The organism is Paenibacillus sp. cl130 (assembly GCF_900116035.1).
GTDB lineage: Bacteria > Bacillota > Bacilli > Paenibacillales > Paenibacillaceae > Paenibacillus > Paenibacillus polymyxa_B.
This window is the reverse complement of record NZ_FOYG01000006.1, coordinates 1-180,752: the sequence shown is the minus strand read 5'-3', so window position 1 is coordinate 180,752 and position 180,752 is coordinate 1. Positions and strand designations below refer to the sequence as shown.

The window sequence follows — 180,752 nt, the reverse complement described above, 5'->3', positions numbered from 1 at the left end:
CCCGTGGCACCAGTAGGTCCGACAGGTCCAGTAACACCAGTGTCGCCCGTAGCGCCCGTAGGCCCGACAGGTCCGGCTGGTCCTACAGCTCCAGCTGCACTTGCTTTAACAAGAGCAATAGAATCAATGGCTACATCAGCAGTGTTAGCCAAGGCATTTTTACTAATAACCAAAAAGGCATAGGCTGCGTTGGCTGGAACAGGAGCTGTTACTTCATATAGGCTTTGCCATGTTCCGTTCACAGCGTCTGGCAATGTGCCTGAGCTCAAATAGGTAGTTAGCCCCGTGCCAAGGAAGCTAAAGGCTGCGTCATAGTAATACAGAAATATGTTAACTTGAGGACTGGACAGGCTTCCTACTTTTGCAGCTGAAAGGCTTAATGTATAGCTTTCGCCTGGTGCAGCAAAAACGACCTGGGAAAGAGATGCATCTACTGCGCCTCCTGCCAGGATCGCACTATAAAAGTTTGTCTTTTTTACAGATAAGTTAGTGACAGTCACATTGACAGAGCTCCAAAAAAGGGTTGATCCGATCTCGAAGTCGCCGTTAGAAACTAGATTGGTAAACAATACACTCATCGCTTTTATACACTCCCTTCACACGTTGTAATGATAGTAGATGCGAATCCATATCCTAGCGAACCGTACAAGTTTCCGAGGGCAGATGTGTATTTTTGTGTTCACATTTCAGACACATTATTTTAAGCTTCTATTTAAGTGACGTTAAGCTGGAGTTATATGTGGGGGATTATCATTAGAATTTAAAAGTGTAGCATAAGGTGCGAGGAGACCGCTCCGCGAAGGCTTTGGGCTTCCGATCGCTGTTGCCGTGGGATTTTTTGTGATTAAGTAAGACATGTAAAGGTAAGAATCCTACAGCAAAGGCGAACGCTGGCGCTTCTCCAGCTTCAAATCCTCCGCTTCGCTGCTACCCGCTACTCATGCAACATTTTAGGTGGGAGGGAAGTAGGGGAGCAGCAGGGAGAAGATTACGATAAAAGAAAGGGTGGAACATGTGCTCAAAGTGCAGCAGGTGAGCAAGTGGTATGAGGGCAACCGGGGGGTACATAAGCTGGATTTTGAAATGCAGCGCGGTGAAATTGTTGGTTTCCTGGGGCCGAATGGTGCGGGTAAAACGACGACGATGCGCATGATTACAGGGTATCTTCAACCCAACGAGGGAGTGATTACGATTGACGGTATCCCGATTCAGGATAAGGGCAGACAGGCCCGTTCCAAAATCGGTTATCTGCCGGAGACTCCCCCTTTGTATGAGGATATGTCCGTAAGATCCTATTTAAAGTTTGTAGCTAGTATTCGGGACGTGCCTGCGAGAGAGCAGAAGCTGCGTATTTCGGAGATGATTTCCAGGCTAGGACTGAATGGGCGGGAAAAACAATTAGTCCGCAGTTTGTCCAAAGGGTATAAACAGCGCTTGGGACTGGCAGGTGCGATTATTCATAACCCGGATTTATTGGTACTGGATGAACCGACCTCAGGTTTGGACCCCAATCAGATTTTGGAGATTCGTCAGCTCATTCAGGAGATTGGCGAAAATCATACGGTATTGCTAAGTACGCATATATTGCCTGAGGTGGATGCTTTGTGCAATCGTGTTCTCATCATCCATGAAGGGAAACTGGTCATGGATGGGCGCCCTGACGCGCTCGGCGGTTCGATGGAAGATGGATTCAAGGTGAAGGTGGAGGTCAGAGGGAAGCGTGAACAGGTGCTGGATGTCCTGCGTACTTGGGGAAAAGTAGAGGTTGAATCTATGGCGACCACGCTGCCTCCAGCGAACACGAATCTGACTGCCGCAGAGCCAGATATGACCGGATTGCTACTCACAGGAGCCTCCGGTGAGGATTTTCGCGAAGAACTATTTTATGTGCTGTCTGATGCGAAACTTCCGATTTTGGAGATGAAAAAAGAAAGTCTTAGCTTGGAAAATATCTTCCAGCAGTTAACGACCCGCGAGACGGAAGAAGGTCAGGTCAGCGATCCAGCAGTACAAGACCTACATTCCTCGGATACTGCAGCACCTACGGCCATCACGGTGGAGCATGGAGAAGCTGCGTCCAGCGACGATAAGGCTGAAAAAGATAAGGATACAGGAGGTAATCGGTCATGAGGCGTTTGTTCGCGGTCTGTCAAAAAGAGCTGCAAGCCTATCTGTGGACACCAACGACGTATTTTGCGCTTGCAGTGTACATGCTGCTGACGGGGTTACTTTTTTACACAAATTTTGTTATGTATCAGCCTAGCATTCTGGACTATCGGCTGGTACTCGGTGACACCTTGTCCATGCTGGTGTTCGTCGTCCCATTGCTCACGATGAGGCTGGTTGCGGAGGAATTCAGACAAGGTACGGATGAACTGCTGCTTACCTCACCTGTGAGTGTGACGGAAATGATCGTGGGTAAATTTTTGGCGTCGCTGGGCATGTTGCTCATATTGGTGCTGTGCAGTCTAGCGTATCCGGTCGTGATGTCCTTTTATGGGAAGCTGGATTGGACGCTGGTATTAACATCTGTGATCGGTCTGTTCATGCTTGGCGCAGCCATGATGGCGATCGGCTTATTCGCTTCGACGCTTTCACAGCATCAGATGATGTCGGCGGTCGTCAGTTTTATTATTTTACTTGTGTTCTGGATGCTGGATTCGTTTGGTGGACAGACGGGTGCATCTGCGGCGGTACAGCAATGGCTGGAACCTTTTTCACTAACCGCACGGTTTGACAGTTTCACCAAAGGATTGCTGAATGGAGCCGATGTGATGTACTACGTGACGGTGGCGGTGCTCTTTTTGCTATTCAGCATCCAAGTGGTTGAACGGAAACGGTGGAGGTAATGAATATGAAAAAATGGCTGGGTCATACCAATAGTGTGGTACTATCGATTGCTGCTGTAGGGATTTTTATTTTATTGACGTTATTTCTGCGGTCGTTAGGTGGCTTTCAACTGGATCTGACGGCAGGCAAGCAGTATACGCTGTCTGACCAAACGTTGACGACCATCCAGGGTGTAAAGGAAGACGTACGGCTCATTGCTTTTACCGTATCCACTTCACAAAATCAGAAGCTGAACCGGGATGTTACGGATATGCTGAATGAATACGCCAAGCGTAACAACAAGCTCAAGGTCGAGCAATACGATCTGAATCAGGAACCGATACTGGCCAAGCAATATGGTGTTACTGCAGCGTCTATTGTGTTGGTGCAGGGGGAGAAGAAGCGGGTTATAGATATTGGGAGTCTATTTACGCAAGCTCAGGGGAGTGGCGAAGGGGCATACCAATTTACCGGGGAAGAAAAGCTGACTAGTGGACTGTTGGGATTATCATCTACCCGTCAAGGGAAAGTAGCCTTTCTAACTGGACATGAGGAAATCCCGTTGTCCCAAATGACTGAATTAAGTAGCTCACTGTCACAAGATAATGTGAAAACAGAGGAAGTTCAGCTCAATCAGGCGGGGAGCGTGCCCAAAGATGCGTCTGTATTGGCTATTGTCGGACCAGAACGTGATATCAGTGCAACGGAACTGAAGAGTATTCGTACGTATCTGAATGATGGCGGAAAGCTTTTTATGGCACTAGGCTTTCACCCGAACATGGGGTCCGATTGGAAAAACCTTGATGCATTAGCCGCTGATTATGGAGTGAAGGACACTCATGCCATCGTGGTGGATCAGGAACAGACGAATACACTTGGACCTCTATGGACGGTTCCTACCTTCGGCAGTCATGCGATCACCGACAAGTTGGCGGCTTCCAATCTGTACCCGGTTCTTTCACTGTCTATTGCTTTGCAGGCAGGAGAGCAGAAGGATTGGAAGACGACGCTTTTGATGAAATCTTCTGCAGCCAGCTATGGCGAAACGAATATCCAAGGGCTGCTGAACAACGAAACGCAGAAGGATGACAAGGACCCGCAGGGGCCGCTGAATCTCGGTTATGCGGTAGAAGGGAAAGACGGCAAGCCCAAAGCCGTTATTCTCGGAACGTCTGCCCTTTTAAGCGACACTGAGATCAACACAGGAGGCAATCGAGACTTTGTGCTGAACAGTCTGAATTATGTGCAGGAACATTCTGATGGGCTTACCATTCGTCCTCGTCAGGAGCAGGATTATAAGGTAGCTTACTTGACTCCTGCACAAGCAAAAACGATATTGACCATATCTGTCATCGGATTGCCGTTGCTATTCGCGGTCATCGGAATCTTATTATGGTGGAGGCGAAGAAGAGCATGAGAAAATGGATACCCACAGTGCTACTGTTAGTTGTATTGGGAGCGGGTATAATCTATGCAAAGAGCCAAAACTTCTTTCGTGAACAAGCGCCGGCGGCTCGCCAGCTGGTTCAGCTTACGCAAGAGAATATTACGTCTTTCGCGATCACAGGAAAGGACGGCAAGTCGTTGGAACTTGAACAACATGATGGTCAATGGAGTATGAGCAAGCCACGGACTTACCCGCTAAACCAATATACAATAGACAATTGGCTAGCAGCGATTCAAAATGTAAAGTTGGGTGAAGTGGTGGAATCTTCCCCTACAGACGTAGCCAAATATGGGATCAGCGCTACCCATGATCAGATTGAGATTAAGACCAAGAAGGGCGACGTTCGTACCTTTGCCTTCGGTGAAACGTTGCCTTCCGGAGATGCTGTTTATGTATTATCAGACAAAAAAGAGATAGCTTCTGTACCTATAGATACACTTTCAGGGTTGTTGCTGGGTGCTGATGATTTTATAGATACAACGCCGTTCGATTGGGACGATACCAAGCTGAGCGGAATAGAGTGGGAAGGCCAAAATTCTTCATGGATGCTCAAATCCTCCGGTAACAGCGGAACCGGAGACAGTGCTTCCACATCTTGGACGCTGAACGGAAAGTCAGTAGCCAATGACACGGCGACTTCCCTCTCGCAGCAAATCAAAAACCTGGCTAGCAGTCAGGCCTTGCGCAAAGCCTCCGAGCTGAGCAAGCCTGTTCACCGCTTTACGCTGAGTATATCGCTGGGTAAGGATGATTCCCAGCTGGTCTATCAGGGCTGGACGCTTAACGATGATCCAGATACCGTATGGGTTGTGCCGCCACAAAGTAACTGGGCTTATGGTCTGTCAGTATCTGACGTGAACCGTACTGAACAGAATGGCCACGACCAAGCTCAGACTGGAAAATAATCATTAGAAATTAAATTAGCGCACAAAGAGGCTCCAACGGCGGATGATCGTCGTCTGGAGCTTCTTTGTGTTCGTTATTCGTCAGGTTTGCTGCTTTTGGAAGAAGAGCTGTTATTGTCGTTTAAATCTTGGATAACCTGAATCAGCTCATGAAGTGAGAGATCCAGCTTATCCAGCTTTTCTTCCATCGTGTGCAGGATGTGCCGCAACAAAATAAAACAAAGTCCAGCCGGAAAGCCTACGTTGGTAACCAGAGAAAGAGCATCATCCATTTGCAATGTATTCCCTCCTTTTTAGCCATATATAAAGGAAGGTAAATTAAAAGAACCATATACAACTGCATGTAAAAATAGTATAATAAATAAGAACAAATGTTCTGTTTTGGTTGTAAAATAGGTTTGCAAATTACCCTATAGTATGAGGATTTAGAAAAAGTCAAATCCAAAGAGAAAGGGTGATTTACAATGGATAAGTCTCAGCTAACATTGGTGGAACAATATCGAAAGAAGCTGTACCGCATTGCCTGGAGAATCCAGTATCGTGCTCGGGTACAAACCAATCATGAATTTGTAATGGAAAAGAACGAAGCCGTCAGCGCCCCATCTTTTACAGAATCTTCAAACTCTAATATGTACACACTACAGCTTATCAACTCTCTATCTTCTGAGATCGGAAAAATGATCATCTTTGACCTTTACATACTAGACAAAACCGAAGCACAGATTGCAAAAGAGTTAAAGCTATCCCAACAGGCGGTGAATAAATGGAAAAAGAAAATGCTCAAAGAGTTATTTCGGATGCTGAGTTCGTCCAATTGCTAAAATTAGTACGAAGTGGAGATCAGGAGGCCATGTGTAGGATACTTCAATTGTTCGAGGAAGACATTCAAAAGACCAGTCGGTATATTCGTATGTCCCGTGAAGATGCTGTCCAAAGCATTGTGACTGATTTTATAGAAGAACTGCAACAAGAGTTAAAGACAGTAAAAAGTGGACAATGGATATAGCCTTGGCTATCCTTATCCGTAGATTTACTTATTTAACGGAGGGCTTATAAGTTTATGAGTGATAACAGGGCTTCTTTTGAAAAAAGTATGAAGATGTACCCAGTCAACAGTATTCGTTCCAATGTCATCATTCTTGTTTCATTACTGTTAGATCTGTTTCTAGTTATCCCCTTAGTGGGAAATCCATACATTGCAGTTTACGTTTATGTACTGTTGCCACCGATTGTTATGATAAACATTTGGGCCCTTGTACTGGTCATCATGCCACGCAAATTGCAGTTGAATTACATTTTATTCCGTGGTGTATTTGGTTTGGTTTGTTCTATTGGCTTCATGATCATGACACAAAAGTTTGCTTATGGCATGTTGGATCTGGATACTCCATGGTATTTTGTAGGTTCTTTTGCCCTTTATGGAGTGGCCTTGTATTACTTTATAAAATATAATTTAACGAAATTCAAAGATCCTTCAAATCATAAGAAGAAACCAAAGTTTAAGGAAAAAAACAAAAGAGCGCCTGTAGTAACTATCACCACATTTACTGGGGCTGGTTATCTGATAGCTAATGTTTCCCTCGGATTCGCTACACAACAATTAGTTGCCACAGTATTGATAAGTGTATACTCGATGCTGGCATGTGTTCTTTTTCATTTTATTATGGATTTACACCGCTACTATTGGCTTCATAAGCTGAGGAATCAGACAACGGATTGAACACAACGAATGCCTTACAAAGTATTATTTCTATCAAGATGTTTTGTAATGAAAAAAAGCCTGCAAACGCCCCAACTATAATGGGGGTTTGCAGGCTTTTTAGGTTGTAGATTTATTTAGTCAACATACTTGTTGCCGTCAGCATCAATATAAATGGATTGAACAGCTGTGCGGCGGTACGGATATCCAGCCTCTGTGGTGCCGCTAATTTCATAGGTTACAGAATAGATGCCGGGCTTGTCCGCTTTGGATAGCTCAATTTGTCCGGTAGGGTTAACGTTTTTTTGCTGTACGGTCAAACCTTTGGATGCAGAAGTGACTCCTTGCTGCGGATCACCATAATATTGAACTTGGTAGGTGACTTGTGTAACACTGTTCGGGGAATCCTGTGGTTTCAAATTTAGCTTCGGGCCCACTGCATTCAAATTATATTTCAGCTCAGGAACTTGAACAGCCTGGTAACGTGCAATCAGGAGATACGCTCCATTATCAGGAACCGTTACGTTCAGTTTATAGGTGCCCGGTTTTGGATTTTGAATGACGGCGTTATGATGCCAGGCACCAGCAAAAATATCGTCATCATAGCCTGCTTTCAGATTAATAATTTCACTAGTACCGTCAGGCTTGGTTAGTTCCAGTTTACTCACACGTTTATCGCTGATCCAGTCCAGATCAATGGATTTTACACCATTTTCAACAGTGAGGGTTTGTGAGGCTTTTCCATTATAATCGCCGCCTCGGATAAAATATGAATTATCGATCTCGCTATAGGTGGATTGTGAAGCAGAAGCAGTCAGGGAAGATGCTGAAAGTGCCTCAGTTTCCTGATTCAATGCTGGAGTGTTCGCTTGGAGGTAGGGTTGGATCAGGGAGAAGACGTAAGAACCGGTGCGAACCTTGGCATGATCCCAAGATCCGACTTTAACTACACGTCCGCCGGGAAGCTTAGCGTTGTCGACTGTGACCACTCCATCATTCTTACCAAAGGAGGAGAGGTAAAGTCCGCCCAGTATGTAGGAAGCAGTGCCGCCAGACCAGTTATCACCAGCAAACGTGAAGAATGGAACTGTAGTCGCATTACTAAGTGAATCGGTCTTGGTTCGGAAATACTTCATATAAGATGTTTGTAAAGTGGAGGTACCGGGATTTTGTGACCCGACGATATCTGCCAGCCATCCGGCCCAGCTACTGTAGGCGAGATCTGCAAGTTGTGAACCATGATGAGGACTGCTGAGGGTGATGACACGTTGTACATAAGGAGCGGCTCCGTTATATACGAGAGCGGTTTGAGTATCCACTCCACCTTTGCTGTGGGCGATGACGATAAGCTTTTTTCCAAAGTGATTGCTGATGACCTTAATTTTGTCGGCCAGAAGCTTACCATTGTCCCACATATCTTGGGATGTGCCAGTTGTATCGTACAGATTAATGGTGGCTGTCTGGTATCCGGCGTCACGTGCGCGCTGAAGCATATCGTTATCATTCTTGGTCCAGACTTCAGCGCTACTGTTCAAACCATGTACGAACAATAGTGCGGGCTTGGCTGGATCAACGCGATTAGGTGGTGGACCTTCTGCCCAGCTTCCGGCGGGATCTTTTGGGGGTTGGGGTGTAGTGGAGCCTGCAAAAGCGCCAACGGGGACAAGAGTAACTGATAACAAAAAAATGAGCATCAAAACGGTGATCTTTTTCAAACTGAAAATCCTCCTTTGTAAAATAAAGTATTTTTCAAGCTTATTATACATGCCATCTTGTGGTAAATCATCAATTGTATTTCATATTTACATTAAAATTTTATTTTTTTAGTCATTTTTTAGTCAGGATATCCCTATGATTCATAGCGCATGATAATCTCGTCACACATTTTATAATGTATGGAGGATGAGTTCATGCCAGGAACTAAGAAGGTCATCAGTTTTACGATTTCTGCTGCTTTACTCGCCAGTATGGCTGCTTTGACCGGGTGCGGAAATGCCGATCATAACGTTCGTACGAACAGTACACGCTATAACGCGCAAAGCACACATCATATGGATGGTGTGAACCGTTATGGTATGGATGGTGTCAATCGTTATGGGGTTAAGTCCAATGGTATGGACGGGATGGCATTGAATGAAAATGCCAACCGAACCGGACATCCAGTCCGTAATCTGCAAGTCGATCGCAATTTGTCCAAACGTATATCCGAGATGCCGGATGTAAAGTCTGCGACAGTGCTGGTCGGTGAACGGCATGCCTATGTAGCCGTTTCCTTGAAAGACCAAGCCAACGGAACAGGTGTTGGTGCTCCAAGTGTTGACGGTACTCCAAGTGCAAATAGTATTGGACGTAACGGGAATGTACCAAGTGTGAATGGCGTTAATGGTACTAGAGGAAACCGTACTACGGATACTACAACGCCTGGAATGACAGACAATGGAGTAACCGGGAATGGAACACCTGCGCGTCGTGATGACGGTTTATTCGGTACGATGGGTACAGGCTCGTACGGTATGTTGCGTGGCTTGACGGACAACAATCGCGCAAATACCGGAAACACCACCATCGAGGGAGCAAGAACTGCATATGAACCAAGTGATGCAGTCAAGAGCCGTATCGCTAATAAAGTGAAGCAATTTGCGCCTTCGATTGAACAGGTGTATGTATCCGCTAACCCGGACTTTGTTAAACAAGCCACTGACTTTACACACAGTGTGCAAAATGGTCATCCGATTAGAGGCTTGAGCAATGAAATGGTGGATGTGATTGAACGTGTATTCCCGACTCCGGCGGCTGGTACAAACCGTCCAATGGAAAATACAGCACCCACACGCCCACAAAATCATACGCCCGCGCCAATGAATCATCGCTAATTCAAACCCTATAAGTGTGTGCAATGCCAAAGAAAGAGCTATCCATCTCAGCGAATACGCTGGTGGATAGCTCTTTAGTTTTGGGGAATGATAACTATAACTGAATTATTTGCGCAATCCTTTAATCCATACGCCTTGCAGCCTTAAGTCTCCATCCAGTAACAGGATGTCTGCTTGTTTACCTGCTTCAAGCGAACCTGTACGATCAGCAATGTACAAGGATCGAGCCGGATTCAGGCTGGCCATTTGTGATGCCGCGGGAATACTTATACCCACATGTTGAACCAAATAGCGGAAGCCTTCAATCATCGTTAATGTGCTTCCTGCCAAAGTGACCCCATCCTCCAGTCGCGCTACACCGCCCTGCACGATCACCGGCAAATCGCCGAGCGTATAATGACCGTCTTCCAGACCAGTAGCAGACATGGCATCTGTGATGAGAATGAGATTATGATCCTGCTTTAACTTAGCGAGCAGGGAAATAGCGGCGGGATGGACATGAATGCCGTCCGCGATGATTTCTGCTTCAATGCGCGGATCAGCGAGTACGGCTCCGGCGGCTCCCGGCTTGCGATGATGCAGCGGAGTCATAGCATTAAATGCATGCACCGCATGATTCAGACCCGCCGTCGCTGCCTGTTCAACCTCTTCATACGTAGCATCCGTATGACCGAGAGCCGCGGTAATGCCATGGCTACGCAGCCATGCAATCAGTTCCAGCGCTCCTTCCCGTTCGGGCGCAAGCGTGAGCTGGCGAACAAGGCCTGGATAGCGCTGCTCCCATTCTGCCACCCATGAGAGATTCGGTGGCACGATATGTTCTGGGTTTTGCGCTCCAGGCCAGTTCGGACTGATGAACGGCCCTTCCAGATGTACGCCCTCCAACTGAGCATAGGGCATAGGTAGTGCCATGTATGCGTGAACTTCACTCAATACCCGGTCAATCTGTTCCTTGGGCGCGGTCATGGTGGTAGCCAGCATAGCCGTCGTTCCTTGTGAACCGTGAAAGGAGGTGATCGTATCCAGCACCCTTGAACTGGAGTCCATAAAGTCCTCACCGTTACCGCCGTGAACATGAATATCAATAAAGCCTGGTAGCAGATATCCTCCTTCCAAACGCACAATGTTTGCGGTTTTCGCTGCGGTTTCTTCCTGATTTGCCAAGACTACCGCTGTCCAATCGGCGGGTAAATGCTCTTCTGAACCAGCGTATACAATGGATTGCCCCTCAATGACGACAACCCCTTTTTCAATGATGTCATTTCCAACGACAACTTGCCCATACAGTAGCTGGGGTACGTTACCACTCATTTCATTTGACTTCAATTGAACCCTCCTCCCGCTTTCTGATCCAGTAAAATAAGTACGTTGGGGTGACATTGCAGCAGAGAAGCCGGACACTCAGTCGTGACAGGTCCAGTTAAAGCCTGCTTTATAATGTCGGCCTTATCCGCACCAAAAGCCACCAGTATAATTTGCTTCGCTTTAAGAATCGTGCCTACTCCCATCGTAACTGCTTGCCTGGGTACAGCATCTATATCGCCAAAAAATCGAGCATTCGCCGAGCGCGTACTTTCTTTCAAATCTACAACATGTGTGGCTCCAGTCAAGCGGTGACCAGGTTCGTTAAAGCCGATATGACCATTATGACCAATGCCAAGCAATTGCAGATCCACGGGTCCATGGTCCAAAATGGCCTGCTCGTGCGCTGCACATTCTGCTGCCAGATCCAGTGCATTCCCGTCAGGGACACGTGTATGGGATATCGGAATATCGATATGCTGGAACAAGTGCTCATTCATAAAGCTTCGATAGCTCTGCGGATGTTCTGGGGGAAGACCAACATACTCATCAAGATTCACGGAATAGGCTCGTGCAAAACTGACCTGTCCCTTGCGGTACATATCTGCAAGATGTTGGTAAATGCCAATCGGCGTACTACCGGTGGCCAGGCCAAGCATGGCCTGTGGTTTGGATAGCAGCAAGCTGGCGATCACAGCGGCGGCAGTAGCGTTCAGGTCCTCACGGCTGTTCAAAATGCGTATGTTCATCTTAGTGACCCCCTGGTTGTTTTTTGAGCTTGCTCACTTGTTGATACGAACCTTCCAACCTCGGAATATATTTGTCAAAATCTGCGCTCACCATACCTGTAAACAGAATATCTATGATATGAAGCTGGGCGATGCGGGAGGCCATATCCCCACGTCGCATTCCTTCCTCCAATGAGGAGGAAAATAGCGCAATATCCGCAAGGCCTGCCAGCGTATTGTTTCCGAAGGAGGTCAGGGATAATGTCTTGGCCCCCTGTTCCTTTGCACAACGTAGAGCCGCAATGGTCTCCTGGGTTTCCCCTGAATAAGAGACGGCGAAGGCGACATCTCCCGCTCCGAGCGAGGAGGCAGAGGTAATCTGCATATGCGAATCTGCAAAGGCAGTGCTGTTCTTGCCAATACGGATGAGCTTCTGGTAAAAATCCTGTGCCACAATCGACGATGTCGCCATCCCATAGAGATCAATGCGGCTCGTGGCTGACAGCCATGCAATGGCCTGCTCCAGCTTGTCGTAATCCAGCAGTCGGGTCGTGTCCGCAATGGATGCGGTATGGTTCGCCTGAATAGCCTGCACGATTCGGGAAAGTGAATTTCCGGCGACAATATCCTGATAGGATTCTTCACCATTACGGTTGGAGTGGGACAACTCGGCGGCCAGCTTCATTTTGAAATCGGGATAGCCTTTAAAATGTAGTGATTTGCAAAACCGCGTAACGGTCGCCGCGCTCACACCACAACGCTCTGACAGCTCCCGAATACCCAAATGCAGCACATCTTCCGGGGATTGCAGGATGGATTCCGCCAGCTTGCGCTCCTGTACGGGAAGCTGCTCCAGTCTATGGGCTAATGTATGAAGAATGGGGGACATGAGCTGTGCTCCTTTGGCTGTAGAATGTTTGTGTAAAAAAAAGTATCGTATACAAGAAGAATATAAGGAAAAATATTTTCATGTGTATTGTAAAATAATTCTGCCGCTCATGCAAGAGATGTGAGGAGAATTTTTATTAGATTTTGCGAAAAAATAGGCGGCGAAAATTGTAGAAGTTATCATACATTAATTTACATATTGCGAGTTTTACTTACAAAACAACCTATTGACTTGTCTCTTCATTGGAGGAGTATAATTGAATAAAGTTCCAGTGAAGGAATTTTTCTAGGAGCTTTCTTTGCAGAGGGCATCGTTGGGTGGAACGAACAGAATCTCATTCACAAGGAGGAGTTTGCTATGCAAAGCCAAGTGATTGAAATGATCAGCGCGGTTAAGGAAGATCCTGAACTGGTCGCTAAGCTGGATGGACATTCGGACATTATTCATGATGCCGGACTGGATTCGTTGCAGTTGGTTCATTTCATGCTGCAAGTGGAGGATGCGTTTGATGTGGAGATTGATTTTGATTCCTTTGAGCTAGAGCATTTGAGCTCGGTAGATGCGTTTTGCAGCTACATTCAGGGGATCAGCGATGCGGAACAAGCGCCGCACCTGGAGGGAATGGAGACGGTCTGACGTACAGCTTGGTACATGTGCCTGAAAATCCATTAAACGAGGTGTTAGCATGCAGCCCAAAAGCAATGTGCTGATTGATGAGAAAGCGTTCAAGCTCATCAAGCGTAACCTGAAAAACGCTTCTGTATCTTACCGTAACGCCACACAGGACCCTACTTTCAAAACGGACATGCCCCAGACGATCGGCATTAAGCTGACCAACCGCTGCAACCTGAGATGTACACACTGTTTTGAATGGAACGAGGAAGGCTACCATCACCAAATGGATAAAGAAGAACAAAACATGGATCTTGCTCCGGACATGCTCCGGCAGATTTTGAGCGAAACCAAGGAAGCCAAGTCCAGACTGTACATGTGGGGCGGCGAACCGATGTTTCACCGGCGTTTTGATGAAATTTTGGACGTGCTGGCGGAAGATCGGCGCGAAATGACCTTTTGTACAAATGGATTACTTATTGATAAATATTTGGACCGGATTTTGGATTTGTCCGAAAATCTGGAGTTATTAATAGCGATTGAAGGTTTTGAAAGAGAACACGATCTAATTCGCGGTAAAGGCACCTTTCAAAAAACAATGCGGCAGATGGATAAGCTGATTGAACTGCGCGACCAGGGATTGTACAAGGGACGGGTAACTGTCCATGCGGTCATTAACGATAACATGATCGGACGGATGTACGAATTTCTGCAAATGCTGGAGGACAAAAGGCTGGATCTGGTGCTGCTGACGTTCCCCTGGTACATTTCCAAAGAGACCTCCCTCAAAATGGATGAATATTTCACACATAATTTCTCCTGGCTCCGACAACTTGAAGAAAAAAATATTAGTAGCTGGCATGCTTTCAAATATAAAATCAACCCGGATAACATCGATCCTCTGATGCAGGAACTACAGCGGATCAATGAGCGAGTATGGAACATTCGCGTGCGCTATCAGCCCGGTTTGGATTATGAGGAAATTGATAAATTTATACATGGCGAGGAAATGGTTAGCCGTTGTTCCAATCATTGTTTGGCGCTCACCTCCAGAACAGATATTTTACCAGACGGGAAGGTCATGCCTTGCAAATTTTTCAGTGAGTTCACGATTGGAAGCATGCGTGAGCACAGTCTGAAGGAGATATGGAACTCAGATGCGTATGAGAAAACTCGTCAAAAGATTAATCATGAAGGATTGACTCCGGTGTGCTCCAAATGCAGCGTATTGTATCTGCACGGGGCAGGCTCTCTGAAATACATTTAGTTTTCTATGGATGTTGTTTGTTACTGGATGGAAGAGAGAGGGATGATGACAAGACGTGACGACTAAAACTATTAACCTTGTGGAAGCGCTTGCGCATGAACGGGATCATGGAGTCCTGATTTGGCTGTTTAATATCGGCGCAGAGCAAGTGTGGCATCCATCCCCCCGCAAGGGGGGCATGGTAGACCGGGATGAACAGCAAGTCGTAAACCGGATGGAGGAAATGAATCTCCTGCTATGTCGAAGTCAGGATGTCATTGTACTTCGGGAACAGCCGGATGAGGCGTTTCTGGACATGCTCCAACGGTTGGGCTTTAGCCTGCCGCGTATTGAGGTGCCGGAGCCTTCTGATCCGCTAACGCCGATTTCAGAGCTGGTGCTGGCGGATGAGGCGCTTTTGGCACGACTGCGCACGGTTGCAGATGCAGGCCACAGCAGCGGCGGAGCCAAAGCGTGGCTCGTCCCCTATGCGGTCACACCGCAGGAGGAAGCGATTGCGGAGCTTTGCGGGCTAGAGCTGATCGGTGCTCCATCCGCGGTCAGTGCTCAGGTGAATGATAAAATATTCAGCCGCCTGACCGCGCAAAAGCTTGGTTTTGCCGTCAGCGAAGGCGCTGTATGTGCAGACGAATCGGCGATCCGCAGGGAGTGTGCCAGACTGGCTGACTTATCGGATGGACCTGTGAAGCTGATTATCAAGCAACCGCACGGTGCCTCAGGACAAGGCATGTATATGCTGGACGAGCTGTCCAAGCTGGACACACTGCTGAGTGTGATGAAGCGTTTTGGCGGCTCGTCGCCATCTTCCGGCGGTTGGCTGGTGGAGCGCTGGCACAATAAGCAGATGGATCTGAACTACCAGCTCTGCATTGACGAGGGCGGTGGTGTGACGATGTTTTCGCTAAAAAGGCAAAACGTGGATGGCACCGTATATATCGGATCTCAAGTGCCGGCTGAGATTGGCGATGCGCTGGAGGAAGAAGTGAGACGCTGCGCTTATCAGCTGGGTACGCATCTCTATTCCATTGGGTATACGGGAATGGCCTCTATTGACGGTTTTGTTGACGAAGAAGGTTTGCTGGTTCCAGTCATTGAGATAAATGGTAGATTTACGTTGTCTACCTATATTTCGTTCCTGTCATCCGTCCTGGGAGAACAGCATAAAACATTATCCCGTTATTACCGCAACGTTACCGCTACACCTCTCACCTACAGCCGCTTGTGCGGGTTGCTCGCGGAGGAGGGCTTGCTCTATACGCCCGAACGTCCAGAAGGGGTGTTTGTGTATACGGCGGGTACATTGTCTGGTATTCCTGTGAAGCGGGGCTATGTGAACCGGATTTTCACACTTATTTTGGCAGACAGCTGGCAGGAAGCTGATGCTTATGCGCACAAATTGGAAGGTATTATTGCTGGATTAGGATGCTCATAAATTGGAGGGAATCAAGAATGAAAACAACAGATGTATACCATGTAGTACCCTTGCTGGAAAAGATTTTGAAGCTGGATTCGGGAGAGCTGGAACAGTTGACTCCGGATCAGGATCTGCGAACCTTGGGGCTGAATTCCTTATCCGCTGTGGAATTAATTGTAGAGTTGGAAAATGAGCTTGATATTACGATGGAGGACGACGATCTAGTGCTGGAGCATCTATCTACACTGCAAGGCATCGAGCGTCTGCTGGGCAAATATGCATAAGGGCGCTGAAAAGACAAGGTTGATGCAGGGATCCGATATGGAGACTCGTCATGATTCCGTTGTGGACTATGGTGCAGAAGAAGTCGCAAACGCTCTTCCAGGGAAACATTGTGTATATTCTTCCCTGCGTACCTCATTGCGGAGGTACGGGGTGAACATGGCCGAATCCGAGCTATTCATGCTGTGTGGAAGTATGTGCGCAGAGTACGGTGGAGATTTGAAGCGCTTCGGACCTGAGAAATATCCGGAGCAGCTTCAAGAAATGGCAGCCAGTGGTGGACCTGTTATTCGGGTGGAACCGTGGGTCGCTGGTGTCAGCGATGAAACCAACCTGTTGCAGGTACTCACATCGGGCTACGGTACCATGCTGCATACGTCGAGCACCGCTTTAACCTATCACGATGTATATGTGAAAAATTACCCAAGGGGCCACGTGATTGAGTTATGCGGGTTGGACTTGCAAGAACGGACAGCACAGGTGAATGACAGCTTCCTGCTCGATTCCTCGGGACATGCCATGACTTATGTGGGCTCAGCCCGGCTCGACGATCTGATGCAGGGCATTATTGAGTATGCATGGCTGGTGGAGCAGCCTGCCCCGCTTTCGCCAAGTGAGATGCATGCTGCGTGTGCTCATCATATTCGACAGTATTTGACTGGACACGAAGCCATCTGGAGAGGCGTACCTACGTCTAATGAGTCGGAAAGTCAAACGGGGAAAGCTGTGACAGGCAAGCAGGTCAAGCGGGGAGATGAGGGGTACCGGGCATTTGTCGGTGACTTCCGTCTGTTGGCAGACATGGAGGATCAGGATTTTCGGACGTACTGTCATGAAATCTATTACAATCTGCGATTGGGCAGTGCTCTTCATTTGACGGATTATACAGCTGATTATTGCCTGCTGCATCAAGCCACGCTGGGACCACAAACACAGCATGTAATTGAATTGGCACAGGCGCTGTACGCGGATTGGCACAAGCTTAATCTGCATATTTACAAAACAGGGCTTCAATTGCGCAAGCATCGGATGCCTGAAATTACGGAACGAGCTTTGCATTTAATTGAAAGACAGCGGCATATGCTGGAGGAACTGATGATTTTAGCAGAGAAAGCAGCCGAGTAGTCCAAGCATTCGGCCGTATAAGAAACGTTCATCAGGTGTCCTGCACAGAGGAAAGAGGAGGGGAATTGATTGCCGTCCATTACATTAAAGCAATTGTCGAAAACATTTACGTACTACAAAAAGGAGCCGGGCGTGCGCAAATCGTTACAAAACTTGTTCAGGCGTGAGCAGCTGACCAAAGAGGCTGTGCAAAATGTCAGCTTTAGCATTGAGGAAGGCGAAATTGTCGGATTTCTCGGTCCAAACGGGGCGGGCAAAACAACGACGCTCAAAATGCTGTCTGGCATTCTCCATCCCACGGACGGGGAGGCATCGGTACTTGGCTTTACCCCGTGGAAACGACAAAAAGAGTTTAAACGTCAGTTTTCCATTGTAATGGGACAGAAAAACCAGCTCTGGTGGGATTTGCCTGCAAGCGAGTCATTCGAGCTGAACAAGCTTATCTATGAAATCGATGAAAACCGTTATAAAGAGGCACTAGAAGAACTGGTCACCCTGCTTGGGGTGGAGGAGCAGCTTCATGTGCAGGTTCGGCGGCTGTCTCTCGGCGAGCGTATGAAAATGGAACTGATCGCCGCGCTGCTGCATCGTCCACGGGTCATTTTGCTGGATGAGCCGACCATCGGACTGGACCTTGTTTCTCAGCGGCGGATTCGAGAGTTTTTCAAAGCCTATAACCGCACGCACCGGACGACCATCCTGCTGACAAGCCATTACATGAAGGATATTGAGGATTTGTGCAGTAGATCCATCATTATCAGCGGGGGCAGATTGGTCTATGACGGAGACTTACACAAGGTGAATGAGGTCATCGGTGCCCGTAAATTACTCAAGGTTCGACTGGAGACTCCCATATCCAGCCTAACGTTGGCGAGCCTCGGCAAACTTCGCTCCAACTCGGAGCTGGAGGCGGTATTTGAGCTGGATGCAGAAGATACCTTGGCTTGGTCCAAAAAGATTTTGGACGCACTGCCTGTCGTTGATTTTACGATTGAGGACGTCCCGCTGGAAGAGGGGATAGCCAATTTGTACGATGGGGGCAGGCTGGCCGATGCGAAATAACAAATATGTGAAGGTACTCCAGCTTGGTATGCAAAACGAAATGGAGTATCGGGCTAATTATTGGCTCCAAATGGCGGGATTTATGTTGCCGATCATGACGCAAATTTTTCTCTGGCTAGCTGTATTCGGTTCTTCGGGACAAGCAAGAGTGCTGGGCTATTCTCTGCCAGAAATGCTGGTGTATGTGGTCATGGCGGGAGTAACTGGAAAACTGATTGCTACGGGCTTTGAATACGAAATTGCTACAGATATCAAGGAAGGTGGACTGGCAAAATTCATGGTACAGCCTGTGCATTATTTTGCTTACCGTTTTTGCCGGTTTATCGGAGGCAAAGTCATACAGTCTGCGGTCGTGCTGCTGGCGGCTGCTATTTTGCTGTTATGTCTTAGCCTGGAAGGACAAATCAGCTTCGGGCTATCGTACATCCTGCTTTACATATTGGCGTTGCCGGGAGCGCTTGTGCTTAATTTTGTGGTCTATTATGCGCTGAGCGGCATAGCCTTTTGGGTGACGGAATCGGCGGGACTATTTTATACGCTGTCGCTTGTCATTTACGTAGCTAGCGGTACCGTGTTTCCGCTGACGATTTTTGGAGATGTTTTGGCCCGTCTGTTCAGTCTGCTACCGTTCAGCTACACCGTATTTTTTCCGGTGAATGCGTTGACGGGCAAGCTGACTGTGCTGGAAGCCGCTAAAGGCATTGGCGTGCAATGGCTCTGGATTGTAGTGCTGGCGGCCCTATCACGCTGGGTGTGGCAAGCCGGGGTCAAACGCTTTGTCTCGGTGGGGGGTTAACATGAAAAATGTTTTCCGAAACGTTAGGCGCTACATCAGACTGTACTGGAAGTTTGTCCAGTTTTCTGTCATGTCGCAGATGGAATACCGCATTAATTTTATAACTGCATTTCTGGTTGAAACGGCTTATTTGCTCATCAAGCTGCTGTACGCATCGGTTCCATACCGCGCTGGGACGGATATTAATGGCTGGTCTCCTGACGCCATATTGTTATATATCGGCGTGTTTACGATGATGAGCGGATTTTATAGTGGATTGTTCTACAGTAATTTTACAAGCCTGCCTGACAAAATTCGTACCGGCTCACTGGACGTGCTCATGACTAAACCCGTATCGCTGCAATTTATGGTAACACTGCGTCAATTTGAATTGGGCTATACCGTGCCGAATGTAATTGGCGGCGGAATTATGACAGGGGTCGGCTGGCAACGACTCGGATTGCCGTTTAATTTTGAAACTGTAGGAGGGTTCTCTGTGCTGCTTGGATGCGGGGTGCTTACGGCATACTCCGTATTTTTGCTCCCTCAACTGCTAGCCTTCTGGATCATCCGCACGAACGGCGTTACGGAGCTGTCCAACAGCATTTTCGAGACAAACTATGTGCCGATGGCCGTGTACAGTAATCTGATTCAGCGTATCGGTTTGTTCGTGCTTCCGGTGTTTGTCATTTGTAATTTTCCGCCCATGTTCATTCTCGGCAAAATGGAAACCGGGTTAGTGGTATGGGCATTTCTCGCACCTCTCTGGCTGCTGGCGATCATCCGCCTGATATGGCAGTTTGCTCTACGTGATTATACGAGCGCGAGCCAGTAGCGCTACCGTGTAGTAGGCCAATAATGAAGCAGGAAAGGAAGCAAATCATATGAATGCGATACCGAATCAGCGTCATTTGTATATGGGAACGTTCGAAGCAGAGGTTTACTGGCGGGATGCCCAGTTAGCTTCCCTGCCAGCCCTGCCAGACCGGGCTTCTTCTGCGATTGTAGCAGCCATGGATGAACTGCTGTTCAGCTTTTGCCAGCCGGGAGATGCGTTATTGACCCGTTATGCCATTTCGCCCGTACAGCGTCAGTATATCGCGCAGTTGGGCTTTCATCCGGCTGTCAACGAACGGGACTTGACCGATGGCATGGAGCGTGCAGGCAATGTGTCGACCGCATCAGTATTTGAACTGCTGGGCAGTCGCAAGGCCGATGCCGGAGAGGGGTTTCCTCAACTGGAAGGCTGTGTGCTTAGCCCGTTTGCGGGTTTACCGCATGTGGAGGAGGCTGCACGTGCTTGGGGAATAACACTGCATCAGCCGCCGCTGGAAACGATTCGCAAGGTAAATGCGAAAACGTATTCCTCTGATCTGAAACGCAGTCTTGGTCTGCGCAACCCGGGCTATATTGTGACTTCGTTTGCAGATGTTGCTGAGGCGGGGCGTAAGCTGCTACGGGATGGAAGCTTTTTAATCAAGGATGATTTTGGCGTATCGGGCAAAGGAAACCTGCACATTACCTCGACACAAATGCTGGACCGGATCGTATCGTATTTGCGTGGACAGGAGCGTAAAGGCAAACAGGTGCTTTTCCTTTTGGAGCCTTTTCTGGAGAAAGAGCAGGATTTTTCATGCCAATTTACGATTGGTGATGATGGAAGTGTCGATATCTTATCTGTACAATGGCTGGCTAACACTCAATTCTCCTATCGGGAATCCTTGTCGCCGGACGGGGCATTTTTGGAGCGGCTGGAGCGCGAGGGCTATTTTAGCTTGATGCAGGATGTGGGACGGCAATTGTATCAAGACGGTTATTATGGCGATGTTTGCATTGATTCCATGACACTTCGTGGTGGGAAGCTGGAGCCAATTATCGAAATTAATGCTAGAAAGTCGATGAGTTTGATCAAACATCAGCTCGATACCTTTCTGGCCGGGAAAAATATGCGTGGCACGCTGACGAATTATTCGCTGTCCCATGATGGCAGTCTATCCTATGAAGAACTACTGGAAGGGCTGAAAGGTGAAGGATTGTTGTTCACAGGTGAACGTGAAGAAGGCGTCATGCCTCTGGGTGCCAATACGTTATATGTGAACACAGGTGGACGAGATGGCGAGAACAAGATTGTGGGCCACACAAGCACGCCAAGCAGAAATGCAACCGGACGCGGAGGCAGATCATCTGCTAAGCAGGTTCGTGTAAGCGGGATTGGGGCCAGCGATGGCGGATCAGAAGGGAACGGCTTGGGTAAGCCGGACTTGAATGGTAAAAAAGAAACCGCTGGAAGCGAACGGGCACGAGGCAAGGGTCGTCTTTATTTGGAACTGGTTGCTGCGAGCGATGAGGAAAAAATGCGATTGACTACAAAGCTGGAGCGTTTTTTGGCAGAGCATCATTTTACAGTGCTGAATTAAACGGGAGGCGTATGAGCATGCGTAAGAATACGGATAAGCTTATGAAGGTAACGATTTTGTGTTCCGGTTTCGGATTGGGCTTTTATACCCCTGGCTTGTTGTTGCAAGCGGGTCTTCGCAGGCTGGGCGTGGATACGGCGATTCATGTATTTGAAAATGTGCTGCCAGAATCGGCCCGTCTCAAGGTCGACAAAAGCCGCAAAGCTTACCATGACAATTTTGCGGTGGCCTTAATGTCACAAAAGGTTCCGCAGGATATGCGTAATTCACTGGATCTCGCAGCGATGGAAGTACTGCTGAACCAATGGATAGAGGAAGATCGGCGGTATTTTATATGCTTATCCGGTCATTGGATGTATGTACTGGAGGAGTATCGCAAGCGCAGAGAACCGGAGTCGGTGCATGTGGACATTGTGTATATGGATTCGACACTTTCTCCTTCCTGGAAAAATCTAGCCAAGCATAACCCGCGTTTTGCGGATGGCTGTGGAGAAACGACCTTTTTTGAAAATGATAACAATAGAGTCAGCCACTATATTGATGTCCCGGCTGTGGAGTATGTTCCGTTTGAAGAGCGGCAATCCCGCTTATTCGTACATGGCGGCGGCTGGGGCATGGGCACCTACCGTGACAAGGTTGGACGGTTGGAAGAAGCGGGCTGGGAGCTGGATCTGCTGCTGTATGATCAGGATCAACCGGATGAACAGCGGGACAGTATACGCTATTTTCAGATGGACCCGCAGTGGAGGACATGGCAGCGAAATGAAGCCAGGGAGCATACATTTCCGCCTTTCGGAGAGGTGAAAAAGGGCGAGAAGACAGTGTATCAGGTTGGACCGGATTACCATAGCATGCTGGACCAAGCATGTCGTGTCCAGGCCATTGTCAGCAAGCCAGGTGGTGGCAGCCTAACCGATTCGTTCGCTACAGCCACTCCACTCATTATGCTGGAGCCATTTGGTGTGCATGAAAAGCATAATGCGGATCTATGGGAACGGCTGGGGCTCGGTATGCGGTACGATACGTGGATACAAACCTATGACGGTAGTGCTCAGATACTGGAGGATATGCATCGTAGGATCGTAGAGCTGCGCAGTCGGACGCCGCGTTATATAGAGTGCTATGTGAATAGCATCCAAATGTCAGCAAGCTCACTGGGAATGGAGCAGGGGTCATGAACGCTGCCGCGGCTGCGCAAGAACCTGCGATGCGAGATATTCGCTTTGGGATCATTGGCTGTTCTGCTATTGCTCCGCGTGCCTTGCTGGAACCGATCCGACATGTAGCAGGGGCACGCGTGACCGCGCTTGCGAACCGCACGGTTGCCAAGGCAGGAGAAATGGCAGATCGTTTTGGCGTCAGTGTCATTTATCGGCATGCTGAGGATATGCTAAAGGACCCGGAGATCGACGCTGTATATATTGCGCTCAGCAACGACTTGCATGCCGAGTGGATTGGCAAAGCACTACGGGCTCATAAGCATGTGCTGGTGGAAAAACCGTTATGTCTGAATACGGCTGATCTGGCTCCCTTGGCAGCCACAGTCGAGCAGAGCAGCGCTTACCTGCTGGAGGGAGTCATGGTGCAGCACCATCCTTGGCAGCATGAGCTGCGGAGGATCGTAGAATCGGGGCGTTATGGTCGCTTATGCTCCATAGAGACGAGTCTATGCATTCCGGCAAAAGAAGGACATGCGGACAATTACAGATCTCGTCCTGAGCAGGGTGGGGGATGCTTTTGGGATCTGGGCGTGTACTGGCTACAGCTGCTTCAAGCCGTCGTTGGATTGGAGCAGGCTGAATTCCACAGTCAATCGGATTTTGATGGTCCTCATGGTTGTGACTGGACATTTCGTGCGCAAGCCCGTTATCCGAGCGGATTGAAGGCATCTGCCCTCTTTTCATTTGAGCGCCCTTATCACTGTGCTCATGTACTGACCTTTGATTCGGCAGTAGTCACTTTAAAGGACTGCTTTCGGGCAAATTTAGGTTTTTATAAAATGACACTCAAGACGGAAATAAAGAAGGATATCATGCCGAATATAACGGATGCGGACTCACTGCCTGTGTTATCACAGACATCTTCGCATACCAAAACGGTTTTCGAGCCTATGAACTATTATGTCAATCAGTTGAATACCTTTTGCAGCATCATCCGGGGAGAAGCGGAGCCCATTCCATTTCGCGAGGCTGCTGAACGCGTCAGACTGCTGGCAGCCATTCATGAAGCAGCACGCTCGGGCGAGACGATCTATGCAGTATGAGTATGATTGTGTTTTCGAGCGGTGGGGAGCGAATGATGCAAAATACTGAGTATCAAGGCAAAGAGAGGAGGGGAATTCAGTAGATGGATAAAAAGGACGAAGCCCTACTGGAGCGTTTCGGCGAGCATCCGACGCCATTTTACTATTATGACGGGGATGCGCTGCATGCCCATGTCAGCTCGTTACTATCCCGATTGCACCCGGCCGTGCGTGTACATTATGCGCTCAAGGCTAATGGTAACGTAGCCTTGGCTGGGCTGCTGCGCTCGTTAGGTTGTGGTGTTGAGATTGCTTCGGCTGGAGAAATGTTCGTCGCTATGGAGGCCGGGTACGCTGCGGAAGACGTGCTGTACGCCGGACCGGGAAAAACAGTAGCCGAGCTGAGCGAGGCGGTAGCCTGTGGAATCGGCTGTATTCATGTCGAATCGGTGAGGGAGCTGCGTCTGTTGGAGGACATTGCTGCCCAAGCGGGCCAGCTTGTCAGGGCAGCGGTTCGCATCAATCCCGATAACGACTTGTCTGGAGCAACGATTAAAATGGGCGGTGTTCCGCGCCCCTTTGGAGTGGATGAAGGGCAGCTGGATCACTTTTTTAAGGTGCTGGAAGATTGCCCGCACGTCAATTTTCAAGGTATTCAGGTATATACAGGTACGCAAATGTTGAAATCGGATCAGATTTTAGCTTCATTTGCGAATACGCTACAGTTGGCAGAACGGGTACAGGCTCAGTATGGTGTGGCAATGCATACGGTCAATTTGGGCGGCGGGTTTGGTGTACCTTATTTTGCTCATGAGCAACCGCTCGATATGGATCACGTCATTGACGGACTGAACGCACTCGCGGAGCAGACCCGAACCCGCATGCCCGGGGTTAAGCTAATCATCGAAAGCGGCAGGTATCTGGTCGCTCAATCGGGCATGTATGTCTGCCGAGCATTGTATACAAAGGAATCCAAGGGGGAGAAGTTTGTCGTGGCTGATGGTGGCATGAATCACTACGCCGCAGCTACTTTTCGAGGACGCCGAATTAGGGACAACTACCCGGTGCGAATTATGCGCAGGCAAGCGGGAGAATTGAAAGAGCCCAAAGAACGAGAAGTGGAAGCAACCCTATGGATGGGGCAAAGAGACGCTTCTGCTCAAACGGCTGTGGCTGTCGAACAATCATTAGAAGAGGTTGCAAACCGAATAGGAGGGCCTCTGGAAGAGGCATCCATGGAGCTTGAGACGGTAAGCATTGTCGGTCCGCTTTGTACACCCGAGGATTGTATTGTGAAAAAAGCGCAGCTTCCTCCGATTCACGAGGGCGATTATATTGCCTTTCCGAATGCAGGTGCCTATGGATTAAGCTATAGCCCACTACAATTTTTAGGACATGCTACCCCGACGGAGCTGCTCGATTTTCGTGGGGAGGTGCATGTCATTCGTGAACACGGTGACCGCACAGACCTGCTGCATCATCAGCGCATGATTCCGTTGCCTGAGGATGTGCAGTAAGTATGTAAAAAAACGCCAAACTCATGGGAACCGATATAAATCGAACCTGTGATTTGGCGTTTTTTACATGATCAGTAGGGTAGCATCGACTTATTGTTGCTTGGAGCTGCGCATTTCCTGACGCACAAGCTGCCATACCATAAAGATCAGTACAGCGATTTGTGGGACAAATGTTTCCCAAGTTGGATACATTCCCAGCCAGCTAATGGACGGAAGCGAGGAGGCAGTGTGCCCCGGAAGCTTACCGGCCACCTGAAGCGAATGAATACTTTCGCCCAGGAATCGGAATACGAGATAGTAAATCAGTACAGTGGCAGTCAGGAAAAAGGCGCGAATTGGCAATCGTACACTGAATTTAATGATCGCAAACGCCAGAATGACCAGAATAATTGTCGCTGAGCCAATGCCGATCAGCAATTGTGAGGTTTCGATGGCTGGAGCCATACCGACATAAAAGATAGCTGTCTCGGCTCCTTCACGCAGAATTGCGAGCGCAGAAACCGCAAATAACGACCACAGGCTTCCTCGTGCCAACGCGTTGCCTACGCTGTTTTCCACAAAGCGGTTCCATGCGGCAGCATTGGATTTGCTATGCAACCAGCTACCCACGGTCAGCATCAGCACGACCGCCACCAGCCCGGTGACACCCTCCAGCAGCTCACGCATGCTGCCTGATGCGGCAGCTGCCACCAGTGTGGTGAACAGCACTGCCAGAATTCCGCTCAGCACCAGCCCCGTTCCGGCTCCTGCCCATATCCAACGTCCAGCCACGGCTTCGCCGCTTTTTTTGGCATACGCCAGCAGAGCTGCGAGCACGAGGATAGCCTCCAGGCCCTCACGCAGCAAAATCAGCGCGGCATCCCACGCAGTGTAAGAACGTTCTTCCGTCAACGGACGGAGCCTGTCCAGCATCTGATCAAGAGTCCGAATGGCTTTGTCCGTATTCGGTGGAGAAGACAGCAGATATCCGGAAGTTTCGGTCATTTCATTTTCAATCGCAGTGTAAGACGTCGGATCGGAAATTTGTACATGTCCTTCGACGGAAGGCCACAGAGCGATAAACTGCACTACCTTATCAGCCGCTTGCTCTGATTGATTAGCTACAGCATCTTGGCGTGCGGATTCGAGCAAGGTGACTGCATCGGTCAGAGAAGCTGCCGAACCATTTGCCGTTCCCGTAGCCGTATTGCCTGCATCTGTTCCTTGGCCTGTGTTCACAGACTTGCCCTGACTATAATCAGACAGCAGAGTCGTTAATTCCTGCATTTCCTTAAGAGCCTGTTCTTGGCGAATAGGCTCAGCTTGCATGGAGATGCGAATGAGACTGATTTTAGTTTCGAGCGAACTGTATACCGGAAAATTGTCCAAACGAATCGGTGTTTCTACCTGATACCAGGCTTTGACGATTCGATCGTAATCCACCCGGGCAGCAGCCCAATCGCCTTTTTGCATGGCGGCCAGACTGCCCTTCGCCATGGGAAGTAGTTTTTCCGCTGCTTTGGCTCCAGCCGGGGCTGGTTTGTCCCCTTCGGCAGCAGTGACGTACTCATTGACCGAGCGCGCCAGCACGGATAAGGCAGCTTTCGCTGGTTCCCCGCCGCCACTGGCTAGTGTCTGCTCCGCATCGGTGAGTGCTTGATCTACAGCCGCGATGTGAGCTGAATCTCCGCCATTCGTTTTGGCGGCCTCCCACAGCGTGCGGAATTCTTTCAGATCCTTGGAGGCTTCCGTCCATTGAGCTTGTCCCGCCTCCACCAGCGCTCCGCCCACCACAGGCATCAGCTGATCATTGGTGACAGCTTTGGCATCCGTTTGTGCAAAAGCGACCGACCCGGAGCCGGACATGAACGGAGTGACGGTCAGCAGCAGAGCTGTCACCAGCACAAACACCCATCCCAAGCTTTTATTGCGCCGATTCATATAAATCCCCTTCCTTGCCTGCTGCTAAAATAACGTATCCCCGATGTAGCCGCCTTGCGATACACCCGGGAAGCAGGCGAACACCGCACTGCCTTTGTGTACAATGTATTCGTTCAGCTTGTCATTGCGTGCAAGCTTCTCCTGAATATGAACGAACTGCTTGAACAGATCACGCTGGTAGCTGATGAACAGCAGCCCGGCATCCAGCTGCCCTGTTTGCTTGTCCAATCCGCTTGAATACGAATAAGACCTCCGCAAAATATTAATGCTCCCGTCCCCATGAGCCAAAGCCACATGAGAGGTGGGAGGCGTAACTGGCTTGCCTTCCGGATTTTTGGCCGCCAGATCAAGCTTGTCGAACTCCTTGACCTTACCGAGTGGGGCCCCGCTGCTGCGATGGCGTCCAAAAGTATCCTCCTGGTCGCCCAATGTTGAGCGATCCCACACCTCTACCCGCATGCGTACACGGCGTACAGCCATATAGCTGCCGTCGTCCATCCATGCTGGTCCGTCACTGGTCTGTGTCCACACCAGCCGATTCATCTCGTCTGCCTTGGAGGTGTCCGGGTTCCCCGTACCGTCCTTGAAGCCCAGCAAATTGCGTGGTGTGCTTCCCGCAGGATCGGCCTGTGCTGTTCGCTGGAAGCCTTCCTGCGTCCAGCGAAGCACCGCCGTTCCTCTGGCAATACGCGCCAAATTACGCAGGGCATGGAAAGCTACCTGCAAGTCATTGGCACATACCTGCACTCCGATATCGCCGCCGCACCATTGCTCCTCCAGGGCATCCCCTTGAAAATGGGGCAGCTCACGGAACTCGGCAGGTTTAAGCCCTGCCAGGCCGTATCGTCCATCAAAAAAGGATGGGCCCACGCCAAAGGTGATCGTCGTGCGGGATGGCGACAATCCTGCCGCCTCGCCTGTATCGGAAGGAGGGAGGTTGAGATTTTCATTATCGTTGCCAAGCAGCACGCCAGAAGTCATTGTAGCACTTGCTTCCGTCCAGGCTTTGAAGAGGCTACGCACCTGTTCCTTGTCACTGGTTGTTAGATCGAAAGCGGCGAAGCAGATGAAATCCTGCGCCGGAGTCACAATACCTGCCTGATGCTTACCGTAAAAAGGGATTACATCTTTGGTATCCGCATCCGTCATCATGCTTTCGAGGCGTTGACCGGCTGACAGCACGGCTCCCACGCCCCCGCCGCCAAGCAGGAGGCCTAGTCCACCTACCCCGGCCAGCTTCAATAGGTCTCGGCGTGATACGGATTTGCTTTTTCCTGACGACTCATCTTCCACTAGCTTCGCATCCTTTTTTACCAGATCAGCCTGTTCATTATGGGATTCCGCATACTGCGGCTTTTCTTGCCCTTTTTGCCGCTTAAAGCCTTTCATATCATTACACTCCTAACAATTTCCCCATTTGGGACAACGGTTCTGCCAAGGCATCGAGGTTTTGGCTCAGCTTTTTAACTTCTTCCGGTTTCAGTTTTGTATACGATACATAGCCTTCTCCGTCTTTAAAAGGAGCCAACTCCTGCTGTAAGGCCGCAAAGCGCTCACCGATTTGTTTTTCCAATGCCGCATCTTTTTGGTTCAGATCTGTTTTCAAAATGTCATATATCTTTTGCGCGCCTTCTACATTGGCAGCAAAATCGTACAAATCCGTATGAGAATATCGCTCCTCTTCACCCGTCACCTTCGAGGTAGATACTTCATTCAACAACTCGACTGCACCCGTTACCATCAGGCTGGCGTCAATATTAACTGTTTCTACTTTGGCACGCAGCAGCTTGGCATCACTCAGCAGTCGGTCGGAAAACTCGTCCATTCCTTTGGTTGTGTTTTCTTCCCATAATGTTTTTTCAATACGGTGAAAGCCGCGCCAATCCGCTGCATCCACATCACCGTCACGTGCATCAATATTCGGGTCAAGATCACCCAGCGCTTCTGCAATCGGTTCAATCCGTTCATAGTACATACGTGCAGGGGCATACAGCGCCTTGGCTTTATCCAGTTCGCCAGCTTTGACCGCGTTCGTGAATTCTTCTGTCTTCTTCACAAACGTATCGCATTGCTCGATAGCATAGGTTCGGTAAGCGGCTACCGCTTGATCAAAATTGGGGGCAGAAGCGGCAGGAGTCGTTGTCTGTGTTGTGGCTCCTGCATCTTTGGTCGTTGCGGCAGGCTGCTGAGTAGCAGTTCCGGTTTGTCCGCAACCTGCGAACAGAATAGAAGAGACCAGCACTCCGGCCGGTACGGCATAACGTAGTTTCATAATCAATGAACACCCTTTCTGGCCAAACTGGCCCTGAACCATAGTCTGTTGCGCGATATCTATATCGAATTTTTATTTTGATAATGATTATCAGTCGCGGTTTTTCTTATCATAAGGCTGGCCCATATGCCTGTCAATACATAATTTAGACACAAAGTCCAACCCATCATTAAAGCAGCAAGTAAGGTGCCTATGCCCATTTTTATCCGCATATTGAACCATACCCGAGCACATGACATAAAATGTGTTGACTGTATCCCTTAACCTTGTTACACCACACAAAACCCGAGCAAGGAGGGGTGAAATTGACGAAGGGTAACGACCACAAAAACAAGTTTTTGTTAACTCACCGTGAACGTGAAGTATTTGAACTGCTCGTGCAGGACAAAACAACACGTGACATCGCCGGACAGCTATTTATTAGCGAAAAAACGGTCCGAAACCATATTTCCAATGTGATGCAAAAATTGAACGTAAAAGGTCGTTCACAGGCGGTCGTAGAATTAATCAGGCTTGGCGAATTAAAAATCTGACCTCTCGTTCCTTGCGGGGTACAAAGTCTTCTCGATGATCCTTCGACAGTGAAGGGTGGTCGGGAAGGCTTTTGTTTTGTGAGAATTTTGAAAAAATGCATTTTAGATTGAATAAAAAAGGTTTTATTTTAAGTGAAAAAATTTGAATATATGATCTCATTTCTTATTTCGATATAAAAAGACAAATTTCGACAAAAAATGCTATATCTTTTTTTTGTTATTTAAATGATAATAGTTTTCATTCTCACTTTTAATAATGCTTAAAACAAGGGGCTGTCAGTAAATGAAAAAGAATTTTATGTAAGTGGAAGGTTTATATGCCTCCGAGCGGCATTTATTATCACAGTTACAGAATGGAGTACGAAAATGAAGAAAGCATTTAACACAAAGATTTTCATGGTCAAGCTGTTTTTATTTTTTTTACTGTTTTTTTCAATGTGTTCTAGCCATTATATTTCTGCTGAAGCAGATTTCGAGAGACTTCCAACGAATGTATCAATAGGTGGAACACATGTTCTATTAGTGGATCATAAAGGAAAAGTGTGGGCGTGGGGGAAAAGTACCAAGGGACAGTTGGGATTGGGAAATACGTCTGACGCGTATGGGCCTACGTTGATTCCTACTTTATCCAATATTAACTCAGTGGTGGCTGGTAAAGAGTTCAGTTTGGCACTGGATCAAAATGGTGAGGTGTGGAGCTGGGGAGACAATGCTACTGGACAGTTGGGAATGAGCACTTATGCAAATCGAACGGTACCTGTAAAAATACCAGGTTTAAAGAATGTGGTTGAAATTGCTGCTGGAAATGAACATAGTATGGCTTTGAAATCCGATGGATCAGTGTGGGTGTGGGGGAGTAACGTCAGTGGACAGCTTGGTCTTCCCGCAGAATTGGATGAGACACCTACTCCCCTTAAGAATGATAACCTCATACTAATTAAAAAAATTGCGGCAAATGGAGATAATTCGCTAGCTTTACGGGACGATGATAAATTGTTTTCATGGGGAAGTAATGGGTTTGGTCAGTTGGGAGATGGGACTCAAAGTACAAGATATAGCCCCGTACAAGTAAAGGGTGTGAATCAAATTTCAAAAATTTATCAGGGGATGTATCATACAGCAGTTATAACTTCTGATGGATCGGTATGGACATGGGGAGCGGGTTTTACTGGGGCTCTTGGCCACAATAAAAATTTTCTATTACCTAACAAAGTAGATGATATAGGCCATGTTAAACAGCTTGCCTTAACTGGATTATCCACACTGGCCTTGAAAGAAGAAGGTACTGTTTGGGGATGGGGAGCAAGTGCGTTTGGAGAGTTAGCCAAAGAAAAGAATAGAACAGAAGATCAAATGGCAGCAATTACACAGATTAAAGAATTAGACAATATCCAATCTATTTATTCTCAAGAGTCAACAGCTATGGCGTTTAATAAGCAAGGAGAATTATATTCATGGGGTTCCAATAAAAATTTACGTTTAGGAATATATAGTTCTGAGCTTAAAACACCACAATTAATTAATCCTATTGAAATATTCTCAGCAAAAGAAATTCCGTTACCACCACAGAACTTTAGGTTAGAAAGAATTGATGAGCACAAGATTAGGGTTAAATGGGATGCTCCACAGAACGCCGAGCTTATCAGTGGATATGATATATTTGTCGATGATTTTTTTATAGATACCGAGAATAATACAACATTCACTAAAGAATTAAACATCGATAAAGTGTCAGGATACACAATTACGGTAAGCTCAAGAAATACTGCAGGAGAGCGATCAGAGCCTACTAAAGGTATAACAATACGCCCTTATAGTAGTTTGAAATATATTTACGATGCAGCCGGGCGATTAGAATATATCGAAAAAGGTGGCAAACAAATTCTACGATATGAATACGATAACAACGGTAATCTGCTTCGCTCTATAAAAATGAATCCTTAAATAAAGCAATGTAACTTATTTAATAGCAGACAGGAGTAATGAACTTGACAGCAAGACTGAAAAAAATCACATCCATTATTATCATTACAGCATTTATCTTCGGGTGGGTTGGAGAAGTGGTTCCGTCTACTATATTCGCTACCGAAGAATCAAGCAATCCAGTTGCTAGCGTAACATCAGAAGTGTATTCTGCTGGTTCTGAATTAGACAGGCCACTCCCTGTCAAAGCATCGGTATATGATGAAGTGTATGGTTGGCAGGTGAGACAAGGTACCTTCATTGAACTTAAGGGCGATGAAATGCCCAAAACCGTTATTGGAAGTGTATATAGCACAGAAAATTATGATAGCAGTGTCACCGATCAGGTATATGGCAATACGAATGAAATGCAAACTAATAGTGTGACAAATGATGTATATTGGGATGATTCAAAAAAAACACCCCCCTTCATACTAAGCCTTCTTTCTATGAAGATGGCGGCAGTTAAACCTCCTGTAGTTTCGGAGCAGGCACCTGTTTATGATAAAACAAAATTTAACGAAGCTCCATATAGTGTAGGAAATAATGGTGAATCCATATCTACACTTACGGGTAATCTTTCGCTGGAAAGCACAGATATGACGCTACCAGGTAGAAACGGCCTAGGTTTTTCATTGAGGAGACAATACAACACCTCTGATGCTCAATTTTATGAGATGGACGTGCTGGATAATTCCTATGATCAGAGCTTGTACAAATACTGGGTCAATTATAATGCGGTGAAAAGATTGATTATACCGCAATATGAAGTGAAGTTTACTCAAAAACGTTGGAAGCAATATGATTATGGTAATGATGGATCGGTCGATCAAGAGACAGATTATCAATACGTCAATCAAACGAAAGGACCATATAGCAACGAGGCTACGGCTAGAAACACTGCTGCTGAACTGAGGACTTACCAGATTCCAGATGATCAGAAGCGTGTCAACGATTATCGAACTCAGTCACGCTCATCTAACTTCACAGGCTCTATTTTTTACAGTAAGAATGGCTACTCAGGCACACTGTACACCAGTGGTTCTCCATACGTAATCTCTGGTTCTTATTCACAAGGTGGATCAAAGACGATCACAGATTCTTGTACTAATAGTATTCCTGGTAAATATGATTCAAAAGGGATTTGGCAAAGTACAGGAAGTGGTAGCTCTTGTCCAGCCTCTAAATCTTATAACAGCGATGGATATACAGGTACTTTAAACCGCTCAGGTGTAACTGATACTGTAAAAGAATGTTCTTCGCCAAATAAAAGTGTAGCTGGTTATGTATGTACCAAACAATTTAGAGCTAATTATTCTGGCACTGTAACCAAGCCTACTATAGATACTCGGACATGGAAGCAGGAATACAGCGGGACTATTGTCAAGCCGGGTTATACAAGCAACGTAGCATACAGCGCTTGGCAGCATGACGGAAATGGAAATGTTACCAGAGACGCTTTCACCCTGGAGGGAACAGCGGAGGTTCTAACCTATTACAATGAAGGACCTGTGGAAAGCGTAAGATTATCTGAGACCTTCGATGATATGGAAGAAGCCGAATCTTTTGCCGCCTATATAAATGGACAACCCAACGGTGCGCCTATTGGTCGCCAAAACGGATATAACTTCTATTTAAGCAACCCGGGCGCCTATGTCTACATTGAAACGATAGGTCAATATCGGGTACATATTTATCGTAACAAAGTCATTAAACCTGCAAGAGATACTCAATATCCACTTGGTAAAGGCTGGTCATGGAAGCTTCCCTATGTAGAGACTAAGGATCAGAAAACATATGTCCATCTCATGGAAGGTGGAAGTTACGAGATTCAGGGAACCACTTTGAAGGGATACCCGTGGAACGGTCTTAGTTATTCGCCTGATACATCTATATCCGTGAATGGAGAAGTGTCCAGTCATGTGCTAGCGACGATCACTGGAGCATGGAAGCAGTATTTTAGTGCTGATGGTCGATTGTTGCAGATTTCGGACAATCATAACAACCAGGTTCAATTTATGTATAGTAAGAATGAATCAGGTGTACCGCTGCTGACAGCCGTCCGGGATGCTGTGGGGAACACGATTCAGATCAGCTATTCACCAACTGATGTTACGATTAGCAAGGGAAATGAACGTGTCGTGTATCACAAACGTCAGGAGCAAAACGTAGAGTTGCTGGACAGTGTTACAGATGCAAAGGGACGTAATACCTCCTATTCATACCTGCTGGCAAATGCGAGTTTTAACCTGTTGTCCTTTGATGCGTCGCGAGGGGTATCTAATCCATATGCGTTAATGACACAGATTCAGCATCCGACAGGCGCGTCTACTGTATACACTTATGAGAACACACCTGTTAAAAGATACATGGGTGTAAGCTCTTTTAATGAAGCTTATCGAATGAAGTCGCGTAGAGACCAGATGGTTACCGAACAAGGAACGAATGAAGAATATAATCGTCAAACGGTATTTTACAATGGTGACATGGGTTCTTCTTATCAAAAGAATCTTCAATTCTCAGCAGCACTGGATGATGGGTTAACGGTATCTACCTATAATTATAAGAAGGCATTTGTTGACACGAACACAAGTGAGCAATATTATCTGGAGTCCTCGACAGTCAAGGCGGACCAGATTGAGAAAACGACGAATTACAGCTATGAAAAGTATGTTTCAGGACGTAGCTATGCAGCACCGGAACCTACTTCTATAAGAATGACCACCAATGTTAATGGCGATACACAATTCTCAAACACTCAATATGATGACTATGGTAGCGTTATTCAAAGTACAGATGACACAGGGGCTATGGTAACTAATACTTATGATGATAAGCAACGGTTACGAACGACTCGTGAATCCGCTGACACCAGTTCCTATCATTATACAGAGCTAGCACGTAACGGGCTTGGAGATGTCACGGAAATGACGATTCGTCGGGATAACGCATCGGGTGAGTTGCTGCAGCGTGTCAAATATGACGGAATAGATGACTACGGTAATGTAACGAGTCAGACGATACTCAACGGTAATCAGCAAATTACGACCCGAACGGAATATGGCGGACAGTATGGTGGTGCTTATCCGACAAGTCAGTCTGTTGGAACGACTGATGTGGATGGTAAAAAGTCTGTTATTCGTATGAATTCTGAATACGACCTCTCAACAGGTAGATTAACAGCATCCACAGACGGTAAAAACCAGCGAACGACATATCAATATGACGTGTTGGGCAGAGTCATGAAAGTCATTTATCCAGATGGAAAGACCCTGGAAGTGAGCTATGACGATCAAAATAACACCGTAACAGTAAAAAATGAATTGGGTATTCAAACACAAACTCGTTGGAACGCATTGGGATGGAAAACACGGGAAGGTTACTGGAGCGGACAAGGGTATCAATTGCAGTCGAAATCCAGCTATGACAGCTTTGGGCGTTTGGATTCCAACTCCGATGCTCTAGGCAATGCAACACGTTATTTTTATGATAACTGGAGCAGACCCACTCAAACTGGTTATGCGGACGGCTCTATTTCCAGAGTAGTGTACAATGATGCTAGTCGTACCGTTACCAGAATTGATGCAGAAAACTACCAGATCATTGAAAGTTATGATACTTGGGGACGTAAAAGCAAAACAGAGGAAAAGGTTCCTGGTGAGACCTCTCTCAAACTGTTAAGCAAGCAAAGCTACGACAAGATTAGCGGTAACATCTTGAACGCTTGGGATGGAAATAACAATAAGACTTCTTACACGTATGATGTGCTTGGTCAATTGAATTTGGTAACCAACGCTAAAGGAGAGACTACTCAATACAGTTATGATATGATGGGTCACCCCGTCTCCGTAACCTATGCGGACGGTAATCAAAAAAGTAAAGAGTTCAATGAACTGGGTCAGGTTATTAAAGTAACTGATGAAAAAAATCAGGTTAGCAAACAATACTATGATGAAAATGGGAATCTGATTCGACGTGTGGATCGTAATGGTCAGGCCACTCGTTATGATTATGATGTGCGTGACCGTCTGCAGCAGCGTGAGAGCAAAGATGAAACGGTTAGCTACACGTATGATGCGACAGGCAAGCGTACCAGCATGACAGATACAACAGGCAAGACGTCGTATCAATACGATCCATCCACTGAACAGCTAACAACGGTTACATTCCCAGATGGTTTGCAATTAAAGAACCAATACGATGCAAATGGTAATCGAACCAAGATGAAGGACCCCTTCGATGGTGATGTATTTTACACCTATGATGCACTTAATCGTTTAACATCAGCAGGAACAGATGCTTCTTCTCCAGACGCCAAGTATACGTACTATAAAAATGGTCTCTTAGAACAGACAATTTCATTAAACGGCTTAAAACACCAATTCCAGTACACTGGGCTAGATATGATTGGGTTGAGTGTGAAGCAAGGGGAACAATTTAAAGATACTTTTAAATATACAAGAGACGGAAACAAAAATATTATTAAACGGCAACAACAGGGAAAAGAAGATAGCTTCCAATACGATGCGTTAAACAGAATTAAAGAATCAAGCGAATTTAATACATCTTATGAGTACAATGTACGTGGTAATCGTCAAATTCTCATGACAGAGAAACTTCCTAAAATGGTTCCCTCTGAGCATACGTTTGATGCACAGGATCGTTTAACCCGGGTGGTGAAGAACGGGAAGACGATACAGTATACCTATAATGGGGATGGATTACTGGTAGGTCGGACTGAGGGACCAAACCAGACCCGCTATTACTATGACGGGGATCAAATCATTGCCGAAGCAAGTGTAGTAAACGGCACGCCTCAGCTCAAAGCTCGTTATATCCGTGGTCAAAAATTGGAAGCCATCCAATATACAGATGGTACTAAGGCCTATCCGTCATACAATGGACATGGTGATGTCATAGAGCTACGCGATCAGATTGGAAATGTTCTTAACACGTACGCTTATGATATTTGGGGAAATATGACCTCATCTCAGGAAAAAGTCCACAATCCATTCCGATATTCAGGTGAGCTGTGGGATGATGCGGCCGAGCTGCAATATCTACGTGCGAGATGGTACGATCCTTCTAACGGAAGGTTTATCAATGAGGATACGTATGAAGGAGATATTAGTGATCCGTTAAGTTTAAATTTGTACACGTATGTACAGAATAATCCACTAATATTTTCTGATCCTACTGGTCATGAAGCTTTACCTAATTTTGATTTTTACGAGATGAAACGAGAAGGACTAAAAGTAATAGAAGGTGGAAAAAAGGGAGCAATCCAAGGAGGTAAAAAAGGTGGGTGGTTTGGTATCGCAATAGGTGTCATCATGGGCTCTATTCTGATAGCAGACCATGATGGCGATACTCAAGCTAACATAAATGCTAATATCGCATCTAATTTTAATTTACCATTGATTAGTTCGGCCCAAGCTGAAAAATTCAAAAATGATAAAAAAAGACAAAAATATGTATACAGAGCTATAAATGATAAAGACGTTAAAAATCTAGTAGCTGGAAAAGATTTATCAGCTAAAAACCCATATGGCCTTTGGAATCTAACTTCACATATAGCATGGGGGTCCGTAAAAAGCCGTAGGCCTGAAACTAGCGATCCTTGGATATCTACATCTAGATTTTTAGCTATTGCAAGAACTAGATATGATAAAGGAAATGGTACTGTTGTAATTGATTTGGGAAAAGTTAATTCAAAATATGTGTGGGCTATGGATCATTTGGATCCAAAACATTCAGATTATCAAAAAGCCGTTGCTTTTGCACGAACTGATCAAGAATATTCAGTGTTTCAATATGTAAATAGGAGTGCGATAGTGGGATGGATTCCAAAATTCGAATGAAAAATGTAGAAGATAAATTATATACCTTACTGGTTGATATTGAGGTGACACTACGAAGCAAAATAAGAATAGATTTCCAAATCCTCTTTGAAGTAACTTCATCTTTAGATGAATTAATTAAACTCTCAGAAGATTATCACTTAAAGAAGAAAATAATATATTATCTTTTAGGGACCCATTCTTATATTATATCTGAGATTTCATATTCAGATAGCGAAAGGAGAACTAGACTAAAAAAATTCCTAGAAAAGTTTGAAGAAATTATTGAGTCATTCCTTAAAAGTCTAGTAGTTAAGAGTAATATAGGCCAAGGTTATGACAAAGCAAAATTAAATAAAATTCTTATACAACTAAATAATTATCAAGAAATAATTAAGAAAAATAATAAGTTCACTGATACTGAGTTTTTAAATTTATTTGATCTCTTAGAAATGGTGACCCATTTAAATATTAACAAAGACTCAATTGATATAGTTTTAGTGTATACATTGTTTTCTTTATGGAAGTTTATTATTAGAAAATCAGATTATTTAGAAAGACTAATAGCATATAATGAGAATGATTCAGAACTTTTTAATTATTTCAATATATTAAATTTAATCGAAAAAAATGTAGAAATTAGATGAGTTACAACTCCAACTCTATTCCTTAGCTTTTAATTGTTGTCTCAAGGCCTCCCTGTTGATTTCTTACTAGTAGGATAGTAAAGATTTGGATGAGGTTCCGAGGAGTTGGAATGGCTAAAAATCTGAGTACATTCTCAATATAATGAATTCTCCAAGCAACACAAACGAAAGCAGTCTATAATATAGACGGAGAGTATGTAGGTGATTTCTTTTATTTAGATAGTCCATAGAATTGGTTTTGTGAATGGTTTGGAGCTATTCAATCGTTCACCATCATTTTGGATAAAAAGCGTTTTTCTATTGGGAGATTAATAATTTTGTTGTTTGGAGATGCTATAGTGAATTTTTTTGAATTAATCTAACAGTGAGCATAAGGCGACGATTGAAAGCAATCGTCGCTGTTTTTTTACTGAACATTGTATAAGTTCAAGGTATTTTCTTTTTGGAGAATACCTTGGAAAATTTCACACTCTGTGGGTCGAAAGATGCTTTATGGTTTAAACAAATGATTATAGATTTAGATAAAATATATTTACGTCTTAAGGAATGTAAAAAACGATTAAGCCACTGAAATATGTGGGAATTTGCGTGTAAATGATGTACTATATATAGAAGGAAGAAACTACCATTAGAGATCATAGTGCAACTAACAGGAGTGATCAAAACATAAGACTGTACCACAAAGTTATACTAAGATAGAAATGCATCTGGTGATAGTCTAAGAATATAAATCCCTACAAAGCAGTATTCAGCATGACGACAGGATGGAAGATGGATCAGGTTTTGAGCTATACTTTTATATATAGGTGTTGAAGAAGAATCACAAGGCAGAAAAAGCTCATTGCTTCAGGTAGTAGGAAGTAGCTTTTGCCTAGAGCTACCTGTGGTATATTCTTGATCGGAGGTGAACGTTAAGACATATGACACCCAACCAACACTTGATGACTTATACGCTGAACAGCGGTATAAAGGGAACTGTCGACCTAACCAGTAAGCAGGTGCAGGAATGGATCAAAGCATATCGAATTGGCAGCAAGTTTGTAACGGTTGTGGGGAAACAGTATTTTGGTTTAAACCCTGAGTTGGTAGCAGATTTCAAGGTACATAATGAATACTCGGAGCAGAGAGAACACATATCCATAATACAGCCTGTAATGGAACGCAAAGCTGTAGAGCTGGACCCACTGGTAGAGGCGTACAGCCAGTATAAAACATTAATTCAGGTAGAATGTAAATGTGGTGCTTCCTATATAGAAGAGTCACCGCATAAAAGAACCAAGTGGTCATGCAAGGAGTGTAATAACATTGTGTTCCTAGATCGTAAAAAGGGCATGGTGGATACGGATAAAGGCAAGGCGTGGTACATGACCAACAAATACTATGTGGAAAGACAAAGCAACTGACAGATTGTCAGTTGCTTTCTAACCATACACTCACACCTCTTATGTGCTTACCGAGATATATTAAGTCTTTTGCCAAATAATAAAATTGATGTTTTTTGCGCTTTGTAGTACATTATCAAGTGTATTATAAGGAGGCTTCTCATGTACGGACATAGACAAGATGATACTTTATACATCATGACTTACACATTAAATAGTGGTATCAAGGGCACAGTGCCTTTGTCTAATCAACAGATACAGGAATGGCTTGAGTGTTACAGAATTGGCAAAAAATTCGTAACCGAGATCGGCAAAGAGTACTTTGGACTGCATGCGGAACTGGTGGCTGATTTTAAAGTTCATAATCAGTATTCAAGCTATCAGGAGGTTATTATCCCGATTCAACAGCCGGACACTGGCCTAAAAGAGTTGTCCCAGGCTTACAAATCAACAGAAACCTTAATTAAAGTAGATTGCAAATGTGGTACATCGTATGTAACAGAATCTCCCTTTAAGCGGACCAAGTGGTACTGCACCAAATGCCGGGAGATTGTTTTTCTCGACAACAAAAAGGGAATGGTGGATACTTCCAGAGGCAAGGCCCATTATATGACCAATAAGTATTTTGTGGAACGGGAAACAACTGGCGTATAAGCCGGTTGTTTTTTTGTTCGTAAGGTTTGTACATGTCCTGACTTTTCAAAGCCGATTGCGCTATAGTGAAAAAGGGGAAAGATAAATCTTAATATAACGATAGTCAGGTGGTGAACGTCATCCGGGAAGATCATACGAATGGTGCAAGAAACCGCATGAGCACGAACCATGTGTACATAAACGAAACGCTTCATTTGGAACAAATCATAAGTGACCTGCGGGTGATGGGCTATGTGGCTTTTCATCATCATCCGCAAATCACAGGTGAGATTGATGAGCTGGAGGCGTTAAAAAAGCAACTATTATCGTTTTTTCAACAGCATCATGTATTGTGGATTGAGCTTGATCCGCTAACGCAATATGTGGTGGTGAATAACATGGGGAAGGCAACGGTGCTCAAACTCATGGGTCGGAAATTGAACCCGCTACGGGATCTGAGAGCAAACGCTGCTTTGGCTGGACAGCCGCTGCATGAGTTGGATCGGGAGATAGAACGGCTCAATCGGCTAGCTCACCTGTTGCGCTACACCCGTTTTTCTTAAGCGACGGGACTAACGTAAAAAAAAGCATTCACGAAGCATGGATGGTTCCATGCTGTGAATGCTTTTTAGTATTCTATTTTTTACCGCATAAGATGAGCAAATCTACTGTGACATACGGTAAATTTATTTCCTGCACTTGCTGCCAGTCTGCTTCCGTAGCTCCCCACGATAAGGGAGTCATATGGAGCAAAGGTTTCATGAGGTCGGCATTTAACATAAAACGATAGGTTAACCGTTCGGCGGATAGAAGTTTAAAATGATCTTTAAATCGGCTTAATATATTGTCATTCGAATAAGCAGGCTTATTCTTTTTCTGTTCATACAAGCATCTCAATTCCCGAAGATAATATTGTTCGGGAATGACCTTCAGGACGCAGCCGTCCTCCGAAAGGATTCTTGTAAATTCAGCATAATTAGAAGGGGATAAAATATTGAATACACCGTCAAATTGTTGATTTGAAAACGGACAATGAGCCAGATCCGCAACACACCAGAGGGTATAAGGATATTCTTTGGCTGCGGCCACAATACCTTCTTTAGACAGATCCATACCTACGCTTGTAAGCTCAGTGATTCCCTTCCAGGTCAGCTTATCCTGAATGTGGCTCAAATGAGTGCCTTCCCCGCAACCTGCATCGAGCAAGTAAAGGTGTGATTTTTGATCAAACAGTGGCTTCATAAATTTCATTATAGTGCTGCTTATCGCTACATTTAAGGGATCGAAAAATCCGTTATTGCACATCATTCTTCTGGAGGAAAATAGTTGTTTATCATATTTAGTCTTATAGGACCGGGCGGCTAAATGTAAATACCCGTATTTTGAGAGATCATAGCAATGCTGATTCGTACATAGGAGGCTTTTACCTTCCACCATACGCATCGGTTGAGAGCATAGAGGACACCTAAAGAGATGTTGATGCTTTCCAATTAGGTCAGCCTTCATCTCGTGTTTATTCCATTTGGACACAGAAAAGCACCCCGTTCATTCGTATTTGGTGAATGAAAAAAGGCACAGCCAAATAGACCCAACCCATTTTCGGAAAAATGGTTGAGTTTTCATGAACTGTACCTCACATTACCGTAAACGAATAAACTGAATAATCATATTATGTAGCGCTCCTCAAAAAAAAATAGAAAGGGCTTTCGCCCTCTCTATTGTAACTTAGTCATAAGAAGTTGTCATGTGCTTACACTGATTTCAAAAACTCTACAATCGTCAGCAGACCCTTGTCAAAATTGTCCAAGTTAAAATGCTCGTTTGGCGCATGCAGGTTCTCATCTGGCAAGCCGAAGCCCATCAGCACGACTGGGGCAGTCAGCACACGGGAGAAGGTCTCCACGATTGGGATAGAGCCTCCATCCTTGGTAAAGAGGGCACGCACACCGTATACCTTCTCAAAAGCATCGGCCGCCGCTTGCAGAAACGCGTGTGACGGGTCGATGTTAAAGGCGTTCGCTTTTTCACCCTGTTGAATATCCAGGGTAGCTCCTGCCTGAACATGGGCGCGCAAATGGCGCTCGATTTTGTCCAGAATGTCTTGCGGATTCTGGTTAGCCACCAAGCGGCACGTGATTTTAGCATGAGCTTCTTTTGGAATGACCGTTTTCGTGCCTTCCCCTTGGAAGCCACCGTATACGCCGTTCAGCTCCAGTGTCGGACGTGCCCCAACACGCTCAACGAAGCTGAATCCTTCTTCGCCATAGAGAGAATCAAGTGCAAGATCTTGTTGCAGCTTGCTCTCATTGAAGCCTTGCTTCACGAATTCTTCTCTCATCTCTGCCGATAATGGAGCAACATCGTCGTAGAATCCTTCGACGCTTACGCCGCCTTTGTCGTCATGCAGGGTTGCCAGCAAGGAAACCAGAGCATGCAGGGCATTCGGCACGCCGCCACCGAAAGAGCCGGAATGTAGATCTGTGTTCGCCGTGTGAATGGCGACTTCCAGTGAACATAGTCCACGCAAACCTGTGCAAATGGCAGGCTTCCCTTTTTCGATCAAGGAAGTGTCGGACACCAGTACAGCATCCGCAGCCAGACGTTCAGCTCCAGTTTGCAAAAACTCAAGCAGGTTCGGACTGGACACTTCTTCCTCGCCTTCAATGCAGAATTTGATGTTCAGCGGCAATTTTCCTTCCTGCTTCAAAATGGCCTCAACTGCCTTAATGTGCAAGAAAACCTGCCCTTTATCATCTGTCGCTCCGCGCGCATACAATTTTCCATCACGGATGGATGGCTCAAACGGTGGCGTTTCCCACAGGTGAAGCGGATCTACGGGTTGTACATCATAGTGTCCATACACGAGGATCGTTGGTTTACCAGGTGCGTGCAAATGATCCGCATATACCAGCGGGTGCCCTTTGGTTGGAATGATTTCAACGTTTTCCAGACCGGCAGCAGTCAGTTTGGCAGCCAGCCAATCAGCTGCTTGGTTAATGTCTTTTTTGTGCTCCGATAATGCTGAGATACTCGGAATGGACAACCACTCCTGTAACTCGCCCAGTTGTTGCTCTCTGGCTTTTTCAAAATAATCAGAATAACTCATAAACTATGTATCCTCCTTTTTCAATGTAAATCGTGTGAATGTTGCGCTATCCTCCGAACCGAGGTCGTGGACGATATTTCTAGTTTACTACGTTTTGTGCTGAACGAAAAATAGGGAGATAAAAAAACGATTCTACCCGGGTCTGTCCAGACCTGAGCAGAATCGCCCTTAACCAAGCATATGGATGTACTTATGCGCGAATGTCCAGTTGACCGCCAAGATGAGGCTGTACGCTTTTTTCCATCATCTGCACTAAAGCCTGTCCTTGTTCACTGGCCTGATCCTTAGCCATACTTAATACCTTCATACTTACGGCTTGAGCTAAGCTGGCCTGACTCATACCTGTTGATAATGCTGCGATATCCATGTTCCAACCCTCCCTCATTGTGAAGACTCTTTCTCTGTATTTATCGGTTGGAACGGTTATTTTGTTTCATCTAATTGGAATTGTGTCAGTAAATCTTGAAGCTGCTCCGCCAGACGGGTCAAATCTGCGGCAGACGAACCGATCTCTTCCATGGAGGCGAGCTGCTCCTCTGCGGCTGCGGACACGGTCTCCGTATGGGATGCCGCTTCTTCAGCGATGCGTGTAATTTCCTCCATGCTGCTGACGACTGAACTCGTTCCATCTGCGACTCCAGCGGTAGAAGCTGCGACGTTATCGAGCTGCTTCGCTGATTTGGCTACCGCTCTACGGATGCGAGAGAAGGAGCGACCGGATAGGTCAATGGAATTAATACCATCACTTACGCGTTCCTTGGCGGATTCCATAGCGATCAGGGCTTCAGATACACCGCTCTGTATCCCTTGAATCTGTTCACGAATTTGTTGTGCGGAATAAGCTGAGTTTTCAGCCAGCTTGCGGACCTCTGTCGCCACGACAGCAAAACCTTTGCCATGCTCCCCTGCGCGTGCTGCTTCAATAGAAGCGTTCAATGCGAGCAGATTAGTCTGGCTGGCGATTTCCGTAATGACGGTGACAATCGTTCCGATTCGTCCAGAGCGGTCACTCAAAGCACTGATGATGGTATCCAGTTCTTCCACGGTAGTGCGAATGCCATCAATGGAAACGACGCTGTTGCCGATATGCTCGCTGCCTGCATCCGACGCCTGAATGGCCTGTGCGGAGTAAGTGGTCATTTCAGCCATGGTTTCGGTCATAGCGGTAATGTCTGTTGCCATGCCGCTAACCCGTGTCTGATTAGCTTTAGCGCTGCCCACTTGGCGTTCGCTGCCTGCAGCCACATCTTGAATGGCTATGGTCACATGCTCAATGGCACGGGTCGTTTGTTCTGCACCTGCTGCAAGCTCTTGCGAGGATGCCGACAAATTGCCTGTCATCGCTTGAATTTCTTTAATCATGTTACGCAGGTTATCTACCATTTGTTGAAAATATCTTGATAATTCACCAATTTCATCTGTACTGGTCGTAGCCACGTTTATCGAAAGATTACCTTGGCTGATGGCATCCATAGAATTACGTAATCTTTGGATGGGCTTAAGTATACTGCTGATTAGCCACATTGCGAGCACACCAATGATGATGGCTGCAATCACCAACACGATGATCGTCGTGATAAGAATCGGTTGGGCGGAGGCACTGGTTTCTGCTTTGTCCATCGTTCCAGCAATTCTCCAGCCTGTCAGCGTATTGGTTTTGAAAATCAGGTGTTTATCTACGCCATTAATATCGTAACTAAAGCTACCTTCTTTGGAGGCAAATAATTCAGGTATCGTTTCCCCCATTTTGGTACTTCCGCTGACTTCTGTCGGGTGGGTAACGATACGTTTGGTACCATCTAATATCATAATATAGCCATTTTGTCCGATTTTTAAATTTGTGATTTCTTTTAAATTATTTAGGTTCAGCGAAAGACCGAGAACACCACTGTTGTCAGGAAGTGTACGTGAAATATATACAACGGGGACCTTAGCCGTATTGAGTCCGACAGGGCTGATTACGGTTTGTCCGGGTTTCTCCATGGCCTGTTTGTACCACGGACGTTCACGAGGGTCGTTTGTGGAGCCTACGGCTTTGCCAATAATGAGTTTTCCTTCGGGAGTTCCTACAAACATATCAACAGCTTCCGCATGCATTTTTAAATACACTTGTAACCTTTTCAGGATGTCTTCATCTGCTTCGGCACTGTTATCACTAGCCGTCATCGTCGTAGAGTAATATTCGAGATCAGCGATTTTGGCTTGAATCGTTTGAGTAACTGCACGATCGGATGCGGTAACGCTAGTTGTCGCACTATCGAGTAATTGGCGGTCCGTCTGTTTATATGCTGCTTGATAAGAAAAAGAACTTACAATAATGCTTGGAACAAGCATGACCAGTAGAAATGCTGCTGTCAATTTCTTGCGTAGTGTTAATGTTTTGAGTCGTCTCAGTTGTTTCATCAAACCCCTGCTTTCTATCTACATATTCATTTCTAATATTTATACCATATGTATTTACTATCGGTTATTTTGAGCTGAATTGATAGATTTATTACTAATTTGTCCAATACGCTAAAGAATTTCTTGCATAGCATGGAGTATCTTGCAATTTGGAGGGATAAGGTATGGGTTTTTTTCTGGATATGAGAAGCTCCACCAATTCATCAAAAACAGGTGAGGGTCCCGATATACAGCTGGGTCCTATACCGGAGCGGTTCGGTTTGATCACCCTGCGAACCTTTCTTGTGCCAGGTCCGATTGTGACTTTTAGCGGTTCCATTGGTCTGCTCGGTGAGCTTGGCGATACGTATGCGGTTGAAATCGTGCGTGGAGCCGACTATGATCCGAGTGAGGTAGTCTACCGCGCCGAGGGGGTACTGGGCGTGACTGGTTCTAATGAAACGCAAGCTTTTAATGCACAGGATCTGTCTGCTCCCTGGGCAATACAAACAGTATATTCTTCTTATATTTCTGGTGTATCGACCACTGTTCGTAATGGTCCAGAGGTATTCACGGGCATTGCTTCGACTCCGTTTTTGTAAATATATCAGGTGATTATTTCTATAGTAAATGCTCGCTGCCTGTTCGTGGTTCTCCTAGGATAGTCCGCTGCGCTAACTAGCCACGAGCATAGACAGACATCTGCTGCAGACTCGTGGCTATAATTCTCAACAACACCCAGAGCACAAATGACCTAGTTGTTGTAATTTCCTTTATGAGCGTGTTCTACAGAGTTGATTGTGCTTCTCGGATTCTATTTCTTTAGAATCTCTCGCAAATACACTGTCAACTCATCTGCTGCTTTGGCATGGGCGGAGAGCCCGGGATGGCTGCGAGATCCTATCGTTTCTTCCGTCGTGTTAGGCAGTTGGAATACAGACACATTCCGATCCCTCGTTTTTTTCTTGTACGCGTCTACCGCTCGGTAGATTGAGGGCATCATCGGAGTACCCAGCATCCCATAGGCCCACACAATATGGGCAGCAGGATTGCAGGTCCGAAGCTTGACAAGAAAACGTACGATAGCGCTTTCAAAAGATTGTAAATCTTCTTCATTGAATGTGCCGTCCTCGTTCAAGCGTTGCTTGTACACTTTCCCGCTTACTGGGTCCGTCCATGCAGGAGAATAAAAGGCTCCCCCGTCATTAGTCCCCAAATTCACTACGACCACGTCCGGCTGCCATGAGGTAAAATCATGATCTGAAAATGCCCCTAATGTTTCATTTCTCTCACCGGTCAGCACACCACATATCTGCTCATAATATGCCGGTATGTTCGCATGCGGATTATTATCCCAGCTTGTTAGGACACCCCATCCGCTTTGTGATAACACTCGGTAGTCCGCATTCAGTGCTTCGGCTGTTATGGCTGTATAATTGCGTAATGCTGTGAACAGCATGGGAACCCAGTCTGTCTCCTCCTTCGCTCCAATCGTTCCTTCTCCCGAGGTAATGCTGTCACCGATAAATTCCACCTTGAGGGGCTTATCAGTGACTGGCAGCAATTCCCCATCAACCTTCAGGGCATGAATTTGCAACAAGCAGCGCGAGTCCGAACTCATAGGCTGGACATCCTTGACCACACGGACATTTTTGACCGTGTCAGGGTTCAACCCTCTCAAAAGACAGATCCAATGCCGTCCTGCGGTCACCATCAGGCGACTCATCGGAACCCCATTGATGACAATACTGATCCAGGGTTCAAACACCTGGTAATCGGCCTCAATTTCAATCCACAGCTCTGAGCCTTTGATATTCAATTCAATGCCACTGCCTGTCCAAAACAGAGTAAGAGGTGTACGTGTTTGCGTAGTTCGACCATGAACCTTTACATGCTTTGCATTTGTAAGTGGATATGTCTTCAATCTCTTGTTATGTGACATTTCAACATCCTCCTCATAATTTCTAAATGAATGCTAGTTTCTGTAATATTGTAAAAGAAGTGACAGGAAATCTCAAATTCTATTTCTAAACAAGCAAGGGCCCAAGGCTTTATATGGATTATTCTTTTCGATCACGGACTTTAGGAAAATGTATGATAGCAAAAAGCACCAGCAAACTGAAATTTGCTAGTGCTTTTTTGATATACGGAGCAAAGATTACTTGTTAAGTGGATTTTTTCACAAATTATCTTTATTCATTAATTAGCTTTGCCGAACATGACGATATTAATCGCCTTGCCGAAGTCTATACCTACTTTGCCAGTTAGCTCTGCTGTTTTTTGTGCTAACACGACTGCATTGACACCACAAGAGAATAGCGCAATATCAAAGTCATCTTTGTGTGCTGCGATCCATTGGAGTGTTTCAGGCATTTGTTCATATTGATGAAATGCCAGCGTGTGCGCGATATTCAGCCTGTACGGATCGGCCTCAAGAACAGGCTTTACTTCAGCGGCCGTCCGGGTGACCAGCAGAATGCGTCGATTTTTCAGCATGTCCCAGAAAGCGGGTGTCTCAGCCAAATACCGATTCAGACAGGCGTGGCAGGTCAGCGCGGGGGAAAGAGCATAGTGAGCAAAGACCTGATCGGTCAGCTCCCGCTTCATATAGGATGGTGCTTTAATAGATTCGTCATCATATGGCAAAATGCCAGCAATGCTAGCTTTGCTCACTGCCTCAGCCACCGCGTCCCGTAGTTCCGTATTCGGTAGAAACAGTCCCTTTTGACCGAGATTGGCTTTGACCGCCCAACGTTCCTGTAATACCTTTTCCATCGGCCAGACGGTGTCCTGCGACAACACCAAATTTTCACCATCCCCAATACGAATGAGCGAAAAGGACTGGTGCTGATCGAGTGCCAGCTTCAATCGTTTCAGTACCTCGTCAATCTCCAGATACCTTGGATTCGTCATAACATGTTACCTCCCTGTCGTTCCTGCTTGTTCAACTTTTCAGATGGAGCAAAAAACTTTGTATTCTATCATATGTCGAAAGCAAAAAGGTTTTTGTATGAACGGCTATTATTTTTGGATTCTACCTATTTTTACAAGATTCGTTGCATCTGTACGTGCCGTTTCAGAGGCGTCTTCATAACTTGAGAGAAGACGGTTGAAAGGGAGGAAGATCAATGAATCGCAAGATTGTAATTGAAATTAATTTTAATAACTATGGGATGAATCCCAACCGCCTGACACGTGAGTGGATCAGCGAGCGACTGGATATATTCAGAACCTTTACGCTGCGTAGTTTACTCAGTCAGACAAATACGGATTTCTTATCTGTCGTCAAGCTGGCGGGCGGATGCAGTGACATTGTGGAAGAGGAACTAGCCCGACATGAGCCCATTCCCGACCACATCCGTTTTGGTACGAGCATCGAAAGTAAACGTCGAATTCATGCGTACATCGAAGGCGCGGACGAACTGCTCATTGCTCGAATAGATTCCGACGATTTATACCACCAGTCATTTGTACAACAGTTACATGATTACAAGTTTCAACCGGAGACGGTTGCGCTGGTGAACCAGATGGGTTACCTGTGGGATGCGGTTGAGGGGCAGATGGCACCGGTGTTTCACCGTTCGCCTTCTTTTTATGTGTTTCGCTATCAAGTGGAGGATTTTCTAAATGATTACCGTGTCGTCATTCCTGGGAAGGGTACGCACGGATATGTAACGGAGCTGCCGCATGAGGTCATTCCACTTCGCAACTATGTGAACGTCATTCATGCCGCAAATACTTCGGTAAAAAAAGTGCCGGCGAAGGATCGGCTATCAGAGATTGAAATGAATGCTGTGCTGGCTGAATTTCTGGGAACAGGCATTGCCAATTCGTAACGGTCAGGAGGAGATTATATTGTTTAAAGGAAAAAAACTGCTAGTGACCGGAGGCACGGGATCTTGGGGGCAACGCCTAACGGCTGAATTGCTGAAGGAGGGACCGGCGGAAATCCGGATATTCTCACGCGGTGAATTTGCACAGATTGCCATGCAGCGGCAATTTCAATCTGATCCTCGCCTGAATTTCATGATTGGAGATATTCGCGACCTTCAGGCATTGCAGGAGGCATGTCGCGGAGTGGACTATGTGTTCCATTTGGCGGCATTAAAGCATGTCCCTGTGTGTGAGAAACAGCCGGAAGAGGCCTTCAAGACGAACGTACACGGTACGGAAAATGTGATCCGGGCCAGCATTGAGCATGGAGTCGCCAAGGTAATTGATGTCTCTACAGACAAGGCGGTAGACCCGGTGAATGTATATGGCATGACGAAGGCGATCGGTGAAAGACTGATGATCCGCGCCAACACTTTAAGTGAGCGTACTCGCTTTGTGTGTATTCGCGGCGGCAACGTGTTGGGGACGAGTGGAAGTGTCGTGCCCCTGTTCAAGCGCCAGATCGCGGAAGGGCAGGAATTAACGCTGACGAGCCCAGATATGACACGCTTCTTCCTCACGCTCGGAGAGGCGATTGGCTTGCTGCTGAAGGCTTCTGTCACGGCAATTGGGGGAGAGACCCTTGTGATGAAAATGAAGGGCTGCAATATTGCAGATCTGGCAGAAGTGATGAAAGAACAGGCGGGACAGCCTGCGTTGAAAGTGAAGGAGATTGGTATACGTGGTGGGGAAAAGCTGCATGAGGTGCTGATTTCGCCCTATGAGGTGCCGCACACGTATCGCTATGATGACCGTTATTTTGTTATTCTTCCCCAGCAAGCAGACGAGCGCTTACTGAGCCAATATGGTGGATTGGAACGAGTGAGCTTCGATCAATATCGCTCGGACGATGAGTTAATGGATCGCGCTGGAATTGCTGAGCTACTGCGAGGCATGGAGTAACGATGAAAGAGGTGGGTATTTTGCAGCTTATGGAAAAAATAACTAAAGGAACTGTAAAGGTTGCGGTAATCGGCCTCGGTTATGTAGGGCTGCCCATGGCAGTGGAAATGGCACAGGCTGGTTATGATGTATATGGTGTAGATTCCGATCCTGTCAAAGTAGCCAAGCTGCTTCAAGGAAAGTCGTACATCATAGACATTGGCGATGATGCATTGGAAGGTCTGATCGGGCAGCAATTGCATCCAGTTACGGATATCAAGGTGCTGGAGCATGCGGATATCGTCGTGATTTGTGTGCCTACGCCGCTGACAGACGGACATCAGCCGGATACGTCCTATATTGAAACGGCTATTGATCAGGCCATACCTCATTTGCGTAGACAAACACTGTTGATTCTGGAAAGCACCACCTATCCGGGAACGACCGAGGAACTGATTCGGCCGGTGATAGAGCAGCGCAGGGGCTGGACGGTAGGTAAGGATTTCTATGTGTGCTTTTCACCAGAACGTGTTGATCCGGGCAGCGTTCATTTTAACATTCGCAACACACCCAAGGTGATCGGCGGTTGCACGCCGGATTGTCTGGCAGCGGGAGTGGGTTTTTATGGCTCCTTTTTGGACCAGATTGTTCCAGTCAGCTCGACAACCGTGGCGGAAGCCGCCAAGCTGTTCGAGAATACGTTCCGTAGTGTCAACATTGGAATGGTCAATGAGCTGACAGCCGCCTGTGAGAAAATTGGCATCAATATATGGGAGGTACTGGATGCAGCGGCAACCAAGCCATTCGGCTATATGCCTTTTTATCCGGGACCTGGCATCGGGGGGCACTGTATCCCGGTTGATCCGCTATACTTGTCATGGAAATCCGAGCAGCATGGTTTTCCACTGGAATTCGTGGACTTGGCAGATCGCATGAATCGGCGTATGCCGCTGTATATTGCGGAGCGAATTGAAGCCATGCTCGCTCATAAAGGTAAAGCCATAAACAAAGCCAAAATCATTCTGGCAGGTGTGGCCTACAAAAAGGACATTGATGATGTTCGGGAATCCCCAGCTCTTGTCCTGTTTGAACATCTAATAAAAATGGGAGCTTCGGTGAGCTTCACCGACCCATATGTATCGAGCTTTAAGCTGAACGGTGAAGCAATCCCATCTCGAACGGCAAATGCTCAGCTATGGGAAAGTGCAGATATCGTAGTCATCACGACAGACCATTCTGTGGTGGATTACCAACAGCTGGTCGACCATGCCCCGCTGGTCTTCGATACACGTAATGCGACCGCACATTGTACAGGTGGACATGTCGTGATCTTGGGGCATCCCGGTGATGGAGGGGGCGCCGCTGTTGGCTAACCGTGATCAGGTAAACGAACGTTATTACGGGCAGATCAATTCGGAGGAATCTCATGAAGCCACCCGCAATAGAATTCACTGGATTTGCCGCCATGTACAGGGGCGTACCGTGCTGGATGTTGGGTGCAGTCAGGGCATAACGTCCATTTTGCTTGGACGGGAAGGCTTTGAGGTAACGGCTATTGATTTGGAAGAGGGCAGCATTTCTTATGCAAAAAAAGAACTTCGTCAGGAATCCGCACCAGTCCGGGGAAGAGTCCACTTTCAGTTAAAGGACATTTCACAATTTGAGCGTCCTCCCGGTGGATTTGATACCATTATTTTAGGGGAGATTTTGGAACATTTTGCGCATCCCGACACCCTGCTGGCTCATGCTTACCGCTTGTTGAATAAAAAGGGAACGCTCGTCTTGTCTGTACCTTATGGATACCATCCTTTCCATGATCACAAGCGGACTTACTATGCTGGGAGCCTCTCCCGTGTGTTGTATCCTTATTTTGATGAAAAAGCGCTGGAGGTACATCACAAATATTTGTGCTTTGCAGGCCGCAAGAAGTCGAAAGAACTGCGTGAGGACAAACCAGAGGCAGCGCATCTGAATGAGTGGATGAAACTGGACGAGGAACAATTTCGATTGGTGGAGCAGCAGCATGTTCGCAAAATGAATCAGCGAAAGGCCGCACTCGACAAGGCGGTACAGCGAATCCGGCATATGGAGGAACAACTTTTGCCGTTGGAAAGGTATGCACGTGTCGAACAGACAGACAAGACGCAGGCTGAAAGGAGAGGTGCATATACTGATGGCGAGTCTACCGGAAAAACGAACGCAGATTCAGCCAAAGGTAAAGGGGATGACGTGAAGTCATGACTGAGCATCCAATGACGACCATCAGCTTGTGCATGATCGTAAAAAATGAGGAGCAGATACTTGCTCGCTGTCTGGATTCGGTCGCAGACCTAATGAATGAAATCATCATTGTGGACACGGGATCGACGGATCAGACGAAGACAATAGCAGCCCGCTATACGGATCGGCTATATACGTTTGAATGGAAGGATGATTTTGCAGCCGCCCGTAATGAATCGTTTGACAAGGCGACGTGTTCCTACATCATGTGGCTGGATGCGGACGATGTGCTGCTGGAGCCGGACCGCGAGCGCCTGCGTGCCTTGAAGCAGCGTTTGTCTATGGATATCGACGCAGTGGTAATGCCACTTCATTTGGCAGAGGGGGAGCAGGGTGAACTGTTGTTCACCTCACGCCGTATCCGTCTCGTGAAGCGTGAGCGACAATATCGCTGGGAGGGACGTCTGCATGAGGATTTGGTGATACCTCAAGGGCAAATCGTTCATTCGGATGTGGCAGTAACTCACCGCCGAATGCAAGACCACACGCTCCGTAACCAACGTATTCTCGCCAGGTGGATCAGCGAAAGCGGCAAGCTGGAGGGGCGTCTGCTGTATTTGCATGCCAATGAATGTTTTGACCGTAAAGAATATGCCGAGGCGGCAGAGGCGTTCAATCATCTGTTGGAGGAGCCGAGCGGCTACCGGGAGGAGCGGATTACCGCTTGTGCGCGCTCGGCGGAATGCTATTTTCACCTCGGGAAGCCGGAGCAACAGCTGGATAGTCTGTTAAGCTCCTTTCGATACGGTGTACCGCAATCAGACTTGTGTTGCATGATCGGTGACTGGTTTTTCACACGAAACGAATGGAGCACTGCCGCATACTGGTATGAAAAGGCATTGGAGCAACAGCATCACCTTCCGGGTATGCGACCTGTTCCGCTGCCATGCTACTCCTGGTTACCTCATGTGCGGCTCAGCCATTGCTATGCCCATGTAGGTAAGCTGGACGCTTCGTATGAGCATAACCAAACCGCTTTACGCTATTTACCTGACGACCCGTATTTACTGGATAATGCACGCAAGCTCAAAAAGGCTATTTCCAACTCCTCACCCTCAGCCCGTTCCTCAAAATAGTTCAAGCTGTTCCGGCCCGTTATCCTCTTCGGGTGGCTTGCGAGGTGGAAAAGGTTCAGGGTTCATGCCAAGCATGGTCATGAGCTGCTTGGCGTTAGCAGCTGCGTCTCCACCTGAGTTGTTGTTGAAAATAACGCACACCTCACGGCTTTGCTGCTCCAGCTCCAGCAATCTGTCTCTCCATTCGGTCAACTCTTGTTCATTGTACCGATACAGATAACGAACCTCCCGCCAATTAGGCGCGGAGCTTTGATTCCAGCCCGATATGTTCCGTCCGTGGAGACGTACGACTGTCAGATTACCATCTGTAGCCAACGGCACAATGGGAACCGACCCCGGTCCTGCCTGCGGCTCGTCGCATACGCTGTGTATCCAGCCTTCTTCACGCATGAATGCCAGCGTTTGTTTCCGAAAATCGGGTGTGAACCAGCTTTGATGTCTGAATTCAAGTACGGATGGGACCTCTCCCATCCTTTTTTTCGTGTCTCGCAGTACAGCGACATTCTCACGTGTACAGTCGAACCAGGGTGGGTACTGAAACAGTACGGCTTTAAGCTTGCCCGCTTCGCGTAGAGGCTGTATAGATGCATGCAGTGCTTCGTACATGGCATCTATTGTTTTGAAGTAAGGCTGCTTGCCGCGGGTATGTCCAGTCATGCCTTGATAGGCTTTGACGAGAAATGAAAAAGAGTCAGGGGTTTCCGCCGCCCAGCGTGCCATACGATCTGTGGGCTGCACCGCATAGAAAGAACTATCCATCTCTACTACCGGAAAATGGCTTCCATAGACGCTTAGTTTTTGGTTAGCTTTGGTGCCCGTTGGATACAAGTCATCGTGATCGCCCCAACCCGTAAGTCCAATTTGAATCATAACTTTGCTGCTCCTTTCTCTTATGAATACTTCTAAAGGCGTTCCCATGAATCATTTTAATGATAAAATGGGGTGGATCATGTACTCTTTATTAAAGCTACTGAAGGTATTATGAAATGGATTCAAATAACGATTATTGTAACATGTTTGTTGTTCAGGATTTTGTAAAACCCTTATTCGTAATGCTTTTGAGTTTCCAGTTTGAAAAAGCTAATATAGTATGTAATAGAGCGAAATGAGTTCATGGAGGAGAAACGATATGGCAGAATGGTACGAGCAAAGCTTTGGGGAAGATTATTTATTGGTATACAAGCATCGCGACTTTCAGGGGGCCTATCAGGAAGTACAAAAAATGATCTCCTGGCTCAAATTACCGCAAGGCTCCAGCGTATTGGATTTATGCTGTGGGATGGGACGTCATTCGCTTGCGCTCGCAGATGCAGGTTATAAGGTGACAGGTGTGGACCTTTCCAATGTGCTGCTGAGAGAGGCTCGTGCAGCTGATTCCGAAGGACGGGTAAGTTGGCATCAAGGGGATATGAGAGAGGTGCCGCTGGATGAAAGCTATGACGCGGTGATGAATTTGTTCACCTCCTTCGGTTATTTTGAAAAGGATGAGGAGCAGCTTAAAGTACTAAAGGAAATATATCGGTTGTTGAAGCCGGGAGGACGCTTTATCATAGATTATTTGAACCCTGCTTACGTAACCGCTCATTTGGTACCGCATTCGTCACGGGAGGATGAAGGAAATTGGATTGAGGAGCATCGGGTCATTGAAGATGGCTTTGTGAAAAAGCAAATTGCGATTCGGTCAGCCGCATCTGTTACGGCCACTGAGGCAGCCTCTGCTCTGGGTACGACTCCTACTGAGGGAGAACCCGCGCGCGTGTATCATGAACGAGTGAAGCTATATCCGTATGAAAAGTTCCGTGGATTGCTAGAGCAAGCCGGACTATCCGTAGAGCAGGTGCACGGAAGCTATAATGAAGATCAATATATCGAAGATGCTTCGCCTCGAATGATTTTTGTCGGCGTGCGGGCTTGAAACAGAAAGGCGGATGGGAAGCCATGAAAATGCCAGAGCTTACACCGTGTGAGCGAATAGACGGAGGCTTTCAGGTCAAAATATCCATGTCCTTTCCGCTGCGCTGGGTGAATAGCTATGTGCTCAAGGGACAGCACGGTTTTACGATTGTAGACCCGGGGCCGCGCAATATGGATACCGAGGCAGAATGGGCGCATGTCTTCCAACAGCTGGGGATGTCCTTTGAGGATATCTCTGACATTGTGGTAACTCATCATCACCCCGATCATTACGGATTGGCGGGCTGGATGCAGCAGCAAAGTCAGGCTCGTGTACATATGTCAGCTCGAAGCCATAAGGAAGCGATGATGATGTGGGACGCTCCAGAATCGACGGTCGCAATGGAGAACAGGCTTCCTAGCTTTTTTGTCCAGCATGGCTTTCCTTTGGAGCAAGTGTCGGCCTTGGAATTACATATACGGCAGGCTTATTTGCAAGTGAATCCACAGCCTGAGATTACCGTTATTCCTACCGGAATGGACGCTCGTCTGGAATGGGCTGGACGCAGTTGGCTGCCCGTCGAGACAGGAGGGCATGCGCCCGGACATGTGTCCTTATATGACCCGAATAGCGGCGTTATCCTCTGCGGTGACGCAGTTTTGCCGCAGATTTCTCCTAATATCAGTCTGCTGCCAGGCAACGATGCCCAGCCGTTGAGGTCTTATGTAGACGGCTTGCAGCGTCTAGGCGAGCTGGAGGTAGCGTGGGCATATCCGGGGCACCGCAATCCGTTTGGTTATTTTCGGGAGCGGACGCAAGCGTTGCTGGCGCATCATGAAGAACGGCTGGATAAATTCCAGCAGCTGATCCAACCGGAGGGCAGCACAGCCTATGAGCTGTGCATTGCCATGTTTGGTGGCAAACTGGGTATTCACCAGCTAAGGTTTGCCATGTCCGAGACGTTGGCTCATCTGGTGGAACTGGTGCGCCGTGAACGGGCCTCTATGTGCGAGACGGACTCAGTCACGCGCTTCCATCCCCTTTGCCGTCAATAGTCACGGAAAGTTACCCAACAAGTGACATGACGAAGCAACATGACAAGCGGCATGCATGCCGGAAAAGAGGATTTTATGAATTTGCTGCTGCTGGGAGCTACCGGACGCGTAGGACGGTATATATTAGAATATGCATTAGCGGACGGTCATGCCGTTACGGTCCTTGTTCGTTCGCCGGACAAGCTGGAGGATTACGCACCCGGATACGGGAACCAGCTGCAAATCGTACAAGGCGATGCCACTAATGCAGAGGACGTAGCACAAGCGCTGAAGGGTGGGGCGACGATTGTGATCAGTGCGCTGAATACGGATGGAACGACTACCTTATCCGCTAATATAGCCCTGCTGATCCGGCTCATGCAGGAGCAGTCCATTTCCCGGCTCATTACGGTAGGAACGGCAGGGATTTTACAAAGCCGGACCGAATCGGACCTGTATCGGTACGAGTCCTCCGAGACCCGGCGACGCAGCACTCGTGCGGCTGAGGAACATCGGCGAGTGTACGAATTGCTGCGTGAATCGGCACTAGACTGGACAATTGTATGTCCAACCTATCTGCCGGATGGAGCGCGGACAGGTATTTATCGCGTGGAAAAAGATTTTTTGCCTGAAGGTGGCTCACAAATTACCACCGCGGATACGGCTGATTTTACCTATCGTCAATGCAAGAGTTACGAATTTATCCGTACACGGGTAGGCATTGCCTACTGATCGTGGAACGCCAAACATAGCTTCATTTTTAAGCATTCAACCAGAGCGCGGTAAGTGTACCTACTCATTGCGTTCTTTTTTATTTGACAAACACTCAGGCTTAGAATACTATGGTTCTTAACAGAAACAATGTTTCCTGAGATCTTATGTAGATCTTAAATTTATTATAGTAGCATCAAGCAACAGTTTTTAATAAGCAAAAGGAAGTGTATTGAATCATGTCCGAGCCATCGCATCCCTATAAAACCTATTCGGAAGTGAAGCTACAGCAGCAGCAATTGCTACGTAAAAATGTCATTGATGCCGCATGTATCCTTCTTGCGGAAGAAGGGCCAGAGGCCGTGACCGTGCGACGAGTTGCCCAGAAATTAAGCTGTTCCACCAAGATCATTTACAGTATTTTTGGCAGTAAGGATGGTCTTGCCAATGCGATGTACTTGGATGGATGTCGGCTATTGGCTGAATCCTTCCAGCAAGTACCTGTTACCGAAAGCGTACTCGCTGATCTTGAAGCTCTATGCTGGGCGTACTGGGAATTTGCGCAGCTTCATTCAGCCTATTACAAAATGATGTTTGGCGGGGCATTATCTGATTTCAAGCCGGATGAACAGAGCTTGGAGGGTACCACAACGGCCCTGTCTCAAATCCTGCAAACCGTCATACACGCTATGGAGCAGGGAGCATTGAAAGAACATGATCCGCTGCTGGTTGTCCGGATGTTTTGGTCTGCTTTACATGGAGTCATACATCTTCAGTTTGCAGGTCATTTTTCAGATGTAGATATGGCTCAAGGAGTGTATGCATTTACACTGAAGAATGCGCTCGTAGCATTTAAAACATCCTCATCTCCATCGTAAATATGAAGTGTACTGAGGTCGTCATAGTAGATGACTTCAGTTCATTATAGAGTAGTGGTAACAATGTTTTTAAAATAAAACAACGATACTTTGGAGGTTGTCATCATGTTTATGTACGCAAATAAAATAGCTCTGATCACAGGGGCTTCATCCGGTATTGGCGAGGCCTTTGCCTATTCGCTCGCAGCTAAGAAATGTAATCTCATTTTGGTAGCACGCAATGAAACCAAATTAAAGTCACTGGCTAAAGAACTCTCAGCTAAATATAACGTAAAAGCAACGGTGATTGCGTTGGATCTTTCCACACCAGGAGCACCCCAAGCATTGCATCAGGAGGTTCAAAAGCAACAGCTAAAGGTAGATCTCTTGATTAACAACGCGGGTTTTGCCACCTATGGATACTTTGAGCAGGTTTCAGGAGAACGACAGCATGAAGAAGTGATGCTCAATGTGGCTGCTTTAGTCGACATCACACATGCATTTATGCCTGATTTATTGCGTAAGCGGGATGGTGGATTAATCAATGTTTCTTCCACAGCCGCATTTCAGCCTGATCCGTATATGGCCGTATATGGAGCAACCAAAGCATTTGTGCTTTCTTTCACTGAAGCTCTATGGGCCGAAAATCGGAAACGGGGGCTTAAAGTTCTGGCCCTTTGTCCAGGCTCAACGGAAACGCCGTTTTTTGATATTGTTGGCGCAAGTGAAGCGTCAATTGGAACTAGGGAAACTCCCCAAACCGTTGTGAAGAACGCGTTGAGAGCATTTGAAAAGGGGCGTAGTCACATCATTTCCGGTCGCCAGAACTATTGGGTAGCTCAGGTGTCCCGGTTCTTCTCTCGTCAATCCACGCTGGGAATTGTAGAACGTGCACTGCGTCCACAAAATGGATTGTAATTTATGAATAAAGGTAATCTGAGCTTGAAATGTTAGAATACCAATGAATAAGCTGTGAGTTTTATGCACCGGGTCTGATCGTTTATAGCTTGACTTGAATCAGACCCGGTGTTCCTATTTGTATAGATCAAGCGTTAGATCCTAGTTCTAGTCCTCGGGAATATAGTAAAATTCCATCCCGTTTCTCCCAGCCATTAGCTGACCAGAAGCGTTGACCCCCTGCGTTATGCTCCATCACAAACAGATGACATTTATCAATGCCTTCTCTCAGCAAAGCAGATAACGCTTTATCCACCAGTCTGGGCGCGATCCCTTGACCACGATGTGCTGTGGCTACACCCAGATGATACAGAAACCCCCTGCGACTATCGTGACCCGCCAAAATCGTGCCTATGATGCTTCCATCATGCTCACAGACAAAGCTAAGTCCTTCGTTCCGTTGTAAAAAGCGTGCAATCTGCTCCGGTGAGTCGGCCTCGCTTAATCCCAATCCGTCTAAGCCATTCCAAAGGTCAATGGCCTGATCATAATCGTCAGCCTGCATCGTACGGAATGTATATCCTTCAGTTACGTTTGCCATGTCTAGTTCTCCTCTAACCCTGTATATATCTGTTGTATTCCAAGCGTTGTTTGTTATTTAACGTGTTGTATTCGGTGCACTTTCTTCCCCAAGCTCCTGCTCGCGCTCTGCCTGTTTGCGATGGGCGATACGGCTGCTGGCCGAAGCTGCGATAGCGCCCACGATGTCGTCCAGGAACGTATGGATCGGCCCGAGGCTTTTATCATTTAGGCGTTCCAGCACACCGGGTTTGAGTTTATCAACATAACCGTAATTGGTAAATCCAATGCTACCGTACACATTTACGATGGAGAAGGCCAGAATCTCATCCACACCGTATAATCCCTCATCATTCTCAATCATGTCCTGCAATGGGGGAAGAAGAGCGCCTTGTTCAGCAAGGATATCCAGTTGGATGCCCGTGAGCACGGCATTTTGAACCTCGCGCTTCATCAGTACCTTGTCCACATTCTCCATACATTCTTCCATCGTTAGGGTCGGGTAATATTTTTTTTGTAAAAGCATGACCAGTTCTGCAATTTCAGTCAGGTTCACACCACGCTTGTGCAGCAACTCGCGGGTGGCATCGGCTACCTTTTTACTATTCAGGCTGTAAGGTGCTTTTTTCTTGTCCATAAAGTTGAAGTTCCCCTCCTCGTATAGATCCTGATTTCTACTGCAATTATGACCAGTGTGTCCAGTCTGCTGAAAAAGTAGTTATTTTTTACGCGAGGCTCGTATACATATTAGTACAATCTGTACAAAATTGTTAGGGAGGAACTTCACTTATGAATATAAAACACCCATGGCGTATGACCTCTGTAGCTGGACTGCTATCCCTACCCCTGTTGTTGTCGGGCTGCAGCCTTTTCGGCAACGAATCGGCATCCATTGACCCCCCGCCGTCCACGACAGAGCAGTCGATGATTAAGGCTGTAACGGGAAAAGCACCCGCCAGTACGGGGCAACTGAGGGCTGTTTTTTTGCAAGATCATAACGGTTTGCTGGCTCCGGTATCTTTACCGATTGCTACAGGTGATGTGCAGGCAGATGCCAAGTCAGCGCTGGAAACATTAGTTGAGGGCGGGCCATATGCTGGATTATTACCAGAGGGATTTAAAGGGGTAATACCCCAGGGTACAGAAGTGAAAAGTGTGACGGTGGACAAGAACAACAAGCTGGCTGTTGTCGAGTTCAATAAATCTTTCGCGAACTATAAGCCACAGGAAGAACGAAAATTAATGGAGAGTTTGACCTGGACCCTGACCGACCGTCCCGATATTGAGAGCGTACAGATCTGGGTGGATGGCAAAAAACTGAACGAAATGCCTGTTGGCGGCACACCGCTGGATCATCCGTTGACGCGTGCAGTAGGTATTAATTTGGAGATTGGTCATGGCGTAACACCCCTGGATTCCAGTCCAGTCACCGTGTATTTCTCTTCATCTTCTCCTGCTGGAGTTCAATACTACGTACCTGTAACACGGTTGGTCAGCCCTGAAAAAGATCGTGTCCAGTCAGCGCTGCATCAATTGATTCAAGGACCGCAGACCAAAGATGGGTTACAAGAAGTGATGACAGGGGAGACGGCGCTGAAATCGGTAGAACGCTCCAAAGACAACGTAATTACGGTATCTCTTTCAGATGATATGTTTGCTAAGGGAGAAGCCGTGCCTGCTGAATTTTTGGAATCGGTTGTGCTGACAGCGGCAGACAATTCAGATGATGCGGTCAAAACAAAAATTCGGATTGAACTAAATGGTGAAAAAAGCGTGATTGGACAAAATAATCAAAATTATGGAGAGCCTGTAGCCAAGCCGCAACATATTAACGAAATCCCTCTTTAAGGGCGGGAATCGTCCTTGGGGTGCTTTTGCCTGCACACTTTGGTAAAATAAACATATAAGAACAGGTTGCATACGACGTAGGAGGAAAAAGCATGAGTAGATCTAACGGACGAAACGGTGATGAGCTGCGCCCGATGAAATTGACAGCAGGAGTAAATAAATACGCGGAGGGCTCTGTTTTTATAGAGGTTGGCGAGACGAAAGTCATTTGCACGGCTACTGTAGAAGAACGCGTACCACCCTTTATGAAGGGACAAGGAAAAGGCTGGGTAACCGCAGAGTATTCCATGCTTCCGCGTGCGACTCATAGCCGTAATCAGCGTGAAGCAGCGCGTGGCAAGCTGACAGGCCGTACCATGGAAATTCAGCGTCTGATTGGAAGAGCGTTGCGTTCGGTGGTCAATTTGCAGGCGCTTGGTGAACGGACGATTACGTTGGATTGTGACGTCATTCAGGCGGACGGCGGAACACGCACAACCTCAATTACCGGTTCTTTCGTAGCGTTGGCGATTGCGGTCAATAAAATTGCCACCCAGCACAAGCTGCCTGTTTTTCCAATTACCGATTTCCTGGCTTCCGTCAGCGTAGGGGTTGTTGGTGAAAAAGCATTGCTGGATCTGAACTATGAAGAGGATTCCAAGGCCAAAGTGGACATGAATCTTGTCATGACTGGCAGCGGAAAATATGTTGAGCTGCAAGGTACAGGTGAAGAAAGCCCATTTGACCGTAACGAATTGGATCAACTGCTTAGCTTGGGCGAACAAGGGATTCTGCAAATGATTGAGCGCCAAAAAGAAGTGCTTGGACCGATTGCTGATAAGATCGGTGCTGGACGTACAGGAGCTGGCGCCTAATGCGGCTGGATGGCCCGGTCGTCATTGTCGCTACGAAAAATAAAGGAAAGGTGCGGGAATTTGCCCATGCTTTTGCGCCGTTTGGCAAGGAAGTCAGAAGCATGTACGATTATCCCGACATTCCTGATGTCGTTGAAGATGGAAAAACCTTTGCCGAAAATGCACTGAAAAAAGCTAAAGCGGTTGGAGATGTGCTCGGATTGCCCGTGCTGGCCGATGATTCCGGCCTCTGCGTGGACTTGCTGGACGGTGCGCCGGGGGTATACTCTGCCCGTTATGCTGGAGAAGGTGCCAGCGATCACGAAAACAATATTAAGCTGCTCGACGTTCTGGAATCGAAGCAGCTGGGTGATGATACGGGACAGCCTTTGCTAAGCCCGGCTCAATTCGTCTGTACCTTGATCCTATATAATCCGCAGACTGGCGAGACGTTGGAATCGACAGGCTCCGTGGAAGGCTGGATTACTACTGAAACCGCCGGCAGCGGCGGGTTTGGGTATGATCCGCTGTTTTATTTGCCAGAGTTTGAAAAGACAATGGCCGAGCTGACGTTGGAACAAAAGCAGGCTATCAGTCACCGAGGGATAGCTCTGCGTGATTTGGCAACAAAGCTGGGTAATCCACAGGCATAGCTTGGTAACAGGGGAGAAATCATCCCCCCATTCACATAACGAAAAAAAAGGCTATCCATCAGTCATGAGCTGCGGATAGCCTTTTTGGTACTTTCTGTTCCCCATATAGTACACAGCGAAAAATTGCCGCTGCCGCTTAGAAGCTCTATTGCTCCAACATTCAGTGTAGCTTATCGAATAGCTACCTTGTAAGTGCGCAACCAGTTATCCACTTGAGCCAAGTAGGCAAACAACTGGGGACCCGACATCAGCTGACCAAACCAAGGCAGATTGGTGGATGCCTCCGGTGAGGCGGCAATATCGCGTACCTTTTGCGCATCGATCAGCTTGAGCAGTGGGGAAGAGGAATCATCCAGCAGCTGCAACGCCTGCTTTTTCACAGCCTCAAGATAGGAAGGGTTATGCGTTTTGGGATATGGGCTTTTTTTGCGATACAGCACATCATCCGGCAATACGCCCTCCAGCGCCTTGCGCAAAATACCTTTTTCACGTCCGCCTGTCATCTTGATACTCCACGGAATGTTCCATACATATTGTACCAATCGATGATCGCAATACGGCACCCGCACTTCGAGTCCGGCTCCCATACTCATCCGATCCTTGCGATCCAGTAGAGTAGGCATAAAGCGGGTGATGTTCAAATAGGACATGACGCGCATTTGCGCAGCTTTTCCTGTTTCCCCCGGTAGCTTCGGCACTTCTCCTACCGCGTCTGAGTAGCGATCGTTCAAATACTCCAGCGGCTTGATCCAGTCCCGTACCTCGGGAGACAACAGACTGGCTCTCATATCGGGTGCAACTGCCCACGGGAATGTACCTGAATTCAGCATATCTTCCCGGTGGAACCAAGGATATCCGCCAAAAACTTCATCCGCAGCCTCGCCGGAAATAGCGACCGTGGCTCCTTTTTTAATCTCCCGGCAAAAGAGATACAGCGACGAATCCACGTCCGCCATGCCGGGTAAATCCCGCGTTAGTGTGGAGTTGTTCAGAGCTGCTACGACTTCTGGTGTATCGAATTCAATCCAGTGATGATTTGTCCCTAATTCATCCACCATCCGCTGAATCCAGGGGGCATCGGCTCCGGGTTGAAACGCATGGGCTTTAAAATGCTTGTCGTTATCCACATAATCCACCGAATACGTATGAACTTGTCCTTGCCCGGTACGGTTGTAATAATCGACAGCTAATGCGGATAGAGCGCTTGAATCCAGCCCGCCAGACAATAAGGTGCACACTGGAACATCCGAAATGAGCTGCCGCTCCACCGTATCCAGCAACAGTTCTCGTACCTTGAGCGCCGTTTCTTCGGTGTTATCCTCATGCGCAATGCTTTCCAACTTCCAGTAGGCTTGAATGCGCACGCCGTCGCGGGTGTAGGTTAGCGTATGCCCGGGACGTAGCTCCTTCATGGACGAATAGACGCCGTGTCCGGGGGTACGTGCAGGCCCAATGATAAAAATTTCGGCCAATCCCTCGGCGTCCACTGCTGCTTCTACTGCTGGATGCTGAAGCAGTGCTTTGGGTTCTGAGCCAAATACGAATACTTCTTCGGTCTGGCTATAAAATAACGGCTTCACTCCCAGCCGATCCCGTGCCAGAAATACCTGCTCCCGCTCGCTATCCCAGACCGCAAACGCAAAAATGCCGTTTAACCGATCCACACATTCAGGGCCCCATTCGATATAGGATTCGAGCAGCACCTCCGTGTCGCATTGTGTACGGAAAAAATGCCCGCGCTGTTGCAGCTCTTTTTTCAGCTCAGGCGCGTTATATATTTCCCCGTTATATACAATCGTATAAGTGATATCCTCCAGCTGCCGGATCATGGGCTGAGCGCCATTTTCCGGGTCCATTACGCTCAGTCTTCGGTGTCCGAAGGCACACGGGTTGGATATCCAGGTACCCGCAGCATCCGGTCCGCGATCGGAGAGCGTTTGTGTCATATTCAGCAGCAGCTCAGATTGATGCATTAAGTCTCCGTTCCACTGTATGAAACCTGTAATTCCGCACATGTCTGTTCATCCTCTCTTTGTCGTGTTCATCCAGTGTTGGAAAGAACCAAAAACTAAATCCCCAGTTCATCAGTATATATGCCGAAAAGAAGCATAAAATGTCTGTCCGTTCCGAAAACTACAGATGGGGAAACCCGTCTACTCGCAAGGAAGGAGGGAGACCATGTACTACATCAAGGATGCCAAAATACGCCGCTTCACTGAACTTGACGGAGTGCGCTGCGCTGAGGTAGAGGTGCGGCCCGGTGCCGCAGATGACCCGGAATTGCTGGTCTATATCACCGCCAGGGATCAGACGGATGGTCAGCATGACTATGACATGGTACGGATCATCCGCAATGACGCCGATCTGGAGCTGGATTGGTACGACAATAATCTGCATTCGGCATTTGAGGAAGTGACAGACAAGGCTTTTACCGACTCTACACACATTACTGCTGGTGAGGAGCGAGAGAAGTTTAAAAAAGAATTGCTCTCCTATGGGCAGCTCAGTACAGAGTTCGCCAAGGAGTTCGGGGCATGAGGATATGGTGTGCTATGCCTCGGCTTTTGTTGATTTGGGCTCCGGCGCCATCGCCGGATCAGCGTGAAAGGAGGGGGAAATCATAGACGGCAAAGCGAAGTATAAGAAAAACAAAGGCAGCAGTTATATTCATAACAATGAGTTCGCGGAAGAAGTGCTGGAGAAAAACGTAAGACATGAAGTACGGAAAAGTCCTAAACGCTTTGGGAATAAATAAGCAGCCATTGAACTAAATAGCAACAGCAACTCATCAAAAATGACCCTAAAGAAGCCTCCGTATCCCGCCAAATTTGCGGTATGCAGGAGGCTTCTTTTTGAACTAAGCCGCTTCACGCAGCGTCATAATCCCTTTGTAGATGTTATAAACAAAAACCCCGAGATAGACCACTACGAATAGCAGTACAAACCCGATCACTGAACCTGCATGATTCGCCGTAATAATAAAATACACTAGCGGAATTGCCGCAATAATGGGGAAAATATGCGATAAAATAGCCTTTTTTGCATGTCCCTGAACATATTCGTCCCGTACTGCAATCCACACAATGACAGGTACTAGAAAAGGTGCGAAGAAAATGCTGAAATAACAAAGTGACGACAAAAGACCTCTCACGGATTAACCCCTCCTTTATGCATGGTTCTTTGTACATAATACCCCGTTAGCGTCCAAATGATTCCTTTTGCAGCCAGCTTCCCTGTATCATAAAAAAATGCTTTTGACAGTTGGCCGAATTGTGATATAATAATCAATGCGCTGAATACATAAGGTTTTATTGATCACCATCTTGTCCCAGTAGCTCAGCTGGATAGAGCAACGGCCTTCTAAGCCGTCGGTCGGGGGTTCGAATCCCTCCTGGGACGTCGAAGCGTTCAGATATGTAAAGTTTGAACGAAATTAAAAATGCTTCAAATCCTTGATATATAAGGGTTTGGGGCGTTTTTTCTTTTATTGGGGTTACGATAGAAAACGTTAGAAAAAGGTGTGATTAATACACCTGTTTACTCAAATTATACACACGATTTTTACACGCTATATAAACGTTCAAAAATGTCTGTTGTTTGTTTTGAATCCTGTTCACGTAGCTCTTTCATAAGGTGGGCATATGTAGAGGTAGTGATATCTAATGAGGCGTGACCAAGCCGCTCCGAAACATACAGTAAACTAATACCTTTATATAGTAGCACGCCTGTTGAATAACCACAAAATGGTAGAAAAAAGATCGTCTTTTCTATAGAATCGTTGGTACCATCCAAACGAATCCGAAAGAAGACGATCTCATGAAAAATTCTATCACGATTACATCTATCCTTCAATCCATGCTGACTCCTGAAGAAGTTCAAGGGGTTGTGAAGTTAATAGGTTATGAAGACAAAGGTGATGGACCGTGCTTATGGGGAACTGGAGCGTCTGGATCACTTCAAAACCCATGGACAATCGTTTGTCATTCGGCTTCGCGACAACGTCCATTTGGAAAAGCCTCATGCGCTACGTCGCCTTACGAAGCCAGATTCATCCGTCATTCGGGATATCACTTGCCAGTTGGGAACCCCTCAGTGTCGTTCCAGACAACGTCATCGTGTGGTGATGTTTCGGGATTTTGAAGGTCGGGAAATTCGGGTGGTTACCGATTTAATGCAGGTGACCGCAGAACAAATCGCACAGATCTATAAGGCTCGATGGCAGATTGAAGTCTTCTTTCGTTGGATCAAGCAACATTTGAATATTCCAACGCTGTTTGGTACGACTGAAAATGCGGTCTATGGGCAATTATTCTGTGCTCTAATCGTCTATGTCCTACTCAATTGGCTATTTGTTGCTGCTCAGACCTCATGGCCCCAACATGCCGTTCTTTCCTTTGCGCGATTTTCTCGTCTATTTCTTCTTCAAAACTTACCTGTTGAATGGCTGATTCAGATTCAGCACGTTCTTCTTCAGTGCACCTCTTGTTTTATGAATTGAGTTACTCAACAGGCGTGGCAGAATCTAAAAGTATCTATAATCATAAAATATTTTTTCCGTTTTTAGATAAGGATTGAGAATACCATTTCAGCTAACTGCGGCTTTAGTTTAATAACAATCTTCCATAAAAGAGCGCGATTCTATAATAAGGATCAGTTCGTTTTCATTAAAGTGCCATATTATATCTTGTAATTTAAGTGAAACTGCCTAAAAAGTATGTTAATATCAGATTTAACAGACAGACAAACTAGTATTTATAGAGGCGAAATTATGAAAAAATATAGAATATATCAAGTAGACTCATTTACAAAAAATAGATTCCATGGCAACCCTGCTGGGGTTGTTCCAAATGCAAATGGACTTACAGATGAGCAGATGCAGAGAATTGCAAGAGAATTAAATAATTCGGAAACTGCATTTATTTTTGAAACAAATTCTTCAAATTATGATGTTGGAGTAAGATTTTTCACTCCAACAACAGAGGTTCCAATTTGTGGTCATGCAACAGTAGCAGCACATTATGTTTATGCAATTGAGAGAAAAGCTGAAACTGGAAGAATTATTCAAAAGACAAAAGCAGGTATATTGCCTGTTGATGTTATAAAGTATGAAGATGACTATTCTATTGTAATGACACAGGGAGAACCTTCTGTATCAGAGCCTTTAAATGATGAAATAAGAAGTCAGATTGCAAATGCGTTAGGTATTTCTTGTAAAGATATTTGCATGGAATATCCAGTTGCAATATCTTCAACAGGTCATTCTAAGGTAATGGTTCCGATTTACTCCAATGAAATACTACATAGTTTGAAACCTGATTTGCAGAAGCTTACAGAAATTAGCAAGCATATTGGATGTAATGGATATTATGTTTTTACATTAAATCCACAAGAGGATATATTGGTTCACGGAAGAATGTTTGCTCCTGCAATTGGAATAGCTGAAGACCCGGTGACAGGAAATGCAAACGGACCGCTTGGAGCCTATTTGGTACACTATAACATTTTGCAAAATGAGAATGAGCAGTCTTTTGATTTTGATATTTTACAAGGTGAGGCAATCAAAAGAGAGGGAACAATGCATGTTCATGTGAAAAAGGAACAGGGAAAACCCGTATTAGTTCAAATTACGGGGAAAGCGGTTATTGCTTTTTCAACGGAGATGATACTTTAAAAAAGTCTAACAAAATTATCAATAAGCTTAATGACGGATTGTCAAGCCAAGTACAAACCAATAACACCAATGTCCCAGCAAGTACTCCTGGGACGTATAGCAAAAAGCTTCCTACATGTAGGAAGCTTTTTTGTGTTCCAGCAGGATGATTGCTGCTAGCTTTATACCGTCGCCTTCTCCTTATGAGCAAAGAATTGAGGTAGATGCTCTTTGTGTGCTTCTAGCAATTCATCCAGTACGGTTTGAGCAATGTCCCCGCTTGGTACGAGCGGATTCAGGGTGAAGGCTTGCAGTGCTGTTGCATAGTCACCGGTGACCGCCGCTTCAATCGTCAGCTCTTCCATTGCCTTCATCACTTGCAGCAAGCCCCGCTGTGCAGGTGGGAATTTGCCAAAGTTGACAGGTTCGGCGCCATGGGCGCGAATGACACTGGTCACTTCGATGGCGCTATCATAAGGAACATCATCAATCGCACCATTGTTACGTGTACTAACCACCATCAATGTGCCTTTGTTGTTATAAATGGAATTAATGATCTCACAGGCTGCATCGCTGTAATGCGCACCGCCGCGTTTGGATAGTTCCTCTGGTTTGTAATCCAGATTCGGATCTTTATACAATTCAAACAGACTATCTTCCAGACGTTTGACGACTTGGCCCCGAGTTCCTTCGTTTTTGGCTTCCTCTAATTCTTCCTTGAGCATGTTATCCGTCATATAGTAATACCGATGGTAAGGACAAGGCAACATTTTCAATTGACGAACTTGATCATACAGGAAGCGCATGTTTCTAATATTTTCAACGACCTTCTCCGGTTTTGCGCCAGGAGCGTACAGTCCTTCAATGACTTGCTCTGTTAATTCGGCCCCTGTTTTGTCATAAACTTTGTGCCAATGAAGGTGGTTAATCCCTGCAAATTTAAAGAACAGCTCTTCTTCCGGTTTGTCCAGCACAGCTGATGCACTCTTGATCGCGCCGATTGGAACATTACATAATCCGATGACTTTATCCCACTGACCATAACGAAGCACAGCTTCGGTGACCATACCCGCAGGGTTGGTAAAATTAATCAACCATGCATTCGGACACAGTTCTTTCATATCTTCGACGATACTGAGGATAACGGGTATGGTGCGAAACGCTTTGAACATTCCTCCGGCACCATTGGTCTCCTGACCGATCATGCCATGTTTTAACGGGATACTTTCATCCTTAATCCGGGCTTCCAGCAAGCCTACCCGAAATTGGGTCGTTACAAAATCGGCGTCCTTCAACGCTTCCCGACGATCCAGTGTCAAATGTACCTCACAATCAATACCTGCGGCCTTCACCATCCGTTTGGCCATGGCACCTACAATCTCCAGTTTTTCACGTCCTGCCTCAATATCTACCAGCCACAATTCCCGAATGGGAAGCTCTGCATAACGTTTGATGAAGCCTTCTACTAATTCTGGTGTATAACTGGAACCTCCGCCAATGGTTGCAATCTTTATGCCTTTTTTCATGGTTAGTGCCTCCTAAGTATGTTTTTTTAACCGCTTTCTTAAGCACAAATTCACTGTAATCCCTGTAATGCATTACAGGTCAAGCGCTTTTAAAAAACTTATTTTGGGAAGGTGACAATTATAGGGCGGGCACTACGAACATGCTAAACACGAACATGCTAAAATAGAAAGAACGAGGTGAGAAAAATGGCGAATATTCATGAAATTGCAAAGCTGGCGGGCGTATCCTCGGCTACGGTGTCCCGTGTCATTAACAACCATCCGTATGTAAGTGAACCGACAAGACAGCGTGTGCAGGAGGTCATAGACCGACTGGATTATGTTCCTAATCTAAATGCGGTATCTTTAAAAAAAGGCATGACCAAGCTCATAGGGATTATTTCACTTTCTTTTAATGATTCATTGGGTTTATTTGTGCGTGGATTTACAATGTATGCCCAGGAGCATGGCTTTAATATAGCACTGTTTATTACGAATGGGGAGAAGGGGCGAGAACTTGAAGCGCTGGAAATGTTGCGGAGAAAGCAACTGGACGCCTTGGTCTGTATGATTCGTGTTAATGAGTGGAGTGTGATTGAGCACTATACAAAATATGGTCCGATTGTGACCTGGCAGCGTGTAAACATTGAGGCAATCCCGTCTGTATTTATGGATCAGTATCAGGGCTATACGATGGCGTTGGAACATTTGTACGCCCGAGGATATCGGAAAATTGTGAATGTGTACGGCAACATGCGGGGGTTGAACACAAAAGAACGCATTCGAGCTTATCATGACTTTTGCGAAAAATATGATTTGGATGCTGAGGCCTTCCCGCATTTTTATGATTTAAATTCAATAGAAGCTGGTGAACAAATAGCTCATTGGTGGGCAGAACGAGAACAAACAGATAGACCGGATGCCTTTGCCTGTTCTACTGATTATTTGGCAGCAGGTCTTTTGACTGAAGCACGGAGACTCGGTGTTTCTGTACCAAGGGATTTTGCAGTAGTAGGCTTTGATAACACCGAAATATCGCATTTGCTTGATTTAACAACGATTCATTACCCGATAGACAAACAAGCGGAGAATGCGTTCATTATGATTTGCAATGCCCTTGAAGGGCTGGATGAAACGATACATCATCTGGAATTCAAATTAGTAGAACGAGCGACCACCTAATTCCAAAAGGGACTTCATGTTAGTGGTTATTAATTACCATATTCAAGTTTATATAGTAGGGATAATGGAAGAAAAATGTTGACACATGTTAATAATTGGTGAATAATTTGAGGTGAAAGTATAAAATTTGGATTTTTTGTATGAAGGGTGGTTATGACTTGGGACATACACCTACGATTTTGGCGAAGTTAGAGGATTATTTAGGGGAAAATAATTTGACGCTGGCACAATTTGCCGAACATTCAGGTGTTCATCAAAGAACACTTAATAATTGGATTGCCAAGCATCGTCCTGTTGCGATACATCAGCTAGATCGAATCACTTGGGCTATGGGACTACCAGAGGGTTTTTTTTACGAACTATACATAGATAACTACATCATTGAGCGCTCCCCGGATTGGAGGCGAATTGAGCCGTTGTTGTTTCGCTGTGCGGAACTGGACAAGTTGGATGCTATCCAGCTTGTAGTGGGACATATTATGGACAATCTTCTATATTCCCCAAAGTTATTTGATGCAGCAGAAAAATTATTCGCACAAGGTCAGCACAATGCTGCATTGTTGCTCTACGAAGGGATTGCGGAAGGCGAGAAGTACCAGCATTCTGAACGTTTGGCTATCTGTCAGTATCGTCTGTTTACCATTCAGGTGGGTAACAATCAGATCCGAAATCTCAAGGCGGCTACACGATTTGAACCCTTTGTCGAACGTCTGAATGAAATAGATCAACTCGATGCGTTAAAAGATTTGGCGAATGTGTATCGTTCTCTGCGTGAATGGGACAAGCTCGATGCAACTGCTCGAAAAATGAGAGCCAAAGCGGAGATCCAATATTCTTTGAAACATCAACAGAAAAAGCGAGAGTGGGAGGAGTCTGAAAAGAGGCTGAGTCGCCCGATGTTTGTGTACATTACCTATGCTGATTTACTGTGTGCGAGTGTCTGTGAAGCCCAAGGCGATTATCAGCAAGCATTACAATTTACAAATGCCTACGCAGATTTAGATTGGGTGATCGAGACAGACCAGAAAACTCAACACTGGGTCAACTTGTTCAAGCATTGGGCAGAAGGTAATACTTATGTAAATAAACTCCTATCTGGAGATACGAATGTGCTTCCTCATTATGTTGAATATATTGCATCCACATCAATCACTACCGAGAATGAAAAGCTATCCAAGTTGCTGAACGTTATGATAGCTGCTAACCGATATGCAATAGATATTAATGATGTCCTTTCACGTTTTGAAGTGGAGATTAATTCTTTTGCTCTGCTATCACAATCTACTGATATGTACACCCAACAAGTGATGCCGGATTATTTTGCATGGTTTGGTTACGAACTGGCTTATTACTATTTAAGGCGGGGAATGTACAATGATGGCTTTAAACACTTAATATATGCACTGGTAAAAGCCCACCTACTAAACAATGAGACTTATTTTATAAACTGTACAGGGCTTTTTGCACATTTCCAAGCACATGCGCTTCCCGAAACAAGGGAAGAGTATTTCAAACTATTAGAAAAGGTGTGGTTAGACAATGTTGAAAAAAATGATTCTGCTGGTTATCGCAGCTAGCTTCTTGTTTATTTTAGCAATGCCTGTTCAGTCGCATAACCAAAATCAAAGAATAACGCCTCACGTACAAATTGGAGGTGCTTAAACGGCTAGAAACAAAGACAATTCTCACCGACTAGTTCAAGTTTGGGGAGTTCAGCGACTATTAGAGATCAAACCAAATAAGGTTAATCTCTAGGTCAGAATTGGCATGTATGCTCTATATTCATTGGATTTCTTTATGAAAAGGGCCTCTGTTCCACTTAATTAGTGGAAACGGAGGCTCTTTTAACGTGGATTTAGGGGCATCTTTGTTTATGCAAACTTTTGGGATGTTCTTTTTTTGTTAGGCGCATCATTCAAAAATCCAAAAAACGTCTTTTTGTCATAAAATATGACATATAGGAGGGATCATGCTGATGAACCAAGGTGTGACTTTACTTTGTGTCGAACGAGCTAGGAAGAAACTGTACCAGGTCCAGAAAAAGTATGGATTTTTAACACATCCTAAAGTAATAGAACAATCTAAAAAGCTGGATGATCTGTTGAATCATTATCAAACATGTAGATCGGATCATTGAGAAATGATACCATATTTTTCTTTAATTCCTTGACCGCACCTCTAACCTGCTCTGTCTGTGTCACGGCTGAAATCACCGCCACACCATCTGCACCTGCACGTGCGACTTCCTCAACACGGTCCACTGTAATACCTCCGATCCCAACAATCGGCACATCAATTCCCGCTTTACGCATCTCATATAAAATTGCCGGTCCCTGTACGGCATGGGCATCATCTTTCGAGATGGTGGGATAGATGGGTCCGACGCCGAGATAATCAGCACCTTGCAGGATGGCTCGACGTGCTTCCTCAATGGTATGGGCAGAGACGCCTAGAATTCGATTTCCGATTCGCTCGCGGACAGATTCGGCGGATTCATCGTCCTGACCGATGTGAACACCGTCGGCGTCGAGTTCAAGAGCCAGCTCCACATCGTCATTGATGATGAAGGGGACACCAGCGTGACGGCACAGTTCCTGTAGCTGGCGCGCAAGTTCGAACATAGGAACGCCCGTTAACGCGCCAAGACCCTTTTCCCGGAACTGGACCATGGTTGCGCCGCCAGCCAGAGCCTCTTGCACGACCCAGCCTGGTTCCGCGAAGCAATTCACGCTTCCAAGCACCAGGTACATCTGTAGCTGGCGGCGCACCACCTCTGACAACATTCTACCGCTCATAGCAGCACCTCCTGACGACGTCGGAAGGCCCAATGATTGGTGGGTCCATGTCCTTGTCCAAGCTGCAAAGGTTCCTCAATCGCTGCCTGGATGAAGGCTTTGCCATTCGAGATAGCCTCCGGTACAGACATCCCTTTCCCTAATTCCGCGGTAATCGCTGCTGAGAAGGTGCATCCTGTTCCGTGTGTATGAACAGTCCGTACTCGCTTGCCGCTCAGCTCTGTAAAGGCGGTTCCGTCAAAGAGTAGGTCCACAATCTGTTCGCTGCTCTCGCTCTCGTCAGCGTGGCCACCCTTGATCACAACGAATTTTGATCCCATACTGCTAATATGTCTCGCAGCCTCGCGGCGATCCTCCATCGTATGGATACTGATCCCTGTCAGGGCTTCCGCCTCCGGGATATTCGGTGTAACGATCAGGGCCAAGGGAAGCAGGTCGTCCTTCAGAGCCTGCATCGCTTCTGGCTGCAGCAGCTTTGCGCCTCCCTTGGCAATCATCACGGGATCGACGACAACCTTTTTCCAGCCGAACTTTCGAATCTGCTTGCTCACAAGACGGATGATGCCCGCATTAAACAGCATGCCAGTCTTCAGGGCATCCACTCCAAGGTCTAATCCTACAGCTTCGATCTGTTCCGCTGTTGCTTCCTGTGGCAGCGGATATACGCCGTGGACCCCTAAAGTATTCTGTACGGTAATGGCCGTAATAGCCGACATGCCGTAAACGCCAAGCTCCTGAAAGGTTTTGAGATCGGCTTGAATCCCGGCCCCGCCGCCACTGTCCGAACCGGCAATCGTCAGTGCTCTGGGTACACGAACGTCTGTCATCGCGCACCACCTGCTGTGGTTGTTCCGGCTTCACGGACAGTGACATGCCCCTCTAGCGAACCTGTATGTAGTTTGGCGAGCTCGTCGAGAAAGGCAATCTGGAAGCTGCCGGGCCCCAGCTCTGCGGTACGTGCTGCGGCTTGGGAAGCTGCTGCACCGTAAAATGCCAAGCCTGCTGTACCTGCGAGCAGCAGGTTGGGTTCAACAGCTGCAAAGGCACCTAACACAGAGGTCAGCAGGCAGCCTGCTCCGGTTACCTTCGTGAGCAGCGCGTCTCCAGCGCTTATCATTCGTGCTTCGGCCCCATCGGTGATGACGTCCTCTTTTCCAGTAATGACAACCATTGTATTGAGCGTTTGAGCAGCCCGAATTGCCAGATCGACATTTCCGCTGTCAGCACTGTCACCAGCATCTACGCCTTTAATCTCACGCGCTTCTCCAACAAGATGCGCGACTTCGGCTGCATTGCCCCGCACCAATGAGATTTTGACTTCTCTCAGGATTCGCAGTGCCGATTCGGTTCTAAAGCTCGTTGCTCCCGCACCGACCGGATCTAGCAGGACCGGAACACCGTGTGCATTCGCCGATTGTCCAGCAATGATCATGGCATCCACCAGTTCGCGGTTCAGCGTACCGATGTTTAACACGACGGCTCCCGCTATTTTTGCCATGTCTGCTACTTCCTCGGGTGCATAGGCCATCACCGGGGAGGCGCCCAATGCATACAGGCCGTTGGCCGTAAAGTTAGTGACTACCACATTGGTCATATTGTGAACGAGAGGTTTGCTGTTTTGTACCTTCGTCAGGAGATCCGAATAACTTTTTTCCCATGTACTCATAATGATTATCCTCTCTATAGTTGGTGGTTCAACAGGGCATTAACCGTACTTCACGCATCGAATCGCCAGGCTGACTATTCCAAGACCGCTGCCTGCATCTGGACCGGCCATTCTTCCTGGTTATAAGCCATGTCCCAGAACTTATATTCCAGCTGGCAGCTCAGTATAAAATGCTCAATCATCCGCTCTCGCTCAGCAGCCGTTGCGCCTTCCGCCCAAGCATCTACACGTTCTCGGAACTTGAGTGTTGTATCATCAAGCTGGTCTCCATAGAAGCCCATCCATTCATAGAACGGATGAGACTCATCCGGCTTTACTTCATCCAGCAGCCTGCGACCAATCTCGGCATACGTCCACATACATGGCAGCAGCACAGCCAAGATCTCGCCCAAGCTGCCCTCATGTGCGATCGTCAGCATGTGACGGATATAGTGATGGGCCGACGGAGCGAGTGGATATCCCTGCAACTCTTCATAGGTCACCCCTGCGACAGCACAGAAATTTTGATGCGGATGAACCTCGCTGTGGAGAATAAAAGAGATTTGTTCATTAAATACAGCCATGTCCTCCCGATTCGTGCATTTGGAGATTGCGATGCCGTATATCCGCATGTAGGCGTTCAAATATTCAAAGTCCTGTTTTACATAGTGAATCAGCTGTCCCCTTGTCAAACTTCCTTCAGCAATACCTCTCACAAAGGGATGCTCAAAAATCGCTTGAAAAATGCCGTCCGCCTGCCGACGGAGTTCTTGTGTAAAACTCAATTTCCCCACCTCCATTAAATTGAAGAGCAAGAAGTCCTGTAAGAATATAATTCCGGAACAACGCTAAAAAGCCGCCCCGGAAAAATGGAGCGGCTTCAACAATAGGCCCAATACGCAAAAAACGCTTGAAACCTTATATACGAAGGCCCCACTTTCCTACGCTAGTACGAACTAGATCAGGTTCAAAGGGTCCAAGATACGCTCTTGTCTCAGCCATAGTGGCTCCCCTAGTGGACTTCTATTCTTTTGACTATTACTGTACATTCGTTCATATGCTATGTCAAACATAGTGTACAAAATATTAAATTTCCTCTAGTTAGGTGTTTTGGGCTTAGTGAGGGTGATGAATTACACTTTCCACTGCTTTGACCTTGGCATATTTCGGTTTCCACATTGCATCTTGTATAGCTTGTTCCACATCTGAAATGTGCGCCTGCGCTACCTGATCCTGAATCGCGGCTTTTGCAACCGCAATCGCAACAGCGTACGAAACTTCGCGTAATTTTCGGATATGAGGGAGTAGCGCACCGCCAGGCGTATTCGAATCTACACCATTGGCAACAGCAACTGCTGCCGCTGTAAACATCGCAGGGGTAATCCTTTTGGCTTTAACCACAATCGCACCTAGACCCAGTCCCGGAAAAACAAAGGCATTGTTCGCCTGTCCAATCTCAAAATTTGTATCGTTATAGGTAACGGGCTCAAAAGGACTTCCGGTTGCGATCAGTGCTCTGCCATCTGTCCACCGGATCAAATCCTCGGGTACTGCTTCTGCAAGGTTTGTAGGATTGGACATGGGCATAATGATCGGGCGTTCTACATGCTTTGCCATCTCCTTGATGATCTCTTCTGAAAAGGCACCTGCTACACCGGAAGTTCCAATCAATATCGTAGGCTTCACCTGACGGATGACCTCCAGTAGCGGTATTTTGCCGTCACCCGACCGGGTCCATGAGCTGACTTCATCCTTTTTGCGCACATACGGTTTCTGATACTCCAATACGTCTTCCATATCTTCCGTTAACAGCCCGCGATAATCAAAGGCCCAAAAGGACTTGAATGAATCATCTACGGAAAGGCCATCCTCGATCATAGCGCCCCGAATTTGATCAGCGTTACCGATCCCTGCAGCCCCTGGGCCGAAAACAAGTATTTTTTGTTCACGCAGCGGAGTCTTGGTGACACCCACCGCCGAAAGAATCGCAGCCAGGGTCACTGCTCCTGTACCTTGTATATCATCGTTGAAGGTGAGTATGCTTTGACCGTATTTTCCTATAATATGGCGCGCATTAACGCTACCCACATCTTCCCAATGTAAAAGCGCCTTCGGGAATTGCGCTAACGTTTTGCTGATAAAAGTATCAATAAACTGGTTATAGGCTTCTCCGCGAACTCGTTTATGGCGGTTTCCGATGTACAGTGGATCATTCAGCAGCTTTTCATTATTCGTGCCTACATCCAGTACAATTGGCAGCACCCGCCCAGGATGAATGCCTGCCGCAGCCGTATATACTGCAAGCTTGCCAATAGCAATGTTAATCCCCCCGACGCCCCAGTCACCAATCCCCAAAATACTTTCGGAATCTGTCACGACGATCAGATCCACATCATGGCCGCTCAAACCGGAATTATGGAATGCTTGTCCAATACCATTCGGGTTATCTATCGACAAATATACGCCTCCAGGGCGGTTATACTCGTGACTATATTCTTGAATCGCGGTTCCTACGGTCGGCGTGTAGACTACGGGCAGCATTTCACTCAAATGATCGGTAAGCAGCCGGTAGTAGAGTACGACATTTCGGTTGTGAAGGTCGTTGAGAGAAGCATTTTTACGCAGCATGGTGGGTTGTGCGAGAAACTGCTGATATGCCCGTACGCTCTGTTTCTCCAATGAAAGGACGGTTGGAGGAAGGATTCCTTCCAAACCCAGCTCTTTGCGTTCTTCTTCTGTAAAAGCGACACCTTTGTTCAAAAGAGGATTTGCCAAAACATCCTTTCCCCGTAATGGAGTAGATAATGACCCATCGCGATTGACATAAAATGCTTCCATAGAAAGACCTTCCTTCTCTTCATTTACATATGGTAAGGATTTCACAAAATTCGATTTCAGTTGCTCCGAAGTGCAAGATATAGACGAACTAAACCATTTAGATCTATATCTTGTTCATTGAAAGTCGCTTATCGGATTTTTGCAAAATCCTCAAGATGACATGTTGTCCATAGTATGGACGTGCAAATCTGTTTTATTCTTCTATTTATCTATGACAAAATAACCATATATTCTTCCTTCTGTTGATCTAAAAGAACTAATTTTCGATATAGATGCGCTAACTAATTCTGATGGTTTTGGTTCTAATGAATCAGGTCTAAATACTCTATTTTTATCAAATATGAAAATCAGTTTTTCTTCTCTTATATCCTTATATATCATGGAGTGTCAGCTATTTTGTTAAGGAAATATGAAGTATTTGGACATTAATTTAACTCCTATAAGCAAACATTCTTAATTCTTTTTCAACAAAATAGAACTATTCGGAGGAAAAGGAGAGGTTTGTGTGCAGGGACCTATAGCCATTTTTAGCGATAACGACAGGGCTATTGATTATCCCAATGTGATTTGTTTTTACCAATATATACAGTGCGAGGACACGGAGGCAGCTTCAGTCTACGAGAACGCATGTTGTTGCCTGATTGATTATAGGGAGCCGGGGCAGGCGGTGCGGAAAGCCAATCAGATCCGTAGCCAATTTCCGCAAATGCCATTGTTACTGGTGACGGATGTAACAATTCCGTTCAGTGATCAGCATATGGTGCAAATCACCGGAGTAGGCCGTTTGCGCCTGCTATTTTGGCAAGCCAATGACACCGAAGAAATGCTTTCGGAAATACAAAGCTTGCTCTATCCCGAGTATTCGACCAAAAGCCAACATATTGCATTTATCTTGTCTGTATATAACGAAGAGCAACGTTTTGTTCATGTCAAAACCTTTGCTGAACGACTGCAAGCCTTTATCCGCAGCCATATTATTGAAGGTTCGATTTATCTCATTGATGATGGCAGCCACGATGGTACCAATGCCTTGATTAAAGCGCTGGAGGCAGCAACGGACTTGTCCGTAAACAGGATTAATCAGAATCTTAGCCCGCTGCTTCAAACAAGGGAATTGGGACGCAATACACGTAAGGCAGGGACGTATCTGGAAGGGATGCGGACCATAGGTGCGGATTACTACGTATTTGTGGATGCGGACGACTCCTTTTTTATTGAGGATATTGCCAGAATGATTAATGTTGTTCAGCAGGGCTATTATGATGTCGTGATCGGAACCAAGGATATGACCGCCGAGAATCGATCTTTATTGCGATCTGTTGTCAGCTTTGGTAAGCGGGTCATTTCCCGTCCTTTTTTACCAACAGGTGTGGTAGATTCGCAGACTGGGCTTAAAGTGATGAGTTCGGTTGCAGTGAAACGGATGTTTCCGCATTTAAAGGAACAGCTCGGACTGGCGCTGGATCTAGAAATGATGTTTATTGCCAAGCGACTCCAGCTTCGTGTGCTGCAATTACCCGTCAAATGTATTGACCGCGATGGCTCGCACATCCATGTCTGGAAGGATTCTATTCGTTTTTTACGCTCCATCATTGATATTTGGCGACTGGATCGGCGGGTGAGATAACAACGTGAACAACCGATTGCGATCGTTGATGTTCCCTCTCTTTAATGTGCTGCTTAACGGATTTAATTTTTTCTTCCACATTGCAGCGAGTTGGTATCTTACCGGACATGCTTATGGCCAGGCGAATGCGCTGCTGGCACTTTTTGCACTTTTATCCGTTTTGGGTTTATCCATCCAGCTATTAACCGCCAAACTGGTCTCTAAGGGAGACAAAAAGCTTGCGCTACGAAGCTTACCGCTCGGTTCTTTATTACTCAAAGCACCTCTGGTGCTAACCGTGCTTGCCATGATCATTTTACTCATCTTTCATCCGTTACTGCGTTCGCTATTAGGCGTCGAATCCGGCCCGCTGTTCATGCTGTATGGCTTGATCGGACTGCATATTCTTGTAAGTTCGTGCCGCGGAGATTTACAGGGCAGGGAACGCATGTTGGCGCTCAATGTGAACTATTACATTGAGGTATTAGGGAAGCTGAGCCTGTTTTTTGTTCTGGCTGCACTGGGGTTAAAGCTGGAAGCCCTACTGTTAGCAAGCTGTGGAGGAATGTTGCTGTCGCTGCTCCACGGCTGGATCGTTTCGGCTCGTGGCTTGTCCTTATTCACATACAGTGGAGAACATATCCCTTCTGGGTTATGGAAATCATTGGGTCAGGATTTCACCGATAGCCTTATGACGAATTTATTCATTTTGTTTTGTATCTCCATCGACATGTTGTATGTACAGCATTACTTTCCTGAGCAGGCCAGCAGCTATGCCATTGCGCTGAAGTACAGCCAGTTGGTCTATTACGTTTCGTATAGCCTAATTGCTGCTTTTATTCCAAAGATCGGTGCGCAGGGGCATGACCGCCAAGCTTTGGGCAAGTTGATTGCCGTCTATGCCGGTTTAATGGCTGTAGCTGCGATCTGTGTATATGTGGGCACGACCTTTGTGTTCCCTTCCTCTATTCCCATATTATTCGGAGCCTCTTACCAATCGGCCGAGGCCTATATTCCATGGGGAGGATGGGTGTACTGGCTATTTTCCATCGTGCTGTTTTTTGTGCATGTGCACGTATTGGTGGGCAGACGAAAATTTATGTTCAGTCTGATGGCAGGAGCCGCGGCTTTATTAGTAGCCTTTCATATTGCCCACACAGATCCGGTAGATTTTTTGCTATCTGAGTTCATAGTTTACGGGGTTATGGCTCTCTACTTTGTGATAGACGCCTATGTGCATTTGTTCAAAATAAAGATAAAGGGGGATTTACCCCATGAATACCATACATGAACAGGACGGTAAAACCGTAGTTCTATTGCTTTCCTGGCGTGACATTCGTTCACCTAAAAGCGGGGGGGCAGAAATTTTTACCCATGAAATGCTTAAACGCTCACAGCAAGGACGTTTCCAGTTCATTCATTTTTCACCCCAATTTGAGGGGATGCCTGAGCATGAAATTATTGACGGTATTACGTATATTCGAAAAGGGAACATATACAGTGTTATTTATTATGCGATGCGCTATTACCGTCGTCATCGAGGGAAGATCGACTATGTGATTAACCAGGCGAATACGCATCAATTCTTTACCCGATTTTGGGTGGAGGCATCCAAACGGATTTTTTTCATACATCAGCTAACAAGGGAAATATGGTTTGAGAACGCCAAATTCCCACTAAATGTTATTGGGTTTCATATGGAGCCCTTGATGCTTAAGCTGGCTCGTAAGGATCGGACGCTTACGGTATCTCCGTCTACTCGATATGATCTACTTAAGCTGGGCTTTCACCCGAATCGTGTCCATCTTTTACCGGAAGGCATTGAGTTTGATCATTGGCCGCGCGAACAATTTTTAACGAAGGAGCCTAATCCGACCTTCATGTATGCTGGGCGCTTCGTCAAATATAAAGGTATTGATCTGGTCGTTGAGGCCTTTGGGCAGCTCAAGGAAAAGTTCCCTCAGGCTATGTTATGGATTGCCGGAAAAACCGATAAAACCTATGTGGCAGAACAATTAGTGCCGATTATGAAACAGTATGGTTTGACATACGGAGAACCGGATGAACAGGGGCAATCGCAAGCCGATATTACCTTTTACGGATTTGTTTCAGCAGAGCATAAGCTGGAGCTGATGAGTCGTGCCCACGCGCTCGTATTTCCTTCCTTACGTGAAGGCTGGGGTTTGACGATTACCGAAGCGGCAGCCGTTGGAACCCCTAGCATTGTCAGCAATTCACCGGGTCTGGTGGATGCAACGGATTTTGGGAAGAGCGGGTACCTATGCTTTCACGGCGACATCCGAGGATTATCTGAACAAATGGAAAGAGCAGCAAAGGGCGGCGAAGATTACATGGCCATCCGTGAGCGGGCGTATCAATATGCGTTAAGATTCCATTTTGATCATACGGCTGCTGCGTTTGAGCAGTTGATGGAAGATTGGGTAGAGGAGGCGGAACAGAGTGGACAAAGTGGTCATTCTCTTCTCCACGTACAACAATGACCGGACGATAGAGCCTTGTTTGCGAAGCTGTATGGGGCAAAATTACAAGGATCTGCATATTGTAATTGCTGATGATGGCTCCAATGACCGGACCGTTGAGACGATTCGTATGCTGTCGGTAGGGAGTTCAGTACCCGTAACGGTATTGGAGCTTCCCCATGGGGAGCGGGGAGTCGCTAGGGTCAGGGCGGTTGAGGAAGCGAAACGCTTGGGTGCCGAATACATATTTGTATTGGATTCCGATATGATTTTAGCCGAACATCTGATTCAGCAGAGCATTGACTTTTTTGACGATCATCAGGATATTGGCGCCTTGGTCGTTCCGGAGGAGGCGTATTCGGAAGCAAATAATTTTTTTTCCAAAGTAAAGGTTTTTGAGCGAAATGTGATTAACAATGCGGGTGAAACCTTGGGAAAACGCTCCATTGAAGCCGCACGTTTCTGGCGAATGAGCGCTTACGAATCGACGGGTGGGTTTAATGCGGAGCAGATTGCTTTTGAAGAAATACAGCCAACCTTGCGTTATATAGAGTCTGGTGGAGTCATTCGCCGGGCGGTATTTACACGGGTATACCATGATGAAAAACAGGTGTATCTGCACGATGTATTACGTAAAAAAGCCTACTACTTTTCGGTGATGGATCGTACGATGTCATCTGAAGAGGGCGGATTGCGAAAAGCGCTGGAACGTTGGTACTTCTTCCGTCCGGTGCTGTATACATGGGGGAATTTGAAAAACTATATCCGTCACCCCTTGCTGACGATGGGGATGTTGTGGATGTATGTATGCCTGACTGTGATTGGGGTAGCCGCCGTGTTAAAGGGCGGCACCCGTCACTCAGGCGATCTCGCTAAGGCGGATAAGGCGTAACGATGAATGGCCGAGGGTCAGTGTATCCAGCGTGTATAAGTCGGGATCGGAAGATTCCGACTCCTCATACGGTATATATAATGAATGCGTGGTTAACTGAATACCTTCCCCGTCAGGATGACGTAGTGAGCAGCCGACAGGATACAGCTCAGCGAGTGCAATGTGTACAGCGGTTACGATATCTTGTTCATTCAGCAGCACATAGGGTCGGTACGGTGCATTCAAAATGCTGTCTATAAAAACTGACAGGTTGGAAGCTACGTTCTGGTCTGCATGTAGGCTGTTTCGGTTGAGTTTGGCCTGATCAAGCGCCTCATACAGTATTTTTTTTAGCGTATCATCATCCAGCTCCAGCGGTTTCGTCAAAAAACGGAACACACCGACTTGGTTAATCGCCGATAAAATGGACTGCGTATGCAGGTGACCAGACAAAATAATTCGTACGATATGTGGATAATCCTTCTTAATCATGCGAAGGAAGGTAATCCCATCCAGACCAGGCATGAGCAGATCGGAAACTACCACATCAATCGGGTGCTGTTCCAGCACTTGTAAGGCTTCTTTGGGCGTGTGAGCGGTATGTAAGGTGAATGCTTCTTGCGTCAAGGTCCGTTCAAGCAGGGACAGAACCATAGGGCTGTCGTCAACAAATAGAATGTTTTGGGGTGTCATAAGAACTGCGCAACTCCAATCAGGAAGTAAGAAATGAGGAACTACATGTATAATATCAGCGTTTTGGCATTTTTGAAAGATGTCAATACAGAACGGGCGTTGCGTCTTTTTTGTGAACGATTTGATTCGGCTGAACATGCCCTCTGGGAAAAAGGTATGCGTCTCCTTCATCAGTATCATGCTGCACGGCATACAGGAGTGACCCTGGCTGTCTCCAGCGCACTTCAGCATATGGACGATCGTCATGATATTTACGTTGTTGATCTGCGAGAATACGGTGAGGAAGAGCTGGATCGCTTATATATCGCAAAAACATGCGAGTTGATCCTACTGACGGACGGGGCAACGGAAACCGCTGCGAGGTTTGCTGCACTCCAGCGCCGTACTCCCCGGTTGCTGTGCGCACGGCTACCGCTGGTCAGCTACGAGCTGGAATGCCTGATGCAGGCTATTTTGAGCCGTCTTGAACAGAATGGGGGGGACAGGGGAGCATGAAGCAATGGGCTTTGTTGAAACCAGGTTGGCAAAAGCTGATCCTGTACCTGATCGTTCTGGGTGTGACATTGTTCTTGGCCGCTGTGCTTCAATGGTTTGTTGTGCGGCAATTCAGTGGTCACTTGGCGGAGATTCAGAACGAGCAGCTCCAGTATGAGGTACAGGAACTTTCCAGCAGCATAACCGAGCGTTATGCCGCATGGCAGACTGAACTGAAGGAGCTGTCGTCCAGTCTGGGCAGAGATATGCTGAATCAGGGAACACGCCAGTATCCTGAGGGGTTTAAGCGTGAAAGCGGCGGGGCCTTTTATGTGCTGGATGAGCAGTATCGTGTGATGGTCGGACGAGACAATCGTGAGATGAAAAGTGCGGTCCAGCAGATTAAATGGCTGCAAAATGGTTGTGCAGTAAGCTCTTTTGTGACAGAGGATCATCAGCCTGCCCAGTATATAGCATGCAGGATTCAAGGAGCGCAGATGGGCGGTTTTATGGTGCGCACGGTTGACGCTGATATGCTCAGCGGGATTATTAAAAGTAAACCAGTTAACCAGCATGAGACTTTATTTTATAACGGTCAATTTAAGGTCGTAGCTTCCCGAAGTACTCCGGATATTAACCGAACGGACATCACGGGCGTAACCCGTAGGCTGCTGGAGGGCAATACAGGTGTCATTGAAGATGACGGTGAGAAACACGGAATAGGATTCAGCCGCATTGGGGAAGAGGCCCTTTACATATCGGTTAAGGATGTCAGCGAGGATACAGCACAGCGAATCAGCTCCTTTCGCAAACAATTGTGGATGGTCATGGTTCTGATATTGTTCATTCTGTGGGCCATGCTCGTACAGTTCCGCAAAAGGATTGTAAAGGATGCCATCGTGAACAATCAGGTGCGTGACCAACGGCGCGATGAAGATATGCGACAGCAGCAGGACACCTATTATTTGCCGTTAATGCAGACGATTGAGCAGCAGCTACAAGAGCTGCAAGAGCAGACTAGCCGTCTCACAGGCGGTGATGATTTGAAGCTGCTGGGATTTTATCATGATCTAGCAAACCGTTTTGAAGCGGCTTCCAGTCAGGGAAAAGGAGCCTCTCATGAGGAACTGGAGTATTTTCGCGAGTTGAATGAAAATTTCATCCAGGGTCGTCTCAGACAGGAATCCTCACTGGGAGAGTTACTGACGGGAGTCCGTAGCTTGCGCGATGAGCTGGAAGAGAAGATGCATGATAATAGTGGAATTAGCTTTACAGATATGAATGAAGTATTGTCTGAGTCGCTGAAATGGGCGAACCGTTCATTGAACATGAAGAACATTCAAGTGATCTTGCGGCAAGAGCCTGTTCCATCGATTGCAGCACAAGCACCCATGCTGTACAAAACGATTCAGGGGCTGCTGGAAAATGCAGTTCAGGCCATGGGCCAAGGTGGAGAGCAGCCTGAGAATCAGGAAAAGGGCCGAACAGGTCTGCGGTCCAAGCGGCAATCTCAAGTGCTTAAGGTTAGTTCACGGCTGGAAGAAGGAGAAATTATTATTAACATTGAAGACACGGGCGGCGGGATTGATGATAAAATGCGTTGGAGCTATTTCCAGTCAGACTATTCCCAAAACTCCCAGGAGCATGCGTTCAGCCTGTATCATATGGATGCATACCTGAAGACCATAGGCGGTCGTTTAAAGCTGCGTAATACCGATCAGGGCTTGCAGGCAATCGTTCGTTTGAGGAGATAGCAAGATAACCGACAGATATACGAGAAGTTCAAGAGAGGGGGACAAGCATGAAAAAATGGATATTTCGCTACCGCTACGATATGGCGGCAATGATGTTGATGCTGATTGCGATTGTTGCATATCTTGCACCCATCTATGGACCAGGGCAAATTGTGTTTAGCGACATTGCTTTTGGAGCCACCTCTCATCGGTATCTGGAGGAAATAACCGGAGTATGGAACGAGCGATGGTCTACCTCGACCTTGTTCAATGCTCCACGTATCCTGTACATCTTGCCCTTCTATGGACTGTCACTCTTATTTGACGAAAGCGGCCCGGTCTTGCTCAAGTCGTTTATTACAGGCTTATTATTTGTTTCGGCATTTTCGATGTATGCCTTTGCCAAGCGACTGGTCAGCGTGTATTATTCACCAAGCTTTACGAAGACCCGTATTTTTGCCATCATGGTCGGCTCGTTGTTTTATGCGCTGAATCCGTGGGTTATTTTCCGCATTCAGCATATTTATTTGCTCTGTGGATATAGTTTGTTTCCGTTAATGCTGCGATTCTTTTTCAGTGCGGTGGACCCCAAGTTTCAAATTCAACAAATTAAAAACTATCATCCCCACAAGTTGTATCAGCGAAACTGGATCGACCTGTTCCTGTTGGCTGCGGTATTCACCGTTAGTGCTGCAGCAATTCATTATTTTTTCTTCGGCATGATTTATTTGGGATTGTTCACCATGTTGCTATTAATCAAGTTGACCTGGACCCACCGTAAGGCCGGTCGCACCTATTTGCAGCCGTTATACGGCAATTTTTTGCGTAAAGGGATCATTTTTGGCGTGTTTTTCGGTCTGCTCAGTTTTTATTGGTTGTCTCTATATGTCGGTAGCATGTTGATGGACGCTCAAGCGTCTCAGCATAATATCAACGTCGTGGATACGTTGTCTTTGTTCAGCCGTAACAGCAGCTTAGATAATGTGGGTTATTTACTGAGCTATTGGTGGCCCATGTTTTCCTTGTCCTCACTGCCTGGCATGTTTTATGTAGGAGGGGGATTTTTGTTGCTATTGATTGGGTATGCGATGGTGACACGTTCACATAAAAATCCGATCATTCTGATCTTCTCGCTACTTACGTTGCTGTTTCTGGTTGCAGCTACCGGGACGACGTTCCCATCCATTGCCAAGTGGTTTGTCATTTTGGTTACGAAAACCCCTGTGATTGGTTCGGTTTTCCGTGATCCTAACAAATTTATTGGACTGATTGCCCTTAATTTCGGGGTGTTGCTGACCTTCGGTGTTATTCAATTTATGGAATGGTTCGGATCATCCCCGTTGCAGCGTGTATATAAAAAGCTGGCAGTAGTTATCGTTGTCTTGTGCCTCGGGGTATATTTTGCTCCCTTGCGTACTCAGTTCATTGAGGGGTACTACAAGCCGGTACAAGTGCCGGAGGCTTATGGTCAAATGGCTGAAAAGCTGACTGACCCGGATCGTTTCGATAGCAAGGCATTATACTTTCCGATTGCTGATAATATGATTCAGAGCTATAACGGAGTAGCCACGCCCAAATGGAATAAAGGGAAGACCGCAAACGAAAAGGCAACCGGAGATTTTCAGGTATACTCTTCTCCTAAAAATACGATCTTTCATCATGAGGGGAATGATCCCGGCATTACATACTATATGAATTTTCTGCAGTATGTCATGGACAATGGATTAAGCTCCCGATTAGGCTGGCTGTTCTCTACCTTTGGGGTCAATCAGTTGGTCTACCATGATGAATATGTGGGGCAGGAGAAGCGGCAGGATTTCCACCTATCTCAGCTGGAAGGTCAGACCGGGCTGAAACGTACGTACCAGAACGGACTATTTTCCATATTCAATCTCGATCAGACACCGCCCTATATGAACATCCTTGCGAGTAAAATTGTAACACCTTACGGTTTTAGCCGACTGGAGAGCTACAGTCATCTGCCTGGTTTTGATTTTAGCCGCTTTGGGGTGCTGTTCAGTGCGTTAAAGCCTGAGCTAAAAACCATCCAGATGATTAACAAAGGGGATTATGTGGAAGCGGCGTCCTTTAATGACTTGTTGTTGTCACAGCTTCCAGCAGAGGATTACTTACGGCCTTTTGATGCCATTGAGGATGGTAATGCCTTTTTAAAATGGTCCAAAACCTTTGCCTCGACTAACGATTGGTTATGGTATTTATCCTCCCAAAATATACGGAACTTTCCGTTCGATATGGAAATGGATGCAGGGATTGCGGTCACCTTTGCCAGTAAGAAGCTGGATGTGGCCCCGTATCAGATGAGCAGTATCGAAGGGAAGACGGTCGTGGACTTTGATTCCATGTTGCGGACCGAAACCTTCTTCAAGCCGGATAATCCGCAGTTGTTCAGTGTGCAGGCTAATCCCCGTGAGGAATTGAATGATGTGCCAACTCTGCACGGCGAAATTATGAAGGGAGACCCGAGTAATATATGGCAGGTCGCTAGATCGGGTTTGCTGGAAGCCAAGGAAAATAATCCGTATCAGTTCCAAATTACTGTTTCCGGTCGCGGAACGAACAAAATGCATGTGAAAATGAGATTTTACGATAAGCAAATGCGTGAACTGGGGGTTAGCTATGTCGTGGCGCCTTCGGAGGGATATAATTTTGACAGTGTGAAATTTTACGGGGAATACGTGTCGCCGCCCGGTAGCTATTGGATGCGAATGGATTTGTTAACCCTACAGCGTCCACAGCAAAAAAATTACTGGTGGATTCATGATATCCAGCTGCGTGATTTGGGGCAATATAGCAAGCCTAATACGTTTACGATGCACAAAAAACTGGATCAACCTCAAACCTCGCATGTATATGCTAGAGTGTTTATGAATAAGGCAGGCGGAAAATTACAAGTCACACTGCCGGACAAAGTGGTTAGTATCAAGACTCAGGATGATGGTTTAAACCAATTTCAATGGGTGGATCTGGGAGAACATGTTTTTCCAAAAGGAGATACTCCAGTCACGGTTAATAACCTGCAAGGCTTTAATGCGATCAATCAATTTGCGATTGTCCCTGTGGATCAGCTAGATCAGCTATCTTTTCCAGTGGAGCAGGCATTGAAGCGGGGCAAGCTTTTTTTCACCTTGGAGGCAGAGAGCGATTTTAACGTACAAGGGAATGTACAGACGGAACGTGCTTTACCAAGACTTAGTATGGGGCGGGGGATCAGCTATCAGAAGGGGACGTTAAGCAGGGATGTGGAAGTCGCCAAAACGGGAACCTATGCCACAGCTATTTTGGCTAATCTCCCCGCTGGGTACCAGGGGTCATTAACGATGAAGTGGACGAATGAAGAGACGGGAAAGGTGCTGACCAGAACGATTCGTACGAAGGAGTCGTATAAGCGGCTACCCGCGACCTCTTTATCCGAAAAGCAGGTTATTGAAACGGTGCCCGATCAGGATGGTTTTTCCAAGAAAATCATACAAATTCCCGGTCTGCTGAATGACTACGGCCGAGTCGAATTTAAAAATCTGTTCCTAACCAAGGGGAAGTATCGCTTAACCCTTGTGCTGGATAGTCAGGTGCCGTCATTGAGCCGTTTTGGAGATATTCATCGAATGGCTGCGCAGGAAGTGACGGTGATGCCGGGGGAGGATACGAAGGAATCATTGAGCACGACGGATGTCGGATGTGTGGCGGATATTCGACCTGGGCAGACGAATCTGTCAATCAAGGACGAAGGACTCTCTATCCGTTACGCACCTAGCTATTCCTGTGACTGGAATATTTATGCGTCCAAGAAAATGAAGGCAGAGCCGCTGCAAGAGTATGCCGTTCAGTTGGATGCGCGATCAGAACAAATTGGAAGTCGGCATATGAAGGTCATTTTTTTGAATAAAGCGTCCCAGGTTCTCCAAACCTCCTATATTGATGAGGTGGAGGAGAGAGATAAGGAACAATGGAATCAATATGATCAAATTGTGAAGGCTCCGGCAGGAACTGCCTTGATGCAGTTTCAGATTTTGGCGCATGCGCACAAGAAGCAGTCAGGCTTATTTCAAATGAAGCAATATTCCATCATCCCTTATCAAGCCATGATTACAGTGGATCAGTTTACGTTGTTTGAGGGATCGGATATGGATACCTTTTTTATGGCTCCACATGCATCGGAGAGCATTCAGGCAACTCGTGAAAATTCCATGGAACGCAGTTTTACGCTATATAATCCAACGCATGAACAGGTGCTGATCCGGGAGACCGAATCACCCAATCCACTGTGGGAGTTCAGGCTAGGTAGCGAAAATCAGCGAGCCCGTCTGTCCGTCAATGGAGTGACTACCGGATTCATTACCAATGGTAACGGGAACGGGAAAGTCGTCGTTATTCTGGCTTCCGCCTACCGTTTCGGCTGGGTACTGTTCCTCATAGGGATACTGGGTGGAGCAGCTTGTTTTCTTCCTTATCGGCGATGGAAGAAGCGAAATCTTCCATAAAAAGCAAGCTGCTCAGTGGGGAAATGGGTAGCCATGATACGGCTACATCTCATATTTGTAGCCTCTGCCCCAGACGGTACGGATATGCTGAGGATTTTTAGGGTCACGTTCTATTTTTTTGCGAAGGCTGGAAATATGTACGTCGATGGTACGATCCAGATAAGCGCCATCTCCGCCTTTGATCCGATCCATCAGCTCGCTGCGGGTAAAGACTTTACCTGGATTGCAGGACATCTCTTTTATAATGGAAAATTCAATTTGAGTGACTTCTATTTCTTGGTCATCGACTAACAGGCTATGACGGTAATCATTCACCCAAACCCTTACCTTTTTAAGCTTTTGAGTTACCGTTTGCGATTCAATGGGCATGTTGGGGCCGCAGCGGCGCAGCAGGGCTTTGATGCGGGCATTTAACTCTATCAGGCTGAATGGTTTGCATAAGAAGTCATCTGCTCCGTCGTCCAGAGCCTTTATTCTTATATTCAGCAGGGTGTTATTAGAGATGACCAGCATAGGGACCGTAGTAAATTGACGGATTTGGCTGATCAGCGCACATTCGACTTTACCGGAAAACATTAGAGCGGTCACAATAATATCGGGCTTAAAACGCATAAGTGTAGGAATTGCAAGTTTAGAGTCATAGATAAGTTCGGTATGATAGCCTTCCTCCTGCAGATGAAGAGCAATCATATCTGCCAAACTTTTTTGATCTTCAATGATGAGTATTTTTATGGGCATGACTGACATCTCCTGTACGGATAAAGATACAATTACATTGCATAAGTATGTATTTTCCACGATAATACATACTTATGTATTCGGCAGAAATGCGAAAATCGAACAGTCCTATAATGAAAGAAAAATATTAATTTAGAGGAAGAAGGTTGCATCTTTGCGAATGATTTTATTATCTGGAGGTTCGGGTAAACGTCTATGGCCCTTATCCAATGTGAACCGCCCCAAGCAGTTTCTTTCTATTTTACGTCATGATGAACGTCCAGAAAGCATGCTGCAACGAATATGGAGGCAATTAGATGAGGCGAATTTGGCAGATGAGGCCTATTTTTCAACGAGTGGAACTCAGGCCGAGCTGATTCGGGGGCAAATTGGCGGAGATGCTATAGTGATTGAGGAGCCGACTCAACGGGATACCTTCCCGGCCATTTCTCTGGCTACGGCCTACTTGCATGACGTTGCAGGCGCATCACGCGATGAGATCGTAGGGGTCATGCCTGTGGACGGGTATGCGGGGGATGAATTTTTCGAGCATCTGCGTAGGCTTCCTTCGATATTAGAGCAATCAGGAAGCCATATCGCATTAATGGGGGCTGCCCCAACGGAACCCTCAGATAAATACGGATATATCGTGCCTTCAGCCTCTCCTTCACTTGACCAGCCATATTATAGGGTTAGTTCATTTGTAGAAAAGCCGGATCTGATCCGTTCAGAAGCGTTGATCCGTGAAGGGGCCTTATGGAATTGCGGGGTGTTTGCTTTTAGACTAGGCTTTTTGTTGGATATTCTGAAGCAAATGGGTATACCAGCCGACTATGAATCTCTTTCGACAAATTATGCAGACTTGCCTAAAACTAGCTTCGATATTGCGGTAGTAGAGCATACTCATAAGCTCTCTGTGCTCCCATATCATGGAGAATGGAGAGACTTGGGCACATGGGATTCTTTGGTACGGGAAGTAAGTTCGAAGCTGAGTGGCCCGGGATATATTTCAGAAGCTTCACATGACTCGCATATCATCAATGAACTGGAGATTCCGGTTAGCATCTGGAATGTTCCAGACATTATTGTCGTTGCTGGTCCAGATGGCGTGCTGGTTACGGATCGACAGTCGTCAACAGGAATTAAGGATATGGTGGCAGAAATTGAAATCGGCCCGCGTTTTGAGGAGCGCTTCTGGGGAAAGCAAACCGTATTATCCCATCAACAGGCGGCAAGTGGATTGCAGACAGTGACCAAACGCGTGGTCATTTCAAATGGGAGATTTATCAGCTATCATGAGCATCAGTTTCGTAAAGAAGTTTGGACTATAGTTTCTGGAACCGGGAGTGTCTCTATCAATGGCGTGACACAGACAGTCAGCCCTGGTGAGGTCATCGTCATAGAACCCGGTACAAAGCATTTTATAGGGGCAGTAGAGGGAGATTTAGAATTCATTGAGTCACAAATCGGACATATCGTATCCGAAACGGATATTATCCGATATGAATTTCCATGATTCGATTGACGATCATACTCTATGAAGTGTCTACAATATAGGGACTGATAGATACGAACGAGGTTTATCAGAAGGCAGTGAAGAGTAGTAGGAACTATTTTTTATTAGAGCTTAGATGACCTGTACATTCCTAAAAAAGGTATTCATGCGCTACACGAATGAATACCTTTTTTTGCATAAACAGTTCTTTGTGTGCGTAATGAAATGGATAGAAAAGTGACTTATAAAATAAGTTTCTTGGAGGTCAGCCACTCTTTTACAGCGTCTGTACTGAGGTCTCTTTTAGGCGTCCATTCTATTTTATCAACCAGCTTGCCGTTTCTGAATTCTGCAATGGTGGGGGTGTATTTAACGTTGTAATCCTCTTTGAATTTATTCCATTGGGGCTTGTCCTTATGGATTTTGTGAACGTTCAAAAAAGTAATTTTAGAGCCTAGATTATACTGTTCGATCATCTTGTTAAAGTTAGGCTCAAACCGATTGCAGTCGCCACAACTCGGTCTGCCGACATAGACAAATACACTTTGATCCTGTTGAATCAAACTCTTAAAACCATCAAATGTAACCGCATTCAAGTGGTCATATATTTCTGGGTAATTGCTTTTGCTCGCTTGGATTTCTTTGTCTTTTTGTTGAACAACCTGCTCTAGGTCTTGAAATTTAACTACAGCTGAAATAGCGATACCAATGACAAGCAACACAATGACACTTAACCCGGCGATATATCCTTTTTTCACAGAAATCCTCCTTTTTTTACATTCTTACACTTACAATAAATGATATTTCCATTTTTCGCTGTAACACTTGTCTCATTATGTATAAAAAAAGAAGCTTTCCATGGGGAAAGCTTCTTTAATCAGCATTTTGCATAATTCGATTCCCAACGCTTGTAAGTACAATATATAGACGAACTAAAGCGTTTCGATCTATATACTGCTGATTTGAAAACGCTCCTGGGATTTATGCAAAATGCTCTAGTCTGAAAGTTAAACGTTAGACCACAACAGTCAACAAGTAATCCTCACGCTTCACTTCAGTTTCCATTGTGTTCAACACATCCAGGTATTGAGCGGAATTTGTTACGATAATCGGCGTAGCCGTAGTATAGCCTGCCGCCTTAATTTGCTCGATATCAAATTCAAGCAACAGTTGTCCTTGCTTAACTATATCGCCTTCCTTGACGCGCTTGTCAAAGAATTGTCCTTTCAGCTTCACTGTATTAACACCCACGTGAATCAGAATTTCTGCTCCGTCATTGGAAGTAATACCGATGGCATGTCCGGTCGGGAATACTGTCGTAATCGTTCCATTGACAGGAGATGTCAGCACACCCTCTGTAGGATCAATTAGGATTCCTTTCCCCATAGCACCTGAAGCAAAAGCAACATCAGAAGATTGTTCCAAAGGCAATACTTTACCTTGCAGTGGGCTTACGAGAATTTCTTTCTCGATTGCCACTTCTTTCTTTACGGGTGCAGCTTCTGTTTTTGCAGTTTCTTCTTTTGGATCATCAAAGCCCAAAATCATAACCAATACAACTGCAAGTACAAAGGCAACAAGCAAACCGATGACTACCCACAAGAATCCAGGTCCGAAATAAGTCGGCAACGCCAGTAGACCCGGTAATGCAAAGGATTGTGCGTGCGCTCCGCCAGAAGCGATAATCGCCCCGCCGATTGCTCCGGAAATACAAGCATAAATGAACGGCTTTTTCAATTTCAAAGTTATTCCATAAATTGTTGGTTCTGTAATCCCAAAAATAGCGGCCAGCGTAGAGGAACCTGCCAAAGCCTTCATCTGAGTGTTCCGGGATTTCAGGAATACCCCCAATGTTGCACCAGCCTGAGAAAGTACGGCTGCTGTAAGCATCGGAAGCATCGTGTCATAGCCCAATGTTGCAATATTCGACAGCATGACTGGAACGAAGCCCCAGTGTACGCCGAAAATAACAAACACTTGCCAGAATGCCCCGGCAACAGCCCCGGCAATTAGTGGGCTTAAATTGTATACCCATGTAAAACCGTTTGCCAAGCCCTGACTGATCAGGTTACCTACTGGACCAAAGGCCAGAAATGTTAACGGAATAACGACCAGGAGCGAAAGCATCGGCACGATAATGTTTTTAACCGATTGATGGATAAAGGAATTGAACCAGCGCTCCACATAGGACTGAACCCAGACCGCGAGAATAATTGGAATGACACTGGAACTGTAATTAATCAGAATGATCGGAATACCTAAAAACGCCAATCTTTCTGGGTTGCTTACCGCCGTTATAACTGCTGGATAGACCAGAGCTCCAGCGATTGCCACCGATACAAAGGTGTTTGTCTTAAATTTACGGGACGATGTAATAGCCAAAAACACAGGTAGAAAATAGAAAACACTGTCGGAAGCTGCACTTAGGATCAGGTACGTACCGCTTTTATCATTAATCCATTGAAAAGATAAAATTAACGCCAGTAGCCCTTTAAGCAAACCTGCCCCGGCAAGAGCACCAAGAATGGGAGAAAAAATGCTGGAAATGATATCGACTGCTTTGCCAAGAAAATTCGTTTTTTCGGAAGATTCTTCTTTTTTGGCATTAGGATTGTCTGCATCCTGCAAATTCGTTTCTGCCATCATATGCTCAAACACTTGACCTACATTGTTACCGATGACCACTTGAAACTGGCCGCTGCTTTCCACTACTGTAATGACACCAGGGGTTGCTTCCAGTGCGGCTTTGTCTGCTTTTGTACGATCATTTAATTTAAATCTCAAGCGTGTAGCGCAATGGAATACCGAATTGACATTCTCTTCGCCACCAACGAGGGTCACTATTTTTTTAGATAGTTCTTTATCACTCATGTTCAGAACTCCTTATGGGTTATTCTTGCTACTGATAGGATTTACTGTTTACATCTGTTGCTAAGATGCGCCGGCGTGCACCTTTTTAAACTTGTAAACAAGAAAAACCTAAACTCGTGGTGAAAACTACGCACTCTCCTATAGAGGAACGTCGATTTCACCATCAGTTTAGGTTTTGCCTGCCTTACCAGTCACAATCCATGAACGATGAGGATATGAAGTTTTTAGTGTTATATGTTATTACGCTCAGTTACCCGATGAATATGGATAGTTAGATATACGTATTCATCCTTGCTTAAATATTGATCGTATGTTTTTTCCAGATACTCATTGATCTTTTGGGCACAAGCAAAAGCTTCGGTATACGTCTGCTTCACCTGGTTGTACAAAAATTCTTCACCACTGTGAATGACTTCTTTGCGAATCACTCGCATCGCAAAATATTGCAAATGTGTCAAAAATCTCGAATAGCTAAAAGAAGACTCATCCAGCACAATTCCGTAATGATACGTAATAATGTTCAATATATGTTGGACAATCTCAGTCATTTTCAGTGTAGATTTCATTTCGTTACCGTCGATCCGTGCATTCACCATATGCAATGCAATAAATCCTGCTTCATCTTCGCCCAATTTTACTCCGAGCGTATTTTCAATTTTTTGGAGAGCATCCAGTCCAACTGCAAATTCTTTTTTGTAAAAGCGTTTAATTTCATACAGCATCGCGTTTTGGAGTGCCAGTCCTTTTTCTTGCCGTTGTATGGCAAAATGAATATGGTCGGTCAACGTTAAATAAATATTATCGCTTAACTCCGTATCCAGTACTTCCGTTGCATGCTTTACGATTTCACTCACGACCTCCAGATGAGACACTGGAATATCGTTCAGCAGCTCAGTTAGTTTAGCCGTGAACTCGTTTTCATTTAACATGAAAATCTTATCTATTTTATCATCATCGACTTGATCGCCAGCCACCTTTTTGAAGGAAATACCTCTTCCCATCACGATGACCTCTTTGCCTTTATCGTTTTTAGTCAATAGGACGTTGTTATTGAGCACCTTCTCAATAATCATTGAAGTTCCCCCTCCCATCCTTTACCAATAAAAAATGCCTAAGCACAATTCAACACTATTGTTAGCAATAGCACTCAATTGAACTCAGGCATTGCCCGCATCACCGGTCACAATCCTTCGATATAGTGCTATTGTAGCACAAAAAAAAGCGATTTCAACATATTTTATTCTGATTCGACAAAAAATATTTCATATCAAGGCCCTTTTGCCTAATTTGCAAGTAAATCGTTACCTTACGTGGTCGTACGTTCAATGAGGCAGTACTCTAGCGAATGAAGCTCCATTTGGCGTCCAATCAGCTGAGGGGAAAGCATGAAAAAGGCATTTTGTGCTTGAGCCATGATGGGATTTTGAATCGTTGTAATCCCCATCGTATGCGCCAGCTCCGTGTTATCGAATCCGACAATCGCCAGATCTTCCGGTACGTTCAGCCGTTGTCTGCGTGCTTCGCAGAGAATGCCCACTGCTACATAATCGTTAGCACATAAAATAGCCTCTGGGAATTCTTCCCGACGCTGTAACAAATCCCGTACGACCTGTTCGCCATCACGGATATTATAAATAGAAGAGTGATTCCAGTGTTGCAACACTGGCAGATTGTGCTCACTCATGATCTGTTCGTAGGCTCGTTGTCTGCTATGGGTATTGATGCTGCTCGGACGACCAAAAGCATTGGCTATACGAGTATAGCCTTTTTGTATCAAATGTTTTAGCGCTAACATATATCCTTCATACTGATCCATAGCGACGGAGCGAATATCGGTATGCTCCATTCGTTGCCACGAAACGATCGGGCCATATTTGCAATAGGTACTCAAAAAATCAGTGTCATTCACGCAGGAAATGATGACCAGCGCATCGACTCTTTTTCTTTTTAAATCCTCAAAGGCTTGAAGCTCTTTCTTTTTGTCTTCTCCCGAAGTATAAATAATGGTTTGGAATTCATACTGGCCGGCTACTTCCACAAAGCTGTCCAGAAAAGCGAGAACAATTTCATTAATAGTTGAAGTAATGATACCGATCTGAAGCGTCTGACCCTTGGATAGAGAAATGGCATTCCGATTAGGAACATAATCCAATTCCTGCATGATTTTCAAAATCTTAGTTCTTGTTTCGTGACTGACATGGGGTGACTGATTTAATACTCTGGATACCGTAGCTTTGGAAAAGCCCGCCAGTTTTGCAATTTGATCAAGATTCGACATGGTGCTTCTCCTCACATAAGAAAAAATACTTGACATGAAACGCGTTACAACGATTAGGATGCTTATGAAGGCATTACGTCTATTTTAAAGCATCTGTCAATCCTTTTCAAAGGAAGAACGGTTACCGTTAGGTATTGATTCACATTTGCAGCACTTGACGGGATTACTTGACCAAAGTAAAAATCTTAAATACGGAAAGAGGTTTTTATACCATGACGAAGACGCTAAAAGGATTTCCGAAAAACTTCTTGTGGGGCGGGGCAACCGCAGCCAACCAATTGGAAGGTGCTTTTGACGTAGATGGAAAAGGATTGTCCAGTGCGGACATGGTTGCCTATGTACCCAAAGCAGAGCGCAAGAACGATCATGCTATGGAGATTTCGTCCGAGCGACTCGAAGACATTTTGGCAGGCAAAGTCAATGCCCGTTTTCCAAAACGTGAAGGTGTGGACTTCTTCCACCACTACAAAGAAGATATTGCATTGTTCGCGGAAATGGGCTTTAAGGTATTTCGTATGTCCATCAACTGGTCGCGGATTTTCCCGAATGGCTATGATGCCGAGCCGAATGAAGCGGGACTGCAATTCTACGACAATGTATTTGATGAGCTGCGCAAATATGGTATTGAACCGCTGGTAACATTGTCACATTATGAGACACCGCTGGGTTTGACTCAGAAGTATAATGGCTGGCTGGGGCGTGAAGTTATACAGCACTACGTAAATTATGCCGAAACTGTGTTCACGCGTTATAAGGATAAAGTAAAATACTGGCTGACCTTTAATGAAATCAATGTAATGACCATGAGTCCGTTTACCGGTGGCGGGGTGGTCATTGACCGCGTAGAAAACAAGCAGCAAGCGATATATCAAGCACTGCATCATCAATTTGTAGCTAGTGCACTGGCGACAAAACGAGGACATGAGATCATCCCGGGCTCTCAAATCGGCTGTATGCTGGCTCGTTTGGAAAGCTACCCACATACGTGTAATCCAGAGGATATACTGAAAGCCCAGCATGAAAATCAGATGAACCTGTTCTTTACGGATGTGCATGCCCGTGGGGAATATTCCAACTACATGAATCGTTATTTTGAAGAAAATAATGTTGTTATACACACAGAACCAGGCGATGCCGAAATTTTAAAAAATAACACGGTCGATTATATCTCATTCAGCTACTACATGACCTTGACCGTATCTGCAGGTCCAGAAGGCGAGAAAGCAGCAGGAAACCTGATTGGCGGCGTGAAAAATCCATATTTACAGTCCTCTGACTGGGGATGGCAAATTGATCCGATCGGTCTGCGTGTTACGCTGAATACGTTATATGACCGCTACCAAAAGCCACTGTTCATCGTGGAAAATGGCCTAGGTGCTTATGATAAGGTAGAGGAAGACGGTTCTGTGCATGACACATATCGTATTGATTACTTGCGTCAGCATATTGTTCAGATGAAGGAAGCGATTGCCGACGGTGTTGATCTGATTGGTTACACCAGCTGGGGTCCTATCGACCTTGTGAGCATGTCTACTTCCGAAATGTCCAAGCGCTACGGATTTATTTACGTCGATCTGGATGATGATGGTAACGGAACGCTCAAACGCTCCAAAAAGGACTCATTTAACTGGTATAAAAATGTGATAGCAACCAATGGTGAAGAATTGTAATTCCAAATTTTCTCGGGCGGGTATAGCAGAGGACATCCTAAGGATGCAATCTGCTGTACCCGCTTTTTTGATAGACATAATAATAATATATATTTCAGAGGGCTTCACAAACTTTTCACTTGTAATAAGCTGAAAGTTTTCTGTATAATAAATAAAAATTTCATATGTCTGGTTGATGTTTGCGGGAGATGGAACGAAAGTTCCGACCGAAGGGGCAAAACTCTCAGGTGCTTAGGCTGATTACAGCAACAAGCGGGGACCGTAAACGGACAGAACTCTGGAGAGACCCTTAATTGGGCGCCGAAGGTGCACCGCAGAGAACATCTGCTTAAACTCTCAGGCAAAAGGACAGAGACGCGAATAACCTGTGACAGGGAATGCCCTAGGCTTTTTTATAAGCTATTAGAGGCAGAAACCTGCGCAAGATGGTTGTATTTTTTCGTGCCTTTAACCTCTCCAGGAGTCGAATCAGCGGATTTGACTCTTTTTTGTTTTCTAATATGCTGGAGGAGCGGGTTGAAATGAATTTGGTACATGTGTTAGAAGCGATTAGCAGTTGGATATGGGGGGCGCCTCTCATCATTCTTGTCATGGGAACGGGGTTGTGGCTGACCATACGTTTGAAGATGCTGCAGGTATTCCGCCTGCCCCTGGCGATCAAGCTGATCGGTAAGGCCCCGAATGAAGGCAGCGGGGATGTAAGTAGTTTTGCGGCTTTGAGTACAGCGTTGGCGGCTACAGTTGGCACAGGAAGTATTGTCGGCGTAGCGACAGCCATTAAGCTGGGCGGGCCGGGTGCCTTGTTCTGGATGGTCGTTGCAGCCTTTTTTGGGATGGCGACGAAATATGCGGAAGGTGTACTTGCGGTAAAATACCGGGTGAAGGATCGGAATGGGCAATTTTCCGGCGGCCCGATGTATTATATTGAGAAAGGTCTGGGACGCCGTTTTAAACCGCTGGCGATGCTGTTTGCTTTTTCGGGCATGCTGGTAGCGTTGTTCGGGATTGGAACGTTTCCGCAGGTCAAAGCGATTGTATCTTCGACTGAAAATAGTTTTGGCGTTCCGCCCATTGTAACGGCACTGATTATTGCTATCCTTACAGGACTTGTTACTATTGGAGGACTCAAAAGCATTGCCAAGGTATCGACGAAGGTCGTTCCTTTTAAAACAGGCTTGTATGTACTGATCTGTCTCATCGTACTAATTCGGTTTGCTGACCAACTTCCTGCCGCAATTGCGCTGGTGCTCCATTCGGCATTTTCAACTACATCTGCAACGGGCGGATTTGCCGGAGCTACGATTATGCTGGCGATGCGAAGTGGGGTAGCCAGAGGTATTTTTGCCAATGAGGCCGGATTGGGAAGCGCACCGATTGCAGCCGCAGCTGCCAAAACCAAATGGCCTGCGGAGCAAGGGCTAATTTCCATGACAGGCGTGTTTATTGATACGATGGTTATTTGTGTGATGACCGGGTTGACGCTACTGGTTAGTGGTGTGTGGAGCGGGCCTACCGATGCGGGCCTGATGACTCAGCAAGCATTTTCCAGCGCATTCCCGCTGGGGGCAGAACTGCTCACAATCATTCTGATTATGTTTGCGTTCACCACCATGCTCGGCTGGAACTATTACGGGGAACGCTGTGTTGAATATTTGCTTGGGGTCAAGTGGATTAAGCCATACCGCTATCTGTTCATCCTACTGGTTGCCGGGGGCGCGTTCATTAAACTGGATGCGATTTGGCTGCTGGCAGATATCTTTAACGCAATGATGGCTTTCCCGAACCTGATTGCCCTGCTCGGGTTATCAGGAATTGTAGTCGCAGAAACCCGAACCTATATGGATTCTCTGAATTCTAGTAAGAAAAAGGGCATTCTTGCAGGTGCCAGTGTAGGGGCAGCTATCCAAGTAGAAGAAAAAGGACAAACGGTTAATTCATAAATTCCAAAAGGGAGTGCCCTCAGTCATCACAGGCTTGAGGACACTCCCTTTTGAATGTTATAACGATGCGTGCAAAATAGCTGAAATATCTTCTTGATTCAGCTTTTTATAATTACCGAAGCCTCCGTATTCCATTTCACGGGCTGCAATGTTTGCGACTTTTTCCAATTGCTCATCATTAATATTGTAATCGGCCAGGGTGGAAGGGGCACCGAGACTTGTCCAGAATGCACTCAGGCGATCAATCCCCTCCAAAGCAATTTCCTTATCCGTTTTACCAGTGGTATCTAAATCAAACATGCTGAGCATCAGCCGCTTCATGCGTGCAGCATCCTGATCCACCGTATGTCTCATCCAGTTGGGGAACAGGATCGCCAGACCGCCAGCATGAGGAATATCATATACAGCGGATAATGCATGTTCAATCGTATGCGAAGCCCAGTCCCCGAAGTAGCCCATTTGTAGTGTTCCGTTAAGGGCAATCGTTCCGGCATATAAAATCGTTTCACGATGCTCGTAGTTGTGCAAATCCTCCAGCAGCTTAGGTGCAGTTTCGATCACGGTTTGCAACACGGAAAAGCACATACGATCTTGCAACGGTGTATTTTTAACATTGTGAAAATATTGTTCAAACACATGGCTCATCATATCCACCATGCCATATACCGTCTGATCAAGTGGCACAGAGAAGGTGTTTTTTGGGTCCAGAATCGAGAATTTCGGATGCGTCACCGCGCTGCCCCATACGTATTTTTCGTTCGTTTCCCAGTTGGTGATAACAGAATCCGGATTCATTTCTGAACCGGTGGCGGCGAGTGTGAGGATGGTGCCGAATGGCAGAGCCTCGGTCGGCATGTGCTTTTTGTTGATAATATCCCACACATCGCCGTCATATTCAGCCCCTGCTGCGATGGCTTTGGTGCAATCAATAACGCTTCCACCGCCTACAGCAAGTAAGAAGTCGATTTTTTCATTTCGGCAAATGTCGATACCCTTCTTAACGGTGGACAAGCGCGGATTCGGTTCTACGCCGGACAATTCATGAATGTTCAGATGTAGCGGTTCTAACGCGTTTAATACCTGGTCATATAGACCATTTCGTTTGACACTTCCGCCTCCATATACCAGCAAAATGTTTTTGCCGTAATTCAGCAGTTCCTGCTGGAGTTCTTCAATTTGATTGTCTCCAAAAATTAATTTGGTGGGGTTATAATATGTGAATTTGTTCATCTGGTAAGTTTCCCTCAGTTCTTCATTGTTCATGTTCAAATCGTAAATCGCTTAACCTGATTGCCTGTTGGATACCTAACTTCATCATGTAAGCTATTTGAAATGACGATTAACTATTATACATGAAATGAATAAGGGAATTCAAGTAAATCTAATCTTTGACCGCTCCGGCGGCAAGATCGGAAATAAACTGGCGGCTAATGAAAAGAAATAAAATAATAAGTGGCAGTACAGCCAGCAGGGTGCCCGCAATGACCATCGCATAATCCGTATTGTAAATCCCGTTCAATTGTGACAGTGCAATCTGGAGCGTGAATTTACGTTCATCCGTTAAGACGATTAGCGGCCATAAATAATCATTCCAGGCTCCTATAAAGGTAAATGCGCCGAGAAAAGCGAACGCAGGACGTAGAATAGGCAGTGCTACATTCAAGTACAGTCGAAAAAAGCTGCATCCGTCCATCCGGCCCGCATCCAGCAGTTCCTTTGGAATGGATTCTTCCGCATATTGACGAATCCAGAAAATGCCGAAGGCATTTACCATCCCCGGGATGATAAGCGCTTTGAACGTACCTACCCATCCAAAGGAGGCCATCATGACAAAGGAGGGGACAAGCGAAAGTTGTGAAGGGACCATCATCGTAGCTAGCAGAACGATAAATAGCACTTTTTTGCCCGGAAAATCAAACTTGGCGAATGCAAAACCTGCTAGTGAATCGAAAAACAGAACCAATAGGGTAACAGAACCGGCTACAAAAAGGGTATTAAAAAAGGCTCCGGCAAAATTAATCTGTTGTAATACTCTCGTTATGTTATCCAAGAAGTGGCTGCCAAACCACAATTGTGGTGGAAAACGATAGATGTCTGAGGTTGTACGGGTTGCCATGACGATCAGCCAGTAAAATGGAAACATCGACAGAATGATTCCCACCAACAATCCGGCATATAAAACAAAGGATTTTGCGCGTGTCTGCATCATGTTGTGAAGCTCCTTCCCATCGTTATTTTTTACCTTGAACGAGTTTCCAGTTTATGATGGAGAATAGAGCAATGATGAGGAACATGCCCCATCCGACGGCTGCACCATATCCAAAATAGTTGTTAATGAACGACTCGCGATACAGGTATAAAACGATGGTCATGCCACTTGCCCCGGAACCGCCGTCATTACCGACCAGGACCTGTGGCTCGGTGAAGAGCTGCATACCGCCGATGGTGGACGTAATCACCGTAAACAGAATGACTGGGCGTAGCATGGGGATAGTGATGCGGAAAAAAGCTTGCGCTCCGGTTGCCCCGTCTATTTTGGCGGCCTCATACAGCACATGCGGAATACTCTGGAGTCCAGCCAGATAGATGATTGAGTTATAGCCCATCCATCTCCATACGACCATAGAAGAAATGGCGATTTGGATACCCCATGGCACATTCAGCCATTGAACCATGGGTAGCCCCAAGAGTTGCAGAAGGTAGTTGAGAAATCCAAAATTGTTGGCAAATAAGGCACCGAATATGATGGCAACAGCCACAATAGACGTCACATTTGGCAGGAAGAATCCGACTCGCCATAAGGTGCGCATTTTCACAAAAGGGGCATAAAGCAGAAAGGCAATAATCAGTGCGAAGAATAGCATCGGAATCGTTGCATACACCCAGATCACAAAGGTGTTGCCTACAGCCTGCCAAAATTCATGATCTGTTACAAGGTAGCGAAAGTTGCCCCAGCCGTTGTAGGTCATGTCTCCGATCCCGTCCCATTTGTGAAACGCTAGATATAATGAAAAACCAATCGGAAACAGTCCAAAGATGCCAAACAGTAGATAAAACGGCGAGATCGCAGCATAAACGGCACGGTGCTTCCAGATTTCTCTCAGCATATTGTCCACACGCCTTTTTTGGATTTTGTTTTTACCGCTGTAATTCCCGTTCGATTCGATCCATTGTTTCCGTCCATAATGCATCGGAATTGGCATCCTGCTTGGCGACATTAGCAAGACGACGGGTCACAATGCCGTGGATGACAGGATAGCGCTCGCCGAAATAGCTGCTTTTCACATTACGTGCGGAGGTGGCAAAGATGAGTCCGGTGGCCTGACCACCAAAGAAAGGCTCGGGTGTCCCCATGATAGGATCGTTATAGACGCCGGGAGTGGACGGGAACAGTCCGATTTTGTGGTAGGCTTCCAGTTGGTGTTCCGGGTTTTGCAGCCAGGTCAGCACTTCAAAGGCTTCTTTGGGATGTTTGCTGGATTTGAGGATAGAAATGAAAGAACCACCCAGGTTGCCGTCTCCTCCAGGAGCACGGGCGACTCTCCATTTACCCGCTGTATCCGGCGCGGCCTCTGTGAGAACTTGCTTCATCCAGATAGCCCCTACAAAAGAGGCGATTTTGCCGTTATTGACTGAAGCGTTCCATTCGGGAGTCCAGCCATCCGCATTGGCGAGCAGATGCTTCTTGTGGAAATCGACAGCGGTTTTCCAGCCCAGACGGATGTCAGGAGATTGATTGCCGATATAGCTGCCATCCGGCTTGAAGTAAAGGTTTATATGCTGAGCGAGTACCTGATTGTAAACGTTTACAATATTATCAGCCAAAAACGAACGGCTTCCGAATTTCTGCTGAAGTTGTTCTCCGGCCGCCATGTAATCATCCCATGTGCGGATGGAGGCACTAACCTTTTCAGGATCACTAGGCAAGCCTGCTTGTTCAAACAGATCACTTCGGTAGAAGAGGGCGGTAGGTCCTGTATCCATGGGAAATGCAATCATTTTACCATCAGGGGTGATCCCCTGATTCCATTTCCATTCCAAATATTGATCCTTTAAGCGGTCTGCTCCGAGTTCCCTTAAGTCATAAAAACGATCCGCACTGGGGAACAGCTCCACCATCCAATCGTTCAGAGCTACGATGTCTGGTTCACCGGAACGAGCTGCGAGCGTTGTCTTCAGTTTGGCTTTGAAGTCACCGCCTATTTTTTGAGTTTTTAATTCAATGTTGGGAAATTGTTTTTCCGCCTGGGCGAGTAGTTCATCGTCAATGGAACGGTTCCAGTACCACAATGTAAGCGTTATCTTTTTTCCGTTTGACAAATTAGTTTCAGATGATTGACTTTCAGAGAACGAGGGTCCACTACAAGCACTGAACATCGTGAGAAAAGCAAGACATAATACCAGCCATTGTACTGTTTTCACATCATTTCCCTCCTTGCTGTCTGAGATAATCTGCCTGCTAAACAAGTTGTAAATGGTTTAGCTCCATCATATGAAGCTGTTACCCATTTATGTGCATTGACTTAACCAAAAACAAAAAAATTGAAACAAAGCATGTATAGAAATTAAATACTCTAAAGATATTGATCTTACTAATCCGAAGAATGATAAAACAATAAGGCAGATATTATGTCAAAAGGTATCTAAATCGTCAATGCTGAGCAATATCTTGGAAAAATCTAATGATGAATTCGAAGAACGATTTCTCTATATCGGTGTGCAGTTCCCCAGTAGGAAAGGACAGATAGATTGTTCGCATACATCGAGGCTCCCTGATTTGAAGCAGCTTAATGTCTTCGGTTACGACGTTCCTCCACAGGATAGAAGGAATAAAGGAGATGCCAAGTCCTGTTTGAATCAACCCTCTTACCGTTGCCGGATCATCACTTTCAAAGACGATGTTGGGTTCAAAAGGGATGTGAGTAAAAAAGAGGTCCGTTGTTTTCCTAAGCGAATTACCAGGTGTAAGGCTGATAAACTTCTCATGCTCTAGATCTTTCAGGAATACGGTGTCCTGAACGCTCAGAGGGTGAGATTTTGGTACGCCAAGCAAAATTTCCTCCTCCAGCAGGATCGCATGCTCGTTGTCCGCCAACTCTTCGGACGTAATCGCAAAATCGTACGCCGGTCCTTTCTTCATCTTCGCAGGGTGCTGGGTCAGGTTGAATCTAATTTGAGGATAGAGATCGCGAAACTTGCCGACAAGGTTGGGCAATAGCATAGAGCCGACAGCGACGTATAACGTGATGACCTCTACCTTTTCGTTCTTCATTTCTTTGACTTCGGATACGCCTTGCTCTAGCGCTGATAGCGACTGGTTCACTCTTTTCAGGAACTTCTTTCCATATTCATTCAGCACGATATGTTTTCCTTCGCGGTCAAATAGCTGCACACCCAATTCCGTCTCCAGGTTTCTAATCATTTTACTTAAGGCAGGCTGTGAGATAAACAACTCGTTCGCGGCACGTGTGACATGCTCATACTTCGAGGTCACTTGAAAATACTTAAGCTGCAAATAATCCATAGTGAAAAATCTCCTTTATAACCACTAGGTTATCGATCATATGTGAATATATATATTTTACAGGTATTTACTCACTTCTTACAATTAACAATGTAAAGAAAATGAATCCGCTAAAGGTGGTGAGATTCTGAACATCGTTTTTACATTTCCCGGCCAGGGGTCACAGGTTCCTGGAATGCTCCAAGATGTACCCGAGTATTTGAAAAAGGCAACAAGTATCATCGGAACTGAACTGCGTGATGATGAGGAGGCTATGGGCTCAACGGTCTGGATTCAGATGGCACTCTTCGTTAAGGAGACGGCAATAGCCTACCGGTTGATCGAGCAGGGTATCCGGCCCCAATTCGTGGCAGGGCATTCCATTGGTGCATTTCCTGCGGCGGTCATCGCGGGAGTTCTCTCGTTCGAGGATGCGCTTCGGATCGTATGGCTCCGTGCCCGGTTGATGGAAGAAACCTTTCCTGAAGGCTATGGAATGGGTGTGATTATTGGGCTTACGCAGGCCGAGGTTCAACAAGCCGTGCTTCTCTCCCATAGTGAGGCGACGCCAGTCTACCTCTCGAATATAAACGCAGAGCAGCAAATCGTCGTATCCGGATCATTGGTAGGGTTAAATAAAGCATTTATGCATGTGAAAGAGCTTGGGACCGCTAAAACAGCGCTTCTGAAGGTTCCGATTCCTTCACACTCCCCGCTGATGTCAGAGGTAGCCAATAAGCTATTGCTGAAAATACACACTTTTTCTTTGCGGGACGCTCAAATACCATATTTGGTGAATCATACGGGCAGAAAGACGAAAGCCAAGGAAAAAATCGCGGAGGACCTTGCACTAAACGTAGCATATCCCGTTCGGTGGATGGATATGGCGGCTGTCTGCGTCGAATCGGGAGCTGACTGTTTCATCGAGATGCCGCCGGGTCATACTCTTTCCAGACTTGTCAAGCAAGCCCACAAGGATACCCGGCAAATGGCCGTGGACGAGATCGGTCTGGAAGCGACTCAGTATCTGATTAGAAAATGGAAGGAGCAAGAAGAATGAATAAAGTACTGCGATCCTGGTCACAAAAACGTGATAAAAAGCAGGAAAAGTTAGGAAAGGTGGAAAAGTGGCTCGACGGAAAATACATCGACTCCTCCCGAATTGTCGACCTGATGGAGGCGCTAATTGATCCAGGCGCGAAGGTCGTCCTGGAAGGAGATAACCAGAAGCAAGCGTCTTTCCTTTCCCAGAAGCTGCTGGAAGTCGATCCTGGCAAAGTGCATGATTTGCATATGATTATGTCCAGCATTTCAAGACCCGAACATTTGGATATTTTCGAGAAGGGCATCGCCGGGAAGCTGGACTTCTCCTACAGTGGCTCTCAAAGCCTGCGTGTTGCGCAAATGATTGATGACGGGATACTTAAGCTCGGTGACATCCATACGTATTTGGAATTGTTCGGACGTCTCTTCATTGACCTTATTCCAGATGTGGTGCTGGTAGCGGCAGACAAATCAGATCGCGAGGGCAATCTGTATACCGGAAACAATACGGAAGAAACTCCGACGATCGTGGAAGCGGCGGCTTTCAAGGATGGGATCGTAATCGTGCAGGTTAACGAAATCGTGGATGAGCTACCGCGAACCGATATTCCAGCGTCCTGGGTCGACGTCATTGTACAGGCCGAAAAACCGTACGCACTGGAAGCACTGTTTACCCGTGATCCGCAGAATATTACTGAACTGCAAATCCTGATGGGCATGATGGCGATCAAGGGTATTTATGGAAAACATCAGGTGCAGTCGCTTAATCACGGCATTGGCTTTAATACTGCAGCGATTGAGCTTTTGCTGCCGACCTATGGTGAACAGCTTGGCCTGAAAGGGAAGATTGCCAAGCACTGGGCCCTGAATCCGCATCCAACTTTGATTCCGGCGATTGAATCGGGTTGGGTCGAAAGCATTCACAGCTTTGGAGGCGAGGTCGGTATGGAGAAATACATTGCGGCTCGTTCAGATGTGTTCTTCGTCGGCAAGGACGGATCTATGCGCTCCAACCGCGCGATGTGTCAGGTTGCAGGCCAGTTCGCTGTAGATATGTTTATCGGATCAACGCTACAAATGGACTGTGCAGGTAATTCGTCTACCGTTACTTCCGGCAGATTGTCCGGTTTTGGAGGAGCGCCGAATATGGGGCATGATCCTCGGGGGCGGCGACATGCGACTCCTGCCTGGCTTGACATGATCGAGCGCCCGACGGAACTCTCCAAAGGCCGGAAATTGGTCGTGCAGATGGTTGAAACATACGGTGCCAACAAAAAGCCAGTATTTGTAGATTCGCTAGATGCCATCAAGGTGAAGGATGAATCTGGTCTCGCCATTACGCCAATCATGATCTACGGGGATGATGTCACCCACGTCCTTACCGAGGAAGGCATTGCATACCTCTACAAGACGGACAGCATAGAGGAGAGAAAGAAGGCTCTCGCGGCAATCGGAGGCGTAACACCTTTAGGAATGGAAAGTAATGAAAGCGATGCAAGCCTGTTGCGTGACAGAGGGATCGTGGCCTATCCGGAGGATCTTGGGATCATGCGCAGACAAGCCAAGCGCTCGATGCTGGCAGCACAGACGATTAACGATCTAGTAGATTGGTCAGACGGATTGTATGATCCACCGGCTAAATTCCGGAGCTGGTCTTAAAGCCATGCTCACGATGAATCATTCAGCTTTCGCGGCTTCTCTGGCTGCCAAAGCTGTAAAGGCACTGATGGAAGAGGCTCTTCTTACGCCCAAGCCTGGACTTGTCGATGCCAGAGACAATGGCTCTCATACTGATATGTCCATCGATCTTATGCTTGCATCCGCAAGAGCATTGGAGGATACGTTTCGGGAAATAGCCATTGTGTCATACCTTCACCCGGTGGACCAGACTTTGCGTGAGCAGATCGCTCTAATCGGGCGGGAGGGCGAGAAGGTGATGCTCAGTGCAACGAACGGTGTCAATACACATAAGGGTGCCATTTGGGCCCTTGGGCTTTTAACAAGTGCACGGGCAGCCTTTCCAAGGGAGCGGGACCCACATCAGATTATGAGCATTGCAGGAAGAATTGCATCGTTCCATGACCGGTACCGTCCGATGCAGCAGACGAATGGACGAACGGTTAAGAAGAAATACGCGGTAGTGGGGGCAGAGGAAGAAGCGAAGCTAGGCTTTCCGCACATCCGGGACGAAGCTTTACCTGCTTTGCTGCGCGCTAGGGCTTGTGGGAAGACAGAGGTCGAAGCACGCTTAGAAGCTTTATTGGCCTTGGTGGCATGTGTGGATGATACCTGCATCCTACACCGCGGTCAGTTGACGGATCTGATGGCGATTCAGAGTATGGCCGCAGCCTTCCTTGCAGCAGATGGATTAAGAACCCAGTCGGGCAGAAAGCTGCTCTACCGCTTGTCCGAGTATTGTAATGTTAGACAACTCTCACCCGGAGGTAGTGCTGATCTGCTAGCTGCCACATTATTTCTAATCGATTGATACTTTAATTGGAGGTGTTTCTGAAGGATGGAAAAATTACAGTTTCAATACCAGACTACGAAGCCCATCTGTAAGCCGGCACATATAGGTGTTGTCGGTTCGGGAGATTTGGAGATTATTGTAGAGCCTGTAAAAGGCCAGACCACCAACGTCAGCATTTTAACAGGCAGTGAAGGATTTGAACAAGTATGGGAGAATGTTCTGACCCGTTTTTTTAACCGTTATCCGATTACTGCCAATATTACAGTTCATGACTTCGGAGCTACTCCGGGTGTAGTAATGCTTAGATTTACGCAAGTGCTGGAGGTGCTGGATTATGCAGAATAGTTTTGTGGAGCTGAATGGACGCGAGAGAGCTAAAGCGCTGCTGGACGAAGGGACTTTCCGTGAGATACTTGGGCCGTTAGACAAAATCCAATCCCCCCACCTAGAGCCGCAAGGCATTGTTCCTCAGAGCGACGACGGGATTATTCTGGCTCTTGGCGAAATACACAAACAGAAGGTCTTGATCATTTCGATGGAAGGCGCTTTTCAAGGAGGGGGGATTGGAGAAGTCAGCGGGGCCAAAATTTCCGGAGCGCTCGAACTGGCACTGGAAGAGAATAAGAGAGGGAACAAACTATATCCCGTCATGATCTTCGATACAGGGGGTGTTCGGCTACAGGAAGCGAACTATGGATTGTTGTCGATTTCGGAGATTGCTACCCAGATCGTTGCCCTGCGTAAATACGTTCCTGTTATCGGACTGATCCCGGGCCGCGTAGGGGCATTTGGGGGAATGTCCATTACTGCAGAATTGTTTACCACTCTGATTGCTACGAAGAAAGCGCGCCTCGGTCTGAACGGGCCGGAGGTCATTGAGCAGGAAGCAGGGGTCATGGAGTTCGATGCAAGCGACAAAGCCTTGATTTGGAACACAATCGGAGCTAACCAGCGCTTCCAAACCGGATTGATTGACGAAATGGTGGAAGATACGACGGATGCAGTTGTCGAAGCGATTGATACTGCGCTCAAGGCACCGGCGAAGCCTGCTAAAACAGAGCAAATCGATTTCTATCTGACCCTGTTAAACACTCTTGATCCTACAGAAGCTTGGACACCTGAGCGCTATCGCGAATTTTACACGCAGATACAGCCTGTGCAGCAGCCTGTCCCGCTGGCAAAAGAGGGTGCGGCCGACATGTCGGATAGTAGAGGTTATCGCTGGTTCTCTCGCTTGACGGGCATTGCTCACCCAATCAGCGATGTTCCTTCAGTGCTTGCGGCAGACGTGGATAAGCACGGACAACTGTGCAGATATATCGCCATTGTTCCGAATGCCTCCAACCGATTCCCGCGTGTCAGAAACGGTGAGGTTGGTATGCTTGAAGGCTGGACGGTGGCTCAAATCATCAGGGACGCAATCCGTCAAGATGAGAAAAAAGAAACCAAACGTCCGATCATTGCCATCATTGATGTACCCAGTCAAGCCTATGGCTATAAGGAAGAAATGGTCGGTATCAGTCTTGCCCTGGCTGCAAGTGCAGATGCTTACGCAACCGCTAGATTAGAAGGCCATCCAGTTATCGGTGTGATTGTCGGTAACGCGATTTCCGGGGGCTTCCTCGCGCATGGGCTGCAATCGAATCGTTTGATCGCACTGGATGACAGCAAGGTCAATATTCAGGCCATGTCCAAGGCTTCTGCTGCTCGGATTACCAAGCGGACGATTGCCGAGCTTGAAGAAGCTACCAAGAAAGTTCCAGCTATGGCCTACGATGTTCGTAGCTACAGTACTCTGGGGGCATTATATCAGATGCTGAGCGGTATCCATGCAGACGATCCACAGAGTAGTGATGTAGCCATCGTGGAAAAGACCGTTTCCGAGGCAATCGAGAGTACAAAAGGAGCGCCCCGCGACCTTAGCTTCCGATTGCAGACTAAGGAAGCTATGGCGGGTGGGCGGACTGCAACCCGTGGCGTTCGAGATGCGCTTTTGGAGCAATGGTAATCCATCCACATGATCTGATTGAAGTGTCCAATTTGAAATATCTCTCCTTATATGAAGACAAGGAGTGGGTAACCGCCTCGCTGAGGCGGACCCCCTTTGTGGTCGTTCGCCGAGCCGATCCGTCGGCGGATGGTTGTATTCCCGTCGGAGTACGTGGACAGGAGCGAAATCAACGGGAAGCTGCATTCCTGGACCCGAAGGGGGTGTCCCAGCTCGTGTCTCCCTATGCGATAGTGAAACGTCAGATGTGGAACTCCTTGCCTACAGAGAGACGGCAGCAGCCTGTCCTTCAGTTGATGGACTTGTTAGCAGAAATGATGGCGGATTGGCGCTGGGGGCCAGCGGGGAGCGCAGGATTCGAAATAGTAACGCAATACCCGACTGTGAAGGAAACGAGTGATCTTGACCTTGTTATAGATGGTTCAGAGGTTATTGATTATGCAGTAGCTGAAAGACTTGTGCACAAGTTGGAGCATCTGGGTGTTCGAATTGACATTCAATTGGAGACAAGAGACGGTGCCTACGTCCTGCGCGAAATTCTTGAGAGACGGGCCAGCACTGTGGTGCTGCGAACTTCTTCGGGTCCCAAGCTCGTTCGTAATCCTTGGCAATAAGGAGCTATAATCAACGGCAAAAGGGAGGAATGCACGACCATTTGGCTTCAGGAAAGCTGTCAAAGGGGAAGTGCGTATTATGGAAAACACTGAAGAGCGGAATATTAATATTAATGAGAGCGACATCTTAAAGGTGTTTGCCGTCAGCGGAGCGATCTTGCAAAGCGTTCTGGGGATGTTTCTGAAGTATGCACACACTAACGATAACCTAGCCTTATTAGGCGTCATTTTCAATATAGTAAAGTATACTGCGCCAGTCTTTATTTTTGCCATTGTATATGGGATGGTGAAAAATAATCAGCATACGAAGGTATCCCATTTTTACAAGGAAAAATTCGGGGAGCTCGTGATCCCTTATTTACTGTGGGCAGCGGCTGGCTTAATTTTCTTCCCGGAAATTCAGGTTAATCAGCACGTTGCATCATTCCGGACGCTCATCGAGTCATTTGTGCTCGGTAATGCATCATCACAGTTTTGGTACACGGTGATGATGTTGCAATTTCAATTGCTGATGCCAGTCCTTATTTTCATCTGCTACAAATACTTGGCTAAGCCTAAGCGGGTCATTCCGCTGCTTATTGTGAGCTTCGTGATCTTCGGAGCGTGGCTATGGATGTACGATACCTTCGTATTCCAAGGAGCATATGCGATTAGTCTGCGTTACCTTGACCGCTTTTTCGTTAGTTATTTTATTTATGCTTTACTAGGTGGAATCGCTTGGGTATATAAGAAACAGTTCGACGGAGTGCTTCGCCGGATTCAGTTCATACTCATTCCGGTAATGCTTCTTATTCTCATTTGGACAAATCACGAATTTTTCGGTTTTGGTTTTGAGGATATGTCCTTCGGAAATCTGATTTATCTGAAGCCATCCATGACCTTGTACAGCTTGGTAGTGATTTTCCTGATTTACATGCTGGCAAGACATTTGATCAGCGTAAATTCCCGTTCACTTCCCTATTACAAATGGTTATCTACTTATGCGTACCGGGCCTTTACAGCGAACGTATTTATTTTGGTCATCGTGCTGCGCTTGGTCGGTGATTTGCTAAGTCAGCTTCCTTTATTTGTGGCACTGCTTTTGGTTTATCTGACGACTGTAGCATGCTCCTTCGGCATCGTCTATGCCTTTGCGCAGATAAAGGTAAAGGTATGTCGTGAATGGTTATTGTTGAAACAAAAAAGAGCGCAAAGCACCGATCTAAGATAAATGCCTAAAAGAAATAATACAGATAACAACGCATATATGACATCATAATTTAGGCGTATCTAAGTTATTGGCGTATTGACGGCAACCCCAAAGGGTATCTCGATGATTGAAGAGATACCCTTTTTGTGAACCTGAACTTACTTACATCAATCGCTGTATTTCATCTTTCAGAATTTCGGACCGAGTCCCGAAAATAACCTGCAGGGTACCGTTACCAAGCCTGATGATTCCCGATGCTCCGAGCTGCTTGAGAGCTTGATCATTAACCGCTTTGTCGTCTTTGACGACAAGACGCAGCCGTGTGATGCAGGCATCAATGCTTTGAATATTGTCTGAACCGCCGAGATAGGTTAGTATTCTGCCTGCCTGACTGGACTGAGTGTCGGATGTGGCGCTTGCCTTTCCAATGGGTACAGATTCGTTAGCCTCAGACAGGAGACCGTCTTCTACATCATCTTCACGCCCAGGAGTTTTTAGGTTGAATTTGAGAATGATGAATCGGAACAGAAAGTAATAAATGAGGGCGAAGACAAGCCCGACCGGGATCATTCGCAATGGGTGGGTGGAGAGTTTCATATTGACCAGATAGTCAATGAGTCCTGCTGAAAAAGAAAAGCCGAGTTTGACATCCAATAGGTATACGACCAGGCCGCTCAGGCCTGTCAGCAGAGCATGAACGCCGTAAAGCAATGGTGCAATGAACATAAACGAAAATTCGAGGGGCTCGGTAATTCCGGTCAGGAACGATGCCAGTGCAGAACCGATGAAAATGGAAGCGACGGCTTTACGTTTTTCCGGTTTGGCCGTATGAATGAATGCGAGGGCTGCTGCTGGCAGAGCGAACATCATAATGGGGAAGAAGCCGGACATGAATATACCCGCCGATGTATCGCCTGCGAAAAAACGCGTCAGGTCACCATGAACGACCTCACCGGCAGCATTGGTGTAGTCACCAATTTGAAACCATGCGATCGAGTTCAACACATGATGCAAACCGAGTGGGATCAGCAGCCGATTGGCAATCATGAATATCATTGATCCGATTCCGCCAAAGCCGACAATCCAGTTGCCGAAGACTGCAATCCCATCTTGTATCGGACTCCAGATCATACCGAGCAGAATGGCCAGAATCATGGTCGTAAAGGCGGTGATCATGGGGACAAAACGTTTGCCCGAGAAGAAGCCAAGCCAATCTGGGAGCTGAATATTGTGATATTTTTTAAACAGAAAAGCAGACCATCCACCGATAAAAATACCACCCAATACGCCCATGTCCAGCTTGACGTCGTCTGGAATATATGCAAATATACCCGGCACTGCCGCCAAAATACGGGTCAGCACCATATAGGCAATGACTGCCGATAATGCGGCTACTGCGTCGCCTGCCAGACCAATGGCAACACCGATGGAGAAAATGAGCGCAAGGTTACCGAAGATGGCCCCCGCCCCCTCGTTCAGAAAAGGAGTGACATAATGATTCAGAAATCCGCCAACTCCGGGACCAAGTGGTATATCCGTTTCATAATTAATCAGTGCTAATCCTTGCAAAATCCCTGCGGCGGGTAGAGTGGCTACTGGAAGCATTAACGACTTGCCGATTTTTTGCAGAAATTTCAGCATAACATTCTTCCCTTCTTCATCGAGTTTGGGAGTGTCGTATTCATCCTGAAACCCTTACATTAAACCATTTTTTTACATCATAAATCGGATAATCTAACATGGTCAACGATTATTTTAAGCTATGAAAAGACGTAAATCCGCAGTTGACATCGCTTACATGCTTATATAGTATCAAATTTAAGTTAATAATCGTGACGGAGACAAGAGAGCCACGCAGACATCCCATGGTACAGCACAGGGTTGGTTTGTGATGGCTTTTCTTTTTTTGCGCGATGAAAGCGATCGAAATCGGATGATCTATTGAGGAGGTAGGTTATATGTCGCCATACGCAGCCGAATTCATAGGGACAATGATTCTTATTGCCCTAGGTGGCGGAGTGTGCGCAGGGGTGTCCCTGAAAAAGTCATTTGCTCACGCTTCCGGATGGATTGTGATTGGAATGGGATGGGGGCTCGCGGTTGCTATTGGGGTGTATGCAGTGGGTGAAATCAGCGGAGCGCATTTGAATCCGGCAGTGACACTGGCGTTGGCATTTCAGGGCATTTTTCCGTGGCAGGACGTTCCCGGCTATATTGTGGCTCAGCTTCTCGGGGCCATGGCGGGTGCGATAATCGTCGTTTTGCATTATTGGCCTCACTGGAAAGAGACGGAGGACACAGCAACCAAACTCAGTGTATTTGCGACAGGACCGGCTATTGATCATCCGTTTGCCAACGTGCTTAGTGAAATGATAGGTACTTTCATCTTTGTTCTTGCTCTGCAGTCATTTGGTGCCAATTCATTTACAGGGGGCTTGAAACCGCTGATTGTGGGTTTTTTGGTTGTCAGTATCGGTTTATCCTTTGGAGGCACAACGGGCTATGCCATCAATCCAGCGAGAGATTTTGGGCCGCGTCTGATGCATTATTTACTACCGATTCCCGGTAAGGGAGCATCCAATTGGAAATATGCCTGGGTACCCATTGTAGGGCCGCTGTTGGGTGGATCTTTCGCAGGGCTATTTTATCAGGCTGTTTTTAAGGGGAGTGTAACTCCGGCTTTCTGGATTTTACTAGGGATCATCGTGATTGTACTTTTGATTACCTTCCGTATGAGTCGTACTTATAAAAATCATAAAACGGATCACAAACTTACAGCTTAAAAACGATGGATTTACACGAGGAGAGATGAACAATGGGAAAATATATTTTGTCACTAGATCAGGGAACGACAAGCTCAAGAGCGATTTTGTTCAATAGCGAAGGAGATGTAGTGTACTCGGCTCAGCGAGAATTTCCACAATATTTTCCTCATCCCGGCTGGGTGGAGCAGAATGCGAATGAAATCTGGAGCTCTATTCTCGGAGTCATTGCCTCCTGTCTTTCCGAATCCGGTGTAAAAGCAAATCAAGTGGCTGCCATTGGCATTACCAATCAGCGAGAATCGGTGGCTGTGTGGGACAAAAATACAGGAGTGCCCGTGTATAACGTACTCGTATGGCAATCACGCCAAACCTCGGACATCTGTGAAGAATTGAAGCGGCAAGGGCACGAGGAGCTGTTTCACAGCAAAACAGGCCTGTTGATCGACCCGTATTTTTCAGGCACTAAAGTAAAGTGGATACTGGACCATGTGGAGGGCGCTCGGGAAAAGGCAGAACGAGGTGACCTATTATTCGGTACGATTGACTCGTGGCTGATCTGGAAATTATCCGGCGGAACGGCACATGTAACAGACTACTCCAATGCAGCCAGGACGCTGATGTACAACATTTATGAACTAAAGTGGGACGAAGAGCTGCTGGACATTCTGGGTGTTCCGAAAATCATGCTACCTGAGGTGAGACCTTCTTCCGAGGTATATGCGCACACCGTGGATTATCATTTCTTTGGTCAGAATGTACCAATCGCCGGTGCAGCAGGTGACCAGCAGGCAGCTTTGTTTGGTCAGGCATGTTACGAAAAAGGGATGATCAAAAATACTTACGGCACAGGCTGCTTCATGCTGATGAATACGGGGGATCAGCCTGTTGAATCCAAGCACGGCCTGATTACGACCATCGCTTGGGGACTGGAGGAAGGCAAAGTGCAATACGCACTCGAGGGGAGTGTGTTTGTAGCGGGGTCGGCGATCCAGTGGCTGCGAGACGGGCTGCGCATGTTCCGTGAAGCGAAGGACAGTGAGCCTTATGCCGCCCGTGTTTCGTCTACAGAAGGAGTGTATCTTGTACCCGCTTTTGTCGGACTGGGCAGCCCCTACTGGGATAGTGAGGTGCGCGGAGCGATGTTCGGCCTGACACGCGGGACCACGAAGGAGCATTTTATCCGCGCCACATTGGAGTCACTTGCTTATCAGACCAAGGATGTGCTTACAGCCATGGAGATTGATTCAGGTATTGCAGTGAAGACGCTGCGGGTGGATGGGGGAGCTGTATTGAACAATTTTCTGATGCAATTCCAGAGCGATATTTTGGATGCAACAGTGGAGCGGCCAGTTATCCATGAGACGACGGCACTGGGGGCTGCATGTCTGGCAGGTTTGGCTATTGGATATTGGAAGAGTACGGATGAACTTCGCAAGCGGGTGAGGGTGGAAACCTCTTTTGCCCCGGATATGGATGAATCAACACGTGAAAGCTTGTATGAAGGCTGGAAAAAGGCTGTGAATGCGACGATGGCCTACAAGTAATAGATTAAGCGTTGGGTCTCTGAATATTAAACTGCAAAAAGATGACTTCTGAATTTATCAGAAGTCATCTTTTTTAAGGCATATGCTAACTCTTGACCTTCGTATGGTTCCAATGTTGCCGGGCTCCGCAGGAGCTACGAATGACTAGTTCCGGCTCTACTTTAATACATTTCGTGTCCATTTGTTTATTCATCAGGTCAAACAGCACCATAGCGGCTAGACGGCCTATTTTTTGCTTGTCTTGTTTTACCGTCGTCAGTGGAGGTTCGGTATAACGACAGGCTTCTATATCATCACATCCCACTACAGCAATATCCTCGGGTACCCTCAAGCCGCTTTCCTTGAAAGCACGTATGGCACCAAAAGCAAGTAAGTCGGTAGCCGCAAAAATAGCTTTTGGTAAATTTCCTTGCTGTATCCACGCCTTCGCGATCTGGTATCCATCTTCTGCCGCGTAGTCCTTACCATACACGATCCATTCAGGTCTGACATCAAGACTAAACCGTTTTAGTGAAGCAATAAAAGCCTCCTCTCTCTCTTTAATAACCAAGGAGGGGCGTTCAATGCCTATAAAACCCATTTCGCGGTATCCATTCATGTAAAAGTGCTCAACAACCTTCATTGAAATCTTCTGATTGTCGGACATGATATAGCAGGAACTAGCTCCGGTTAGCTCAATATCGACACCGATGCAGGGGATAGGGCTGGCGTCGAGATCAAAAACACTCTTCTCCACCTCATCTCCAGCAATAATAATGCACCCGTCCACTGAAAAATATTTCGAGCGAGCCAAATAGTCCTCTCCATTATCCAGAAATTTCTCATTTGAAAAAAACAGCAGATCGTAACCGAGCAAGCCAATCTGTTTTTTGAAGACATTAATGATATCTACAAAAAAAGGATGACTAAAATCAACATTCAGCTTGCCGGCAAATATAACGCCTACCAGATTAGATTTTTTGGTAGCAAGCGTTTTAGCCGAGGAGGAGGGTCTATAGCCTGTTTCCTCCATGATTTTAAGTACCCGCTGCCGGGTTTCCTCACTGATGTCCGTGTAATTGTTAATGATTTTCGAAACCGTTGCCACTGAAACGCCTGCCATGCTAGCTATTGTTTTTATATTCATGGAATCCTCCGTAACTAAACTGATTTAGTTAAATTGACTTTGCTTTTCAAACTTAATGATTACTCGTATTCTATGCTACCTCATAGAAGTGAGTCAACAGTGTGAATAAAGGATATTGCCTAATATTTCAAGGAGTAATAACGGTGATTTATGTTTTATTTGATAATTTACAATTCTCTATTTACAAATACAGGCTATCCGATACATAATAGTAGCTGTAATTAACTAAACCGCTTTCGTAAAAGTGAATGCATTTATTCTAAGAGTACAGGGGGAATTTTGCAATGCTGAAAAAGTGTTTTTCTTTACTTGTTGTAACCGCTTTAATAGTGGTATTGGCTGCTTGCGGCAAAGGTGGTGAAGCTGGACAGAACGGGAATAAAAAGGTCACGTTAAAGATTATTCATTGGCAGCAAGAAAATATTAATAACTATATAAAGGAATTTAATAAAAAGTTTGAAGAGAAGTATCCCGATGTTCAGGTGGAGTATACGACGGTTCCTGCTGATTCAACTTATGATCAACTGATGCAAACGCGTATGAATGCTGGTTCAACCGGTGATGCAGACATTATTCCTTTGAAATTCAGCTTCGTAGGCGCACCGCAGGAATGGTCTAAGGGAGCAGCTGATCCGATGTGGAAGCAGTGGATTGAGGGAGGACTCATTGCAGATCTGTCGGATCAAGCTTTTATCAAAAACTATAATCCTACAGATGTCAAAAATGCCATGACCTACAACGACAAAGTATACGGTGTAAACATGGGAAAGGTGGCCCTGACAGGTCTGTTTTACAACAAAGAGATTTTTGAAAAATATAATCTTACTGTGCCAACGACATGGGACGAACTGGTGAATGTGATGAAGGTGCTCAAGGATAATGGCGTAGAACCGCTTGGTTTTGGCGGTAAGGATGTATGGCCTATTAACCTTGCTGTCCAAGGGCTTCAAGCCTCTATCCATGATGATCAGCTGGAATATATCAAAGGGTTGTGGACAGGTAAGACGAAGCTGACAGACCCCGTCCAGCTCGAGGTTTTGGAAAAATCACAAATTTTGATGAACAACGCCATTAGTGGATTTATGGGGATTGACTATGGAACCTTGCCAAGCTTGTTTGCTTCAGGTCGTGTGGCCATGATTGCGGATGGTACATGGGATGCAACTACGATTCAGACAGCCAATCCAGAGATGAAATTTGGATATTTCCCGATTCCAGGTAGTAATGATCCTGCCAAAAATAAAAATCTAGCAGGAAAATACGATATGACATGGATGGTTCTGGAAAAATCACCGAATAAGGAATATGCGATTAAATGGCTTGAAATGCTTTCTGAGAAGCAGAACTATACCGATTTCGTGAACGTTGCTGGATTTTTGCCAACACAGCCTGATGTGAAGATAAAAAGTGATTTTGTTGCTGAAATTCAGCCGTCACTTGAAAACTTCAAGCTCTCTTGGGATCAGTTGTTTATCAACCGTAAGAATGCTGGGCAATACGTTAAGGATGCCAGTGCACATGCAGAATTCTTGGCTCCTGCTGGTCCGATAAAGACGCCTTTGGAACTTGCTCAGAAATCTCAGGCTGACTGGGATGCGGCTGCTCCTAAATAATGCATAGATTTTACAGGAAAACAATTGGGCAACTGCAAGACCTTAAATAATGTAAAAAGGTGTGAGGCACATGTATCCCTTCGGAAAGGGTGCGGCCCGGATAATGCCCTATCTTTTGCTGGGTATACCGGTTCTGCTCTATTTGCTTCTTGGTTTTGGACCCTCTATGGTAACGGTGCTTTTTTCCTTTACAGATGCTACCGGGGTTCCGGGACAGACATGGAGTTTTATCGGATTCGAGAATTACACAACTTTCTTCACCTCCTCCGATTCTGGAGATCGTCTCGCTTCTATAGGACGTTCCTTGTATTTTGCCGTAGCGGTGGTTGTAATTCAAAATGCGGTAGGGCTGTTCATGGCCGTCCTGATTAATAAAAAGCTTAAAGGGGATATGTTATATCGCTCTGTATTTTTCCTCCCTGTTGTACTCGGGGTAACGGTATCCGGCCTGATCTGGCAGCTGCTTGCCAATCCGCTTGGGGGTCCTGCGCAAGCCTTGATGAACTTTTTTGGAACGAGCTCTAACTTCTTCGGGGATTACAATATTGCATTTGAGTTGATTATTTTTGTGCAAATTTGGATGTATATGGGTTACTCGATGACTATTTTCTTAGCCGGACTCCAATCTATCCCCAGTGACTTATATGAAGCAGGGTATATGGACGGTGCCTCTGGATGGAAAGCGTTCAAAAATATTACCTTTCCGATGATTGCACCGTCCTTTACCGTCAATATGCTGCTGTCCATTATCGGCGCCTTGCAGACCTTTGACATTATTTATGTGCTGACAGGTGGTAAATTCAACACAACAACCCTGGCGTTTGATGTATATGCAACAGCCTTTGGTACTGGAACGTCAGATTACGGTCTTGCTTCCGCAGTTGCTATGATCCAGTTCGTGTTCGTATTTACAGTATCGATGATTGCCTTGTATTACTTACGTAGAAGAGAGGTGGAAATGTAATGAGCAGTACCAAAGGGACCAAAATACTGAGCTACATCATCGTACTGCTCATGCTTTCGTTATATGTGTTCCCTCTTTTTTACCTTTTTAATGTATCCATGAAGACTCAAAGTGAGTATTTGATGAATCCTGTAGCTCTAGCCAAGAGTCTACATTTGGAAAATTTCATGGATGCTTGGGAGAAAGGGAACTTCTCTCAATACATGTGGAATAGCATTTTGTATACAGGCGTATCTACGTTATTAACACTGATTATATCCGTGTTCGCAGCTTTTCCGTTGGCACGGGGATACGTTAAGTTCAGTACCTTCTTTTATGTGTTTTTCCTGATATCTATGTATCTCCCGAATCCTCTGATTCCGCAATTTGCTCTTATTAATAGTCTGGGACTTTACAATACACAGCTTGGTTTTATCTTACTGAAAACAACAGGTACCGGCATCGCCTTCCTGATGTTTGTAGGGTATATCAAGTCTGTCTCCCGAGAGCTGGATGAAGCGGCTGCAATGGACGGGTGCGGATATTCACGATATTTGTTTACGATTCTTGTCCCGCTGATGAAGCCAGTGTTGGCGACAGGCATTATTTTGACAGCTATTGGGGCGTGGAATGACATTATAGGTCCTACTATTTATTTGTCTGATCCTGCTTATCAGCCAGTGACCAAGGGATTGTTCTCCTTCTACGGACAATACATGAACAACTGGCCGCTGCTCGCTTGCGGCATTCTGATTGTTACACTACCGCTCGTGATTTTGTATATTTTCCTCCAGCGCTTTATTGTCGGCGGTGCAATGGCCGGAGCTGTGAAGTCTTGATACCTGAAAGGATGATACCGAGTATGAGTGAGAATACCTATACATTCCCCACCACGTTTATGTGGGGAACTTCGACCTCTTCTTATCAAATTGAAGGTGGCGCGGATGAGGAAGGGAGAACGCCTTCTATTTGGGATACTTTCTGTCGAGCACCCGGGAAGGTGATAGGAGGGGACTGCGGAGATGTGGCTTGTGACCATTTTCACCGCTTTAAGGAAGACGTGCAATTAATGAAGCAACTTGGCTTTTTACATTACCGTTTTTCCGTGGCCTGGCCGCGCATTATTCCCGCACCCGGTGTGGTTAACGAACAGGGGCTACTCTTCTATGAGCGTCTGCTGGATGAGATTGAGTCGGCCGGGCTAATTCCAATGCTGACGCTGTATCATTGGGATCTACCGCAGTGGATTGAGGACGAGGGCGGTTGGACGCAGCGAGAGATTACCCAACATTTTAAAACGTATGCCTCTGTAATCATGGATCGATTTGGACAGCGTATAAGCTGGTGGAATACGATAAATGAGCCCTACTGCGCCTCTATTTTGGGCTATGGTACAGGCGAGCATGCCCCCGGCCACGAGAACTGGAGGGAAGCCTTTACTGCCGCTCATCATATTCTGATGTGTCACGGGATAGCCATGAACTTACACAAGGAAAAGGGCCTGACGGGCAACATCGGTATTACGCTAAACATGGAGCATGTCGATGCAGCCTCTGAACACCCCGAAGATGTAGCCGCTGCTGTCCGGCGGGATGGTTTTATTAATCGTTGGTTTGCCGAGCCATTGTTTAACGGGAAATACCCTGAGGATATGGTGGAATGGTACGGGGGGCACTTGAACGGATTGGATTTTGTACAGCCTGGTGATATGGAGCTGATTCAGCAGCCAGGGGATTTTTTGGGCATCAACTACTACGCCCGCAGTATCATTCAAGCGACTACAGACGCTTCGTTGCTTCAGGTCGAGCAGATTTCCATAGAGGAACCGGTAACGGATATGGGATGGGAGATTCACCCTGAATCCTTTTATAAGCTGCTAACGCGGATTGAGAAGGATTTTACCAAGGGATTACCTATCCTGATTACGGAAAACGGAGCAGCGATGAAGGACGAACTGGTGAATGGAAAGATTGAGGACATTGAGCGTCAGCATTACATTGAGGAACATTTAAAGGCATGCCATCGCTTTATTGGGGAGGGAGGTCAGCTTAAGGGCTATTTTGTCTGGTCATTCCTCGATAACTTTGAATGGGCCTGGGGATACAGCAAACGTTTCGGTATTATACACATCAATTACGACACACAGGAACGGACTCCCAAACAAAGTGCGCTGTGGTTCAAACAAGTGATGGCGAATAACGGGTTTTAAATAGAAAAGGGGGATACGATGCAGCAGTATTATTTTGACAATCAAGGACGTTTTGTGATTGAGAATTATGCGCAGGCCAAGCCCTTTTCCAGTTTTCTACCCGGTATTGCTGGGGTTCAGGGGATTCCTCTGTGGGCGTATTATGTTAATCGTGGGCAAGGAATCGCAAGCTTTGGTGTAGAGGATAAGAATGGAGCAATCATGGAGTTTTTTCCGGCCAACCGCAGCTATAGTCTTGTGCCGATACATGGCTTTCGAACGTTTTTAAAGGTGAAGATGCAGGGGAAGTGGAGCTATGTGGAGCCATTTTCGGCTGTGCATCCTGTGGAGCGTGAACAGCAAAAAATGCTGATATCCCGCCACATGCTCGAAATACACAGCTCTAATCCAGACACAGGGCTTGAGGTACGTGTGCAATATTTCACGCTTCCTCATGAAAGTTACGCTGCTTTGGTGCGCAAGGTGGAGATTGTCAATCATTCCGCTCAAGAGCTTGAACTGGAGGTGCTGGACGGCATGCCTGCCGTGCTGCCCTTCGGTATTGATAATGCGGCATACAAGGAGCTTGGACATACACTGAAAAGCTGGATGGATGTGTATAATCTCAACAATAGCATTCCTTACTATAAGGTACGTGGAAGTACAGCGGATACAAGTGAGATTCATCAAATTGAAGCGGGACATTTTATGTACAGCTTTGTGGAGGAGGAGGGCAAGACCAGGCTATTGAGTCCAATTGTCGATCCGTCCGTAATCTTTGGTGAAAATACGGCACTGACCTTCCCGGATCGCTTTATCCATTCACGCGTCGAAGACTTGGTTTCACAGCAGCCTGTGACGACGAATAAAGTGCCTTGTGGGTTTAGCGGCTACACAGCACGACTAGCGGCAGGTACTGCCGTCAATCACTGTACGATCATCGGGCATGTGAATGATATTCACTCTATCAATGAACGGATTACGGAAATTGCAACCATGTCTTATATTGAGCGGAAGGCGGAGGAAGCCAAAGCGTTGATCGAAGAGTTGACGGATGAAATGGCAACGCGGACATCCATTCCGTTATTTGACGAATACTGCCGTCAGAACTATCTGGATAACCTGTTACGCGGTGGTTATCCATTGCTGCTGGACAACGGCACCGAGCAACCATTTGTATATCATGTATTTTCCCGCAAGCATGGGGATCTGGAACGGGACTATAATTTCTTTAAGCTCCAGGCGGGATATTATTCTCAAGGAAATGGTAATTTTCGAGATGCGAACCAGAACCGGAGAAATGATGTGTGGTTTAACCCCAGCATAGGAGATTTCAATATCCGTTTGTTTATGAGCCTGATTCAGCCAGACGGCTATAATCCGCTTGTTGTAAAGGGGTGTAGCTTTCAAATACGAGAGCTGGAACCGTTGCTAGGACAGGTGGAGGTGGCAGATCATTCGTCTTTGCGTGCTTTTTTCCAATCGTCGTTCACCCCGGGTGAGCTGATTCAACATATCATTCATGACAACATCGCGCTAAAGCAAACGGTTGAGACGTTTGTAACCGAAGCTCTCAAGCATTCCGAACAATGCTATGAGGCTGATTTTGGTGAAGGTTTTTGGATCGACCATTGGACTTATAACATGGATCTCATCGAAAGTTATCTAAGTATTTATCCGGACAAACAAGAGGAACTCTTGCTCGCGACCCGAGAGTACATGTATTACGACAGTCCGGCATGGGTACAGCCACGTCGAAACAAATACGTGCAGATGAAGGACGGACGTATCCGTCAGTACGGGGCGGTCGTAGAGAGCAAGGAGAAAGAAGCTCAGCTGCACGCCCGGGATCGCGATGTTCATTGGGTTCGAACCGAACATGGAAGCGGAGAGATTTATAAGTCCAATTTATATGAAAAGCTGCTGTCATTGGCAGCCATCAAGCTGTCCACGCTGGACCCGGAGGGCTTGGGAATTGAGATGGAGGCGGGCAAGCCGGGATGGAATGATTCCATGAACGGACTTCCGGGGCTGTTTGCTTCTGGATTCAGTGAACTGTGTGAATTACAGCGACTCGTAAGATTTTTAATACATGCACAGGTGAAGCTTTTGGGCGATTCTGTGCTACGGTTGCCGCGAGAAGTTGCTAAGTTAATCCAACAGCTGAGGTTCACAATGGAGGAATACTACCACGCTTCTGATGAGGCTGATTACAGGAATGAAAGCAAGGATTACAGCTTCTGGTCACGAATTTCCGATGCTAGAGAAGCGTATCGAGAAACAGTTCGTTTTGGATTTGAAGGGGTAGAAACACCACTAGCGTTTGATGATGTGCTGGTGTTTTTGCGCCAGGCTGAACGTAAGCTCCAACAGGGGATGGATAAGGCTCTGCTTATCGGTGAGGGGATATACCCAACCTTCTTTTATTATGAAGCCAGAGAATTCGAGGTACAGGAGGATGACTGCGAAGACAAGCTCGTAAACATACATTCCTTCGAACGTAAGGATACACCATATTTTCTGGAGGGACCGACCCGGGCTATGAAAGTGGTTGGTGACATTGTAAATGGGCAGAAGCTGTATCGGCAAATCAGGCAGAGTGGACTTTACGACGGGAAGCTGGGCATGTATAAGGTGAATGAAAGTCTGGCGGGGCAGCCATTCGAACTCGGTCGTTCCAGAGCTTTTACACCGGGTTGGCTGGAAAATGAATCTATATTTATGCATATGGAATACAAATATTTACTTGAATGCTTAAGGGCGGGTCTATACACTGAATTTTTTTCAGACATTAAAAAAGCGTTACCGCCTTTTATGGACCCAGAGGTCTACGGAAGAAGCACGCTGGAGAACAGCTCCTTTATTGCTAGTATTGCTAATCCTGATGCAAGTTTGCATGGAACGGGATATATTGCGAGGCTGAGCGGATCTACGGCAGAATTTATTCATATGTGGATATGGATGATGACCGGCGGGCAACCGTTTGGCTATGATCATAGGGGCCTATCCTTGAGACTGGAGCCCAAGCTGCCAGGCTGGCTGTTCACAGCTACAGGTGAGCTATCTTTCTGTTTTCTCGGAAGCTGCCAGGTGACTTATTTTAATACGGATCGCAAGGATACTTATGCACCGGAATGCATAGTGACCCAGTATGTACTGCATTACGCCAGTGGCGAAAAGAAGACGATAAGCCAGGCTGTATTAGATCAAAAAGAGGCGCAAGATGTGAGAGAGCGGTTGATTTCCCGTATCGAGGTATATTTGGGGAAATAGCTCCATTAATTAAAGCCGTCATGCTGCAATAACAGAGCATGACGGCTTTTTAAGACTTCATAAATCCTTGTGCCAGGCAGGGGGGGGGCTATGCTGAAATATCTTGCAACTCCAATATCACAGGACAGTGGTCACTGCCTGTAATATGACAATCAATGCTCGCATCCATCAATAGCGGACGAAGTCTCTCCGAGACGAGGAAGTAATCAATCCGCCAGCCGATATTCCTTTCTCTCACCTTTAGCATGTAGGACCACCAGGAATAAACATCCGTCCGGTCAGGATAAAAGTATCTGAAGGTATCTATAAATCCGGCGTCTAGCAGCTGTGACATGCGTTCCCGTTCCTCAGGCGTAAATCCGGCATTTCCGTAGTTAGCTTTGGCATTTTTGAGGTCGATCTCCTGATGAGCTACGTTCAAGTCTCCACAAACGATGACAGGCTTCAAAGCATCCAGTTGTTGCAGGTAGCTGCGAAAACGGTCTTCCCATTCCAGTCTGTAGGGCAGTCGGGATAAGTCCCGTTTGGTATTTGGTGTGTACACATTGACGAGATAAAATTTTTCGAATTCCAAAGTAATGGTTCGGCCCTCCGGTTCTTCATTTTCTTCAAGTCCATAATGCACAGAGAGCGGCTTGATTTTGGTGAAAATAGCCGTGCCGGAATATCCTTTTTTCTCAGCATAATTCCAGTATTGTGTGTATTCCTCCATGTTCTCCATGAGGATTTGACCTTCTTGAAGCTTCGTTTCCTGTACGCAAAAAATATCGGCATTTGTTTCTTTTAGATAAGTATAAAACCCTTTGGTCACACAGGCTCTTAAGCCATTTACATTCCAAGATATTAATTTCATTTGATTAATCTCCTTGCTAATTCACGCGGTCAAGCGATGTGATTTGTATATCCTTTGTTGACATAAGTTTATAAATGTCTTCTATCTGGACTTCATAGGTCTTTTCATCAAAATGGTCCTGACCAAACATATAATCGTTTATTTCTATTGCCTTAAGGTTTTGTTTGGTATTCATAGTCGAAGGGAAGTATTCGATATCTAATGAGGCTTTATTTCCGGCCAACACTGTCTTGAGAACTTTCGCGGTTTGTAATACTCGTTCTTTTTCCAATGGCAATCCTGAGTCAGTTAGATCCTCGAATACAATTATACGAATATACTGATCGCCGACCGCTTTGGGATTCAGTTTAAAATCGTCGTATTCTTTGATCATTTTATCCGTGTTACCTCTCCCAAAGGGCGTTAAGATAATTTTCTCTAAATGGGACATCCTCATAAGGACGCTTAGTCATGTTAAAGAGGACGGAAGGATGACGATTAGAGATCACCTCCATGGTATATTCAGTAGAGGGAATACTATGATAGCTAATATTTTGAATTTGAAAGTCCTCTCCATATTTCTGCTCCAGATATTGCTCTGATTCTGCGGCTACGTTGCGTTTATTTTCACCTGTTTGTGTAAAAGGCTCGATAATATCTACGTATTTCATTGTGACTGCAAGAAGTAGAAGTGTAGCTCCCAAAGCGAGACTGAGTAAAGTGCGCCATTTGGATGGCAAGGATACACCTGTCGGTGCTCTCTCCGCATGGTGTGGAATTTGAAAAGATCGTACTGTAAAAACAATGCCTAAAATGTGAAAAAAAATGGCCAACGGTCCCGAGATAATAAGCAGGTATCCGAGTGAAAACATTGTAAAATAGATCAGAATTCCCTGTGTGATGATAAGAGCCGCTCCTCCAATCATATAGGAAGGAATGGCGAGATAAAACATACCCAATCCAGTACCTAATATAGAAAGCAAAGTGGCAAGAAAACGATGAATTTCCCGCGACTTTTGGAGGTTATTCGTAATCAAGGGAGTCAGTCTACCTCCTTTACTTAAAAATGGTGCAACATGATAGATGATAGCAATTTCTGCGTTTTTTTGAAAGAGTAGAGACTTGAAACCAGCGCCTAAAGTAGCGTTGGGCAGACTACTCTTTCTACATTATTTATAATGAAAAAAAGCTCCCTTGCGGAAGCTTTTTTTGGTGTAATATATCAGGAGAGAACTCTCCTATGGTCGACTGCGAAGTATAGGCTAACGATGCCGATGGCCCGACGTTCCCCCGTGGTTTATCTCATGAGAACAAAAAAAGCCTCCATTATGGAAGCTTCTTGTTATGACGTCCCAGGAGGGATTCGAACCCCCGACCGACGGCTTAGAAGGCCGTTGCTCTATCCAGCTGAGCTACTGGGACATAAAATTCAAGCGAATATTAATATATCATATGGATAAAAGAAATTCAAGTCTTATTTTGCATATATCGCTTATTTAAGCTTTATACAGCATAAATTCTGAGTAGACGTAGTTTTTTTTGCCTTATAAAAGGGTATGTTAGAATACAGGTGAATATGTGTAAGACGAGTGGTTGGACTTCGGCTACTGTTTCTCATATAATCTACAAATACTTGAGCTTGCGAAGGAGAGGGGGTGCCTTGAATAAAGGACTCCAAGGTGACGACAAAAGAAAATAATATTGTATTGTTTCCGAAGACACTGGACTATTATCAAATTCAACTTACTGTGATGCTTGAAAACGAACGTTACGGAGAGGCGATGGCGATGCTGCGTTTTTTAATGCAGTGTCAGGGACAGGAGCAGAAGCAGTACGATGAATGGAACGCTCTATTACAATGGCTGGAAGCTGCATTTCCACAGTACGCTGACAGTGGGGCGGTAACGGACGCTGTGGAAGAAGAAGTCAGTGAAGTAGAGTTAGCTCGCCGTCATGCACGCTTTAAGCAGGAGCAGGATGCAGGCTACGGCAACAAGCTATTGCGGATGGCTATGGATGAACCCTTATCCGAACAGACGATTTTAGCATTGGAGCAGTTGTCCTATCTGGAACTCCCAGAAATCGACGATGCCTTGCTTCGCTGGATTACGGAACGGGAAATCCATCCTTTACTTCAATTCCGTGTTCTACAGACAATGCGACGACGCGGAACGGAAGGGACGATAGAAATCAGACGGGGTGATGAACAAGCGGAAATCGACATTGAAACGGTTCCGTTACAGCCAGGTGATTTTCCAGAGTCGATTATGCGTATTTTGGAACGGGTGGCCGATCAGACTGAGGTGCACGAGCCTACACTATTCTATTTTGCACAGGAGCTGTGGTCACAGTTTGTGATGGCAGTATACGGTACGAAAGATTATAGATCAATGTTGGTGGAAGAGGACGGAATGCCGGATATTTGGGCTGCAGCACTCCACCAGACAGTTTCGGAAAGTTTGAACGGAAATAATAATGAGGAAGAAACCCGTGCTATATATGGCATTACAGATGCGTTGCGTTTCCGTTTTGAGCAGGCGTATCGCTCGATGCGACTATTCGTAGCGGCGGGAATGAACACTCCTTAATGACCGGAAACGTTTACCTGTGAAGCATTCAAAGGGCTGCTCTTGAAAAAGACAGTAATGTTAGATATACTATAGTGGTTATTTTGTGTGCGTTGATTGTAATGAAAACTAAGTGAAGATTTTGTTGGAGGGGAAAGCATAAAATGAAAGCAACTTGGGAGAAAATAGAGAAGAACCTTGGGGTTCTTGAAGTTGAGGTTGACGCGGATCGTGTAGCCGCTGCACTCGACAAAGCTTTTAATAAAGTGGCAAAACAAGTAAGTGTACCAGGATTCCGTAAAGGTAAAGTACCACGTCCTATCTTTGAAAAACGCTATGGTATTGAAAGTCTGTACCAGGATGCAATTGACATCCTGTTGCCAGAAGCTTACAGCCAAGCTGTAGAGCAAACGGACATCTTCCCGGTTGACAGCCCTGACGTTGAAATTGATCAATTTGCTAAAGGCGAATCTTTCAAGTTCAAAGCGAAAGTTACTGTTAAACCTGAAGTGACTTTGGGCGATTACAAAGGCGTAGAAGTGCCTGTAAGCAAACTCGAAGTAAGCGACGAAGAATTGGCTCAAGAACTGGAGCGCCTGCAACAACGTCATGCTGAATTGGTTGTCGTTGATGAAGATGCTGCTCAATCCGGTGATACAGCTATTATTGACTTCGACGGTTCCGTGGACGGTGTGCCGTTCGAAGGCGGACAAGCTGAGAAGTATTCTTTGGAACTGGGCTCTAACACATTTATCCCTGGTTTTGAAGAGCAAGTGGTTGGTTTGCACACTGGCGATTCCAAGGACGTTGAAGTAACGTTCCCTGAGAACTACCATTCTGCTGACCTCGCTGGCAAACAAGCGGTATTCAAAGTGAAAGTTCACGAACTGAAACGCAAAGTTCTTCCTGAACTGGACGATGAATTTGCTAAAGATGTAAGCGAATTTGACACACTGGCTGAATTCAAGGAAGACTTGAAAAAGCAATTGTTGGATCGTAAGGAAAACGAAGCTAAAGCAGCCCGTGAGGGTGCTGTAGTGGAGAAAGTTGCTGAGAATGCAACAATCGACATTCCTGAAGCAATGGTGAAGAGCGAAGTGCAAAACATGGTTCGCGATTTCGACAACCGTTTGCGTAGCCAAGGTATGAACCTTGAAATGTTCCTCGGATTCTCTGGTCAAAGCAAGGAAGACCTGGAAGAGCAAATGAAAGCTGATGCTGAGAAGCGCGTACGTAACAACCTCGTGCTGGAGCAAGTGGCTAAAGCAGAAAACATCGAAGTTTCCGAAGCGGAAATTGATGAAGAACTGAAAAACATGGCTGAAGCTTACAAACGTTCAGTTGAGGAAATCCGCAGCATTCTGGAAGGTAACGGCTCGTTCGCTAACCTGAAAGAAGAAATTTCACTGCGCAAAACAATTGCTTTGTTGGTGGAAAACAGCAAAGAAGTAGAAGCGCCAGTTGAAGCTGCTGAATAATTCAGACGATAAATATACGGAGTATGCTGTAACAAGCTGCAACGTAGCAATTAGATAGGGATAAGGCACGTAGTGAAAGTTACGTGCCTTATTTTTACCTTTGGTAACCCAAATTTTAGTCGTTTATGGAAAGTGCTGTGAGTCGTGTTTTCTTGTTTTACATAAGTCACTACCGTATATTTGCACATACATACGAAACATGGTTAAATATGAGAAGGTCTCGGCAGAGTGTACTTTAAACAGCCCGCACTGCATATATGAGCGCATGCAAATATGACACGAGACTCTGAACATGTTAAAATATTTTGTAAGGTGTTCACGTTTCATGCTTGCTGCTTCCGTTTTAATGGGACATAAGGAAGCGGATGAATACAGGTGTTCATTTTAATAAAGAAAAGAGGTTGGTCGTGATGAGTCTCGTCCCTATGGTTGTGGAACAAACGAATCGAGGAGAACGATCTTACGATATTTACTCGCGGTTGCTTAAGGATCGTATTATTTTCCTAAGTGGCCCGATTGATGACGATGTCGCCAATCTCGTCATTGCACAGCTATTGTTCCTTTCTGCGGAAGATCCAGAGAAGGATATTAATTTGTACATTAACTCGCCAGGCGGTTCTGTAACTGCGGGCATGGGTATATATGATACAATGCAATTCATTAAGCCGGACGTATCGACGATCTGTGTAGGCATGGCTGCAAGTATGGGTTCGTTGCTGCTAACAGCGGGTGCACCAGGCAAGAGATACGCACTTACCAACAGTGAAGTCATGATCCATCAGCCGCTCGGTGGCATTCAGGGGCAAGCCTCCGATATGCTGATTCATGCGGACTGGATTATCAAAACACGTGCTAAGCTGAATCAAATCTATGTAGAGCGTACGGGTCAGCCCCTCGAAAAAATCGAACGTGATACTGACCGGGATTTCTTCATGGAAGCGGAAGAGGCAAAAGCATACGGTATCATTGACCAGGTGCTGTCTAAACCGATTAATCTGTAAAGGGGTGGCTCTATGTTTAAATTTAATGATGAAAAAGGACAATTGAAATGTTCTTTCTGCGGTAAATCTCAGGATCAGGTTCGCAAGCTTGTTGCTGGACCGGGCGTATATATATGTGACGAATGCATTGAGTTATGCACGGAGATTGTAGAAGAGGAACTGGGTCATGAAGAAGAAGTAGATCTGAAAGACATTCCGAAACCAATGCAAATCCGTGACATTCTGGACCAATATGTCATTGGTCAGGATCAAGCGAAAAAATCGTTGTCTGTAGCGGTATATAATCACTACAAACGTATTAATACTCAAAACAAAATTGATGATGTGGAACTGCAAAAAAGTAACATTTTGATGCTTGGACCTACAGGTTCGGGTAAAACGTTGCTTGCGCAAACCATGGCTAAAATTTTGAACGTTCCTTTTGCTATCGCAGATGCCACTTCCCTTACGGAAGCAGGTTATGTGGGTGAAGACGTTGAAAATATTTTGCTGAAACTGATTCAAGCTGCCGATTATGATGTGGAAAAAGCCGAACGCGGCATTATCTACATTGACGAAATTGATAAAGTAGCCCGCAAATCCGAAAACCCGTCCATTACGCGTGACGTATCGGGTGAAGGTGTACAGCAGGCGTTGCTTAAAATTTTGGAAGGCACGGTTGCTTCTGTACCTCCGCAAGGCGGTCGCAAGCATCCACATCAAGAGTTCATTCAAATTGACACCACGAATATCCTGTTCATTTGCGGTGGTGCCTTTGATGGTTTGGAGCAAATGATTAAACGCCGTATCGGTAAAAAGGTCATCGGCTTTAACGCTACTAGCGAACAAAAAGATCTGAAACCAGGCGAATATACTTCAATGGTATTGCCTGAGGATCTTTTGAAATTCGGTCTGATTCCGGAGTTTGTAGGACGTTTGCCGGTTATTTCTACGCTGGAGCCGCTTGATGAGAACACATTGGTTCGTATTTTGTCTGAGCCGAAAAATGCGTTAGTCAAGCAGTATCAGAAGATGCTTGAACTGGATAATGTTACTTTGGAGTTTAAGCAAGATGCTCTGGAAGCCATTGCCCGTGAAGCCATCAAGCGTAACACGGGTGCCCGTGGTCTTCGTGCGATCATTGAAGGCATTATGCTGGATGTGATGTATGAGGTTCCTTCCCGTGATGATATCACTACTTGCGTCATCAATGAGCAGGTTGTAAAAGATAAAATCGCACCGGAACTCGGTGGTACAGATAAGGATAAAAAACAAGAAGAGAGCGCCTAAGGATTGATACTTCGCGATCTCTAAAACATGAGAAGCCGGATCTCCACTTCACTAAACCTGTATGAGGTTTTAAGGGGTGGAGGTTTGGCGTTAATGGGAGAGAAAAGTACATGTTCTTAAGACAAGACACACGTCCCGTAAAAGTCGGGAATCTGACGATTGGCGGCAGCAATGAAGTCATCATCCAAAGCATGTGTACAACCAAAACAGCAGATGTGGAAGCAACTGTAGCCGAGATTCTTCGTTTGGAAGAAGCCGGATGTCAACTGGTGCGGGTTACTGTCAACAATGAGGAAGCTGCCGCTGCCATTAAGGAAATAAAAAAACGGATTCATATTCCGCTGGTTGCAGATATTCACTTTAATCACAAGCTGGCTCTACTGGCAATTGAAAATGGAATTGATAAGGTTCGCATTAATCCAGGTAACATTGGACGACGTGAAAAAGTGGAAGCTGTCGTTAAGGCATGTAAGGAAAAAGGGATTCCAATTCGGATTGGTGTGAACGCCGGGTCGTTGGAACAGCATTTACTTGATAAGTATGGCTACCCTACGCCAGAAGCGATGGTAGAAAGCGCACTGTATCATATCGGGATACTGGAAGAGCTTGATTTCCATGACATTATCGTGTCATTGAAGGCGTCTGATGTTCCTATGGCGATTGCCGCTTACACGAAGGCAGCTGAAATTATTAAATATCCGCTCCATCTGGGTATTACCGAAGCTGGGACGCTCTTTACGGGTACGGTTAAAAGCGCGGCAGGTATGGGCGCTTTGCTGGCATCAGGCATCGGCTCCACAATGCGTATTTCGCTCAGCGCCGATCCGGTGGAAGAAGTGAAGGTAGCACGTGAGTTGCTCAAGACGTTTGGATTGATCACAAACGCAGCTACACTGATTTCTTGTCCGACTTGCGGACGTCTGGATATTGATCTGTTCTCTATTGCTAACGAGGTAGAAGACTACATTGCAAAACTCAAGGTACCGATTAAAGTATCAGTACTGGGTTGTGCAGTGAATGGCCCGGGTGAAGCGAAGGAAGCTGATATCGGAATTGCCGGAGCGCGCGGTGAAGGCCTTTTGTTCCGTTATGGAAAAATGATTCGCAAAGTACCTGAGGCTGATATGGTCGAGGAATTGAAAAAAGAAATTGATATCATCGTCAAGGCATATGAGGAAACAGGGAAAATCCCTGGACGTGAAGAACGTCATACCGCCGAGAAGGTGTAGGCAAAAGCAGTTATTATAAAGAGGCATAGTCATAATCTATTGTCATCATTTATACGCCGTGGAGAGCAGCTCTGCTACAGAACTGTTCTTCGCGGTGTTTTTGTATTTCTCTCTGATCTTTTGAAAGACCGCCGTTTAGCTATCGCGGAAAAGGAAATACTGTTTTTCATAGAGCGGCATTTTTCAAATTGCTGAGATGAGAAACGGAGGAAATACGATGGACTTGACTATGATTTTGTTATTGGTGCAAATGTTTTTCGGGATTGTTATTGGTCTGTATTTCTGGAACCTCCTGCGGAGCCAGAAAACGAACCGTAGTGCGGTGGATCGAGAATCCCGGAAGGAATTAGATAAGCTACGCAAATTGCGTTCAATTTCACTTACCAAACCATTGGCTGAACGCACACGTCCTGCCACATTACAGGATATCGTGGGTCAGAAGGACGGATTGCGCGCGCTCAAGGCGGCGTTATGTAGTGCGAATCCGCAGCATGTCATTATTTATGGCCCGCCGGGTGTAGGGAAGACGGCTGCTGCACGCGTGGTGTTGGAAGAGGCGAAGAAGAATCTGTCATCCCCGTTCAAGGGAGATGCCAAATTCACGGAGATTGATGCCACGACGGCCCGCTTTGACGAGCGCGGTATTGCGGACCCGCTGATAGGTTCAGTACATGATCCAATCTATCAAGGGGCAGGAGCGATGGGGGTGGCGGGTATCCCGCAGCCTAAGCCTGGAGCTGTAACGAAGGCACATGGGGGTATGCTGTTCATTGATGAGATTGGTGAGCTGCATCCAACGCAGATGAATAAACTGTTGAAAGTGCTGGAGGATCGCAAGGTATTTTTGGAAAGTGCGTATTACAACTCGGAAGATTCGCATACTCCTGCTTATATCCACGATATATTCCAAAACGGTTTGCCAGCGGATTTTCGTTTGGTAGGTGCGACGACCCGTTCGCCGCATGAGTTGCCACCTGCGATTCGCTCCCGGTGCATGGAAATTTATTTCCGTGCCTTGCAGCCACAGGAGATTGCCCGTATTGCTGAGGACGCTGTCCACAAGCTAGGCTTTGGTCCTTGTCCTGAGGCGGTAGAAGTTGTACAGCGTTACGCCACGAACGGTCGGGAGGCGGTCAATATGATCCAGCTTGCTGCTGGTTTGGCACTTACCGAGAAAAGGGAACGTCTCAATGCTTCCGACGTGGAATGGGTAGCGGGCAGCAGTCAAATTCAGCCGCGTCCTGACCGAAAAATACCGGGTTTGCCGCAAATCGGATTCGTTAATGGATTAGCTGTATATGGCCCGAACATGGGAATGCTGCTGGAAATTGAAGTTACCGCGGTTCCGGTTCCTGAGGGAAAGGGAAGCTATAATATTACGGGGGTCGTGGACGAGGAAGAAATCGGAGGTGGGTCCCGCACATTGCGCCGTAAGAGCATGGCTAAAGGTTCTGTGGAAAATGTTCTGACCGTTTTGCGTACGCTCGGATTGGCTCCGTCGAATTACGACCTGCATATCAATTTTCCCGGGGGTACGCCGGTAGATGGCCCGTCCGCAGGAATTGCGATGGCAACAGCTATTGCTTCCGCGATGCGGGGAATCCCGGTAGATCATGAAATTGCTATGACTGGCGAAGTTAGCATCCATGGTCGTGTCAAACCGATTGGTGGTGTATTAGCCAAGGTTGAAGCCGCTTTTCAGGCGGGAGCCAAAAAAGTGATCATTCCGCAGGATAACTGGCAAGCTCTTTTTGATAGCATTGAGGGTTTAAAAGTCATCCCCGTACAGTCGGTTACCGAAGTGTTCCGACATGTGTTTGGGGAAGAGATGACGTCGGATTTGCCTGTGCATGCGCCAATTGAGACTTTTCGCCCATCCCAATCTTCCTTGTTACAGGCTGATGGAACGCATAACGGGACGATATCAGATACAGGATCTTGCTGATAAACCACCCTTTCATTGGTTTTTTCATAAAACATTTGATAAAATATGAAAGATAGCAACGTGAGGATTGTAAAATCCGGAACCTGAGAATCACTGGAGGTGCGAAAGCGATGGGACCCACCAAGACAAAAGGTCGTCGTTTTCCTTTGCTGCCTTTAAGAGGGCTTCTGGTCTACCCGAGCATGGTTCTGCATCTCGATGTGGGCCGGGAAAAATCGGTCAAGGCTTTGGAAAAAGCGATGGTTGAAGACAATTTGATTCTCCTGTGTTCTCAATCAGAAGTAAATATTGAAGAACCCACACAAGAGGACATCTTTCGAGTCGGCACGGTAGCCAAGGTACGTCAGATGCTCAAGCTTCCTAATGGAACCATTCGAGTATTGGTGGAAGGGCTGGAACGCGCCGAGATTATTCAATATACGGACAATGAAGAATATTACGAGGTAATGGCGAAGGAGCTGCACGAGGCAGAAAACGTACAGCCTGAGACGGATGCGCTTATGCGCACTGTATTAACTCAGTTCGAGCATTATATCAACTTGTCCAAAAAGGTAACACCAGAGACTCTCGCTGCGGTATCCGATATTGAGGAGCCAGGACGGCTTGCAGACGTGATCACAAGTCACCTGACGCTCAAAATTAAGGAAAAGCAGGATATACTGGAGACGATCGACGTTACTCAGCGTCTGGAGAAGCTTCTGGATATTTTGAACAATGAGCGTGAAGTACTGGAGCTGGAACGTAAAATCAACCAGCGTGTGAAGAAGCAGATGGAAAAGACGCAGAAGGAGTATTATCTGCGTGAACAAATGAAGGCAATTCAGAAGGAACTTGGTGAGAAGGAAGGTCGCGCAGGAGAAGTTGAAGAACTACGCAACCAGCTAAGTGAACTGGAGTTGCCTGTTCCGGTGAAGGAGAAGGTTGAAAAGGAAATCGACCGTCTGGAAAAAATGCCAGCAAGCTCTGCCGAGGGTGGCGTCATCCGTAATTATGTTGATTGGTTGTTAAGCTTGCCATGGAACAAGTTTACCGATGATGATCTGGATATCGTCAAAGCTGAAGAGGTACTCAATAACGACCACTACGGACTGGATAAACCCAAGGAGCGTGTATTGGAGTATTTGGCTGTACGTAAGCTGGTGAAGACCATTAAGGGACCGATTCTGTGTCTTGTAGGTCCGCCAGGGGTCGGCAAGACCTCGTTGGCCCGTTCGATTGCCAAATCCATGGGTCGGGAATTTGTCCGCATCTCTCTCGGAGGTGTGCGGGATGAAGCGGAAATCCGTGGTCACCGCCGGACTTATGTTGGCGCGATGCCGGGGCGAATCATTCAAGGGATGAAGACCGCAGGAACGTCTAATCCGGTATTTTTGCTGGATGAGATTGATAAAATGGCTTCCGATTTTCGAGGGGATCCATCGGCGGCATTGCTTGAAGTGCTTGATCCTGAACAAAACAATACGTTCAGTGACCATTTTGTCGAGCTGCCGTTTGATCTGTCCAATGTGATGTTTGTAACGACAGCCAATGCTGCACACAACATCCCGCGTCCGCTAATGGACCGCATGGAGACACTCTATATTCCTGGCTACACCGAACTGGAGAAGCTGGAAATTGCCAATCGGTACCTATTGCCCAAGCAGAAGAGAGAGCATGGCTTGGACGAGGAACAACTGGTTATAGGGGAGGATACGTTATTGCGTGTCATTCGCGAATATACCCGTGAATCTGGTGTACGGAATCTTGAGCAGCAAATGGCTTCTCTGTGCCGCAAGGCGGCGAAGTCCGTTGTATCTGGTGGCGAAGGCCCGATTCAAATCACACCGGATAATCTGAAGGATTATCTAGGTATCGCTAAATTCCGTTACGGTGTTGCAGAACTGGAGGATCAGATCGGTACGGTTACAGGCTTGGCATGGACAGAGGTCGGTGGTGAAACATTGATGATTGAAGTGACGGTCGTACCTGGTAGCGGTAAACTGATTCTTACGGGTAAACTGGGAGACGTTATGAAGGAATCTGCACAGGCGGCATTCAGCTACACTCGTTCGAAAGCAGTTGATCTGGGCATTGAACTGGACTTTTATGAGAAAAATGATATCCACATTCATATTCCTGAGGGTGCGATTCCGAAGGATGGCCCATCTGCAGGAATTACTATTGCTACCGCATTAATTTCAGCTTTGACCAACCGTCATGTATCCAAAGATGTGGCTATGACGGGCGAAATTACTCTGCGTGGTCGTGTATTGCCGATTGGTGGTTTGAAAGAGAAGTCGCTGGCTGCCCACCGGGCAGGCTACAAAAAAATTCTGCTTCCCAAAGATAATGAACGGGATTTGAAGGATATTCCCGACAGTATCCGGCAGGATGTTGAATTTGTCCCCGTTGCCCATATGGATCAGGTGCTAAAGCATGCTTTGGTTGAGCAGGCAAGGGTACATTAGAGAGGAATTAAGGACATAATGAAAGTAACAAAAGCAGAATTTATAATAAGTGCGGTTGGCCCCGATCAGTTTCCTGTGGACGCTTTGCCAGAGATTGCTCTGGCGGGGCGCTCCAATGTAGGAAAGTCTTCACTGATTAATCGGTTGATTAACCGTAAGAATTTGGCGCGTACCAGTTCTACGCCAGGTAAAACCCAGCAACTCAATTATTACCGGATTAATGATGATCTTTATTTTGTCGATTTTCCCGGTTACGGTTACGCCAAAGTATCCAAAACGTCCCGCAAGGCTTGGGGGCAGATGATTGAGTCTTATTTGCTGGAGCGTGAGCCACTCAAACTGGTGCTTCAAATGGTAGATTTACGCCATCCGCCGTCCAAGGATGATATCATGATGTATGATTGGCTGCGTCATAATGGGCTTCCCGTATGTGTTGTAGGCACGAAGGCAGATAAAATCCCTAAAACGCGACGAGAAAAGCATTATAAAGTAATCAAGCAGGAACTCGGAATACTTCCCGGGGGATTGTTTATCCCCTTTTCATCCGAAGAAGGTATGGGCAAGGAAGAGCTGTGGTCTGTCATCTCCAGCTATATAGAGAATGACGACGAAGAGCAGACGGAATTGTAAGGCTAGGGACGTCCTTAAGGGCGTCCTTTTTTCATGATTCGGGCTTCGGGAAAATAAGCTTACTAAAATGGTAGGAATAATATATAATAACTAAAGGAACTCGTGGACTTTAAGCAGAAAAGTGAGTGTATATGGAGGATAATGCAGTCTCAACCTCATTATTTTCTGTTTTTTTCGATGTATGGCGGAAATTTATGATTGATGTGCAAGAAAAGCACTGTAGGTCTGATGTATAATAAAGCATAAAGCTTAAACTTATAGGTTCAGGAAAGAATTGAGGAGATTGGTATGGCTCAGCGGTTAGCCACAGAGTATGTTAAAACCACATTGACCTTGTCGGAAACTCAAATGGACGAATTTTTGCGGGCAGTGGATGATCCGCAGGTGCATTACCACATTAAAGTTTTGGATAACGGAAGTCAGGAAATCGTTCTGGAGCATAGTGCGGGTGAGGAAGTTCATTTGTTTTTTGAAGCCAAAGAGGGAGCATTAGTGTGTGAATTGACTTGCCGCTTAATTCATCCGCAACTAACCCTGTTTATACGCAAACTTTTTGTTCGTTTTAAGGGTGAAGGCATCGTTTATCGAATGTATCAAGGATTCACTATGGTGTATTTTTATAATGAAGGTACGGTTCGTAAAATTATGGAGAAGAATGCCTTAGACTCTAAGCTGGTATTTGAATATAAAAATACGGTGCAGGAACTGCAACAGCTTTTTCAGCATCAGAACGTCGAAAATGAAATATCAGACGTATATCATCTCATTAATTCGTTGCTTGACCAGCGGAATTTGGCGCGCACTTTCTCGGAGTTGGAACAGATTGACCACAAGCTTCGAATGAGTTGCTCAAAATTATTTGCACTGGAAGCTTAATAAGGCATGAATATATGGAATGAATCGTTATGCAGTGTAGTCCCTTTCTTTACCGAAAGGGGCTTTTTTATTCCAAAAAAATGATTGCATTTGCTGCACATAGATGTTATTTTTAATCTCGTTGAAAATGAATATAGGAACCAGGATTCACTCAGGACATTGAATGTTGCGAGAGGTTATTCCCTCGGGAAGTGAATGACGTAGGTCCTAGCGGATGAAATTTTTTCAAACATTTTATTCCTAGGAAGGGGGAACCGAAAGATGGAATTGGAGTACTCAACTTTCGGAAGACACGTTGCCGTAGATGCTTGGGGTGTTGAGTTTGAATTGCTGAATGATGCGCAGTTTTTGGAGGCTCAATTAGTTGAAGCAGCTGAAGCTTGCGGAGCAACGGTGATGTCCGTTCAATCCAAGCAATTCGAACCACAGGGAGCTACCGTGCTTGTACTTTTGTCGGAGAGTCATCTCTCTATTCATACGTATCCTGAGAGAGGATTTGCCGCTATTGATTGTTATACTTGCGGTGAGACTGTCGATCCGCAGCTGGCTATTGATTACCTGGTATCCGTTCTAAAACCGAAAAAAACATATGCGAAGAAGCTGATTCGCGGCTTGGGAGAACTTCAGGTGGAATCACCGGAGTGCAAGCTGGCCGAGTTAGTGTAAATCGTTCTTTATGGAGCCATTTGTGCGTCCTATATTATAACCATGGAACATTTCCATGGTTATTTGTTTTAAAAGTGGTTTACACTAAATCAAATCATACAGAACGTGCTAGATGTTCATGAAAGCCATCCAATTTTCATAAACAATTCATAAAACAGCCGGAGGAGATTCGGACTTCTGTGATATAATTAACATAGTTTATGATAACAGTGGTTATTCTTATTACAGTTTAGGCAGGTGAATTTGCAATGCACATCGTCGTTGTTGGGTTGAATTATCGTACGGCGCCTGTGGAAGTCAGAGAGCGTTTTACATTTGCAGAACAAGATTTGCCAAAAGCGCTGGAACAACTCAAACTTACCAAAAGTGTGTTGGAAGGCGTAGTTGTCGCAACCTGCAATCGGACTGAAATATATGTTGTGGTGGACCGCCTTCACATGTGCGGTTATTTTATACGCAGTTTTATGGAGCAATGGTTTGGCATTCCGCGTGATCAATTTACACAACATTTATATATATATGAGGACGAGCAGGCGATTCGGCATTTGTTCCGTGTGACTTGTGGTCTTGATTCTATGGTAATCGGAGAAACACAAATTTTGGGACAGGTAAAGAACGCTTTTCTTCAGGCTCAATCCCAGAAAATTACGGCAACGTGGTTTAATATGTTGTTTAAGCAGGCCGTCACATTGGGCAAGCGTGCCCATTCGGAGACGTCTATTGGAGAAAGTGCCGTATCTGTCAGCTATGCAGCAGTTGAGCTGGGCAAACGGATTTTCGGGATGTTTACCGATAAAAAGGTACTGATTCTCGGTGCTGGTAAAATGAGCGAGCTTACTGTTAAGCATTTGTACAGCGGCGGAGCAGCCGAGGTTATTGTAGCAAACCGAACCTTGTCCCGTGCGGAAGACCTTGCCTCCAAGTTTCATGGAACGCCGGTTACGATGGAGGAAGGCATGAATCGGTTGGCGGATGTGGATATTGTTATTAGCTCGACAGGTGCCCAGGGTTATATTCTGGATCGGACTCGGGTTGAAGCAAGTATGAAACGTCGACAGTCCCGTCCTTTGTTTATGATTGATATTGCGGTTCCGCGTGATCTCGACCCGGCTATTGGTGAATTACAGAATGTTTTCCTGTACGATATTGATGATCTGGAAGGGATCGTGGAGAGCAATTTGGAAATGCGCCGTACCGAAGCTACAAAAATCGAGCATATGATCGAAGATGAGCTTAGCGAGTTTTATCAATGGTTGAAAACGATGGGAGTGCGTCCGGTGATTCGTGCATTACAGGAAAAAGCGGAGTCTGTACATCAGGATACGTTGGAAAGCTTGTTCAATAAGCTTCCCGAGCTGGATGAACGGCAACGCAAAGTGATTAGCCGCTTGACGAAGAGTATGCTGAATCAGATGATGCATGATCCGATCAATCGGGTAAAGGAACTGGCTGTCCAAAAGCAGGGAAATGAGGCCCTAGACATGTTTAGCCACATTTTTGCTCTGGAGGATCGTTTGGATGACGCCGCTCAGAAAGTAGATAAAAGCGATGCATCTGCGTTAATGAAACCGGAAGCCGGTGTTCATGAAAAGACCGTTCAGGCTCAGGCTTTGCCAGCGTCGTTTGCGCCGGCCAGCCTGTAAAGGTGGGTGAACAGACGTGGCTTCAGGCATGCTTATATATGATTCAATGATTTATGTTTTTGCCCTGAGCCTTCTGTTTGTATTCTCGGATGGGATTCGTCGCAATGCGAATGCTAAACGGACAGGTACAGGGCTTCTTGTTGTCGTTCTGGTGCTCCAGCTTGCTTATATGGGGATAAGAACCTGGAATGAAGGGCATCTTCCTATTTTCGTGACCTATGATTTTCTATTTCTGTTCTCAGTTATTTTGGTACTGATTTCTTTGATTCTGACACGTTATCAGCGATCCGAATTTGCGGTATTGCTGCTTAATATTATTAGTTTTGCAGTGCTAGTGCTCAACAATATATGGATGAAGCCTCTCGACAACCCGCTTGGAAATTGGCATACAGTGCATGGGCTGCTCCTGATTCATATTGCGCTGGCTAATCTTGGTTTTGTAGCAATGACGGTAGCGGCTGTATTTTCGGGGTTATATCTGTTTTTGCATCGTAAATTGAAAGTAAAGAAATGGAATGACACGATCAGGCGCCTGCCGAGTCTGGAAATGATGGATCGGTATACGCATATGGCGCTGTTGATTGGTACTCCTTTGCTGGGAGTCTCTATTGTAGTTGCCGTTATTTCTATTATTGCCGAGGAACGCTGGCGTCTCTTGCTCGATACCAAGGTGCTGATGACAGCGATTGCCTTGTGCGTGTATATTGTATTTTTAGTGAGCAAAAGATTGAATCAGCGTTCAGGGCTTGTGATGGCAAAGTGGGCATTGGTGGGCTACACGCTATTGATTCTTAATTTTTTGCTGAATTCCTGGTCTGTATTTCATCAGTGGACGGGAGAGTGAAAAGCCTTTTGCAGCATTTTGTCCCGATTTCGTTGAATTGTAAGAATAGGATCTGTTGTGTTGTAGGTGGCGGTAGGATTGCGGAACGAAAGGTAAAGGGGATGATGGAAAGTGGGGCATTCATTACCGTCATTAGCCCGAATATAACGCCGGATTTACAGGTTCTGGCGGATCACAAGCAGCTCCACTGGGTAAATCGCGTATATCGCGAGGGTGACCTCCAGGGAGCCTTTCTTGTATATGCGGCGACGAACCAGAGAGAAGTGAATTATGAGGTTGCGCATGAGGCCAGACAAAGGGGTATACTGGTAAATGTGGCGGATCGATCGGAAGATGGAGACTTTATAACGCCGGGTATCATTCGACGAGGAAGATTGACGATTAGTATTTCCACAGAAGGGGCTGGCCCTGCTGTGACCGCTGATATTACATCAGCTTTGGATACGTTGTTTGGTAGCGAATACGAGCCATATCTGGATTTCATGCACGATATGCGACAGATCATCAAACATAAGATAAGTTCTCCACAGCAAAGGACCAAACTACTGAGGCGCTTGGCGAGTAGCGGAATTTTGGATCAAATACGCCGTCATGAATTTATGGCTTGGACCGAAAAAGAAATAGACCTATGGATTGCGCAAAATCAGGAGGAATAACATGCGAACAATTGTGGTAGGCAGCAGACAGAGTGCGCTGGCGTTAACTCAGACCGGGCATGTCATTGAAGATTTGAACGCGCTGTGCGCGGAGCATGGAATGGATTTGCAATTTGTCGTGAAGAAAATCCTGACCAAGGGTGATCGAATATTGGATGTAACCTTGTCCAAAGTGGGTGGCAAAGGGCTTTTTGTCAAAGAAATTGAACAGGCCATGCTGGCTGGTGAGATTGATATGGCAGTACATAGTATGAAGGATATGCCTTCCGAATTACCGGAAGGGCTTGTCAACGGCGCTGTGCCGCGCCGTGAGGATCCACGTGATTGCCTGATCACATTGGGCGCCAAGAGCCTGGAGGATTTGCCTCAAGGGGCAAAGGTGGGCACGAGCAGCCTGCGCAGAGCCAGTCAAATCAAGTCCATGCGACCTGATCTACAATTGGAGCCTGTGCGTGGTAATATTGATTCCCGTCTGAAAAAGCTGGAGACGGAAGGTTTTGACGCTATCATTTTGGCGGCAGCAGGCTTGCATCGGATGGGCTGGAAAGAGCGAATTACGTCCTATATACCGGAAGAAGACTGTTTGCCGGCGGTTGGGCAGGGAGCGCTGGGTATTGAATGTCGTGCGAGCGACGAAGAGCTATTGGCCTTGCTGCGCCTTTACAACGACCGGGATACCTCAGCTACCGTTGCGGCAGAACGAACCTTTCTGGGCGTGTTAAATGGGGGATGTCAAGTGCCGATCGGGGCTCATGCGGTCTGGGCTGGTCAAGAAATCAGCCTCACGGGCATGGTAGGATCGCCAGATGGCGAGGTTATTTTGAAGGAAACGCTCCAGGGAAATGATCCGCAAAAGCTGGGAGAAGCGGTGGCGGCCAGTTTGATAGCCAAAGGAGCGGAACAGATTCTGGCGCAGGTGAGGGGATGATAGCATGGCAGGAAAAGTATATTTGGTAGGTGCAGGACCCGGAGACGCAAGATTAATTACGGTCAAGGGTTGGGAATGCATTCAATTGGGCGATGTCATTGTGTACGACAGATTGGCAAGCCCACGCCTCTTGGGACTGATGAAGCCAGGTGCCCAAAAAATATATGTCGGCAAGTTGCCAGATCGTCACACCATGAAGCAAGAGGAAATTAATCAGCTGCTGGTGGATTTGGCCTTGGAGGGCAAAACAGTTGTTCGTCTTAAAGGGGGAGACCCCACTATATTTGGACGAGTCGGCGAGGAAGCCGGGCTATTGCGTAAACACGGTATTTCCTATGAAATTATACCCGGCATCACATCAGCGATCAGTGTGCCCGCCTATGCGGGCATTCCAGTCACACACCGAGATATGGCCTCATCGCTTTCTATCATTACAGGTCATGAAAGTCCGGATAAACTCGACAAAAGTATTCATTGGGATAAAGTGACGAACGCAACGGGCACACTGATCTTTATGATGGGTGTAGCAAAGATCGGCTATATCAGTGAACAGCTCATAAAACACGGCAAGCCGTCAGATACTCCTGTTGCCTTGATCCGTTGGGGGACCCGCGCCGAGCAGGATACGCTGGTGGGTACGCTGGCGGATATTGAAGCTAAGGTGAAGGCCGCGAATTTTCAGCCTCCCGCCGTCATCGTTGTCGGAGAAGTGGTCAATCAACGTGAACAGTTAAAATGGGCTGAGGACATGCCTTTGTTTGGCAAGCGGATTTTAGTTACTCGCGCGCGTGCGCAGGCCAGCAGTCTGGTTCACCGGATTGAAGAGCTTGGTGGCGAGCCTTATGAATTTCCAGTTATTCAGACTGTCGCCCCTATGGACGAGCCAACCAAACAGGAAATTAAAGAGGCATTTGCACGACTGCCTGAATATGATTGGGTGTTTTTTACCAGCGTTAATGGAGTGGAATACTTTTTCACGCACTTAAAGGAACAGGGCAAGGACGTACGCGCGTTGTTCAAAGCGCGTATTGCCGCAGTCGGACCGGCTACAGCAGCCGCGCTTCGGACGCACGGAATTGCAGCAGAACAGATCGAAGGCCCTTTTCAGGCAGAGGGCTTGCTCGAAGGGTTTGAGCAGGATTTGCAGGCAGGGCAGAATGTATTTCTCCCAAGGGGTGATCTAGCTCGGTCGTGGCTGCCAGAAAAGCTGAGGGAGATGGGCCTTCATGTGACCGAGGCTGATTTGTATCAAACGGTGCTGGCAGCCAACACACAGGATGACGAGCTCCTCAAGCTGCTTGAGGAACGTGCCATTCACGCGATTACGTTTACGAGTTCCTCAACCGTCACCTTTTTTCTGGAAGCGCTCAGACAAATGGGGATCCATGATCCGTTGTCGCTGCTGGAGGGAGTTACGATTGCTGTGATCGGTCCTTTGACCGGTGAGACAGCTACCCAAGCCGGTTTGACTGTGAGTTTTATGTCAGAGAAGGCAACCATTGAAAGTCTGATTCAATCGTTATGTGACTGGAAACGATCAAGTACTCTTATGACATTATAATTTTTTGTTTTTGCTAATGAATGTATAAAAAATGGAGGTTTGTATTCATGAGTGTTCCTTTTACTAGACATCGTCGTTTGCGCCAGTCAGCTGCAATCCGCAGTATGGTGCGTGAGACGGTATTGAATCCCGCTGATTTTATCCAACCGATTTACGTAACATTTGGCACTGGAGTGAAACAGGAAATTAGCTCTATGCCAGGTGTATACCGTTTTTCTCTGGATCGGCTGGAGGAAGAACTGAAAGAGATTAGTGAGCTTGGCATTCCCGCCGTGCTCCTGTTTGGCATACCGGAAACAAAAGACAGTGTAGGGACTTCGGCTTTTGTGGACGATGGTATTGTTCAGGAAGCAACTCGTTTGATCAAGTCTCGTTATCCCGAACTGCTGGTTGTGGCTGATACTTGTTTGTGTGAGTTTACGGACCATGGACACTGCGGTATGGTACACATGCATGAGCATGATGGTGAGGTATGCGGTGAAGTATTGAATGATGAATCTCTGGAGGTGCTGGTACGTACAGCCGTTTCTCAGGCCAGAGCTGGTGCGGATATTATCGCGCCATCTAATATGATGGACGGTTTTGTACAGGCGATTCGGCAGGGGCTGGATCTAGAAGGCTTTTCACATATTCCGATTATGTCGTATTCCGTCAAATATGCGTCTGCTTTTTATGGTCCTTTCCGGGAAGCTGCTGATTCTGCACCGCAGTTTGGTGACCGTAAATCCTATCAGATGGATCCTGCTAATGCACGTGAAGCATTGCGAGAAGCGGAATCTGATGTGCTGGAGGGTGCGGATATGCTGATGGTGAAGCCTTCTCTTTCTTACCTGGACGTGATGCGCACGATTAAGGATCAATTTGATCTGCCTATGGTGGCTTACAACGTTAGTGGTGAATATGCCATGGTCAAGGCAGCAGCTCTTCAAGGCTGGATTGATGAAAAAGCAATGGTGCTAGAGATTTTGACAAGCATGAAGCGTGCGGGTGCAGATATGATTATTACCTATTCGGCCAAGGATGCGGCAAGATGGTTGAAGCAATAAGTCTATTTTCAGAAGATAGGAGTGGTAAGATTGATCGATGAACAACGAACAGTGCGCAAGGATACGAACTCCAAAGTAGCCTTCGATGAGGCAAAACAATACATTCCGGGTGGCGTAAACAGCCCGGTACGGGCTTTTAAATCTGTTGGGATTACACCTGTATATATCGACCATGGCGAAGGATCGCGCGTATATGATATTGATGGTCAATCCTATTTAGACTATGTATGTTCATGGGGACCGCTTATTATGGGGCATGCACATCCCGAAGTGGTTAAAGCTTTACAGGCTGCTGTTGTAAAAGGAACCAGCTTCGGCGCACCAACGTTGGCAGAAACTGAAATGGCCAAGCTCGTTTGTGAACGTGTTCCTTCCATGGATATTGTACGTATGGTTAACTCCGGAACTGAGGCGACTATGAGTGCGATTCGACTCGCACGCGGATTTACGAGCCGTAGTAAAATTCTTAAATTTGAGGGATCATATCACGGTCATGCGGACAGCTTGCTGATTAAAGCAGGCTCTGGTGTTGCGACCTTAGGCTTGCCCGATAGTCCGGGTGTACCTGAAGTCGTGGCCACCCATACAATCACCGTCCCTTATAATGATTTGGCTTCGGTGAAGCTAGCTTTTGAGAAATTTGGCGAAGAGATTGCCGCAATTATTGTCGAGCCAGTAGCAGGCAATATGGGCGTTGTACCGCCACAGCCTGGATTTTTGGAAGGTTTGCGTGAGGTAACCCAGCAGTACGGAAGTCTGCTGATTTTTGATGAAGTAATGACTGGATTCCGGGTTGGACTTCATTCGGCTCAAGGTCGCTTTGGTGTGACGCCGGATCTTACCTGTCTGGGTAAAGTGATTGGTGGTGGACTCCCTGTAGGTGCTTACGGCGGACGTCGCGATATTCTGGAGCAGATTGCTCCATCGGGACCAATATATCAAGCGGGTACGCTTAGCGGAAATCCGCTGGCTATGGCAGCAGGTTATTCGACACTTAAATTGCTGACGCCAGAAGTATACGATCGTCTGGAAGAGCGGGCAGCAAGGCTTCAAGCCGGATTCGAACGTAATGCGAGCGAGCTGGGTATCCCTGTCACGATCAATCGCGTGGGTTCTATGGTTTGTCCATTTTTTACAGAAGAAAAGGTTGTCAATTTTGACACAGCTAAAACGAGTAATCAGGACCACTTCCGCCGTTACTTTACTGAAATGGTGAATGAGGGAGTTAGTGTGGCACCATCTCAATTTGAGGGTATGTTTGTGTCGGGCGTGCATACGGTAGAGGATATTGATGCCACCATTGAGGCGAACTATCGCGCGCTCAAACGTCTATGAGCTGGCAAGGTGGCTGGAAAAGAAGAGGACCGTGGCTGGAGGTCACTCCAGGACGGGAAGTCACAGACGGGGAAAAAAACAGCGCTGATGCTGTAGATCAGTGGTTGCTGAATCGTTTGGAATTACCGGAAAAGCTGTGGCGCAGACTGCGTCATGAAAAAGAGATTGAACTTACAGGGGACCGGCTGCGGCTGGCCCTTTTTCCTGTAATGAACCTTGGCATCACCCCTCGTTGGTATGATTTAAAGGTACTGTATGAAGATGATTTTTGCCTGGTAGTGCATAAACCAGCAGGTATGGCAGTACATCCGGACGGCGCTGTGCAGGATGGTCCGCTGACGTTGGATCATGCTGTCGCATCCTACTATGAGATGAATGGCATACATGCGGCGGTACGGCATGTACATCGCCTGGATGTGGATACGACGGGCCCAGTGCTATATGCCAAAAATGAATTTGCATTGCTTAAGCTGGACAAGCAAATGAGAGCTAAGGATATCGGCCGCAGGTATGTAGCTTTGGTACGAGGGAAAGTACCTCCATCACTGCGAACGTTGGATTGGCCGATTGGCAAGGACAGGCATCATAAGCAGCGCCGTCGTGTATCTCCGACTGGGCAGAAGGCGGTTACCCATATTGAACTCGGGGAAGTATGGGGAAGCGGTTCAAGTGCAGTGAGTCTCGTATATCTGACGCTGGAGACAGGCCGGACGCACCAGATTCGCGTACATCTTAGTCATGCTGGCTACCCGTTGCTTGGGGATGTATTATACGGGGGTCGGGCTACTGATTTTTGCAGGCAGGCGCTGCACGGAGAGCGTCTTACCTTCTGTCATCCGCTGAGTGGCGAAACAATTACGGTGGAGGATGCTTGGCCGGATGATTTTCAAAAGCTGCACAAACAGCTATAAAAGATGGCATGCCTTCTATTTTGGCGCATATACTTGAACCTAGAAACGGTTTGCAATATGGAGTTTCCGTGCGCCTGACCAGAAGTCAGAGGATGTGCGGAGACTGCCCAAAGGAGGATGCCATCCTTGAACAAACAACAGAATGATCAGCCGCAAGGCTTGCGTTTTGATATTTATGAACGCATTCATTTGACGGAGGAAGCTGCCGGGATTGCTGAGTTGGAGGAAATTGAGCTTCTGCCACGCATTCAGGTTGTAACCCACGGCGACCATGCCGCTTTGCGAGGGCATTTGCTGCTGGAGGGCGTGTACCGCACACCTGAACAGATTACGAGCGAGCTTCATCATTTGATCCCTGTGGAAATTACCATTCCGCTAAACCGCGTAGGGAGATTGGAAGATATCTCTGTCGAGATTGAAAATTTTGATGTGGACCTGCTCTCTTTACGTAGTCTAAACATTACAGGTGTTCTTTCTTTGCATGGCGTGGAAAGCTCGCACGCGGAGGAGACGGCGGTCTGGCTGGATGAGGAATTCACCGTAGTGCATGCACCTGAGCATCCGGTTCAATCCCATACCGCCGATGGGGAGCATCGCCATGCAGAGGCCTATTCTGCCAATGACTCGACCTCCGATTACGTTACAGACCCTGAAACCTCCTACAGAGTGCCAGCACAACAGGAGTCTGTTTCATGGGAACAGCTGTCTGAGGGCCATGGAGAACAGAAGGCATCGTCGGAACAGCAAGCTTATGAGTCGGCAGTAGATTCTAACCGGTTCTATGAGCCTTGGACGGGTAAAGCAGTTGAAGACAGCTCTCCCGAGGTCAAGCATGAGCATGGGTCTCCGGAAGTGTGGGGATTTCAGCAAGAGGAAGCATGGACAGGGGGGAATGAACCTAAATTATCTTCCGCATCTCCCAATGTAGTATATGACCCTTTGTTGAATGAACCGCATCCTGCCACGGAGTCCGAGGTCTATCTGGAGCCACAGTTGGAGGCGAGTCAAGTAGATAACTTCGACTTCAGGCCTGAAGCGTCAGAACAGGTGAACCACGAGGCCCATGACACCTTTACTGAGGATAAGCCAGAGATGCGTGTGGCGCTTAACAGTAAAAAGGATGAAGGGGCAGACGAGCCAGACCCGGTTGTCTACTCATCATTGCTCCAATCCAGCCGTTCGGTGAAGGAAGCCGAATACCAGCAGCAATTGGAGCAGGAGCCGCAGGATCAGGATCAGAAAGCCGAAGAAGAGCGGGAGAATGCCAAGTGGAAGAACCTTTTTTTTCATACACAAGATGAAACACCTTTTCGCAAGGTGCGCTTATGCATTGTACAGCGCGAGGATACACTGGAAACCATAGCGGACCGTTATCAGCTCAGCACACGTGAGCTTCAACTGTATAACAGATTGGCGGAGCATCATGTGGAAGAAGGACAGGTATTGTACATCCCTTGATCCGGTTGCTGAAAAATGCACAGCGGGTGTTGACTATAGTCAATGGGAAATGTATGATGTGGTATAGTTATTGAAAGACTGAGATCGGGAAGAGTAGGCAGCAAGCCCTTCAGAGAGTGGAATTGCAGCGCTGTGAGGTTCCGCAGGAAGCTACTGGCCGAAGTCACCCGGGAGTCGCCTGTTTGAACGGTTCCTCATTTAATTCCTACGGAAGATAAGAGGTTCACGGTAGAATAAGGCCGGTCCGCAACCGTTATCTGCATAAAGTGTCACACCATGTGTAATGGATCAGTGGATACATACACTAGGGGTGAAACAAAGGTGGTACCGCGAGAGAACAGCCTTTCGTCCTTTGAGGATGAAGGGCTTTTTTTATTTGCCAATTGAAAAATCATGGAGGTATCCTGATATGTCAGAACAAGACAACAAGACAACCTTGGAAATGCCAACAACGTACGATCCAAAATCAGCAGAACAAAAATGGTACAAAACGTGGATGGAAAAGGGCTATTTCCGCGCCGGGCAACATCCGGAGGCAGAGCCTTTTACAATCGTTATTCCACCACCGAATGTTACAGGTATGTTGCATATTGGACATGCTCTTGACTTTACTTTGCAGGATATTATTATTCGCGCCAAGCGGATGCAGGGTTATGATGCCTTGTGGCTGCCAGGGGCAGACCATGCGGGTATTGCTACCCAAACAAAGGTAGAGCAAAAGCTGCGTGAAGAAGGCCTGACACGTTATGATTTGGGCCGCGAGAAGTTTTTGGAGAAAGTGTGGGAGTGGAAGGAACTTTATCTGGATAATATCCATAATCAATGGGAAAAGATGGGTTTCTCTCTCGATTATTCTCGTGAACGTTTTACGTTGGATGAGGGACTGTCCCAAGCGGTACGCGAGGTATTCGTTACACTGTACAAGAAGGGTCTGATTTATCGCGGTAAACGCATCATTAACTGGGACCCCGCTGCACGTACTGCATTATCGGACATTGAGGTGGAATACAAAGAGGTGAACGGAAATCTGTATCACCTGCAATATCCACTGAAAGACGGTAGCGGATTTATTACGGTAGCTACTACACGTCCTGAAACGATGCTGGGCGATACAGCAGTAGCTGTACACCCGGAAGATGAACGCTACAAGCAAATGATTGGCAAAACGCTTGTGCTCCCAATCATCGGACGGGAAATTCCGGTCATTGCGGATGACTACGTTGATAAAGATTTCGGTAGCGGCGCGGTTAAAATTACACCGGCTCACGACCCGAATGACTTTGAAATGGGACAACGTCACCAGCTGCCACAAATTACGGTGATGGACGAAACGGGAACGATGAATGCCGAAGCAGGCAAATATCAGGGCCTTGATCGTAGCGATTGCCGTAAGCAAATCGTCGCTGATCTGAAAGAGCAAGGCGTACTGATTCGTATTGAAGAGCACGTACACCAAGTAGGCCACAGTGAGCGTACAGGTGTAGTTGTAGAACCTTATCTGTCCACACAATGGTTTGTGGAAATGAAGCCTCTGGCAGCTAAAGCGATTGAAGTGCAGAAGGCTGGCAACGGGGTAAACTTTGTACCGGATCGCTTTGAACGTACTTATCTGCATTGGATTGAAAATGTGCGTGACTGGTGTATTTCCCGTCAATTATGGTGGGGGCACCGTATTCCGGCTTGGTACGATGAGGAAACCGGAGAAGTTATTGTATCGGCGGAGGACCCTACAACTTTGCCTGAGTACGCTGGCAGAAAGCTAAAACAGGATGAGGATGTGCTGGATACCTGGTTCAGCTCGGCTTTGTGGCCGTTTTCGACACTGGGCTGGCCTGAGCAGACAGAGGACCTCAAACGCTACTATCCGACTAATGTCTTGGTTACAGGCTATGACATTATTTATTTCTGGGTATCGCGTATGATTTTTACCGCGCTGGAGTTTACGGAAGAGATTCCGTTCAAGGACGTACTTATGCACGGGTTGGTTCGTGATGCGGACGGTAGAAAAATGTCCAAATCCCTCGGCAACGGTGTTGATCCGCTCGACGTGATTGACCAATATGGTACCGATGCCATGCGTTATATGATTTCCACCAGTAGCACGCCTGGGCAAGACCTTCGTTTCCGCTGGGAGCGGGTGGAGCAGGCCCGTAACTTTGCCAATAAAATCTGGAATGCGTCACGCTTTGCGCTGATGAATCTGGAAGGCGTCACTTCGGCAGATATAGACATTACTGGTGACTTGAGCACCGCTGATCGTTGGATCCTGCATCGTCTAAACGAAACTTCACGCGACATCACGCGTCTAATAGATGCTTATGAATTTGGCGAGACAGGCCGCCTTCTGTATAACTTTATTTGGGATGATTTGTGCGACTGGTACATTGAGTTTGCGAAGCTTTCCCTATATGGCGACAATGCAGAGGCGAAAAAGAAAACGCAATCCGTACTTGCATATGTATTGGATCGGACGCTGCGCATGATTCATCCGTTCATGCCGTTTATCTCTGAGGAAATATGGCAGCATCTCCCGCATGAGGGAGAAACGATTACACTGGCCGCTTGGCCTGTTTATGATCCGGCTTTTGAGGATAAGGATGCAGTCGCTGAAATGAATTTGCTGATCGACGTAATTCGCGCTGTACGCAATATCCGCGCTGAAGTCAACGTGCCGATGAGTAAGAAAATTGAATTACTCATAAAACCCGGCGATCAAGCCGTTCTCGATATCATTAACCGCAATGGGGAATATGTACGTAGATTCTGTAATACGTCTGAATTCGACGCAGGATTAGAATTCACCGTTCCAGATAAAGCGATGACATCTATAGTTAGCGGCGCAGAGCTATACCTGCCGCTGGCCGGACTGCTTGATATTGCCCAGGAAATTAGCAGACTGGAAAAAGAACTTCAGCATTTGAACAGTGAAGTGGAGCGCGTGGAGAAAAAGTTATCTAACCAAGGCTTTGTGGCGAAGGCACCAGCTAAAGTCATCGAGGAAGAAAAGGCCAAGCAAGCCGATTACTCAGATAAGCGCGCTAAAGTTATCGCACGTATTGAAGAACTCAAGGGATAATTTCACTCACAATAAAATGACCTGAAGGTGAAGAGGATGTCAGATACGATCAGGGGCGGAGATACGGCTCCTTTACAAAGCTATGATGAAGCAGTGGAATGGATTAACGGCTTGATTCCGTTTGGCATCAGACCCGGATTGGAACGAATTGAACAGCTAATGAGTAAGTTGGGTGATCCGCAACGACATCTGAAGTTTGTGCATATTGCGGGAACCAACGGTAAAGGCTCGACTTGTGCCTTTCTGACCTCTGTGCTACTGAAATGTGGGTACGATGTCGGAACTTTTACATCTCCGTACATCACCCGATTTACGAACCGTTTTCAATTCAATGGGACCGATATTCCCGATGAAACGCTGGTTTTGCTTGCCAATCGCTTGTATCCGTTGGTGAAAGAAATCGCAGATAGTGAATTGGGATCACCTACGATGTTTGAGGTATCGACAGCGTTGGCTATTTTATACTATGCTACGGTATCTTTCCCAGATGTTGTGGTATGGGAGACAGGTCTCGGGGGAAGGATGGATGTAACTAATATCGTGAGTCCAATCGTCTCGGTTATTACGAATGTCGGCTATGATCATACGGATATTTTGGGAGATACGCTCGAACAGATTGCAAGGGAAAAGGCTGGTATCATCAAACCAGGTGTACCTGTCGTCAGCTGTGTTTCCCAACCCGAGGCTATTCAGGTCATACGTGAAACGGCGGCAAAGCAAGGAGCTACCTTGTACCTGGCAGGAGAACAGTTTACGTATGAACGGCTAAATGGGGATGAAACAGCTCAGACCTTTTCATTCGCGGGGCCCTTCCGACATATGGAAATTGACATCACGTTGTTAGGCGAGCACCAATGTTCTAATGCGGCAGGAGCTATGATGGCACTTGAGGTCCTACGTCAGTATATGGCTTTTGTGTTGGATGATGCAGAACTGCTGGAGGGCTTTAGGCAAACTGCCTGGGCAGGGCGTCTCGAACAAGTCAGTACCTCGCCGAGGATTGTCCTTGATGGAGCTCATAATCCAGAAGGAGCACAGACGCTGGCCAAGAGTCTTCCTCAAGTGTATTCGTACAAAAAATTGGTTTTAATGATGGGGATGCTGTCAAACAAGCATCATGAAGCATACTTGCAGCATATACTGCCACTAGTGGATACGCTTATCCTGACCGAGCCCGATTTTCGCCGCAAAATGAATGCCGCTGAATTGGCTCATCTCGTGGAGAAGCTGCGGCCGTCTTATGCCAAAACGGATTTAAAAATAATTGTAGAAGGTGACTGGAAAAAGGCTCTTGGCCTGCTTCAGTCACATACGGAAGCGGAAGATCTGGGGGTGGTGTCCGGCACGCTGTACCTTATTGCGGATGTACGGGCTACCCTTATGTATCAAACCGATTCGGAAAAAGGTTGGTGAAATTTGTTGATTACTTCGGAACATGTTCATTTTATCGGTATCGGCGGCTACGGGATGAGCGCGATTGCTCGGGTCATGCTGGAGATGGGTTATACCGTGACTGGCTCAGATGTGGCATCACAAGAGCTGACAGAAAAACTGGCGGCAAAAGGCGCAAAAATATATATTGGACACACGCCTGAGCATATTGCAGGCGCGGATATCGTCGTCTATTCAACAGCATTGTCACGTGACAATGTGGAGCGGGTGGCAGCGGAGGAATTGAATATTCCAACTCTGCACCGTTCGCAGATGCTGGCTCGCTTGCTTAACGAACGTAAGGGAATAGCTGTTGCGGGTGCGCACGGTAAAACGACAACCTCTTCCATGATCGCTCTGGTTATGGAGAGATGTAACGTTGATCCAACGTATATTATTGGCGGCGAAATCACGAATTTGGGAACGAATGCCAAAGCAGGTAAAAGCGAGTTTGTCGTTGCTGAGGCGGATGAGAGTGATGGTTCTTTCCTGCAATATCATCCTTGGCAAGGCATCGTAACCAATATTGAAGCGGATCATTTGGAAAATTACGATGGCGACTTTAATCGTCTGAAAAGTGCCTATGTACAGTTTTTGAGTCAAATTCGACCGGATGGGGCGGCTATTGTATGCGCAGATGATCAGAACATCCGGGAAATGCTGCCTCAACTCCAGACTCGGGTCATTACTTATGGAGTGGAGCATGAAGCGGATTATATGGCGACAGATATCCAATTAGGTGACCGTCGATTAAGCTTCACTATGAGCCGCAAGGGAACAGCACTCGGAACGATCGAACTATCAGTGCCGGGTAAACATAACATGTATAATGCGATGGCGACTGTGATTTCATGTTTGGAAGCAGGGATTCCATTCGATCAAATCGCTGCGACAATTGTGGAATTTCACGGCGCGAAGCGTCGTTTTCAAGTACTAGGTGAAAGCAATGACATACTGATTATTGATGACTATGCGCATCACCCAACAGAGATTGAGGCTACGATTAGCGCAGCGAGAGCGACTGGCAAACGTATTATTGCTGTATTCCAGCCGCAACGCTATAGCCGCACCTTTTTCCTGCTCGATGCGTTCAGCCGCGCGTTTAGCGAGGCTAGTGAAGTCATAATTACCGATATTTATTCACCAGCGGGAGAAAAACAGATTGAAGGCGTGCATTCTTCCAAGCTCGTGGATTTAATCGTCCAAAACAGCAATGCGAATGCAATCTATTTGCCGACCAAAGAAGCTGTGATCGAAGAGTTGAAAGATCGCTTACAGCCGGGTGATCTTGTGCTGACGATGGGAGCTGGAGATATCTGGAAAGCAGGTGACGCGTTAGCGCGCCATCTTCGCGGACAGCAAGTGTAATACGTATAAAAATGAGCTGTTACGCCAATGAATTACATTTATTCGAGGGTATTCCGAACACGACTGTGTTTCGGGATACCCTTTTTTTGTAATGCTGGGGCATATATTCTTAGCTTGACTCATACAACAGACTATGAGGAAGTATGGGACAAGGAGGGAGTGCATCCATGAATAAGACCAAGATGACATTCCGGTTCGACCAACAGTTGCCGGAGACAAGCCGGGAGGATAAGCTACAGGTGCTTCCGTACAAAAATGAGTCGATTACGAACGAACAGCGTGAAACTGATAACTCGCATAAAGGAACGGAACGGAACAGAGGAATGAAGAAAAATACTGTAGCTACGCAAGAATCAGAGATCAACGAGCCTGAGGATCTGAACAAACGCATTTCAAGTCGGCGTTTTGCTCCAACATTAAGAGTACAAGAGGGATGGGATGACCCCTTTGGTCGTTCGGCGGCTTCCTGGTCAGATGCGGAAGTTCTACCAGATAGCCTGGAAGAGGATGAGGAAGCTTATCATTCTGTCCAAGAGTACAGAAAGCGTCCGCCCCACCCTTCAAGATGGAAACTGGTTGGCTCTGTAGCCAGCGCGCTGGTGACCGGAGGCATGTTTGGATATATTATGTTGTTACTGTTTAACGGAGGAGGCATGGTCCCGGGATCAGATCCTTCAGTAGAGGAGGCAGTACCGGTCTTTAAAGAATCTGTTGGTGTGGATGCAATATCTGCAAAAGAGAATTCTGTCCCTGTCACTGTCATAGAGGCTCAGGTACCTCCACAAACCTACTATTTGCTGCAATATGGGGTTTTCAGCACTCCAGAACGGGCCTTACAAGCAAAAGAAGAACTGTTGAAGGCAGGCATTGCAGCAGGAGGGGATACCGAGGACCAAAACCGGGTATATGCAGGAATATCGCCGGATAGGGAGCAAGCCAAGTTGCTCAGCAATCAGTTGAAAACACAAGGAGTCGATTTGTATGTTCGTGAGCTTGAATTACCTGGATTCGAAAAAGCAGCTTACGGAGGCGAAGGTGATAAACTCACTAGCTTTTTTCAGTTAAGCAGTTCATTGGTGGGTAAGTTGAGCGGACTTTCCTCAACCTTGCTCGGAGAAGGAGGTCCGAATACGGTGCCAGCCTCCGACATGAAGGAGCTGAACGACCTGCATCAGCAGTGGACACAAAATATCACTGCACTTCCCACTGGGCTTTCGAAGGAAGCGGCTGTCTCCGCAACCTCACTTGAAAAGGCGATGAACAGTGCGATCTCTGCAATTGGGGAATATAACAAGAACACAGCCAAGGAACACATTTGGGAGATTCAATCCTCCATGATGGAATATGTTTTGCGTGAGAGGGAATTTATCCAATTCATAAAACAATAAGCTAACCATATTTTCCGGCAAGGAACTGGAAATAGTTCCCCATGCCGGATTTCTGTTTGTATTGCAGTACAAATCACCGTATAATAATGAAGGTGTCAAAAAATGGCGAGGGAAGATCAGGATGAAAAAAAATGTAGGAATGCTTATACTGTTTTTGTTGCTCGGTTGGCTCTTGGGTGCATGGATTGCCAAAGCCCTTCAATCGATCAAGTTCCTTTCCTTTCTGACCCACCCCACTAGGATATCTTGGTCGCCGAGAGCGGACCTGGATATTATCAGCTACAACATAACGATAAATTTTGAATTGAGCCTGCTTAGTCTGATCGGCATCATTGCCGCGTTCTGGCTGTACCGCAGGCTCTAACTGATGAAAAGGAGCTTCCCTTATGGACGGGAAAATTACGCCCCGCATTATTCTGGCATCGACTTCACCAAGAAGGAAGGAATTGCTCGCATTTTTGAGATTCCCCTTTGAGGTGGTGCCGAGTCATGCGGATGAGAGCACGCCTGAGAGCTGGACGCCTCAGCAAATCGTGGAGACCCTTGCGGCACGCAAAGCCGAAGCGGTCGTGAACACTGCCGCTCAGTCGAAGGAAGCCGGACTGGTGATTGGCAGTGATACCATTGTCGTGCTGGATGGTTCGGTATTGGGCAAGCCTGCCGACCATGCGGACGCGGTTCGCATGCTGACTGCATTGCAGGGAAGGACACACCGTGTGTACACCGGGGTAGCCTGCATACATACCGGAACCGGCGAAATGCTTGTCAGACATCGCCAAACGGAGGTTACAATGAAGCCTCTGAGTCAAGAGCAAATTGTGGCATACGTGAATACTGGTGAATCGTCTGACAAAGCAGGAGCGTATGGCATTCAAGGCATGGGTGCTACGCTGGTGGAATCTATTCAGGGTTGTTATTTTAACGTCGTAGGATTGCCGCTTTCCTTGCTGTCGGACATGCTGTCCGATTTTGGAGTGAATGTGTTGCGTCCATAAAGGGGATAAACATATGCTGGAGTCGCCAATACTGATGCTTCGCGACCTCCCCCATGAAGAACGACCAAGAGAGCGCATGATGACATATGGGGCGGATGCCTTAAGCAACGCGGAGTTGCTGGCAATATTGCTGCGTACAGGAACGCAAAATGAGTCTTCGGTGCATTTAGCGCAGCGTATTTTGCAGCAGGCAGGAAATTTGCGTCAACTGGTGGATATGAGCTTGAGCGAGTTGACCCAGATTAAGGGCATTGGGGATGCTAAAGCGATACAGCTAAAAGCGGGTATCGAACTGGGGCGTCGATTAGCATTGTCTCGCCATTTGGAGACCCCGGTGATTAGTTGCCCGCGGGATGTGGCTGATCTGCTGTTTGAGCAGCTTCGTTATTTGCAGAAAGAGCATTTTGTATGCTTGTTCCTTAACACTAAAAATCATGTCATTGCTCAGGAAACACTATCTATGGGTAGCCTGAATTCTGCCATCGTGCATCCTCGTGAAGTATTTCGGGCAGCAATCAAATGCAGCAGCGCTTCAATCATTTGCGCTCATAACCATCCGAGCGGTGATCCGAAGCCAAGCCCGGAGGATGTCCAGTTGACTCGCCGCCTGATGGAAGCGGGCAACATCGTAGGTATCGACGTGCTTGATCATATTGTGATCGGGGACGGGACCTTTGTAAGTTTGAAGGAACAAGGTCTGATATAATATAATATTTAAATCAAACATTTAAACACGACCGGATAATCCGGCCTGAATAAACCGTTTATACATGGATAACAGATTTCAGGGAAGAGAAAAGGAGATTACATCATGCTGGGTGGCTTTACAAAAGATTTGGGAATAGACTTGGGGACGGCAAACACGCTTGTATACGTAAGAGGTAAAGGAATTGTGGTTCGTGAACCATCTGTAGTCGCTTTGCGTACAGATACAAAAACCATTGAGGCTGTTGGTGAATCTGCGAAAAAAATGATCGGTCGCACACCGGGAAATATACGTGCGATTCGTCCGATGAAGGACGGTGTCATTGCTGATTTTGATACGACAGCAACGATGATCAAATATTTTATCCGTCAGGCGCAAGCACAACGCTCTTTGTTTCCGCGCCATCCGAACGTGATGGTTTGTGTGCCTTCAGGCATTACTGCGGTGGAGCAGCGTGCTGTTGAAGATGCGACGAAGCAAGCAGGCGCAAGAGAGGCATATACGATAGAGGAGCCGTTTGCAGCAGCAATTGGCGCTGATCTTCCTGTATGGGAGCCTACAGGCAGTATGGTTGTCGATATCGGTGGAGGTACAACCGAAGTGGCAGTCATTTCCCTGGGCGGGATTGTAACAAGCCGCTCCGTGCGTGTGGCTGGCGATGAAATGGACGAGTCCATCATCCAATACGTGAAGCGCCAATACAATCTGATGATTGGTGAACGGACTTCAGAGCAACTGAAAATGGAAGTTGGTTCAGCTATGCCATTAGAGCAAGTGGAAACCTCAGAAATCCGCGGACGTGATCTGGTAACAGGTTTGCCGAAGACGATCACGATTACTTCTGATGAAATTAGCGAAGCGTTATCGGATACAGTCAATGCAATCGTGGATGCGGTCAAAGTAACACTGGAAAAATGCCCTCCCGAGTTGGCAGCGGACATCATGGATAGAGGAATCGTACTTACTGGTGGTGGAGCACTTCTGCGTAATCTGGACAAGCTGTTGGCAGGTGAAACCGGAATGCCGGTGATCGTAGCGGAAAATCCTCTGGATTGTGTGGCAATCGGTACAGGCAGAGCGCTGGAAAATATTCATTTGTTCAAATCGCGCAGCAGTTCTGCCGTCCGTTCCAAACGTTGAATCGGGGGTGTAGGAACTGTTTAAGCTGTTTGGCAATAAAAGACTATTTGTTCTATTGATCGGAATCGTTCTGTTTATTGCCCTTATGGGGATTACACTTGGACAGAGAAATTCCTTAACCTGGCCCGAGAAGTTCGCCAGAGATTCAATTGGCTTTGTGCAAGGTATCTTTTACAGGCCCGCTTCAGCAATAGCGGGCTTCTTTGAAGATATCGGAAATATGCGCAGCATCTACGAAGAAAATGAACGGTTAAAAATTGCTGTAGCAAAGCTGACTCGTGACCAGATTCAGACCCATAATTATGTTGAAACAAATGCCAGACTGCAGAATGAACTGAAGTTCACCCAAACGCAAAAGGCGAAGAATAATTATGATTATCGTGTTGCTCAAGTGAACAGTGTCAGCAATGATTCCAAAACGCTTGTGATCGATATTGGTGAGAAGGACGGAGCGAAGGTTGGTCAGGAAGTCAGTTCGCTTGAAGGATTTGTAGGAGTCATTAGTCAAACGGGGAATTTTACGTCCACCGTTACACTGTTGACTACATTGGATCCTAAAAATCCGAATTCTTATGCCATTGCAGCGACAGTCTTGGGCAAGGAAAATCAATCGTTTGGTATGATTGAAAGCTATGATCCGGGTACGAACAGATTTCAAATGACTCGCATTGAGGAAAAAGATCCAATCGCAAAGGGTGATCAGATTATTACGTCTGGCGCAGGCGGGAAATTCCGCAAAAACCTAATGATTGGAACGGTAGAGAAGATTCAGGTTGGGGAGTTTGGCAAAACACGGACAGCGATTATTAAACCGGCAGCCAGCTTTGTGGATTGGAAAGAATTGCTCATCCTCTACACTCCTGAGGTACCGGAATAATGAAGATGCGCGGTCAGGTTCTAATACTGCTGCTGTTTGTACTGTTTATAGCTGAAGGGACGATTCTTCCGTGGCTTCTTCCGGATAGTTGGCATTCAAGAATGGTTCCGAATTTTGTGTATGTCGTGATCTTGTTTGTGTCTGTGTATTACAGCCGTCATACAGCATTGGTGCTAGGTATTGTTTTTGGACTTATTCATGATGTTGTGTTCTACGGGTTTATCATTGGACCTTATTCTTTTGCAATGGGGTTGTCTGCATACTTATTGGGGCTTGTTTTTACAGCTCGACGTGCGCAGATGCCCATTATGATGGCAGCCGTGTTGATTGGTAGTTTCCTGCTGGATTCTATGCTATTTGCTATTGATCAGCTGTTCCAGCTGAATCATCAGACTTTCAATTGGGCACTTGCTCAGTATATGATTCCTGATTTATTTATCCATTTTCTGTTCGCCCTCATCATTTATGTCCCAGTTCGCAAGCAATTGCAGCGTTTGGGTACCCGTGTGAAAAAGGAAGAGGCTGTCTAGGTCTTTTTACACACATTTTGTCCGGGTTAGCAGGGATTTGACGTCCCGGGGACGAAATGATTGAGATAGGAGGGACAGGCTAATGGCGGTGAAATCGAATCATGTCACGATTAAAGGCATCAAAGATGGCCTGGTATTCCTGCTGGACGATCAATGCGAGTTTGAGGATTTGCTGGGTGAGCTGCGTTTTAAGCTGGAGCACAGTCATCAAAATATTTTAACAGGCCCGATCATTCATGTGGATATTAAGCTGGGAAGCCGAGAAGTGACAGAGGAACAGAAGGAAAGTATTCTGGAGATTTTGAAGCAGAAGGGGAATCTGCTCATCAGGTCTGTAGAATCACCTGGACTGCCTGTGGAAGTGCAGGGAAAGCCCCCTATTCACACGGTGACAGGGATTATCCGTTCTGGTCAAGTGCTTCATCACAATGGGAACCTACTCTTTTTGGGAGATGTAAACCCGGGTGGAATTATAACATGTACTGGTGATATTTATGTCCTCGGCGCTTTGCGAGGCATGGCGCATGCAGGGATGGAGGGAAATAGTGAAGCGATTATTGCGGCTTCCTATTTTGCACCGACACAGCTGCGAATTTCCGAAATGATCAGCCGTCCACCAGACGAATGGGAGACACGTGAATCCGGTATGGAATTTGCGTATCTCAAGGATGGCGCTATGCAAATAGATAAAATGAGCAATATTGTGCGTCTGGGCCGCGATTTTAACGTGTTCAAAGGGGTGTAGCACATGGGAGAGGCTATCGTCGTCACTTCAGGAAAAGGCGGCGTCGGCAAAACGACGACGTCAGCCAATATAGGAACAGCGCTTGCACTGCTCGGCAAAAAGGTATGTTTGGTTGATACGGATATCGGTTTGCGTAATCTAGACGTTGTGATGGGTCTGGAAAACCGGATTATTTACGACCTTGTTGATGTAGCGGAAGGTCGTTGCCGTTTAAATCAGGCACTGGTTAAGGACAAGCGTTTTGAGGAGCTGTATATGCTGCCAGCCGCTCAAACCAAGGACAAGAGTGCTGTTACGCCGGAGCAGGTTAAGGATATTATTTTGGAGCTTAAAAAGGATTTTGAATATATATTGATCGACTGCCCTGCGGGTATTGAACAAGGCTTTAAAAATGCCATTGCCGGAGCGGATCAGGCCATTGTTGTGACCACTCCGGAAAATGCAGCCGTACGCGATGCAGACCGGGTAATTGGTTTACTGGAAAGCTCACATGTGATATCACCCAAGTTGGTGGTTAACCGCATTCGCAATAGCATGGTTAAATCCGGAGATATGCTGGATATTGACGGGATTTTACAAGTGCTTAGCATAGACCTTATTGGGATTGTGCCGGATGATGAAATGGTAATTAAAGCAGCTAATACAGGGGAGCCTACCGTTATGAATCCAGATTCACAGGCTGCGATTGCTTACCGTAACATTGCGAGACGGATTTTGGGCGATACAGTGCCCCTCATGCAGCTGGACCAGAAGAAAAGCGTGATGACACGCTTTAAGAAGTTTTTTGGTATGGGTGGATGAGGAAAACAGGAAGTTATGACTGGTAAATTGCTTCTACACTTCCTACGTGATTTTCCATTGGTTCTAAGGTAGGAGCTGTAGTAGTATTCATTTGTAATACTAGACACTTAAATAAGTAGTAATCTTATTTAAGTGTTTTTGGTTTGTTTTTTTAATTTCCATAATACAGTTTCTCAAAATTTAGGGTCACTACATAAATATCATAAATACAAAACATAACCGGTGCACGAGCGCCGGTTTTTTTTGATTTTTAGGTGCGTATTCCCTAACCGGACAACATAAGTTGAAGCCCGTCCTCATAAGATGTATCAAACATACCTCGCTGAGGGGGCTGAACAGGATGAATAAAAATTCCGGAATCAAGCAGCGCAGAGAAGAACGTATACAGCAGCTAATCGCGGGAAGCAAAGCGGAGACGTATCCCTCTGGCATATATCAGAACAGGCACGGGGATAAAGATATGAAGTCGATGCCTATAGTCAGTGCCAACTCGCCCAGAGACCCAGAAACTGAGTGGAAAAATGAGCGGCAACGCTGGCAGCAATCTTTTGGGACGAATCGTGGTCCGTCTTTTTGGACTTCCTTTTGGCGAAGATCAGTCATAGCAACGGTGTTATTTGGAATGGTATGGGGAATGTTTCGTTGGGATATTCCCTATGCAGTGAATTTGAGAATGTTTATTGCGGATGCCTTGAATAAGGATATGGATTTTGCAGCCGTCGGACAATGGTATGAAACTTATTTTGACGGAGCTCCTTCCTTTTTGCCGATTTTTGGCGAGGAGCATGAAACGCACAAGGTTGATGCAAGTCGAAAGGGATCTCCACCGATCGAAGGCAACATAACACAGCCTTTTGTACTGAGCCTTAAAGGAGTAGAAATTACGCCGAATGTTACCGACAACGGGGCAATCGCTGTTAAAAGTATAGATGCAGGACGAGTATTAGACATATTAAATCATCCCAAAAGCGGGATTTCGGTTACAGTTCGACACACTGGCGGTATCACAGCAACTTACGGAAGGCTTTCCCGCTCTACCTTAAAAGTGAACGACTGGGTTCAGGAGGGAGATGAGATCGGTGTACTGCCAGCAAGTCACAGTGGCAGCGAGGCGGCAACTTTGTTTTTGGCAGTTCAGAGAGGGGATCAATACATTGACCCGTCGGAAGTGGTAGCCCTTGATTAATGTCCGAGGGGTGACCTTATCATTACATCCACTGTTTGTATTGGTTATGCTGACCTCTATATTAACTGGACATTTTATCGAGATCATAACTTTATTTACATTGGTGTTTATTCATGAGCTAGGTCATGCGACAGCTGCTTCGTTGTTGGGCGCGCGGGTGCTTTCCATACAGATGTTACCCTTTGGAGGAGTGGCGGTCATTGAGGATCAGGGGAAGCTCAATGCGTGGAAGGAGATTGTCATTGCGCTAGCGGGGCCCCTGCAAAACGGAATCATGATCATCATCCTTTTGTGGTTCAGAAATGTGAGTGGGCTGGAGTATGATTATGTAAATTATATAATTCAGGGGAATGCAGTTATTGCACTGTTTAATTTGCTGCCCATTTTACCACTTGATGGTGGGAAAATATTACAGTCATTGATTAGCTTATCTTGTTCTTATCACCGCACATTAGTGTGGACTTTTAGAGCCAGTATCGTAACGAGTCTGCTATTTTGTATGTATGGTATTTCACCGTTGTTAAGGCAAAATGGACCTATGCATTTAAATCTGCTGGCGGTAGGGATTTTTTTGCTTTATTCTAATATTGTGGATTATCGGAATATCCCTTACCGTTTTATACGGTTTTTGCTGGGGAGGGACGAGCTTTTTTACCGCGAAGTAGCTAAGGGGAGTATTGCCTTACCTATTGTATCCCTGCCAGTGAAACATTTGGAGCCTATTTTGCGTCTTTTCAGAAGAGATCGGTATCATATGGTTTATGTTATGAATGAACAGGGACGGATTGTAGCCGTACTGCCGGAGCAACGTCTTATTCGCTCTTATTTTGCGACACGCCCGCCAGATGGTGGAGAACCCAAGCCCAAATAATGTTTTATGAGTTAAGGAAGAGGCTGTATCCAGAGAGGTTGAAAAACCATGAAGCAAATGATTGTACAATGCCAGCAGCAGATGACCCAAATGGCGCTGTTGGAAGAGGGACGATTGGTTGAATATGCGGCTGAACTACCGCGAAAACGGGGAATTCTAGGTTCTTTTTTCAAAGCGAGGGTGGTCAATGTGCTACCAGGTATGCAAGCCGCCTTTGTTGACATTGGACAGCGAAAGAATGCCTTTTTGTATGTAGATGACGTACTTCATGCTCATTTGGACAAGCAGCCGGAGGTAAAGCCATCCATTTCAGAAGTGTTAAAGGTGGGGCAGGAAATTGTAGTGCAGGTATTAAAAGAGGCTGTTGGTAGCAAGGGAGCCAGGGTCACCACTCATTTTTCACTTCCGGGTCGCTGGATCGTATATATGCCCCGTGCTGATTATGTGGCCGTATCCAAGAAGATCGAACGTGAGGGCGAACGTACCCGTTTGAAAGCAATGGGAGAGCAGCTACGCACAAGTGAGGAAGGACTCATAATCCGTACCGTTTCGGAAGACATGAGTATAGAGGCGATTGAAAATGATTTAAATCAACTGCGTAAGCAGTGGGCGGCTATTCAGCGTAAAGCTGGTGAACACTCGGCTCCGTGCGAATTACATCGGGATTTAAGTATCGTTCAGCGATTGATTAGGGATGTGTTTACACCTGAACAGGATGAACTGGTTATTGACAGTGAAGAGCAAGCAAAGGACGCAGAAATAATGCTGCAACAGATTGGTCCTGCGAAAGCTCATGTAAGTATATTTCGTGGTGCAGAAGAAACAATTTTTAAAGCTTATGGCATTCATGAGCAGCTGGAACGCGATTTTGCGCGAAAGGTATGGTTGCAGGGCGGCGGTTATATTGTCATTGATCATACGGAGGCATTAACCGTCATTGATGTGAATACGGGGAAGTTTACGGGAGGCAGTAATCTGGAAGAGACGGTGACCCAGACTAACATTGAAGCAGCCGAAGAGATTGCCCGCCTGGTACGTGTGCGTGATATTGGTGGTATCATCATCATTGATTTTATTGACATGGAACAAGAGGAGAACCGTCGGGAAGTATCCTCTGTGTTGGAAGCAAGATTGAAGAAGGATCGGACCAAATCTTATGTTGTCGGTTGGACGCGGTTAGGTTTGCTGGAAATGACCCGCAAAAAAGTGCGTGAGGAAAAGACGCTCGTGTAGAGTGGTGCGAAACCAAAAATCATTTTAAAACTAAAGGTTGAATGTGTACAAAGCTTGTGCTACAATCATTTAGTATGTGTGATGCGTAAGATTGGCTGCACATGCTGTAACCGCTCCAATCAGGTACTGAAGTGCAGTATCCTAAGGGAATCTGTCACCTGCTATTAGGCGAGTCTGAGACATAAGGAGGTGCAAGCAAATGTACGCAATTATCGAAACAGGTGGTAAGCAATACAAAGTTCAAGAGGGCGACGTATTGTTCATCGAGAAGTTGGAAGCTAATGATGGTGAAACTGTAACGTTTGATCGTGTTCTGGCAGTGTCCGGCGACAATGGCTTGACAGCAGGTACACCGCTTCTTTCTGGAGCTTCTGTAACAGCTAAAGTTGAGAAGCATGGTCAAGGTCAAAAGGTCATCGTATACAAATACAAACCTAAAAAGAACTACCATGTGAAGCAAGGTCATCGTCAACCGTACACGAAAGTGACGATTGAAAAAATCCAAGCGTAAGAGGGTGCGATAAGTGATTATCGTGCGTATTACACGACTGGAGGATGGCAGCATACAGGGGTTTTCCGTTAAAGGGCATGCGAATTTCGCTAAATCTGGCGAGGATATCGTATGTGCTGGCGTTTCAGCGGTAACGGTAGGAACTGTCAATTCGATTGGAGCTCTTACGGACGTTGAGATGGAAACGGAAATGGAAAACGGCTTTTTAAGCGCGTATCTTTCTCCTGAAAGTTATCATGATGCGAACGCACAGGTTCAACTGTTGCTGGAGTCCATGGTGATTATGCTGACAAGTATTGCTGAATCATACGGTAAGTATATTCAAATAGAAAATAATCAAAGAAGGAGGTAGACATCATGTTGAAATTGACATTGGATCTTCAATTATTCGCATCGAAAAAAGGTGTAGGTTCCACAAAAAACGGACGTGACAGTAGATCGAAACGTCTTGGAGTGAAACGTGCTGACGGTCAAGCAGTTACCGGCGGTAGCATCCTGGTTCGTCAACGCGGAACGAAAATTCACCCGGGCACGAACGTGGGCATCGGTAAGGACGACACTCTGTTCGCGAAAGTGGACGGCGTTGTGAAGTTCGAACGTTGGGGCCGTGATCGCAAAAAGGTGAGCATCTACCCGATCGACGTTGCTCCAGTAGCAGCTACTGTAGAAGCTTAATAGCGGCTTAGACACGCTGAAAAGCCTCCGGCACTTTTGTCGGAGGCTTTTTTGCATGATGGTAATGAACTGGAAAGTTAGTCTGTGCTATACTGGATTAAGGTTCTTTAATAATCCATTTAATTTCGCAGAACGGAGAGAAGCCATGTTCCAGCGGATAAGAGCGCCTTATCTGGCGTTGGGTTCCATTCTGATTCCTTTGGTTTTTTCACTGCTCTATCCTGAAGTATTAACGATTATCTTATTAGCAGTATGGTCTGTAGTTGCTGCATGCTTTGGTATGTGGTATACGCAAAGACAGGTCGAGTATGAGCGGAAAGCTGCTTTGCGTTCTTTTGAGCGTACAGCGATTTCAATGCTTAACCATCATCGGCATGACTGGATGAATGACTTGCAAGTGCTTTATGGATATATTCGTATGAATAAGCATGATAAATCTGTTGCTTATGTGGAAACAATAAAAGGGCGCGTGGCGGAAGACAGTAAAATATCTAAGTTGGGTATTCCCTCACTGGTGTTTTATTTGCAGTCTTTTCGCGTGAACGCCGGTAATTTACAGTTGTCGGTACAGGTTGAGGAGCAGTTAAAGTTAGACGCTGTCATGTCTCCCGAAGACGGCGAGTCGCTTGCCTCGGCCGTCATAGAAACGGTGCGTGCGTATCAATATGGCGGGGGCCGGTCGTCCTGGGGAGAAGTGCGCAGATTGACACTTTTTTTCGGTATGGATCAGAATGATGTTATCGTCCGTTTTGAAGGAAGTGACATACCTGCGGATTTGAATATCCTGAAGCGGGTCAGATCCGTACTCGGAAGTGAACGCATTCGAACAGAGAAGCTCCCTACGGGCGAAATGCTTCAAATTCGGATGCAGTGCCAGACATAAGGAAGGTGTAACCATGTTTGTAGATAAAGCGAAGATTTTTGTTAAAGGCGGTGACGGTGGGGACGGATTAATTGCGTTTCGCCGTGAGAAATACGTTCCTGAAGGTGGCCCAGGTGGTGGTGACGGAGGGAACGGTGGAGACGTAATTTTCCGTGTAGATGAGGGTTTGCGTACCTTGATGGATTTTCGGTACCAACGTCATTTTAAAGCCCAGCGTGGAGTGAAAGGTCGTAACAAAAGCCAACACGGAGCCAATGCGGAGCACATGATCGTACGTATACCACCGGGAACGGTCATCATAGATGATGATACTGGTGAAGTAGTAGCAGATATGACACGTCATGGTCAACAAGTCGTCGTAGCTAAAGGAGGACGCGGAGGACGCGGGAACATCCGTTTTGCTACACCGAATAATCCAGCGCCTGAGTTGGCTGAGAACGGCGCAGAGGGACAAGAACGTTATATCACGCTTGAGTTAAAAGTAATGGCTGACGTAGGTTTGGTCGGGTTCCCTAGTGTAGGGAAGTCTACCTTGTTGTCGGTTGTATCTTCCGCAAAACCGAAAATTGGGGCATACCACTTTACAACGATTACTCCGAATTTGGGCGTTGTGGATGTGGGTGATCATCGTAACTTTGTGATGGCGGATTTGCCTGGTTTGATTGAAGGAGCTCATGAAGGTATTGGGCTGGGACATGAATTTCTGCGGCACATTGAGCGGACGCGTATTATTATCCATGTCGTGGATATGGCGGGCTCCGAAGGACGTGATCCGTTTGAAGATTGGACTAAAATTAACGACGAATTGAAGCAATATAATGCAACATTGGCTGAGCGTCCACAAATTGTGGCGGCCAATAAAATGGATATGCCGGAGGCGGAAGAAAACCTGACTCACTTCAAAGAGCAGATTGCTTCTATACGTCCTGATCTTGAAATCATGCCTATTTCCTCACTGACACGTCAAGGTGTGAAGGAACTGCTCTACCGGGCTGCTGATTTGCTGGATCAAATACCGGACGAGCCGGTTGTTGAGGAAGTAGCAGAAGTCAATGAACGTAAGGTATTTAAGCTGGATACAGCAGAAGACGATGGCTTTACAATTGTGCGTGAAAACGACACATTCGTGGTGCAGAGCCCTAAAATTGAGCGCATGATGAAGCGCATGCAGTTGAACTCGCATGATGCCATTTTGAAATTAGCAAGAACGTTACGCCATATGGGTGTGGATGCTGAGTTACGCAAGCGTGGCGCCAAAGATGGTACATCTGTACGCATTGCTGATTTCGAGTTCGAATTTGTTGAAGGCAGCAGCTACTACTAAATTTCAAATAAAGGTCTAAAACCTGAACGGTTACTGTACTATAGGAAACTCTATAGAAGGCAGTAGCCGTTTTTTGCATTGTTTGCTTGCCGATTTTCAAGAGTTTCGATATAATGTCCTCTATACAAAAACATAAGTCTTTGAGGAGAGGACGTTCTTGAAAGAGCGCTATTACTTGGTACGGGAAGATATTTTGCCTGAAGCAATTGTTAAGACCATACAGGTGAAACTGCTGCTGGCTTCAGGAGATGTTAAAACCGTGCATGATGCTGTGGAGCAAGTTGGGCTAAGCCGAAGCGCCTTTTATAAATATAAGGATGGCATACATTTGGTTAATCAGCTGGAGCGTGAGCGAATTGTCAATATCTCTATTGATTTAGAGCATCAATCCGGAATGTTGTCCAGGGTGCTTGGCAGAGTGGCTGATTTCGGAGGCAATGTGCTGACGATCCAGCAAAGTATTCCACTGCAAGGCAGAGCCAACGTAGTCATCTCCGTAGAAATGTCCAGACTCAGTGAAGAGTTGGGTGTTCTACTGGAGGGCTTGGAAGATATCTCTGGAGTTAAACGTGTTCGCCTGATTGGGCAAGGTTAAGGCGATTCAGTTCATTAGACATAAGTTCGCGGGAGGGGAATGGATGAAACCGGTCAAAGTAGGATTGTTAGGTTTGGGGACGGTTGGAACGGGAGTCGTTCGAATCGTAGAAGGCAATCAGGAAGACTTGAGCAGACAAGTCGGTTCACCGATCATCATTGAAAAAATAGCTGTAAAAAACATAGAAAAATATCGTTCCATTGAAGTGGAGACAGCCAAGCTTACTGAGGACCCATGGGAAGTTATTCGGGACCCTGAAATTGATGTAATTATTGAAGTCATGGGCGGCGTTGATCAGACGAAGGAGTACATTCTTGAAGCGCTGGAGCGGGGGAAACACATCGTAACAGCAAATAAGGACTTAATGGCTTTGCACGGTTCTGAAGTATTAGCAAAGGCGCAGGAAAAGCAGTGTGATATTTTTTATGAAGCTAGTGTAGCAGGTGGTATCCCGATCATTCGTACATTAATTGAAGGCTTCTCCTCCGATCGCATTACCCGCATTATGGGGATTGTGAACGGTACGACAAACTTTATTTTAACAAAAATGAGTCAGGAAGGGGCCTCGTACGAGGAAGTTCTCAAGGAAGCGCAGGAGCTTGGGTATGCTGAATCGGATCCGACCTCAGACGTGGAAGGACTGGATGCAGCTCGTAAAATGGCAATTCTCGGCACGCTTGGTTTCCGCTCTAATGTAGAGCTCAAGGATGTAAGTGTCAGCGGCATTTCAAAGGTAACCAGTGAAGATATTGCTTTTGCTAAAAAACTAGGATATGAAATGAAATTGCTCGGGATTGCAGAGCGCCAAGGTGATGAATTTACGATTAACGTTCAGCCGACTATGGTACGCAAGCAGCATCCATTGGCTTCGGTGAACGGGGTATTCAATGCGGTGTATGTGCATGGTGAAGCAGTGGGTGAAACCATGTTTTATGGTGCGGGTGCAGGTGAAATGCCGACGGCAACATCGGTTGTAGCCGATTTAGTAGCTGTAGTGAAAAATCTCAAACTTGGTGTCAATGGGCTTAAAGCCATCGTTCCTTACAATCCCAAAAAAATTAGTAACGATGAAGATGTGTATTTCAAAAACTTCGTGCTTCTGCATGTGGATGATAAAGCAGGGGTGTTGGCACGGATTACGCAAGTATTTGCTGAATTTGATGTCAGTCTGGCATCTGTTGTGCAGCAACCGAATGAGGTTAACCCCGATGCTGAAATTATTATCGTGACTCATTTAGCCAGTAAAGCGAGTATGAAAAAGGTTTTGGAGCATTTTGAAACTTTGGACGTCATCCGTCGCATCAAGAGCGTATATCGAGTAGAGGGATAGTCAATAAAAGCAGGAGGAATTGTCTGTATGACCGTTTTAAAAACAGCAAGAGTGCGTGTGCCTGCGAGTACGGCCAACTTGGGTCCCGGCTTTGATACATTGGGCATGGCATTGTCCTTATATGCATGGATTGAAATGAAGGAGGCCGAACAGACGGCTTTTCATTTATACGGAAATGAAATGAATGGTGTTCCCCAAGATAAAACTAATCTGATTTTCAAGGTAGCACAAATGGTTTTTCGGGAAGCAGGTGTATCTGTTCCTGAGCTCGATATTTCGATGTACTCGGATATTCCACTTACTCGTGGTTTGGGCAGTAGTGCTTCTGCCATTGTGGGCGCCTTGGTCGCTGCCAATACGTTGATTGGCTCACCTCTGCCGGATTCCAAACTGTTCGATATGGCAAGCGCCATTGAAAAACATCCGGATAATGTTGGAGCTTCCCTGTTTGGTGGTATTATTACAGCGATGTGGGATGGCGAGAATGCTAGGCATTTACGACTTGAACCGGATGCTAATCTGGAGGTTATGGTAGTTATTCCAGATTTTCAGCTATCCACGTCGAAAGCCAGAGAGGTTCTACCCGCGCATGTATCATTGAAGGATGCCGTATATAATATAAGTCATGCTTCCATGCTAGTAGCAGCATTGGCGTCGGGAAGAACCGATTTAATTGCCGAAGCGATGCGTGATCAGCTTCATCAGCCTTACCGTGCGGCGCTTGTGCCGGGTATGACAGAGATCCTGCAGGATGCGCACCATTATGGTGCCTTGGGTGTGGCTCTCAGTGGGGCTGGACCGACGCTGCTGGCATTGACGGATCAACGGGTGAATCGGAAAGCGGAGCTGGAGCAGTATTTAACGGATACCATGAACAAAGAGGGGATCACTGCTTCTGTTTTAAAATTGCGCCCTGAGAGTGAAGGAGTTAAAGTATATACAGAAGGGAATACACTCCCTTTTATGGATATGATTAAAGGGGAACTTACGATATGAAACGAATTGCACTTCTTCCTGAGGGGACCGTTTCTCATGAAGCGATTAAGTATTTGTTAGGAGATACGCCCCATGAATTACTGTTTTACAAGCATATTGCGGACGTATTTCAGGCAGTAGACAAGGGACAGGCAGACTATAGTGTAATTCCCATTGAAAATACGATTGATGGCTCTGTAAGTTTGCATATGGACTGGCTTGTACATGAAGTAGACATTCAAATGCAGGCGGAATGGGTATATCCTTCAATTCAAAATCTTATTGGACATCGTAGTGAGTTTACGAAGGATTTGGACAAGCTGGATTTGAGCAAAGTGGTCAAAATTATGTCTCATCCTGTAGCGCTTCCCCAGTGTAAAGAATTCATACAGGCTTCCGCTCCTCAGGCCGAGCTGGAGGGTGCAGGAAGTACGGCAGAAGCCGTCGAAATTGTTAAACATAACCCCGGTAAAGGCTGGACCGCTCTCGGAACCAAGCTCGCGGCTGCCAAACACGGATTGGATATTTTGGCCAGCAAAGTAACGGATCACGATAACAACTTTACCCGCTTTGTCTTGATCGGCCATCAACCTATAAGTCTCCCGGGTACACCTGAAGGTCAGCGAACCAGTATTTTGGTCACGCCACCGCAGGATTTCCCGGGAGCGCTGCATCAGGTTTTATCCGCATTTGCATGGCGCAGGTTAAATCTGTCCCGTATTGAATCGCGTCCGACCAAAAAGCAATTGGGGAATTATTATTTTTACATTGAAGTTTTGGAATCTCTGCATTCCGTTCTGCTTCCGGCAGCCTTTGCAGAGATTGAGGCTTTGGGATGCCATGTACGTATTCTTGGCTCTTATCCAAGCTACAAGTATGTTGAAGCAGCGATCGAACCTATTTTAAAGGAACATTAATCGGAGGTGTGGTTTTAATGGCAGAACAATGGATCTATCTGGATGGGCAGCATGTGACTAAGGAAAACGCAAAGGTTTCCGTATATGATCATGGATTCTTGTACGGAGACGGTATATTTGAGGGCATTCGTATCTATAACGGGAATATTTTTAAATGTAAGGAGCACTTGGAGCGTCTGTATGATTCTGCGAAGTCCATTCAGTTAAACATTCCGTTGTCTCCTGATGAGATGTTGGAAGCAATGGCTGAAACGATTCGTCTTAACGAAATGCGTAACGGATATATCCGTCTGATTGTATCCCGAGGTGCAGGAAATCTAGGTTTAGATCCTCTTCGTTGTGCGAAGGCGAGTGTCATCATTATCGTGGAACAGCTCGCCATTTACCCGGAAGAAGCTTACTTGACTGGCCTGAAGACAATTTCTGTCTCTCAGCGTCGCAACATCCCAGATGCTTTGAATCCGAAGATTAAATCATTGAACTATCTCAACAACATCCTCGTGAAGATCCAGTCTAACTACGCTGGTGTGGGTGAGGCTATTATGCTCAATTCCCAAGGGTATGTGACGGAAGGCTCTGCGGACAACATTTTCATTGTCAAAAACGGAGTGTTATATACACCTCCTTGCTATTTGGGAGCGCTTGAAGGGATTACTCGTAATGCTATTATCGATTTGAGTGCTAAGCTTGGATACCCCCTTAAGGAACAACCTTTTACACTGCATGATGTATATGTTGCGGACGAGGTGTTTTTTACAGGAACTGCAGCAGAAGTTATTGCAGCTTATGAAGTGGATGGTCGTACGATCGGCTCCGGCGTTGCTGGCCCAGTGACTTTGGAGCTCTTGGCTGAGTTCCGGAAGATCGTGGATAAGGATGGCTACAAAGTGTGGCAGGACTAAAATAAAACCGAATCCTTTTAGCTGAATGCTCGTGAGAGTATTCGGTTGAGAGGATTTTTTTGTTTGTATGGGGTCATTCGCCCGGGAGGTGCATAGGATGTAATAACAGAAGCCGGGCGTTTATCCCGCCCGAACGAAAGTCTAGGAGGTTTGTGACCTGTGAAAATACACATCGTCAAAAAAGGTGACACTCTGTACTTGCTGGCACAGAAGTATAATGTGACGCTGGAGAAAGTTATTGCCGCCAATCCCCAATTGGCAGACCCTAATCAGTTGAGCATCGGCGAGAAAATTAAAATTCCAACAGACCCTGTTACGATGGAAACACAGCCGTCAACGGTATATCAACACAAGGTTAAGCAAGGAGATTCATTGTGGAAGTTGTCCAAGGCGTGGAATGTACCGCTTAAGCTAATTATTGATGCCAATTCCCAGCTTAAAAACCCGAACGCACTTCTGGTTGGAGAAACAGTTAATATTCCACACTACAAAGAAGAGGCGTCTGATTTTACTGAGAATAAAAAAAATACCGCAGTCAAAGAAGAGATGACACAGCCTAAACCTGAATCCCCAACCAAGCAAGAACTTACCCAGCCCAAGGCGGAGTTGACGCAGCCTAAGCAGGAGAATATGCCTAGCCCTAAAGAAGAGATGACACAGCCAAAAGAAACAGTGAATCCTCCTAAGCTTCCTGAATTAAAACTGCCTGAAGTTCCTATGGCACCCGTAAATCCTGCTCCACCTCAAATGCAGCCCATAGTTACCCAACCGATTGCATCTAAGCCACAGCTTCCTACAACTGTTGTGAAGCAACCTGTAGCTGAAAAATTTTGCGGCTGCACAAAATCGGAGCCGATGGTGAATTCCGAGTGGTCGATACAACAGCCGACATTTGATTATAGTCCACAAATAAATGCAATGCCGAACTCGTGGTATCCGGGGATTGGGTCTCCTCAAACTTTGGGGAATGCGCCTATAAATACCTCCTTAGCAGAATATGCTTCTCCTACTGTAGTTTCTGATCAGGACTATCATCATGACTGTGAGCATCCATGGTGCTGGGGGCCTGTGCAGACATCACCCATAAATGCCCATCCAACACCTTATCCTGCCTACTCAGATTGCTGCGCCCCCGGATATTATCCGAGTCATGAGGCGTCTGAAAATGCATCCTACCCTGTCTATCCTCCATTTATCCATCAAGGGCATCCACAGCAGTATCCAGAGAGTACAGTCCAGGGCAGTCAATGGAGCCAGGCATGGGGAGGACCTCAATATGGTTTGCCTGCGGGTGGAAACGTGTCCGACTATAGCCAGCTACAAGGACAACAATCTGCGAATTCCCCTTATCATCCGTTTGCGCATGGGAATGCACCTATGTATCCATTAGAGGGATATACAACCCCCTATATGTTTATGCCAGACTGTGGATGCCGGGAAGAGAACGTCCAGTCGGCACCAGCAATTCCAGGAACGCAGGAGATGGGTAACAATCTGACTATTGCATCCCAAAATGAAGTTATTTCTTCTTCTAAACCAAAGGATCGTAGCGTGCGTAAAGGTAAATCAAAAGACGGTTCTGGCAGTACATCCAAAGAAGAGACGTCCAAAGCCAAGGTTTCCAGTAAAAATGCTAGCAATAAGAAGCAAAAATCCCATAATTCAAGTGGAGGAGAACCCCGTTCCTCATCCTATAATGCTCGTTCGCGTAAAAATCCATGGATTAAGGACTGACGTGGCTAAATGTAAAAAGAGAGTGACTTCCTAGTAGTGCCCCGGCTTTATTATTCATTAAGAGAAAGAAATGAATGTTAAAGAGACTGTTATTCTGCTTGTGGGAATAATGGTCTCTTTATTTAAATGCAGTGATTTAAAGATGAAAAAAGAATTCAAAAAAAGGTGTTGCTATTTAGCATATTTATGTGGTATATTCTTATAGCTGTCTTTTACAAGATAGTTAGCAACACGAAAACAAAGCAGAATTGATTAAAAAATTCTCTTGAAAAAAAGTGTTGCAAAGACGTAGAAAACATGATATATTATTTAAGTCGCCGCTGAGATGCGGTGGTGAAACAAAGCGAGACATTATGCAGGTTTGATCTTTGAAAACTGAACAACGAGTGAGTAAAACGATTTTGTTCGCAAAATCAAACAAGAGATATTTTATCTCGTCAGTTTCAAAATGAGCTTATCGCTCTTTCTATAAACCA

General features: G+C 46.4%; 157 protein-coding genes, 2 tRNA genes, 2 pseudogenes, 2 riboswitches and 2 other annotated features. Of the genes and pseudogenes, 117 read left to right on the top strand and 44 right to left on the bottom strand.

What is annotated here, in order from left to right; genetic code table 11:
* Positions 1-578 (bottom strand): NTTRR-F1 domain (locus BM358_RS26930; RefSeq protein ID WP_256253375.1); only part of this gene is annotated, 578 nt, incomplete at its 3' end.
* Positions 579-1,014: 436 nt separating this feature from the next.
* Here BM358_RS26930 and BM358_RS17555 point away from each other — a divergent pair.
* Genes BM358_RS17555 through BM358_RS17540 form a run of 4 tightly spaced genes read left to right on the top strand, consistent with a single transcriptional unit; the run spans position 1,015 to position 5,181 of the window.
* Positions 1,015-2,130 carry an ABC transporter ATP-binding protein gene (locus tag BM358_RS17555; RefSeq protein ID WP_049828415.1) on the top strand — a complete coding sequence of 372 codons (1,116 nt, stop codon included), beginning with the start codon at positions 1,015-1,017 and terminating at the stop codon, positions 2,128-2,130.
* On the top strand, positions 2,127-2,849 hold the full coding sequence (locus BM358_RS17550) for an ABC transporter permease (protein WP_028541495.1): 723 nt from the start codon (positions 2,127-2,129) through the stop codon (positions 2,847-2,849). Before BM358_RS17555 ends, BM358_RS17550 begins: the two co-directional genes overlap by 4 nt.
* A 5-nt stretch (positions 2,850-2,854) precedes the next feature.
* A complete protein-coding gene (locus BM358_RS17545) occupies positions 2,855-4,246 on the top strand; it encodes a GldG family protein (RefSeq protein WP_023990074.1) in 1,392 nt (463 codons plus the stop codon).
* A complete protein-coding gene (locus BM358_RS17540) occupies positions 4,243-5,181 on the top strand; it encodes a DUF4340 domain-containing protein (protein WP_028541496.1) in 939 nt (312 codons plus the stop codon). Before BM358_RS17545 ends, BM358_RS17540 begins: the two co-directional genes overlap by 4 nt.
* Before the next feature lie 74 nt (positions 5,182-5,255).
* Here BM358_RS17540 and BM358_RS17535 read toward each other — a convergent pair whose 3' ends face one another.
* Positions 5,256-5,459 carry a hypothetical protein gene (locus BM358_RS17535; RefSeq protein ID WP_023990072.1) on the bottom strand — a complete coding sequence of 68 codons (204 nt, stop codon included), beginning with the start codon at positions 5,457-5,459 and terminating at the stop codon, positions 5,256-5,258.
* Between the two features lie 186 nt (positions 5,460-5,645).
* Between BM358_RS17535 and BM358_RS17530 the strand changes: the two genes are divergently transcribed.
* From BM358_RS17530 to BM358_RS17520, 3 genes are read left to right on the top strand one after another with little or no spacing between them, the layout of a single operon-like run.
* On the top strand, positions 5,646-6,002 hold the full coding sequence (locus tag BM358_RS17530) for a hypothetical protein (RefSeq protein ID WP_025719486.1): 357 nt from the start codon (positions 5,646-5,648) through the stop codon (positions 6,000-6,002).
* Positions 5,945-6,187 (top strand): helix-turn-helix domain-containing protein, encoded by a 243-nt coding sequence (locus BM358_RS17525; protein WP_071642683.1) that lies wholly within the window; start codon positions 5,945-5,947, stop codon positions 6,185-6,187. The genes BM358_RS17530 and BM358_RS17525 overlap by 58 nt, the downstream gene beginning before the upstream one ends.
* Before the next feature lie 54 nt (positions 6,188-6,241).
* Complete coding sequence (locus tag BM358_RS17520) at positions 6,242-6,901, top strand: hypothetical protein (protein ID WP_028541497.1); 660 nt, start codon at positions 6,242-6,244, stop codon at positions 6,899-6,901.
* A 116-nt stretch (positions 6,902-7,017) separates the two neighbouring features.
* Here BM358_RS17520 and BM358_RS17515 read toward each other — a convergent pair whose 3' ends face one another.
* Positions 7,018-8,595, bottom strand: coding sequence for an esterase/lipase family protein (locus tag BM358_RS17515; RefSeq protein WP_028541498.1), 1,578 nt, complete (start codon positions 8,593-8,595; stop codon positions 7,018-7,020).
* Positions 8,596-8,790: 195 nt separating this feature from the next.
* On the opposite strand from BM358_RS17515, the gene BM358_RS17510 reads away from it, so the two are divergent.
* Positions 8,791-9,753, top strand: coding sequence for a YhcN/YlaJ family sporulation lipoprotein (locus tag BM358_RS17510; RefSeq protein WP_028541499.1), 963 nt, complete (start codon positions 8,791-8,793; stop codon positions 9,751-9,753).
* Positions 9,754-9,858: 105 nt separating this feature from the next.
* On the opposite strand, the gene nagA is transcribed toward BM358_RS17510, so the two are convergent.
* The 3 genes from nagA to BM358_RS17495 are packed head-to-tail and all read right to left on the bottom strand — an operon-like array spanning position 9,859 to position 12,672.
* Complete coding sequence (gene nagA / locus BM358_RS17505; RefSeq protein WP_028541500.1) at positions 9,859-11,079, bottom strand: N-acetylglucosamine-6-phosphate deacetylase; 1,221 nt, start codon at positions 11,077-11,079, stop codon at positions 9,859-9,861.
* Positions 11,076-11,804, bottom strand: coding sequence for a glucosamine-6-phosphate deaminase (gene nagB / locus BM358_RS17500; RefSeq protein WP_028541501.1), 729 nt, complete (start codon positions 11,802-11,804; stop codon positions 11,076-11,078). Before nagB ends, nagA begins: the two co-directional genes overlap by 4 nt.
* 1 nt (position 11,805) lies before the next feature.
* A complete protein-coding gene (locus BM358_RS17495) occupies positions 11,806-12,672 on the bottom strand; it encodes a MurR/RpiR family transcriptional regulator (RefSeq protein ID WP_023990065.1) in 867 nt (288 codons plus the stop codon).
* A gap of 357 nt (positions 12,673-13,029) precedes the next feature.
* Between BM358_RS17495 and BM358_RS17490 the strand changes: the two genes are divergently transcribed.
* The 12 genes from BM358_RS17490 to BM358_RS17435 all read left to right on the top strand — a co-directional run bounded on the left by BM358_RS17490 (position 13,030) and on the right by BM358_RS17435 (position 25,385).
* Positions 13,030-13,308 carry an acyl carrier protein gene (locus BM358_RS17490; protein WP_013311713.1) on the top strand — a complete coding sequence of 93 codons (279 nt, stop codon included), beginning with the start codon at positions 13,030-13,032 and terminating at the stop codon, positions 13,306-13,308.
* Positions 13,309-13,357: 49 nt separating this feature from the next.
* Positions 13,358-14,551 (top strand): radical SAM/SPASM domain-containing protein, encoded by a 1,194-nt coding sequence (locus BM358_RS17485; RefSeq protein ID WP_023990063.1) that lies wholly within the window; start codon positions 13,358-13,360, stop codon positions 14,549-14,551.
* Between the two features lie 55 nt (positions 14,552-14,606).
* A complete protein-coding gene (locus BM358_RS17480) occupies positions 14,607-15,983 on the top strand; it encodes a preATP grasp domain-containing protein (RefSeq protein WP_023990062.1) in 1,377 nt (458 codons plus the stop codon).
* A gap of 17 nt (positions 15,984-16,000) precedes the next feature.
* Entirely contained in the window at positions 16,001-16,249 is a 249-nt protein-coding gene (locus tag BM358_RS17475) for an acyl carrier protein (RefSeq protein WP_025719468.1), read from the top strand.
* A gap of 37 nt (positions 16,250-16,286) precedes the next feature.
* Positions 16,287-17,372: a hypothetical protein gene (locus BM358_RS17470; RefSeq protein WP_023990060.1), complete on the top strand. Its 1,086-nt coding sequence runs from the start codon at positions 16,287-16,289 to the stop codon at positions 17,370-17,372.
* Positions 17,373-17,441: 69 nt separating this feature from the next.
* Entirely contained in the window at positions 17,442-18,434 is a 993-nt protein-coding gene (locus tag BM358_RS17465; RefSeq protein ID WP_028541503.1) for an ABC transporter ATP-binding protein, read from the top strand.
* Positions 18,424-19,230: an ABC transporter permease gene (locus tag BM358_RS17460; RefSeq protein ID WP_028541504.1), complete on the top strand. Its 807-nt coding sequence runs from the start codon at positions 18,424-18,426 to the stop codon at positions 19,228-19,230. The genes BM358_RS17465 and BM358_RS17460 overlap by 11 nt, the downstream gene beginning before the upstream one ends.
* Position 19,231: 1 nt before the next feature.
* Entirely contained in the window at positions 19,232-20,044 is an 813-nt protein-coding gene (locus BM358_RS17455) for an ABC transporter permease (protein WP_023990058.1), read from the top strand.
* A 49-nt stretch (positions 20,045-20,093) separates the two neighbouring features.
* The gene (locus BM358_RS17450) at positions 20,094-21,626 is read left to right on the top strand and encodes a hypothetical protein (protein ID WP_028541505.1); all 1,533 of its coding nucleotides are present in this window, start codon (positions 20,094-20,096) and stop codon (positions 21,624-21,626) included.
* A 17-nt stretch (positions 21,627-21,643) separates the two neighbouring features.
* Entirely contained in the window at positions 21,644-22,804 is a 1,161-nt protein-coding gene (locus BM358_RS17445) for a hypothetical protein (protein WP_028541506.1), read from the top strand.
* Complete coding sequence (locus tag BM358_RS17440; RefSeq protein ID WP_028541507.1) at positions 22,801-23,889, top strand: Gfo/Idh/MocA family protein; 1,089 nt, start codon at positions 22,801-22,803, stop codon at positions 23,887-23,889. The genes BM358_RS17445 and BM358_RS17440 overlap by 4 nt, the downstream gene beginning before the upstream one ends.
* Before the next feature lie 83 nt (positions 23,890-23,972).
* Positions 23,973-25,385: a type III PLP-dependent enzyme domain-containing protein gene (locus BM358_RS17435; protein WP_028541508.1), complete on the top strand. Its 1,413-nt coding sequence runs from the start codon at positions 23,973-23,975 to the stop codon at positions 25,383-25,385.
* A gap of 90 nt (positions 25,386-25,475) precedes the next feature.
* Here the strand turns inward: BM358_RS17435 and BM358_RS17430 are convergent, their stop codons facing one another.
* From BM358_RS17430 to efeO, 3 genes are read right to left on the bottom strand one after another with little or no spacing between them, the layout of a single operon-like run.
* Complete coding sequence (locus BM358_RS17430; protein ID WP_028541509.1) at positions 25,476-27,305, bottom strand: FTR1 family iron permease; 1,830 nt, start codon at positions 27,303-27,305, stop codon at positions 25,476-25,478.
* Positions 27,306-27,329: 24 nt separating this feature from the next.
* Positions 27,330-28,694 carry an iron uptake transporter deferrochelatase/peroxidase subunit gene (gene efeB, locus BM358_RS17425; RefSeq protein WP_028541510.1) on the bottom strand — a complete coding sequence of 455 codons (1,365 nt, stop codon included), beginning with the start codon at positions 28,692-28,694 and terminating at the stop codon, positions 27,330-27,332.
* Positions 28,695-28,698: 4 nt separating this feature from the next.
* Entirely contained in the window at positions 28,699-29,577 is an 879-nt protein-coding gene (efeO, locus tag BM358_RS17420; RefSeq protein WP_028541511.1) for an iron uptake system protein EfeO, read from the bottom strand.
* 305 nt (positions 29,578-29,882) lie between these two features.
* Here efeO and BM358_RS17415 point away from each other — a divergent pair, with 305 nt between their 5' ends.
* The 7 genes from BM358_RS17415 (at position 29,883) to BM358_RS17385 (ending at position 41,137) form a co-directional block, all read left to right on the top strand.
* On the top strand, positions 29,883-30,110 hold the full coding sequence (locus BM358_RS17415; RefSeq protein ID WP_007431813.1) for a helix-turn-helix domain-containing protein: 228 nt from the start codon (positions 29,883-29,885) through the stop codon (positions 30,108-30,110).
* Between the two features lie 366 nt (positions 30,111-30,476).
* Positions 30,477-32,054: an RCC1 domain-containing protein gene (locus BM358_RS17410; protein ID WP_028541513.1), complete on the top strand. Its 1,578-nt coding sequence runs from the start codon at positions 30,477-30,479 to the stop codon at positions 32,052-32,054.
* A 44-nt stretch (positions 32,055-32,098) separates the two neighbouring features.
* Positions 32,099-37,933, top strand: a complete 5,835-nt coding sequence (locus BM358_RS17405) for an RHS repeat-associated core domain-containing protein (RefSeq protein WP_049828410.1) — start codon at positions 32,099-32,101, stop codon at positions 37,931-37,933.
* Positions 37,912-38,559, top strand: coding sequence for a hypothetical protein (locus BM358_RS17400; protein WP_028541514.1), 648 nt, complete (start codon positions 37,912-37,914; stop codon positions 38,557-38,559). Before BM358_RS17405 ends, BM358_RS17400 begins: the two co-directional genes overlap by 22 nt.
* 920 nt (positions 38,560-39,479) lie before the next feature.
* On the top strand, positions 39,480-39,962 hold the full coding sequence (locus tag BM358_RS17395; protein ID WP_023990049.1) for a hypothetical protein: 483 nt from the start codon (positions 39,480-39,482) through the stop codon (positions 39,960-39,962).
* A 141-nt stretch (positions 39,963-40,103) separates the two neighbouring features.
* Positions 40,104-40,595, top strand: coding sequence for a hypothetical protein (locus BM358_RS17390; protein WP_013311697.1), 492 nt, complete (start codon positions 40,104-40,106; stop codon positions 40,593-40,595).
* 155 nt (positions 40,596-40,750) lie between these two features.
* Entirely contained in the window at positions 40,751-41,137 is a 387-nt protein-coding gene (locus BM358_RS17385) for a hypothetical protein (RefSeq protein ID WP_176716863.1), read from the top strand.
* Between the two features lie 73 nt (positions 41,138-41,210).
* On the opposite strand, the gene BM358_RS17380 is transcribed toward BM358_RS17385, so the two are convergent.
* From BM358_RS17380 to BM358_RS17365, 5 genes and pseudogenes are all read right to left on the bottom strand, one after another.
* On the bottom strand, positions 41,211-41,825 hold the full coding sequence (locus BM358_RS17380) for a methyltransferase domain-containing protein (RefSeq protein WP_233903765.1): 615 nt from the start codon (positions 41,823-41,825) through the stop codon (positions 41,211-41,213).
* Between the two features lie 123 nt (positions 41,826-41,948).
* Positions 41,949-42,080, bottom strand: a pseudogene (locus BM358_RS27205) (putative RNA methyltransferase); the annotation flags it as partial.
* A 244-nt stretch (positions 42,081-42,324) separates the two neighbouring features.
* Positions 42,325-43,680 (bottom strand): dipeptidase, encoded by a 1,356-nt coding sequence (locus BM358_RS17375; RefSeq protein WP_028541517.1) that lies wholly within the window; start codon positions 43,678-43,680, stop codon positions 42,325-42,327.
* Between the two features lie 190 nt (positions 43,681-43,870).
* On the bottom strand, positions 43,871-44,047 hold the full coding sequence (locus tag BM358_RS17370; RefSeq protein ID WP_081819216.1) for a YjfB family protein: 177 nt from the start codon (positions 44,045-44,047) through the stop codon (positions 43,871-43,873).
* A 56-nt stretch (positions 44,048-44,103) separates the two neighbouring features.
* Positions 44,104-46,083 carry a methyl-accepting chemotaxis protein gene (locus BM358_RS17365; RefSeq protein WP_028541518.1) on the bottom strand — a complete coding sequence of 660 codons (1,980 nt, stop codon included), beginning with the start codon at positions 46,081-46,083 and terminating at the stop codon, positions 44,104-44,106.
* Positions 46,084-46,247: 164 nt separating this feature from the next.
* Here BM358_RS17365 and BM358_RS17360 point away from each other — a divergent pair, with 164 nt between their 5' ends.
* On the top strand, positions 46,248-46,664 hold the full coding sequence (locus BM358_RS17360; protein ID WP_028541519.1) for a hypothetical protein: 417 nt from the start codon (positions 46,248-46,250) through the stop codon (positions 46,662-46,664).
* Positions 46,665-46,876: 212 nt separating this feature from the next.
* On the opposite strand, the gene BM358_RS17355 is transcribed toward BM358_RS17360, so the two are convergent.
* Together BM358_RS17355 and BM358_RS17350 are read right to left on the bottom strand one after the other, a co-directional pair.
* Complete coding sequence (locus BM358_RS17355; RefSeq protein ID WP_028541520.1) at positions 46,877-48,004, bottom strand: SGNH/GDSL hydrolase family protein; 1,128 nt, start codon at positions 48,002-48,004, stop codon at positions 46,877-46,879.
* Between the two features lie 257 nt (positions 48,005-48,261).
* The gene (locus BM358_RS17350) at positions 48,262-48,975 is read right to left on the bottom strand and encodes a GT-D fold domain-containing glycosyltransferase (protein WP_023990040.1); all 714 of its coding nucleotides are present in this window, start codon (positions 48,973-48,975) and stop codon (positions 48,262-48,264) included.
* 215 nt (positions 48,976-49,190) lie between these two features.
* On the opposite strand from BM358_RS17350, the gene BM358_RS17345 reads away from it, so the two are divergent.
* Genes BM358_RS17345 through BM358_RS17325 form a run of 5 tightly spaced genes read left to right on the top strand, consistent with a single transcriptional unit; the run spans position 49,191 to position 54,233 of the window.
* Positions 49,191-49,898: a glycosyltransferase family A protein gene (locus BM358_RS17345; RefSeq protein ID WP_023990039.1), complete on the top strand. Its 708-nt coding sequence runs from the start codon at positions 49,191-49,193 to the stop codon at positions 49,896-49,898.
* Positions 49,899-49,917: 19 nt separating this feature from the next.
* On the top strand, positions 49,918-50,898 hold the full coding sequence (locus BM358_RS17340; protein ID WP_028541521.1) for a polysaccharide biosynthesis protein: 981 nt from the start codon (positions 49,918-49,920) through the stop codon (positions 50,896-50,898).
* 2 nt (positions 50,899-50,900) lie between these two features.
* Positions 50,901-52,250, top strand: coding sequence for a nucleotide sugar dehydrogenase (locus BM358_RS17335; protein ID WP_028541522.1), 1,350 nt, complete (start codon positions 50,901-50,903; stop codon positions 52,248-52,250).
* Positions 52,243-53,118 carry a class I SAM-dependent methyltransferase gene (locus BM358_RS17330; protein ID WP_028541523.1) on the top strand — a complete coding sequence of 292 codons (876 nt, stop codon included), beginning with the start codon at positions 52,243-52,245 and terminating at the stop codon, positions 53,116-53,118. Before BM358_RS17335 ends, BM358_RS17330 begins: the two co-directional genes overlap by 8 nt.
* Positions 53,115-54,233 carry a glycosyltransferase family 2 protein gene (locus BM358_RS17325; RefSeq protein ID WP_028541524.1) on the top strand — a complete coding sequence of 373 codons (1,119 nt, stop codon included), beginning with the start codon at positions 53,115-53,117 and terminating at the stop codon, positions 54,231-54,233. Before BM358_RS17330 ends, BM358_RS17325 begins: the two co-directional genes overlap by 4 nt.
* Here the strand turns inward: BM358_RS17325 and BM358_RS17320 are convergent.
* The gene (locus BM358_RS17320) at positions 54,225-55,103 is read right to left on the bottom strand and encodes a DUF72 domain-containing protein (protein ID WP_028541525.1); all 879 of its coding nucleotides are present in this window, start codon (positions 55,101-55,103) and stop codon (positions 54,225-54,227) included. The genes BM358_RS17325 and BM358_RS17320 overlap by 9 nt on opposite strands.
* A gap of 259 nt (positions 55,104-55,362) precedes the next feature.
* Here BM358_RS17320 and BM358_RS17315 point away from each other — a divergent pair, with 259 nt between their 5' ends.
* The 5 genes from BM358_RS17315 (at position 55,363) to BM358_RS17295 (ending at position 59,647) form a co-directional block, all read left to right on the top strand.
* Positions 55,363-56,148 (top strand): class I SAM-dependent methyltransferase, encoded by a 786-nt coding sequence (locus tag BM358_RS17315; protein ID WP_028541526.1) that lies wholly within the window; start codon positions 55,363-55,365, stop codon positions 56,146-56,148.
* A gap of 23 nt (positions 56,149-56,171) precedes the next feature.
* A complete protein-coding gene (locus BM358_RS17310) occupies positions 56,172-57,182 on the top strand; it encodes an MBL fold metallo-hydrolase (protein WP_028541527.1) in 1,011 nt (336 codons plus the stop codon).
* Positions 57,183-57,257: 75 nt separating this feature from the next.
* Positions 57,258-57,893 (top strand): NAD(P)-dependent oxidoreductase, encoded by a 636-nt coding sequence (locus BM358_RS17305; protein WP_028541528.1) that lies wholly within the window; start codon positions 57,258-57,260, stop codon positions 57,891-57,893.
* A gap of 218 nt (positions 57,894-58,111) precedes the next feature.
* Entirely contained in the window at positions 58,112-58,750 is a 639-nt protein-coding gene (locus BM358_RS17300) for a TetR/AcrR family transcriptional regulator (protein WP_028541529.1), read from the top strand.
* A gap of 105 nt (positions 58,751-58,855) precedes the next feature.
* Positions 58,856-59,647, top strand: coding sequence for an SDR family NAD(P)-dependent oxidoreductase (locus BM358_RS17295; protein WP_028541530.1), 792 nt, complete (start codon positions 58,856-58,858; stop codon positions 59,645-59,647).
* Between the two features lie 127 nt (positions 59,648-59,774).
* Here the strand turns inward: BM358_RS17295 and BM358_RS17290 are convergent, their stop codons facing one another.
* Together BM358_RS17290 and BM358_RS17285 are read right to left on the bottom strand one after the other, a co-directional pair.
* Positions 59,775-60,227 (bottom strand): GNAT family N-acetyltransferase, encoded by a 453-nt coding sequence (locus tag BM358_RS17290; protein ID WP_028541531.1) that lies wholly within the window; start codon positions 60,225-60,227, stop codon positions 59,775-59,777.
* 57 nt (positions 60,228-60,284) lie between these two features.
* Positions 60,285-60,842 carry a phosphatidylglycerophosphatase A family protein gene (locus tag BM358_RS17285; RefSeq protein ID WP_023990028.1) on the bottom strand — a complete coding sequence of 186 codons (558 nt, stop codon included), beginning with the start codon at positions 60,840-60,842 and terminating at the stop codon, positions 60,285-60,287.
* Positions 60,843-60,994: 152 nt separating this feature from the next.
* Here BM358_RS17285 and BM358_RS17280 point away from each other — a divergent pair, with 152 nt between their 5' ends.
* The 3 genes from BM358_RS17280 to BM358_RS17270 all read left to right on the top strand — a co-directional run bounded on the left by BM358_RS17280 (position 60,995) and on the right by BM358_RS17270 (position 63,539).
* Complete coding sequence (locus BM358_RS17280) at positions 60,995-62,053, top strand: GerMN domain-containing protein (protein ID WP_023990027.1); 1,059 nt, start codon at positions 60,995-60,997, stop codon at positions 62,051-62,053.
* Between the two features lie 92 nt (positions 62,054-62,145).
* Positions 62,146-62,907 (top strand): ribonuclease PH, encoded by a 762-nt coding sequence (gene rph, locus BM358_RS17275; RefSeq protein WP_013311675.1) that lies wholly within the window; start codon positions 62,146-62,148, stop codon positions 62,905-62,907.
* Complete coding sequence (locus BM358_RS17270; protein WP_013311674.1) at positions 62,907-63,539, top strand: XTP/dITP diphosphatase; 633 nt, start codon at positions 62,907-62,909, stop codon at positions 63,537-63,539. The genes rph and BM358_RS17270 overlap by 1 nt, the downstream gene beginning before the upstream one ends.
* Positions 63,540-63,709: 170 nt before the next feature.
* Here the strand turns inward: BM358_RS17270 and asnB are convergent, their stop codons facing one another.
* A complete protein-coding gene (asnB, locus tag BM358_RS17265; protein WP_028541532.1) occupies positions 63,710-65,554 on the bottom strand; it encodes an asparagine synthase (glutamine-hydrolyzing) in 1,845 nt (614 codons plus the stop codon).
* Positions 65,555-65,717: 163 nt separating this feature from the next.
* On the opposite strand from asnB, the gene BM358_RS17260 reads away from it, so the two are divergent.
* Positions 65,718-66,077 carry a hypothetical protein gene (locus BM358_RS17260; protein ID WP_028541533.1) on the top strand — a complete coding sequence of 120 codons (360 nt, stop codon included), beginning with the start codon at positions 65,718-65,720 and terminating at the stop codon, positions 66,075-66,077.
* A gap of 319 nt (positions 66,078-66,396) precedes the next feature.
* Here the strand turns inward: BM358_RS17260 and BM358_RS17255 are convergent, their stop codons facing one another.
* A complete protein-coding gene (locus BM358_RS17255) occupies positions 66,397-66,690 on the bottom strand; it encodes a magnetosome magnetite crystal formation protein family (protein WP_016324668.1) in 294 nt (97 codons plus the stop codon).
* A gap of 174 nt (positions 66,691-66,864) precedes the next feature.
* Between BM358_RS17255 and BM358_RS17250 the strand changes: the two genes are divergently transcribed.
* The 3 genes from BM358_RS17250 (at position 66,865) to BM358_RS17235 (ending at position 69,210) form a co-directional block, all read left to right on the top strand.
* A tRNA-Arg gene (locus BM358_RS17250) sits at positions 66,865-66,938 on the top strand.
* A gap of 502 nt (positions 66,939-67,440) precedes the next feature.
* Positions 67,441-68,037, top strand: a complete 597-nt coding sequence (locus tag BM358_RS17240) for an IS4 family transposase (RefSeq protein WP_371263095.1) — start codon at positions 67,441-67,443, stop codon at positions 68,035-68,037.
* A gap of 270 nt (positions 68,038-68,307) precedes the next feature.
* A complete protein-coding gene (locus BM358_RS17235) occupies positions 68,308-69,210 on the top strand; it encodes a PhzF family isomerase (protein WP_028541534.1) in 903 nt (300 codons plus the stop codon).
* 161 nt (positions 69,211-69,371) lie between these two features.
* Here BM358_RS17235 and BM358_RS17230 read toward each other — a convergent pair whose 3' ends face one another.
* Positions 69,372-70,715: a 6-phospho-beta-glucosidase gene (locus tag BM358_RS17230; RefSeq protein WP_028541535.1), complete on the bottom strand. Its 1,344-nt coding sequence runs from the start codon at positions 70,713-70,715 to the stop codon at positions 69,372-69,374.
* A gap of 186 nt (positions 70,716-70,901) precedes the next feature.
* On the opposite strand from BM358_RS17230, the gene BM358_RS17225 reads away from it, so the two are divergent.
* The 3 genes from BM358_RS17225 (at position 70,902) to BM358_RS17215 (ending at position 74,013) form a co-directional block, all read left to right on the top strand.
* A complete protein-coding gene (locus tag BM358_RS17225; protein WP_028541536.1) occupies positions 70,902-71,876 on the top strand; it encodes a LacI family DNA-binding transcriptional regulator in 975 nt (324 codons plus the stop codon).
* A gap of 158 nt (positions 71,877-72,034) precedes the next feature.
* The gene (locus tag BM358_RS17220; protein ID WP_028541537.1) at positions 72,035-73,453 is read left to right on the top strand and encodes a helix-turn-helix domain-containing protein; all 1,419 of its coding nucleotides are present in this window, start codon (positions 72,035-72,037) and stop codon (positions 73,451-73,453) included.
* A 392-nt stretch (positions 73,454-73,845) separates the two neighbouring features.
* A complete protein-coding gene (locus BM358_RS17215; RefSeq protein ID WP_071558335.1) occupies positions 73,846-74,013 on the top strand; it encodes an aspartyl-phosphate phosphatase Spo0E family protein in 168 nt (55 codons plus the stop codon).
* Here BM358_RS17215 and thiE read toward each other — a convergent pair.
* From thiE to BM358_RS17190, 5 genes are all read right to left on the bottom strand, one after another.
* Positions 73,958-74,671 (bottom strand): thiamine phosphate synthase, encoded by a 714-nt coding sequence (gene thiE, locus BM358_RS17210; RefSeq protein ID WP_028541538.1) that lies wholly within the window; start codon positions 74,669-74,671, stop codon positions 73,958-73,960. The genes BM358_RS17215 and thiE overlap by 56 nt on opposite strands.
* A complete protein-coding gene (gene thiD / locus BM358_RS17205) occupies positions 74,668-75,498 on the bottom strand; it encodes a bifunctional hydroxymethylpyrimidine kinase/phosphomethylpyrimidine kinase (RefSeq protein WP_028541539.1) in 831 nt (276 codons plus the stop codon). Before thiD ends, thiE begins: the two co-directional genes overlap by 4 nt.
* Positions 75,495-76,337 (bottom strand): hydroxyethylthiazole kinase, encoded by an 843-nt coding sequence (thiM, locus tag BM358_RS17200; RefSeq protein ID WP_028541540.1) that lies wholly within the window; start codon positions 76,335-76,337, stop codon positions 75,495-75,497. Before thiM ends, thiD begins: the two co-directional genes overlap by 4 nt.
* 74 nt (positions 76,338-76,411) lie before the next feature.
* Positions 76,412-77,101, bottom strand: coding sequence for a thiaminase II (gene tenA, locus BM358_RS17195; RefSeq protein ID WP_028541541.1), 690 nt, complete (start codon positions 77,099-77,101; stop codon positions 76,412-76,414).
* Between the two features lie 136 nt (positions 77,102-77,237).
* Positions 77,238-77,340, bottom strand: a riboswitch (TPP riboswitch).
* A 92-nt stretch (positions 77,341-77,432) separates the two neighbouring features.
* Entirely contained in the window at positions 77,433-79,154 is a 1,722-nt protein-coding gene (locus BM358_RS17190) for an NAD-dependent malic enzyme (protein ID WP_023990014.1), read from the bottom strand.
* A 505-nt stretch (positions 79,155-79,659) separates the two neighbouring features.
* Here BM358_RS17190 and BM358_RS17185 point away from each other — a divergent pair.
* From BM358_RS17185 to BM358_RS17170, 4 genes are read left to right on the top strand one after another with little or no spacing between them, the layout of a single operon-like run.
* Positions 79,660-80,781: a glycosyltransferase gene (locus tag BM358_RS17185; protein WP_028541542.1), complete on the top strand. Its 1,122-nt coding sequence runs from the start codon at positions 79,660-79,662 to the stop codon at positions 80,779-80,781.
* A gap of 4 nt (positions 80,782-80,785) precedes the next feature.
* Positions 80,786-82,051 carry a polysaccharide biosynthesis protein gene (locus tag BM358_RS17180; protein ID WP_028541543.1) on the top strand — a complete coding sequence of 422 codons (1,266 nt, stop codon included), beginning with the start codon at positions 80,786-80,788 and terminating at the stop codon, positions 82,049-82,051.
* Entirely contained in the window at positions 82,035-83,261 is a 1,227-nt protein-coding gene (locus tag BM358_RS17175; RefSeq protein WP_028541544.1) for a glycosyltransferase family 4 protein, read from the top strand. The genes BM358_RS17180 and BM358_RS17175 overlap by 17 nt, the downstream gene beginning before the upstream one ends.
* Positions 83,221-84,132, top strand: coding sequence for a glycosyltransferase family 2 protein (locus BM358_RS17170; RefSeq protein WP_028541545.1), 912 nt, complete (start codon positions 83,221-83,223; stop codon positions 84,130-84,132). Before BM358_RS17175 ends, BM358_RS17170 begins: the two co-directional genes overlap by 41 nt.
* On the opposite strand, the gene BM358_RS17165 is transcribed toward BM358_RS17170, so the two are convergent.
* Positions 84,100-84,804 (bottom strand): response regulator, encoded by a 705-nt coding sequence (locus BM358_RS17165; RefSeq protein ID WP_023990009.1) that lies wholly within the window; start codon positions 84,802-84,804, stop codon positions 84,100-84,102. The two genes, BM358_RS17170 and BM358_RS17165, sit on opposite strands and share 33 nt — an antisense overlap.
* 45 nt (positions 84,805-84,849) lie before the next feature.
* On the opposite strand from BM358_RS17165, the gene BM358_RS17160 reads away from it, so the two are divergent.
* The 3 genes from BM358_RS17160 to BM358_RS17150 are packed head-to-tail and all read left to right on the top strand — an operon-like array spanning position 84,850 to position 91,510.
* Positions 84,850-85,299, top strand: a complete 450-nt coding sequence (locus BM358_RS17160) for a hypothetical protein (RefSeq protein WP_028541546.1) — start codon at positions 84,850-84,852, stop codon at positions 85,297-85,299.
* Complete coding sequence (locus BM358_RS17155) at positions 85,296-87,032, top strand: ATP-binding protein (RefSeq protein WP_028541547.1); 1,737 nt, start codon at positions 85,296-85,298, stop codon at positions 87,030-87,032. The genes BM358_RS17160 and BM358_RS17155 overlap by 4 nt, the downstream gene beginning before the upstream one ends.
* Before the next feature lie 47 nt (positions 87,033-87,079).
* Positions 87,080-91,510: a polysaccharide biosynthesis protein gene (locus BM358_RS17150; protein WP_028541548.1), complete on the top strand. Its 4,431-nt coding sequence runs from the start codon at positions 87,080-87,082 to the stop codon at positions 91,508-91,510.
* Between the two features lie 42 nt (positions 91,511-91,552).
* Here the strand turns inward: BM358_RS17150 and BM358_RS17145 are convergent, their stop codons facing one another.
* Positions 91,553-92,248, bottom strand: coding sequence for a response regulator transcription factor (locus BM358_RS17145; protein ID WP_023990005.1), 696 nt, complete (start codon positions 92,246-92,248; stop codon positions 91,553-91,555).
* Positions 92,249-92,408: 160 nt separating this feature from the next.
* Between BM358_RS17145 and BM358_RS17140 the strand changes: the two are divergent.
* Positions 92,409-93,768, top strand: a pseudogene (locus BM358_RS17140) (sugar phosphate nucleotidyltransferase).
* Between the two features lie 196 nt (positions 93,769-93,964).
* Here the strand turns inward: BM358_RS17140 and BM358_RS17135 are convergent.
* From BM358_RS17135 to BM358_RS17120, 4 genes are all read right to left on the bottom strand, one after another.
* A complete protein-coding gene (locus BM358_RS17135; RefSeq protein WP_028541550.1) occupies positions 93,965-94,480 on the bottom strand; it encodes a thioredoxin family protein in 516 nt (171 codons plus the stop codon).
* 256 nt (positions 94,481-94,736) lie between these two features.
* The gene (locus tag BM358_RS17130) at positions 94,737-96,593 is read right to left on the bottom strand and encodes a beta-glucoside-specific PTS transporter subunit IIABC (RefSeq protein WP_023990002.1); all 1,857 of its coding nucleotides are present in this window, start codon (positions 96,591-96,593) and stop codon (positions 94,737-94,739) included.
* Between the two features lie 230 nt (positions 96,594-96,823).
* On the bottom strand, positions 96,824-97,666 hold the full coding sequence (gene licT, locus BM358_RS17125; RefSeq protein ID WP_028541551.1) for a BglG family transcription antiterminator LicT: 843 nt from the start codon (positions 97,664-97,666) through the stop codon (positions 96,824-96,826).
* A 233-nt stretch (positions 97,667-97,899) separates the two neighbouring features.
* Positions 97,900-98,871 carry a LacI family DNA-binding transcriptional regulator gene (locus tag BM358_RS17120; RefSeq protein ID WP_023990000.1) on the bottom strand — a complete coding sequence of 324 codons (972 nt, stop codon included), beginning with the start codon at positions 98,869-98,871 and terminating at the stop codon, positions 97,900-97,902.
* Positions 98,872-99,083: 212 nt separating this feature from the next.
* On the opposite strand from BM358_RS17120, the gene BM358_RS17115 reads away from it, so the two are divergent.
* Complete coding sequence (locus BM358_RS17115; RefSeq protein WP_023989999.1) at positions 99,084-100,541, top strand: glycoside hydrolase family 1 protein; 1,458 nt, start codon at positions 99,084-99,086, stop codon at positions 100,539-100,541.
* Positions 100,542-100,808: 267 nt separating this feature from the next.
* A riboswitch (glycine riboswitch) is annotated at positions 100,809-100,903 on the top strand.
* A 159-nt stretch (positions 100,904-101,062) separates the two neighbouring features.
* Positions 101,063-102,481, top strand: coding sequence for an alanine/glycine:cation symporter family protein (locus tag BM358_RS17110; RefSeq protein WP_023989998.1), 1,419 nt, complete (start codon positions 101,063-101,065; stop codon positions 102,479-102,481).
* 57 nt (positions 102,482-102,538) lie between these two features.
* Here the strand turns inward: BM358_RS17110 and BM358_RS17105 are convergent, their stop codons facing one another.
* From BM358_RS17105 to BM358_RS17085, 5 genes are all read right to left on the bottom strand, one after another.
* Entirely contained in the window at positions 102,539-103,711 is a 1,173-nt protein-coding gene (locus BM358_RS17105) for an iron-containing alcohol dehydrogenase (RefSeq protein ID WP_028541553.1), read from the bottom strand.
* 151 nt (positions 103,712-103,862) lie between these two features.
* A complete protein-coding gene (locus BM358_RS17100; RefSeq protein ID WP_023989996.1) occupies positions 103,863-104,690 on the bottom strand; it encodes a carbohydrate ABC transporter permease in 828 nt (275 codons plus the stop codon).
* A gap of 22 nt (positions 104,691-104,712) precedes the next feature.
* Complete coding sequence (locus BM358_RS17095) at positions 104,713-105,588, bottom strand: carbohydrate ABC transporter permease (protein ID WP_028541554.1); 876 nt, start codon at positions 105,586-105,588, stop codon at positions 104,713-104,715.
* A 31-nt stretch (positions 105,589-105,619) separates the two neighbouring features.
* Complete coding sequence (locus BM358_RS17090) at positions 105,620-106,903, bottom strand: ABC transporter substrate-binding protein (protein WP_028541555.1); 1,284 nt, start codon at positions 106,901-106,903, stop codon at positions 105,620-105,622.
* A gap of 229 nt (positions 106,904-107,132) precedes the next feature.
* Positions 107,133-108,005 carry a LysR family transcriptional regulator gene (locus BM358_RS17085; protein WP_028541556.1) on the bottom strand — a complete coding sequence of 291 codons (873 nt, stop codon included), beginning with the start codon at positions 108,003-108,005 and terminating at the stop codon, positions 107,133-107,135.
* 175 nt (positions 108,006-108,180) lie between these two features.
* Between BM358_RS17085 and BM358_RS17080 the strand changes: the two genes are divergently transcribed.
* The 7 genes from BM358_RS17080 to BM358_RS17050 all read left to right on the top strand — a co-directional run bounded on the left by BM358_RS17080 (position 108,181) and on the right by BM358_RS17050 (position 115,330).
* Entirely contained in the window at positions 108,181-109,044 is an 864-nt protein-coding gene (locus BM358_RS17080) for an ACP S-malonyltransferase (RefSeq protein ID WP_049828412.1), read from the top strand.
* Entirely contained in the window at positions 109,041-110,687 is a 1,647-nt protein-coding gene (gene mdcA / locus BM358_RS17075; RefSeq protein ID WP_023989991.1) for a malonate decarboxylase subunit alpha, read from the top strand. Before BM358_RS17080 ends, mdcA begins: the two co-directional genes overlap by 4 nt.
* A gap of 4 nt (positions 110,688-110,691) precedes the next feature.
* Entirely contained in the window at positions 110,692-111,516 is an 825-nt protein-coding gene (locus BM358_RS17070) for a triphosphoribosyl-dephospho-CoA synthase (RefSeq protein ID WP_023989990.1), read from the top strand.
* A 27-nt stretch (positions 111,517-111,543) separates the two neighbouring features.
* Positions 111,544-111,843: a malonate decarboxylase subunit delta gene (locus BM358_RS17065; protein WP_023989989.1), complete on the top strand. Its 300-nt coding sequence runs from the start codon at positions 111,544-111,546 to the stop codon at positions 111,841-111,843.
* The gene (mdcD, locus tag BM358_RS17060) at positions 111,833-113,506 is read left to right on the top strand and encodes a biotin-independent malonate decarboxylase subunit beta (protein WP_023989988.1); all 1,674 of its coding nucleotides are present in this window, start codon (positions 111,833-111,835) and stop codon (positions 113,504-113,506) included. The genes BM358_RS17065 and mdcD overlap by 11 nt, the downstream gene beginning before the upstream one ends.
* Positions 113,500-114,120: a malonate decarboxylase holo-ACP synthase gene (locus BM358_RS17055; RefSeq protein WP_028541558.1), complete on the top strand. Its 621-nt coding sequence runs from the start codon at positions 113,500-113,502 to the stop codon at positions 114,118-114,120. Before mdcD ends, BM358_RS17055 begins: the two co-directional genes overlap by 7 nt.
* 79 nt (positions 114,121-114,199) lie before the next feature.
* Positions 114,200-115,330, top strand: a complete 1,131-nt coding sequence (locus BM358_RS17050; RefSeq protein ID WP_023989986.1) for an acyltransferase — start codon at positions 114,200-114,202, stop codon at positions 115,328-115,330.
* A gap of 141 nt (positions 115,331-115,471) precedes the next feature.
* Here BM358_RS17050 and BM358_RS17045 read toward each other — a convergent pair whose 3' ends face one another.
* Positions 115,472-116,950, bottom strand: coding sequence for a PTS transporter subunit EIIC (locus BM358_RS17045; RefSeq protein WP_028541559.1), 1,479 nt, complete (start codon positions 116,948-116,950; stop codon positions 115,472-115,474).
* 317 nt (positions 116,951-117,267) lie between these two features.
* Between BM358_RS17045 and BM358_RS17040 the strand changes: the two genes are divergently transcribed.
* A complete protein-coding gene (locus BM358_RS17040; RefSeq protein ID WP_028541560.1) occupies positions 117,268-118,092 on the top strand; it encodes an MIP/aquaporin family protein in 825 nt (274 codons plus the stop codon).
* 32 nt (positions 118,093-118,124) lie between these two features.
* On the top strand, positions 118,125-119,618 hold the full coding sequence (glpK, locus tag BM358_RS17035) for a glycerol kinase GlpK (RefSeq protein ID WP_028541561.1): 1,494 nt from the start codon (positions 118,125-118,127) through the stop codon (positions 119,616-119,618).
* Positions 119,619-119,703: 85 nt separating this feature from the next.
* On the opposite strand, the gene BM358_RS17030 is transcribed toward glpK, so the two are convergent.
* Complete coding sequence (locus BM358_RS17030) at positions 119,704-120,744, bottom strand: LacI family DNA-binding transcriptional regulator (protein ID WP_023989982.1); 1,041 nt, start codon at positions 120,742-120,744, stop codon at positions 119,704-119,706.
* Between the two features lie 284 nt (positions 120,745-121,028).
* On the opposite strand from BM358_RS17030, the gene BM358_RS17025 reads away from it, so the two are divergent.
* The 5 genes from BM358_RS17025 (at position 121,029) to BM358_RS17005 (ending at position 128,761) form a co-directional block, all read left to right on the top strand.
* Positions 121,029-122,357, top strand: coding sequence for an ABC transporter substrate-binding protein (locus tag BM358_RS17025; protein ID WP_028541562.1), 1,329 nt, complete (start codon positions 121,029-121,031; stop codon positions 122,355-122,357).
* 70 nt (positions 122,358-122,427) lie between these two features.
* A complete protein-coding gene (locus tag BM358_RS17020; RefSeq protein ID WP_028541563.1) occupies positions 122,428-123,321 on the top strand; it encodes a carbohydrate ABC transporter permease in 894 nt (297 codons plus the stop codon).
* On the top strand, positions 123,321-124,139 hold the full coding sequence (locus BM358_RS17015) for a carbohydrate ABC transporter permease (RefSeq protein ID WP_028541564.1): 819 nt from the start codon (positions 123,321-123,323) through the stop codon (positions 124,137-124,139). Before BM358_RS17020 ends, BM358_RS17015 begins: the two co-directional genes overlap by 1 nt.
* 23 nt (positions 124,140-124,162) lie before the next feature.
* Positions 124,163-125,509 (top strand): GH1 family beta-glucosidase, encoded by a 1,347-nt coding sequence (locus tag BM358_RS17010; protein ID WP_028541565.1) that lies wholly within the window; start codon positions 124,163-124,165, stop codon positions 125,507-125,509.
* An 18-nt stretch (positions 125,510-125,527) separates the two neighbouring features.
* Positions 125,528-128,761 (top strand): hypothetical protein, encoded by a 3,234-nt coding sequence (locus tag BM358_RS17005; protein WP_028541566.1) that lies wholly within the window; start codon positions 125,528-125,530, stop codon positions 128,759-128,761.
* An 88-nt stretch (positions 128,762-128,849) separates the two neighbouring features.
* On the opposite strand, the gene BM358_RS17000 is transcribed toward BM358_RS17005, so the two are convergent.
* The 4 genes from BM358_RS17000 to BM358_RS16985 form a co-directional block, all read right to left on the bottom strand.
* Positions 128,850-129,614 carry an exodeoxyribonuclease III gene (locus BM358_RS17000; RefSeq protein ID WP_023989976.1) on the bottom strand — a complete coding sequence of 255 codons (765 nt, stop codon included), beginning with the start codon at positions 129,612-129,614 and terminating at the stop codon, positions 128,850-128,852.
* A 16-nt stretch (positions 129,615-129,630) separates the two neighbouring features.
* Positions 129,631-129,987: a hypothetical protein gene (locus tag BM358_RS16995; protein ID WP_028541567.1), complete on the bottom strand. Its 357-nt coding sequence runs from the start codon at positions 129,985-129,987 to the stop codon at positions 129,631-129,633.
* Between the two features lie 10 nt (positions 129,988-129,997).
* A complete protein-coding gene (locus BM358_RS16990) occupies positions 129,998-130,630 on the bottom strand; it encodes a hypothetical protein (protein WP_028541568.1) in 633 nt (210 codons plus the stop codon).
* Between the two features lie 311 nt (positions 130,631-130,941).
* Positions 130,942-131,015 (bottom strand) — tRNA-Arg (locus BM358_RS16985).
* 257 nt (positions 131,016-131,272) lie between these two features.
* Between BM358_RS16985 and BM358_RS16980 the strand changes: the two genes are divergently transcribed.
* The 45 genes from BM358_RS16980 (at position 131,273) to BM358_RS16760 (ending at position 180,276) form a co-directional block, all read left to right on the top strand.
* The gene (locus tag BM358_RS16980; RefSeq protein WP_023989974.1) at positions 131,273-132,181 is read left to right on the top strand and encodes a hypothetical protein; all 909 of its coding nucleotides are present in this window, start codon (positions 131,273-131,275) and stop codon (positions 132,179-132,181) included.
* A gap of 143 nt (positions 132,182-132,324) precedes the next feature.
* Positions 132,325-133,638, top strand: a complete 1,314-nt coding sequence (tig, locus tag BM358_RS16975; RefSeq protein WP_028541569.1) for a trigger factor — start codon at positions 132,325-132,327, stop codon at positions 133,636-133,638.
* Positions 133,639-134,048: 410 nt separating this feature from the next.
* Entirely contained in the window at positions 134,049-134,639 is a 591-nt protein-coding gene (gene clpP, locus BM358_RS16970; protein WP_016324659.1) for an ATP-dependent Clp endopeptidase proteolytic subunit ClpP, read from the top strand.
* 12 nt (positions 134,640-134,651) lie between these two features.
* Positions 134,652-135,908: an ATP-dependent protease ATP-binding subunit ClpX gene (clpX, locus tag BM358_RS16965; protein WP_023989972.1), complete on the top strand. Its 1,257-nt coding sequence runs from the start codon at positions 134,652-134,654 to the stop codon at positions 135,906-135,908.
* Positions 135,909-136,018: 110 nt separating this feature from the next.
* Entirely contained in the window at positions 136,019-137,137 is a 1,119-nt protein-coding gene (gene ispG, locus BM358_RS16960) for a flavodoxin-dependent (E)-4-hydroxy-3-methylbut-2-enyl-diphosphate synthase (protein ID WP_023989971.1), read from the top strand.
* A 217-nt stretch (positions 137,138-137,354) separates the two neighbouring features.
* Complete coding sequence (lonB, locus tag BM358_RS16955) at positions 137,355-139,082, top strand: ATP-dependent protease LonB (RefSeq protein ID WP_023989970.1); 1,728 nt, start codon at positions 137,355-137,357, stop codon at positions 139,080-139,082.
* A 110-nt stretch (positions 139,083-139,192) separates the two neighbouring features.
* A complete protein-coding gene (gene lon / locus BM358_RS16950; RefSeq protein WP_023989969.1) occupies positions 139,193-141,529 on the top strand; it encodes an endopeptidase La in 2,337 nt (778 codons plus the stop codon).
* 18 nt (positions 141,530-141,547) lie between these two features.
* Positions 141,548-142,159, top strand: a complete 612-nt coding sequence (gene yihA, locus BM358_RS16945; protein WP_013311619.1) for a ribosome biogenesis GTP-binding protein YihA/YsxC — start codon at positions 141,548-141,550, stop codon at positions 142,157-142,159.
* A 288-nt stretch (positions 142,160-142,447) separates the two neighbouring features.
* Positions 142,448-143,035 (top strand): hypothetical protein, encoded by a 588-nt coding sequence (locus tag BM358_RS16940; protein ID WP_028541570.1) that lies wholly within the window; start codon positions 142,448-142,450, stop codon positions 143,033-143,035.
* 267 nt (positions 143,036-143,302) lie between these two features.
* Complete coding sequence (speD, locus tag BM358_RS16935; protein ID WP_028541571.1) at positions 143,303-143,701, top strand: adenosylmethionine decarboxylase; 399 nt, start codon at positions 143,303-143,305, stop codon at positions 143,699-143,701.
* A 248-nt stretch (positions 143,702-143,949) separates the two neighbouring features.
* Positions 143,950-145,344 (top strand): glutamyl-tRNA reductase, encoded by a 1,395-nt coding sequence (gene hemA, locus BM358_RS16930; protein WP_013311616.1) that lies wholly within the window; start codon positions 143,950-143,952, stop codon positions 145,342-145,344.
* A gap of 16 nt (positions 145,345-145,360) precedes the next feature.
* Complete coding sequence (ccsA, locus tag BM358_RS16925) at positions 145,361-146,188, top strand: cytochrome c biogenesis protein CcsA (protein ID WP_023989966.1); 828 nt, start codon at positions 145,361-145,363, stop codon at positions 146,186-146,188.
* 8 nt (positions 146,189-146,196) lie between these two features.
* Entirely contained in the window at positions 146,197-146,844 is a 648-nt protein-coding gene (locus tag BM358_RS16920) for a precorrin-2 dehydrogenase/sirohydrochlorin ferrochelatase family protein (protein ID WP_028541572.1), read from the top strand.
* A 1-nt stretch (position 146,845) separates the two neighbouring features.
* On the top strand, positions 146,846-147,772 hold the full coding sequence (gene hemC, locus BM358_RS16915) for a hydroxymethylbilane synthase (protein ID WP_025722717.1): 927 nt from the start codon (positions 146,846-146,848) through the stop codon (positions 147,770-147,772).
* Between the two features lie 4 nt (positions 147,773-147,776).
* Positions 147,777-149,333, top strand: coding sequence for a uroporphyrinogen-III C-methyltransferase (gene cobA / locus BM358_RS16910; RefSeq protein WP_028541573.1), 1,557 nt, complete (start codon positions 147,777-147,779; stop codon positions 149,331-149,333).
* 47 nt (positions 149,334-149,380) lie between these two features.
* Positions 149,381-150,379: a porphobilinogen synthase gene (gene hemB / locus BM358_RS16905; RefSeq protein ID WP_028541574.1), complete on the top strand. Its 999-nt coding sequence runs from the start codon at positions 149,381-149,383 to the stop codon at positions 150,377-150,379.
* Positions 150,380-150,409: 30 nt separating this feature from the next.
* Positions 150,410-151,714 (top strand): glutamate-1-semialdehyde 2,1-aminomutase, encoded by a 1,305-nt coding sequence (gene hemL, locus BM358_RS16900; protein WP_028541575.1) that lies wholly within the window; start codon positions 150,410-150,412, stop codon positions 151,712-151,714.
* On the top strand, positions 151,711-152,625 hold the full coding sequence (locus BM358_RS16895; RefSeq protein WP_028541576.1) for an RluA family pseudouridine synthase: 915 nt from the start codon (positions 151,711-151,713) through the stop codon (positions 152,623-152,625). The genes hemL and BM358_RS16895 overlap by 4 nt, the downstream gene beginning before the upstream one ends.
* 126 nt (positions 152,626-152,751) lie before the next feature.
* Entirely contained in the window at positions 152,752-154,083 is a 1,332-nt protein-coding gene (locus BM358_RS16890; protein WP_028541577.1) for a LysM peptidoglycan-binding domain-containing protein, read from the top strand.
* Between the two features lie 71 nt (positions 154,084-154,154).
* Positions 154,155-154,439: a binding site (T-box leader), on the top strand.
* A gap of 53 nt (positions 154,440-154,492) precedes the next feature.
* Positions 154,493-157,159, top strand: a complete 2,667-nt coding sequence (locus tag BM358_RS16885; protein WP_023989958.1) for a valine--tRNA ligase — start codon at positions 154,493-154,495, stop codon at positions 157,157-157,159.
* Positions 157,160-157,195: 36 nt separating this feature from the next.
* Positions 157,196-158,572, top strand: a complete 1,377-nt coding sequence (locus BM358_RS16880) for a bifunctional folylpolyglutamate synthase/dihydrofolate synthase (RefSeq protein ID WP_023989957.1) — start codon at positions 157,196-157,198, stop codon at positions 158,570-158,572.
* 6 nt (positions 158,573-158,578) lie between these two features.
* Positions 158,579-159,958 (top strand): UDP-N-acetylmuramate--L-alanine ligase, encoded by a 1,380-nt coding sequence (gene murC, locus BM358_RS16875; RefSeq protein ID WP_013311605.1) that lies wholly within the window; start codon positions 158,579-158,581, stop codon positions 159,956-159,958.
* A gap of 167 nt (positions 159,959-160,125) precedes the next feature.
* Positions 160,126-161,346, top strand: coding sequence for an SPOR domain-containing protein (locus tag BM358_RS16870; protein ID WP_023989956.1), 1,221 nt, complete (start codon positions 160,126-160,128; stop codon positions 161,344-161,346).
* Between the two features lie 121 nt (positions 161,347-161,467).
* Positions 161,468-161,710, top strand: a complete 243-nt coding sequence (locus BM358_RS16865) for a DUF4321 domain-containing protein (protein ID WP_023989955.1) — start codon at positions 161,468-161,470, stop codon at positions 161,708-161,710.
* Between the two features lie 22 nt (positions 161,711-161,732).
* On the top strand, positions 161,733-162,341 hold the full coding sequence (locus BM358_RS16860) for a Maf family protein (RefSeq protein WP_028541578.1): 609 nt from the start codon (positions 161,733-161,735) through the stop codon (positions 162,339-162,341).
* A gap of 13 nt (positions 162,342-162,354) precedes the next feature.
* Complete coding sequence (gene radC, locus BM358_RS16855) at positions 162,355-163,047, top strand: RadC family protein (RefSeq protein WP_025722728.1); 693 nt, start codon at positions 162,355-162,357, stop codon at positions 163,045-163,047.
* A 105-nt stretch (positions 163,048-163,152) separates the two neighbouring features.
* On the top strand, positions 163,153-164,187 hold the full coding sequence (locus BM358_RS16850; RefSeq protein ID WP_013311600.1) for a rod shape-determining protein: 1,035 nt from the start codon (positions 163,153-163,155) through the stop codon (positions 164,185-164,187).
* 55 nt (positions 164,188-164,242) lie between these two features.
* Positions 164,243-165,064, top strand: coding sequence for a rod shape-determining protein MreC (mreC, locus tag BM358_RS16845; RefSeq protein WP_023989952.1), 822 nt, complete (start codon positions 164,243-164,245; stop codon positions 165,062-165,064).
* Positions 165,064-165,594: a rod shape-determining protein MreD gene (mreD, locus tag BM358_RS16840; RefSeq protein ID WP_023989951.1), complete on the top strand. Its 531-nt coding sequence runs from the start codon at positions 165,064-165,066 to the stop codon at positions 165,592-165,594. Before mreC ends, mreD begins: the two co-directional genes overlap by 1 nt.
* An 82-nt stretch (positions 165,595-165,676) precedes the next feature.
* Positions 165,677-166,339, top strand: a complete 663-nt coding sequence (gene minC, locus BM358_RS16835) for a septum site-determining protein MinC (protein WP_013311597.1) — start codon at positions 165,677-165,679, stop codon at positions 166,337-166,339.
* A gap of 3 nt (positions 166,340-166,342) precedes the next feature.
* Complete coding sequence (gene minD / locus BM358_RS16830) at positions 166,343-167,140, top strand: septum site-determining protein MinD (RefSeq protein ID WP_013311596.1); 798 nt, start codon at positions 166,343-166,345, stop codon at positions 167,138-167,140.
* A gap of 340 nt (positions 167,141-167,480) precedes the next feature.
* Positions 167,481-168,326 carry a peptidoglycan DD-metalloendopeptidase family protein gene (locus BM358_RS16825; protein ID WP_023989950.1) on the top strand — a complete coding sequence of 282 codons (846 nt, stop codon included), beginning with the start codon at positions 167,481-167,483 and terminating at the stop codon, positions 168,324-168,326.
* A complete protein-coding gene (locus BM358_RS16820; protein ID WP_023989949.1) occupies positions 168,319-169,197 on the top strand; it encodes a M50 family metallopeptidase in 879 nt (292 codons plus the stop codon). The genes BM358_RS16825 and BM358_RS16820 overlap by 8 nt, the downstream gene beginning before the upstream one ends.
* Before the next feature lie 48 nt (positions 169,198-169,245).
* Entirely contained in the window at positions 169,246-170,430 is a 1,185-nt protein-coding gene (locus tag BM358_RS16815; RefSeq protein ID WP_023989948.1) for an Rne/Rng family ribonuclease, read from the top strand.
* Between the two features lie 98 nt (positions 170,431-170,528).
* Positions 170,529-170,616: a sequence feature (ribosomal protein L21 leader region), on the top strand.
* A gap of 13 nt (positions 170,617-170,629) precedes the next feature.
* Positions 170,630-170,941: a 50S ribosomal protein L21 gene (rplU, locus tag BM358_RS16810; RefSeq protein WP_013311592.1), complete on the top strand. Its 312-nt coding sequence runs from the start codon at positions 170,630-170,632 to the stop codon at positions 170,939-170,941.
* Between the two features lie 13 nt (positions 170,942-170,954).
* Positions 170,955-171,293, top strand: a complete 339-nt coding sequence (locus BM358_RS16805) for a ribosomal-processing cysteine protease Prp (RefSeq protein ID WP_013311591.1) — start codon at positions 170,955-170,957, stop codon at positions 171,291-171,293.
* 5 nt (positions 171,294-171,298) lie between these two features.
* On the top strand, positions 171,299-171,616 hold the full coding sequence (gene rpmA, locus BM358_RS16800) for a 50S ribosomal protein L27 (RefSeq protein WP_013311590.1): 318 nt from the start codon (positions 171,299-171,301) through the stop codon (positions 171,614-171,616).
* Positions 171,617-171,761: 145 nt separating this feature from the next.
* Positions 171,762-172,499 (top strand): Spo0B domain-containing protein, encoded by a 738-nt coding sequence (locus tag BM358_RS16795; protein ID WP_013311589.1) that lies wholly within the window; start codon positions 171,762-171,764, stop codon positions 172,497-172,499.
* 13 nt (positions 172,500-172,512) lie between these two features.
* Positions 172,513-173,823: a GTPase ObgE gene (gene obgE / locus BM358_RS16790; RefSeq protein ID WP_023989945.1), complete on the top strand. Its 1,311-nt coding sequence runs from the start codon at positions 172,513-172,515 to the stop codon at positions 173,821-173,823.
* 157 nt (positions 173,824-173,980) lie between these two features.
* Positions 173,981-174,418 carry an ACT domain-containing protein gene (locus tag BM358_RS16785; protein WP_013311587.1) on the top strand — a complete coding sequence of 146 codons (438 nt, stop codon included), beginning with the start codon at positions 173,981-173,983 and terminating at the stop codon, positions 174,416-174,418.
* Positions 174,419-174,461: 43 nt separating this feature from the next.
* Complete coding sequence (locus BM358_RS16780; protein ID WP_023989944.1) at positions 174,462-175,748, top strand: homoserine dehydrogenase; 1,287 nt, start codon at positions 174,462-174,464, stop codon at positions 175,746-175,748.
* Positions 175,749-175,775: 27 nt separating this feature from the next.
* On the top strand, positions 175,776-176,744 hold the full coding sequence (gene thrB / locus BM358_RS16775; RefSeq protein WP_028541579.1) for a homoserine kinase: 969 nt from the start codon (positions 175,776-175,778) through the stop codon (positions 176,742-176,744).
* Entirely contained in the window at positions 176,741-177,640 is a 900-nt protein-coding gene (gene pheA / locus BM358_RS16770; RefSeq protein WP_023989942.1) for a prephenate dehydratase, read from the top strand. Before thrB ends, pheA begins: the two co-directional genes overlap by 4 nt.
* Positions 177,641-177,657: 17 nt before the next feature.
* Positions 177,658-178,542, top strand: coding sequence for a branched-chain-amino-acid transaminase (gene ilvE, locus BM358_RS16765; RefSeq protein WP_028541580.1), 885 nt, complete (start codon positions 177,658-177,660; stop codon positions 178,540-178,542).
* A 159-nt stretch (positions 178,543-178,701) separates the two neighbouring features.
* Positions 178,702-180,276 carry a LysM peptidoglycan-binding domain-containing protein gene (locus tag BM358_RS16760; protein ID WP_028541581.1) on the top strand — a complete coding sequence of 525 codons (1,575 nt, stop codon included), beginning with the start codon at positions 178,702-178,704 and terminating at the stop codon, positions 180,274-180,276.
* Positions 180,277-180,752 lie beyond the last annotated feature (476 nt).

Coding starts and splice junctions, on each gene's coding strand:
- BM358_RS16865 (WP_023989955.1), top strand. CDS start 161,468: ATGAAAAAAAATGTAGGAATGCTTATACTGTTTTTGTTGCTCGGTTGG.
- BM358_RS16825 (WP_023989950.1), top strand. CDS start 167,481: ATGAATAAAAATTCCGGAATCAAGCAGCGCAGAGAAGAACGTATACAG.
- mdcA (WP_023989991.1), top strand. CDS start 109,041: ATGAATAAAGTACTGCGATCCTGGTCACAAAAACGTGATAAAAAGCAG.
- BM358_RS17065 (WP_023989989.1), top strand. CDS start 111,544: ATGGAAAAATTACAGTTTCAATACCAGACTACGAAGCCCATCTGTAAG.
- BM358_RS17310 (WP_028541527.1), top strand. CDS start 56,172: ATGAAAATGCCAGAGCTTACACCGTGTGAGCGAATAGACGGAGGCTTT.
- BM358_RS17365 (WP_028541518.1), bottom strand. CDS start 46,083: ATGAAACAACTGAGACGACTCAAAACATTAACACTACGCAAGAAATTG.
- minD (WP_013311596.1), top strand. CDS start 166,343: ATGGGAGAGGCTATCGTCGTCACTTCAGGAAAAGGCGGCGTCGGCAAA.
- BM358_RS17030 (WP_023989982.1), bottom strand. CDS start 120,744: ATGAATATAAAAACAATAGCTAGCATGGCAGGCGTTTCAGTGGCAACG.
- BM358_RS17305 (WP_028541528.1), top strand. CDS start 57,258: ATGAATTTGCTGCTGCTGGGAGCTACCGGACGCGTAGGACGGTATATA.
- clpP (WP_016324659.1), top strand. CDS start 134,049: ATGAGTCTCGTCCCTATGGTTGTGGAACAAACGAATCGAGGAGAACGA.
- efeB (WP_028541510.1), bottom strand. CDS start 28,694: ATGAAAGGCTTTAAGCGGCAAAAAGGGCAAGAAAAGCCGCAGTATGCG.
- obgE (WP_023989945.1), top strand. CDS start 172,513: ATGTTTGTAGATAAAGCGAAGATTTTTGTTAAAGGCGGTGACGGTGGG.
- BM358_RS17100 (WP_023989996.1), bottom strand. CDS start 104,690: ATGATGCAGACACGCGCAAAATCCTTTGTTTTATATGCCGGATTGTTG.
- BM358_RS17225 (WP_028541536.1), top strand. CDS start 70,902: ATGGCGAATATTCATGAAATTGCAAAGCTGGCGGGCGTATCCTCGGCT.
- BM358_RS17495 (WP_023990065.1), bottom strand. CDS start 12,672: ATGTCCCCCATTCTTCATACATTAGCCCATAGACTGGAGCAGCTTCCC.
- BM358_RS17360 (WP_028541519.1), top strand. CDS start 46,248: ATGGGTTTTTTTCTGGATATGAGAAGCTCCACCAATTCATCAAAAACA.
- BM358_RS16860 (WP_028541578.1), top strand. CDS start 161,733: ATGGACGGGAAAATTACGCCCCGCATTATTCTGGCATCGACTTCACCA.
- BM358_RS16850 (WP_013311600.1), top strand. CDS start 163,153: ATGCTGGGTGGCTTTACAAAAGATTTGGGAATAGACTTGGGGACGGCA.
- BM358_RS17260 (WP_028541533.1), top strand. CDS start 65,718: ATGTACTACATCAAGGATGCCAAAATACGCCGCTTCACTGAACTTGAC.
- BM358_RS17390 (WP_013311697.1), top strand. CDS start 40,104: ATGTACGGACATAGACAAGATGATACTTTATACATCATGACTTACACA.
- BM358_RS17410 (WP_028541513.1), top strand. CDS start 30,477: ATGAAGAAAGCATTTAACACAAAGATTTTCATGGTCAAGCTGTTTTTA.
- BM358_RS17395 (WP_023990049.1), top strand. CDS start 39,480: ATGACACCCAACCAACACTTGATGACTTATACGCTGAACAGCGGTATA.
- BM358_RS17385 (WP_176716863.1), top strand. CDS start 40,751: ATGAGCACGAACCATGTGTACATAAACGAAACGCTTCATTTGGAACAA.
- BM358_RS17300 (WP_028541529.1), top strand. CDS start 58,112: ATGTCCGAGCCATCGCATCCCTATAAAACCTATTCGGAAGTGAAGCTA.
- BM358_RS17165 (WP_023990009.1), bottom strand. CDS start 84,804: ATGACACCCCAAAACATTCTATTTGTTGACGACAGCCCTATGGTTCTG.
- BM358_RS17005 (WP_028541566.1), top strand. CDS start 125,528: ATGCAGCAGTATTATTTTGACAATCAAGGACGTTTTGTGATTGAGAAT.
- BM358_RS17080 (WP_049828412.1), top strand. CDS start 108,181: ATGCTCCAAGATGTACCCGAGTATTTGAAAAAGGCAACAAGTATCATC.
- BM358_RS17440 (WP_028541507.1), top strand. CDS start 22,801: ATGAACGCTGCCGCGGCTGCGCAAGAACCTGCGATGCGAGATATTCGC.
- yihA (WP_013311619.1), top strand. CDS start 141,548: ATGAAAGTAACAAAAGCAGAATTTATAATAAGTGCGGTTGGCCCCGAT.
- BM358_RS17010 (WP_028541565.1), top strand. CDS start 124,163: ATGAGTGAGAATACCTATACATTCCCCACCACGTTTATGTGGGGAACT.
- BM358_RS17040 (WP_028541560.1), top strand. CDS start 117,268: ATGTCGCCATACGCAGCCGAATTCATAGGGACAATGATTCTTATTGCC.
- mdcD (WP_023989988.1), top strand. CDS start 111,833: ATGCAGAATAGTTTTGTGGAGCTGAATGGACGCGAGAGAGCTAAAGCG.
- BM358_RS17530 (WP_025719486.1), top strand. CDS start 5,646: ATGGATAAGTCTCAGCTAACATTGGTGGAACAATATCGAAAGAAGCTG.
- rpmA (WP_013311590.1), top strand. CDS start 171,299: ATGTTGAAATTGACATTGGATCTTCAATTATTCGCATCGAAAAAAGGT.
- BM358_RS16795 (WP_013311589.1), top strand. CDS start 171,762: ATGTTCCAGCGGATAAGAGCGCCTTATCTGGCGTTGGGTTCCATTCTG.
- BM358_RS17150 (WP_028541548.1), top strand. CDS start 87,080: ATGAAAAAATGGATATTTCGCTACCGCTACGATATGGCGGCAATGATG.
- BM358_RS17520 (WP_028541497.1), top strand. CDS start 6,242: ATGAGTGATAACAGGGCTTCTTTTGAAAAAAGTATGAAGATGTACCCA.
- BM358_RS17400 (WP_028541514.1), top strand. CDS start 37,912: ATGGATTCCAAAATTCGAATGAAAAATGTAGAAGATAAATTATATACC.
- BM358_RS17110 (WP_023989998.1), top strand. CDS start 101,063: ATGAATTTGGTACATGTGTTAGAAGCGATTAGCAGTTGGATATGGGGG.
- BM358_RS17290 (WP_028541531.1), bottom strand. CDS start 60,227: ATGGCAAACGTAACTGAAGGATATACATTCCGTACGATGCAGGCTGAC.
- efeO (WP_028541511.1), bottom strand. CDS start 29,577: ATGAAACTACGTTATGCCGTACCGGCCGGAGTGCTGGTCTCTTCTATT.
- BM358_RS17455 (WP_023990058.1), top strand. CDS start 19,232: ATGAAAAATGTTTTCCGAAACGTTAGGCGCTACATCAGACTGTACTGG.
- BM358_RS17120 (WP_023990000.1), bottom strand. CDS start 98,871: ATGTCGAATCTTGATCAAATTGCAAAACTGGCGGGCTTTTCCAAAGCT.
- rplU (WP_013311592.1), top strand. CDS start 170,630: ATGTACGCAATTATCGAAACAGGTGGTAAGCAATACAAAGTTCAAGAG.
- ispG (WP_023989971.1), top strand. CDS start 136,019: ATGTTCTTAAGACAAGACACACGTCCCGTAAAAGTCGGGAATCTGACG.
- BM358_RS17145 (WP_023990005.1), bottom strand. CDS start 92,248: ATGCCCATAAAAATACTCATCATTGAAGATCAAAAAAGTTTGGCAGAT.
- BM358_RS17450 (WP_028541505.1), top strand. CDS start 20,094: ATGAATGCGATACCGAATCAGCGTCATTTGTATATGGGAACGTTCGAA.
- BM358_RS17175 (WP_028541544.1), top strand. CDS start 82,035: ATGAATACCATACATGAACAGGACGGTAAAACCGTAGTTCTATTGCTT.
- ilvE (WP_028541580.1), top strand. CDS start 177,658: ATGGCAGAACAATGGATCTATCTGGATGGGCAGCATGTGACTAAGGAA.
- BM358_RS17155 (WP_028541547.1), top strand. CDS start 85,296: ATGAAGCAATGGGCTTTGTTGAAACCAGGTTGGCAAAAGCTGATCCTG.
- BM358_RS17160 (WP_028541546.1), top strand. CDS start 84,850: ATGTATAATATCAGCGTTTTGGCATTTTTGAAAGATGTCAATACAGAA.
- BM358_RS16940 (WP_028541570.1), top strand. CDS start 142,448: ATGGCTCAGCGGTTAGCCACAGAGTATGTTAAAACCACATTGACCTTG.
- BM358_RS17490 (WP_013311713.1), top strand. CDS start 13,030: ATGCAAAGCCAAGTGATTGAAATGATCAGCGCGGTTAAGGAAGATCCT.
- BM358_RS17050 (WP_023989986.1), top strand. CDS start 114,200: ATGGAAAACACTGAAGAGCGGAATATTAATATTAATGAGAGCGACATC.
- BM358_RS17015 (WP_028541564.1), top strand. CDS start 123,321: ATGAGCAGTACCAAAGGGACCAAAATACTGAGCTACATCATCGTACTG.
- thiM (WP_028541540.1), bottom strand. CDS start 76,337: ATGAGTACATGGGAAAAAAGTTATTCGGATCTCCTGACGAAGGTACAA.
- BM358_RS17475 (WP_025719468.1), top strand. CDS start 16,001: ATGAAAACAACAGATGTATACCATGTAGTACCCTTGCTGGAAAAGATT.
- BM358_RS17470 (WP_023990060.1), top strand. CDS start 16,287: ATGGAGACTCGTCATGATTCCGTTGTGGACTATGGTGCAGAAGAAGTC.
- BM358_RS17380 (WP_233903765.1), bottom strand. CDS start 41,825: ATGAAATTTATGAAGCCACTGTTTGATCAAAAATCACACCTTTACTTG.
- hemA (WP_013311616.1), top strand. CDS start 143,950: ATGCACATCGTCGTTGTTGGGTTGAATTATCGTACGGCGCCTGTGGAA.
- minC (WP_013311597.1), top strand. CDS start 165,677: ATGGCGGTGAAATCGAATCATGTCACGATTAAAGGCATCAAAGATGGC.
- lonB (WP_023989970.1), top strand. CDS start 137,355: ATGGACTTGACTATGATTTTGTTATTGGTGCAAATGTTTTTCGGGATT.
- BM358_RS17105 (WP_028541553.1), bottom strand. CDS start 103,711: ATGAACAAATTCACATATTATAACCCCACCAAATTAATTTTTGGAGAC.
- BM358_RS17285 (WP_023990028.1), bottom strand. CDS start 60,842: ATGGACAAGAAAAAAGCACCTTACAGCCTGAATAGTAAAAAGGTAGCC.
- BM358_RS17315 (WP_028541526.1), top strand. CDS start 55,363: ATGGCAGAATGGTACGAGCAAAGCTTTGGGGAAGATTATTTATTGGTA.
- BM358_RS17355 (WP_028541520.1), bottom strand. CDS start 48,004: ATGTCACATAACAAGAGATTGAAGACATATCCACTTACAAATGCAAAG.
- thrB (WP_028541579.1), top strand. CDS start 175,776: ATGACCGTTTTAAAAACAGCAAGAGTGCGTGTGCCTGCGAGTACGGCC.
- BM358_RS17215 (WP_071558335.1), top strand. CDS start 73,846: ATGCTGATGAACCAAGGTGTGACTTTACTTTGTGTCGAACGAGCTAGG.
- radC (WP_025722728.1), top strand. CDS start 162,355: ATGCTGGAGTCGCCAATACTGATGCTTCGCGACCTCCCCCATGAAGAA.
- BM358_RS17025 (WP_028541562.1), top strand. CDS start 121,029: ATGCTGAAAAAGTGTTTTTCTTTACTTGTTGTAACCGCTTTAATAGTG.
- BM358_RS17320 (WP_028541525.1), bottom strand. CDS start 55,103: ATGATTCAAATTGGACTTACGGGTTGGGGCGATCACGATGACTTGTAT.
- BM358_RS17550 (WP_028541495.1), top strand. CDS start 2,127: ATGAGGCGTTTGTTCGCGGTCTGTCAAAAAGAGCTGCAAGCCTATCTG.
- BM358_RS17460 (WP_028541504.1), top strand. CDS start 18,424: ATGCGAAATAACAAATATGTGAAGGTACTCCAGCTTGGTATGCAAAAC.
- BM358_RS16815 (WP_023989948.1), top strand. CDS start 169,246: ATGAAGCAAATGATTGTACAATGCCAGCAGCAGATGACCCAAATGGCG.
- BM358_RS17485 (WP_023990063.1), top strand. CDS start 13,358: ATGCAGCCCAAAAGCAATGTGCTGATTGATGAGAAAGCGTTCAAGCTC.
- lon (WP_023989969.1), top strand. CDS start 139,193: ATGGGACCCACCAAGACAAAAGGTCGTCGTTTTCCTTTGCTGCCTTTA.
- BM358_RS16780 (WP_023989944.1), top strand. CDS start 174,462: ATGAAACCGGTCAAAGTAGGATTGTTAGGTTTGGGGACGGTTGGAACG.
- thiD (WP_028541539.1), bottom strand. CDS start 75,498: ATGACAGACGTTCGTGTACCCAGAGCACTGACGATTGCCGGTTCGGAC.
- BM358_RS17435 (WP_028541508.1), top strand. CDS start 23,973: ATGGATAAAAAGGACGAAGCCCTACTGGAGCGTTTCGGCGAGCATCCG.
- BM358_RS17350 (WP_023990040.1), bottom strand. CDS start 48,975: ATGACGAATCCAAGGTATCTGGAGATTGACGAGGTACTGAAACGATTG.
- BM358_RS17540 (WP_028541496.1), top strand. CDS start 4,243: ATGAGAAAATGGATACCCACAGTGCTACTGTTAGTTGTATTGGGAGCG.
- BM358_RS17000 (WP_023989976.1), bottom strand. CDS start 129,614: ATGAAATTAATATCTTGGAATGTAAATGGCTTAAGAGCCTGTGTGACC.
- BM358_RS17335 (WP_028541522.1), top strand. CDS start 50,901: ATGAAAGAGGTGGGTATTTTGCAGCTTATGGAAAAAATAACTAAAGGA.
- BM358_RS17055 (WP_028541558.1), top strand. CDS start 113,500: ATGGTAATCCATCCACATGATCTGATTGAAGTGTCCAATTTGAAATAT.
- BM358_RS17325 (WP_028541524.1), top strand. CDS start 53,115: ATGACTGAGCATCCAATGACGACCATCAGCTTGTGCATGATCGTAAAA.
- BM358_RS17095 (WP_028541554.1), bottom strand. CDS start 105,588: ATGCTGAGAGAAATCTGGAAGCACCGTGCCGTTTATGCTGCGATCTCG.
- BM358_RS17545 (WP_023990074.1), top strand. CDS start 2,855: ATGAAAAAATGGCTGGGTCATACCAATAGTGTGGTACTATCGATTGCT.
- rph (WP_013311675.1), top strand. CDS start 62,146: ATGAGTAGATCTAACGGACGAAACGGTGATGAGCTGCGCCCGATGAAA.
- BM358_RS16895 (WP_028541576.1), top strand. CDS start 151,711: ATGAGCTGGCAAGGTGGCTGGAAAAGAAGAGGACCGTGGCTGGAGGTC.
- BM358_RS16995 (WP_028541567.1), bottom strand. CDS start 129,987: ATGATCAAAGAATACGACGATTTTAAACTGAATCCCAAAGCGGTCGGC.
- BM358_RS17070 (WP_023989990.1), top strand. CDS start 110,692: ATGCTCACGATGAATCATTCAGCTTTCGCGGCTTCTCTGGCTGCCAAA.
- tig (WP_028541569.1), top strand. CDS start 132,325: ATGAAAGCAACTTGGGAGAAAATAGAGAAGAACCTTGGGGTTCTTGAA.
- BM358_RS17445 (WP_028541506.1), top strand. CDS start 21,644: ATGCGTAAGAATACGGATAAGCTTATGAAGGTAACGATTTTGTGTTCC.
- BM358_RS17230 (WP_028541535.1), bottom strand. CDS start 70,715: ATGAAAAAAGGCATAAAGATTGCAACCATTGGCGGAGGTTCCAGTTAT.
- cobA (WP_028541573.1), top strand. CDS start 147,777: ATGGCAGGAAAAGTATATTTGGTAGGTGCAGGACCCGGAGACGCAAGA.
- BM358_RS17240 (WP_371263095.1), top strand. CDS start 67,441: ATGAAGACAAAGGTGATGGACCGTGCTTATGGGGAACTGGAGCGTCTG.
- clpX (WP_023989972.1), top strand. CDS start 134,652: ATGTTTAAATTTAATGATGAAAAAGGACAATTGAAATGTTCTTTCTGC.
- BM358_RS17130 (WP_023990002.1), bottom strand. CDS start 96,593: ATGAGTGATAAAGAACTATCTAAAAAAATAGTGACCCTCGTTGGTGGC.
- thiE (WP_028541538.1), bottom strand. CDS start 74,671: ATGAGCGGTAGAATGTTGTCAGAGGTGGTGCGCCGCCAGCTACAGATG.
- mreD (WP_023989951.1), top strand. CDS start 165,064: ATGAAGATGCGCGGTCAGGTTCTAATACTGCTGCTGTTTGTACTGTTT.
- pheA (WP_023989942.1), top strand. CDS start 176,741: ATGAAACGAATTGCACTTCTTCCTGAGGGGACCGTTTCTCATGAAGCG.
- hemB (WP_028541574.1), top strand. CDS start 149,381: ATGAGTGTTCCTTTTACTAGACATCGTCGTTTGCGCCAGTCAGCTGCA.
- BM358_RS17045 (WP_028541559.1), bottom strand. CDS start 116,950: ATGCTGAAATTTCTGCAAAAAATCGGCAAGTCGTTAATGCTTCCAGTA.
- asnB (WP_028541532.1), bottom strand. CDS start 65,554: ATGTGCGGAATTACAGGTTTCATACAGTGGAACGGAGACTTAATGCAT.
- licT (WP_028541551.1), bottom strand. CDS start 97,666: ATGATTATTGAGAAGGTGCTCAATAACAACGTCCTATTGACTAAAAAC.
- BM358_RS17115 (WP_023989999.1), top strand. CDS start 99,084: ATGACGAAGACGCTAAAAGGATTTCCGAAAAACTTCTTGTGGGGCGGG.
- BM358_RS17190 (WP_023990014.1), bottom strand. CDS start 79,154: ATGGAAGCATTTTATGTCAATCGCGATGGGTCATTATCTACTCCATTA.
- BM358_RS17430 (WP_028541509.1), bottom strand. CDS start 27,305: ATGAATCGGCGCAATAAAAGCTTGGGATGGGTGTTTGTGCTGGTGACA.
- BM358_RS16870 (WP_023989956.1), top strand. CDS start 160,126: ATGAATAAGACCAAGATGACATTCCGGTTCGACCAACAGTTGCCGGAG.
- BM358_RS17235 (WP_028541534.1), top strand. CDS start 68,308: ATGAAAAAATATAGAATATATCAAGTAGACTCATTTACAAAAAATAGA.
- BM358_RS17370 (WP_081819216.1), bottom strand. CDS start 44,047: ATGGATATCGCAGCATTATCAACAGGTATGAGTCAGGCCAGCTTAGCT.
- BM358_RS17525 (WP_071642683.1), top strand. CDS start 5,945: ATGGAAAAAGAAAATGCTCAAAGAGTTATTTCGGATGCTGAGTTCGTC.
- BM358_RS17375 (WP_028541517.1), bottom strand. CDS start 43,680: ATGAGTTATTCTGATTATTTTGAAAAAGCCAGAGAGCAACAACTGGGC.
- hemC (WP_025722717.1), top strand. CDS start 146,846: ATGCGAACAATTGTGGTAGGCAGCAGACAGAGTGCGCTGGCGTTAACT.
- BM358_RS17345 (WP_023990039.1), top strand. CDS start 49,191: ATGAATCGCAAGATTGTAATTGAAATTAATTTTAATAACTATGGGATG.
- BM358_RS16885 (WP_023989958.1), top strand. CDS start 154,493: ATGTCAGAACAAGACAACAAGACAACCTTGGAAATGCCAACAACGTAC.
- BM358_RS17020 (WP_028541563.1), top strand. CDS start 122,428: ATGTATCCCTTCGGAAAGGGTGCGGCCCGGATAATGCCCTATCTTTTG.
- nagB (WP_028541501.1), bottom strand. CDS start 11,804: ATGAACATACGCATTTTGAACAGCCGTGAGGACCTGAACGCTACTGCC.
- BM358_RS17085 (WP_028541556.1), bottom strand. CDS start 108,005: ATGGATTATTTGCAGCTTAAGTATTTTCAAGTGACCTCGAAGTATGAG.
- BM358_RS17270 (WP_013311674.1), top strand. CDS start 62,907: ATGCGGCTGGATGGCCCGGTCGTCATTGTCGCTACGAAAAATAAAGGA.
- BM358_RS17510 (WP_028541499.1), top strand. CDS start 8,791: ATGCCAGGAACTAAGAAGGTCATCAGTTTTACGATTTCTGCTGCTTTA.
- BM358_RS16880 (WP_023989957.1), top strand. CDS start 157,196: ATGTCAGATACGATCAGGGGCGGAGATACGGCTCCTTTACAAAGCTAT.
- BM358_RS17280 (WP_023990027.1), top strand. CDS start 60,995: ATGAATATAAAACACCCATGGCGTATGACCTCTGTAGCTGGACTGCTA.
- BM358_RS17295 (WP_028541530.1), top strand. CDS start 58,856: ATGTTTATGTACGCAAATAAAATAGCTCTGATCACAGGGGCTTCATCC.
- glpK (WP_028541561.1), top strand. CDS start 118,125: ATGGGAAAATATATTTTGTCACTAGATCAGGGAACGACAAGCTCAAGA.